Raw genomic sequence first — 221,323 nt, 5'->3', positions numbered from 1 at the left:
AGAAAGCGCCGTTGCGCGTATAGCTGACCTGCTCGCGCGGCGGCTCGCCCTTCACGATGAACATGCCCTCGCCGACGATCGCGAGGTCGAGCGTCTTCTCGCTCGTTTCATACGACCCCTGCGTGAACTGCTGGGTGATGCCGATCAGGCGCTGGCCCTGGCCCGCGACGGTTTTCGTCGACTGCGTCGGCGAAGAGGCGAAGATGTCGCCGAACTGCGCCTTGCTGCGCTTAAAGCCGATCGAGTTGGCGTTGGCGATATTGTTCGAAATGACCGACATGTCGGTCTGGGCGCCCTTGAGGCCCGAAAGAGAAGTATAGAACGACATGGATTTGATCCTTCCTGCGTGATGATTAGGTGGTCGGGGTGGTCGGCGTCTGCGCGGTCTGCGCGGCCTTGATGTCCTTGAGCAGCGCGGTCTGCGCCGCGAGCTGCTCCGAAATGCTCTTCAGCGTGGTGTTGGTTTCGCTGACGCCGGCAAGGCTGGAGAATTGCGCCATCTGCGCAACCATCTCCTGATTGTCGACGGGGTTGAACGGATCCTGTGCCGACAGCTGCGCGGTCATCAGACGCAGAAAATCCTTCTGGTCGAGCTGCTGACCTTTCAGCTGGGTTGGCGTGTAGTTCTGATATTGCGAACCGATGGAATCGACGGCCATGATTATTGTCCCAACCGCAGAGTTTCGTTGATCAGGCCCTTTGCGGTTTCGAGGACCTGGACGTTGTTCTGATACTGGCGTGCGGTCTCGACCATCTCGACCAGCTCGGCGGCGCTATCGACCGCGGCCTCCCACACATTGCCGTCCTTGTCGGCGAGCGGGTTCGACGGGTCGTAGCGCTTTGCCGGCGCCATCCTGGTTGACGTGACCTGGTCGACCTGCACGGTCGCGCGTCCCTGGGCATCCATCACGGTGCGGAACACGGGCTTCAGCGAGCGGAAGGCTTCCTTCTCGCTGCCCGCGACCGTGCCGGCGTTGGCAAGGTTCGACGCGGTGGTGTTCAATCGCACGAGCTGCGCCGACATGGCACGCCCGCTGATGTCGAAGACGGAGAAATTGCCGTTCATGATCATTCGCCCTTGATCGCGCGCGACAGCGTGCTGATGCGGCCGTTGAGGAAGGCGAGGCTCGACCGGTAGGCGAGCGCATTCTCCGCATAGGCGGTCTGTTCGGTCGACATTTCGACGGTATTGCCGTCGAGCGAGGGCTGGACGGGCACGCGATAGGCGGTTGCGCCTTCGATCGCGCCGCTGGTCGAGGCGCCCTGGCTCGCAAGGTCGAGCGCCTTCGAAAAATCGAGGTCGCGCGCCTTGTAGTTGGGCGTCGCGGCATTGGCGATGTTCGACGCGAGCATCATCATGCGCTGGCTGCGCAGCTGAAGCGCCGTCGCGTGCAGGCCAAAGAGCTTCTCGGTTGCCATCATCAAATCCTTTCGCCGGGGTCAGGGCCGGACTGGCCCGGACGCGCGGAAAAACACCAAGGCATTATGCAATCCGCGTGCCAAATCTGATTTAATGTTGATTATCAGTTGTTTGGTTCCGACGCGTCCCGCGCCGTCCGGCCCCGCCCCGGCCGCTCGTCAAAAGATTGACGTGCCCGGGCCGCCATCCGCGCAAAGCCGCAGCAAAGCGCGACTGGCACGCATCATGCAAATTGATCGGGCAATATCGGACCAACGAGGATTTCAGTCATGAACCGCAAGATTGCCGCCTGCATCGCAGCCAGCCTGATCGCCATTCCCGCCGCCGGTGCCCAGCAGGCAACCGAGGACTGGGCCACGATCGATACGCTGACGCAGATGGTCGCAAACGCGACGGGCCGCACCGCGACCCCGATCGATCGCCGCATCAAACTGGCGCGGTGCCCCGAACAGGCTTCGGTCACCATGGTCGACGCCCAGACGCTCGCGGTGCGCTGCGCCTCGCTCGGCTGGCGCCTGCGCGTGCCGATGACCGGCCCGGCCAATGCAGCGCCGGCAGCCGCCGGCTTTGCCGCGCCTTCCTCGGCGCCGGCGATCCGCCGCGGCGACGCCGTTCGGGTGTCGATCGAAACCGAAAGCTTCTCCGTCAGCTATTCCGCAACCGCGGCGCAAGACGGGCGCGTCGGCGAAACGATCGCGCTGCGCGGAAACGATCCGAAAAATCTGATGAGCGCCGTCGTCACCGGCCCCGGCCGTGCGCGCCTGATGGACTGAAGACCTTCCGGGTTAAGCCCCACTGGCCCGGCGGCGTCGGCTTTCCGACACCGCCGGGTTTCTTTTTGCATTTTTTCGGTAACCCGCCCTTAATCTCCCGCGACCCCCGCCGTTAAACCCTGTCGAGACGTTTCCGCCGGACTTTCGGGCGGGGCAAATGGAGGCAGCTATGTCGGGAGACAGCAAGATCGGGCCGGTTGGCGGTATCATCCGCACCGCTCCCGTGCGCAAGATCGGAGGCGGCGCGGACGCGGATGGCGCTGCCCGCACGGCGGCATCCACCACCGTGCCCGGTGCCAAACTGATCCGCCTTGCGGCCGACCTCGCGGCGCAGGCGCCGCCGGTCGATTCCGCGCGCGTCGCATCGCTGCGCACCGCCATTGCCGAAGGCACCTATTCGGCCGATGCCAAGAATATTGCGCTGGCCATGCTGCGCTATGCCCAGGGGCGCAGCGAATAATGCCGATGACGAATATCCAGGCGAAGCTCGATCTGCTCGTCGGCGCGCTCGACGGGCAGGACGCCGGCGCGATCATCGCGGCGACCGAAGAGCTGGCGACCGCGGTCATCCTGTTTCGCGGGGCAGGCGTTCCCGACGGGGGCGAGGCGCAGGCGCGCACGCTGATCACGCAGACGCTCGCACAGCTCGAGGCGGCCGCAATCCGGATCAACATTCTCAAGGACTGGACGCGTCAGAGGATTGACGCGAACCACCAGATCCGCGGCACCCAGTATCGGGGACTCGCCCTAAGTTACTGAAAATATATATTTTCTGACAGGTTTTCAGGAAATGGCACGATGATTGCTTTTGGTTCTCCGAACAAGCGGAACCCATTGCATGAATTCGATCAACCCTTCTCTGACACCGGCGCCCGGCGCCGTCCCCGTCCTGGATGCGGTCCAGAATGCATCGGCGCGCACCGGGGTCGACTTCGACTATCTGGTTGACGTCGCGCGGGTCGAAAGCCGCTTCAACCCGACCGCCAAGGCGCCGACCTCTTCGGCGCGCGGCCTCTATCAGTTCACCAGGCAGACCTGGCTTGCGACCTTGCGTCGCCACGGCGCCGACCATGGCCTCGGCTGGGCGGCGAATGCGATCGGACAGGATGCGTCGGGACGCCTCAGCGTCGCCGATCCGATGCTGCGCGAACAGATTCTCGGCCTGCGTGACGATCCCGTCGCGGCATCGAACATGGCCGCAGCGCTGACATCGGACAATCAGGACTATATCGAAAGCCGCATCGGCCGCGCTGCCGAGCCGGTCGATCTCTACCTCGGCCATTTCCTGGGATCGGCGGGCGCCGCGCGCTTCCTGACCGCCTGGGGCCAGAATCCCGATCAGGCGGGTGCCACGATGATGCCCGACGCCGCGGCGGCCAACCGCCCGGTCTTCTACAACGCCGACGGCAGCATGCGCAGCCTCGGCGAAATCCGCGAATTTTTCCGCGCCAAGCTCGATCAGGACGGCGGCCCCGGCATCATGCCCGGCGTGCCCGCCCAGACGCCCGGCTGGCGCATGCAGATGGCGAGCGCAAGCGGCGCCAGCAGCGGCGGACGCCCGCCGCTCCCGATGATGGATATCCAGCCCATGCCGAAGAAACTGTCGATGGACTTCGCCGCGAGCGCGTATCGCCGCCTCGCCTCGCTGTCGGGAGGCACCGCATGATCGGCGGCCTGAAGTTCGGCAACTGGACCCGCCTCGCCGGGGCCGCGGCACTTCCCGCGGCGATGCTGATTCTCGTCGCGTTGATGGTGATCCCCGTATCGCCGATCATCCTCGACATCAGCTTCGTCGCCAACATCATGATCAGCCTGCTGGTCCTGATGGTCGCGATGCAGGCGTCAAAGCCGCTCGATTTCTCGTCCTTCCCGACCGTGCTGCTGCTCGCGACGCTGTTCCGCCTGTCGCTGAACGTCGCATCGACGCGCGTCGTGCTCGTCCACGGGCACGAGGGCACCGCCTCGGCGGGGCATGTCATCGAGGCGTTCGGCAAGGTGCTGATCGGCGGCGACTATGTCGTAGGCCTGTTCGTCTTTTTCGTGCTGATGATCATCAACCTGGTCGTGATCACCAAGGGCGCAGGGCGTGTGTCCGAAGTATCGGCGCGTTTCACCCTCGACGCCCTTCCCGGCAAGCAGATGGCGATCGACGCCGATCTCAATGCCGGCCTGCTCACCCCCGACGAAGCCAAGGCACGCCGTCAGGAAGTCGCGACCGAAGCCGATTTCTACGGCTCGATGGACGGCGCCTCGAAGTTCGTGAAGGGCGACGCGGTCGCCGGCCTGCTGATCCTGTTCGTCAATATCGTCGGCGGGCTGATCCTCGGCATGTTCAGCCACGGGCTGTCCTTCTCGGAAGCCGGCAGCACCTATGTCACGCTCGCGATCGGCGACGCGCTCGTCGCGCAGATCCCCGCGCTCCTGCTCTCTATCGCTGCCGCCGCGATCGTCACCCGCGTTTCCTCGCCGCACGACCTGTCGGGCCAGATCGGCAGCCAGTTCGCGTCGCCGCATGTCTGGATGGCAGTTGCCGGTGTGTTGTTCGTGCTCGGACTCGTCCCTGCGATGCCGCAGATGCTCATCCTGCCCGCCGCGGCCATCGCCGGGGGCATTGGCTGGCAACTCCGCAAGGCCGAAAAACTCGCCGAGGTCGCGCCGCCGCCGCCCGCGCCCGTCGCCGACCCGCACCACATCGAATGGTCGGATGTCAGCGACGTCAGCCCCTGCCAGCTCGAGATCGGCTATGCGCTCGTCGCGCTCGTCGACGAACGCAAGGGTGCGCCGCTGATGACGCGGATCACCGGCATTCGCCGTCAGCTGTCGAAGGAACTCGGCTTCGTCGTTCCGCCGGTGAAGGTCACCGACGACCTGTCGCTGCCGGGCAATGTGTATCGCATCTCGGTCGCCGGCGTGATCGTCGGCGAGGACGAGGTCTATCCCAATGAAATGCTCGCGCTCGATTCGGGCGATCTAGTCACCAAGGTCACCGGCCGGGCGTGCAAGGACCCGACTTTCGGCCTCGACGCGCTGTGGATTCCCAAATCGTCCCAGAACGACGCGATCGCGGCAGGCTATACGGTGGTCGACCCGGCGACTGTCGTTGCGACGCATCTCAACAACAGCATCATCGGATCGGCGTACGAACTCTTCGGCCTCGACGATGCCCAGGCGCTGATCGACAATCTCAAGACGCAATATCCCCAGCTCGCGCAGAGCCTGAGCCCGCAGGGCTATCCGCTGCCGCGGGTCGCGGCGTTGTGCAAGGCGCTGCTCGTCGAGCGGGTCCCGCTGCGTGACTTCCGCAAGATCGCCGAGGCGATGGTCGGTCTCGCGGGGCAGCAGCTCGGCGACAACGACCTGATCGAGGCGGTGCGCCAGCGCATCGGCGCACTGATCATCCAGACGATCGTGCCCACCCGCATGCCGCTGCCCGTCGTCACCTTCGCGCCCGAGATCGAGGTGCTGCTCAATCAGGCGGTACGCGCCAACCCCGGCGCCGAGTGGCCGTTCGAGCATGGCATGGCGATGAAGATCATCGAACAGATCGGCGGGGCGGTGGAGCCCCTCCTGCTCTCGACGCGGAGCTTCGCGCTCGTCGCCTCGCCGCTGTGCCGTTCGGCGCTGTCGCGGCTGGTGCGCGCGACCTTCCCCGAAGTCGCCGTCATTTCCTACCTCGAAATCCCCGCGAACAAGGCCACCGAGATCGTCGCGACGATCGGCGCCGAAATGCCGCGCCTGACCGGCGGCGAAGATGCCCAGATGAAGGACGAGCCCCATGAATATTGAGCGCCCCGACCAGTTCGGAGCCGGCGGTCGCGCGCCGCGCCTGCATGGCTATGGCGAAAGCGCCGAAGCGCTGATCGCGGAATATGCGCCGCTCGTCCGGAAGATCGCATGGCAGGTTCATTCGCGCGTTTCGCGCACCAGCGACCTCGAGGATATGATCCAGGTCGGTCTGATGGCCCTGATCGAGGCGAGCCGGACCTATGAGGAACGCGGCTTCGCTTTCGCCACCTACGCCACGACCCGCATTCGCGGGGCGATGATCGACCAGCAGCGGCGCGAAGCCGATGTCGGCCGATCGGCGATGGCGGCGGCGCGCCAGATCCAGCAGACGCGCGCGACGCTGGAACAGCAATTGCGCCGCGCCCCGTCGGCATCCGAAATGGCGACCGCGCTCGACATGTCGGCCGAGGATTATTTCGCGTTCGAGAAGAGCGCGACGCACGGCCGCTCGACCTCGCTCGACGAGCTGGTCGACGAGGGGAGCTTTCTCTTTGCCGACGAGCGGATCGGTGCGGGCGAGGCGCTGGAACAGGAAAGCCTGATGGAAGCGCTGCGCGTCTGCGTCACGCGGCTGGGCGAGCGCGAGCAGATGGTGCTGCAGCTCTATTTCTTCGAGGAACTGAATTTGCAGGAGATCGGCCTGGCGCTCGATGTCAGTGCGGCGCGTGTTTGCCAGATCAAGCGCGATGCGATGGTCAAGATCGATCGCATGATGCGCGACATGACTGACTAGGGACCGGCGGCTGGTCTCGCCGGCTCGACAGGCTTGCTGTCAGGCGGCCCGGTTATAGCCGCTGCGCATCGCTGCGCCGAATTTTTCGAAATAGCTTGCCATGCGCTCGGTACCGGCATCGGTCAGCCGGACGATCGAACGGCGTCGGTCGCGTTCGTCGATCGAGCGCTTGACGAGGCCTGCCCCCTCGAGCGAGGCGATCATCCTGAGCCCCGACGACAGCGGCACGCCTGCGCCCGTCGCAAGGTCGCTCGCGCTCAGCGTGCGGCCGTTGGCGTTGGCGAGCATGAGGTCGAGCATCATGTCCCATACGGGACCCGACATCTGCGCGGTGCCGAAATGGCTGCGACGCATGCGCCGGACCTGGATGCTGAGCGCAAGCTGATCCACCAGCCGCGGCGGCGCGGTTTCGGCAGGGAGGCCGAAAGCCGCGGAGGTTGCGACCAGCTGATCTTCACCGCCCTTGGCGAGAAGATCGTGGATCTGGTCGATCCGCGACTTGATATCGGCAATTTCCTGGTTCGAGAATTGCTGCATGTGATGAAACCCTTCGGGCGTTCTTCATCAAGCCCCGGCATTCCCCGTCCGTTTGGTCGAACCCGATGCATAAAGGATCACAAAAAGGATCGGGTAGGATATATACATTGAAAGCAGCGCGTAGGGACGCGCCAATATCTCCGAAAACATCAGCTTCTGGAGGTGCCCGAAAATTGCGATCAATTGCCAACCGGTAATCCAGTAGGGCCAGAAACGCTGTGTTTTCAGTGCGATGAACCAGAAGCTCGCAAGTGCGATGATGTCGATTGCGAAGATACTATATTCAATATGCGACCAATCCGGAGCAGGTGCCAGGACGGTGGTGCAGACCGAAGCGAGCAAGGCGGTATAGGCTGCCCACCGTTCCATATAGCCGCCGCGCCACATCGCGACCGCTACAGTGAGCAGCAATACCCCATAATATGTCGCTACGGTCCACATGACGCGTCCGCGCTTACGATGCCTTGGCGAGCGAGAGGTGCATGACCTCGGCGCCGGCGGCGTCGTTGCTGCCATCGTCGAAACGGCCCGACGGTTCGGGAGGCTTCACGCCTGCGCCGAACATGCGCGTTCCGAGACCGACCTGCTTTTGCGTGACGGTGAGCGAGATGTGCGCATCGGTGAGAAGCTGGCGCACTTCGCCAGCGGCTGCCAGCGCATGCGCAACCTTCGCCAGCGCTTCCTGGCCGACGATCGCCGACATGTTGATGTCGCGGCGCGCGGCGGGCAGCGTTGCGGCCAGCTGGGCGATACGGATCATGGCTTCATCGATCGCGTCTTCGGCCTGATGGAGCTCGGAGGCGATCTTTTTCGCTGCGGAGAGTCTTTCGTTCAACATGACTTTGGTCCTTGCAAACGAATGCCGACGGAACCCCCCCGCAGCATTCAGGTCAGAACACGACCAAGTCCGACAAGGATCGAGTAGAGAGCGGAAAAAGCCAAAATGGTCGCAAAGGCGATCAGAATTGGCCAGATGATCCTTTCCATCAACCCATGCCGGTTGGCCGGCTGGGACGCGGTAGGAAACGGAGTGCCTATATCGAAAAGCCGCCGTGTCGAACTGTGCCCCGCACCGGCATCCGCGGCTTGGGGAGGGTCGCCTAGGTCGAACAATTGATATGTCAAAGGCTGATAAGGAGTAACCTGGTCGAATACACCGTTACGGGCGAGGATCGTCGCAGCCTCTACTCTGTTGGAAACATTCAGCTTTTTCAGGGCTCGCCGCACCCGTTCGTCCACCGTATGGGGGGAAACATCCATAATGCGAGCGATTTCCTTGGAATTTTTGTGCTCAAAAACCAGCCGCAGCGTTTCAATTTGCGCGGCCGAAAGGAGACTGATGTAATTGTCTGGGTCACCCTGCACGCGCTCGGCATAGACCATCGGATGTCTAAATCAAGTTACGTGGAAGCGTGATTCACGTATCATGTTACCCTAAAGTGGCGCTACATTGCCACGGTCGGGACACGCAAACTGTAGCAAAACCGGCTATTCCGCATCCGGCGGCGCCACGGCGCGCCGCAATTGGCGAATATCACTTAATCTTAACATTCGCGGATCGGGCTGGTGAGCCGATGCCCGGAACGATATCCGGTCATCGGTCATCGCACGAACCATCGGACGCAAGCCGGCCAGCCCGGAGGACGCCGGCCGGCTTGCGCCGATAAGGACCGCTGCGCAGCCTGCCTCAGCCGCGCGGTCGCCGGCCCCCGCCCTTCGGGGCGCCGCCGCTACGCGGGACGATGCCGGTGCCACGGGTCATCGAAGGGCGGTTTCCGCCGGAGAAGCGCTCGCCGGAACCGCCGCGGACGGGCCGCTGACTGCCGCTTCCGTCGAAGCCCCGGTTTCGCGCCGCCTGTTCGCGATCGAGAGCACCAGCCGTCGCGCCCGATGGCCGCTGACTGCTGTCGGCGGCGCCATTCCGGTTGCCGCTCCGCTCGACCTGTTCCCAGCCGCTGTCGGTCTTCTGATAGACGTTGCCGTCGTGCCCGGCGTAGACATTGTCGCCGGCCTTGACCGCACCGCCGCCCGAGACCGTGCCGCTGTCGCGGTCGTAGGCGACCCCGCCAACGCCCGAGACGGTGGTGCCGCCCGAACCCGTCGTCGAGAAGCCGCCGACCGCGCCCGCGCCCTCGGGTCCGGCGCCGGCCGCGCCGGCCATGCTCGTCTGGCGCCCAGTGTTGGTGTTGTACACCTCCCGATGGTTCGCTGCGCCCGCCTGTCCGGTATAGGGGTTGTACGCAGCGACGCCCTCGCTCGCAACGACGTTCCCCGTCTGAGGGTTATAGCGCACGCCGCGCGCAGCGGCGGTCGTTGTGCCGGTATAGGCATTGGTGTTTACCGCCGCCTGCCCGACCCCGCGCCCGCCGGTGCGCTGGTTATAATAGCCGCCCTCGACCGCACGGCCATAGTTTCCCGTCCAGGGGTTGGCCCACGCCGCCGCGGTGCCCGAGACGACCGCATTGCCCCACTGGCCATAGACGTTCCATGCCCCCGCGACCGGGTAGGCGCCCGCCCCCCAATAGGCGGCGTTATAATAGCCGGGCCAATAGGCGCCCCACCACGGGCCGTAATAGGGATAGGCGCCCCAGCCGAAGCCGAAGGTCCAGCCGACCGTGCGCGCATAACCGAAATAGGCGCCGGTGCCGTAGGTTCCGGGGCACCCGTACCAGACCGACCCGACCCACGGCGTGCAACGATAGCCGGTGCCGTAAACGACGACGGTCCTCGTCGACACCGTGCCATAATAGCCCGGCGTGTAGCCGACATGGACGCTGTCGCCGTTCGCGCCATAGACCTGCACATAGGTCAGATAATGGAGCGGCGAGGTCGCGGGGATCGTGTAGATCGCGGGCGCGACGCTGGTCGCGGCGGTCCACGGCCCCTTCGGCGACGAGGCGACGAACCAGATTCCGTTGCTGACCGCATAATAATGCGAAGCGTCGACCCGGATCACCGGGACCGCGGCATTGCGCGCATAGGTCAGCGAGGTCCCCGAAATCAGCACGAAGTCGGGTGCGCCGTCATAGGTCGCGTTGAAGCGCGCTTCCTTGCGGTTGATCGTCGCGGTCTGCGGAATCGAGTTCGCGATCAGCGCCTCGCGTGCCTCGGGCGTGCCCGCGACCGATGCGAGTACAGCCCCCTTGGCGCTGTCGGCCGGGATGCGTGCGAAGTCGGCGGGAAGCTTGTCGGGCGCGACATAGGTCCACGGCCCTTTCGCCGACGGCGCCGTGAACCAGCGGCCCGAAACGAGCACATACCAGCTCGTGTTGGCGACGACGAAGACGTCGGCCGGAGTGTTCACGACATAGGCAAGCGTCGTTCCCGCAATCGGCGCAAACTGCGGTTCGCCCGACACGGGGATCAGCTCGGCCGCGTCGCTGCGCACCATGATGGCGGGCGCCTTGCCCGCCTTCAGGACCGCAACGATGTCATCCGACGGTTTGTCCATCGGATCGGCGAGCTTGCGCTCGGTCGCCTCGGCGAGCGCCTGCGTCACGTTCGCCGGCACCGCGCCGGCGATGACCCACCGGCCCGACAGGCTGGTCGCGGTCAGCCAGCGTCCACCGACGCGCAGATAATAGACGTTGCCGGCCTGGAGCAGCAGCGAGCGCGTGTTGACGATGCGTTGCACGCCCGGCACCTTCATCGCGCGGAGCACCGGCTTGCCATCGACATGGACCATGATCGCGGGTTCGAACGCGAAGACGATCGCGGGCGGCGTATTGTCGACCGCGACGCTCGCTTCGGTCACGCGCGCCTGGCCGAGCGCGACCGCCGCTTCGAGCTGGTCAAGGCTGACGAGCCGCGTCATTCCCGCCGCCGCCTTCTGGATGCCCGCCTGATAGCGTGCCTCCTGCGCGGCCTGCGTCGGAAAGCTGACGCGCTTGACCACGATGCCGCTCAGCGTCGCTTCGCGGCTGGTCTTGTCGATCTCGACGCGCGCCTCGAACCAGACGACGCCGTAAGTGAGCACAGGCTCGACCTTGCCGTCGGCGCCCTTGCGCTCGCCGATCTGCACCGACACCGCGGCGCGGCCGGTCACGCGGTTGCCGGCGAGTGTTTCGAACTGCGGGGGGTGCAGCCAGAAGCGGAGGTCGGCCTCCTTGAACTCGCGGGGAAACGCCTGCGCGTCGACGCTTGCCGCCGCGGTCGTCGTGGCAGCTGCCGGATGATCGGTCGCAAACAGCGAAGCGCCGGCAAAGAGCAGCCATAAAGTGAGCGCCTTGCCATAGCCGGGCCGGCGGCGCGATCGGATGGGATAGTTGGTCATTGTCTTGTCCTTGTTGCTTGGGGGTTGTCGGGAGGGGAGTTGCCGGAATTCGGGTACGAGGATCCCCGGCCCGCGAAGCGCGCGGAGCGATTGGATCGGTTTTGGAGAGGATCGAACGCGAGCCGGCCGTTCAGGGAGGGGGAGGCCGGCCGGCTCGCGCCGATTGAGGGTCGTTCCGGACGGGCCACGGGGGGACATGCCCGTCCGGAACTTCCGCACGATGCACCGGGATCAGTGCACCGAACTGGTATCCACGGCCCGCGTCGGCCGCGGGGCGAGCCAGATGATCGAGGCGGCGGCGGCGAAGACGAAGGCGACCCAGACGAAGGTCTGTCCAGTCGCCAGCGCGACGCTTTCCTTGTCGACCATCTGGCTGACGATCTGGCGCGCCTGTTCGAGGCTGTAGCCCTTTGCCATCAGCCCATCGATCGCCGCCTGCGCGCCGTGGAGGACACCCGACAGGCCGTCGCGCTTTTCCTGCGCGCCGTCGTACCAGAGCGTCGTCGAGATCGCGACGGCAACCGCCCCGGCCATCGTCCGCAGGAAGTTCATCACCCCTGCCGCCGAGGCTGTTTCCTCTTCGTCGACCGCGCCGAGGGCGATGGTCGTCAAGGGCACGAAGAAGAAGGGCATGCCCGCACCCTGAATCAGCTGGGGGAGCGCCAGCGTCCAGAAGTCGGCGCCGCTGTTCCACCAGAAGACACGGAGCAGCGAGGTACCGCCGAGCCAGAGTACGCCGATGAAGACGAGCCGGCGCGGGTCGACCTGGGTCATCCGCTTCGCGACGACCGGCGCCATCAGCACCGCCGCCACGCCGTTGAACGCGGTGGCATAGCCGGCCCAGGTCGCGGTGTAGCCCATCGCGCCCTGAAGCCACTGCGGGATCACCACGAGGCTCGCGAAGAAGGTGCCGTAAGCGAACACCAGCGCGATGACCGAGACGGTGAAGCCGCGGTGCCGGAACGGACGAAGATCCACGACCGGCCGGTCTGCCGTCAGCTCCCAGATCAGGAAGCTGGCGAAGCCGACGATCGCGATGATGGCGAGCTGGACGATGATGTCCGCGCTGAACCAGTCATGTTCGCGCCCGAGATCCAGCATCAGCTGCAGTGCACCCACCCAGAGGACGAGCAGCACCAGACCGAAGCCGTCGACGGGCTCGTACACCTTCTCGGTCTCCGCCTTCCGCAGCACCGTCCACGCCGTGAAGGCACAGATCGCCGCGACGGGGACGTTGATGAAGAAGATCCAGTGCCAGCCCCAGCTGTCGGAGATGGTGCCGCCGAGGATCGGGCCGAAGATCGGCGCGGTCAGCGTCGTCATTGCCCAGATGCCCATCGTCATCGCATGCTTGTCCTTGGGGAACACCCGCAGCAGCAGCGTCTGGCTGAGCGCCATCAGCGGGCCGCCGCAAATCCCCTGCCCGATCCGGAACGCCACGAGCATGGTGAGGCTCGTCGCGGTGCCGCAAAGGAAGGAGAAGATGCCGAAACCGAGCATGCCGCCCGCGAACAGCTTTACCGTGCCGAGCCGTTTCGACAGCCAGCCGGTAAGCGGCACGCAGATCGCCTCTGCGACGGCATAGGATGTGATCACCCATGTCCCCTCCGAAGAGGAGATGCCGAGGCCGCCGGCGATGTGCGCGACCGAGACGTTCGCGATCGTGGTGTCGAGCACGACCATGAAGTTGCTGACCGCGAGGACGACCCCGGCGAGCAACAGGGTGGTGCCCGTCAGGATCGTCGAGCTGTGGCCCTCTTTCTGGGCCGCGGCGGTCACGGGACGGCCTTCCGGCGGGGCGCTACGTCGATCTCGGCTTCCATCGAGAGGCCGACGCGCAGCGGATGCTTCTTCAATTCCTTCGGATCGAGCGAGACGCGCACCGGCAGGCGCTGGACCACCTTGATCCAGTTGCCCGTGGCATTCTGCGCCGGGATCAGCGCGAACGCCGAACCGGTGCCGCCCGAAAAGCCCTCGACGCGGCCATGGAAGACGACGTCCGAACCATAGAGATCGGAGATCAGCTCGACCGGCTGGCCCGGGCGAACGCGTTCGAGCTGGCCTTCCTTGAAGTTCGCATCGACATACACGGCGCCGATCGGAACGATCGTCATCGCGACGCTGCCCGCCGAGACGCGCTGGCCGACCTGCACCTGCCGGTTGGTGACGACACCGTCGATGGGCGCGCGGATCACCGTACGCTCAAGGTCGACGCGCGCCTGATCGAGCTTCGCCTTTGCGGCGAGCACGTCGGGGTGGCTGTCGACCGAGACGCCCGCGATCATCGCATTGTTCGCCGCGAGCGAACCCGCCGCCGAATTGCGCGACGCGACCGCCTGCGCGAGCCCCGCCTTCGCCTGCGCCAGATTGCCCTGCGCGGTGGCATAGGCGTTGCGCACGACGGTCAGTTCCTCGCCCGACACGGCTCCGCCATCGGCGATGCCGGCGCGGCGGTCGAGGTCGATCCGCGCCTTGGCGAGCGCCGCATTGGCGACCTGCACCTGCGACTGCGCCTGGTCGATCGACGCCGCACCGGCGCCGACCTGTCCGGCGAGCGAGCTGCTGGTGGCAACCGCCTGCCCGAACTGGCGGCGGGCGCGCGCATAATCGGCCTCGGCGCGCGCCAGTGCCAGTTTGGCGTCGGTGTCGTCGAGCTGGATCAGGATATCGCCGCGCTTCACGCTCTGCGTGTTGGCGACGAACACTTTGGTCACCGCGCCCGAAACGAGCGGGGTCACCTGCGCCGAATCCGCGGCGACATAGGCGTTGTCGGTCGCGACCAGATCGCCGTCGGCGAGCAGCCAGTAGCCGGCGCCGGCGAGCAGAACCGCGCCGCCGAGCGCGGCGAACAGCTTCTTGCGCTTGGCCGAGATTGCCGCCTTTCGATCGACTCCGGTTTCGGTGGCCCGCGCGCCGTCGTCGCGGAAATCATCGGCATGGTCGAGAAGAGCTATTTGAGTCATCGGTCTGTCCTTTGGAAATCATCGTGCGGAAATGATCAGAGGGGGGGATGTGCGATCTGGTAGATGGTGGCGCCGAGCAGGCCGACGCCGCCGACGATCACGAGCTTGACGAGCAGGCCGTAGGCGATCCAGCGGAGCACGCGCTGGCGCTTCGACATCGTGGTGGTGGTGGTATTCATGGGGGTATTCCTTCTTTCCTGGGGAGTGGGGGAACGGGTCAGGCTTTGGTGAATCCGCCGCCGAGCGAGCGGACCATCTGGACGTCGAGCGTGAAGACGCGCGCCTGGAGGTCGGCGACCGAACGCCGCGCCTGCAGGACATTTTCCTCGTTGCTGAGGACGTCGAGATAGGAGGAGAGCCCGCGCTCGTAGCGCTGGCGCGAAAGGTCATGCGCGGCCTCGGCATCTTTCAGCGAGGCAAGCGACAGGCTCAGCCGGTCAGTCAGCGCGCGGCGGCTGACGAGCGTGTCGGCGACGTCGTGGAGCGCGCCGGTCACGGTGGCGTCATAGCGCGCGACGGCCTCGTCATATTGCGCCCGCGTGCCGCGATATTGCGCGCTGATCGCGCCGCCGTGGAAGACCGGCAGGCTGATCGCGGGACCGGCACTGCCATAGAGCGAGCCGCTGTCGGCAAGATTGCCGATGCCGAGCGCCTGCAGGCCGATCAGCCCGGTCAGGCTGATGTTCGGATAGAAAGCAGCGCGCGCCGCCTTGATCCGGCTCGTCTGGGCATCGACCCCGGCGAGTGCCGCAGCAATGTCGGGGCGGCGGCCGACGAGGTCGATCGACGCATTCGCGGGAATGCTGCGCACCGTGTCGAGCATCACGGCCGGGCGCCCGATCTTCAGCGCGCGGTCGGGGCCGGCGCCGACAAGCGCCGCGATGCCGTTCTTCGTCAGCGCGATCGCTTCATCGGTCGCGGCGAGCTCGGCCTTGGCAGCCGGGACGCGCGAGCGCGCCTGCTTGAGCGCCGCCTGATTGTCGAGCCCGGCATAGACGCGGTCGCCGACGAGCTTCAGCGTCTCGAGCCGGTTCTGCACCGTGCGTTCGAGCACATCGCGCTGCGCATGGAGCCGCGCCAGTTCGGCGTAGTTCGAGGCAATCGCGGCGGTCAGCGTCAGCTGCGCTTCCTGCACCTCATAGGCCGCGGCGAGCGCGTCGGCCTTCGCCGCGGCGAGCGTCGCGCGGTTCTTGCCCCAGAGGTCGAGGTCGAGCGAGATGGAGAGGCCGGTCTTCGCCGTATCTTCCCAGCCATCGGGGACGAACTGCGCGGGAACGCCATTATTCTCGCTCTGCTGGACAAAGCCTGCGCTGCTCGTCGCATCGATCTGCGGCAGCAGCGCGGCGCCCGCTTGCCGGGCGTAGGCCTGCGCCTTCCGCAACCGCGCCGACGCCATCCGGAGGTCGGGCGATCCCGCGATCGCTTCCTGCATCAGGCCGTCGAGCTGCGCGTCGCCATAGCCGCGCCACCAGCCCGCCGCGGGCCACTCGCCGGCGTCGCTGCTGAAGCTCGCGGCGCTGGCAATGCTCTCGGGGGCACGAACTTCGGGGCGCGCGCCGAGGTCGGGGACCGAGGCACAGGCGGTCAAAGTGGCGGTGCCGGCCAAAAGCATGGCCAGCCCGCCGAAGCGGGTTGCGGTCATCGTCGAATCCTTTGTGGTACTATGTGGTACCATTTAAATCGCGATTCGCGCCGCAAATGTCAACTCAAAAATGGTACTGTACGGTACCCAAAAATCTATACATATTTTTCAATATTTTATGGGGAATTCTGTGGATAAATTCGCGTAGAAAGGGTACTATAATGCGAAAAAGTTGCAACTATGCGGTACCCTTTTTCGTATTTTCTTCTCTTGCAAAGGGTGGGGGTCGGTACCATATTGCCGACATGAAGATTGGTAAGAGAGAGAGCCAACGGCTCCAGAAACGCGCCCAGATCATCGCCATCGCGCGCGAACATTTTTTCGAGAAGGGCTTCGAAGGCGCCTCGATGTCGGCGATCGCGGCGCAGCTTGGCGGGTCCAAGCGCACCCTCTGGTCCTATTTCCCGTCGAAGGAGGAATTATTCTCGTCGGTCGTCGAGGATACCGCGGCGTCGATTCGCGGCGGGATCGATTTTTCGGCCGCCGGCGATTCGCCGCTCGACCAGCTGACGCATCTCGCGCGGACGATCATCGAACGCATGACCGCGCCGATCTCGGTGCAGATGTTCCGGCTGATCAGCCCGATGGCCGAACGCAATCCCGAACTGGTGCGCGTCTTCTTCGAACGCGGCCCGCATCGCACGCAAAAGAGCATCGCCGAATATATGCGAACCAATTTCGGCGATCTGTTGTGGACCGAGGATTATTGGCAGGCCGGCGACGATCTGGTCGGGCTTGCCGCCTCGCATTTCCATTTCGAGAGCCTGTGGGGCCTTAAAAACCCGCCGACGGCCAGACAGAAGGATGCCCGGGCGCGGCTCGCCGCGATCCTGTTCCTGCGCGGCTATGGGCGCGACCCGGACGCGCTTGCGCCGATCGAAGCCCAGCGCGAGGCCGAGGCGGCGCTTGCCGCGGCCGCCGGCTGACGCATTCAGACCGTCAGGCCCGCCAGCCACTCCGCCATCATCCGCCGGCCGGCCGCCACCGCGGCGGGCCCGCATTCGGCATGGCGCGCGCGCATGGTCGCCGCATCGCTCCCGGCTTCGGCGAGCGCCTCGGGCCATTGGTCGATCCACGCCTCGAAGCGCGGGTCGAGCCCCATTTCGGCATGGAATTGCAGCGCCAGGATATTGGCGCCGCGGCGAAAGGCCTGATGCGGATAGGCCGGCGTCGAGGCAAGCAGCTCGACATCGTCCGGCAGGTCGAAGGTGTCGCCGTGCCAATGCAGCACATCGACATTCGCGAGATGGCGAAGCGGCGATGCGGCATCGATGACTCTCAGCGGGTGGAAGCCGACCTCTTTCGCCGGCCCCGGATAGACCGGCGCGCCGAGCGCCGCGGCGATCATCTGCGCGCCGAAGCACACGCCCAGGGTCGGCCGATCGGCCGCGAGACGCCGCGCGAGACGCTTCAGCTGGCACGCGATCCACGGATGGCGGTCCTGTTCATACACCCCCATCGGGCCGCCCATCATGATCAACAGATCGGGCTCGGTCAGGTCGATGCCGCCGAACGCCGGATCCTCGACATCGATCCGCTCGAGCGCATAGCCCGCCGACTCGACGGGCTCGCGAAAGCCCGCGATCCCTTCGTGCGGCACATGCCGTATGATGAGTCCTGTTTTCATGGGTCTATCGGGAGAGAAAGGGCGACGAGTCGATGCTCTGCTGGGTTGTTTCGTTGAAGCGCCAGCTAGCCAGATCGCCGGAGGAATGTCACTCTACTTTTGCAGTAGAGATACTGTCGCGGCCCGTAGCGGAGCTTGGCTTCCCTCCGCGGCGGGCCGCCACGCTCCCCCTTCGATACCTATCCACCGCGCCCGGGTAGCACCTCCCCTTGCCCGTTTCATTTTGCCCATTTCATTCTTGCAAATGACTCGCAATAACATATAGGCGACCCCGAACCAACGGAGCCGCGCATGTATGATTTCATCGACCGGCCGGTCGAAAGCCTGAACAACAGCGGACGCTTCCTCCTGTGGGCGATGCGCGGCTGGACTAGGGCCGCTGCACAAGGCGCCTGCCCGCCCGCGGCGCTGCACCGCGGCTTCGCGCATGTAAATGCGCTGGCGGCGCTGCCCGATTTCCATGTTGCCCTGGCACTCCTCAATGCCGACGCGCGCGAAGCGCTCACGCTCGGGCCGACAGGCTGTTCGCGTATCGCCGAGGATGAAGCGCTGCTCCTCGCGCTATGGCGAGCCGCCGCGCTCGATCGGGCCGCGCCGGTACTTGCGCTTATCGTCAAGGCCGACACGACGCGGTCCGTCGCGAAAGCCCTCGGCGCGGCGGCGGGCGCCCTCGCCGCAGCGGGGTTCGACCTCTCGCGCCTCTCCCCTTCGCATCACAATCAGGAAAGTCCGACCCGATGAGCGATCGCATCGCCGCCGCCGCAAAACTCGCCCCCTCCGCTTCGCTCACCGTCGAGGAGGTGCTGCGCGTTCGCCACTGGAACGAACATCTGTTCAGCTTCTCGATCACCCGCCCGGCGGGCTTCCGCTTCCGTTCGGGCGAGTTCGTGATGATCGGCCTGCCCGGCGGCGAGGGACGTCCCTTGCTTCGCGCCTATTCGATCGCGAGCCCCGCCTATGCCGACGAGCTCGAATTTCTCTCGATCAAGGTCGCCGACGGCCCGCTGACCTCGCGGCTGCAGAGGATCCAGCCCGGCGATCCCCTCTATCTCGGCCGCAAACCGACCGGCACGCTGGTCGCCGACGCGCTGTTGCCCGGCAAACGGCTCTTCCTGCTGTCGACGGGCACGGGCCTCGCCCCGTTCCTCAGCATCGCGCGCGACCCCGACATCTATGAGCGTTTCGGGCAGGTCCAGATCGTCCATTGCGTCCGGCATGTGAGCGACCTTGCTTTTCGCGACGAGCTTGAGAGCCAGCTTGCCGGCGATCCGCTGGTACAGGACCAGGCGCTGCTCCAGTTCCATTATCTTCCGACGGTGACGCGCGAACCCTTCCGGACGACCGGGCGCATCGGCGCGCTGATCGACGACGGCCGCCTGTTCGGCCACCCGCTCGCGGGGCCAGACCGCTTCGATCCCGCGATCGATCGCATCATGATGTGCGGCAGCATGGCGATGATCCGCGAGCTGCAGGCGCATTTCGAGGCGCTGGGTTTCACCGAGGGATCGAATGCGTCGCCCGGCGACTTCGTGATCGAGCGCGCGTTCGTGGGCTAGGAATCGCAGGACGCAGCCCATCGATCGAGGCGCGCAGAGCGCAATTTATCCGGCATGGCAAGCCGCTTTTTCCGATGTAACGCGGGCCCTGAAAGCCTGAATCAGGGTTAACTGCCGCGTGCGCGGCACGGCAAGAGCCCGATTCCGGCAATATGGGGATTGGCTTTCCGGATCAGCCACTTGCGAGCTGCCCGCAGCGCGTCCGGCAAAAATCGATTCCCCGCGATTAACGCGGTCAGGCGCAACCCGTCATCGCCCGGCCACCGGCGGTTGATGCCGGAATATCATGACCTTAACATCGCTCCTTACAGGATGCCAAACCCTGTTAAATCGCCGATTCGCGAAACGTCCGCCAGCGATGTCCCCAAAGTGGCGATAATCTGAATTATATCCTATTTTATCAATGATATATGGCATCTGTTAAGGGGCCATATTCGGCCTGTCTCATTCCAGAACAGCGTGTGATCGCGATCACTCCGCGATTGCCATTTTAGCGAATATAACTACAAATTAACAAAATGTTCGAGTCGCTTGGGGCTTCGTCTATCGTGACGAAGAGGGAGATTTCGGACGAATTCGGGGGCGATGCGATGGATTTCGGCGTCCAGTTCAAGAGGGGCTCGCAGAGCAGCGACGCGGCAGCGAATGGCGCCGCGCATGCCGTCTGCCGTACCCTTGCTGCCGCGCTGCTTGCCGCCGGATTGGCAGCGACGCCCGCTGCCGCCGGCGATTTTCCGGAGCTGTCGCCGTCGCTGACCTATCAGGTGAGCGGAATCGTCACGCCGAAGTGCGAGCTGACGACGATCAACCCGTCGGTCGATATCGACGGCCTTGCCAATCCGGAAGACAATACGACCGCCGCGATCGATGTCGCGCTGCAGTTCGATGTCGCGTGCAATGCGCCGGTGCGTGTCGCGATGGCGTCGCGCCACGGCGGCCTGAAATTCCAGGGCGAAGGGACGAGCGATCCCGCGTTCAGCGAACTTGTCGCTTATCGCGCGCGCGTCGACCTGCCCGGTCACCAGAATGTTTTGAGCTGTACCAGTGAACGCATGGCCGATGGTCGCAAGGCTTGCGAAGGCGAAAGCGATGGTGCGGTCGGAGCCGGAAAGGGCGCGATCCAGCTTCGGGTCGCGGCCGGTCAGGGTTTGCTGCTTGCCGGCAAATATTCCGATCAGGTCACCATTGTGATCGCCCCCCGACTGGGTGGCGAGGATGAAGGAGCGGGAGCTCCTTAGCGACCAGTTTTCAAAGGATGTGCGGGCCCGTGGTCCATGCATGCCGGCAGGTGTCGGCTAGTCTGTGCCCTTATTGGGGGGCGCGAATATAGGGAGAATAGAGATGAAAAAGTATCTTTTGGCGGCCGCTGCCGTCGCTGTCGTCAGCTCGTCGCCGGCGATGGCTCTCGACTGGAAGGGCAAGAGCTATGGCCAGGACGCCGTGGGTTGGTATGACCTGAAGGCCGACGTCCAGACCTTCTGCAAGTTCGGCACCGACAACGACGCCGGCAACCTGAACTTCCGCACGACCGTCACCCCGGGCGCGCCGGGTTCGACCGCCGAAGCCGACGGCACCTTCAACTTCGACATCCAGGATCCGGATGACAACACGGTTCGCGCTGCGAACGGCAACTATGACATCGACTATGCCGTCTGCAACAGCCCGTTCTCGATGAAGGTGACCTCGACCAACGGTGGCCTGAAGTCGGACCAGACGACCAGCGACACCGCGTTCATCCAGAAGGTCGACTATATCGTCACCTTCGCGTTCGACGGCAAGATCGGTCTCTCGACCTCGGCCGGCGCCGTGGGCGGCAACACCGTCGCGACCTCGAACGAAGCGCGCGCCGGATCGGCCACCGTCAACGTGACGGTTCCGCCCCGCGACAAGCTGCTGCTGGAAGGCACCTATTCGGACCGTCTGGTTGCCGAACTGGTTCCGAACCTCGGCGCCTGATCAGGGCAAGAATAAAGGAAGGAGCCGGCAAAGCTGGCTCCTTCCATTTTCTTTAAGTTTACAATATCGGGTGACTATGGCCGTGGCGCGCGTCGCTATTGCCAGGGGGGAGTTCAGATCATGCATCGTATCAAGGCCTTGCTGGGCCTGTTTCTGCTGTGCGGGCTGACCATCCTATCCGCTCCCGCTTTCGCGATTCTTGTCCGTCCGATCGTCATCGAACTGACTGCGATCGGAAGCAGCTCCACCACCCAGATCGAGGTCGTCAACGACCGCAACAAGCCGATGGCGGTCGAAGTCCGCCCGAAGGTGCTCGTGCTGCCCGAACAGGGCCCGCCCGTGACCGACACGCCGGCCGATGGCGATTTCCTAATCTTTCCGACGATCGCCAATATTCCCGCGGGCGGACGCCAGGTCTTCCGCGTACGCTATGTCGGCGATCCGGCGATCACGCAAAGCAAGCTCTACATGTTCTCGACGTCGGAACTGCCCGTCGATGCCAATCCCGAGGGGGGCAAGGCACAGATCGAGATGCTCTATTCGATCGGTTCGGTCGTCGCAGTCCGCCCGGTGCAGGGCAAACCTGAAATCAGCGTGGTTGCAGTTGCCCGCGGCGCCGACAAGGACGGCAAGCCCGGCGTGACCGTGACCTTCGAGAATATCGGCCGCACGCATGGCTATGTCGCGGGCTCGACGCTCGACCTGAAGAGCGATGCGGGATGGTCGAAACAGCTCGACGCCGCCGCGATGAACACCAAGGTCGGCCTCGGCCTCGTTCCCGCCAATGCAAAGCGGACCATGTTCGTCGAGCTGCCCGACGTTCCGGCCGACGGCAACCTGTCCGGATCCGTGCGCATCCGCACGGACCAATAGGCTGATCGGGGGGGTCAAAATATCGTGGCACTTCCTTCTCGCCTTCTCGTCGCGACGATTCTCGCATCGGGCGCCGTCGTGCCCGCCTATGCCGAAACGCAGGTCGATCCCTCCGATCCCGGCGTAACGGCAGGCCAGCTCGCGGCACCGCCCGCGCCGGCGAGCCCGCGCGCGCCGGTCAACACGACCGGTCGCACCGTCGATCTCACCGTCCCGCTCCGCGACCGCGGCCCGATGGGGCAGGTCGACATCAAGATCGCCCCCGATGACAGGGTGTCGATTTCGGTCGCCGACGTCGCCGCGGCGGTCAATCGCAGCGTCACGTCGCAGAATCTGGAAAAGCTGAACGCCGTTCCTGCGGTCGACGGCTATGCCCCGATCGAGTCCTTTGCAGCCGTCGGTTTCCCGATGACCTTCGACAGCGGCGCGCTCGAGGTCAACATGGTCATGGACCCGTCGATGCGGCCCGAGCAATCGGTGGGCTTCGGCTTTACCAACAGCCAGTATGAAATCCTGCCCGACAAGGGCGACGCCTTCTCGGCCTTTCTGACCTATCAGGCGACGCTCGACTTCGTCGAAAAGGGCGTCGACAAGGGTGTGCGCAAACCGCGCGTCAATTTCGAGTTCGATGGCCGCCTGTTCAACCTGCTCGCCTTCGAAAATGAATTTTCCTACGATGGCGAGGCCGATTTTCACAAATTTTCGCGCTTCGGGTCGCGCCTGATCTATGACCGGCCCTACAGCTCGCTGCGCTTCACCGTCGGCGACCTTCTGCCATCGACCGTATCCTATCAGGACTCGGTCGACGTGCTCGGGATCGGCGTATCCAAATTGCCAGGCACTTTCCGGCCCGACCGGTTGCTCAACGCGACGGCGAGCCGCCGGATCACACTGCGCGAAGCAGCCAATGTCACGCTGGTCGTCAACGGCGCGCCATCGCGCACGATCCGGCTCGCTCCCGGCAGCTATTCGCTGCAGGATCTGCCGCTGCCCGGCGGTGCCAACCGGGTCGACCTGCTGATCGAGGATGATGCCGGCGGACGCCAGACGGTGTCGTTCGACTTTTTCGACGATCCGGACCTGCTTGCCGAGGGGGTCGACGAGTTCGACGCCAATGTCGGTATCCGCAGCTTTTACGAGAATGAGGCGCGCGACTATTATTCCAAGCGGCCGGTCTTCACCGGCTTCTATCGCCGCGGAATTACCTCGCAATTGACCCTGGGCGCCAATGCCCAGATCGCCCGCCGCGCGCAGCAGGTCGGCGTGACCGGTGTATGGGGCACCCCGATCGGGCTGTGGAGCGCCGAGGGCGTGTTCAGCCGTCATGACGATTTCGGCTCCGGCCATGCGCTCCGGCTCCAGTATCGGTACGCCAAGCCCGTACAGGAAAACGGCGGGGTTCGCCGGTTCGACGCGCTGATCGAAAAGCGCAGTCGCGACTTCGTCGGGATCGAAACGGTCTCTCCGTCGAACACCTACAGCTGGAATTTCAACGCCCGCTACAGCCAGCCGATCAACTTCCGCCTGACCGCGGGCCTCAGCGGCGAGTATCGCACCGGTCGCGGGACGACCCGCGACAATTACACCCTGCGGGCGAACGCGACCTACCGTCTCCGCGAGAATATCACGCTGACCGGCTCGGCGGGCTATGAACGCGACGCCGGTTTCGTGTTCGGTGCGACGCTCTATTGGCGCTTCGGCCGGACGAAGACGCTGTCGGCGCAATATGACAGCCGCTTCGACGACGCGAGCGCGTCCTTCTATTATTCGCCGACCAAGCTGCTCGATACGATCGCATGGGGCGTCGAGGCACGCCGGTCGGACGACAATCTCAGCATGAGCGGTACGGCGACCTACCGGACGAACCGCGGCGATATCGAAGTTGCCCATCGCGGCGGCATCACCGGCGACGACAGCCAGGTCACCTCGCTGCGCGCACGCGGCACGATCGCCTTCTCGGGCGGCAAGTTCGCGCTCGGCCGCTATCTGTCCGACAGCTTCGCCATCGTTTCGGCGCACGAAAGCCTGAAGGGCGCCGATGTCCTGATCGGCGGCAAGATCGAGGACAACACGATCGCGCGTGCCGATTCGCTTGGTCCGGCGCTCGTGCCGCTGTCCTCCTATTCGAACCGCAGCATCTTCTATACCGTCCCCGACGCACCCGCAGGCTATGATCTCGGCACGGGGACGGCAGAAGCCTATCCGTGGCTGCACTCGGGCACGCGCTTTACCGTCGGCTCCGACTATTTCGTCACCGTCTTCGGGACGCTCGTCAACAATACCGGAGCGCCGCTGGCGCTGGCGGAAGGGACGGCGACCAAGGTCGGCGACCCGACCGCGCCGACCGTTCCCGTCTTCACCAACCGCGAGGGCCGCCTCGGTGCCTCGGGGCTCGGCAAAGGCAAGTGGCAGATCCGCGCCGGACGCTATACATATGATATCGACATTCGTCCGGAAGACGGGGCCTTCATCGACTTCAAGACGCTCCGGCCGACCGAACCAGGGGAGATCAAGCCATGATCCGTCGCATGCTCGTTGCAGCGATGCTGCTGGGCGCCAGCTCGCAGGCCATCGCCGCACCCAACAATTGCCGCGTCGACGCGCTCGATATCCAGCCCGACGCGGTCACGACGCGCTATGATCCGTTCGACGCGGTTCCGGTCTCGGAAGAGTTCCGGGTCGAGATCCGGACCGAGGAATGCTCGTCGAACCGCAATCTGTTCCTGTCGGTCGATTCACCCGACCCGAACAGCTATGACGGCCGCGTTATCCGCCTGTCGGACGGATCGGGTGCGGTGCTGACCGCGCGCCTGTCGGATCGTTCGAACAGCCAGGCCGGCCGGCTCAGCGACACCTTCAACATCAAGGAAGGCCTGACGCCGCTCTATCTGCAGATCGACCGCGGGCAGGTCGTGGCGCCCGGCGTCTATCGTGCCTCGATGCGCGCCTTCGCAATGCTCAACCAGGGCAACAACACACCGCAGCTCGGGCAGCCGTTCGATATCGTGGTGACGGTGGAACCGTCGGTGGGTCTGGCCGCCGCATCGGGCAGCGAGCTCAGCCTCGGCGAACTCGGCGATCAGGATCGCGCGCTTTCGAACGTGACCTTCGATGCCTATGCCAATGTCGCCTATGAGCTCAGCCTGTCATCCGACAACGAGTTCAACCTGCGGCGCGGCGATGGAACCGCCGGAGGCATTGCCTATCGCCCGGTGGTCGATGATTCGGTGATATCGACCGGCGATGCACGGGTCGACTATGCGATGCCCGGCGGGCAGGACAATCGTCGCCGGCACCGGATGAACGTCGTGGTTCCGGCCGTCGGCGATGCCCTGGCGGGCCGCTATCGCGATTATCTGACGGTGACGATCAAGCCGAAGTTCGGCGGTTAGAGCGGCATGATCGAGACGGTGAGGTAGACCGGCGCCGCGCTGTCCTGTTTCACCGCGTCGCGCAAAAGCCACGGACGCACGAGCGCCTGGGCCTGCGCATAGCGGAATTCCGCCGCGCCGCCATCGATACCGGCCTGATCGCTGCCCGCATAAACGGTGCCGCCCGACAGGTTGGTGAACGAGGCCCGCACGACATAGCCCTGCGTGTTGCAGACCTCGCGGATCGTTCCCAGCGACGTGACATTTTCGATCGTCAATGCGTCTTCGACCGCGCCGCTGACCTTGCAGAAGGAGGCGACACGTGCGGTCAGCACGAAACTTGCTTCTGCCGGACGCGCAGCGGCAGGGCTGCTGCAAAGGCAGGCAGCGGCAAGAGCAAAGGCAGTCACGAGCGACTTCATGGCGAAACTCCTTGAGGATTGCCGGGGAAGCTAGTTTCACTTTGCTGAAATTTGGTTAAGTCGCCGGGGCACCTCGCTGTCGCCGAATAATGACCGGGCGTTCAATGACATAGAGGCCCAAAGCCCCGGTTCCCGCGCATTTCGACTCTCGCCCTTCGCGTTCGATCGTCTCCGGATTCCGATTCGGATCCGCTGACCGATGACGACAGACGGCGCCCGCGGACAGGGTCCGGGGCACCGCTTGCCGGCACGAAAGATCGTCAGGCCGACCGCGCCGGATGGAGCAGGTCGGACAGCCCCACACGGTGCAGCATCTCGGCCCGCAGCCGGTCGAGCACCGTAAAGCCCACGTCGGCACCGTCCCCCGTCGGATCATAGTGCAGGCGAAAAGGTCGCTTGCCGAACGGCAGACCGACGAGGCCGACGATCTCGTCGGCGACGCCCGCGGGATCGGCATCATCGGGGACGATTTCGGCGAAGGCGTGCTGGACCTGTTCGCCGAAACCCCGGTACGGACCCGCCTCATACTCGGCCGCGCGCGCCTCGTCGGCAGGGCGGCCCGAGTTGGCGAAATGGTTCGTTCCTCTGGTGAAGGCGCCCGGAACAATGATCGAGGTCTCGATCCCCCACCGCGCCAGTTCGCGGGCATATTGGACCGCGAGTGCATCCATCGCCGCCTTCGCCGCGAAATAGGGCGACAGCCACGGCGGCGTCCCGCCCGCCGAACTGCTCGACGACACCCAGACGAGCAAGCCTTCGCGTGCCGCGCGCATGTGCGGGAGCACCGCGCGATTGACGCGCTGCGTGCCGAGAACGTTGACGTCATATTGCTGCGCGAACTGGTCGGCGGTGAAAGCCTCCGCCGGACCGAACATCATATGGCCGGCGTTGTGGATCAACACGTCGATGCGGCCACTCTCGGCGATGATCGCCGCCACCGCGGCATCGGCCGAGGCTTCCGCCTGGACGTCGAGTTCGACCGGCCGGATATCGCTGCCGGCGATCGCGGCGAGCCCGACGGCATTGCCTGCATTGCGCCCCGCGACGTCGCGCATAGACGCGTAGACGGTGTGCCCGGCGCGGCCGAGCGCCTCGACGGTCAGGCGGCCGAAGCCGCTCGACGCGCCGGTGACGAGAATGATCTTCCTGTCCATGACATATCTCCTTTCGCTATCCGGGTTCAGACCATGCCGCCGTTGGCGCGCAGCACCTGGCCGTTGATCCAGCCGCCATCGGGGCCGGCGAGGAAGGACACCGCGCCCGCGATGTCGTCGGGGGTACCAAGCCGCTCGAGCGGGTTCATCTTCGCCAGCCGGTCGATCAGATCGTTGGTCTTTCCGTCGAGGAACAGCGCCGTCGCGGTCGGCCCGGGGGCGACGGCGTTCACGGTGATGTTCCGGCCGCGCAACTCCTTCGACAACACGCCGGTCAGCCCCTCGACTGCCGCCTTCGTCGCGACGTAGACGCCATAATTTTCGAGCTTCAGCCCGACAACGCTTGTCGAGAAATTGACGATCCGGCCGCCGGCGCGCAGCCGTTTCGACGCCTCGCGCATCATGTACAGGCTGCCCTTGAGATTGATCGCGATCTGCGCGTCGATCAGCGCATCGTCGCCGTCTGCAATGCTCGAAAGCTTCATGATGCCCGCATTGTTGACGACGACATCGACGCCGCCGAACGCCGCCTCGGCGGTATCCCACATCCGGGCCACGGCCACCGGATCGGATACATCGGCCTGTGCGACGAGCGCGCGCCCGCCGCTCTTCTCGATCCGGCTCGCCAGCGCCTCGGCCTCGGCGGCGCTGCCGGCATAGTTGACGACGACGGTGAAGCCGTCCTTCGCGAGGCGTCCGGCGATCGCGGCACCGATGCCGCGCGAGGCGCCGGTCACGATCGCAACCTTGCTGCTTTCCATAGTCATGATGACCTCCTTTGTTCGCCGCCACCGCGGCGACACAGCCGATATGCTCCGGCCCGATCGAAAGATAATCATGGTCTTTTTGGCTTTACTGTTCGTATTTTCCGAATAATCTGGCGAGATGGACCGGTTGGGCGCAATGCGGCTGTTCACGCGTGTGGTGGAACGGCGAAGCTTCACCCAGGCGGCGCACGATCTCGACATCCCGCGTTCGACCGCGACACAGGTGATCCGCCAGCTCGAGGAGCGGCTCGGGGTCCGGCTGCTCCAGCGCACGACGCGCATCGTGCATCCGACGCTCGACGGCGAGGCCTATTATCGTCGCTGTCTCGCGATCCTCGACGATATCGAGGATGCCGAGGGCGCGTTTCGCGGGGCGACCCCGCGCGGCATGTTGCGGATCGAGGTGCAGGGAACGATCGCGCGCCACTTCCTGCTTCCCGGCCTGCCCGACTTCCTCGCGCGCTATCCCGAAATCGAGATCGCGATGAGCGAGAGCGACCGCTGGGTCGATGTCGTGCGCGAGGGCGTCGATTGCGTACTGCGGTACGGCGCGCTTCCCGACAGCGACCTCGTCGCGCGGCAGGTCGCGACGCTGGGCCGCGTCACCGTCGCCGCGCCCGCCTATCTCGCGGCGCATGGTATTCCCGAAACGCCTGCGGATCTCGCCCGCCACAAGGCGGTCGGCATCCGCCTGCTATCGACCGGCGCCCTGACCCCCTTCGAATTCGCCGATGCGGGCAAGCCGACGCAGCCTGCGATCGCGACCCCGCTATCGGTGACCGGAACCGAAAGTTTCCGCGACGCGGTGCTACTCGGCCTTGGCATCGCGCAGATGCCGCTGTTCCATATCGAACAGGATCTTGCCGAAGGCCGCCTCGTTCGCCTGCTCGAACCCTATGCCGTTCCCTCGGCGCCGGTCTCGATCCTCTATCCGCGCAGCCGTCAGCTCTCGCCGCGCGTGCGGCTTTTCATCGACTGGACGGTCGGCCGTTTCGCGCGCTAGTCGCCGCGCTGGAAGGTGATCGCCATCTGTTCGATGTCGAGATCGCGCTCGAGCTCGTGGAGCACCTCGTCCTCTATCAGTCCGGCACGGTGGATGCGGATCAGTTCCGCACGGCTCGCGGCGATCGCCTCGAGCAATATCGCAAAATGCGGCCGAAGATCCTCCATCGCGGCATCGGCATCGGCGGCATAGCGCTCCATGAACTGCATCCGCTTCTGATGCTCCTGGAGCATCATGGGATGGATCAGCGTCCCCTCGGCATCATAGGCGCAGCGTTCGATAACATCCATCCGCGCGCGCGCCATAGCGGCTTCGGCCGCGGGCATCGCCATCTTCGCGGGCGGATCGGCATCGACCGGGCGGACCTTGCCGATGAGCCAGCCGAGGCTCGACCCCTGCACAACCACGGTAACGAAAATCGCCGCGAAGGCACAGATCAGCATCAGGTCGCGCCCCGGCATGTCGACGGGCAGGGTCAGCGGCACCGCCAGCGTCACCACCCCGCGCATCCCCGCCCAGCCGAGCACGGTCGCCTGCCGCCAGCCGAGCGGACGCGCGCGGCTGATCCCCACCCTCTGCGCCGCTTCGAGCAGCGCTTCGGACAGAAATATCCAGACGAAGCGCGCCACCACGATCGTTGCGACGACCGCCGCGATCACGGCGACGGTCGAGGCCGGCATGCCGTCGATGCCGCCGATCCGCTCGATCGCGCCGCGCAACGAAAAGCCGATCAGGATGAAAACGAGCGCTTCGAGCACGAAGACGAGGATCTGCCACACCGAATTGCCGACGAGGCGGATATCCGCGGACAGGATCACATGCTGGTACCAGCCGAGCATCAGCCCCGCGGTGACGGTCGCGATCACGCCCGACACATGCGCTGCCTCGCCGGCGAGATAGGCGGCCCAGCATAGCGCGAGATTGGCAAGAACCACGAGCATCCGGTCGCGCAGCCGCCTCGCGACGAAGATCCACAGCGCTCCGACCGCGGCGCCGACCACGACCCCGCCGAGCGCGACCACGGTGAAGCTCTGCACGGCTTCGCCGAAATCGAACACCCCGCTCAGGGTTGCGGCAACGGCGAAGCGGAAAAGAATGAGCCCGGTCGCATCGTTGAGCAGGCTTTCACCTTCGAGCAGCGCCGACAGCCGCCGCGGCAGGGTTACGCCCTTCAGCACCGCGCGCGCCGACACCGCATCGGGCGGCGAGACGATCGCCCCCAGTGCGAAGCACGCCGCCCATGGCAGCGCCGGCATGATCCAGTGGACGACGACCCCGACGACCAGCGTGGTGAACACCACCGCGCCCACCGCGAGCGACAGGATGCCCGGCAGATGCCGGCGAAAGCGGCCGAGCGCGGTATAATAGGCGCCGTCCATCAGCAGCGGCGGCAGAAACAGGACGAGTGCGAGTTCGGGGTCGAGCGAGATCGCCGGCAACCCGGGCACGAAGGCAAGCGCGCCGCCGCCGACGAGTAGCGCGGTCGCAGGCGGCCAGCGCAGCTTCAGTGCCAGCTGGTAGAGCGCCACGACGAGCGCCAGCAGCCCGAGCACCAGCTCGAAGGCCTCGACAGCATGCATCCTTGCCCCTTTCGCCCGGACCAGAAGCATCAACTCTGGCGCTCTTTGCGGCGGCAATCAATATTGCCGGGGAAATGACCTGTACAAAGATCGATCGCAGCGTGGCATCAGGGATTGCTGGAAAGGAACGCGAATTGCAGACAGCCGATTTTCTGATCGTGGGGGGCGGGATTGCCGGCGTATCGGCGGCCGCACGACTTGCCCCGCACGGACGCGCCATCCTGCTCGAAGCCGAAAGCGCCTTCGGCTATCATTCGAGCGGTCGCAGCGCGACCTATTATCATTTCGGCATCGGCAAATCGGTGGTGCGCGGCATGACCGCATTCAGCCGCGCACATTTCGAAACCCCGACCGCCAACGGCACCGCACTGTCGCACTCCTCCCCCGCGCTGTTCATCGCGCCGGCCGGGATGCTCGCGGAACTCGACTCGCTCGAAGCGGAAATGCGGCCCTATAGCGACGGGCTCGAGCGGCTCGACGCCGATGCCGTGCGCGATATCGTGCCGGTGCTCCGCTGCGGCGACGACGGGATCGTCGCGGCCGTGCTCGACCGGACCGCGTGCCGCCTCGACAGCGAAATGCTGCAGCAGGATTATCGGGCGGCGATCAAGCGTGCAGGGGGGCAGTCGATCGCGGGTGCCCGCGTCGTCGCGATCGGGCGCGAAGGGGCAAACTGGGTCGCGACGACGGCGGCCGGCGACCGCTTTTCCGCACCGATCCTCGTCAACGCGGCAGGAGCCTGGTGCGATGGGATTGCGCACATGGCAGGCGTCGCACCGCTGGGCCTCCAGCCCCTGCGCCGGACGATCATCGTCTTCGATGCGCCACCCGACCAGAAGATCGTCGACTGGCCTTTCACCAAAACCGCGGTCGACGATTTCTACATGCTGCCCCAGTCGGGACGGCTGCTGGCCTGCCCCGTCGATGAGGTGCCGAGCGAACCGACCGACGCGCAGCCGGAGGAATATGACATCGCCCTCGCCGCGGCGAAGACCGAGCATTATACCTCGCTTGCCGTCCGGCGGATCGGTCACAGCTGGGCCGGGCTGCGCACCTTCACGCACGACCGCATTCCGGTTGCAGGCTTCGCACCCGATGCCGAAGGATTTTTCTGGCTTGCCGGCCAGGGTGGATACGGCCTGCAGACGGCTCCTGCGATGGCCGCCGCAACCGAGGCGCTGGTCACCGGCGGCAGCTGGCCCGCCGGTCTCGCGGACCGGGGCGTTGGCCGGGCCGATCTCGCGGTGGAACGCCTCCGGATCGGCGGCGCCCCGACGTAGGCATCGGCCTTCCGGGCAAATTGATCCGGACGACGCCCGATAGGCCCGGCCCGATCAGCGGAATCGCCCGTCCGGTCGCTGCGCCCCGTCATGCAGGGCGCAGCGATCCCGGCATCAGCGTCCGACTTCGAGGCCGAGCGCCTTCGCGACACGTTCCCACGGCACAAGTTTGAAGTTCTGGTGTTCGGGAGGCGACACGTTACGGCCATCCTGCGCGACCATCAGGCCGTGCGGGAAGTTCGGCCCTGCCGCCATGCTGGACACATCGAGTCCATCGGTTTCCGACACGCCATCGATACCGGCCGCCATGTCCGCGCCGATCCGGAACGAGCCGACATAGGCGTTGTCGCCTTCGCGGCGGAAGACCGCGTAGCTGTCGTTGCCCTGGCTCGACACGACCAGATAGCCCTTGCCGCCGTCCATGGCGAAAAGGCCGATCCCCTCCATATCGTCCTTGAGCGCCGGATTGTCGGTGACCTTCGCCAGCATCGTGCGCGCCGGCCCGCCGCGCGGTTCGGCGCCCTCGCGCCAGATGCCGACATCCTCCTCGCCCGTGTAGAGCATGCCCGTCTCGTCATCGGCGACGCAGCCTTCGACCTGTGTCGCAAAAGGCAGGTCGCGCATCAGCTTCGCGCGCACCTTGCCCGCGGGGGTCGCGACCAGTTCCCACTGGCGCATCTTGCCGTCGGTCTGGTTGACGAAGACATAGGTCTTCTTCGTCTTCGCGCTGCGGTACATGCAGAGGCCATAGGGGTCCTTGAGGCCGGTGTCTTGCAACCCGTCCGCGACATCGGTCAGCTTGCGCGTCGCGGGGTCGAGCGCATAGATCGAAATTCCCTTGGTCGTCCGGTTGCTGGCCGTGACGAGCGTCACGTCGCGGCCGCCGAGGCGGAAACCGTTTCTGAGATCGACATTGTTCATGCGACCATCGGGCAGGAACTGGAGGACCTTGCCCTCCAGATCATAGACGTAAAGCCCCGACTGCTTCTGTGTTCCGATCACGACGCTTTGCGCCGGATCGGCGGGATTGATCCAGATTGCAGGATCGTCGGCGGCATCGCCGCCCGTCTCGACGGGCGTCGTCTCGACCGTCGGACGTGCGAGCGGCATCGTTTCGGGCGCCGGCACGGCGGGACGCTCGGGAAGCCCGGCCGCGGCGAGTACCGCCTGCCAGCTCGCGATCTTGAAATTGGGTTCCTCCGGCGAATTGTCATCGTCGGCGACGATCACGACCGGCCCCGCGACGGTGACGCTGCCGCCGTCCTCGACCCGATCCGCCCCCGCCGCCAGCGCGACCGAGCCGAGATAGGCGTAGTCATCGGCGGGGTCGTATATGTTCAGCCGGTTGGCCTTGGCATCCGAGACGAGCAGGCGCCCGTCGGACGCGATGGCGACGCCTTTCGCTTCTTCGGTGATATGGCCAAGGCGGACGATATCGACGATCTCGGGCACGATCTCGGCTTCGGGCTCGGCCGCGAAGCGCCACACGCCCACAGCTTCCTGCGAGAAATATACCGAACCGCGATCGTCGGCGGCGCAATATTTGATCTCGGACCCGAGCGACCAGCGCCGCGCGATCCTGCCGCTCATGCCGCCCGATGCATCGGGCGCCAGACCCCATTGCTCGATCTCGCCCTTGTCTCCGGCAAGGAAGAGATACAGCGTTCCGTCACGGTGGCTGCGCGAGAAACAAGTGGCCGCGACGGTCATCCCGGGCTTGATACCCGTCAGCGCCAGCGGCACCGGTACGCCACCGGCGGTGACGCGAAAGAATTTCGGCGCATTCGCCTTGCCGTCGAGCGCGACGAGCAGCGGCCCACCGCCCGGAGCGGCATCGGCCCTGAGGTCAAGGCCGATAACATTGCCTGCCTTGTGCGTGGCCACGCGCTTCCCGGCCAGATCGAAGACATCGATCCCGCCCGACTCGGCACCGGCGAGGATCAGTGAGCGCGACGGATCGGCCGGATCGGCAAGGACGACGGCACCATCGGCCCCCGACCCTTCGGTCGCCTGGGTCTCGGCCGACGCCGCGACGGCGGGAACCGGTGCCGCCGGCTGCGCCATCGCGCCAACGGGAACGCCGGCCAGTGCGGCGGCAATTGCAAATAGGCTCGTTTTCACTCAACCCTCCCTCTTCTATTCGAAATCGCGACCGGACAGGCTGGGCCCGATCGTGCAAAGCGGCGGTCATCCGGGATGGCGAGACCGCGATGCCATTTCAGAATATTTTTTCTATCTTTCTTATAAAACAGAACGTATATTCATTCCATGACAATGTCATCCCTTATTTCCGCCATGATCGCCGCCGCTCACGCCGCGGGCGAAGGTTTGATCACCGACCGTGAACGCATCGCGACGCTCACGATCCACAGCAAGGCCGGCGCCGCCGACATGTTCACCGAAGCCGATCTGAAGGCCGAGGCGACCGTCCGCGAACGACTGATGACCCATGCCCCCGACTATGGTTTCCTCGGCGAGGAGGGCGGACTGACGCCCGGCCGCGACGCCGACCATGTGTGGGTGGTCGATCCATTGGACGGTACAACCAACTTCCTGACAGGATCCCCACTCTTCGCCGTCAATATTGCATTGGCGCGACAGGGAGAGGTTATTGCGGGTGTCACCTACGTCCCCGCGATGAATGAACTTTTCTGGGCCGAAACCGGAAAGGGCGCCTGGCTGGGCGAACGCCGCATCGGCATTTCGCCGCGCACGACGATCGAGGAATCGGTGCTCGGGGTCGGGATCCCCTTCGCGACCAAGCCCTATCACGAGCAGTTTTATGCCGAGATGGAGCGGCTGACGCCGCGCGTGACAGGTATCCGCCGCCTCGGCGCCGGCGCGATCGACATGGCGTGGGTCGCCTGCGGCCGGCACGATGCTTATTGGGAACAGAGCGTCAGCGCGTGGGACATGGCCGCGGGGGTCGTGATCGTCCGCGAAGCCGGCGGCCTCGTGACCGACACGCGCGGCGGCAAGCTGGATCTGATGAACGGCACCGTGCTTGCCGCAACCCCCGCGATCCAGGCCGAATTGCTGAGCTTGATTGCCCCGGTCGGGGAGAGCGAAGCCTAAGGCTTCGCCCAGGCCCCGCTCAGGTGCGAACGGCGGATCGCGTCGGCGACCCGTTCGACCGCCAACGCGTCGGCAAAGCTCTTCGCCGCCGACGGCAATCCTGCCGCCGCCTCGATCGCGGCCTTCACCTCGATCGTCTTGAGGTCGTTATAGCCGATCTGATGGCCCGACGCGGGGCAGAAAGCACCATAATCGCCATGCCCGGGGCCAGCGCAGATCGTCGTGAAGCCATTGGTCCGCCCCGGCCCCGTCCGGAAGAGCTTCAGCTCGTTGAACTGTTCCTGCGTGAAGCTGATCGAGCCGCGCGTGCCGCTGATCTCGAACGCGAGCCCCATCTTGCGCCCGCTGGCGATCCAGCTCGCCGCCAGCGTTCCCGTCGCACCGCCGGCGAATTCGACCACCGCGTCCATCTGGTCGTCGACGGTCACCGCGCGCTCGCTGCCGGTCGCGTCGCGGCGCGTCGGATGGGCGGTGTGGAGCCGCCCCGAAACCACGGCGATATCGCCCACCAGATGCTGCGCCATGGCGATGATATGGCTGCCGATGTCGGCGAGCGCGCCCCCCGCCTGCTCGGGCTCGCAGCGCCAGTTGAAGGGGGCGTCGGAAGACGCCATGAAATCCTCGGCATGGATGCCCCGAAAGGCGGTGACCTCGCCGATCTCGCCAGCAGCAATCAGTTCGCGCGCGAGGACGATCATCGGATTGTAGAGATAGGTGAAGCCGACGGCGGTCGGCAGACCGGTGGCATCGGCGGCGGCGACCATCGCCTCGGACTCGGCGATCGTCGTCGCCAGCGGCTTTTCGCAATAAACCGCCTTGCCCGCCTCGAGCGCGGCGATCGCGATCGGCGCGTGTAGCAGGTTCGGGGTCGCGATCGCCACCATGTCGATGCTCGCGTCGGCGATCGTTTCGCGCCAGTCGCCGCTCGCGTTGGGGATCCCGAGCGACGTCGCGGCCGCGGTCGCGGTCGGCAGGTCGCGGTCGGCGAGAACCGTGACGCGCGGCGTACGCGGCAGGTCAAAGGTCCGGTTGGCGGCGGCGAAAGCGAGCGCGTGGGCACGGCCCATGAAGCCGCTTCCGATCAGCGCAATATTGAGCGGGGCGCCGCTCATCGGCCGGCGACCTGTTGAAAACGTTCGCGCAGTCGTTCGACCGTCTTGCGCTTGACCGGCTGTCCGTCGCGCAGCTTGTACCAGCTATTCTGACTGATCCGGTATGTTTCGAACAGCCCTTCACGGGTCGCGCAGGGAAGCTGCGCCTTCATCGCCTCGAACTCGTCGGGTGCAATGGTCACCATCTCGAAACGCATTTCCTATTCGCCTCCATAATAGCTGCCGCCGCGCTCGACGCGTTCGCGCCGCTCGAGTTCGTCGGGGTCGATCGCCGCACGCCAGCTCTGCTTGCCGTTGACGAGATCGCTGGCCCGCAGCGCCACCGGCTTGCCCGACCCCGATGCGCCGATGACGTCGCGGACACTGAGTTCGACGCGCGGCTCGGGATCGAAACTGAATTCGAGCAGGCCGAAGTTGGCGCTGCGCACGAAGGGCTGGCGAAGCCGTACCTCGGGATGCTGGTCGACGAATTTCGGCGCCAGATATTGCGCCAGCCCCGAACTCACGAGGTCGTAGAAATCATAACCGCCCTTGTCGGACCAAGGGACGCAATTGACCTCGCCCTGATGCACGTCGCCCGAAATGCCGAAGCAGCCGCCGATCCGCTCGTCGCGGATAAAATCGAGGATCTCGTTCCGTTCGTGAAGATAGGATGCCCAGCTGTCGCCGTCCTTTTCGGCGAGCGACCAGCCGGTCCCGGAGACCAGAATCTTGAAGGCCGCTTTCGATGCCTTGAGCTCGCGTTTCAGCCACGCCTTCTGTCCGGCGCCCAGCATCGTCTTTTGCGGACTGTCCGGCGCGTCGGGCGGGTCGCGGTGATAGCGTCCGTCGAGCATGAAGATATCGACGGGCCCGAAGCTGTGGCGGAAGAAAATTCCCGGCGTGTCGGCCGTTCCCCCGGGCGGATTCGCCCACCAGCGCCGGAACAGCCGGTGCGTCATCTCCTTCACCGCATTGTGGCGGTCGGAGTTGTTGTACCCGAAGTCATGATCGTCCCAGATCGCAAGCTGCGGGACCGAACGCAGCAGCGGCACGAGCGCCGAAACATTGCGCTGGCGCGAATAGAGCGTCGAATAGGCGGTCTCGCTGTCGCTGTCGGCATAGATATTGTCGCCGAGCCACAGAAAGAGATCGGGCTCCATCGCCGCGATCGCCTCGAACACCGGCTGTTCGGGATAGAGCTGGACGCGCGCGCACGAACCGAAAGCGATGCGGATCGGGCGCGGCCGGTCGGGCGCGGTGCGGGTCCGGAAGGCGAGCGGCTGGTGCCGGTCGTCGATGCCGTCGGTCTTGATGCGATAATAATAGGCGGTGTCCGCGTTCAGACCCTTCACCTCGATCGCGGTGCACAGGTCGTTCTCCTGGGTCGCGACGACAGGCGTCGTCGTCCGGGCGTCGCTGAAATCGCGCTGCGTCGCATATTCGACCGCGACGCCGAACGCCCCGCTCGCGCGCGACCAGACGGTGAAGCTGTCCGGCGTCGTCGCCCCGATCATCGGCCCGTCGAGCAGGCGGGGATAGCCGAGCGCGGCCGCATAGAGCCGGCGCGGAAGGGCCGCAAAAAAGGCCAGCGCGGCGCCTCCGCGCAAAAGATTTCGCCGGTACATCATCTTCCCCTCAGTCGCGCAGCTTCGTTTTCCACAGCGTCGTCGCGAGCAGGGTCGCAACCACCGAGCTGCCGATCCAGAACCAGATCACCGGTCCGAAGTCATAGACATTCGCTCCGTTCGCCACATGCATATGGGCGTCGATCAGCGCGCCCGAGACCTGTTCCTGGATCGCGGCGCCAAGATAGCTGAAGACCCCGACCAGACCGAGCGCGGCGCCCGCGACGCGCTTCGGACAGATGTCAATCGCGAACAGCCCGCCGAGCGACGTGACCAGCCCCGTCATGCCCAAGCCGAACAGCACGACCGCGATCAGGACGACGGCATGATTGTCGGGCCCGAAGAACAGCAACAGCAGGCCGATCAGTTCGACGACGCCGAACAGCAGATTGACCGGGGGTCGTCGCGCACCGAAGAATTTGTCGGAGACGAAGCCGAAGGCAACGGCCCCTGCGACCCCCGCCAGCGTGCTCGCGGTCAGCATCGCGCCGGCCTCGCCCAGCGAATAGCCGCGGGCCTCCTGCAGATAGAGGATGCCCCAGCTGTTGATAGCATAGCGCGTGACGTAGTTGGCCGCGCTCGCCAGTGCGAGGATCCACACCGCCGGGATCGCGAGGATCGAGAGCTGGGTCCGGAATACGCCGCGCTCGGGCGCATCGGCGACCGGCGGGGCATAATGGTCGTTCCTCCAGTCGGCGACGGTCGGCAGGCCGAGCGAGCGCGGACGATCGGCCATCGCATAATAGGCCGCAACCGCAGCGACGATTGCGGCGATGCCCGGCCCCCAGAAGCCCCAGTGCCAGCCGCCCAGCGCGACAAGGGCCGACACCACCGCGAAGGTAAGCCCCTCGCCGATCGAATGCGCGGTCGACCAGATGCCGTAATATCGGCCGCGCTCGCGGTTGGAGAACCAGCTTGCCAGCGCCACGACGCACGAGGGTGCGCCATAGCTCTGGAACCAGCCGTTCAGCCCCCACAGCATCACCGTGACCCAGAAGACGGTCGAGAAACCCATCGCGATATTGCACAATGCCGACACGACGAGCCCCATCGCGAACAGCCGCTTCACATTGCTGTGATCGGCGACGAAGCCGTTGATCAACTTGCCGGCCGCATAGGTATAGAAGAGCGCCGACCCGATCATTCCGAGTTCGAGCGGGGTGAAGATGCCCTGGTCGATCAGCGGCTTCTTGACGATGTTGATCGCGAGCCGGCAGGTGTAGCTGATCGCATAGGCCAGCGTGATCGCGAGGATGATCCGCAACCGGTAGCGACGGAACGCCCCGTCGACGCCGTCGTCGGTCCGGACCGGCAGATCGGGGCCTGCCGCGAAGAACTTCAACATCGATCCTCTCCCTCCGGCGCGTGATTTGCGCTCTTCCGAGAACTTATTTCATTTTCAATTATTATGGAAGATTTGTTTCGTATTTCTCACCCCATCGTCGGAATGATGAAGGCACTGTCGCCGGCGCCGCCATCGGGCCAGCGCTGCGTCACCGTCTTCACCTTGGTCCAGAAGCGCACGCCCTCCATCCCGTACTGATTGTGATCGCCAAAGCCCGAACGCTTCCAGCCGCCGAAGCTGTGATAGGCGACGGGAACCGGAATCGGCACGTTGATGCCGACCATCCCGACATTGACGCGCTGCGCGAACTCGCGCGCCGCATGACCATTGCGCGTGAAGATCGCCACGCCGTTGCCATATTGATGATCGCTCGGCAGGCGAAGTGCGGTCTCGAAATCGGGCGCGCGGACGATCTGCAGCACCGGACCGAAGATTTCCTCGCGATAGGTGCGCATGTCGGTCGTCACATGATCGAACAGCGTCGGCCCGACGAAGAAGCCCTGCTCATGCCCCTGCAGGACAAGCCCGCGGCCGTCGACGACGAGCTCGGCACCCTCATCGACACCGGTCCGGATCCAGTCCTCGACCCGTGCCTTATGCGCCGCGTTGACGACCGGGCCATAATGCGCGTCGGGATCGGTTGAGACGCCGACCTTGAGCGCTGCGATCGCCGGGATGAGACGTTCGCGCAGCGCATCGGCAGTCCTGTCACCGACCGGAACGACGACGGGGAGTGCCATGCAGCGCTCGCCGGCCGAGCCGAAGGCGGCACCGCACAGGTCTCCGACCACCTGGTCGAGATCGGCGTCGGGCATCACGATGCCGTGATTCTTCGCGCCGCCCATCGCCTGCACACGTTTGCCCGCCGCAACGCCGCGGCCATAGACATAGTGCGCGATGTCGCTGCTGCCGACGAAGCTGACCGCCGAGATTGCCGGATGATCGAGAATTGCGTCGACCATCTCCTTGTCGCCATGCACGACCTGCAGGATGCCGTCGGGCAGCCCCGCCTCGCGCATCAGTTCGGCCAGCCGTACCGGGACCGACGGATCGCGCTCGCTCGGCTTCAGGATGAAGGCATTGCCCGCCGCGATCGCCGGGCCGAACATCCACATCGGGATCATCGCGGGGAAGTTGAACGGGGTGATACCCGCCACGACGCCGAGCGCCTGCCGCATGGCATAGACGTCGATGCCCGGACCGGCGCCCTGCGTATATTCGCCCTTCAGTGCGTGCGCGATGCCGCACGAAAACTCGATGACCTCAAGCCCGCGCATGATGTCGCCCTTCGCGTCGGCGACGACCTTGCCATGCTCGCTCGCGAGCAGCTCGGCGAGGTCCTGCATGTTTGCCTCAAGCAGCTCGCGAAAGCGGAACATCACCCGCGCGCGGCGTTGCGGATTGGTCGCCGCCCATTCGGGCTGCGCCGCCTGCGCCGCGGCCACCGCACGGTCGAGATCGGCGAGGCTCGAGAAGCCGACGCGCGCCTGAACTTGGCCCGTGCTCGGGTTGAAAACGTCGCCCGCGCGCGCGGAACCACCGCCGGCGCCGCCGGCGATGAAGGGATCAATCTGTCTCATCGCTCTTCCTTACTGGCGCACGATCCAGTCGTGCGCGGGGTCGTTGCGGAACACCCAGTTGCGCCGGGGTCCCGCCATCACGTTCAGATAATAGAGATCATAGCCATGCGGTGCGCCGACCGGGTGATAGCCGCGCGGAACCATCACGACGTCGCCGTCCTCGACCGCCATCGTCTCGTCGATGTCGCGCTCGTCGGTATAGACGCGCTGGAAGGCAAAGCCCTGCGGCGGCGACAGGCGGTGATAATAGGTTTCCTCAAGGAAGGTTTCCTCGGGGAACGCATCGCGGTCATGCTTGTGCGGCGGATAACTCGACCAGTGGCCGCCCGGGGTGATCACCTCGACGACGAGCAGGCTTTCGGCCTCGTCGGCGTCGGACAGGATATTGCGGACGTGCCGCGTGTTCGTTCCCTTGCCGCGCACCTCGACCGCCTCCGAACGGATCAGCCGCACCGTGCCGGCGCCGCTGCCCGGCGCCGTGCAGATCGCGACTTCAGCGTCCGATGCGGCCTCGATCGTGTAACGATGGCCGGCGGGCACATAGACCGAGGTCGCGGCGCCATCGAACACCGTCTCGCGTCCGCCGAGAGATTCGAAGCGTTCGCCGCCCGCCATGACCGAGACCGTCCCCGTCAGCACGACCAGGCACGCCTCGCGGCCATCCTCGACATGATTGTAGCTCGCCCCGGCGGCCAGGCGCACGACGCGGAAGCCGACATATTTCCAGCCCGCACTTTCTGGCGTGATGTCGAGCACCGTGCCGTCGCCGGCGGGCGCGTGCGAGCGGACGAGCAGCGACATCAGACCAGCGCCTCCTCGCGCGCCAGCCGCTTCAGCGTATCGAGGCCGAGCTGGCTGTATTCGCGCGGATTGGCGATCGCCGGATCCTGTTCGGCCTCGATCACGATCCAGCCCGAATAGTTCATTTCCGCCAGCGCGCGCATGAAGGGCGCATAGTCGTAATCGCCGTCGCCGGGCGCAGTGAACATGCCACCGACGACGCCGTTCAGGAAGCTGGTCCCGTTGGCGAGAAACTCGTCATATTTTGCGGTCCGGACATCCTTGCAATGGACGTGGGTGACGCGCTCGGGACGCGCCTTGATGACATCGATCGGCTCGATTCCCCCGAACAGCGCATGGCCCGTGTCGAGCACCAGCCCGACATGGTCGCCGGTCGCGTCGAAGAAGCGTTCGAGTTCGTCCTTCGTCTCGACGATCGTGCCGAGATGATGGTGGTAGGCGAAGCGCAGCCCGCGGTCGTTGATGAAGCGCGCGACCGTATTCAGCCGATCGCCGAACTGCTTCCACTGGTCGGCGGGCAACACGGGATGCGTATCGAGCCGGCTGCCATAGCGATCGCCATGGACCGCGTTCGAGGTCTCGGCGAGGATGAAGACGCTCGAGTCCATATATTCCAGCAGCGCAAGATGCTTCGACAGCGCTTCGATCTCGGCATCCGCGTCGCGGACCAGCAGGTTCGACGAATACCAGCCGCTGACGACGTCGAGGCCGTAATTCGCCATGATCGGCGCCAGTGCCTCCGGTTCGCGCGGGAATTTGTTGCCGAGTTCGACTCCCTCGAAGCCGATGTCGCGCACGTCGGTGAGCAGCTCGTCGAGCGTTGTGTCGCCGCCCAGTTCGCGCATGTCGTCGTTGCACCATGCAATCGGGCTCACGCCCCAGCGGATCGTCATTTTCTCTCTCCGTCGATTCGGGTTTCATAGTCGCGGCGTGCCGCCCGCACTTCGGCGCGGGTTGATACTTCGGGGACGGCGACGTCCCACCAATGACCGCCCGCCTCGGTCGTGATCATCGGGTCGGTGTCGATGACGATCACATAGCTTTTCGCCGATTGCCGGGCCCGGACGAGCGCGGCCTCGAGCTCGGCGATTCCGGACACCTTCTCGGCCGCGGCGCCCAGGCTGCGCGCATGGGCCGCGAAGTCGATATCGGGCAGCATTTCGTGCGCCGTGTCGACGAGCAGATTGTTGAACGGGCGTCCCCCCGTTCCCTGCTGCAGCCGGTTGATGCACCCGTAACCGCGGTTGTCGAGCAGCACGACCGTGATCTTGTGCCCAAGCATCACCGAGGTCGCGAGTTCGGAATTGAGCATCAGATAGCTGCCGTCGCCGACCATCACATAGACGTCGCGCGCCGGGTCGGCCATCTTGACGCCAAGCCCGCCGGCGACTTCGTAACCCATGCACGAAAAGCCGTATTCGACATGATAGCCGCCGGGGCGGTGGCTGCGCCAAAGCTTGTGCAATTCGCCGGGAAGCCCGCCCGCGGCACAAACCACGGTCGCATCCTCATCCGCCTGCCGCCACACCGCGCCGATAACCTGCGCGTCCGACGGCAGCGCGGGGCCCGATGCCGTCGCGACATCCCACGCGGCGTTCCATTCGGCGACCGCACGCTCGTTCGCATCGCGCCACGCCGCGTCGACCTGCCAGCCGCCAATCGCCTCGGCCACGCCCTCCAGCACCTCGCGCGCGTCGCCGACAACTGCCTCGGCGCCTTGCTTGATCGCATCGGGTGCCGCGATATTGACCTGGATCAGTCGCTTGCCCGCGAACAGCGTACGCGACCCCGTCGTGAAATCCTGCAGGCGCGTGCCGACGCCGACGATCAGGTCGGCCGCCTCGGCGGCCGCGTTCGCCGCGCTGGTCCCGGTGACCCCGATGCTGCCGAGCGCTTGCGGGTGATTCCAGGGAAGCGCGCCCTTCCCCGCCTGCGTCTCAGCCACCGGGATGCCGGTGGCTGACGCGAGCGCGGCGAGTTCGGCCTCCGCGCCCGAATAGAGCACGCCGCCGCCGGCAACGATCAACGGCGCCTTCGCATCGCGGATCGCATCGACGAGGCCGTCGAACTCGGCGCGGTCGGGCCGGGGCCGGCGCTGTCGCCACACGCGCGGCGAAAAGAAGTCTTCGGGATAGTCGTAAGCCTCGGCCTGCACGTCCTGACAAAGCGCCAGCGTGACCGGCCCGCACAGCGCGGGATCGGTCAGCACGCCCATCGCCCGCGGCAGCGCGTCGAGGATCTGCTCGGGCCGCGTGATCCGGTCGAAATAGCGTGACACGGGGCGGAAACAGTCGTTCGCGCTTATGGTCGCGTCGGCGAAATCCTCGATCTGCTGGAGCACCGGATCGGGCCGGCGGCTGGCGTAGACGTCGCCGGGCAGGAACAGCACGGGCAGCCGGTTGACATGCGCAAGCGCCGCCGCGGTGACCATGTTCGTCGCACCGGGACCGATCGAGGTCGTGCACGCCATCGCACGCTGCCGCCGGCTCGCCTTGGCAAAGGCGATCGCGGCATGCGCCATGCCCTGCTCATTATGTCCGCGGAAGGTCGGAAGCACGTCCTCCATTTCGGCAAGCGCTTCGCCTATCCCAGCGACATTCCCGTGGCCGAAGATCGCCCATATGCCGGCGAAATAGGGCATCTCGATGCCGTCGACCTCGACCCGCTGTACCGCGAGCCAGCCCGACAGCGCCTGCGCCATCGTCAATCTTGTGGTCTTGCTCATGCCGCGACCCTAGCACGGCGGGCGCTGCGCCAGCCATCGGCGAGGACGCGCAGATTTTCGCCGAGTGCCTGAATGGCCGCCTCATCGTCGATGGCGCCGGTCAGCCATTGCTGCGCCACGTCGTGGAAGATCGTGCGTCCCACGGCGAAGCCTTTGACAAGCGGGAAAGCGGCCGCCGCGACGATACCTGCGAGCACCTCGTCCTGCGGCGCCGACAGGCCGAGCAGAACGATACCGCGGCACAGCGGGTCGTGGCGCAATATCGCTTCCTCGCTCGCCGCCCAAGCGGCGGCATCGGTCGTCGGCTCCAATTTCCACCAGTCGGGATAGATGCCCAGCGAATAGACATGATCGATCACCGACGCGATCGTCCCGCTGTCGACCGGGCCATGCTTCGAGGCGATGATTTCGAGCAGAAATTCGTGGCGCGTGCGGCGGCACGCGTCGAAAAGCCGAAGCAGCTGCCGGTCCTGTCGCGCTCGCATCTCGGCATCGTCATCGGGATGATAGAAGACGAGGCATTTGACGACATGATTTGTCGGCCAGTCGCGCAGCGTCATGCCGACGTCGGGAGACCCCTCGAACCGGACGGGGCGCGATCCCGGAACCTCGATCGGCCGTCCGATCCAATAGGGGTGGTCGGCCGCCGCCTCGAGCGCGCGCGCACCGAAGCGGCCGTCGAGCAGCATGCCATAGCAAGGGTCGCCCGCGCCCATCCGGTGCAGCGCCTCGAGCGCCAGATTCTTGAAATGATGGACCCGCGCCTCGTCGCTTTCGCCAAGCTCGGCAAGCAGATCGTCGAACTGGCTGCGGTGATCGATCGCGAGGACGGTCAGCTCGTGGCGGTCGCCTTGGCGGTTGGTCGACCAGTGAATCTGTTCGAGTTCGACGCTTTCGCGAAGCCGGTGCGGCCATTGGCCGGCCAGAAAATGTTGCAGTTCTTCCCACGAAGCCATCGCCGGTGCGCAGCCATGGCGCGACACGACGAGGGCGCCGCAGGCATTGGCGATCTCGCAGCATTTCTCGAGCGGCATGTTGCGCAGCCAGCCGCGCAGGAAGCCCGCCATGAAGGCGTCGCCTGCACCCAGCACGTTGAACACTTCGATCGGAAAGCCGCGGCCGACGATCCCGCCGTCGAGCGAAGCCGGAATGTCGTCCGGGAAAGCGACGCAGCCATCGGCGCCGCGCTTGCAGACGAGGAGCGCCGCGCTCTTCGACCGGATCGCGCGAAGCGCCGCGAGCGTGTCGGTCGAACCGCCGAGGATATGAATCTCCTCCTCGGTGCCGACGATCAGGTCGCAGAGCGGCAGGACGCGCTGGAGCGCCTCCGTAACCCCCTGATCGGCGACGAAGCGGTCCTCGCCATTGTCCTTGCCGGCCAACCCCCACAGCACCGGCCGATAGTCGATGTCGAAAACGACGCGCCCGCCGGCATCCTTCATCAGCGTCGCCGCCTTGATGCTGGCCTCGAAGACTCCGGGCTGCGACAGGTGCGTGCCGTTGACGAGCAGCGCGCCCGCCGACCGGACAAGGGCCGGATCGATGTCGTCGGCGCACAGCGCCATATCGGCGCAATTTTCGCGGTAGAAGATCAGCGGAAATGTGTCGGGATCGCGAATGCCGAGAATCGCCAGCGCGGTGAGACGATCGGGATCGGTCCGGACGCCGCTCGTCGCAACGCCTTCGCGTTCCAGTTCCTCGACGATGAAGCGACCGAAATGGTCCGCCCCGACGCGCGTGATCAGACCGGAACGAAGGCCGAGACGGGCGGCTCCGATCGCGGTATTCGTCGGACTGCCACCGATATATTTGGCGAAACTCGCCATGTCCTCGAGCCGCCCGCCGATCTGCTCGCCATAGAGGTCGATTCCCGCGCGCCCCAGCGTAACGACGTCAAGTGGCCCCCCGCCGTCCGTTTTATCCCCTTGTTGCGCCATCGCTTTCCAGACCATCCTTCCTTGGTCTGTAACACATATTCCAACTTTAGAATGTTTGCAACATATGTTTCATACGCTTTGCGGATTGGAACGGTCAGGTTCCGACATTGTCCCGGGCTTTCCCGTCGGTGCGTGTCGCCTCGAAGGCGAAATTGATCACCAGCGCCTGCGCGAGGCACATGGACGCCGAAAGCGACCGGAACTTGCGTACCTCGGCTTCGCGGATCTGCAGGACATGCTCGGCGGGCTTGGCGACCGGGCTGACAAGGCTGTCGCTGATCGCGAGAACGCGGCCACCGCTCGCCTTCGCGGCGTTGACCACCGCGACCGTTTCTTCGGAATAGGGATGAAAGCTGATCGCGATCAGCAAATCGTCGGGTCCGATCGCATGGACCTGCTGAAGTCCCAGCCCGCCGACCCCGTCGATAAAGACTGTCCGCTTGCCCGCCTGGAGCAATGAATAGGCGATATAGGATGCGACCGGGAACGAGCGGCGAAAGCCCGCGACATGAACCGTGTCGGCGGCCATCAACAGGTCGACTGCCGCGCGCATGTCGGCGCCGCTGACCGTCTGCAGCAGATTCTGGATCGCCAGACTGTTGCCCTCGACGAACTCGGACAGGAGATTCTCCGGCTCGGCCTCGCGCGCGTTGGTGGCCTGGTCGAGTTGCCGGACGCGCTCCGAATAGCCGAGCGCGGCATTGTTGCTGAGCAGCCCGTCGCGGAACAGCCGCTGCATCTGGCTCGCGCCCTCGAACCCGAAGCTCTTGGCGAAGCGCACGATCGCTGACGGCTGGACGCCACAGCGATCGGCTATAACCGCCAGCGTTTCGAGTGCGATATCGTTCGGTTCGTCCAGAATATAGCGTGCGATCTGCTTCAATCGCTTGCTCAGCGTTTCATACCGGCTCACGATCTCGGCGCGGAGCTCTTCCGCCGAAACGGGGGCGGTAGCGACATCGTTCAACTTCATTCTCCCCGCTTGTCGGTCAAAAACGGAATATCTGTTCAAAACTTGTAACGCAACTGTCGCCCTGTGCCATTTTCTCCGCTATGGAATAAATGTTTCGCACAACCAACATATGGAACAAGATTTCAATTGGAGAGGCTTGAATGCACGACATTGCACTGATCGGCGCCGGCAGGATCGGCAAAATCCACGCGGCCAACGTCGCCGCGAACCCGCGCCTGCGACTGGCGCGGGTAGTTGACCCCTTCCCCGAAGCCGCCGCCGCGGTGGCCGCACATTATGATGCGCGCGTCTCGACGATCGAGGAAGCGCTGGCGGATCCCGCGATCGCAGGCGTTGTCGTCGCGAGCTCGACCGACACCCACCTTCCCTACAGCCTCGCCGCAGCGGAAGCGGGCAAGGCGATCTTCTGCGAAAAGCCGCTCGATCAGGATCTGGCCGCCGCACGCCGGTCGTCGGCGCGGTTCGAGGCGCTGAATGCCCGCCTGTTTCTGGCCTTCAACCGCCGCTTCGACCCGAATTTTGCCGCATTGCAGGCGCGGCTCGCGGCCGGCGCGGTCGGCACGCTCGAAACATTGCACATCATCAGCCACGACCCCGCACCGCCGCCGGTCGATTATGTCAAGGTGTCGGGCGGCATCTTCAAGGACATGGTCATCCACGATTTCGACATGGCGCGCTGGCTGCTCGGCGAAGATGTCACCGAAGTCTTTGCCAGTGCCTCGGTCCTCGTCGACCCAGCGATCGGCGAAGCGGGCGACGCCGATACCGCAAAGACGATCCTGCGCACGGCATCGGGTCGCCTCTGCGTAATCTCGTCGAGCCGGCGGAGTGGCTATGGCTACGACCAGCGGATCGAGGCGTTCGGGTCGAAGGGCATGATCCGCGCGCAGAACCAGCTCGAGACGACGGTCGAGACATGGGGCGAGGCGGGCGCGGCCGCCGACCGCTTCCAGAACTTCTTCCTCGATCGCTATGCCGTCGCCTATGCGCGCGAGACCGGGCATTTCGCCGACATTCTCGACGGCAGCACGGCGCCGCTCGTCGATTTCCGCGACGGCGTCGCGGCGCTCGCATTGGCCGAGGCGGCCGCCTACTCGGCCCGGACCGGCGAGCGCGTTCTCCTGTAAAGCAGAAAGCGGGCGGCGAAACTCGCCGCCCGCTTTCTTCACGCCACCCGACAAGCAAAAAGAAAGGGCCGGGTTTCCCCGGCCCCCAGTTTTCCAGTGCCCCTGCAGCGGATCAGAATTTGAACTGGATGCCCGTCTTGACCGAATAGCCGTAGCGTTCGACTTCATCGATGCGCGAGGGAATACCCTGATAGGTGCGATAAGGTTCGTCGTTGAGGTTCGACCCTTCGAGGAAGATCGTCACATGCTTCACGATATCGTAGCCGATGCGCGCGTCCCACTGATTGAACGCCCCGACATAGATGTCGGTGTCGGTGTCCTCGCCGGGTTCGAGCAGATAGGCCGAGCGATAGGTATAGGCGATACGCGCCGACAGGCCGCCCTTTTCATAGGACAGGAAGGCCGAGGCCACCCGGTTCGACTGGCTGGCGAGCGGCAGGCGCTCGGTACCGCGTCCCGGTATGCCCTTCGCCCGCGACTTGACGAAGGTAATGCTGCCCCCGATGCTGAAGCCGTTAAGCGGCGACGGCAGGAAGCTGAGTTCGGTCTGCGCGTTGATTTCGATGCCCTTGACGAAGGCACTGTCGGCGTTGACCGGCATCGTTACCTGCGCATCGACCAGCGGCTGCCCGGCAAAGGTCCCGCTCTGCTCCGTCGTCGCCGAATAGATCGGGTTCGAGATCGTCTTGTAGAAGCCGGCGACGCTGACGATGCCCTTGCGACCGATGTAGAATTCGCCCGCAAGGTCATAGTTGGTCGAGGTCAGCGGCCGCAGGTTCGGATTGCCCTGTTCGACTTCATTGTCGCCGGTGTTGACGATCGTCGTCGGGGCAAGCTGCTCGTAGTTCGGCCGGCCGATCGCCCGGGTCACCGCAGCGCGGAAAACCAGCGACGGCGACGCGTCCCAGCGAAGGTTCAGGCCCGGGAACCAGTCGGTATAGCTTTGCGATCCGAAGCTGTCGTAATCCTTGCCGAGGTCGGCGACCGTCGTCGTGTCGAGCACGTCCTTCGCCGCGTAATTGCTCTTCGTCTTTTCCATGCGAACGCCGGGAATGGCGGTGAACGGACCGACCTTCAGCGTCGCCATCGCATAAGCGGCAAAGATCTTCTCGCGGATCAGGAAGTCGCCGGCCAGGCTGTCGCCGACGGTGCCTTCCTCGTCGAGCTCGAAGCCGCTCAGGTTGGAGGTGAAGAAATTGTCGGCGGCCGGGCGGCTGATCGTGGCACCGAAGGGGTAGCGCCCCTTGAAGATACTGTCGATCGACTCGCCCTGGACCTGATCCAGCGTGAAATCATCCTCATAGCCGTCGTAAATTACCGATTCCGCGTCGTTCGTCTTGCGCCGGTTGGTATATTTGACGCCGACCTTGATCGAGGAATCGTCGCCGATAGCGATCGGCGTCCGGAAATCGGCGCGCAGCTGGTACAGCGTCTCGCGCGCCCGGCGATGTTCGTAGCTCGTCTCGTCGAACTCATAGATTCCGGGATCGAAGGCGCTGGCATCCGGACGGAACACCGGAATGCTTCCCGACAGATCGTAGGAGCCGGTCACGCCCTCGCCTTCGAACGAAATCTCGTCGCGGTGGGGGTCGCGCTTGTCGGCGCGTGTGTAGCCGCCCTCGATCCGCAGCCAGCTCGGCCCCAACTCGAACTCGCCGCCCAGCGTCGTGGTGATGGTCGACGACGATTCGGCGCGCGACCGCAGCGCGCGCGAGACTTCGGCCTCGGCGAAGTCGCCGCTCGTCGCGGTCTGGTTCGTGATCTCGTCCTCATCGAGCTCGATCGTGAAGCCCGGGCGCGTTTCGGTGTCCTTGTACTTCGAATAGAGGAAACGCGCGTAGGTCTTCACCGTATCGGTCGGGCGCCAGTCGAAGTTCGCGACCGCGCCATAACGCTGGCGGCGGGTATGATAGTCGCGGATCGTCTGTTCGAGCGGTAGGAACTGGCCGTTGACCTCCTCCCAGCTCCCGCCCGACTGGACGTTTTGCGCTTCGAACTCGCGGTTCGAATAATTGAGCGCAAGCACCACGCCGAACTGGTCGTCGGGACCGAAGCGCGATCCGAAGGAAGCATCGAACTCGTAGGGGTGTTTGCCGTTGATGTCATATTTGCCATAGGCGGCGCGCAGGCTGCCAAAGGTTCCCGGGCGGTCGAAGGCCGACACCGTTTCGATATTTGCGGCGCCCGCGATCGCGTTGGCGTCCATGTCGGGAGTCAGCGTCTTCGAAACGGTGATCGCCCCGATCAGCGCCGACGGAATGTCGTCGAGTTTCACCTGGCGCGAATCGGGTTCGGGGGCGGCCGCAGTCTGGCCGTTCAGGGTCACGTTCAGCAGGTCGGGCGAAACCCCGCGAACGGTCAGATAGCGCCCTTCGCCCTGATCGTTGGCGACACTGAGGCCCGGAAGGCGGCGGAGCGTTTCGGCGACATTCTGGTCGGGAAGACGCCCGACGTCGTCGGCGCGCACTTCGTCGACCTGCGTGTCGGTGTTGCGCTTCGTTTCCAGTGCGGCACGATCGGCGGCGCGGCGGCCGCTGACGACAATGGTATCGTCCTGTCCCGCCTCGGCCGGAGAAGCCTGTGCCCAGGCACCCGTCACCGGAGCAGCCAGACATGTCGTAAGCAAAAGCGCCCGTGCGAACCGCCGTGTCATTTTATCGCCTCTCCTCCCCGGCACGACTCCCTGTCGCGCTCGTTTCGGACATCATAATGACATATTTATTCCATATTGCAAGTGAAATAGAATATATCTTGCACAATGATGGTTCACGCCGCACGAAAAGGCGGCGCAATGCGCACCGCCTGACATGTCGCTGACAGGAATTTCAGTCGGATAGCGGCCAGCGGACCCGAACCTCGAGACCGCCGAGCGGCGAGCGCGCCAGCTCCAGCTCGCCTCGCGTCGCTTCGGCCAGCTCGCGTGCTATGGCAAGGCCCAGCCCATAGCCCTCCTGCGCCGAATCGAGCCGCGCACCGCGCAGGATTGCCTCATCGCGCTGCACGGTATCGAGCCCCGGCCCGTCGTCGCCGACCGTCAATACGCGCCTGTCCGCCATCGTATCGATCGCAACCCGGACGAGACGGCGCGCATGGCGCGCGGCGTTTTCCAGCAACGGTCCCAGCAGTTCGGCGGCATCGTCGCTCGCGAGCGGCAAAGTCGCGCTCTCGTCGCATGCAATCGAAAAGGCGATACGCTCGCCCGCTTCGGTCTGCTCGATCACCGCGACGAGTCGCTCGATCAACGGCAGCGCGACGGTGCTGCGGCCTTCATGGACCAGGCTGATGCGCGTCCGGGCCAGCTCGCCGTCGATCGCCGCTCGCATCGCGGCAATCGAGGAATCAAGCCCGTCGGCGATCTGCAACGCGCCGCTTTCCCTGGCCCGCGCGCTTTGCGCGGCGAGCGCTGCAAGCGGAGTCTTGAGGCCGTGCGCCAGGTCGGCGGCGCGGCGGCGCGCGCGGACCAGATCGGCTTCGCGCGCGTCGGCCAGCGCATCGATCGATCCGGTCAGCGGCGCGAGCTCGCGGGGATAGCCATCGCCGAGACGCGCCGACGCATCCCGGCGCAAACGCTCCACATCCTGCCCGACGCCGCGCAGGGGACGCAGCCCCAATCCCACCTGCGCCCACGCCGCCAGCGCGAGCACCATCCAGAGGAGCGCCAGAAACAGGGCCATCTCGCGTCCGAACTCGCGTTGCGCGGGAACCAGCTTGGCCAGATCATAGCCGAGCTGAACGATCACTGCAGGCTCGCGCGGCTGGAGGCGGATGGCGCGCTCCATCAACAGGAGCCGCTGCCCGAAGGGACCGTCGGCCCGGCGAACACGCCATTCGTCCGACGGCGCCGCTTTCGGGCGTGGCAAGTGGCTGTCCCACAGCGATACCGAACGGATCGCACCTTCGGCTCCCGATACCTGCCAGTAAAGCCCGCCCGCGGGGACAGCGAACCGCGGATCCGCCGGTTCCGAACCGGCCACCGGAACCCCGCGCGCCAGTTGCAGGTCGGCGAGGAGCGGGCGGACCTGGACCAGCAGTTCGTCTTCGACCCGCCGCTCGATATGGCCGTTGAACAGCCAGGTCATCGCAAACCAGGCCAGCACCAACGCCAGCGCGATCGCGACGCCGGCTCCCGCAATCAGCCGAAGCCGGAGCGAGCCGCGTGTCACGCGGCAGTCACCGGCAACAGATAGCCGAAGCCCCGGCGGGTCTGGATTGTATCGGCGCCCAGCTTGCGGCGCAGCCGCGCGATCAGCGCCTCGATGGCATTGGCGTTCTCGGTATCGGCGTCGCCATAGAGGTGATCGGAAAGTTCGGTAGCGGGCACCGCGCGGTCGGGGTGATGCGCCAGATAGTCGAGCAGCCGGTATTCGAGCGGCGACAGCTTGACCAGCGTGCCGTCGAGGGTCGCCGTCATGCGATGCGTGTCGATCCGGAGGCCGCCGACCTCCAGCGTCGGGCTCGACCGGCCCGCGGCGCGGCGGATCAGCCCACGCACGCGCGCAACGAGCTCCTCCATCGCCCACGGCTTGGCCATATAGTCGTCGGCGCCGGCCTCGATCCCGGCAACCTTGTCGGTCCATTCGCCGCGCGCGGAAAGGATCAGCACCGGAAAGTTTCGCCCCGCCTCGCGCCAGCGCCTGACCACCGACAGCCCGTCGAGGCGCGGCAGACCCAGGTCGACGACGGCAACGTCATAATCTTCGACATCGCCGTTGAACCACGCCTGCTGTCCGTCGCCGGCAAGGTCGACGACGAAACCCGCGGCGGTCATCCCCCGGACGAGTTCGGAAGCAACGACCGGATCGTCCTCGACTACCAATGCGCGCATCAATCATCCTCGATCTTGATTATCCGGCCGGTCTTGGCGTCGATCTCGACCTCGCGCACCCTGCCGCCGCCGGTCAGGATTTTCACCTCATATTTGAAGCCGAAGGATTCGCGTTCCAGCTTGACCTTGAGCACGTCGCCCGGAACGCGCTCGGTGGCGATGGCCAGCACGCGCGCGATCGGCAGGATTTCTCCGCGCGCCAGCGCAGCGCTCGCCGCGCGTTGATCGTCCTTGTCGTCCTTCGCAAGCGTCAGGGCAGGGGAAGCGAGTGCGGCGAGCGCGGCCGCGATAAGAAGCGTCTTTTTCATGCGTCCTTCCTGCCACAGAAGCGCTGACAGCAAGCTGACATGATACGGCCCGTATTTATCGGCGAACGGCATTGATGAAATATATTTTCTGATTTATGATGTGTCGATAAATTTATTCCACATAGGAGAGGCCCGTGAAGCGCATCCTGCTTTTGACCACCGCATTGCTGGCGGCTTGCGCCGCGCCGGGCGCCGGTGCCGACACCCCGGCCGCGGACGCTGAATCGCTGAAGCTCGAGAAGGTGGTCATGCTGATGCGGCATGGCATTCGCCCACCGACAAAGGCGGCGGTCGTGCCGCCGGGCTATTCGGCGGAGACATGGCCCGACTGGCCCGTCGACTTCGGCCTGCTGACACCGCGCGGCGCGGCGGGAGTCAAGCTCCTCGGCGAAAGCGACCGTGCCCATTTTGGCGACCGCGGCCTGTTTCCCGGCGGATGCCCGGCATCGGGAACGATCGTTCTGAAAGCGAGCTACAAGGAACGCACGATCAATACCGCCCAATCTTGGGCCGACGGCTTCATGCCCGGTTGCACCGCGACGGTATCGCATCCCGCCGGATCCGACGATGATGCCATCTTTCACGGACTCGACGGCGGCCCGGCCTCGTTCGACGGCAAGCGCGCCTATGACGCCGCGCTCGCGCAAGCGCCCGAGGGCGGCCTTGCCGCCGAGACCGAGCGTCATCGCGGCGAGCTGACGCTGCTTGCCAGAATACTCGATTGCGCGGTGCCCGCCTGCCCGCTTGTCGCCGAGCCAAGCCGCCTTGTCGCACAGCCGCACGATCGCCCCGACCTCGAAGGCCCGCTCGACGTCGGCTCGACCGCCAGCCAGACGCTGCTGCTCGAATATCTGGAAAGCAAGCCGATGCAGGAGGTCGGCTGGGGCCGCGTTACCCGCGCCGAAATCGAACAGCTGTTGCGCTTCCATCCGCTGAAGTTCCGTTATGCGAACCGCCCCGGCTATATCGCCGCGGCCGCGGCGGCGCCGATCGTCAACGAAATCGTAGAAGCGCTTGGCGAGAAGAGTCCGGCGCGCCTTACCCTGCTCGCCGGCCATGATACCAATGTGGCGGATCTCGGAGGTTTCTTCGACCTTCACTGGCAGGTACCGAGCTATCCGGCCGACGAGGTGCCCCCCGGCAGCGCGTTGGGCTTCGAGCTGGTGAGCAACGACAGGGGCGATCGCTACGTCCGCGCCTTCTACCGTGCGCAAACGATGGACCAGCTCCGCAATCTGGAGCCGCTGGGTCCGGGAGATGCCCTGTTCCGTCGCTACCTTCCCATCCCCGGATGCGGAAACTCGGTCGAGGCGACCGCCTGTAGCTGGAGCGCCTTCACCCGGCTTGCCGCGCCGCGCGGCTAGCTAGCCTCCGAAGCTGCGCTGAACTGTCAGGCCGACATAGCGCCCGCTGCGGAGCACGCGCAGTTCGCGGTAGCGCAGCGCACTGTCTCCGCGGACGCCGGTATAGATATCGCGCGTTCGCGTAGCTGCGCTGTCGGTCAGATTCTTGCCGAACAGACGGAACGTCCAGCGGGCGTCAGGATGATATTCGGCAAACAGATCGAGCCGGCCGGCCAGACGGTCGCGCTCGACTTCCTCGACCTTGAAGCCCGTCTCGGTCCGCGCAAAGGCATAGCTTCCGCCCCAGCGCAGCTTCCACGCCGGGATGTCGTGGGTGAATGCCACCTTGGCTTCGACCGGAAGGTCGCCCGAGATACTGCGCCGCGCGCCCGTGGTCGGATCGGTCGCCCGACTGCGCCGCGCCATCATATCTGCGGTGACGACGACGCCCTTTGCGCCCAAGCCTTCCAGCGGCCACTTCAGCGACGCCTCGAATATATCGCGCCGCGCCGAGCCGATGTTGCCGACGGCATCGAAAACGGTGCCATCGATGACGACGGGCAGCTGGTCGACGAGATTGCTTATCCATTCGCGCCGGACGGCGAGGGTAAACGATCCCGCACCGAACCGGCGTTCATATGTCGCCTCCAGCCGCCAGAGGCTGTCGGGCTCGAGATCGGCATTGCCGGCGCTGACGGTTCCGTTGGTGAGCGACGCGGCGCCCACGAAATCCCCGAAGTCGAGCTGCCCCACCTCGCGCTCGATCAGCAGGCGCAGCGTCCGGTCGGCCGCCGGAGTCCAGCTCAGCCGCGCCCGCGGCTTCCAGAAGGCGAGCGATTTGACAAGGTTGACGTCGCCGGTTTGCGACAGGCGCGACATTTCGTACCGGACCCCCAGTTCGGCATTCACGTGCGGATTCAATGCGCCGCTGGCGGTCGCGAACAGCTCTGCCCGGCGCTCGGTAACGCGAACGTCCGCGTGAGGAAGAACGACGGGCTCGCCGTCTTCGACCAGCGCATTGCGGCTGTCGAGGCCATTGATCGCGCCTTCCGCACCGGCTTCGATCGTCAGGCCTCCCCGGCGATGGCGGAGCGATGCGCGCAGGATCGCTTCGCTGGCATCCGAGCGCTCGTCCGAAACGCTGTTACCCGATGCCGATGCTTCCCGGTCGATGCCAAGCGTTGCGACCGAACGATAGCTTCCCACGACCTCGAGATCGTTCGCCGGGCCCAGCGCGCGCTCATAACGCAGACCGCTTTCATAGGTGCGCGCGGTCTCACGCTCGCTGCCATCGATGGTGTCCGGCGCGGGAAAACGGACGGCATAGGCGATATCGGCGAACTTCCGCTTGTCCTGGACCAGCGCGTTGATGTGCAGCGTGCCGCCCAGCAAAGGTTGACGGTAAGCGAGTGTCGCCTGCACGACGCGGGCTCCCTCGGGCTGCGCATAGTCGACCAGCCGCAGCGGCGAGCCGTCGGCGGCGAACCGGTTGCGGATGCCGAACCCATGCTCGTCGTCGATTTCGCGATAGGCGGTGGCGAACAGGTCGACCACCCGGTCGTGCCGATCGAGCGTCGCCTGCGCGGAAATCCGCGGGGCGTGCAGTCCGTGGCGATAAAGGGCTTGCTCGGCCTCGATCCGGCCGCTGATCCGGCCGGCCTTGACCAGTATGACATTGGCCAGCAGGGCATAGCCCTGCATGTCATAGCTCGCCGTTCCGGCACGGATCAATTCGATCCGCCCGACACGCGCCGCAGGAATGCGCTTCAGGATGGTCGCGAGCGTATCGGTCTTTCCCGATGGCCGCTGGCCGTCGATCAGGACATTGCCCGCCGCGCCCGAATAGCCGCGCACGTCGGTATCGCCTTCGACGATCGTGAAGCCCGGGAGCAGGGCCACCATCTCATAGGCGTTCGACGGTTGCGTCCGGTCGAAGAAACTCCTGTCGTAGACCGGGCCTCCCGTATCCGCCCCCTCCTGCGCCGCTGCGGCCGCAGCCGCGCCGAACCCGGCCAGCAGGAGCAACCCGATACGAATGGTGCGCGACATGATGGGCCGACCTTCCAGAAAGCGGCCGCCCTCGACCGCTCCGGAAGCTCCATTGGGCTCTTCGACCTTACAGCTGCCCCCCTCGGCCTGTCAGCCTGATGTCAGCCAGGATGGCTTGCCTCGCTCGCGCGGAAGGCGGCCAACTCCCGGAAGACCGGCGCAACGTCCGTTCAGGATGCTGGAATACGGAGAAATGGCGCACCCGAAGGGATTCGAACCCCTGGCCTCTGCCTTCGGAGCGGGTACCAACAGGCTATGCTATTCAACGCCAGAGCCTGTTTTTCTACGCTAAGCTACTAATATATCATCGGAAAGGTGAAAAACACTTCCGCCGATGCTAACCTGGGCTCCACCAAGAATACGCCCCCTGCTGCTTACGCAATGCTTTCGCGGAAGCACGATGGTTCGAAGAGGTTGTAGCCCATGGGTAGGATTACCAAACGCCTTGTAGAGGCGGCCCTCGCCGAGGCGAAGGACTATTTCATCTGGGATGATGAACTGCCGGGTTTCGGTATCCGGATATTCGCGTCGGGCAAGCGCAGCTACGTCATCCAGTATCGGACCCACAGGCGGTCCCGGCGTCTCACGATCGGCAGGCACGGCATATGGACTCCTGAAATGGCGCGCCGCGAGGCGCGCATTCAGCTCGGTCGTGTGGCTCAAGGTGAAGATCCAGCGGAGGAGCGACAGATCGACAGGCAGGCGATAACGGTCAAGGAGCTTTGCGCCTTGTATCTGACCGACCTCAACGCCGGACTCATCTTGGGCAAAGGTGGGCGGCCGAAAAAGCAATCGACCATCGACACCGATACAGGTCGCATCCACCGCCACATCGTGCCGCTGCTCGGACCGCGAAGGGTCAAGGATCTGGACAAGGCCGACATCAACAAGGCGATGAAAGACATCATGGCCGGCAAGACAGCGGTCAGCGTCAAGACAGCGAAGCTGCGAGGCAAGGCGATTGTGAGAGGCGGCGCCGGAACTGCCGCCAGGACTATTGGCTTGCTGGGAGGCATCCTGACCTATGCCGTCGAGGCGGGAATCATCGAAATCAATCCGGCGTTCGGTATCCGCAAGCCAAAAGACAATGTTCGCGACCGCCGATTGTCGGAAGCCGAGTACCGCTTGATCGGTACCAAACTCCGCGATGCGGAGCTCGATGGGCAATATGCGATAGCTGCCCAGATTATCAGACTGCTGGCGCTTACCGGTTGCCGTCGTAGCGAACTCACCAAGCTTCGGTGGGGCGAAGTCGACATCGAAAGCAGCTGTCTTCGCCTGGAGGACAGCAAGGAAGGAAAATCGGTCCGGCCCGTCGGCTTGCATGTCATCGAATGCCTGCAAAAACAGGAGATGTCAGAGGCTCGAACTTATGTGTTCCGGGGCACTGGCCGCGACAACGCCTTCGGCGCCCTTCCCGATCACTGGACGAAGATACTCGGCGGATGCGGTCTGGACGACATCACACCTCATGTGCTGCGGCATAGTTTCGCCAGCGTCGCAAATGATCTCGGTTTCACCGAAACCACCGTCGCCGCTTTGCTTGGACATGCCAAAGGGTCGGTAACCGGCCGCTACATCCACACAATGGACGCCGCGCTCGTCGCAGCCGCCGACACGGTTGCCGGATACATCCACGGCCTTCTTGACGGAGCCCATTACAAGCTGACGGCTTACGCTCTCGATCATGCTTCCCGAAAGCAAACTCTTGCGAGCTTTCTGGCTAGCGCCGTTGGAGAGGGGGAAGCCGGCATCGACGCAAGCGGCGAATCTTTCGACGCTTGAGGTCGCCAGGGTCACATCTCCGTCAGGACCGTTCCTTTGATCGGGCCAATTATGGTCCGGTTACAAGGAGTAAGACATGGTCAAGGACGTCAAAACTTCGACAACCGATACGGCAATCAAGCCTCGCTATGTGACTACACCGGATGCAGCCATACACCTCGGCCTATCACCTCGAACCCTTGAGAAGCATCGATGCTACGGTACGGGTCCGACATATCGAAAGCTGGGCGGCCGGGTAGTTTATGGGATCGACGATCTTGAGGCTTGGGCCGAACTTGGAATGAGGCGGTCGACGTCCGATCCGGGGTGGGGCGAAGTGAGGCCTGCCAAACAGGGCTCGCCTCATGCTCCCGTCAAAGCCGCGAAGAGTTAGCGGAGCAATGTATGAGCCGGCATCGGTAATCCGGTGCCGGCTTTAGACCACACCGGCTCCTTCTGGCCGTTTGCGGAACGGCGGCTTTTGGCGGTCGAATGAAACTGGCGGACGCTCCAACTATTCCCGGCGTTCGCTTGAAAGCTCGATCTCCGTACTGGTGCAATCGAGGCGCAACCACGTTTCGCAGGAACCGAATAGACACTGACGGGCTCAGATTCCCGAAACCCGTCAGATGATCGGCGCGACACCTTATAATCCTGGCTGGAGCTCCCATATACGGATCATCGCGGCACACGTTCATCGTAGGCGGCCGCGGCTGAGAGACCTGGCGCTCCCGCTTACATGCAGGAGCCGCCCCATGCCGCCCGATTCCGATCAGCCCCAGTCGCCGGCCCCGGACACGCCTGCCCCAGCCAACGCGCAATCGAGACGATTTTTCCGCAAGAGCCGTAGACCATTCGCCCTGGATGACGCACGGCGCCAAGGGGACATCAGTCAGCTCGCCTTCTTGACGATGGGCGGACGGGATCCGGCGATAGCCTTCCTGAACACCGACAACGCCGCGCTCGGCGGCCGCCCGCTTACAGTCGCGACCGCGAGCCCCGAGGGATATGAACTGGTTGCGGCAGCGATCCGCCGCTGGCCGAGCGGCCCGGGATTCAAATGAGCCGCGCGATGAACATTTCGCTGCCGGAGGACGAGGTCAAGCGCCTATGCCTTCTGCAAGGTGTCAGCATCAGTGCGATCGAGCCGCTTCAGTCGGGCGGTACCCGCCTTGTCTGCGCATCCGGCTCCGGCGCCGAGGAAATGCGCCTTCGGCTCCGCGGTCACCTGATCGATGGCAATGTCCTCCGTTACCGCTTCTATCGCCCTCCGGCCACGCAGGAACGGCCATGAGGCCGGAGCGAGATTCCGCGGTGTGCGAACGTCTCTGCCGAACTCGAATAATATCGGTATTCGTGCCGCACATTTATCGGGATGTGCTATAGACATCCCATCACCTGAAATCGAACAAGCTCCATGTGACAGAGGGACGATCCGTGCTCTCGCTTGATGCAGGAGCACACACGATGTGCCTCATTCAATTGCTCGAAGACGAGCAGATTGCGCTCGTACGATACGCCGCCGCGACAAATCCTTCGGCGATCGACCGATATGGGCCTCTGATCGAAGATATCCGTCGGCGTCTGAAGGCCTTTCCCTATCAGCATCGCCCTTATTTTCCGCTCAACAGATTGCGGACGCAAACGGCTCGCTAGCACGTTCGCGAACACGCGCATCCTGAAACCGAAGAAAGATATCTGACATGGCCAAATCGCAAAAACGCAGCAATCGCGAGATTCGCAAACCCAAGGCCGCCAAGGCGAAGCCGCCGACCGCGCTCGCAGCCCAAGAGGCGTCTGCCGTGCAGATGACCGCCAAGCCGAAAGGCAATCGCTGACGCGCCGTCAAAAACTGCGGTGAAAGCTGACCAGATCGGCGTCGGGATCGCCATAACCGCAAATCAGGCCGCGCAGTATCTGCGCGGCCATCATCGAGAAGGTGATGCCATTGCCGCCATATCCCATCGCGGCATAGCAATTCGACATGCCGGGAATGCGACCGATGGTCGGTGTCCCGACCGGGCTGTCGCCGAAACTGCCGGCCCAGCTATACGCGGGCGTCGCGTCCACTCCCGGCAACAGGGCGGCAAGCTTTCTCGACAGCGTCGCTGTTTTATCGGAGAGCTTGGCGTCACGGAGAGCCGCGTCGCCGATTTCCTCATCCTCGCCGCCGCAGATGATTTCTCCACGCGGGGTCGTCCGTATGTAGAGGTAAGGATCAGCGGCCTCCCATATCATCGCGGCGGTCGGCCAGATGGCGCGGGGTTGTGGGCGGGTTGCGATCGACCAGCTCGAGATGATCTTGTTTCTCTTCCGCGGGATTCCCTTCATCATCTCATAGCCCGTCGCCATGACGACACGACGTGCGCGAATGCTCGGCCCGCGAGCCGAGACCAAGGTGACCCCCTCGCCCGTCGGCGCGATGTCACAGATATCGACGGGCGCGTAGAGCCGGGCGCCCCGCGCCAGCGCGACATTCAGATAACCCGCCGTGAGACGACGCGGATCGGCGGAGTAATTGCCGAATCCAATCAGCGCGTGGCGTCCCTTGATCCCGTAACGCTCCTGAACTGCAGCGGGTTTGAGCAATTCCACCTCGAAGCCCGCACGCCGCCGGGCGTCGGCTTCGACCGCAAGCCCTTCAGCATCGAGCACATTGCCGTCGAGATAGATCGAACCGCGCGTCGCACCATCGACGGCAAGGCCCAGCCGTTCGGTCCGTTCGCGTAGCGCGTCGACCGACTGGCGGGATCGCCGCCAGATGCGTTCGGCCTTTTCGCGCCCGATCCGCTCGGCCATCAAGGCCAGCGGCGTATCGAGTTCATATTGCAGCATCGCGGTCGACGCGGCGGTCGATCCTTCGGCGGGACCCCGGCGATCGACGATCACGATGTTGAGCCCCGCTTCCGACAACGCCTCCGCGATCAGCGCGCCCGACACGCCCGCCCCGACGACGAGCACGTCGCACGCTATATCCCTTGTCAGAGGCCGCGCTGCGATCGCGGGACGACGCCGTGCCGACCAGATCGACTGGCCGGTCCGGAGATCGCGATGATGGGTCGCCGATGCGCGGCTCACCGGGACAGGCGATCAGGCAAGATCGCGCACCTTGGCTTCGCGGGCCCAATGACGCCGGGTGCCCACGCCTTCGAACTTGTCGATCGCAACGACCCCGCCGTCCTTTTCGACCCCCGCCTTGTCGAGCAGCAATTGCGTCGCCTCGTCATGCGCGATCGTCTTGCAATGCCCATAGGCATCCATGAACCACTGCACTGCTGCGCCCTGCTTTGAGAGAGCCTCGGCCTGTTCCTCGGTGACGATCGACGCCACCGCGTCGAACAGCACCGAGGGGGAGCCCGTGAGCTGGCCGTCGGCCTTGAGCGTGCCTCCCTTGACCTTGATCCCGCCCACTTTAGGCGCAACGAGGAAGGCGGTGCCGCCGGCACTTTCGATGTTGTTTTTCAGCTTGTCGATCGCCGCCTTGTCAGATCCTTCGGCAAAGAGGATCGCCACCTTGCGGCCCTCCATCGTATCGTCGGCATTCTTCTGGATCGACAGCGCGTCGGACGTTTTGAGATCGACCGGCGCCCGCGCAGCCTTTTCCTTCGCCGGCAGATCGATGGCGAGCCCCATGGCGACACGCGTCGCGAGATCCTCATCGATGTTGCGAAGCTGGCCGACGACGCGGGCACGGACATGATCGAGCGTGACCTTCGACAATTCGAACACCAGCGCCGAGGCGATATGCGCCTGCTCATTCTCGGTCTGCGACAAATAGAACAGCCGTGCTTGGCTGAAATGATCGGCGAAAAGCTCGGCGCGAATGCGCAGCTTCTGCGCAGGGTCGTTCCGCTCGTCATTGGCCGTGAACGTCGCGAAGCCCGTTTCGGCGCTCGCGCGCGGGCCGCCATTCTCTCCCACTTCGGCAAGGCTGTTGGGCTCATAATTTGCGCGTCCGGTCGGCACGAGCGTCTGCATCATCCCGTCGCGCTGGAAATTGTGGAACGGGCATTTGGGCGCATTGATCGGGATCTGGTGGAAATTGGTCGTGCCCAACCGCGACTTCTGCGTATCGAGATAGGAAAAAAGCCGGCCCTGAAGCAGCGGATCATTGCTGAAATCGATGCCTGGGATGATGTTCGACGGTAGGAAAGCGACCTGTTCGGTCTCAGCGAAGAAATTGTCGACGTTGCGGTTGAGCGTCATGCGGCCGACGATCTCGACGGGGATATCCTCCTCCGGGATCAGCTTGGTCGCGTCGAGCACATCATAAGGCTGCTTCTTGGCGAAGGCTTCGTCGAACACCTGCACGCCGAGGTCCCACGCCGGAAAGTCGCCCGCATCGATCGCCTCGAACAGGTCGCGGCGATGGAAATCGGGATCGGCGCCGGCGATCTTGACCGCTTCGTCCCAGGTCGTCGACTGAATGCCGAGCACGGGTTTCCAGTGGAATTTGACGAACTTGCCGTCGCCCTTTTCGTTCACGAAGCGGAAGGTGTGAACACCGAACCCCTCGATCATGCGCAGGCTGCGCGGGATCGTGCGGTCGGACATCGCCCACATGATCATGTGCATCGCTTCGGGCATCAGCCCGATGAAGTCCCAGAAGGTGTCGTGTGCGCTGGCGGCCTGCGGATATCCGCGATCGGCCTCCATCTTGACGCTGTGGACGAGGTCGGGGAATTTCATCGCGTCCTGGATGAAGAAGACCGGGATATTGTTGCCGACGAGATCCCAATTACCGCTGTCGGTGTAGAGTTTGACCGCAAAGCCGCGCACGTCGCGCGGGGTGTCGATTGAGCCCGCGCCGCCCGCGACCGTCGAGAAGCGAACGAAGACCGGACAAGTCGCGCCTTCCTTCTGGAAGATCGAAGCCTTGGTCAGCTCAGGGATTGCGTTGGTGCATTCGAACACGCCGTGCGCGCCCGACCCGCGGGCGTGGACGATCCGCTCGGGGATGCGTTCATGGTCGAAGTGGAAGATTTTCTCGCGGAGAACGAAATCCTCAAGCAAGGTCGGTCCGCGCTCGCCCGCTCGCAGCGAATTCTGGTTGTCTGAAATGCGATGGCCGAAATTGTCGGTAAGAAACGCCGCCGTATCGGCCGATTTGCCGCCCGATGCCACATTCTGGTGCAGTTCTTCACCATTGCCGCGGCTCACCTCGATCTTCGGCTGGCCTTCGCCCGGCTGGTGTTCGCGAAGCGCATGCTCATTGGCGGGCGACGGCGGCGGAGATTTCGGCATCGGTCATTCCTTCTGCCGCTTGAGGCGACACTCCTACAATCCGCCGCTTCGCCTTATGTTGCGTGCCACTAGGCCATGGCGGCCAGAATCTCCTTAATCGCGACGAACGCAAAGCAGACCGAACTGTCGGCCACCCCGTAGGGCAGGAAAATATCGTCGCCGACGCGGATCGCGCCGCAGGTGTAGACGACATTGGGGACATAGCCTTCGCGGTCCTCGTCGGCGGCGGACAGGATCGGATTGGGCGTCCGGCCGATCACCTTCGACGGATCGGCCTTGTCGAGCAGCACCGCGCCGATCGCATATTTGCGCATCGCGCCGACCCCATGCGTCAACACCAGCCAGCCTTCATCAAGCTCGATCGGCGCGCCGCAATTGCCGATCTGGATGAGCTCCCATGGAAAGCGCGGCTCCAGCAATAATTCGCCGTCCTCCCACTGATCGACCGTGTCCGAGCGCAGCAGATAGAGATTCTTGCCATCCTGCCGACCGATCATGCAGAATTGCCCGTCGATCTTGCGTGGGAACAACGCCATGCCCTTGTTGCGTCCCGCCTTTCCCTTGATCGGGCTCAGCGTGAAATCCCTGAAATCGCGCGTCCGCAGCAGCTCGGACTGGATGTCTCGCCCGCTATAGGCGGTGTAGGTCCCGATCCATTCGCTTTTGCCGCTATCGCGCTCGAACTCGAGCAGCCGCAGATCCTCGAGCCCGTTGCGCTGCGCCTCGGTGATCGGGAAGATCACCGTGCCCGAAAGGGTGCTGTCCTTCTGCCGATAGAGCGAAACGACATCGTCGGGCTTGTCGTCGCGGTGCGGACCAAGCATCGCCGCCGTAGCGAAGGCAGGCTGCGGCAGCAGCGTCAGTTCGCGGTCGCAGGTAATGATTCCCTCGCGAAAGGCGATCGTCGAAATATGCCCCTCGCCGACCGCGCGCAGCGACAGGAGGATGCGGATGCAGCCTTCCTCCAGCCCGGTCTGGTCGGGATGACGAACGACGCTGGGGTTCATCAGCGCCGCCGCAGCATAGCTATATTCGTGACAGAAATAGGCGCCGATCAAGAGGCGCATCTCGCGTTTCAATGTAAGGCCTTCGAGGCCGAGTTTGGGTTCTATCTGCTCAAATCGATCCTCGAACACCTTCTCGATCTGCCAGTGCCGGTCGGCGAAATCGCGCAGCACCACGCTGAGCTCGGCGCGCACGGTGCGCGTGTCGAGCGTCACGATTTCGCGCGCCAGCCGCTGCACGCGTTCGAGATCGGGACCCGATGCTTGCCATGCGAGGTGAAAGGGCCGCACAACGACGCGCGTCGGGTCGGCATGGAGCCGCAATTCATCCTGAACCAGATGCACCATAATCCCCTCAGTCGGCGTTGCGGATAAAATCCCGGATCGCGTATGTCGCATGCTGATAGGCAAGTACCGACTCCGCCCCTTCGTTGAGGTTCAGGCCGCGCGGGTTAATGCCATCCTTGCTGCTCCCGGTCAGCGGATCGCCAACGATCACGCCGCGGTCATTACGCCCGGAAAACCATTCATAGGCGCGCCGCGCGTGCGCCAGCCAGATATCGTCGCCGGTCACATCATAGGCGGCCGAAGCGGCATCGATCGCGGCCCAAATCTCGAGCGGCTGCTGATCGAATGGCTGCGGCAGCTCATAGGCATGGCCGAAGCTGTCGGACCCGACGGGGCGATAGTGGCCATAAGGCGAAATCTGCGCATCGTTGATCCACCGCAACGTCTCGACTCCGCACGCGGTAACATCCGCGCGCTCAAGTCGCACGCCCGCGCGCAGCATCGCTTCGGGCAGGCGGCAATTGTCATAGGCGAGTACCGGCTCGAACCATCGCCAGTCCGGCCGCGCCGCAGCCTGATAGAGCGCGATCAGCCGGTCAGCGCCGCTGCGCAATATCCGGTCCGCCAGATCATGCTCGGGATGCGCCGCGAGCACGAAGTCGGCGCCGAGCATCGCAAAGGCAATCGCGCGCGGTGACTCGAAATCCAGCGCGGACGCCGCGGTACGCTCGAATAATTCATGCGCCCATTGCCGCAGACGGAGATCGCGCGCGCCCTGCCCCGTCGCACCGAGCGCCCAGAGGGTTCGGCCGCAGCTATCTTCGGACCCCACATCCTCGAGCCAGTTGCGTGCGAATCCCATGAAGTTGCGAAACTCGCCGCGGTCGGGGTTCCAGGCATGCTGTACGAACGCCGCAAAGACCGGGGTCAGTTGTCCGCACTTGCCGAGCGCGTCGTCGTCGAGCCGATGCATCAGCATCAGCGCCCGCGCATTGTCGTCGACGCAATAGCCGTGCGCGCGATCGGGGATCATATGAACGCTGTGCTGGAGGATGCCGGTATCATCGCAAATGCGCAGGAACCCATCGACACCGATATGCTCGGGAATAGGCGCAGCTTTCGGCACGATGCGGCTTTCCGCGATCAGCGAACAGGTCCGCTCCGCAAACACCGGCCAGATCATGTCGCGACTGCGATCATAGGCGCGACGCTGCAGCGTGAGCAGCCGGTCGGCATCGCCGAGCAGATAGCGGATTTCGTTCGCGATCGCTTCGCTGTCATTGAAGGGGACGAGCACGCCATGATCGTCGGCGAGGAGCTCGACCGCATGGACATAGGGTGTGGAGATCACGGCCTTGCCCAGCGCCATCGCATAAGCGAGCGTACCCGACGTCGATTGCTGCGCCCCGATATAAGGCGTCACATAGATGTCCGCCGCCTCGATAAGATCTAGGAGGTCGTCGGTGTCCATGAACGCATTGATCCAGCGGATATGCGCATCGACCCCGAGCGAGACAGCGAGCGCCTGGAGCCGGTCGCGATAGGCCTCGCCTTCAAGCGCCAGCAGATTGGGGTGCGTCGCGCCAGCAATGCAGTAAAGGAAGTCGGGGTGATCTTCGATGATCGCGGGCAATGCCTCGATGACCGCCTCGATCCCCTTGCCCGGCGACAAAAGACCGAAGGTCAGCGCGACCTGTTTGCCCGCAAAGCCGAACTGCGGCTTGAACTGCGACGCGCGGCCGAACGGGCGATCGGGGACGCCATGTGCGATCATGGCGATCTGGTCGTCGTCGGCATGATAGACGCTTCGTAGCAGATCGTGCGAGCGCTCGGACATGACGACCAGCTTGGTCGCGCGCGCGATCAAGCGCTCCATCACGCGGCGCTGATCGGCGTCAGGTTCGGCGAGCACCGTGTGAAGCGTGACGATCAGCGGCGCGGAAACACGCTCCACCAGCTCCAGGATCATATCGCCCGCCAAGCCTCCAAAGAGGCCGAACTCGTGCTGCAGCCATATAATTTCGGCACAGCTCGCCTCGATTTGCCGGGCTGCCTCGACAAAGCTACCGGCGTCACCCTCGGTTATGACGCCGCGAACAACGGGGTCGAATATCGTGGGAACCGCGGCCGGCGCCATCGCATATACGTCGACCACAAGGTCGGGAGCAGCCTCGGCAAGCGATGAATGGATGTCGGTGGTGAAGGTGGCGATGCCACAGCGTCGCGGAAGAAAGCCGCCGACTAGCGCGATCCGGGCAGTATCCGAAGTTTTAGGCCGAAGCGTTTGGCACGCCTCCAAACCTTCATCGAACGATCTACGATCAAGCGTTTCGTACACAGGCATACCTTCCAAAAAAATGATGCGACAGAAGGCCTCACCCAGTATTTTGTCGTTTGCTTCGATACGCGCAGCCGGTCGCGAACATCAGAAAACAGAACAGCTCAGCGGCGCATTTGTTCCTATTGACCCACGCCTCGCGAGGAGCTTCGCAGGCCAATTCCGGTCATGCTCGCAACACGGCAACGCCCCGCTCTCATTTCAGGCATGCGACGATAATTCTAATGATTCCAATCGTTTCTTCGGGATTGCGTACGGAGATTGTATCGAGACCCAGCGCCTTCGCCGGATAATCATTGCCGCCCGGAAAGATCGCATCGCCGATGAAGAGCATCGCACCCAGTTCGACACCGCTGGCGCCGCTTAGCTTCGTCAGGCCATAGGCCTTGTCGACGCCCTCACGCGTAATGTCGATCGACGTCGCCCCGCCCATGTTTATCGACAGACCGGGCAGACGTCGGCGGAGCTCTGTCTGGATCACCTTGCGTTTGGCGAAGTCGGGATCCCATTTTTCCTTGGCATCGATCGGCGCTTCCTGACCCAATGCCGAAAAGGTGATCTGACTCCCGCGATCCTCGATCCGTTCGCCCCAGACCGTTTCGGGAATGAACCCGGTCGCCAGCAGTGCCGCATCGAAGGCTTCGAGTATGCGTCGCTTCTCCGCATCGGCAAAGATTTCGGCATAGCGCGCCTGCCACGCGCCCGAGCGGAACGTGTAGAGCTTGGTGCCGGTTGTCGGCATGAGCCAGAGCCGGGCAAGGTCCGCGCGCCCTGGAAGGCGCGTCGCCACCTGTTTGTCGAACTGCGGCCAGTCGCCACCGGATATCACCGCAACATCTGCCACGCCGAGGAGATCGGCAAGCGCCTCACCCATCGCGGGTTCAATCGGCTGCTTGCTTTCGGCAAGCGTTCCATCAAGATCGAAGGCAATCAGCCGTTTCATGCAGGCGTCGCTCCGCGCCCGTCGCTCGCCGCGTCCCGCTGCCGCCGCGCGGCGGCTTTGGCATCGGCAAGGTTCGAATAGCGATAGTCGCCCACCGCGAATTGTTCGACATAGGTCCGGATGATGCCATCATCCTCGCCGCCCGGTGGACGCAGGCCTCCGCCCTCGCCTTCCCACGCCGAACGTGACGCAGCTTCATCGATCGCGGCGGCGAGAGGGCCGTCCTCCACGCCCAGCGAGCGATAAAAGTCGCGCCCGACGGCCAGAAGGGTGGCGCGAATATCGACGACCGGATCGTCAACTCCGTCGCTTCCGGCGGTGAGATGTTCGTGCGTCGCCTTTTCGAAGGCCTTCGCCATGAGCAATTCGGCAATCAGTACATCACCGACCAGATCGTCCGACGCTTCAACGGCGCCGGCAGGTGATACAGCGAGATCGGCGATAGCCTCTGAATCGCCGCTCAAGCCGCGTCGCTCGCGATATTCGTTGATCCGTTTGGCATAATAGCGCGGCAGGTCAAAGTTTGGCTTCGCCTGCCCCTCGCGGCGCGCCTGGCTCACGGCCATCAAGGCCATCTGATGGTGGTGGATAAGTTGGTTGAGGTCCATGATCTTGCTCCTTCAGCGGGAGCGCAATGGTCTCTCAGTCGCCAGCACGCGGTGGAAGCGGGCGATGTTATGGAAGTGGGGTCACAGGCTTCCGATTGCAATGAGCAGACATTTATAATTGTAGCCGACCGACGAGAGCCAAGTCATATGTCTCGACTTCCTTCGGAATAGGCCTAGCGTTCGACCGGCAGCGACTTTCCACGCGACCCGGAAAGTCGATGGGGCTTCCTTTGGTCACGAACGCAGAGGATGGAAGGGCTTCGCGGCAGCGAAGCCCTTTTGCCCAAGTTGCTGGGGCCTCATCCCAAACATGTTTGGCCGATTGCCGTCGGTCTGCTTCTGGCACAATGTTCGCTAAAGCGGACAGGCAAAGAGGCGGAGACTCTTGAAGCGCCTGCTGGCTCGTTAATACGGGATAGGCCTTCCATCCCAGCCGAAGAAACCGCCGCTATCCATCGGCGATAGCTGGTCGATGACGGCCAGGATGTGCATCGCGCTATTATCCGCACTAAAGAGCGATGATTCAGCTACTCGCGCCTGAAACGGCTCCGAGAGCGGCGTGTCGACTGTTCCGGGGTGCAGTGCCGCGACTATCGCTTCCGGATTGCTGCGGCCGAGCTCTATCGCGAAGCATCGCACCAGAGCATTGAGCGCCGCCTTGGAAGCGCGGTAGCTGTGCCATCCGCCAAGTCTGTTATCCGCAATCGAACCAACGCGAGCAGAGAGAAATATCGCGACCGCTCGTTGCCGCCGGGCAAGCAAGGGAAGAAAATGCTTTGCGACGAGCGCGGGCCCGATGCTGTTCACAGCGAAGACCTCGGCCATCACCGATGCTTCAAGCTGCCGGAGGCTTTTTTCAGGACGGATGTCAGTCCTGCGATGCAGCAGCCCCGTCGCCACGATCAACAGGTCGAGAGCGCCATCTTGGGCAATCTGGCGACCTGCCTCGGCAAGCGTGTCGTCGTCCAATATGTCGATCGTCAGCCTAGTTACATTGGAATGGTGCGCCGCATGGGGCCGCCTGTTCCCGGCATAGATGCGGTCAAATCGCCCCGACGCCACGAGTTGATTCACAAGCGCGGCACCGATACCGCCGCTGCTTCCGATCACCAAGGCGCGCTTGACGCTCACATGCTGCTCCTCGGGCTATGACGTCAGTCCGGCATCCCGACGCTCTTAATCGGCAGCAGCGCGATATCCCATATGCCTCAAAGGGAAGATGGAGCGGTGGCTAGAAACCGGCCTCGACCGCGAGCCGGATCGCATCGGCCGTGGTTTCGACACCGAGCGCGCGCAGCAGCGCAGCGCGGTGCATCTTGATCGTCCGCTCCGACAGCGACAGCGTGAAGGCAATCTGCTTGTTGAGCTGTCCGCTCGCCATCAGCTTCAACACCTCGCGCTGCCTCGGCGAGAGCGCCTCAATTTGGGCGCGCGCTCGCGTGCTCCGTCCTCCAACGGCCTCGCCAGCCTCGTCGACTTCGATCTGCGAGCCGAGAAAATATTCGAGATTGCCGCCGGGGCCAAAGATTGGCGCCACCAGCACGGCATTGCGGAAGGGCGTCCCGTCTTTCCGGTAATTGAGGATCTCGACGAGCGCCGGCCTCTGCTCCCGGATGGAGGCCCGCAAGGTCTCGGTCAGTTCAGGTTCGGTATCCGGCCCGGAGAGAAAGCGGCAATTGCGCCCAAGGATTTCGTCCGGCCCATAGCCGGTGAGCGCCGAGAAGGCAGCGTTGCACTCAACGATCGGATTGTCAGGTAGGCGCGGGTCGCTGATCACCGCGGCGATCGGGCTGGCCGCGATCATTGTCTTCAATGACATAGTATCTGCCTGCTCTCCCCTGGGTGCCCCAAGGGACATGTTGCGACACTTCCCCTCGCTCATGCAAGCCTGCGTCGATGACAATTGCGACGAACCGGAAAAAATCGCGCAGGACGCCTCGCACGTCGATAGCGCGGACATCCTTGCAGGCGGAGGTCGGACATTGTCCGTGCCACATCGGTGACCGCGAGGCCATGGTCTGATGCGGGTCGCGATCATCGGAGCCGGCATTGCGGGGCTCGCCTGCGCGCGTCGGCTGCGCGACGCAGGTCTGGAAGCCACGCTGTTCGACAAATCCCGCGGCATCGGCGGCCGCCTCGCGACCCGCCGCGCGGATCCTAGCAATCCCGAGGTCGCATTCGATCATGGCGCAACCAATTTCACGGCACGCTCGGAAGGCTTTACCAGGCTCGTAGCAGCGTGGGAGAAGGCAGGCCTCGCCGCGCGTTGGCCGGCCGCCGGCGCGGACAGCTGGGTCGGCACGCCGACCATGACCACGCCGCTCAAAGCTCTCGCGGACGATCTCGATGTCCGCCTGTCGCGACCGGTCACAGCCCTGACCAAATCGCCCGCGGGCTGGACGCTCCACAGCGAGGCAAAACGGCTCGGCAAATATGATGCGGCGGTGATCGCCATCCCCGCCGAGCAGGCAGCGCCGCTTCTGTCGCTTCACGATTTCGAGATGGCGCGCGCGGCCATGGCGGTGCGCTACAATCCCTGCTGGACCGCGATGTTCGCCTTCGATGAGCGGATCGAGGAGCTTCCCGATTTCCTCCGCGGCGCCGGCTCGCTTGTGACCGCTGCGCGCGACAGCGCGAAGCCCGGCCGCGCGCCGGGCGAGCGGTGGGTCGTGCAAGCCGACTGGACTTGGTCGGAGGCACATCTCGCCTGCGACGGCGCGAGCGTGGCGCCAGCGCTTCTCGCCGAACTTGGCAAGATCGCCGGACGCGACATGCCCACCCCAAGCCATATCGCGGCCCATCGCTGGCTATTCTCGCAGCCCTCGGGACAGGATCTGAAGCTGCTCTGGAACCCTGCCATTGGTCTCGGCGCCTGCGGCGACTGGCTCTATCACGGCTTTGCCGAATATGCGTGGCTGTCGGGCCATGTACTCGGCGCGGCGATTGCGGCAGAGGCGCCGCGATGATGCGCGCGATCGTAATCGGAGCCGGCATCGGCGGCCTCGCCCTCGCCATCCGGCTCCAGTCGGCGGGCCTCGATACGCTGCTCGTCGAAGCGCGCGACCGCCCGGGCGGCCGCGCCTATGTCTTCGAGAAGGATGGTTTCACCTTCGATGCCGGGCCGACGGTGATCACCGACCCGGCCTGCCTCGCCGAGCTCTGGGAGCTGAGCGGCCAGCGGCTCGAGCGCGATGTCGACCTCGTCCCGGTGTCGCCCTTTTATCGGCTGAGCTGGCCCGACGGATCGACCTTCGATTATGGCAATGACAAGGAGGCGCTCGCCCGTCAGATCGCCGCGCTCGATCCCGCCGATGTGGCGGGATATGAGCGATTTCTTCGCTATTCCGCGTCGGTTTACGAGGAAGGCTATGTGAAGCTCGGCGCCGTGCCCTTCCTCGATTTCCGCTCGATGCTGAAGGCGGCACCCGCGCTCCTGCGGCACCGGGCCTGGCGCTCGGTCTATAAAACCGTCGCGAGCTATGTTCGGAGCGAGAAGCTGCGCGAGGCTCTATCCTTCCACACCTTGCTTGTTGGCGGCAACCCGATGGCGACGAGCAGCATCTATGCGCTCATCCACAAACTCGAGCAGGATGGCGGCGTCTGGTATGCGCGCGGCGGCACCAATCGGCTCGTCGCCGGCATGGCCGCGCTGTTCGCGCGTCTCGGCGGTACGCTGAGGCTTGGCGATCCCGTCGCCCGCATCGAAACTAAGGGCGACCGGGTGACGGGCATCGTGACGCGGAGCGGGTTTACCGCACGCGCCGATCTTGTCGCCTCGAACGCCGATCTCATGCACAGCTACCGCGACCTGCTCGCGCATCCGCGCGGCAAGCGCGAGGCGAAGCGCCTTGCGCGCAAGAGCTGGTCGCCGAGCCTCTTCGTCCTCCATCTGGGGGTTCGCGGTACCTTCCCCGAAATACCCCATCATATGATATTGTTCGGTCCGCGCTACCGCGGGCTTCTCGACGACATCTATCGGAACGGCACCCTCGCCGAGGATTTCTCGCTTTACCTTCATCACCCGAGCGCAAGCGATCCGGGCGTGGCCCCCGCGGGCCACAGCAGCTTTTACGCGCTTGCGCCGGTTCCCCATCGCGGCCACGCCTCGCTCGACTGGGAGGTCGAAGGGCCCAAATTGGCGAAGCGCATCATCGCCGAGATCGAGCGGCGCCTGATCCCGGACCTTGGCGAGCGGATCGTCACGCAAATCCAATATGCCCCGCCGGACTTCGAACAGGATCTCGCCGCGCATCTCGGGAGCGCCTTCAGCCTTACGCCAACACTGCTGCAGAGCGCCTATTTTCGGGGGCACAACCGCGACGCGCGCATCGAGAACCTCTATTTTACCGGCGCGGGCACGCATCCCGGCGCGGGTATTCCGGGGGTCGTCGCGAGCGCGAAGGCGACGGCGAGCCTCATTCTCGGCGACTTCGGCATCAGAACTGCGGCAGCCCGCGATCCGGGCGCTCGCGACCGAATATTCTCCGGGCGTGATGACACGGCAGGAGATGTCATGCCCGGCTGATCGCAAGGACATTCCGGTTCTGCCGGCGGCCAGCGCCTTGCGACCCGCGTCTGGCCGCGGCGGGGGGCGGTGATTGCTCACCGCCCAACCTTCCCCTTGCTCGCGCTCGCAAAGCGGCTCTTCATTGCCTGAACTGCCCGAAAGGTCATCTTTTGCGGAGGTCGGAGCCTGCCAGATGAGGAAATCCGCGATCGCCCGCACCCCAGCCCGCCAAAAAGGGAACCGTCGCCATGCCGCCCGCCATATTGTGGCTCCGTCAGGACCTCCGCATCACCGACCATCCGGCGCTCCTCGCGGCGATCGCCGAAGGTCCGGTCATTCCGCTCTACATATTGGACGACGAGAGCCCCGGAACGCGCGCGATCGGCGGCGCGCAGCGCTGGTGGCTCCATCACAGCCTCACCGCGCTCGATGCGAGCCTTCGCAAACGCGGCAGCCGGCTCGTCCTGCGCCACGGCCCTGCCGCCGAAATACTCGAACGCGTCGCGGCGGAAGCCGAGAGCACAAGGGTTCACGCGACCCGCTGCTACGAGCCTTGGTGGCGGCGCTGCGAAGACGCGCTGGACGCCAGGCTTGCGCTGCGGCTCCATGACGGCAATTATCTCGCGCCGCCCGAGAGTATCACCAATGCGCAAGGCGCCCGCTACCGCGTTTTCACGCCTTGGTATCGCGCGCTTCTGGGGCGCATGCCGCCCGCCCTTCCCTATGCGGCGCCCGACCATATTCCGGCGCCTGGCGTCTGGCCGGCGTCGGACAATCTTGCCGATTGGGGCCTGACCCCGATAAGCCCCGACTGGTCCGCAGGATTTGGCGACTGGCACCCGGGCGAGAAAGGTGCCTGGCGGGCGCTGCGCGACTGGCTGCCGCTTGCCGGCGCCTATAAGGCCCGCCGCGACTATCCCTCGCTCCCCGCGACATCCCGGCTGTCGCCGCATCTTCATTTCGGCGAAATCAGCCCACGGTCGATCTGGCATGCGCTCGGCGAGCGCGACGATGCTGGCGCCGAGACCTTTCGATCGGAGCTCGGCTGGCGCGAACATGGCATCAATCTCGTCGACCAGATGCCCGATTATGGCGATCGGAACGGGCGCCCCACCTTCGATGATTTCGGCTGGCGGAGCGGCTCCGAAGCCGACCGGGACTTCACCGCCTGGACCCGGGGACGGACCGGATATCCTATCGTCGACGCGGGCATGCGCGAGCTCTGGAATAGGGGATGGATGCACAACCGGGTCCGGATGGTCACCGCCTCCTTCCTTGTCAAACATCTGCTGATCGACTGGCGCCGCGGGGAGCGCTGGTTCTGGGATACGCTGCTCGACGCCGATCTCGCCTCGAATGCAATGAACTGGCAATATGTCGCGGGCACCGGCGTCGACGCGCCAGTCTTCTCGCGCATCATGTCGCCGCTGCTCCAGAGCGAACGGTTCGCGATGGGCGATTATGTCCGCGCTTATGTTCCCGAACTTGCCCATCTGTCGGACGCCGAGATCGTCGCGGCCCATGGTCAGGATGCGCGGGTACCAAAGTATCCGCCACCGCTTGTCGCTCACGAGGCGGCGCGGGCGCGGGCGCTGGCTGCCTGGGAAGCCCTGCGCGGCTAGCGAAGGAAGGCCATAAGGCTAGTCGAAGACGGCGCTTGCCACGCCGTGGCTGTTGTAAACCGGGCCTTCGCGCGACACCGCGAATTTGCGGCTCGACGACGCGCGCACGCCAAATGCGCCGATGTGCCCGAGCATACCCCTGTATTGCGGTCCGGCGAGATGTGCCGCGAGCGCAGCTTCGCCGTCCCATTCCTCGAACACGTGGATGCGCGTCGCCACATGCGGATCGGCGGTCCAGTCGTAAGCCAGACAGCCCGGCTGTTCCAGCGCGCCTTCGATCCAGCCGCGCGCGCCCGCCAGCGCCTCTCCGCGCGCCTCGGGATCGATATCGATGACCGCCTGGATCAGGATCTTCATGGCTGCACCTCGGTCTTTGAAAGCTGCGGCAACGGCCGAAACCGTCGCTCGGTGAAAAGCCACCGGCCATCGACCCGGCGGCAGACGTCGTCATAAATGCCGAGGGTCCGGTGAAGCGCGCCGTCGCGCAGGAAGATTTCCTCGGTGTAGGACCGCATGGCCGCGTCTTCTCCGCAGACCTCGATCGAACCCGGCCAGGCGCGAAAGACGATATCGGGAAAGCCGCGCATCGCCGCGCGCCAGGTGTCGACGATTGTTGCCTTGCCCTCGAAAATCCCGAACCCGGGAAGCGACCATAGGCTGCCTTCGTCCCAGGTCGCGGCCCAGGCGTCGCTGTCGGCCCGGTTGACCGCGTCGGCATAGGTGTCGAGCAGGTCGCGAAGCGCCAGCCGGTCTTCGAACGATCCCTCGAATGGCATGCAAGCCCCCTTCTCGCCCGGCTGCGTCGATGGTCCAGCCTGCCGCCGGTTTGCCTGCAGCGGTTCGAAGGGAAAACTGCCGATATCGCTAGCGGCGAAGGCCGCCGCGTCCGGACCGGAGAACCCGCCCCAAAGGACAGGTCGCCCCGGCGGGGCGGCGCGCCTAATTTCATGCCTGTCCTATCCCCCCGGGACGAACATTCGAAAAGGAATGACCAATGGCTATTTCCCGTATCTCTCTTTCGCTTGCTGCAGCAGCGCTCGCGCTTGCCGGCGGCATCGCGGCCGCCAAGAACCCGATGGTCGGCGGCGCCGCGATGTACGAGACCAAGACCATCGTCGAAAATGCCGCCAATTCGAAGGATCACACGACACTGGTCGCGGCGGTCAAGGCCGCCGGCCTCGCCGAGACCCTTTCGGGAGCCGGCCCGTTCACGGTCTTTGCACCGACCAACGCCGCCTTCGCCAAGCTTCCCGCCGGCACCGTCGATACGCTGCTCAAGCCCGAGAACAAGGCGATGCTGGCGGGCATATTGACCTACCATGTCGTGCCGGGCCGCCTGACCGCGACCGATATTGCGGCGCAGGCCAGGGCCAATGGCGGCAAGGCGGTGCTCACGACGGTGCAGGGCGCCAAGCTCACCGTCTGGGAGAAGGATGGCAGCTGGTATGTGAGCGACGCCAAGGGCGGCACGGCGAAGATTGGCCCCGCCGACGTTCTCCAGTCGAACGGCGTGATCCACGTCATCGACGGCGTGCTGCTTCCCGCCTGATACATCACCGGGGCCGCGCGACGTCTGTTGGCGCAGCGCGGCCCCGCTTATCGAAGGCCCTCAAAGCCAGCCCGAAAGCTCGCTCCTTACCAGGGCGGTGAGCATGTCCATCCCGACATCGCTGTCGTTGAGACAAGGTATGTAAGCGAAATGGCGTCCGCCGGCGGCAAGGAACTGCTCGCGGCCGCGGATAGCGATTTCTTCGAGGGTCTCGAGGCAATCCGCAGCGAAGCCCGGCGCGATCACGGCCACCGACCGGCCTTCGCGGCCAAGAGCTTCGAGCATCATGTCGGTTGCCGGCGTCAGCCATTTGGCCTGGCCGAAGCGCGACTGAAAGCTCGGAATAACATTCTTCCCCAGAACTTCGCCCAACCGACGCGCGGTCTTGAGGCACATGCAGTGATAGGGATCGCCGAGACGAAGGGTGCGCTCGGGCATGCCGTGGAAGCTCGCGACGATCGTGTCGGGCACGAAGTCGAGGCCGCCGATCGCACGTCCGAGCGACGACGCCAGCGCCTCGACATGGCGATCGTCATCATAATAGGGCGGAAGGACACGCAGCGCCGGCTGCCAGCGCAGGCGCGCCATATGCGCCTGGACGGCATCGCCAACGCTCGCGGTCGTTGCGGCGCAATATTGAGGATAAAGAGGCGCAACGAGAATGCGGCGACATCCTGCCGCAAGAAGCGCGTCGATGCCGTCCGCGATCGGACTGCTGCCATAGCGCATCGCATGCGCAACCACCGCATCACCTCCCAGCGATGCTTGAAGCGCTTTTGCCTGGCGGCGGGTGATTGCCGCAAGCGGCGAGCCCTCCGATGTCCAGATTTCGCGATAGGCCCTGGCGGACTTTCGCGGCCGGACGGCGAGAACGATCCCGCGCAAAATCGGCTGCCAGATCAGCGAGGGCAGCTCGACGACACGCCGGTCGGACAGGAATTCCGCGAGATAGCGCCGGACCGCACGGCTCGTCGGCGCGTCCGGCGTGCCGAGATTGACGAGAAGCACGCCGATCCGGTCGGCCGTCACGGTGGGGTGCGCCGCCGGAAAAGGGGCGAGCTCCGCCTCGCCGTAACAGTTCCCGATTTCAGGCGTTGCCAGAGGCCCTTCGACAGTCATTGCAATCTCCGCGGACAGGACACCGCGCGGCAACCATGCCGCGCGATGTTATCGCGTGTCTCCGACTTGCCCCGCGCCGCCAAGCTGCACCAAGGGGCAGACTCGCTGCCGTTTCCCGCCTCCCGGCAACCGCCCGGGATGCGGGAACTTCGCTTGCTGCCGCGACCCATCGCCGACATTCCGAGCGGCGCCCACACTCTTGAAACGGTAAAAAGGCTTTCCTAACTTTTCCCCGGACGCGTGATTTTCCGTGTCCTGAGGACATAGAGAGCGCCGGCTCTAGGTCCCGGCGCATCTCATGCCCGAATTGCTTCAATCAGGAGGATTTGGAAATGAGAACCGATTTTGACTTCACCCCCTACCGCCGCTCGACGGTGGGTTTCGATCACCTCTTCGACCTGCTCGAGAAAGGGCAGCGCGGCGATACGTCCGACGGCTTTCCCGCCTTCGACATCGTCCGCGACGCCGACGACCGCTTCCGCGTTACCTTGGCCGTCCCCGGGTTCAAGGCCGACGAGATCGAGATCGTCGCGCAGCAGAACCAGCTCAGCGTTACCGGCAAGCCCGCCGAGGAGGATGCGACACGCGCCTATCTCCACCGCGGCATCGCCCGCCGCGCGTTCGAGCGCCGCTTTCAGCTCGCCGACTATATCGAGGTCGGGAGCGCGGGCTTCGCCGACGGGCTGCTCACGATCGAACTGAGCCGCGTCGTCCCCGAGGCTATGAAGCCCCGCAAGATCGAGATCGGCAGCAGTGCCGGCAAGCCGCAGCGGATCGAAGCGCCGAAGGATAAGGCGCTCGAGAACGCCTGAGTTAGACAAGGGAGGCACGCCAGGAGCGTGCCTCCCATTTTTCATAAAAGCGCGATACCCGACGACCGCTTCCGCGCGCCGCAAGCGCCCAGATTTGCCTCTAATCGATCAACCGGATGATATCGACCGCGCGCCACTCGGCAGGTCCGATCAGCGCGTCATGCGCTATCCGCACCGAGTGGAGCGCGGCTTCGATCTGGCGCCGCCACAGGCTCAGAAAATCGAACAGCACCGGAAAATCCGGCGGCAGATCATAGTCCTGCCAGACGAAGAGCTGGAGCAGCGAGGGATGATCAGGCCGGTAATAATGGATTTCGGCGGTCGTCAGCCCATAACCATCCAGCTGGGCGATCAGCGCCCGATCAGTCATGGCGCGCGCGCCGCGCCGCCGTCGAGCGACCGGAGCGCGGCGAGCACATCGTCGACCGGCACGGCGCGGCGGGCGCCGGGCGGCTTGCGCAAGGCAGGTTTGTTGCGGACCGCCGAACGATCCGATGCCCAGGATGCGAGGAGGGCGCGCTTGACCTCGGGCTCGAGGCTCGGGTGACGCGCCACGTCGAAGGGATGAAGAAAACGGGAAAATGGCTCGGACATGATCGTGCCTCCTTCCTTATAGCCTTTCCTTTCCTGTCGTGCGGCAGGCTGCCGCAGCCACAGATTTTGGAAAGGAAGCGCGTCGAGTCAAGAGGTGTCAGGCCCTTGATAAGCGGCATTTGTTTCTCAGCCGATCGAGCGCCAAAAAAATTTTCGCCGGACCTCTTGAAGCCAAAAAAATCGCTTCCTAGCTCATCGGCGCCGCGCGTCCCGGACAGGCGCGCCGGCTTATCATATCGTTATGCAACATGGAGGTTATGCATGCATTTCCGTCCCTTGCACGACCGTGTGGTCGTCCGCCGCATCGAAGCCGAGGAGAAGACCTCGGGCGGCATCATCATCCCCGACACTGCCAAGGAAAAGCCGCAGGAAGGCGAAGTCGTCGCCGTCGGTCCCGGCGTCCGCGCCGAGGACGGCACGGTCACCGCGCTCGACGTCAAGGCCGGCGACCGGATCCTGTTCGGCAAATGGTCGGGAACCGAGGTTCGCATCGACGGCGAGGAGCTGCTCATCATGAAGGAGAGCGACATCCTCGGGGTGATCGAGCAGGCCGAGGCGCTCAAGCAGGCGGCTTGATCGGCCGCCATTTCTGAATTCAGCCAGTGACAGGAAAGGAGTTGCACCAATGGCTGCCAAGGAAGTGAAGTTTTCGTCGGACGCGCGTGATCGCATGCTGCGCGGCGTCGATACGCTTGCAAATGCGGTGAAGGTGACGCTGGGTCCGAAGGGCCGCAACGTCGTGATCGAGAAAAGCTTCGGCGCACCGCGCATCACCAAGGACGGCGTCACCGTCGCCAAGGAAATCGAGCTTGCCGACAAGTTCGAGAATATGGGCGCGCAGATGCTGCGCGAGGTCGCCTCGAAGCAGAACGACAAGGCCGGCGACGGCACGACCACCGCGACCGTACTCGCGCAGGCGATCGTTCGCGAAGGCTCGAAGGCGGTCGCCGCGGGCATGAACCCGATGGACGTCAAGCGCGGCATCGATCTTGCCGTGAGCACCGTCGTCGAAGACCTGAAGGCCCATGCGAAGTCGGTCGAGGCGAACAGCGAAATCGCGCAGGTCGCGACGATCTCGGCGAATGGCGACGAAGAGGTCGGCAAGATCCTCGCCGAGGCGATGGAGAAGGTCGGCAACGAAGGCGTGATCACCGTCGAGGAAGCGAAGAGCCTCGCGACCGAACTCGAGACGGTCGAGGGCATGCAGTTCGACCGCGGCTACCTCAGCCCTTATTTCATCACCAATGCCGAGAAGCTGAAGGTCGAACTCGACGACCCCTATATCCTCATCCACGAGAAGAAGCTCTCGAACCTGCAGGCGATGCTGCCGCTCCTCGAGAGCGTCGTCCAGTCGGGCCGGCCACTGCTCATCATCGCCGAGGATGTCGAGGGCGACGCGCTCGCAACGCTCGTCGTCAATCGCCTGCGCGGCGGCCTCAAGGTCGCGGCGGTCAAGGCGCCGGGCTTTGGCGACCGCCGCAAGGCGATGCTCGAGGATATCGCGGTGCTCACCGGCGGCAATGTCGTCAGCGAGGAACTCGGCATCAAGCTCGAGAGCGTCACGATCAACATGCTCGGGCGCGCGAAGAAGGTCGTCATCGACAAGGATAATACGACGATCGTTGACGGCGTCGGTTCGAGGTCGGATATCGACGGCCGTATCGCGCAGATCCGCCAGCAGATCGAGACGACCACCAGCGATTATGACCGCGAGAAGCTGCAGGAGCGGCTCGCCAAGCTCGCGGGAGGCGTCGCTGTGATCCGCGTCGGCGGCGCGACCGAGGTCGAGGTCAAGGAGAAGAAGGATCGCGTCGACGACGCGCTGCACGCGACGCGTGCAGCCGTGGAAGAAGGCATCCTGCCCGGCGGCGGTATCGCACTTCTCCGCTCGCTGAAGGCGCTCGAAGGCCTGAAGGCCGCGAACGACGACCAGCAGTCGGGCATCGACATCGTCCGCCGCGCGCTCCGCGCGCCGGCGCGCCAGATCGCCGACAATGCCGGCGAGGATGGTGCGTGGATTGTCGGCAAGCTGCTCGAAAGCGAGGACTATAGCTGGGGCTTCAACGCCGCGACGGGCGAATATCAGGACCTCGTCAAGGCGGGCGTGATCGACCCTGCGAAGGTCGTGCGCACCGCGCTGCAGGATGCGGCCTCGGTTGCGTCGCTCCTGATCACCACCGAGGCGCTCGTCGCCGAGCTGCCGAAGGAAGAGAAGGCCGCGCCGATGCCGGCGATGGACTTCTGACAGGCCGGGGGCGGCGGGCCACCGCCGCCCCCGCATTTCCATACCGCCCTATTCACCCAACCGCCGCGCACCGCGCCACGCCTCGTCAAGCGAGCGAAGGGCATTTCCGCGTTCCGGGGCTCATTCCAGGTCCGCGCACGCAACGCGCTTCCAACCTGCGATCTGCCCCAAGGGACATGTTGCGACGCCATGCTGCGCTCGGGCATGCGCCGATCTGGCGGTCCACCTCCCTCTCCTCCCCTCCCGGACCGCCAACCCCTCGCCGTCAGGAGGCCAGGACCATGCTTCACGTGCCCCCTTCCAGCCCCACCGTTGACGGCGCGATACCCCCCGAGGTTCTCGCGTCGGTGGAGACGCTGCTGCGCTGGGTCGGCGAGGATCCTCATCGCGAAGGCCTGCTCGACACACCGAAGCGCGTCGCGCGTGCCTGGAAGGATTATTGCCAGGGGTATGACGAGGATCCGGCGGTGCATCTCTCGCGCACCTTCGAAGAGGTCGGCGGCTATGACGAGATCGTCTTGCTGCGCGACATCCCTTTCCAGTCGCATTGCGAGCATCATATGGCGCCGATCACCGGAAAGGCGTCGATCGCCTACCTCCCCCGCGACCGCGTCGTCGGCATCTCCAAGCTCGCGCGCGTGCTGAACGGCTATGCGCGCCGGCTGCAGGTGCAGGAGCGGCTGACCGCCGAGGTCGCCCGATGCATCTGGGACAATCTCCGTCCGCACGGCGTCGCCGTGGTGATCGACGCCCAGCATGGCTGCATGACTGGGCGCGGCGTGCGCACGCCCGGCGTCGGCATGGTCACGAGCCGGCTCCTCGGCTGCTTCCTCGACGACCAGCGGAGCCGCAAGGAAGTGCTCGCACTGATGGGCTATTGATGCGCCGGTCGAGAATCCGGACCGGTCTCGCGAGCGTTACCCGCCCCCATGAGGCGCTCGCCGGAATTCTGTGCGGCGCCGCCTCGCGCGGGTCTCCTGCCGGGATTGCACCGACATGACGCGGTCTCCACAACCATCCGACGATCTTGGTCATCTTCCGAACAGCTTGCGTGGGCAGCCGGACGAAGCGGGTCATTTCGGGAAATTCGGGGGCCGCTTCGTCCCCGAAACGCTCATGCCCCTCATCCTCGATCTGGAGCGCGAATATCGAGCCGCAAAGCGCGACCCGGCCTTCCAGGCCGAGTTCGACGACCTGCTCGAACATTATGTCGGCCGTCCCAGTCCGCTATACTTCGCGCCGCGCTTGACGTCCGCGCTCGGCGGCGCTCAGATCTGGTTCAAGCGCGACGAACTCAATCACACCGGCGCCCACAAGATCAACAATTGCGTCGGCCAGATCCTGCTGGCGATCCGGATGGGCAAGACCCGCATCATCGCGGAAACGGGCGCGGGCCAGCACGGGGTGGCTACTGCAACCGTCTGCGCGCGCTTTGGCCTGCCCTGCGTCGTCTATATGGGCGCCGCCGATATCGCGCGCCAGGCGCCCAATGTCTTCCGCATGAAGCTGCTGGGCGCCGAGGTCGTGCCCGTCACGGCCGGCGCCGCGACCCTCAAGGACGCGATGAACGAGGCGCTGCGCGACTGGGTCACCCATGTCGAGGACACCTTCTACATCATCGGCACCGCAGCCGGTCCCCACCCCTATCCGGAGCTTGTGCGTGATTTCCAGAGCGTGATCGGAAGGGAAGCGCGGGCCCAGATGCTGGCCCGTGCCGGCCGCCTACCCGATCTCTTGGTTGCCGCGATCGGCGGCGGATCGAATGCGATCGGTCTCTTTCACCCGTTCCTTGACGACCCGATGGTGAAGATGCTTGGCGTCGAGGCGGCCGGCCATGGCCTCGACAAGGAACATGCCGCCTCACTGGCCGGCGGGCGTCCCGGCATTCTTCACGGCAACAAGACCTATCTGCTGCAGGATGACGACGGGCAGATCGTCGAAGGCCATTCGATCAGCGCAGGTCTCGATTATCCGGGCATCGGCCCCGAGCATGCATGGCTCAAGGACATCGGGCGGGTGGACTATACCTCCGCGACCGACGCCGAAGCGCTCGAAGCGTTTCAGCTGCTTTGCAGAACAGAGGGTATCATCCCGGCGCTTGAGCCCAGTCACGCCGTCGCCGCGGTTGCCAGGATCGCGCCGACGATGCCGAAAGATAGCATCATCATCGTCAACATGTGCGGACGAGGGGACAAGGACATATTCTCGGTGGCCCAGCATCTCGGCGTGGAACTTTGAGCGCGACGAAAGGTAGGGGCACGGGACATGTGATCGAAGACACTGGCGCAACAGATTTCGGATCTATGAGGGACGGATGATGATAAGGGTGTTTCTTGTAGAAGACGATCCGCTGGTGGCGATGATGCTTGAGGGGTATCTCGACGTGCTTGGACACGAGATCGTAGTAACCGCAGCGACCGTCGCGGAGGCACTGGATCTCGTCGCGAAGCAAGATTTCGACCTCGCAATATTGGATGTTCACCTTGCCGATGGCAAAACGAGCGAGGCGGTCGCTGCCGCGTTGAGCGATGCCGGGAAGGCGTTCATAGCGACGAGCGGAGATGCGACGATCATGGCGGCTGAATTTGATGGCCGGCCAGTTCTTCGCAAACCTTTCAGGATTGCCGAGCTCGAACGGGCAATCGCCGCTATAACGGGGTAGCCCGCGGTCACAGGCCGGAGCCTGCTCGACGGTCGTTATTCGGGCGCGACTTGGTGACGGGCCATGTGCGGCATGAAATCCATCTTGCCTATGGCAACACCTGCGTTGCGCAGCGGCGCGTAAGCCATCGTCACATGAAAGTAGAAATTTGGCATGATCCAGTCGCGGACTCAAAGCCGCGATTGCAGCCGCAGCATTCTCGTGGCAGATTGTCGTCGATGGGGTCGTTTCGTACTTTTTTGATCATCCTTTGGCTGGCGCTGGCCGCCTACACCGCTGTAGTCATTTCCCGCCATGGCCTTGGATTGTTACCGATCTTTTTCGGAGACGTGGCGAAGCTGGGATGGCCCGGGCAGTTCAACCTCGATTTTCTCTGCTTTCTCATCCTCTCTGCTCTTTGGACGGCTTGGCGGAATGGATTCAGTGCGATCGCCCTGCTCCTCGCGCTCATCGCCTTTTTCGGAGGCGCGGGTTTCCTGCTTCCCTACCTCGTCTTTCTCACAGTTCGTGAACGAGGAAACATGCCCCGGGTGCTGATCGGCGCGCGAACCCGAAGAGATGAGCCTTACAGCGGACGATGAGCGCGACGGCATTTCGTCGTCATCGAACGAACTGCGCTTCTCGCGGCGCCGCTTGGCCGCTTGCGGTCAGGCAGCTTTTGTCTAGCCAACATCGAGAAGCAGACTTTCCGGGCTTGAGGGTCAGCTACCCAAGCTACCCGCAAACCGTTCGGCCAGCCGCTCACGCTTGAAAACATCGGCGACCCAATCGACGAACGCGCGCGTCTTGCCGGGAAGCAGCGTGCGCGACGCATAATAGACCGATATCGCACCCGCGTCGGCGTACCAGCGTGGGACGAGCCGCACCAGCGTACCACTCTCGAGTTCCGGCAGCACATCGGGCATCGCGAGAAGAGCGACACCCATCCCGAGCCGCGCGACTTCGCGCATCGCGGCGGGATCGTTGACGACAATGTCCTCACGCAATGTTGCCGCGCTCTCGTTCCCCACCGCATCGCGCATAGTCCAGTGGCGGATGCGCCCCGACTGGAGTGAGCGCATGACGATGCCGTCAAGCTCGGTCAGTCCGGCAGGATCGTTTGGCGCGACGCGGCCCGCCATATAGGCGGGCGATGCGACCGCGACGATATGCGCGGGCGCCAAGCTCCGCGCCACGACCCCCGGCGATAGGTCGAAGCCGCCCCCGATCGCCGCATCATAACCCTCGGCAACAATGTCGACAGGCCGGTTCTCGAAATGCCATTCGGGACGGATGCGGGGATAACGTGCGAGGAAGGCGGGCAGCATCGGCAGCATGTGCATGACGCCAAAGGTTGGGGCCATACTGACCTTCAGCACGCCGGCCGGTTCCCCGCTGTCCGAAGCGACCCCCGCGATCGCCGCCTGGATCTCGTCGAGGCTCCCCGCAATCGCGAGGCGAAAGGCTTCCCCCGCCTCTGTCAGCGTCAATCTGCGCGTCGACCGGTGGAAGAGCCGCACCCCCAGATTGCGTTCGAGCATCGCGACGTTGCGGCTCACCGCCGCCGGGGTCAGCGCCAGCCGGCGCGCCGCTTCGGAAAAGCTGCCCAGCTCGGCGCTGCGCACAAAGGAGATAAGATTGGCGAGCGTTTCCATTTTCAATCAATGATTGAATATATAGCAAATTATTACCGACTAATCGAGCCGTAAACTTTGCGCCATCTTGGTCTCACCCCACAACAAGGAGTGAATACCATGACCAAAGCTAGCCAGAACCTCACGGGCAAAGCCGCCCTCGTCACCGGCGGCTCGCGCTCGATCGGCGCCGCCATTGCGCGCCGCCTCGCCGCCGACGGCGCGGCCGTCGCCATCACCTACAGCGCGTCGCCCGACAGCGCGGCCAGCGTTGTCGCCGAGATAGAAGCGGCGGGCGGCAAGGCCATCGCCATCGCCGCCGACGCGGGCGATCCGGACGCCGTTCGCGCGGCGGTCATCCAGACCGTCGAAGCCTTCGGCGGCATCGATATCCTCGTCAACAATGCCGGCGTAGCGGTCAATGCGCCGATCGAGGATTTCCGGTTCGAGGATTATGAGCGCATGCTCGCGGTCAACGTCACCGGCGTCTTCGTCGCGACACAGGAAGCCGCGCGGCGCATGAAAGTGGGCGGCCGCATCATCCACATCGGTTCGTCGATGACGCGCTATGCCGCCTTCCCCACCGCGTCGGTCTATACGCTGACCAAGGGCGCGATCACCGGCTTCAACCGCAGCCTCGCGCGCGATCTTGGCCCCAAAGGCATCACGGTGAATGCCGTCCACCCCGGCCCGACCGACACCGACATGAACCCCGCCGACGGCCCCGTCGCCGCGATCGTCGGTCCCGGCATGGCGATCGGCCGCTATGGCCAGCCGGCTGAAATCGCCAGCATCGTCGCTTTCCTTGCCAGCGACGAAGCCGCCTTCGTCACCGGCGCCGACATCGTCGCCGACGGCGGCTTGACCGCCTGACCTGAACAGAAAGGACTATCGTCATGCCCAGCATCGGCATCATCGGCGCCGGCAACATCGGCCGCGCCATCGCCACCGCCCTCGCGAACAAGGGTATCCCGGCGACGCTCGCCAACCGCCGTGGCCCCGAAAGCCTCGCCGAGGTCGTCGCCTCCATCGGTCCGGCAATCGCCGCCGGAACGCGCGACGAAGCCGCCGTGAAGGATATCGTCTTCGTCGCGGTCAACTGGTCGAAGCTTCCGGCCGCGCTCGCCGACCTGCCCGACTTTGGCGGCCGCATCGTCGTCGACACCAACAACCCGATCGAAGCGCCGCTATTCAAGCCTTTCGATCTTGGAGGGCGTGCGTCATCAGAAGTGTTTGCCGACATGGTGCCGGGCGCCCGGGTGGTGAAGGCATTCAACCATCTTCAGCCGCATCTCGTCTCCGGCGATCCGGCGCGCGAAGGCGGCAAGCGCGTGCTCTTCTACTCGAGCGACGATGCAGCGGCCAGGGCCGAGGTGGGCGCGTTAATCGATCGGCTCGGCTTCGCCGGGATCGATCTCGGCAGCCTTGCCGTGGGCGCACGACTCGTCCAGTTTCCGGGCGGACCGCTACCGGCTCTCAATCTCGTCAAATTCGATTGATCAAACCGACCGGCGGCGGATTGAAGTGCAATCTGCCGCCACTGGCCGGTAGTAGACGGGCGGCTTCAAGGCCAAATTTGCTCTAAGCGGACGTTTGGAGGGCGACCTGAACTCATAACGCACTGCGAGCACCCGAACTCCCGCTACCGCACGCCCCGGTCGGTGGTCCCGACAAACACGAGCGGCGCCCAAACCGCTGGAGACGAGGTATCGTCTTTTGCGCGAAGCGCCAGTATCGCCTGCCGGAACGCAGCCCCCGGAGCGCCGGGATGCTTTTCGATGCCTGCAAAGAGATGCGTGACGATTTCGGCCCCGGCCTCATCGTCGAGCGGCCAGTGCGACACCAGAAGCGAACCCGCGCCAGCATAGAAGAAAGACTGCGCCAAGCCCGACAGTCCGTCCGCTTCAGCGCTGCCATTCGAACTTGCGGTGTTGCACGCAGACAGTACGACAATATCCGCTGCGAGCTTCAGCTGCGCGGCTTCTGAGGCGGTGAGCAGACCATCGTCCCTGTCGGACTGCGCCCCGGCCGCCGGCGGCGTGAAAACGAGACCCGGCTCGCCGTCGAGCCCCGTCTCGCTCGCCAGCAGACCGTGCGTCGAAAAAAGGACATAGCGTGCATTGGCCAGCCCGGGATTCGACTTGACCGATCCCTCGGTCGCCGCTGAGCCCATAAGAGCAATAGTCTGTCCGGGATCGAAAATCGATCGCACGCCCTCGATCTCCCGGCGCGTGCCTGGAAGCGAAGGCATCGCCATGATCCGGGCCGGGTCCGCTATGCCACGCTGGAACAACTCCGAATATTCCACGATACCCCGGTCGTCGCCCGGATGCCCCTTAAGCGCGGGATCGCCCGCAGCGAACAGGATCGTCTGCGATGGCGGACGATTGCGTCCGGGTCCAGGGCCGCAACCGGCCGGGCGATCACCCGCAGGCCGAAGCAGGCAACGCAAGGAGTAAAGACTTGAAACCGACGGCAGCGTCGAAATCTCGTAACGATCTATCAGAAATTGCGGCTTCTGCGTGTCGGCACCCGCGGTGACGAGCAAGGTCAACGGGAGGCTGCTCAGCGGACCCGGCGTCACGGTCATCAGACGCGTCGCGCCACCGAGCGACGCTTCAATGGGCGCTATGAGCTCCTGATACAGATTGTGCGCAAGCTGCTCGTCGAAATTGTCGACGCTCCCGGCCCAGCGCTCGCGAAGGTCGCGCTTGATCTGACCGCGCAGCTGCTCAACGCTCTTCGCCAAGGCATCGCGGGTCAGGGCCGAACGATGCCATGTAAATCCCGAGCGCGTCAGAACAAAGACCGACGTGCCCCGCTCGTCAGAAAGGAAGAAGAGAACGGCCTCGTCCTTGTCGAGCAGCGCTTGGACCCGCTCGGCCGCGATCGGCCGAGGCTTGACAAGCTGATCATAGGCGGGGTCGATCGCTGCAATCTCCTCGGTCGACATTTCGTCCATCACGGCATCAACGTCGCGCAAATAGAATTTTCCGAGCAACTCGCGATCGGTATCGGGGCTGCCGGGAACCGATAGCCATTGCGCGATCTCGCGGTTGAGCGACGCAACGCTTACGCGCACCTCCTCGCGGAACCGCTCCTTTTCCGCGACCGGGCCGTTGCTGCGCGATGTGCGTGCCGAGACCTTGGCAAGTGTCGCCGCGGTCTCGCCGATCGACGACCATTGGGCCGCCTCGAACGCTTCTCCGCGCGTGAGCGAGCTCGCCGCTTCGGGAGGAAGGGCGCCGAGCAGTCCCTCAAAGACGGGACGGTAGCGCCGGACGGCGCGAACAAGCCCCTCGGTTGTGTCGGCCGCCTCGACCCGCGCCACCGCGCCTGAGACAGCCTGCCGATATTCGGCCGCGGCATCGCCGCGCTGCGCCGGATCGAGCGCTAGGATTGCGGCGCCGCGCGCCGCATGCGCATCGATGCGCCTATCATCGCTTCTGTCCCAGGTCGTATCGACGACCGGCATTGCCTCGGCGAGAATCGGGGCACCTTCGTTAGCGCGCCCCTCAGCGACGAGCGCAGCGCCGAGCCGGGTCAGAAATTCGAGACGCGACGCGCCTCGCCCGCCGCGCAGCAGGTCCGGCTCGGCATCGAAGCGCGCCACCGCCTTTGCCATGTTCCCGCTCCGCGCGAGAAAAGCGATCTCGTCGCGGGCGAGGCGACCCCGGACTGCCGCCCAGTCATCGGGGTCCCATCCCTCGCCATTGTGCTCGCGTTCCCATTCATACCCGGCCGCCGCCTCGACATAATCCGCAGCGCCACCGGCCGCTTCGCCCGGCACCAACGCCGCAACCGCCAGAAAATCGGGGAGCGCGCGTTTAGCTTCGGGGGAGCCCATCATTGCCAACGTCGAAAGCAGGCTGTCGGCGGCAGCGAGATAACCGCGCGCTTCCTCATTGCGGCCCTGCAGCGCAAGGTTGCGGGTCAGCCGCAGGAGCGACGTGCGGAGCGCCGCATCGGAGAGCCGCTCGGTTCCCTGGAACTCCATCGCCCGCACGATGTTGTATCGCAGCCCGTCCCGCAAATACTGCTCGCCTTCTACCGGCCGGCCGTAGAGCGACAGCATCTCGCCGAGGTTGCCGAACGCCGACGCGAAGATCGGCCCATCGAAGCCCTTTAGCCTGTTCACCTGGGCGTGGAGGAGGCGCGCGGTGCGAAGGGCCATACCTTCGCCCTTTTCGTCGCGATCGAAATCACCATGATCCACCGCCCAGGCGGTCAGCGCATCGCTTTGCAAGGCGAGCAGTCCGACGCAAGGATCGGACCCTTTGCCCGCGACGCAAGCTTCATGCTCGCGGCGTGCCAAAGTCATCGCTTCGTCATAGCGTTTGGCGGCGAGCGCATCGTTCAGCTCGGCACTCGCGGGAACGGGGTCGACGGACAGCTTGGCGGACACCTCGGGCGCGGCCAAGGCAAGCGCCACGAAGAGCAACCATGATTTATACCGGATCAATTGCACGCCCCCTGCCCTAGCGCGACCCCTGACCGACCTACCGCGGCGCGCGAAGGACGCAAGCAAGATCGCTGCGCCTCACCGGCCTCGCGATCGCCGCCTCGGGCGCCAAAGCACTTTTTCGAACACCCGCAGTGCTCGTAAAACCGATATGTGCAAGCCCGGCAGCGGCAAACGGCTACATTCCGGGGACGGCTCCGCCCGACAGCGCTTCTTGCACGCAGGCCTGCTGGAAAGCGCGTGCGGCGCCCGGGTCGGCGCGAGCGAGTGCGGTGACCGCCGACGTGGCCGCGGCGCGGCGTTCCTCGGAGAGATCTTCCGTCCGGATGTCCCACCAGTCGCGCACCTGCCAGCTCGGCCCCGATACCTGTCCCTCGGCGGCGAGCTGCCCGACGAACATTTCCACATGCGCGCGGCAGGCGGCCTCGTGGGCGCCGCGCTCGCCGCCGGATGGCGCCCAAGCGGTCCGCTGCGCGCGTTGCGCGCGGTAGCGCGCGAGCAGCGTGCGGCCGTCGATTGCGGGCACATGCTTCACCTGCTGGGCCGGATCGCGACGGCAGATCATTCTCAGACTATGGTCCGCAAGGTCGTTAGCCGGCTTCGCGGCCTCACCCTCGCCGAACGACCGCAGCTTCGCGCCTGAACTCGAGAAGGCGGCGCCCCCGAGCAGCTGCGACTTGAGCGTAAGGCAGTCCGCGCGATAGGTCGCCGTTGTAAACGCCGCGCCGTCGGCATCGTTCTGCGGCAGCATGAAGGCGGCCGCGAAATCGAGCGTCCCGTTGTCGCGGTCCACCCAATGGAGATCGAAATATTTGGCGCCGTTCGGCCCCAGCGTGTCCGGCACGATGTCTGCGCTACCGTCCTTGGCGAGGATCGCCGCAAGCTCTTCGCCAAGCGCGCCCGCTTCGTTGTCGGACGCGACGGCCAAGGCGAGCCGATACTGGCCAGCGGCGCCATCGATCAGGCCGAGCGCGACATAGGCGCGCGCGAGATCACGATGCCACTCGGGCAGGATCGCGAGCATATGATGGCGCGGAGCCACCAGCGTTTCGAGGATGCCCGCCGCTTCGGCGGGGTGACCCGCGTCGATCGCTTGCGCTGCGATCCGAGCGGCGGCGGCGTCCCTGTCGGCCTGGCTGCCGTCAACGGCTGGAGGCACGGAAGCACCGACTGCCACGGAAGGGCCGATGACCGCGAGGAGGAACCCGGCGATGACATGCCGGCAATGGGTCGCGCCTCGCTTCGCCTGATGCCTCACAAGGTGAGCCTTTGTCCCGCCCGGCCGCGGCGCATCCATTCTCATCACCGACCCCCCATCATTTTACTGCCCTAGTTCCCTCACCCGCGCCCGCTTCTCGCACCCCGGCCCGCGGAACAAAAAAATCGGAGACCTTTCATTGGAGCAAGCTGATTCGCCTGTTTTGCGGCGAGAACTCCCGTGCAAAAAAATCAGGCCGGATTTGACGTGAGCGCTATCGTTTTGCTGCGCAGCGACTAGCCTTCGCTTCCTTCATCGCTCACTTGCGGTATTGCCATTGATACTCGGGAATATTGCCCTTGCGAAGGAAAGCGGCGGTCCAGAAATTGATCGTCAATCCCGGCTTGCCGCCGTAGGCTGCCGACCGCACGAAAGCATGCGTAGGACAAGCTATGGTGTCCGACCGCGAGGTGTCGATCAATTCGAGGCATTGGCCGACGAACCGTGCCGACTTGGGTCCGGTCGATTCCACGCCCGCGATGCGAGCGATGACGGTTCCAGCAGGTGCCGCGATCTTCTTGAGGTAGGGATCAGCGGTGTCATTCTCCACGATCGTTACCACGCCATTTGCCACGGACAGCTTGATCTTGTGGTCAACGCCATACCATTCGCCATCGATCGCCTTGACCGGATTTGCCGGCAAGTCAGGCACCGTCTGAGCCTGCGCCGGTACTGCCATCAGCGCCAACGCCACCATCATATTCGCAGTTCGCATCTGTTTTCCCCCGTTACAGAATTGAGGCTGCAGCATTCCGCCCAGCCTGGCAATAGCGGCGATCATTGAGAGGGTCGCAGCGCTTCCTTCGATACACAATTTGGCCCGTCGCCTCCCATGAGCGGCGAACGGTTGGCCGCATCCAATGCTCCTCCGCAACCTTTTGTTAACCTCGAAACCGCATTTTTGCCGCGGGGGGCACTCATACGGCAGCAGCCGAGCGAATGGAGAGTTCGCAGTGCTCGAATTTACGACGAGGCCGACATCGGTCGCCGGGCCGGTCGGGCCGCTGACAATCGACGATCTGCCTTCATCGACGGCAGGCTATTGGGTCGCGCGCCGCAAGGCGGAGTTGCTTGCCGCGATCGATGGCGGACTGATCGGGCTGGCCGACGCCTGCGCAAGATACCGCCTCAGCGGCGAAGAGCTGGAATCGTGGCGCCGCACTATCGACCGGGCGGGCATACCCGGGCTGCGCGTGACAAAGGCACGTCGCCTGCGCGATCAGACTGTCGAATAGATTTTTCGTCACCGCCCGCACCCCCACTGCGTGCGGTGTCTAGGGGACGGCGCGAGCAGACTGGTCCCTCTCGCGCCGTCCTTTTACATCAGCGGCATTTCAGTTCACCGCGATCGATAGCCCGGCCGAGCAGCCCGCCGCCGGCCGCCCCGATGATCGTGCCGACCGTGCGGTCACGCCCGCCATCGAGTTCACGCCCGACGAGCGCACCGACGGCGGCGCCAATGATCAATCCGGTCGTGCCATTCTCGCGGCGGCAGTGGTAGCGGCCATCCTTGCTGCGCCAAATGCGATCGTTGTGCGAAATGCGGCGAGGCTCGTAGTAGCGCCCATTTCCGTCATAGAGGCCACGATCCTTGGCGCGCTTACCGTGCGCCGGCGCCCAAGGCGGCGGATCCGCCAGCGCCGGGCCAGCCGGAACGGAGAGTGCAGCGAGGACCGCAGCGGCGATATATTTTTTCATTACCCGTCTCCTTCAATCATGGACCGAGCGTAGCGGAGCGCAACCGAACCCCGGCTGAACAACCCGCCATGGCCGTTCGCGGACAGCCCGCTTGCAAATCCGGTTCGGAATAAGCGGCCACTCCGCGGTTGGACGACAATACCATAGCCCTCGTTTCGCCGCGCGGCCTGATTGGTACGCTGCGGCAAACCAATCTCGGGACTTTCTTGCGATCCCTTTCGCCAACATCCGGTCGAACCGGCATTTTTATTTGCGCGGGATGTCACAGCGGAAGAATCCCGCTCGTCAGGCATGGTGACGCCGATTTTGGCTCAGGAAGAAAGGAAGATCAGATGAACCGGTTGAATTGGTCCGAAGTCGCTCCCGCCGGAGCGAAGGCGCTGTACGGTGTGCACCATTATGTCACCAACAGCACGGCCCTCCCTGAAGAACTGATCCACCTCGTCTTCCTCCGGGTCTCCCAGATCAACGGATGCGCGCACTGCATCGATCTGCATACCCGAGACCTTCTCAAGACCATGCCGATCGACAAAATCGCGCTGCTTCCGGTGTGGCATGAAGTCCCGCATCTGTTCCCAGACCAATATCGCGCCGCTCTGGCCTGGGCGGAGGAAGTCACGCGCGTCAGCGAAACCCATGCTTCCGACGCGGCCTATGCAGCAGCAGCCGAGGCATTCGAGCCAAAAGACCTCGTGGATCTGACGATCGCGATTGCGGCGATGAATGCCTTCAACAGGCTGGGCGCACCATTCCGTCTTCCGGTTGCAGCCAAGCCTTGAGGCGTGCGAGCTGCACTTTTTTGGCGTCGCGGTACAATATCAAGGCGATCAGCGAGGCTAACCGCGCCATGCGACCCAGGAGGGCTCTTCCTTTCAGGAAACACGGCTCTTCATCCTACGCCCGTTCGATCTCGATCGGGCGGGCGTTCTTTTTCGGCAAATCGTCCCTGGTCGCCGGTTTGGGACTGTCCGGTTCCAGACTTAGATTGAGAGCAGCTGACATTCGCTACCCGTCAACATCAAATGGCAGCAAGCAACCCAATATTGGTCATGCAGGCGTCAGCAACCGTATCCCGAATGGCGACCCAAAACCGCCGCTTGTTGAGCAGCGGTCAGGCAGCTATCGCCAAATATGTTGAGAAAACGGAGTGCTCGATGGGATTGCTTGTTAACGGTAGGGCCGCAGCCGCCGAAGGCTCCGTGCTGGTTCCATCGGACGCCGAAAACTATGCACTTTCGCTACCCAGCGGACCAATGCCGCTACGCTTCGAGCCGAATGCACCGATTAGCGTCCGCCTTGATAATGGGACACTGATCCTGTCGGGCAGGCCCAACCTCGGCGCGGCTGCGACGCTGCAGGGTCTGTCGGTAATCGGCGTGCCTCACGCGATGGCAGTGATGGTAACTACCGTAGGCGCTGAGAGTCCTTATTACTGCATCAGATACACGATCTACCGCAGTTAAAAGTCGAGGCCTGTGATGGGCGTGGAGCTGTCGACCCGGGGCTATGCCAGAGGCGACTAGCGGGCGCAAAATGACCGTTAGGAGAAGGCTCGCTTTGAGGCCCAGACCGCGAAATGCGGACAATGGATACGACCACTTGCTCGGATCAAGCTATTGTGGTGACCTGAAACGGGGACACAGGCGGTGGTCATGAACCATTGGCCGAAATTTTGGGGGCCATGAACATGCCGTATCGCAATGCGTGGGTTTACTGCCTCGCGATGATCGCGATGACCGTCCTGGCTTTCTGGCCCGGCTATTTCTCCCGGCTCGGCACCGCAAAAATCGCGTGGCATGTCCACGCGGTCACCGCGACCGCCTGGATGCTACTGCTCGCGGCCCAAAGCTGGTCGATCGACCATGGGGAACGCGCACGGCATCGGAGTCTCGGCCTTGCCATCTTCATATTAGTGCCGCTGTTCATGGTCGGGGCGGCGGGCGTCGAGCACAGCATGGCGATCGCGACCGCTTCAGGGCGGGATCCCTTCTACAAACTTTGGGGCCCGGCGCTCGGCTTCGTTGACCTGATCGGTGCAGCAGCATTTCTTCTGTTTGCGGCGATGGCTCTCAAGGAACGACGCAATGTCGCCCGGCACGCCGCCTGGCTGCTTGCGACCCCGTTGCTCCTGATCCCCCCCGCGCTGGCCCGCGTCTATAACGCGCATCTTCCCGGCCTCATCATCAACGGACCGCAGGACTTCCCGCTTTTCCGCTGGAGCGTCCATCTCGGCGGATTCACTGGCGTCATTATCGGACTCTGGCTCTGGTCGCGCCATCGCCGCTACGGACGGCCTTGGATGATCGTCGCGGCCATCATCTTGCTGCAATCCCTCACTTTCGAGACGGTAGGATTTTCGACAATCTGGCAAGGTGCATTCACGGCATTCGCCGGTGTCTCGGCCTCGACACACGCCGTCGGCGCGGCCGTCGTCGCGGCGGTGGCGCTGTGGTGGGGTTGGCGCGCGGCACCGCTCCGCCCGGCTACGGAGGCAACCTCACCGGCGTGATCTGGCCGTTTGCGGACGGTCTGCATTACGGGCGCGAGACGGGAAAAGCAGCCGTACCAACCAACGCCTACCACTATGCGCCTTCTGGCCAAACCAAGATTTGGGAGCGAACTTCACACGGCCGCCGGCCGCCGCGCATAGATGCCGAACGCCGCGATGATCGCGTAGCATGCGGCAGGCAACAGCAGCGCCAGCCCGAGACTCCCGGTCACATCGGCGAGCGCGCCGGTTGCAAGCGGGATGACCGCGCCGCCGAAGATGGCGACGTTGATGATCCCCGAACCGTCGGCCGCCCGGCTGCCGAGCCGTTCGGACGCGAGGCTGAAGATCGTCGGGAACATGATCGCGTTCATCAGGCCGATCGCGAGCAGGCTGTAGCCCGAGACCGCGCCGGCCGTGCTGATCGAGATCAGGATCAGCGCGATCGCGCCCGCCGCGACACAGGCGAGCAGCTTGCCCGGGCTCACGAGGCGCATCACCGCCGAGCCGATGAAGCGGCCGACCATCGCGCCACCCCAGTACAGCCCGATCAGCTTGCCCGCCGCCTGTTCGGGCAGCGCCATGACATGCCCCTGCATCAGATAGCTGACGATCAGTGACCCGATCGACACTTCGGCGCCGACATAGAGAAAGATACACAGCGCGCCGAAGCCGAAGCGCGGGCGCTTCAGCAGGTCGAAGCCCGCCAGCCCGGCGCTCGCCTCGTGCCGTTCGCCTTTCAGGCGGTTGCGGAACATCCACACCGCCGCCGCGACGACGGCCAGCGCGGCCGCGATGCCGAGGTAGCCATGGACGATCGCTTGGCTCTCGGCGGTGCGATACGCGTCGAGTTCGGCGCCCGAAAGCTGGTCGGCGGTGACCGTCGCGAGGCTGCCGAGGATCAGCCCCGACCCGACGATCGGAAAGATCGTCGTGCCCAGCGAATTGAACGCCTGCGCGAAGGTCAGGCGGCTGTGCGCGGTCTCGGGCTTGCCGAGCAGCGAGATCAGCGGATTCGCGACGACCTGGACGATCACCACCCCGCTCGCCAGCACAAATAGCGCGAACAGGAACAGTTCGTAGACCGCGTTCTGCGATGCCGGAATGAACAGTAGGCAGCCGACCATCATCGTCAGCAGCCCCGCCACCGCGCCGCGCATATAGCCGATCTTCTTCACCAGCTTTGCGCCCGGGATGCCGATCACCAGATAAGCGGTGAAGAAGCAGAACTGCACCAGCATCGCCTGCGTGTAGTTAAGCGTGAACAGCTCCTTCAACTTCGGGATGATCACATCGTTGAGCGAGGTGATGCCGCCGAAGATGAAGAACAGCCCCATGACGAACAGGCGCAGTTCGGGCGCATCGACATGCGCGGCTCCACCGTCCTTTTCTTCGCACGCCGATGCGAGTTTCTGTGGCGCAATTGCCATGACATTCTCCTCCAATATTTTTCGGCTAAAGTGCCGGAAGCAACGAAGCGGATCGGATATAAAGTGGGGCGCCGCCGCGAGACGCTCTGGGCGGACCGATGTGCGAGACGCGGATTATTCGAAGGTTGGCATGGCAGCGAGAAGCAAAGCGGCGCAAAGAGCGAGCGCCGCAAAAATCAGGAACAGACCGGCAAAGCCTGATGCGGGCACGACGGAGATCGCGATCCACGGCATAATGAGTGACGGCGCGGTATTTGTCAGATTGAAGATGCCGATCCCCCGCCCGCGCCTGGCTGCATCGGGCAGAACGCGAAGCGTTTGCCCCGCGTGGAGCGCCAGGAAAGTCGCGTTGGCGGCGGCAAACAGGACGTAGGCAAGCTTCGCGCTTCCCGCGGCAGCTGACAAGGCCATGGCCACGAGAGCTGCGCTTGCGAGCAATGCGAGAATGGCGAGGACACGAAAGCCCTGGCCAACGCAGTCGATCCGGCGGCCGAGGCCGAGTGCCGCGACCACCGAGATCGCCAACCCCGCAGCGAAGAGAATCGACTTTCCACCATCTCCGAGATGCGGATCGACCTCTCGAAGCCAGAAGTAGAGATATGCGGCAAGCGCAGCTCCGGACAACTGCATCAACAGCCGTGCCAGCCACATGCGCAGCCTGCCGGATGCGAGCCGCATATGAACGCCCCTTCTGCTCTCGGCGGTGTCCGGGAAGGACAATGCGGCACCGCGGCCGCCGAACACCAGCAGCGGTATCACCAGCGCCGCAGTCATCACTGCGATCATAATGAGCTTGTCTGCGAGTCCGCCCGCTTCGTCCGGGGGGAGTGCCATTCCGGACAGCGCGCCGAGGGGCGGTGCGATCGCCAGCAGACCGCCAAGCAAGCCCTTCTGCTCGTCGGGCACGCGATCGCCCGCCCAAGCGATCAGCGGTACCAGCATCAGATTGAGCGCGATCTGCCATGCGACGACCACCCAAAGCAGCGCGAAGATCGTTTCGCATCGCACCATCGCGAGTTGAAGGATGATGGTCGATGCCAGTCCTGCCGCGACACATCCCCTGCGGCTGCGCAACCTGTCACTCAGCCATCCCGAGAATATTCCCGAGAGGCTCGCCGCGGCTGCTCCCGCGAAGACGATATAGCCAAGCCAGCGAATATTCTCCGGGCCCGCCAGCTCCGAGACGCGCGCCGGCAGCACGAGCATCAGAAAGGGGGTGTAAGCAACGACCCCGCCGGCGTAGGCGAGCGCGTAAAGGAACAGAAATCCGGGCGACTGCATCGTTCGTAACGCTGTCACCCGCCCGCTCCCCCGACGAACTGCCTCTCCGAGCCCGAAAGAAATCGCGCTTCTATGCATCCGATCACAGCCGTCCGCGCTGCCACGCGGCCCGGACGGCTGCCCCCTTATGCTAGAAGTTCACACGAACGCGAAGACCATAGCTGCGCGCGTCATTGAGGAAGCGGATGTTGAGCGACGATCCCACGAGCGCCTTTTGCGACACCTCCTCGTTGAGGAAATTGCTCGCCCAAGCCTCGAGACGGAAATTGTCGATCGTATAGCCGATACCGAGGTTGAGCGTCGCATAGCCCTTCTGCCGGTCCGGGAAACCCGCAGAGAACGCATTCTGCCGCGTCCCGTCGAGGAAGACGATATCATCTTCGTTGAACTGGCTGAGAAAGTAGGATGAGCGGTAGTTAAGCAGCGCCTGCCAGTCGAGGCGGCCAGGACCGGCGTCGAACCATTGCGAAAGCCGCGCGCTGATATTCATTTTGGACGCGAGCGGCAGGCGATTTCCGACAAGGCTGATTAGCGGCGAATTGCCGCCCGCTCCAAAGTCCTGCGCGCGCGCGTCGGCGACAGTGCCGCGGGTGACCTTGGTGTCGAGATAGGCGGCGTTGATATCCAGTCCGAAATTTCCCGGCAGCTTGAACCGCATTTCGGCCTCGGCGCCATAGATCCGCGAGGCGCCGATGTTGCGGTTGACCAGCGAATAGCCGTTGCACACCGGCGGCGTCTGGGTGCTGTCGAGATTGATGCAGGTGAGGTCCTGGAAAACCTGGTTCGAATAGTCGTAATAGAAGCCGGTGAGGTTGAAGACGGCGCGGCGTCCGAAGAAATCGAAGCTGTTACGCGTGCCGATTTCATAGACAAGCAGCTTCTCGGGACTGAAGGTCTCGGGGATCGGAGATGCGTTGAAGCTGTCGTTGAACCCGCCGGATTTGTGGCCGGTCGAGACCTTGGCGTAGAGCATATTGTCGTCGCTGAGATCATATTCGATTCCAAGACGCCAGTCGATGAAGTCGAACTTCGAACTGCCGCTCTGCTGGCCGGGAATGGTCAGATTGGCGTAGCTGAAGCCGCCGTTGGTATTTGACGGATTGAGCGCCGGGCAGTTGACGAAGCCATTGTCGATATCGGGCCGGTCTATGCAGGTGCCGTTCGGATTGGTGCCGTTCGCGATCGCGCCGATCTGCGCGATCAGCGTGTCGCGAAGGCCCGGCGTCTTCACCCCCTCGATCAGGAACTGCGCCATGCCCTGCGGCGTGGTAATGTTACTGACGTCGAAATTGGGACGATCGAGCAATGCGGGTCGAAAGCCTTCGGTTCCGACGCGGGTTGCAAAGCAGCAGGCGAAATCTTCGCCGCCGAGCGTGAGCGCCCAATTGCCGCCAATCCCGTAGCGCGACTTCTTTTCCTCGGTGTAGCGGATACCGGCCAGGAAGCGCAGACGATCGGCCACATCATAGGTGCCGTCGGCGTAGAAGGCATAGCTCTCGCCGTTCACGTCGGGCATGGTGAACTCGGTCGCCGAGTAGCAGCAATAACCTCGGTCGGCGAGCGCGAGATAGCCGACCGCCTGGTCTTCCTTGAAATAGAAGGCACCGAGGTTCCAGCGCAGGGCTTGGTCGTCGTTCGCGAACAGCCGCGCCTCATAGACCTGGCTCTTCGATTTGGTCTGCCAGAAATTGCCCGAATAATTGTCATACTGGACCGCCGAGAGGTCGCGGCCGGGATAGTCGATACCGTCGCTCGAAGCGTTGACCTGATAGAAATCGACCGAACGATAGCTGCCGGTCAGTTCGGCCCCGAAGCTCCCGAAATCATAGTTGATCTTGCCCTGGATACCCCAGAGCTCATTTTCCATGTCGCCCTGCAGACCGCGGTAGACGACATGCTTGAGATTGAGCTTGTCGGGACGCAGTCCGCTTCCGACGACAGCGCTGAAGATGTTGGCGCCCGGATAGCCGGTGCCCGTCTCCTTGCCATAGTCACCGACGATCGAGATGCTGAGCCGGTCGCTCGGTTCCCAGAGCAGCGACAGGCGTCCGGCGTAATTTTCCTCGAGACCTGCTGGCTTGAGGCTGCTCGCCGGCGCGCCGGTCGAGACATTTTTGAAGCCATAGTCGCGGTTGATATAATAGCCCGCCGCGCGGAGCGCGAAGGTCTCGCCCAAAGGAATATTGATCGCGCCCTCGGCGCCATAAGACGAGCGATTGGCGATTTCGGCCTGCGCATAGCCGCTGAACTCACCGAGGCGCGGCTTGGCGGTGATGATATTTAGCGTGCCGGCGAGCGCGTTGCGGCCGTAGAGCGTGCCTTGCGGCCCCTTGTTCACCTCGACGCGGTCGAGGTCATAGAACATCAGTCCAAGCCCGCGCGGGCGCGGGATATAGGTTCCGTTGAGGTGCGGCGCGGCGCCTGGATCACCTAGCTCGGTGTTGTTCGCCGAGCCGACGCCGCGAATGAAGATTTCGACATTGCCTTCCTGGTTCGCAATGCTGAGACCCGGCACTGCGACCTGGAGCTGGCGCAGTTCGGATATGCCGTCCTGGCGCAACTGATCGGCGCCTAGCGCCTGAACGACGCCTGACACGTCTTGCGAATTTTCCGCACGGCGGTTCGCGGTGACGATGATCTCGTCACGGTCTTCGCTCGCGCCATCTGCTTCCCCGGCCACCTGCGCGTGGGCAGGCAGTGCCGCGGTTGTCGAAAGCAGCACCACCAGCGCGGCGCGCATCACTTTACCCCTGTTCATGTCATCCTCCCTTACGTAAGTCCTATTTGCATTGCATTGTCGGCCCCGACGGCGAGACGATCCGCGCCGAGGACAGGACAAGATCGAGAGCGCCCGAGGTAGCGATGCTGAACGGCGTCTCGACGCGCGTCATATCGACGCCAGCCTTCTCGAAGCAGCGCAGCGGAATCGCGATCCGCGTCCATTTCGCGGTCTTCGCCGCCTCGGAAAGCATCGCCCGCAAGGGGAATCCTCCCGCGCACTGCGAACCGCATCCCATGATCAGGCTTACGTCCGCCGACGGAGCCTTATCCACCTTCAGCTCGAGCTCGAGCGCGAGATCACCGTTCGACTGGCGCGACAGGTCGGCGGGCGCGTCTTCGACGATCGCAGCGACGGCTGGACCAGCGCCGGTCCAGCGCAAGCGCACCGAATCCTCTTGCGCGGCGCGATCAGCGCCGCGCGCCTCGATGAGCTCGGGCCCGGGATTGGTGGAAAGCGCACCGGGTGCTCCGAGCATCAGCCGGCGTCCGCTGCCGGGCTTTCCGGCGCCGAACAGCAGGCCGGGGTCGGCTGCGGCGGCACCCGAGCGAGCCTCAGGAAGAAGGGCGAGATCCCCCTTGTCCGCAAACGTCAATCCGAAGCCGTAGGCGAAAAGCGGATCATAATCGGCGTCGCCCACATTGACCGCGGTCTGGTCGCTCGCCTTCGGCCAGCTATAGGGCAGCTTGCCGCGAAAATCGGCCTTGCCGAATAGCATGTCGGCCACGCCGCCGCCTTCGGAGCCCGGAAGCCACGCCGCGACGAAGGCATCTGAGGCGTTGAGGAACGGGTTGACCCACATGGCGCGTCCCGAAAGAAACACCGAGACCGTGGGAATCCCCGCCGCCTTGAGCGAGCGCAGCAGAGCCAGATTTTTCGCATCGTCGTAACCGACGTCAGGTCGGTCACCCTGGAATTCAGCGTAAGGATCCTCGCCAAATATGACGATCGCGACGTCGGGCTTGTGGCTATAGCGGCCTTCGGCCGACAGGGTGGCCGATCCGCCCGCGGCCGTCACCTCGGCGTCGATACCTTCCCAGATCGATTGCGCATTGGGAAAGTCACTGCGGTTGGTTCCGGTCCCCTGCCAGCTGAGCGTCCAGCCTCCCGTCTGCTTGGTGAGATTGTCCGCGCCATCGCCTGCGACGAGAATGTTGGCGCCCGGTTTCAGCGGCAGCAGGCTCCCCGCATTCTTCAGGAGTACAAGAGATTCTCGGACTGCCTCGCGCGCCAGCGCGCGATGGTCCGGGCCGCCGAGCAGTTCGAAGCGCCCGCCAAAGGGTCGCGACGAAGGCTTGCCGGCCTCGAAGAGTCCGGCCCGCAGCTTGACGCGCAGGATCCGGCGCACCGCATCGTCGAGCCGCGCGACCGGCAGGCTTCCACTCCGCGCATGCGCTAGCGTGGTGCGATAGAGTTCCTTCCAGCTGTCGGGAGCCATATACATGTCGAGCCCGGCAATCGCGGACCCCGCGCAGTCGGTGGCGCTGCAGCCCGCCACCTGACCGTGACCGTTCCAGTCGCCGACCAGAAACCCGTCGAAATTCCAGCGGTCCTTCATGACCCCTGTCAGCAACGAACGGTTGCCGTGCATCTTGACGCCGTTCCAGCTTGAAAAGCTCACCATCACCGACTGTACGCCGGCGTCGAGGGCTGGAAGATAGGGCGGACTGAAGAGATCGCGCAGCTGCGCCTCAGGCATTTGCGCATCGCCCTGGTCCTTGCCGCCGTGCGTGCCGCCGTCACCCAGAAAATGCTTGGCAGTGGCGATGATGTGCGGGCCACGCAGCCAGTCCTTGTCGCCGATCTTACCCTGCAGCCCCTCGATCAGCGGTGCGGCATAGCTTGTCGCGATTTCGGGTGTTTCGCCGAAGCCCTCATAAGTGCGGCCCCAGCGGTCATCACGCACGACCGCGAGCGTCGGCGCGAAGGTCCAGTCGAGCCCCGTGATACGCATCTCGATGGCGGTGGCCTCGCCGATACGGCGGATAAGATCGGGATTGCGGGCCGCACCGAGGCCGATATTGTGCGGAAAGAGCGTTGCGCCGACGACATTGTTGTGCCCATGGACGGCGTCGCTGCCCCAGATCACCGGAATGCGCGGAAGCTTGCCGTTCGGCTTCATCGAGGCGGCATAAAAGGCGTCGGCGGCGGCAAGCCAATCCTTTGCCGGTGCATTGTAGCGCCCGCCCGGATCGGAATTGCCACCGTTGAGCACCGAGCCCAAATGATAGCGATAGACGTCGTTGGGGGTGACGCTGCCGATATCGGCCTGGATGATCTGGCCGACCTTCTGTTCGAGCGACATCGCCGCGATCAGATCGTCTATGCGCCGTTCGATCGCGGGATCGGGCGCGAGCGTCGCGGCGCGCGAGGGCCAGTTGTCTGGATTCGCCTCGGCACTCGCCGAAGGGCCAGCGATTGGTGCCTGGGCAGCAGCGATCGTGATCAGGGACACCGACGCCAACGTCGCGAGCGACGTGACTCCGAGCGCCATGGCAGCCCCGCGCGGCAAATTCATTCCCTCTCCCCCATTTTATGTCAACGTTTACCGATTCTCGGTCAACGTTTACCGTCGTGCATCGACAGAAGTCAAGCGAGGCGCTATGAGGCTTGTAATTGCGCGCTATCGGGCGATATCGCGCGGCCTGCGCGAGGACGGAGGGGCAGATTTCCAAGCGAACCACGATCGTCGACATCGCGCGCGTGGCCGGCGTCACGCCCAAGACCGTCTCCCGCGCTCTCAACGACGCCCCGCATGTCAGCAAGGCGGTGCGCCAGAAGGTCAAGGAAGCCGCGGCCGAGCTCGACTATCATCCCAATCTCGCCGCTCAGAGCCTGATCGCGCGGCGCTCCTATCTTATCGGCCTCACTTATGAGCGCCCGAGTCCCAGCTATGTCGTCGATTTGCAAAACGGGGCGCTGGGACGTCTGGAGGACGGACGCTACCGTCTTGTCGTCCTTCCCTTCAATCATGTCGCGAGCCGGCCCGAGGAGCTGGGGAGACTCCTGCTCCGCGCCGGTCTCGACGGCATTCTCCTGGCGCCCCCGGCTTGTGACCAGCCGGTGCTGCTCGACATGCTCGAACGGCACAAACTGCCCTATGGCCGAATTACCCCCCACAGTGAGCTAGACCGCGGTATCGTTGTCACGATGGACGAAGCGGCTGCAGGCCAAGCGGTCGCGGCGCACCTCCTGTCACTCGGCCATCGACGTATCGGTATCATCCTCGGCGATCCGTCCCACGCAGCCAGCCTCGGCCGGATGGAGGGCTATCGGCGCGCGTTCGGCGACGCCGGCGCGGCCATCGACGAGCGGCTAGTCGTCACAGGCGACTTCACCTATGACGTCGGCTACCGCGCTGCGCGCGAGCTTCTCGCGCAATCCCCTCGTCCGACCGCCATTCTCGCGCAGAATGACGATATGGCGGCAGCCGCCATCGCGGCGGCGCGCGATCTCGGCCTTGCCGTGCCAGGCGACCTTTCGGTGGCAGGCTTCGATAATTCCGAGGTTTCGCGGACCGCATGGCCGCAGCTCACGACCGTCAATCAGCCCGTTCGACAAATGGCGTGGGACGCCGCCGATCGTCTGATTGCAGCGCTCGACGGCAAGAGCGATTTCTCCGGATCGCGGCGGCGCGACCATGCCCATGAATTGCTCGTCCGCGCCTCGACCGCACCGCCTGCCGAGTAGGCGCCGCTGTCATTCGGCTGGTAGCGGCGGCTCCGCCAGCTCGATCAGTTCGCGCGCCTGCGCGGCGAACCATTGCCCGGCAGGCGGGGCCGTGACGCCGCGCTCGGGATCCGCCGGTCCCGCCGTTCCGCGCAGACATTCCCCATCGGATTCTCCAGGCACCTTGATCCAGAGGAAGGCATCGACATAGGGGTTTCCGGTTTGGAGCGAAGGTCGCCTGCCTAGTCCTCGGCCGGGAGGATTGCACCAGACTTCCGCGTCGCGATATGCGCCAGCAGGCGGTTTCCACGATCCCCGACCGTTACGGCTCGTATCGATCACGGCATGTTTCTGACGCGAGGGATCGCGTGTCAGCCCCGTTCGCACGAACAGGCGATCATAAGCCTTGTCGGTCGCCGCCCAGCTCTTCTCGTCGTCGAAAGCTGCGGGGCTATATTGGCTCGGACACTCGCGCGGATCGAGCCCGCCTCGCGTGATGAGGGCGATACAGTCGCTGACCCAGCGTGCATAGGGAATGACCCGGTCATCGCTCTCGAAATTGGAAACGTTGAGGAAGAAACCCGACACTTTGGCGACATCCGCCTTGATCAGCCGGCTCGCGATCTCGCCGGGCGCCAGCCAGCTGCTGCCGGTTCCATCGAGATAGATGCTGACCCCGGGTCGCTCAGAGAGAATCGCGACGGCGCTGCGCAGTTCCTCATATCGCCGCGCTGCGGCGCCATCGTTTTTCCCCTCAGGCCGGCAGCCCTCGATATCACCCGCGAGGGTGCGATGCCATGGAATGACTCCGAGTCCGTCCGGCTCGAGAATGACGATAGCGGCGCGATCACCGATCCCGCGTGCGACGCCGAGGATCCATTCGCGGTAGGCCCTGCTGTCGGCGGCACCGCCCGCTGAATAGAGAGCGCAGTCGCGGTACGGAATATTGTAGATCGCCAGAACAGGGATATGCCCTTGGACGGAGGCGCGGCCGACAATGTCACGAGCCTTTTCTTCCACGACCTCCGGCGAGCCGTATGCGAGCCATGAGGCGGACGGGATTTTCGAGAGCCGCAAAGCAACCTCGCGGTCCTGTTTTTCCAGTCTCTCGGCGGCGTTCGCGGTCGTGCTTCGGCTATCAACAAAAAGCGCCGGCGCCCGGCCCAACGCTGGCGTCGCCCAAATCAATAGCGAGGTCATCGACATCGCGATCAAGGGACGATTCATCGAGCCTCCTCTCACCAAAGGCCGGCGGCCCCTGTCCGGAATCGCCACTGCGGATGTCCGAAGGATAGGACTACAGGCCGAACTCGCTCAAGATGAATACGAAGCCTGAGCAATTTAACGCGTTTCCTGCCCGCAAAGCCGGCTAGGATTTGGCTCCCACATCGGAAAACGATATCTACGTGGCCTTATTCGGCCAGATGCACGCGGTCGCGACCGTCGCCCTTGGCTCTGTAAAGTGCACGGTCGGCGCGATCCATCAGAGCCTCCAGGTTTTCATCTTCCCTCGCAATCGCGATCCCGAAGCTTGCCGTCGGGCTTGCCTCGCCGGACATAATGTCCGGGGCGGTTTGCTTGAACGCCGTCCTGATCTCTTCGGCCAGTTCGTGCGCGGCGACGGCCGCACCTGAAGGCAGCATGATCGCGAATTCTTCACCGCCCAGACGCGCCAAAATCGCACCTCCCGGAGCCTTGTCCTTGAGAACCTCGGAGAAGCGCCGGATGATCAGGTCACCGCTGGTGTGACCGAACTGATCGTTGATTGACTTGAAGTGATCGAGATCCCCCAAAATCAGCGCCACCGGCCTGCCGTCCGCCTGCATCTCCATTGCCCAGAGCGCGCGCGGCTCGAAACCGCGGCGATTGAACAACCCGGACAACGCGTCGGTCAGCGCATCGGACTTTATGCTATCCATCACGTCGCTTGCAATAACCGCAAATATTCCGACTGCCGTCATCGCGCAGATAAGCGCATCGGAGATCGAAACGACAAGCCAGTATGAACCTTCGAACTGTTGGCCGGACGCGCCCGATGCAATCAGGAACAGCGGCCGAAGAAGGTAGCCGGCGCAGGAGACGAGCAGCAAACCCAGAAGCACCTGCTCGACCGGCGTGCGGCGTGTCGTCCTTGCAACATCCAGGAGCATCAGGAGACTGAGCAAGGCCAGCCCGGAATTGAGAATGATCACGCGGGCAAACAAGTTCGGATCTACGAATTGATAATAGTTGAGGGGGCCCAGCGTAAGCGCCCCGATTGCAAGGAGAGCCCCGTAGCGGGGTGGGCGCCCGCGCCGGTGGGACAAACCGATGGCAAGCAGCACGATCGCGAACAGCAGGAAGATGTTCGCCGAATAGCGAAGCACAGGGTTTTCCAACGAGAATGCGAAGTAGAATATTCCAAAGCACAGTGACCTGACCGCGTATGAAAGGCCGAATACCCGAATATAATTCAGAGTGCGGTTGTTTCGCCAGATCGCTAGCAGCGCGATGCAGAATATCGCCGCCATGCTCGTGTTCAAAATTCCTATGACATTATAATAATTCATACACCCGACCAATGGCGAAAATTTGGATCCCCGATCCAGTGGATCGGAGGGGATGCTATAATCCGGGTAAAGGTCAGGTGAATGCCGGAACGACAGAGCAGCAACTCGCTCAACATCCTGTGAAGTGTTTCCGCGGACCGAAGCTCATTGGCGCAACGTGGCCGGTTGCGGACATTGCAATCACCTGAAGGGCTGCCCTTTCAACCTATTCCGCGCGGTTTCGAATGTCCGATTTCAGGCGCAAAGTTGCCGTCCCGACCATGAGCAACCCTATATGATCGGCGAGTATGTTGGGCGGCTGTCGTCGTACTGCGGTGAATTTGCGACGAAGGCAGGGGTCGACCTTCGAAGGCTCTCAACCAACTTCTAAAGCATTGAAATTACTGAGCGCCGCTTCCTTCAATTCCGGCCGCAATAACACGGATTCGGCGCCTAACAGTCTTGCCTCACGAACGAGTTGCTTACTTGGCAAAATCCGGACTCCCAAGCATATCCTTGAGATCCATTCAAGTTATTGAAATACAAGGGAAAATGGCGCACCCGAAGGGATTCGAACCCCTGGCCTCTGCCTTCGGAGGGCAGCGCTCTATCCAGCTGAGCTACGGGTGCCGGTAGAGCGCGGCCTCTAGCAAGCGTACGCGCCGCCAGCAATGGCCTATCGACCGCGGCCGCCGGATATGCGAAGCGGGCGCTTGAGGCAGGGGGACGCATGCGGGCATCCGACTATGACTGGCCGATGGCGGCCGATCTCTACGGCGAGATGCAGCTCGAGGCGGCACCGCCCGCGAAGCGCAAGTGGCGCGACTATCTGCCCGGCGCCTTCGTCACCGCCATCGCCGCGCTCGCCGCGGCGTGGCTCGCCGACCATTATGCCGCGCCGATCGTGCTGATGGGGCTGCTCATCGGCCTGTCGATGAGCTTTCTGTCGCAGGACAAGCGCACGCATGCAGGACTCGACCTGATGTCGCAGACCGCGCTCCGCATCGGCATCGTCCTTGTCGGCGCGCGGATCACGGCGGCGCAGCTCGCCGAACTCGGGCCGCTCCCCTTCGCGCTGCTCGTCCTGATCATGATCGCGGTGATCGTCGTGACGGTCGCGACCGCGCGGCTGTTCGCGCAGGAAAAGCACGCCGCACTGCTCGCCGGCGGGGCGACCGCGATCTGCGGCGCCTCGGCGGCGCTCGCGCTCTATTCGTTGATCGGCGACAAACGCGTCGATCAGGCGCGCTTTACCCTGACGTTGGTTGGAATCACCGTCGCGAGCGCACTCGCAATGACGCTTTATCCCGTGCTAGCGGCGCAGCTCCACCTGACCGATGCGCAGGCGGGCTTCCTGATCGGCGCGTCGATTCATGACGTCGCGCAGGCGATCGGCGGCGGCTTTTCCTTCTCGCCGCAAGCCGGCGAGGTCGCGACGATCGTCAAGCTGACGCGCGTCGCACTGCTCGCCCCGATGCTGATGCTCGTCGCGCTCTGGCTCGGGCGCAGCGGCGAGCCCGGCGCGACGAGGCGCATTCCGCTGCGCCTGCCCTGGTTCATCCTCGGCTTCCTCGCCGTCGCCGCGGTCAACTCGCTGGTGCCGATCCCCAAGCCGATGCAAAGCGTTGCCGCAACAGGCGCACAGGCCTTGTTGCTACTGGCGATCGTCGCGACGGCGATGAAGGCGCGGTTGCACCTGTTGCTCGATCAGGGATGGCGGAGTTTCGCACCGATCGTCATTGCGACGCTGACGAGCTTCCTGCTGTCATTGGCGGCCGCCCTCGCCCTGTGACGCCGTGACGTCACCGTAAAACGCTCGAAAATCAGCTTTTCGGAAGCGCCCAGCTGACGGTCAGCTGCGTCGCGCGGCGGGGAATGTCGAGCTTCGCTTCGCTGAAATTGACCTTCTCGTTCGGCGGCAGCATCCGCACCGGCGGCTTGATCGTCCAGCTGTAAACGATCGTCCCCTGCGCATCGCGCAGCTCGGCGAGGATCGGCGGAACGCGCTGCTCGCGGTCGGTCGGGTTGATGATCACCCCCGATGCGGCGAAATAGATGGTGCCGTCGGCCAGTTCGCGGTGATCCTGGTTCGGCGGCAGCTCGATGACGAGGTCGGGCTCGTCGACCATCCCCGGAATCCCCAGCCCCTGTGCCCAGCCCGGCAGGCCGAACCAGTAGAGCGCACCCGTTGCGGCGAGCATCAGCGCGGCCGCACTCGCGGCGATCCACGTCCAGCGTTTCGCCGGATTGCGGCGCGGACGGCGGAAAGGAAGCGGTGCCTCTTCGGCCGGGGGCTGAACGACCGGGACTTCGGGCACGGCAAAAGCCTGGGGCGGCGGCGGCGGAGCGGCGGCGGCGGCCGGCTCCGCGGCCAATGGCGCGGCCGCCGGTTCCGGATCGGGCTCGCGTGCGACCGGTACCGAAGCGGCCTCCGCCACTGTCGCGGCGACCGGAGCCGCAGGCTCCTGGAACCAGCTGTGACGGCAGCTTGCACAGCGCACGGTACGCCCCGTCGGTCCTATCGCGGTATCGGGCACGACATAGCGCGTATGACAGGACGGGCAGGCAAGGATCATGGAACCCCTCTAAACACGCCGATTCGCGTGTTGCAAGCACCGTGTCGCGCTTCGCGCTTTACCTCGGTGGATAGCCGTGTAACAGGCGACGCTATGAGCGCCCCGATCGCCCCGCCTCGCGCCGCTTGCAGGGTGCCGTCTGGTACAGGGATGGCGTCATGACCTCGCCTCCCCGTCCCGGCGGTGCGATGGTCGAATTCAGCGGCGTCGGCCTCCGCTACGGCCCCGATGAAGAGGTCCTGCGCGATATCAGCTTCAATCTTCAGCCGGGCAGCTTCTATTTCCTGACCGGGGCATCGGGCGCCGGCAAGACCTCGCTCCTCAAGATGCTCTATCTCGCACAACGGCCGAGCCGCGGCATCGTCCGCCTGTTCGGCGAGGATCTGGTCAACATGCCGCGTCACCGGTTGCCGGGCTTTCGCCGCCGGATCGGCGTCGTCTTTCAGGACTTCCGCCTGATCCCGCACCTGTCGGCGCGCGACAATATCGCGCTGCCGCTCCGTATCGCCGGCGTAAGCGAGGAGGATCTGGCGGGGCCCGTCGGCGAAATGCTGAGCTGGATCGGGCTCGACGAACGCGCCGACGCCTTCCCCCCGACGCTTTCGGGCGGCGAGCAACAGCGCGTCGCGATCGCGCGCGCGGTGATCGCTAGGCCGCAGCTGCTCGTCGCCGACGAGCCGACGGGTAACGTCGATCCCGACATGGCGATGCGGCTTCTGGGCCTGTTCGAGGCGCTGAATCGCCTCGGCACCACGGTCGTTGTCGCCACCCACGACATCCATCTGATCAGCCGCATCGACAACGCGCAGATGATGCGGCTCGAGAAAGGCCGCCTCTCCGACCCCACCGGCGCGCTTCGCTATCCGCCGAACCGTTCGTGATGCCGGCATGATCATCCCGCGCGTCCCCGCCCAGCATCGCCGCCTGCTTCCCGACCGCCGTCTGTCGGGGCCCACGCCATGGGTCATCGCGATCCTGATGCTGCTGACACTGCTGGCGGCGGCTGCGGGCGTCGGCCTCGCGCGGTCGGCCAATGCGATCGGAAGCGCTATCGCGGGACGCGTCACGGTACAGATCGTCACGGCAAACCCGGTCACGCGGGCCGAACAGGCAGCGGCGCTCCGTCGCGCCGCCGCAACGCAGCCCTTCGTCCGCTCGGCGCGCGCGGTCGAACAGGAAGAGCTGAAGGCGACGCTCGGCCAATGGTTCGGCGGCGCGGAAGGCGACGATCCGGTGCTGCAGTCGCTGCCGCTTCCCGCACTCGTCGATATCGATTTCGTCGGCGAGAATCGCGCCGGACATATGGCGCAGCTCCGCGCACTCGTGGCACGCGAGGCCCCCGGCGCGCGGATCATCCCGCACGCCGAATGGCTGGGTCCCGTCGCGCGGCTGATCCGCTCGCTCGCGTGGGTCGCCGGCGGGCTTGTCGTGCTGATGACGCTCGCGAGCGCTGCGGTCGTGATCATGACGGCACGCGCCGCGCTCGGCACCCACTATGCGACAATCGAGATGCTCCACATGATCGGGGCGACCGACCAGCAGATCACGCGGCTGTTTCAGCGCCGCATCGCGATCGACACGGCTTACGGCATCGCGCTTGGCAGCGTCGTCGCAGCGCTGATCCTGCTGCTCATCGGCTGGCAATGGTCGGGGGTTACCTCGGGGCTCGCCGCGACCGCTTCGCTCGGCCCCGGCGGCTGGGCGCTCTTGCTGGCGCTGCCGCTATTGGCTATCGCGCTCGCAGCATTGACGGCACGGCAAACCCTGCTCGCCGCTCTCCAGAAGATATTATGATCAAGCGCCTGATTTCGCTCCTCTTCCTTGCCTGGGTGCTCGGCTTCGCCTGGTTCGCGCTGCTGCTGCCGCAACCGGCGCCGAACGGAAAGACCGATGCGATCGTCGTGCTGACCGGTGGTCCCGGCCGCATCGACCGCGGGCTCGAGCGGCTCGAAGCGGGCGACGCGAAGCGCCTGCTGATCAGCGGCGTCGCGCGCGAGGTAAAGCCGAAGGAACTCGCTGCCGAGTACAAGCGGCCGATGAAATTGTTCGACTGCTGCATCGCGCTGGGGTTCGAGGCCGAGGATACGCGCTCGAACGCGACCGAGGTCGCGACCTGGGTTGCGCGGCGCAACTACAAGAGCATCCGGCTGATCACAACCGACTGGCACATGCGCCGCGCCGAATATGAAATCGGCCGCGCGGTCGGCGACAAGGTGACGATCCTGCCCGACGCGGTGCCGAGCCAGCCCAACTTCGCGACCCTGTTCCGCGAATATCATAAATATCTCGCGGGGCTGGCGGGCGGGCTCCTCGGGCTTTAAGAGCGGCGCCGATGCGCTACTCCATCGCCCTGTTTCGCTCGATCCTCTTCTGGATCCTGTTCGTCCTGATGAGCAGCTTCAGCTCGATCGGCGCAGTCATCTCGCTGCCCGTCTCGCATCATGCGACGATCTGGTTCGTCCGCATCTGGGCGCAGTTCCACCGGCTGATCTGCCGTTTCGTGCTGGGGCAAAGGATCGTCGTCGAAGGCGAGATGCCCGATATTCCGGTGCTTTACGTCTTCAAGCACGAGGGTGCGTTCGAGACGATCGAGCAGCCGGGACTGTTCAAGCATCCGGCGGTGTTTGCGAAGGAACAGCTCTTCAACATCCCCGTCTGGGGACAAGCGGCGCGCTTTTACGGCCTTGTCCCGGTCGACCGCGACGGCGGCGGCAAGGCGATGCGCGCGATGCTGAATGCCGCCAAGGCTGCGCTCGCCAAGGATCGTCCGCTGGTGCTGTTTGCCGAGGGAACGCGCATTCCGCACGGCGAGGCGCCGCCGCTCCGCTCGGGCTTTGCCGGCATCTATCGCTTGCTCGGCGTGCCGGTGATTCCCGTCGCGGTGAACAGCGGCATCGCCTATCCGCCGCGCCGCTGGGTCAAATGGTCGGGGACGATCACCTACAAGGTCGGCGAGACGATCCCCGCCGGCTTGCCACGCGAGGAAGCCGAAGAGCGCGTCTGGCGCGCGATCAATGCGCTGAACCCGCCCGAGGCGTTGCTGGCGGGCAAGGCCTCCGCCTGATCGGGTCTAGTGCTTGCGCCCGAAGTCGGGTGCTGCGTCATCCTGCCCCTGTTCGATGATCGAGCGGCGGATCGCACGCGTGCGCGTGAACCAGTCTTCGAGCTTGCCGGCGTCGCCGCGGCGGATCGCCTGCTGGAGCACGGTCAGATCCTCGTTGAAGCGCTGCAGGGTTTCGAGCACCGCATCCCTGTTCGCGAGAAACACGTCGCGCCACATCACCGGATCGCTCGCCGCGATGCGCGTGAAGTCGCGGAAACCGCCCGCCGAATATTTGATGACCTCACTCTCGGTCACTTCCTCGAGCTCGCTCGCGGTACCGACGATCGTATAGGCGATCAGGTGCGGCAAATGGCTCGTCACCGCGAGCACCATGTCGTGGTGCGCCGCGTCCATCAGATCGACCTTCGCGCCGAGCGCCTCCCAAAAGCCGCCGAGTGTCGCCACCGCATCCGCGGGCGCGCCCGCGCCGGGGGTGACGATGCACCAGCGCCCCTCGAACAGTGTTGCGAAGCCCGCAGCCGGTCCGCTGTTCTCGGTGCCCGCCACCGGGTGTGCGGGAATGACTACGTGACCGGGCAGCACTTTCGTCAGCGCGTCGGCGACGCTGCTTTTCGACGAGCCGACGTCCGAAATGATCGCGTCGGCCTTCAATCCCGGGGCGATCGCTGCACCCGCATCGGCCATGCGTCCGACCGGAACCGCCAGAATGACGAGATCGGCGCCCGCTACCGCTTGCACCGGATCGTCGGCGATCTCGTCGCACAGCCCCAGCGCGCGAGCCTGTTCGCGCACGTCGGCGCTGGCGTCATGTCCCGTCACCGTCACGTCGGGCAGGCGCTCCCTGACCGCCCGCGCGATCGACGAACCGATCAAACCCAGTCCGACAATGGTGACCTTCTCGATGGCCATCAGCCGGCCAGCGCCCCGCGGATCGCCGCCGCGAGACCGCGCGTTTCCTCTTCGGTGCCGATCGTCATGCGCAGCGCCTGCGGAATCCCCTGCCCCGGCAGCCAGCGCACGATATAGCCCGCGTCCATCAGGCGCGTGTAGACGGTCTCGGCGCTGACATCGCCCTCGAACAATACGAGCAGGAAGTTGCAAGCCGACGGAATGACGCGGACACCATGGTTGCCGAGACCTTCGAGCTCCTGCGCCAGCCAGGCGCGCCATTTGGCGTTATGCTCGCGGCTGCCATTCACGAAATCATCGTCGCCGAGCGCCGCGACCGCCGCCGCCTGCCCCGCACGCGTGACGTTGAACGGGAGGCGGATGCGGTGCAGCGCAGAAATCACGTCGGCATGCGCATAGCCCCAGCCGATGCGCTCGGCGGCAAGCCCGTGGATCTTCGAGAAGGTGCGCGTGATGAAAACGTTGGGCTGCGTCTTCGCGAGCTCCAGCCCGCCGTCGTCCTCGGCCTCCGAGAGATATTCGCTATACGCCTGGTCGATCACGAACAGCACATTCTTCGGCAGCCCCGCGTAGAGGCGCTGGACCTCGTCGCGGGTCGCGAGCGTGCCCGTCGGATTATTCGGATTGGCGAGATAGACGACGCGAGTCCTGTCAGTCACCGCCGCGAGCAGCGCATCGACGTCGGTCGCGAAATCCCTGTCGTCGGCCTCGACCGGAACCGCACCGACACGCCGCGCCGCGATCTCGTAGACCGCAAAGCCATAGCGCACATAGAGAATCTCGTCGCCGGCACCGGCATAGGTTCCCGCTGCAAGGTGGAGCAGTTCGTCCGAGCCGTTGCCGCAGATAATCCGCGCCGGATCGAGTCCGAATTTCGCCGCGATCGTCTCGCGAAGCTCCACCGAGCCCGGATCGGGATAGCGCGACAGCGCATCGGGGGCGCCCTGCGCAGCCGCAAAGGCTTCGCGCGCCTTCACACCCGTTCCGAGCGGATTTTCGTTGGCGCTGAGCTTGATCAGCGGGCGGCCGTCGGCGCCGGCCGACTTGCCGGGAACATAGGGAGCGATGCCGCTGATCCACGGCTTCGGAGTGAGGGTGGCGCTGCTGTCGGTCATGCCGCGCCGTTTAGCGGCTGTGCCGCCCGAGTCCAGTGCGTTGACAGCGCCCCTGCGCCCGCTTAGCCCCGCGCGGACCATGGCAAGCCTGCTCCACCAGATACAGCATCAGAGCGTGACGATTTCGGCGCCGCTCGCGCTCGACAGCGGGCAGGTGCTGCCTTCGGTGACGATCGCCTATCAAAGCTATGGCGCGCTCAACGCCGACAAGTCGAACGCCGTGCTGATCTGCCATGCGCTGACCGGCGACCAATATGTCGCGAGCGATCATCCCGCGACCGGGAAACCCGGCTGGTGGGCGCGCATGGTCGGGCCGGGCAAGCCGGTCGATACCGACCGCTTCTTCGTGATCTGCGCCAATGTGCTTGGCAGCTGCATGGGAACGAGCGGCCCCGCCACGCCCGATGCCGCGACCGGCGCGCCGCTCGGCATGCAGTTCCCGGTTATCACGATCGCCGACATGGTCCGCGCGCAGGCAATGTTGCTCGATCATCTCGGTATTGCACGGCTTCATGCCGTCATCGGCGGTTCGATGGGCGGAATGCAGACGCTCGCCTGGGCTGCGGCCTATCCTGAACGGTTGCGTTCGGCGGTCGTGATCGCGAGCGCGGCGCGCCATTCAGCTCAGAATATAGCCTTCCACGAAGTCGGGCGACAGGCGATCATGGCCGACCCCGACTGGCAGGACGGTCAATATTACGGTAGCGCACGCGCGCCCACCAAGGGTCTGGCGGTGGCGCGCATGGCGGCGCACATCACTTACCTGTCCGAAGAGGGGCTCACCGAGAAGTTCGGCCGCCGGCTGCAGGCGCGCGACATCAAGAGCTTCGGTTTCGACGCCGATTTCCAGGTCGAATCCTATCTCCGGCACCAGGGGCTGGCCTTTACCGACCGCTTCGATGCCAACGCCTATCTCTATATCACCCGCGCGATGGACTATTTCGACCTTGCCGAGCCGCACGACGGGCGACTCGCGGGCGCCTTTGCTAACGCCAAGGATGTGCGCTTCACCTTGGTGAGCTTCGACACCGACTGGCTCTACCCGACCGCCGAATCGCGCCGAATCGTGCAGGCGCTCCATTCGGTCGGCGCCGCGGCGAGCTTTGTCGAGCTGTCGGCGCCCTTCGGCCACGACAGCTTCCTCCTCGACGTGCCCGCGCTCGACCGCATCATGGCCGGCGCACTCGGAGGCGGCTGGTGAGCGCGCTCCGCCCCGATCTTCGCATCATAGCAGATGCTATCCCCGCCGGCGTGCGCGCGCTCGATATCGGTTGCGGCGACGGGGCGCTGATGGCCGAGCTACGATCGCAGAAGGCGATTGATGCTCGCGGGCTCGAGATCGACGTCGCGGCGATCGAAGCGGCGATGGCGCAGGGACTGTCGGTGGTTCAGGGCGACGCGAACCGCGACCTCGCCGACTATCCCGACGACGCCTTCGACTATGCCATCCTGTCGCAGACGCTCCAGACGACCGAGCGCCCCGACCTCGTCGTGGGCGAACTGCTCCGCATAGCGCCGCGCGCGTTCGTCAGCTTTCCCAATTTCGCGCACTGGCGGGTGCGGCTATCCTTGCTCTGGACCGGCCGTATGCCGATGACGCGGCTGCTGCCCGTCGCCTGGTACGAAACGCCGAACATCCACCATGTCACGGTCAGCGACTTCCGCGAGCTGCTGCGCGAAAAAGGCATCAGGGTCGAACGCGCCTGGTATCTGTCGGGCGACAAGCCGACGAGCGACGCCGCCGCAAGCTGGCGCGCCGAGCACGCCATCTTCCTGATTTCACGAGGGTAGTTTTTCTCCCGCAAGCGGAAATGATGCAGGACTAGTCCTGCTTCTTCAGCCCGTTCGCGAGCAGGTCGTTCGCGATCCGCGCGATCTCTTCGATATCGGCGTCCTCGTCCCACAGGCCATAGCGCATGCCCAGAAAGACGTTCATCCCGCCGATCGCCCAGGCGTGAATCTCGCCGACGTCGGCACGGATTTCGCCCCGTGCGGCGCCATTCTCCAGCCGCTGGCGCACGCGTGCGACGGTCGTCTCATAGTGGCGGCGGTAGCTCGCGTAATCGACGAACTCGGCCTCATCGATGATCCGGTAGATCTCCTTATGCTCGCGCACGAAACCGAGATAGGATTCGAGCCCGATGCGCTCGGCACTGATCTCGTCGGGTGCCGCCTGAACCAGCGGCGTGACATGATCGCGCAATTGCTCGCTCATGTAGCGAACGAGCGCCTGGAAGATTTCATCCTTCGAATCGAAATAGGTGTAGAAGCTGCCGAGCGCCGTTCCCGCACGCCGCGTGATCGCGCTGATCGACGCCTCGTGAAAGCCGCGCTCGCCGAACTCTATCGCAGCGGCGTCGAGCAGTTTGCGCAGCGTCCGCCGCCCGCGCTCGGTGCGCGGGGTCTTGTCGCGCGGCTCGCCATTGGCGGCCGCTTCTGACTCCGTCGCTGCCTGCGGTTGATCCATCGCGCCTTCCCGTCTCCCCGATCCGTCCGGCCCTGCCTGCATCGTGGTATTCCGGCACCACAAGCAAGCAAAAAACGTCGGATGCATATTCCAAGTTGAAACTTGGTTCATGTTTCATTATAGGCTGCGTCGCGGCTTGGCAAGACCGGCCCAACGAAATCAACAAAGGGCGGCGAAAGGTCGCCCACCATGGGAGACACAATATGCGTCCTTTCGCCCGTTCGCTGCGCCGCGCCATCTATGCGACGAGCGCGCTTTCGATGCTCGCCTTCACCCCCGCCGCCTCCGCTCAGGAAGAGGGCGCCACCGACGCCGGGAATGACGAGATCATCGTCACCGCCCGCCGCCGCGACGAACGGCTGATCGACGTCCCGGTCGCAATCACCGCTTACTCGGGCGAAGCGCTCGAAAAGGCCGGCGCGATCGACATCACCGAAATCGGCCAGACCACGCCGAACACGACGCTCGAAGTCTCGCGCGGCTCGAACTCGACCCTCACCGCCTTCATTCGCGGCGTCGGCCAGCAGGATCCGGTGTCGGGGTTCGAACAGGGCGTCGGCCTCTATCTTGACGACGTCTATCTGAACCGTCCGCAGGCCGCGGTGCTCGATATCTATGACGTCGAGCGGATCGAAATCCTGCGCGGGCCGCAGGGCACGCTTTATGGTCGCAACACCATCGGCGGCGCGGTGAAATATGTGACCGCACCGCTGCCGCAGGATTTCTCGCTGAAGATCAAGGGCACCTATGGCACCTATGACCAGGCCGACCTTGTCGTCACCGCCAGCGCGCCGATCGGCGACCTTCTCCGCGTCGGCGGCTCGGTCGCGCGGCTCTCACGCGGCGGCTTCGGCGACAATCTCACCACGGGGCTCGAAAACTACAACAAGGACGTCTGGGCGGGCCGCGGCACGATCGAGTTCGGTGGCTATGACGCGCCGGTGCTGATCCGCATCTCGGGCGACTACAGCAAGGACAAGAGCGATCCGCGCGGCGGCCACCGCCTGATCCCCAGTCTCGCGACCAACGCGCCGGTGCTCGACGATGTCTACGACAGCCGCGGCGGCCTCGTCGATCCGAAGCAGAGCATCGAAGCCTATGGCCTTGCGATGAACGTCACGGCCGAACTCAGCGACACGGTGACGCTTCGCTCGATCAGCGCGTGGCGCAAGGACAAGTCGGCGACCCCGATCGATTTCGACGCACTGCCCGCGGTCGACGTCGACGTTCCCGGCTTCTATTTCAACGAGCAGGTCAGCCAGGAATTCCAGCTGCTCTACGAAAGTGACAAGCTGAAGGGCCTTCTCGGTTTCTATTATCTCGACGCGACCGCCGACACGCTGTTCGACGTGCGCATCTTCAACACTTTCGCCGGCCTGACGGCGTTCACCGAGGCCGATGTCGATACCAAGACCGCGGCGGTGTTCGGCGATTTCACCTATGACTTTACCGACCAGTTCAGCCTGTCCCTGGGCGGTCGTTACACGTGGGACAAGCGCGAGGCATCGATCCTGCGCCAGAATTATCTCGGCGGCGGCTCACCCGTATTCGGCGGTGCCGGCGTTCCCTTCGGCGCCCCCGGCACCGATTTCGAGGGCAGCCGCAAGTTCAACAAATTCACCCCGCGCGCCTCGCTGACCTTCAAGCCGACCCCCGACCACACGCTCTACGCCAGCTATTCGCAGGGCTTCAAGGGTGGCGGCTTCGACCCGCGCGGCGTCGGCGCCAACGCGCCGGCGGCGATCCCGGGCAGGCCGACCGATGCCGAAATCGCCGCCTTCCTGAGCTTCCGTCCCGAAAAGGTCGAAAGCTATGAACTAGGCTACAAGGGCAGCCTGTTCGACGGCGGCCTGAATGTCGCGATCGCCGGTTTCTACGCCGATTACACCGACGTCCAGATTCCGGGGTCGGTCGCCTGCACCGTCGGCGGCCTGCCCAGTTTCTGCGGCATCGTGTCGAATGCCGGCAAGGCGACTTTCAAGGGCCTCGAGTTCGAGGGCCGCGCACGGCTCGGTGAGGATCTGGCGGCAACGGGCGACCGGCTGACGCTGTCGACCGCGCTGGGTTATATCGACGCGAAGTACAAGAAGTTCGTCACCAATATCGCCGGCGTGCCGACCGACGTCGCAGCGTTCCGCGAGGTGCAGAATACGCCGAAGTGGACCGCCAGCGGGACGCTCGCCTATTCGACCCCCGTCGGCGACGGCGATATCAGCTTCGGCACGACGCTGTCGTATCGCAGCAAGACCTATCAGTTCGAAATCCCGAATCCCTATATCGACCAGGACGGCTTCGCGCTGTGGGATGCCAGCCTCGTCTATACGGCACCCGAAGGCCGCTGGAGCCTCGGCCTGTTCGGCAAGAATCTGACGAACAAGCACTACAAGACCTCGGGCTACACCTTCATCAACGTCAACCCGGTCACCGGGGTACCCGTCATCGGCGGCAACGGGTTGCCGACCTCGGCGCTCGGCACCGAGGGCACGCTGACCGCCTTCTACGGCAATCCGCGTCAGGTCTTCGTGACCGGCACGGTAAAATTCTGATCACGGGAAAATAAGGGGGAAAGGGGCGCCCGCTGCGGCGCCCCTTTTTCTATGTGCCGAGCGGCGGGGCCCCGGCGGCCGCAACCATACGCTCGCCATCGATGACGATCGGGCTTGCGACGCCATCGATCGATGCTCCGTCGGGGCGAAAGCGCATCCCGCGCGCCACCACCTGCGGATCGGCGAATACCTGGGCAAGGTCGTTGATCGGACCCGCGGGCACACCCTCCGCCTCGAGCGCCAGCGAGAGCGGTTGCGCGTCCCACGCCGCGATCTTCGCCGCAAGCAACGGGATCAGTGCGGTGCGATTCGCCAGCCGTGCGGCATTGTTCACGAAGCGCGGGTCGTCGGCCCATTCGGGAACGCCCAATATGGCGCAGAGCTTGCGATACTGGCCGTCATTCCCGACCGCGATCACCAATTGGCCGTCGGCGGTCGCAAAGACCTGATAGGGCACGACATTGACATGCGCATTGCCCATCCGCTTCGGCACCACCCCGCTCGCGAGGTAATTGGCGGCCTGGTTCGCCAGCACTGCGACCTGGCTGTCGAGCAATGCCATGTCGATATGCGCGCCGGATCCGGTGACGTCACGACGTCGCAGCGCCGCAAGGATCGCGACCGCCGAATACATGCCGGTGAATATGTCCGCATAGGCGATCCCCGCCTTCTGCGGCGCCCCGTCGGGCTCGCCGGTCAGCGACATGAAGCCGCTCATCGCCTGCACGATATAATCGTAACCCGCGCGGTGCGCATAGGGCCCGGTCTGACCGAACCCGGTGATCGAACAGACAACGAGCTGCGGGAAATCGGCGCGGAGCCGCGCCGGATCGAGGCCGTATTTGGCGAGCCCGCCGACCTTGTAGTTCTCGATGACGACGTCGGCCCCGGCCAGCAACGCACGAACCTCGGCCTGCCCCTCCGGACTCGCGATATCGACTGCAACGCTGTGCTTGCCGCGGTTGCAGCTGTGATAATAGGCCGCACCCAGATTGTCGCCGTCGGGGCCGGCGACGAAGGGCGGACCCCATTCGCGCGTGTCGTCGCCCGGACCCGGCCGCTCGACCTTCACGACCTCCGCGCCAAGGTCGGCGAGCAATTGCCCGCACCATGGCCCTGCGAGCACGCGCGCCAGTTCGACGACGCGCAGTCCCTCCAGCGGCTTCATCTCAGAAGAAGGCAGGAATGCCGGTGATCGCACGACCCAGGATCAGCGCATGGACGTCGTGCGTTCCCTCATAGGTGTTCACCGTCTCGAGGTTCACAGCGTGACGAATGACGTGATAATCGGCCGAAATCCCGTTGCCGCCATGCATATCGCGCGCGACGCGGGCGATATCGAGCGCCTTGCCGCAATTGTTGCGCTTCAGGAGGCTGATCGCGTCAGGCACCAGCCGCCCTTCGTCGATCAGTCGGCCGACGCGTAGCGCGGTCTGCAGGCCCATCGAAATTTCGGTGAGCATGTTGGCGAGTTTCAGCTGGACGATCTGGTTCGCCGCGAGCGGGCGCCCGAACTGCTTGCGCTCGAGGGTGTAATTGCGCGCCGCTTCATAGCAGAATTCGGCCGCACCCATCGCGCCCCAGCCGATGCCGTAACGCGCGCGGTTGAGACAGCCGAACGGGCCCTTGAGGCCCGAAACATGGGGCAGCAGCGCATCCTCGCCAACTTCCACGCCGTCCATCACGATCTCGCCGGTGATCGAGGCGCGCAGGGATACCTTGCCTTCGATCTTCGGGGCGGAAAGACCCTTCATCCCCTTTTCGAGGATGAAGCCGCGGATCGCGCCGTCGTGCGCGTCGGATTTCGCCCAGACGACGAAGACGTCGGCGATCGGCGAATTGGTGATCCACATCTTCGCGCCCTTCAGGCGATAGCCGCCTTCGATCTTCTCGGCGCGCGTGCGCATGCTGCCGGGGTCGCTTCCCGCGTCGGGCTCCGTCAGGCCGAAACAGCCGACGAGTTCGCCCGATGTGAGGCCGGGCAGATATTTCCGCTTCTGCTCCTCGCTGCCATAGGCGTTGATCGGATGGATCACGAGCGAGCTCTGGACCGAACAGGCCGAGCGGTACCCCGAATCGATCCGTTCGACCTCGCGTGCGATCAGGCCATAGCTGACGTAGCTCAGCCCCGCGCCGCCATATTCGGGATCGATCGTCGCGCCGAGCAGGCCGAGCTGTCCCATCTCCGACATGATCTCGCGGTCGAAACGTTCCTCAAGAAACGCCGAGGTCACGCGCGGCAGCAGCTCGCCTTCAGCATAGGCGCGCGCGGCGCCCTGGATCATCCGCTCTTCGTCGCTCAGCTGGTCGGCGAGCTGGAGGGGATCGAACGGGTCGAGCGATTCGATGCGCTGCGGATCGGCGAGGGCCATGGGTCGGCTTTCTTCAGGCGCGACCCGAGAGGCCGCTAGGGGGTCGTGACGGCCGGTTTGCGGGCCATTGCGACGGCGGTTCCGTCGCGCGGCTCCAATATCGCCGCGGTCTCGATCAGGTCAAGCGCGCGCCGCGCCTCGTGATAGCGGCGCGCCTCGATCAGCCACTCGCTTGCGGCTGCGGCACCGGGCATCGCCTGCACCTCGGCGATCGCCTTGTCGGCCATCCCGCCCGCGAGATAGCGACGCGCGCGTTCGAGCCGTTCGGTCGCGCGCGGCGACTGGGTGCCTGCGGGGCGTACGACGAACAATTCGCCGAGCTCGCGGCGCAGCCCCGTCCACAGGCTGCCATTGTCGCCGCTGCGCCCGACGAGTTCGGGCGCGATCGCGTCGAGTTCGGTGCGCAGTTGCTCGAGCGTCACCGGCTCGCGCGAGGTTTCGATGATCGTCTTCACCGCATTCGGCTGGTCGTCGCCGAAGCGCAGGCGCAATTGCGCCTCCAGATAGCCGAGCGACAGCCCGCGATCGAGCGCGCGGCGTACCGCAAACGCCACAAGCAGCCCTTCGGCGCGCGATGCGTTGCCCGACGCCGATTCGGCCTGGAGTGTGATCCGCGACAGCCGTTGTTCGAGTTCGGCGACGCGCGCGCCGAGCGCATCGGCGCCAACCGGAATCGCCGGTTCGGCCGCGGGATCGGCCGCCGCCACCGGCCCCAGTGCCGCAAGCCGGCCATCCGGCGCGGGGCTGTCGGTGACGGTCGTTTCCGTTTTCGGATCGGCCGCGAGCCAGCGACTCATCGCCCATCCGCCGCCGACCACGCCCGCAAGCAGCAGAACCATCGCGGCAATGAAAAGAGCCCTGAAGGACAGTCGCTTAACCGGTACCGCGCCGTCCGCGGGCGCGGACGTGTCGATGCTGTCGATAGCCATGTGTTTCTTTCGAACGACCCTGTTATTCGCCCTTTTGGCACAAATTATGCGCCGCTGCCAACATTGCGGCGTCGTCGGACTGTGCCGCGATGGCAATTTGTCCCCAGCCTTCGCCAGCCCCGGCTGCCGCTGCGGCGCTGATCGCAACGAGCGACAGATGCGCCCGCGCACTCCCGACGAGTTCGGCAATGCGTGCCGCGCCACGCGCCGAATGCGCGAGCAGCACCGCGGGTTCGGCGATCGCCTCGCTCCAGCCGGGCGGCGGATCGACGGGATCGACCGCATAGACCGGCAAGGACGTCAATTGGGCGTTGCGGGCGTCGAAAGCCGACCGGTCGCGTCCGCAAAGCCACAGAATATGATCGATATCTTGCGACGCCATGGCGTCGAGCAGCGACTGCCCGTCGCCGGGTCCGGTCATGACGACGGCAAGCCCCGCTGCCTCGGCCGCCGCAGCGGTCGCGGGTCCGACGGTATAGACGGGAAGGCCCGCCAGGTTGGCGAGACCCGGCCCCGCGAGCCGCACCGCCTGCGCGCTTGTCAGCAACAGCGCGTCGAAACCATCCGCCGGAACAGCCCAGTCGAGCGGCCGCGCCGCAAACAGCGGAAGATGTCGTGCGTCGAGACCCAGCGCCTTTGCTCGCTCGACCGTCGCCGCGCCGCCCGGATCGGCCCGCGTCACGATCAGCGGCAGGCCCTGTTTCATACGGTGAAAAGCCGTCGTACGGCTTCCGGAGCCTCGCCAAGCAACCGGTCGGCGAGCGCTGCGGCATCGCCCTCGCCCGCGATCAGCGCATGCCCCGCGACATGCTCGGCGCCGTCCTCCGAATAGATTTCGGCGTCGAGCCGCAGCGATCCGTCCTCGCGCCAATGCGCATGCGCCGCCACCGGCGAGCGGCAATCGCCGCCAAGCGCCGCGAGCAGCGCCCGTTCGGCCGCCACCGCACGATGCGTCGGCGCATGATCGATCGCCTTCAGCAGCGCGAAGGTCGCGGCGTCGTCGGCGCGGCACTCGATCCCGATCGCCCCTTGCGACGCCGCGGGAAGCAGCAGGTCGATCGCTTGCCCGCTGCCGACGTCCTGCATTCCCAGACGATCGAGCCCCGCCGCCGCAAGCAGGGTTGCATCGACATCACCTGCTTCGAGCTTTGCCAGCCGTGTCTGGACGTTTCCGCGCAGCAGCGTCGTGACCAGATCGGGCCGCAGCCGTTTCACCTGCGCCGCGCGCCGCGGGCTGCTCGTACCGAGCCGCGCGCCGTGGGGCAGGTCGACGACACTTGCCGCCTCGACGTCATTCCTTACCACCAGCCGGTCGCGCGGATCGGCCCGTTCGAGCATCGCGCCGAGCGCAAAGCGCGCATCGCGGACCGTCTCGACGTCCTTCAGGCTGTGGACCGCGATGTCGATGTCGCCCGCATCAAGCGCGGCGTCGAGTTCGCGCGTCCACAGCGCCTTGCCGCCAACCTCGGCGAGCGCGCGATCCTGGATCCGGTCGCCTGTTGCGGTCATCGGCACGATTTCGAGCGCGCCGGGCGCCAGCGCGTGCGCTTTGACCAGCGCCGCCGCCGCCATATTCGCCTGTGCAAGCGCCAGCGGCGAGGCGCGCGTACCTATGCGAAGCGGTCGGGCGGTTGTCGGGAGCAGAATCGAAGCCATATTCACGCGCTAGCCTCACTTGCCCTGCCTGCAAAGGGGCGGGTAAAGGGACGCGCAACAATATGACTCTGATCCTCGGCCTTGAATCAAGCTGCGACGAAACCGCGGCAGCGCTTGTCGACAGCGAACGGCGCATCCTCGCGCACCGCGTCGCGGGACAAGAGGCCGAGCACCAACCCTATGGCGGGGTCGTCCCCGAAATCGCCGCGCGCGCACATGTCGAGCGCCTTGCGCCGCTCGTCGAAGGCGTTCTGGCCGACGCGGGCGTCACTCTCGCCGATGTCGACGCGATCGCCGCGACCGCCGGCCCCGGCCTGATCGGCGGGGTAATGGTGGGGCTCGTCACCGGCAAGGCACTCGCGCACGCGGCGGGCAAGCCGCTCGTTGCGGTCAATCATCTCGAAGGTCATGCCTTGAGCCCGCGGCTCTCCGACGCCGCACTCGAGTTTCCCTATCTCCTGCTGCTCGTCTCGGGCGGGCATTGCCAGCTTCTGCTCGTCGAGGGCGTCGGTGCCTATCGCCGCCTCGCGACCACGATCGACGATGCCGCAGGCGAGGCCTTCGACAAGACCGCAAAGCTGCTTGGCCTCGGCTATCCGGGCGGCCCGGCGGTCGAGCGTGCCGCCAAGGACGGCAATCCCAAGGCGGTGCCGCTCCCGCGCCCGCTCGTCGGCAGCACCGAACCGCATTTCTCCTTCGCGGGGCTCAAGAGCGCGGTGGCGCGGGCCGCGGCATCGGGCGAGTATCGCGTCCCCGATCTTGCCGCCTCCTTCCAGCAGGCCGTCGTCGACTGTCTCGTCGACCGCAGCCGGATTGCGCTCGCCGCCTCTCCGCAAGCAACCGCCTTTGTCGTTGCGGGCGGGGTTGCGGCGAACGGCGCGATCCGCGCGGCGCTCACCGACCTTGCCGCCCGCTTCGACAAGCGCTTCGTCGCACCGCCGCTCTGGCTTTGCACCGACAATGGCGCGATGATCGCGTGGGCAGGCGCCGAACGCTTCGCCGCGGGGCTCACCGATCCGCTCGACACCGCAGCACGTCCGCGCTGGCCGCTCGACCCCGAGGCCGAGGCTGTGCGTGGCGCCGGAGTGAAAGCATGACGTCATACTCGAATTTCGGTGTCATCGGCGGTGGCGCCTGGGGCACTGCGCTCGCGCAGATGCTCGCCGCCGAGCGCGCGCCGGTACGCCTGTGGGCGCGCGAGGACGCGGTCGTTGCCGCGATCAACACCGAGCATCGCAATCCGCTGTTCCTACCGAACGCAGCCCTCTCTCCTTCGCTTGCAGCGACGAGCGATCTTGCCGATCTCGCACCCTGCGATGCCTTGCTGGTCGTCGTCCCCGTGCCGTTCCTGCGCGCCGTGCTGACCGATCTGCCCGCGGGCGACGCGCCGCTGATCTTTTGCAGCAAGGGCATGGAGGCCGACAGTTTCGCCTTCCCCATCGACATTGCAAAGGATGTAAGCCCGCATCGGCCGCTGGCCGTCCTGTCGGGCCCGACCTTTGCCCACGAAGTCGCCGCCGGCCTCCCTACCGCGATCACGCTCGCCGCCGCCGATGCCGCGACCGCCGAGGCGATCGCCGGGTCGCTCGCGCGCCCGCATTTCCGCCCCTATGCATCGACCGACATGATCGGCGCCGAGATCGGCGGTGCGGTGAAAAATATCCTCGCGATCGCGTGCGGTATCGTCGAAGGCGCCGGGCTGGGACTCAACGCGCGCGCCGCGCTGATCAGCCGCGGCTTCGCCGAAATGACGCGTTTCGGCCTGTCGCGCGGCGCGCAGCCCGAAACGCTGGCGGGTCTCGCGGGCCTCGGCGACCTCGTCCTCACCTGCACCTCGTCGAACTCGCGCAACTTCGCGCTCGGCCAGGGCCTCGGGCGCGGCGAGGATGCGGCAAAGCTGATGGCCGACCGCCGCACCGTCGCCGAAGGTGCTTTCAGCGCGCCAGTGATCGCCGCTGCGGCGCGCGCCGACGGCATCGATATGCCGATCACCGACGCCGTCGCGCGCCTCGTTGCGGGCGAAATTCGCGCGGGCGAGGCGATTCAGGCTCTGCTCAGCCGCCCGCTCAGACCAGAGGGCCGATGATCAGCTGCAAAGAATTGCCTGCCTCCCTTCCCCGCGCTAAATTGACCGGCGGGGAAACGATGAAGGGGCGCGAGGCTTGAGCCAGACCGACAGCGCGACTGTGCGCAGCCCCGACTCCGCCGAGCCTGCGCTAGCCGACGCGGACACTGCCGCGCTTGCCAAGGGCGGCCGCACCAATTTCTTCGGCTTCATCCTGCGTCTCGTCGCGCGCCTGCCCTTCCTCTATTTCGCCGGCCGCTGGTACGGCCCCGAAGCGGTCGGCCGCTTCGCCTTTGCGGTCCTCGTCATCGAGCTCGTCGCACAGCTCGCGACGCTGGGCCTCAAGCGCGGCCTCGCCGAACAGCTGAGCGCACCCGACGCGGACCAGCGCACCGTGGTGTGGGACGGCATGTTCGTCGCCTTTCTCGCCTCGGCGCTGGGGTCGGTCCTGCTCCTCCTGCTGCCACAGCTTATGTTCCCGGCCGGCGATATCGACGGCACCGATCGCTGGATGGCCTTCCTGATCTTCGCGATTGCCGGAACCGACGTCGCGCTCGCGGCCTGCGCCTACCGCTTCGACGTCGGCACGACGGTGCGCGCCCGCGCAGTCGTCGAGCCGTGGGTGATCAGTATCGCCGCCGCGGGCTTTTTCTACGTCTCGAAGCGCGACGGGCTGATGCTTTCCTATGCCGCCGCGATGATCGGCGCCTTCCTGACCGCGCTCGTCCCGATGATCCGCCATTATGGCGGGCCGCGCGGCTGGCGTCCGCATCCCGCGCATCTGATCATGGTTGCGCGCCGCAACGCGCCGCTCGCCGCCGCCGATGCGATCGAGTGGGGGACGCGGCGGCTCGATCTCTTCATCCTCGGCCAGTTCACCTCGCCGAGCATCTACGGCATCTATTATATGGCGCAGCAGGTCGCCTCGCTGCCGCAGAAGCTGAAGACCAGTTTCGAGCCGATTCTGGGACCGGTGATCACGCGCAATCTGGCCGAGAACAAGCTTGCCGCGGTCGCGGCCCAGGTCAGCCAGGTCGGCTTCTGGATCATCGCCGCGCAGGCCGGCATCGCGCTTGCGCTCGGCATTCCGGGCGAGGCGGTCATGGGCCTCGTCGGCCCGCAGTTCGTCAGCGGCACCGGCGCGCTCGCCTTCCTGCTCGCGGCCGAGGTTGTCGCCGCGACCGCGGTCGTCAGCGAAGCCGCTCTCGTCTATGTCGCGCGCCACCGCAACCTGCTGATCAGCCTCGCGACGCTGGGGTTGCAGGCGATCCTCAGCGTCGCGCTGATTCTCCTCGCGCGGTCGTGGGGCCTCGATCCCATCTATTATGCCGTGGCGGTGGCGCTCGCGCTGATGCTTGCGCTCGGCTTTGCCTCGGTCGCCAAGGCGCGGCTGCTCTCGCGCGTGCTGAAAGCGCCGGTGAACAGCCTGCGCTGGGCGCTCATCTGGGCCACCGCGGGCGCGGCCGTACTGGGATATGGCGCGACACAGCTACCCGAATGGGCAGAGCTGCTGATCGGTGTGCCGCTGATTCTGGCGATCTATGCCTGGCTGATCTGGACGCGCGGCTTCGGCCCCGCCGACCGGGCGCTGTTCAAGAAGCACCCGGAACCGGCGGCGGGAACCGCTTAGCCGCTCAGCCGAGGCGTTCGGCGACCTTCGCCTTGAGGTCGGTCTGCGCGCGCGGGCCGACCTGCGCGATGATCTCGCGTGCGCAAACCGCACCCATCGTCAGGCAATCCCCGATCGGACGGCCTTGGGCGAGGCCCGAAAGGAATCCGGCCGCGAACAGGTCGCCCGCACCGGTGGTGTCGACGACCGTCTCGATCGGCTCGGCACCGACCGACGTCCGCTCGCCGCCCTGCAGCGCAATCGCGCCATCCGATCCGCGCGTGACGACCAGCAGCGGCACCTGCGGTGCGATCTTCGCGACCGCAGCCTCGAAATCTTCGGTCTCGGCGAGCGCGCAGATCTCGACCTCGTTCGCGAAGAGGATGTCGAACAGGCCTTCGGCGATCAGCTTGCGGAAATCGGCACCGTGGCGGTCGATGATGAAGGCGTCCGACAGCGTGAACGCGACCTTGCGCCCCGCGCCGCGCGACACGTCGATCGCGCGGCGCATTGCGGCGCGCGAAAGCTCGGGATCCCACAGATAGCCTTCGAGATAGAGGATCTCGCTGTCGGCGATCCATGCTTCGTCGATCATCGCCTGCTCGAGCAGGTGGCTCGCGCCAAGGAAGGTGTTCATCGTGCGCTGGCCGTCGGGGGTCACGAGGATCAGGCAGCGAGCGGTCGGCGCGCCTTCCTTGAGTGCGGGGGTCTCATAGGCAACGCCGAGCGCGCGCAAATCGTGGGTGAAGACATGACCGAGCTGGTCGTCGGCGACCTGGCCAATGAAGGCGCAGCGTTCGCCAAGCGCCGCCATGCCCGCGAGCGTGTTCGCCGCCGAACCGCCCGAAACCTCGACCGCCGGCCCCATCGCCGCATAAAGCCGCTCGGCCTCTTCGCCGTCGATCAGGCGCATCGACCCCTTGGTCAGGCCTTCGGCCTCGATCAGCGCATCGTCCGCGCGGGCAAGAACGTCGACGATCGCATTGCCGATGGCGACAACGTCGAAACGGGCGGTGGAAGCCATGAAAAATCCTGTGCTGTAAGGGAAAAAGCTGCGCGCGCCTTTAGTGGGGTGCGCGCGTCAAGGCAAGCGCGGCCGCTTGACGTTCGGGCCGCGCCCGCGCAACGCTGTGCACATGACACGCGCCGCGCATGCTTTTCTGCTTGCTCTCAGGGACTTGCCGAACCCCCGCGTGCTGCGCGTGCTTGTGCAGAGCCTGCTTCTGACCCTGCTGATCTTCACCGCCACAGGCGCCGCGCTCTACTATGGGGCGCGATGGGCGCTCGAGCACTGGCGCTGGCTCGACGGGGTCGAACTCGACATGGCGGGGGTATTGATCCTGCTCGTTCTGATCGCCGGCAGCTGGCTTCTCTTCCGCGCGGTCGCGATCGTCGTCGTCGGCCTGTTCGCCGATGCGATCGTCGCCGACGTCGAGGAACGTCACTATCCCGACGCCGCGGCGCGTGCGGTCGATGTCGGCTGGCGCCAGAATATCGGTCTCGCGCTAGCCTCGCTCGCCCGCCTGATCGGCGGCAATCTGGTTGCGCTGCCGGTCTATCTGATCCTGCTCGTCACCGGCATCGGCACGCCGATCTTCGCGCTGTTCGTCAACGCGCTGCTTCTCGGCCGCGATCTCGAGGCGATGGTGCTCGCGCGGCACCCCGACCGGCCGCGCTTCGACCGGCCTGCCCGCTGGTCGCTCGGCCTGCTGTCCGCCGCAAGCTTTGTGGTACCCGTCGCCAATCTGTTGGCCCCGATCCTGAGCGCCGCTATGGCCGTCCATCTTTTGCACCTGCGGGACGGGGACCGGTCATGAAAATCAATGCGCTGCTGGGCCTCGCGGCCGCCACCCTGCTGCTTGCGGGCTGTGCCGGGCCGGCGGTTCCGCGCCCGAGCCAGCCCGCCGCGCCGCCGCCAAAGCCGCTTTCGACCCCGCCGCGCATCGTCCAGAACAACAGTCTCGTCGGCCAGCACGCCAATGCTGCGCTCTCGATCTTCGGCAAGCCGCGGCTCGACATCGCCGAGGGCGCCGGCCGCAAGCTGCAGTTCACCGGAACCGCGTGCATCCTCGACATCTATTATTATGCGCCAAAGGCCGGTGCGGAGCCGATCGCGACGCATGTCGACGCGCGCACTCCCGACGGCCGTGATGCCAATATCGACAGTTGCGTGAACGCGCTCCGGCGCTGACGTCATAGCGCCAGTTCGGCGAGCGCCCATTCCGCAGCCTCGGCAACCATGGGCGATTCATCCGTCGTCAGCGCCTCAAGCCGCATGCGAAACCGTCGATCGCCGCTGTTTCCGGCGGCAATCGCGGCATTGCGCACCATCCGGTTGCGCCCGATCCGCTTGATCGGCGACCCCGCGAACACCTGACGGAAGCCCGCGTCGTCCAGCGCCAGCAGGTCGGCGAGCGACGGCGCGACCAGCTCGGCGCGCGGCAGGAAGGCCTTGTGCCGCGCCGCGGTGTCGGCAAATTTGTTCCATGGGCACACCGACAGGCAATCGTCGCAGCCATAGATGCGGTTGCCGAGCCCGCGGCGCAGCTCGAGCGCGATCGGCCCGTCATGCTCGATCGTGAGGTACGAGATGCAGCGCCGCGCATCGAGCCGGTACGGCGCCGGAAAGGCGTCCGTCGGACACGCATCCTGACACGCCGAACAACTCCCGCACGTATCGCGCCCGGGCGTCGCCGGGGCCAGATCGAGCGTCGTGTAGATCGCGCCCAGGAACAACCAGCTGCCATGCTCGCGGCTGACGAGATTGGTGTGCTTGCCTTGCCAGCCGAGCCCGGCCGCCGCCGACAACGGCTTTTCCATCACCGGCGCGGTGTCGACGAACACCTTGACCTCGGCGTCCTTCACTTCGGCGACCAGCCAGCGTGCGACGGCTTTCAGCGCTTTCTTCACGACGTCATGATAGTCGGCGCCCTGCGCATAGACCGAGATGCGGCCGCGCTCGGGAACCTCCGCGAGCGCCAGCGGATCGACATCGGGCGCATAGCTCATGCCGAGCGCGATCACCGATTTCACCTCGGGCCACAGCCCCTGCGGCGAGCCGCGCTGCCCGGCGCGGCTTTCCATCCAGATCATGTCGCCGTGCCGCCCCTCGGCGAGCCACTGGTTCAGCCGCGCCGCGCTCTCGGGCGCCGCATCGGCGCGCGCGATCCCGAACGCGACGAAGCCGTGGTCGCGCGCGACATCGGCGAGTCTTTGTTCGAGCGAGGGCAAGGCTTCGGCAACCATTCGCGCTCTATACGGCATGGACTCTCCCGTGCCATAGTCGCGCGAAATCTTGTTCAGGGACCAGCAGTTGACCGAACTCGCCGTCGAGGCCACCGGCCTCACCAAATATTTCGAGGCCTTTCAGGCGGTCGACCATGTGACCCTGAAAGTCCCCGCGGGCAGCATCTATGGCGTCCTCGGCCCCAATGGCGCGGGCAAGACGACCAGCCTGCGCATGACGCTCGGCATCATCGACCCCGACGAGGGCACCAGCCGCCTGCTCGGCGGCCACAAACCTCAATCGGTACGGCACCGCATCGGTTACCTCCCCGAGGAACGCGGCCTTTATCCCGGCATGAAGGCGCGCGAGGCGACCGCCTTCATGGGCGCGCTCCGCGGGCTCGACTGGAGCGAGGGCCGCCGCCGCGCCGCGACCTTCATGACCGAACTCGGCCTCGAACGCGTGATCGACGAAAAGATCCGCAAGATGTCGAAGGGCATGGCGCAGATGGTCCAGCTGATCGGCTCGATCGTCCACGCCCCCGACCTCATCGTCCTCGACGAGCCCTTCTCGGGTCTTGACCCCGTCAATCAGGAGCGGCTCGAGATGCTCGTCCGCCGCGAGCGCGACCGCGGCGCGACGATTCTCTTTTCGACCCACGTCATGGCGCACGCCGAGCGCCTCTGCGACCGGCTCGCGATCATCGCACGATCGCAGCGACGCTTCGAAGGCACCGTCGACGAGGCGCGCGCGCTGCTGCCGATGCAGGTCCGCTACACGCCTCGCGATAGCAGCGATGCCGTTGCGGCCCTGCTGCCCGACGGCGCCGAGCGCAAGGGCGAGGCCTGGCATTTCGCGATCGAGGAGGGCGACGTCGAGCCTCTGCTCGCGCGCATTACCGCAAGCGGGCATGGCGTCGCGGGTCTGTCGATCGCGCGCCCGGCGCTCCACGACGCCTTCGTCCATATCGTGCGCCAGGTCGACGCAGGTTTCGACGCCGCCCCCGACACCGACGCAGTCGAGGAGGCCGCGGCATGAACGCTTTCCTGAAAAATATGCTCGTCATCGCGCGCCGCGACTTCCTTGCGATCGTCGCGACCCCGACCTTCCTCCTCTTCCTGCTCGCACCGCTGTTCATGGTCGGAATGGGCGCGGTCGGCGGGCTCGGCGCGTCGCAGCTTGCCGACAGCGCGCGCGGGAAGGGCCGCATCGTCGCGATCGTCGACGCGGCCGACGTCGATCCGCTGCGTCAGGCCGACGCGCGGCTGCGCGGCGCGCTGTCGGGAAGCGAGCGCCCGCTGATGCTCGACGTACGCACGGCAGGCCCCGGCGCCCCCGATCCGCTCGTCATCGCGCGCGAGAAGGGCAGCGACACCTATGCCGTGCTCAGCGGTCCACTCGCCGCGCCGCGCATCATCGAGCGCAACGAAGGCAGCACCTCGGGCCGTTATCTCGCGCTGCTCGCCGCCGATGTGCTCCGCGACCGCGCCGCCGGGCCGGTCGCGCCCGTCGAGCCGCGCTTCGAGGCGATCACCAGCGGCGGCACCAGCATCGCCGCACAACAATCGCTCGGCTTCGGCGCGGTCTTCGCGATCTTCCTGATGACCTTGCTCCTCGCCGGCCAGACGGTCAGCTCGATGGCCGAGGAAAAGGGCAACAAGGTCATCGAGATCCTCGCCGCCGCGGTCCCGCTCGAAAGCGTCTTTCTCGGCAAATTGCTCGGGATGCTCGGCGTCGCCGTGCTCTTCATCGCCTTCTGGAGCCTGATCGCGATCGGCGGCGGCTTCGTCGCCGCGACGCAGATCGATCCGGCCGCCGCCGCTGCGGCGGGCAAATCCGCCGCGGCGCTCGCCGTAGCGCCGGCCAGCGGCTGGGCTTTCTTCGTCGGAATTTCGGTCTGCTATTTCGTGATGGCTTTCCTGCTGCTCGGCGCCGTCTTCCTCGGCATCGGCGCACAGGCGAGCACGGTGCGCGAGATCCAGATGCTCAGCCTGCCGATCACCATCTTCCAGGTCGGCATGTTCAGCCTCTCGGCCGCCGCCGCGAGCGCGCCAGACAGCGGCCTTGCCCGCTTCGCGCAGATCTTTCCCTTCTCGTCACCCTTCGCAATGGCGGCGCGCGCGGCGACCGACGCGACGCACAGCGTTCATCTGCTTGCGCTCGGCTGGCAGGCGATCTGGGTCGCCGCCGTCGTCTATCTGTCGGTGCGCCTCTTCCGCGCCGGGGTGCTCAGCAGCGGCAGCAGCTGGAAATTCTGGAAACGCACGCGTCCGGTCGCGGCGGCCGCCGCAGCTGCAGCGGAGACCGCCTCGCATCATTGACAAAGCTGTAAATAGTGGCATTCTGCAACTGAATCGGCCGCGCCAGACGGCCGCGCAGAGGAGCAGCCCATGGCCACCCAAGTCCGCGTCGAACCCGTCACTCCCCATCCGCTCGATGTCAGCCGCGCCGATATGTGGCGCGAGGACAAGTGGCAGGAACCGATGCGCCAGCTGCGTTCCGAATCGCCGATCTATTATTGCGAGGATTCGAAGTTCGGCCCCTATTGGTCGGTGACCACCTACAAGCCAATCCAGCATATCGAGGCGCTGCCCAAAATTTTCTCGTCCAGCTGGGAATATGGCGGGATCACCGTCGCCGGCGACGGAGTCGAATTCCTCAAGGAGGGCGAGATTCCGATGCCGATGTTCATCGCGATGGATCCGCCGCAACACACCGCGCAGCGCCGCACCGTCGCCCCCGCCTTCGGCCCCTCCGAAATCGAGCGCATGCGCGCCGACACCGTCGCGCGCACCGCGGCGCTGATCGACACGCTGCCCGTGGGCCAGCCCTTCGACTGGGTCGAAAAGCTATCGATCGAGCTGACGACCGACATGCTTGCGATCCTCTTCGATTTCCCGTGGGAAGATCGCCACAATCTCACCCGCTGGTCCGACGCGCTCGGCGATATCGAAAGCTTCGACACCACCGAACTGCGCCAGGCGCGCACCGCGACCGCCTTCGAGATGGGCGCGGCGTTCAAGGAACTCTGGGATCACAAGGCGAAGAATCCCGGCAAGCACGACCTCATCTCGATCATGCTCCAGTCCGACGCGATGAGCCACATGAGCGAGCATGAGTTCATGGGGAACCTGATCCTGCTCATCGTCGGCGGCAACGATACGACGCGCAACTCGATGTCGGCCTATGCCTATGGCCTCCATTGTTTCCCCGAAGAGCGCGCGAAGCTCGAGGCGAACCACGATCCCGAACTCGCGGTCAACGCGATGCACGAGATCATCCGCTGGCAGACCCCGCTCGCGCACATGCGCCGCACCGCGATGGAAGATACCGAGCTGTTCGGCCACCAGATCAAAAAGCGCGACAAACTCGCGCTCTGGTATGCCTCGGCGAACCGCGACGAGGAGATTTTCCCCGACGGCGACCGGATCATCGTCGACCGCGAGAATGCGCGCCGCCACCTGTCCTTCGGCTATGGCATCCACCGCTGCGTCGGTGCGCGCGTCGCCGAACTGCAGCTCACGACCTTGATCTCCGAAATGCAGAAGCGCCGCCTGCGCGTGAACGTCCTGTCGGAACCCGATCGCGTCAACGCCAGCTTCGTCCATGGCTATCGCCATATGCAGGTCGAACTCGAGAAATATTGACCTTCGCTGTAACCGGGCGCAGTTCGGGCGCGTATTTCGGGTAAGGAGTCCCGATATGATCGAACGCCGCCATATATTGTCCGGTCTCGCGCTCGGCGGAGCCATCATCGCCGCGCCGATGCTGTTCGCCAAGCCCGGCAAGCGCCCGAAGGGCGAGGCCGGCTGGCAACTCACCGACGCCGAATGGCAGAAGCGCCTGACCCCGACGCAGTTTCGCGTCCTGCGCGAAGCCGCGACCGAACGCCCATTCACCAGCCCGCTCAACAAGGAGCATCGCGCCGGCACCTTCCTCTGCGCCGCCTGCGCGCTGCCGCTCTATTCGAGCAAGACCAAGTTCGACAGCGGCACCGGCTGGCCGAGCTTCTGGGCGCCTCTGAAGGGCGCGATCGCGACCTCGACCGATTACGAGATCGGCGTCGCGCGCACCGAGGTGCATTGCAAACGCTGCGGCGGCCACCTCGGCCATGTCTTCGACGACGGGCCGAAGCCGACGGGCAAGCGCTATTGCATGAACGGCGTCGCGCTGCGCTTTCAGCCCGCATAATATCCGGGGTCCGGAAGCGACCTGAGCACGGCATTGCCGCGCGGCGCGTTTTCGTCGATGACGAGCCATGGCTACTATACGGATATTGTGCCTCTTGCTCGTCGCGTCGACGCAGATTCCGTCCGCCGTGGCGCATATCGTCGATGATGGGCCCTTTTTCATAAGATACGGCCCGGACAGTAGCGAAGAAGACCGCGCCCGCGTCGTCGCTATTATTGCCGACGCGGTGAAGCAGACGCCGAACGGCGCAGTTTATCTTTGTTCGACGGAATCGTCCGGCGGGCTGGTACAGCATGCCGTGGCGGCCGCCCGAAAATCCTTGCTCGGCAGCGGCATCACGGATGATCGCATCCATGTTGGCGCAGCTTGCGCTGACGTCGCAGCGACGAATGGAACCAAAGACGCGGTGTTTGCAGCTATTGGACCGCGTGGATGGTTGCAGAGCATCTACAGTGGCAACAAGTAAACCTGCCTTCCTCAAGAACAACACGCCATTGGCGAGCAACAATGCCAACGACCGGAGGCGTGCGATAGCGGGCGTCGGCCTTTTGCTGCAGCTTGATAAAATAACGCGTACTCGGGTCTCGCTTCTCGCGCTTATGCTTATCTTGTCGGGGTGCGCCTCAAGCGGCACCGGGCGCTTTCTGCTTATTACAGAAAGCCACGATGGGCCGATAATCTGGCATAGGTTTTCATCGGAGGCTGATTGCGAGGAGGCGAGGAAGGATAGTACTCCTGACGTTTCCCTGCATTGCGTGGCGTCGTCGGAGTCGCAAGTTAATCGCTAACGTCCGCTTTCTACGCCAAAGCCACTATGGCTGGCCGCCAGTATCTCCCGGCGGCCCCCGCGCGCTGGTTCCGTCTTCAACGCCTGCCTCGGTAGCCGCTGCATTGCGCTGCAGCGGTTTCAGCTTCACCGTGCCCAGCTTGACCCGCGGCATCGCTTTCCCGGGCACCGCGCTCAGCACGAGCCCGGCGTCGAGCCGCAGCGCAGCAGCCGACGCCTTCGTCATCCGCACCGTATAGCGCCCGTAAGCCACGCTTTCGAAAAGGAAATAGCCGTCGAACTCGGTCAGCGTCGTAGCGCGCACGCGGCCTTCGGCGTCGACGAGCTCGAGGCTTAGTCCTTCGACCGGATTGCCTCCGTCGCGCATGACGACGCCCTCGATCTCGCCCGCCTGCGTCATCGGCAACGCAACCCTCGTTGCGACGCCGGGGCGCGGAGTGACGACCACCCCGGGCAGCGCCGGCTGAACATAGGGGTCGGGCAGGCTGCCCGCGTCGATCCCGATCATCACCGGGCGGAAGGGCTCGAGCCCGTCGATCATCGCCTGCCCGCCCTTGTCGGTCGCCGCGTCGATGAAGGCATTGCCCGCGGTCAGCGGCACGCCTGCGACCGCCGCCTCGCCGGGTTGGCGAATCCCGTCGCCATTGTCGTCCATGAAGACGTCGGCGATCACCTGTCCGCGCCCGCCAAGCTTCTCGCTCGACATCCGCCAGCCGCCGCCCGCAGGATTGGGTCCGAAGCTGAAGGCGAGCGACAGCGACGCCGCCACCGAACCGTCAGTCGCGGCCTCGCCATAGGCCGAAAGCTGCAGCTTGTTGAAACGGCGCGTATAACCCAGACCCGCGCGGCCGCGGGCCAGCCCCTTGTCATAGCCGAGCTCGGCGCGCCATTCGGCGTCGCCCTTGCCGCTCCACTCGCCGATCACCGCCATGCGCGTGTCGGCGCTCGCGCCCGACAGCACGAAGCGCGCCTCGCCACGCAGGCGGACGCGTCCGATCCGGGCATTGGCGAGCAAGGTCGCGGTCACATCGTCGGGTGGATCGGGACCGACGGGAACCTTCGTCTTCGTCCAGTCGAGCTGGCCGGTGAAGGTCAGCGCGCGGAAACTCAGCGACGCGCGGCCCGTCGCCTGCAGGTTCGAGACCCCCGACAATCGGTCGATCTTCGACAGGTCGAAATGGAGCGGGACGACCGTCCGGCCGAACTTTACCGACTGGTCGACCGACAGCGAATAGAGCCCGTCGATCTTGCCGACGAAGCGATCCGAGACGAAGCCGCCCCAGCCGCGCATCGCATCGGCGCGAACATTGGTGTCGCCGAACGCGGCGAGCCAGCTCATCCGCGCCGCGGCGGCGCCATCGTCGGCATAGCTGCCGGCTATCTCGAGCAACGACGGCCCGATCGAGCGGCGCAGCGCGAGCTCGCCATAATTGCGGCGAACATTCTCGATCATCAGGCTGTGAAAATAGGCCGCGATCGAGGTCCGCGTATTCAGCCCGCGCTCGATCCCCGCGGTTCCGCGCCAGCCGCGCCGGAATGCCCCGCCCTTCCGCGCGAATTCGATCAGGTCGGTGTCTTCCTGCGCGACGCCCGCCCAGTACCAGGTCTGCTGCGGCGGGATCGAGTCGATCCCGACCTGCAGCTGCCTGATTTCGCGCCGGATCTGGCCCTGCGGACCGTACATCACGATCTCGAAGCGGTTCGAGCCATATTGCAGCGGCACGTCGAGAAATTCGTAGCGGCCGTCGGCATTGGGCGCGGTGAAGGCAAGCAATTGCCCGTTGCGATAGAGTTCGGCGTCCCAACCGGCGGGCAGATCGCCGCGAAAGCTTGTCTTGTCGAAGCTGTCAGGACGCTCCACCGGGCGATTGGTCAGCACCGCGCCGCGCCCCGGCACCGACTGCGCAACGAGCCCCGTCGACAGCAGGCTGACGTCGCCCACCGCATAATGCGTCGCCCTGAGCGGTCCGAGCAGCCGTCCCTCGGGATCGGTGCGATAGAGCCGCATCCGCAAGCTGTCGGGAACGCCTTGGTCATCCGACGACAGCCGCGCGTCGAAACTCTGTCCGACCACCTCGCCCGCCGCGAAGACCTCGTAGCGCGCCTGGCTGTACGATCCGCCCTTCCTGTCCGACACGAACCCCGCCGAGGCGACGACATCGACCGAGGGCGTCGCCCACGCCTGATAGGGCCGCGTCGCCTGCGGCAGGCTTGCAAGGTCGAACGACGCCTGCGGGCGGATCCCCGCCGCGCGCGCGCGGCGTTCGGCGGCGAGCTGGAAGGGCAGCTTTTCCTTCGCATCGATGCGCAGCACCGCGTTCGACAGGTCGGCGGCGATCGGCACGCCGAGCCACGTATTGAGGCTGTCGAGATCGACGCACCAGCCCGCGGGCACGTCGCGGATCGTCGTCGCGCCGAGCCTGTAGCTGGCACTTCCGATCCGCACCTCGCCTGCCTCGCGGTCGATCAGCAGCGTCCGCCGCTCGTCGAACACCCAGCCGGTTGCGCGGCGCAACTTCTTGTCGACGCGCACCGCGAGGTCGAGCGCGAGCACCATGTCGCCAAGATCGACGCAGATTCCCTGTGGCGTCTGATAACCGCGCACCCCGTCGCCGAGCCGGTATTGCCCCGAACGCAGGTCGAACAGCCAGCGATCGTCCTCGTTCGGCGTCCAGCTATCGGCGGAGACGGAAACCGGCGTTTTATCAACGGCATGGGCGCCGGTCGGGATCATCCCGGCCAGCGCCAGCCCGGCGGCGAGCGCCGGAAAATATCGGGAAAGCGCCGCGCGGAGCATCGGCCCGCTCGCGGTTCCGGCCTTGCCCTACCCTATTTCACGACCCTGTCGGCCTGGTCGATCGTGCCGCCGCCGACTTCGCGGTCCTCGGTGTAGCGGATCTGCACCGGGCCTTTGAGCTTCGCCGCGAGTTCGGGGGGCACGCGCAGCGACACCTTGCGCGCGCCGACCTCGGGATAGACCGCAATGCCGCGCGCGAGCAGCAACGGCTCGGCGACCCCGGGCCGCGTCACTTCGATATCGCCATAGACCGAGCGATTGCCGGTGCGCGCGAGGTCGAATTCGAACGCCGGACCGTCCTTCGTCTCGCCGACCCACGCATCGCCGATCGTCGCTTTCGCGCCAAGATCGCCGACGCGCACGATGATCGGGATGGTGATGCCATAAATCGGGGTGAGCGCGATCGACACGCCCGTCGGCGCGGGTTTCGAAGGGTCAACGGCGACGGCAGGCGCCGCGTCGGGCACCGCGCGAAAGAGCATATGCGCGCGATATTCGCCGGGTCCGAGCCCTTCGGGGATACGTACCCCGACGCGGATCACCTGCGGCTGGTTCGGCGGCAGCGTCACGCGGCGAGGGCTGAAGGCAATCATGTCGAGCGCGGCGCGCTCGGCGGGCGTCGTATTGGCCTCATCGATCTCGTCGAGCCCGCCCTCGGGCGTCATCCGCTTGATTTCGAGGCTGATACGATAGGTCGCCGGTTCAGCGCCGATATTGTTCAGCACTACCTCAGTCCCACGCGATCCGTCGAGAATGACGCGCGTCGGCGCGACGAGCAGGTCGCCGGCCGCGAGAGCCGGAGAAGCGGCCACAGAGAGCATAGCCGCAGAAAACAGGCCAAAAGCCTTCACAAAGCGCAACATCGATACGATCCCCACAATCGTTCGGGCACGGTCCCCACCGGTCCCCATTGGTTGGTCGATCCCTGTTGCGCCATCATGGTTGATATTTTGCTAACCATGACGGGAGGCTCTCCTCGCAACACCGACCGCAAGGCGCAAACAAAAAGGGCCGCCGAGGCTGGTACCCGGCGACCCTTTTTGTGGCGGGCAAGCTAAAGCTTGCCGCACCCCCCACCTGAAAGATCAGGACTTACTGATAGTTTGCGGTGACCGTGAAGGTCCCCGAATAGTTGCCGGCAGCCTGGTTGGCACCGACGTTCAGCGTGCCGCCGACCGAGAAGGTGCCGCCCGACGCGCCGAGCGTGACGGTCGGGGCCGAGTAGGTCAGACCCGCGGTCATGCTGTTCGAACCCGAGGTCAGGCTGACCGTCGACGGGCCGCTGATGCCGACGAGCGCGCCGCTCGTGCCGGCAATGTTGAAGCCGGCAGCGGTCGTGGTGCCGATGCAGGTCAGGCCCGTGCCGCAGCTGGCGGCGCCGGCGGTCGAAACCGCAACGGTCGAGGCGGCGGTACCGCTGACGATCGTGCCGAAGTCGAGGTCGCTCGTGTTGGTGAGCGTGATCTGCTGAAGGATACGAGCCTTCGCAGTGGCCGTGGCCGTCGCCGCATGCGCCGCCGAGGCGTTCATGGCGAGGGCAGCGATCGCGGCGCCGACGATGGCGCGCTTCATTCCAAACTTGCGCATATGATTTGGTCCCTTGAAGTCGTCGAAACTCGAATGGAAATCCCACCCCATTCGCCGACCCCTTTAGCGGGACATCCGTTCAGGCTTTGCCCAACAACCATGGTTAACAGCGCATATACGTTTGGCCCGCGTTGCAGGGTGCAAGCGAGCAAAAACATGGCCTTAGGCCGCAGTTTGGCAAGTCGTGGGGACCGCCTATGGCCTGTTAACGGCCCGCGGCGGGACAAATTAAGGGGGCGGATGAAAAAGATTCGCTCGAACGACGCGAGAGCTTTTTCGAATCGTGCCTAGATCGATTCGCCGCTGAGGCGCTGGCAGATCATGTCGAGCTGGTCGAGCGAGGCGAATTTGAGCGTCAGCGCGCCCTTGCCACCGCCGGCATATTGAATCGCGACGCCGATGCCGAGCAGCTCGGAGAGATGGCGTTCGACCGCCATAATATCGGGGTCGCGTCCGCTACCCCCTGCCGATTCGACCGCGGGTTTGCGCCCACCGCCCTTTTCGGCGCGCACCAGCGCCTCGACTGCACGCACCGACAGGCCGTCCTTGACGACCTTGCGCGCGATCGCCTCGGCGCCGTCGACGCCAATCAGCGCGCGGGCATGCCCCATCGACAGCGAACCATCACCGACGAGCCCCTGCACGCCCTGCGGCAGGTCGAGCAAGCGCATCAGATTTGCGACATGGCTGCGCGATTTGCCGACGAGCTTTGCCAGCTCCTCCTGGCTATGTCCGAAATCGTCGATCAGCCGGCGATACGCGCCCGCTTCCTCGATCGCGTTCAGGTCCTGCCGCTGGATATTCTCGACGAGCGCGATCTCGTAAGTCGCGGCATCGTCGAGGTCGCGCACGAGCGCGGGAATCTGGTGCAGCCCCGCGCGCTGCGCCGCGCGCCAGCGCCGCTCGCCCGCGACGAGCTGATAGCCCTGCCCGTCGGGCGCGCGCCGGACGATGATCGGCTGCAACAACCCGCGCGCGCCGATCGAATCGGCGAGTTCGGCGATCGCCGCCTCGTCGAAATGGCGTCGCGGCTGGTTCGGCAGCGGGCGAATCGAGCCCGTCGATACATGCTGTACCGCCTCGCCCGAGGCGGGGGCCGTTTTGGCCGCCGTACCGGGAGCCGCCAGCACGGGCGCCTCGACCGCGGCATCGCCGAACAGCGCGTTCAGTCCGCGCCCCAGACCCGACGGCCGTTTGCGCGGCGCCGATCCGGTATTTTCTTTTTCATTATCAGACATTTAAGCTGCCTTGCGGATATCGGGAAGCCGGTCGATCAGCTCGCGCGCGAGCGCGATATAGGCGGCCGATCCGGCGCAGCGATGATCATAGATCAGCGCCGGCAGCCCGTGGCTCGGCGCTTCGGACAGACGAACGTTCCGCGGAATCACCGTCTGGAACACCACCGGGCCCAGCACCTCGCGCACATCGTCCGACACCTGGTCGGTCAGCCGGTTGCGGCGGTCGAACATCGTCAGCGCAACGCCAAGGATCGAAAGCTTCTGGTTGAAACGCCCGCGCACGCGCTCGACCGTCGTCAAGAGCTGGCTCAGCCCCTCGAGCGCGAAGAATTCGCACTGCAGCGGTACGATCAGCGATTCGGCCGCAATCAGCGCATTGAGCGTCAGCATGCCCAGCGACGGCGGGCAATCGATCAAGCAGATGTCCCACTGCCCGGCCTCGGCGCCGGTCAGCGCCTGTTCGAGCCGGTGAAGTCGGTCGGCGAATTCGATCAGTTCGATCTCGGCGCCCGACAGGTCGACGGTCGCCGGCACGATGTCGAGCCGCGGCACCGCGGTATGCACAGCGCATTCGGCAACCGTTGCCTCCGCGCGAAGCAGGTCATAGCTCGAAAATTCGCGCTGCGACTGCGCGATCCCCAATCCTGTCGAGGCGTTGCCCTGCGGATCGAGGTCGATAATCAGTGTGCGCCAGCCGGTCGCCGCGAGCGCGGTCGCCAGATTGATCGCGGTCGTCGTCTTGCCGACCCCGCCCTTCTGGTTCGCCACGGCGATACGGATCATCGCTTTCCTCGCTGTTTTACGCCGATCTGGCCGATACCCACCAGAATCTGGCTATCGGTGTCGGTGCGGCTCTGTTCCACGTGAAACATTCTCTGCCACGCCTCCGGAAGCAACGCCAGTTCCTTAACCGCGTTTCGCCCTTTTGGCAGCAACCAGCGCGTCGATTCGGTGGAAAAACGGGTGGATAAGCTGATCAACTTGTCGAGTGGCGCAAAGGCGCGCGCGCTTATGGTTGATGATGGCCGCGTTGACACGCGTTCGAGCGGCGCCTCCGCGACTTCGACGTGCCGCAGATCGAGCTCAGTCGCGACCGCGCGCAAAAAGTCGCACCGCCGCTTGCGCGATTCGACGAGCAGCATCTGTCGCTCACTCAGGATCGCGACGACCAGCCCCGGCAATCCCGGCCCGCTTCCCAGGTCGATCCACAGTCCGTTGCGCTCAGGATCGAGCGCCAGCAGCTGCGCGCTATCGGCAATGTGCCGCACCCAAAGCGTCGGGATGGTCGAGGCTGCGATCAGGTTCTGCAGCTCATTCTCGGCAACCAGCATCGCCGCAAATCGCTCGAGCCGCGCCCATTGTCCCGCGGTCGGCGCGAAGGACTCGCCGATCCAGGTGCGGGCTGCCTCTTCGCTTTCCAGTAAAATGCTCACGCCGCACGCCGCCGACTATGCACCATGATCGCCGTCAGCGCCGCCGGCGTTACGCCATCGATCCGCGCCGCCTGCCCCAACGTCTCGGGCCGGGCCTTCGTCAGCCGTTCGACCATCTCGCGCGACAGCCCGCCGATCGCGGCATAATCGAGCGCCGGATCGAGCCCGATCGCCTCGTTTGCCGCAAGCGAACGCAGTTCAGCCTCTTGCCGCGCGATATAGGGCGCGTAATGCTCATCCTCGGCCAGCTCGGACAGGATCGCATCGTCGATGCCATCGAGTTCGGGCGCGAGTCGCTTCAGCGTGCCGATCGTCACCCCCGGAAAGCGCAGCAATTCGACACGCTTGCGTTGGGCACCATCGCCCGGGATCGCCATGCCGATTGCGGCATAGTCGGTGCTCGCAACGGGTGCGTCGAGCAGCGCTGCCGCCTTGGCTCGCTCCGCCTGCCGCTTCTCGAACAACGCCGCCGTTACCGGCCGCACCAGCCCGAGCGCGATCCCTTTCGGCGTTAGCCGCGTTGCCGCATTGTCGGCGCGCAGGCGGAGACGATATTCGGCGCGCGCGGTGAGCATCCTGTACGGCTCGGTCACCCCCTGCAGCACCAGATCGTCGACCATCACCCCGATATAGGATTCGCTGCGATCAAGGATCATCGGCTCGCGGCCCTGCACCGCCAGTGCGGCGTTGGCCCCGGCAACCAGCCCCTGCGCCGCCGCCTCTTCATAGCCGGTCGTGCCGTTGATCTGCCCCGCGCACCACAGCCCGGTGATCGCGCGCACCTGCAACGTCCGGTCGAGTGCGCGCGGATCGATATGATCATATTCGACCGCATAGCCCGGTACGGTCATCTCGACCGTTTCGAGCCCCTCCATCGTCCGCAGCATCGCAAGCTGGACGTCCGCGGGTAGCGAGGTCGATATCCCGTTCGGATAGACCAAGTTCGAATCGAGCCCCTCGGGTTCGAGAAAAACCTGATGCCCGTCGCGGTCGGCGAAGCGGTGAATCTTGTCCTCGATCGACGGGCAATAGCGCGGCCCCGCGGCGCCGATCGCGCCGGTGAACAAGGGCGATCGGTCGAGGTTCGCTGCGATGATCGCGTGGCTTTCGGCGTTCGTGCGCGTGATCGCGCAAAAAATCTGCGGCACCGTCCGCTTGTTGTTCCACGTGGAACAGGTCCATTCGGCGCCGGCTACACTGTCGGACGGCTGCTCCTCAAGCCGCGCCCAGTCGATCGTCCGCCCGTCGAGCCGCGGCGGCGTCCCGGTCTTGAGCCGCGCCATCGGCAGATCGGCGGCGCGGAGCTGCTCGGCGAGCCGATTCGCGCCGGCCTCGCCGATGCGTCCGCCCTCCATCCGCTCCTCGCCGCGAAACAGCTTTCCGCCAAGAAAGGTACCTGTCGCCAGCACGACGGCCCCCGCCGTCAGCGCGGTGCCGTCGCCAAGTTCGAGGCCTTCGACGCGAGCGCCGTCGGCCGACAGCTTCAAGGCCGCGGCCTCGCCCGCAACCACCGTGATGCGCTCTTCGGCCGCGAGCAGCGCCTGGATCGCATCGCGATACAGCTTGCGGTCGGCCTGGATGCGCGGCCCCTGCACCGCCGCGCCCTTCGATGCGTTGAGCATCCGGTAGTGGATCGCAGCGCTGTCGGCGGCGGGCGCCATCCAGCCGTCGAGCGCATCGACCTCGCGCATCAGATGGCCTTTGCCGAGCCCCCCGATCGCGGGGTTGCACGACATGGTTCCGATCAACGCGGGGTCGAAACTGACGAGCGCAACACGCGCACCGAGACGCGCCGCGGCCGCGGCGGCCTCGGTCCCGGCATGCCCACCGCCGACGACGATGACATCGAATATTGCTTCACTCTGCATGATTGCGGCGCCCTTAGCGCAATGCGCGCAGCGAATCCACCGGGCTGCGACCGATGCGATGTTCCACGTGGAACATCATTTCCCGATGCAAAAACGCCCGAACAATGCGTCGAGCATATCCTCGACCCCTGCCCGTCCGGTGATCCGGTCGAGTGCGGTCGCGGCAAGCCGCAGTCGCTCGGCGATCAGGATCAGATCATCGGCCTCGCGCGTGCCCGGTTCGATCGCAAGCCATTGTTTTGCCTCGGCGAGCGCCGCGCGCTGGCGCTGGCGCAGCGCCGCCTCGCCCTCGCGCGGCAACAAGGTCCGCGCCATCTCGACGATACAGGCATGGAGCTTGTCCATCCCCTCGCCCGTCGCTGCCGAGAGTAGCAAATCGCATCGCGCGGCCTCGGCCTCGGCCGCCGCGTCGCCGCGCCAGCGGTCGGCCTGCGCCGCGATCAGGATCGCACGCGGATGCGCAGGCGCCTCCCTTGGTGGCCCCAGCCACAGCAGGATGTCGGCCGCCTCGACTGCCGCCTTCGCGCGGTCGATCCCGATCGCCTCGATCGCATCGGCACCTTCCGCGCGGATCCCCGCGGTATCCGAAAAGCGCATTGCGATCCCGTCGAGCGCCAACGGGGTCTCAATCACGTCGCGCGTCGTCCCTTCGACCGGCGACACGATCGCCAGTTCGCGCTGCGCCAACGCATTGATCAAAGTCGATTTTCCGGCATTGGGCGGCCCTGCGATCACCACCGACAGCCCCTCGGCGATCACCTCCGCCGCCGGCCGCGCCAGCCATTCGCCGAGCTCGTCCGCCAAAGCTGCCATCCCCCGCGTCAAACGCTGCGCGGCACCTTCGTAAACTTCGACATCATCCTCGTCGGCAAAATTGAGCTCGGCCTCCGCCCCCGCCATCAGCCCGAGCAACCGCTCCTGCCATTCCGCCACGGCCCGCGACACATGCCCGCTCGCCATGCCCAAAGCCTGCACCCGCTGGCTCTCGGTCTCGGCTGCCAGCAGATCGGCGAGCCCCTCGGCCTCGGCCAAATCGATCCGGCCGTTTTCAAAGGCGCGGCGTGTGAACTCGCCAGCCTCCGCGCGTCGCAATCCCGGCACCGCATCCAGCGCGGCCTCTACCGCTGCCACGACCGCTCGGCCGCCATGCAGATGCAGTTCGACCAGATCCTCGCCCGTCGCCGTCGCGGGCGCCGGAAACCACAGGACCAGCGCACGGTCGAGCGGCGCGCCTGCACCATCCTTCAGACTGGCCAACGACGCATGCCGCGGCTCGGGCAAGCGGCCCGCGAGTGCGGTCAGCGCCGCGCCAGCATGCGTCCCGCTGATGCGCACGACCCCGATCGCTGCCGGCGGCATCCCGCTCGACAGCGCAAAAATCGTTTCACTTCCAACGTCTTGGTTCAGCTTTTACGCCCCTTGGAGCCCTTGTCGTCGTCGCCCGACTTCGAACCACCCATCAGGCCGCCGCCGAACTGGCCGAGCAGCGACTGGACGAGTTCGAGGCCGCTGCCGCCCATCGGCACCCAGGTCTTGACCATCTGCTGGACCATATCGGGAGTGATGCCCTTCGCCATCAGCTCCTTGACGCGCGACAGATAGATGTCGTGCAGCGGCTCGAGGTCGGGAAGCCCGAACAGCCGCCGCGCTTCCTCGGGGGTGCAATCGATCTCGATATTGAATTTCATCGTCCGTCTCCGCCCCTTTACGCGCTTGAGCCGCGCTCCAACGGCGGCTAGCTTCGCGCTTTCCCTCCCAATTGGCAAGAGTCAGGAGCTTCCCTCATGTCCGCGACGAACATCACCATCCCCGCGCTCGACGGGACGAGCGAGATCCCGGCCTATGTCGCGCGCCCCGACGCCGATTCGTCGCGCGCGATCATCGTCATCCCCGAAATCTTCGGCGTGAACGCCGGCATCCGTGAGAAATGCGACGACTGGGCGGCGCAGGGCTATCTTGCGATCGCCCCCGACCTCTTCTGGCGCTTCGCGCCCGGGGTCGAACTCAACCCCGATGTCGACGCCGAGCTGCAGCAGGCGTTTGGCTATTTCGGCCAATATGACGCCGACGACGGGGTGAAGGATATCGAGGCAGCGATCCGCTGGCTCCACGGTCAGGGCGCGACCAAAGTCGGCTGCGCAGGCTACTGCCTCGGCGGCCGCCTCGCCTATATGGCCGCAGCGCGCACCGATATCGATGTGTCGGTCGGCTATTATGGCGTGATGATCGATCAGATGCTGAACGAAAGCCACGCGATCGCAAGGCCGCTGATGCTTCACATCCCGACCGCCGACCATTTCGTGAGCCCCGAGGCGCAGGCGAAGATGCACGAGGCGCTCGACCCGCATCCGAAGGTCACGCTCTACGACTATGAAGGGCTCGACCATGGCTTCGCCGCGACGAACGGCGACCGCCGCGACGAAACAGCCGCGCAGCTCGCCGACAGCCGCACCCGCGCCTTCCTCGCCGAGCATCTCGCATGAGCGCCGCGCGCGAAGGCGTCGCCGCCTGGCACGCCTATATGGAGGCGGGCGACCCGCAAGCACTGAAGACCATCCTCGCTGAAGACGCGGTGTTCCACTCCCCCGTCGTCCACACCCCGCAGGAGGGCCGCGACAAGGTCTTCGCCTATCTCCACGCGGCGAGCCATGTGCTCGGCGGCGAGAATTTCCGCTATTTGCGCGAAATCATCGATGGCGATCAGGCGATGCTCGAATTCCAGAGCGAGCTCGACGGCATCCAGATCAACGGCGTCGACATCATTCGCTGGAACGAAGACGGAAAGATTAGTGATTTCAAAGTTATGGTTCGCCCTCTCAAGGCGATAAACAAGGTGTGGGAGAAGATGGCGGCGATGCTCGCGGCGCAGGCGGGGTGACCGGAGCGAGGGCTTCGCGATGCACCGCCTGATCGCCTTTCCGATCCTGATCGCCATCATCGTGCTCGCCGGCTGGTGGCCGCCCGCCCGCTGGACTTTGCTGCTCTGGGTGCCCCTGCTCCTCCTCGCGCTCTATGATGCGCTTCAGCGCCACCACAGCCTCCGCCGCAACTTTCCGCTGATCGCGCGCATCCGCTGGTTGTTCGAGGCGGCACGCCCCTTCCTCTATGCCTATATCGTCGAAAGCCCGCTCGAAGGCCGTCCGTTCGCACGCGTCGAGCGCGACATCGTCTATGCGCGCGCCAAGGGCGAACTCGACAGCCATCCCTTCGGGACCGAACTCGACGTCTATTCGGACGAATATGAGTGGATGAGCCACAGCATGGCGCCCGCGGAAGCCGCCGACCGGACGCAGCGCCCGACCGTCGGCACCGCGCAATGTTCGAAGCCCTACCAGCCGGCGTTGCTCAACATTTCGGCGATGAGCTTCGGCTCGCTCGGCGCGAACGCGATTCAGGCGCTCAACCTCGGCGCGAAGCTCGGCAATTTCTATCACGACACCGGCGAAGGGAGCTTCAGCCCCTATCACCGCATCCACGGCGGCGACATCGTCTGGGAGCTTGGTAGCGGCTATTTCGGCTGCCGCGATGCGACGGGCCATTTCGACCCCGAGCGCTTCCGCGACCGCGCCGCCGAAGACCAGATCAAGATGATCGAGATCAAATTGAGCCAGGGCGCCAAGCCCGGGCACGGCGGGGTCCTTCCCGGCGCCAAGGTCAGCGCAGAGATCGCCGCGACGCGCGGCGTTCCCGAAGGACAGGACTGCATCTCGCCTGCCGCGCATTCCGCGTTCGGAAGCCCCGTCGAGATGATCGAATGGGCCGCAAAACTACGCGAATTATCGGGTGGGAAGCCAGTCGGGATCAAGCTGTGCGTCGGCCAGCCGCACGAGGTTTATGCCGTCATGAAGGCGATGATCGAGACCGGAATCCGCCTCGACTTCATCGTCGTCGATGGCGCCGAGGGTGGAACCGGCGCGGCGCCCGTCGAATTTTCGAACAGCATCGGCATGCCGCTGCGCGAAGGACTGATCTTCGTCCGCAACGCCCTCGTCGGCTGCGGGCTCAAGGAAGAAATCCGCCTCGCCGCGTCGGGCAAGGTGCATTCAGGAGCGGGGCTCGCTATCAATTGCGCGCTCGGCGCCGACTGGTCGAACGCCGCGCGCGCCTTCATGTTCACGCTCGGCTGCGTCCAGTCGCTCAAATGCCACACCGACCATTGCCCGACCGGGGTCGCAACGCAGGATCTCGGCCGCCAGCGCGGGCTCGTGGTTGAGGAGAAAGCCGAACGCGTTCGCCGTTTTCAGGCGGCTACGGTGAACGCGCTCTGGGACATCAGCTGTGCGATGGGGCTGGAAAATCCGTGGGAGATCCGCCCGCATCATCTCCACGAGCGGCTCAATTCGGCACGCTCGGACTCGATCGACCGCATCTATAAATTCTACGAGCGCGGCGTGCTGCTCGACGATCCGGACTCGGTCGCCGGCGCCCGCTACTGGGCGATGGCGCGCGCGGACAGCTTCCGCGCGGCCTGCTAGATCAGACTGAGCTCGGCAAGTTCGCGGTAAAGCTCGGGCGGCAGCTCTCCAATACCGTCGCCGTCGTCGACGCCTTTCGGTGCGTCGGCGTCGGTCAGGTACCGCCAACCCTGATGTGCGCGCTTCGGCTGCGGATGGACGCGTTCGAGCGCGGCGACGCAGACGATATCGATCCGACCATCCTCGCGCTCGTCGAAGCGCAGAATCTCGACACGCCCGACGAGCGTGTGCTTGACGATGAAATGCAGTTTGCCGCCGACCAGCTCGTCGGCGCGTTTCGGCTTGAACCGTGTGGTGAACCGGACCTCGCTACCCTCCGCACGCATTTGAATCCGGGCTTCCAGTGAAGCGAAGTCGGGGCAGCCGACGGCAACGCGAGTCATATGAAGCTGGGACATGGTGATCAGATCGGGTCAGGGACCGGCAAGTTCAACCGGAAACCTCGCCCAGATAGTAATCGGCGCGACTTTGCGGATTGACGGGGACCTGCAGCAGGAAAAGCGGTGAATAGAGCAGAACCGCCAACGACTGAACGCCATAGAGAAGCGCATAGGGCAGCGTCGTCATGCCCAGGAACCCGCCCATGGCCACAGCAAGGCGGCCAAAAGCCCTCGCAGTATGTCCGTTGGGTTCGGGTTCGGGTGCCGCGAGCATTTCGGCAAGAATCGCCGACGCATCCTCATGCTGCCACGCCGGCACTGTCAGCCGAAAGCCGCCGATCGCGACGATGTCGGGCGAAACGCTTGCGTAATATTCGCCGCCGACATGGACGATGATCCCGGCAGCATCAAGCATCGCGGCGACCGTCAAAGCCTCGCCGCGACCCAATATCCGCGCAACCGGCACCATCGCATCGTCGGTCATCGACCCTGAAGGCGATGGCATCCCGGTCAGCCGCCGATAAAGCTCATGAAATGCGGATGCACGTCGTGCCAGCCGTCCCAGATCATCTTGATCGCGACGTACAGGATGACGAGCAGCCCGACCCACGCGATCCAGCGATAGCGCTCGATATATTTGGCGATGATGTTGGCCGCAACGCCCATCATCGCGACCGCAAAGATCAGCCCGACGATCAGGATCCCCGGATGCTCGCGCGCCGCACCCGCGACCGCAAGGACATTGTCGAGGCTCATCGACACGTCGGCGACCGCGACGCCCCAGGCGGCCGCGGCAAAGGTCTTTGCCGGACGAAGCCCCGAATCCTCGTCACCAGCAATTTCCGGCGAGCCGGCCGATTCGCCATGGCCGCTGCGGATGTCGCGCCACATGCGCCATGCCACCCAGAGGAGCAGGATGCCGCCTGCGAGCACGAGCCCGACGATGCCGAGCAGCTGCTGCACGACCAGCGCGAAGCCGATGCGCAGCACCAGTGCGGCACCGACACCGATCAGGATGACCTTGCGGCGCTGGTCGGCGGGCAGGCCCGCAGCGAGTGCACCAACGACGATCGCATTGTCGCCTGCAAGGACAAGGTCGATCAGCAACACCTGGATGAAGGCGGTGAACGCCGCCGGTTCAGTGATGTTCGAAAAATCATGGACGATCGCGCCCCAGATTCCGCCCGATGCCGGCGCCGACGCCCCGGCCGACAAGATCATGTCCCAAATCATTTCAACGCACCCATCCGAACAAATGCCCCAGGCCGATTTCGGGATCGACCCACCCGTCGTAAATCATCTTCAGCGCGACATAGAGGATCACCACCAGCCCGACCCAGGCGATCCAGTGATAACGCTGCAGCAGCTTGGCGACATAATTCGCCGCTAGCCCCATGACCAGCACCGTGAAGGTCATGCCAACGAACAGCAAGGCCGGATTCTCGCGCGCGATCGATGCAACGAGCAGGACATTGTCGATGCTCATCGACAGGTCGGCGATCATGATCGAGATAGCGGCCTTCAAGAAGCTCTGTTTCGCGGGTTCGCCCTCGACCTCGGGGGTTGCCGGATCGTCGACCGGGCCGGTGGCCGGCTGCGGTCGGATCTCACGATACATATTGTACGCGACCCACAAGAGCAGCAGCCCGCCCGCAAAGACGAGGCCGGTGATCTTGAGCAGCTGCGTCGCGATCGTCGCGAAGGTGACGAGGAAAACCAGCGCCATACCGACGCCGAGCATCAGCACGCGCTTGCGCTCGCGTTCGGGCAGGCGGCCCGCGATCGTCCCCATGATCAGCACATTGTCGCCGGCCATGGTAAGGTCGCCGATGATGATCTGCCCGAGCAGGATCAGCCCCGAGCCGGTGAAGATCGCCGAAAAGTCCATTACAGCGCCTCTCCGAAATAGCTGACCTCGGGCACCGGGTCATAAAAGCGATGCAGCAGCGCGCGCCACTGCTGATAGCGATCCGATTGCCGGAAGCCATCGCGATGATCCGCGATTGACCTCCATTCGGCCAACAGCAGATAGGGCTGTCCGGTTCCGGTCGGCCGTCGGATTTGCAACGAAATAAAGCCGGGCGAGGCCTCTATCAAAGGTCGCGCCTCGGCGACGGCCGCCTCGAACGCCGCTTCGCTTCCCGCACGCACGGGGAGCAAGGCATGCTCGATCACGGCCATCGCGTGGGCTTACTGGTTCATGCTGTCGAAGAAATCTTCGTTCGTCTTCGAATCCTTGATCTTGTCGAGCAGGAATTCCATCGCGTCGACGGTGCCCATCTGCATGAGGATGCGGCGCAGGACCCACATTTTGCTGAGCTTGTCCTTCTCGACGAGCAATTCTTCCTTGCGGGTGCCCGACTTTCCGACGTCGAGCGACGGGAAGATGCGCTTGTCGGCAACCTTGCGGTCGAGCACGATTTCCGAGTTACCCGTGCCCTTGAATTCTTCGAAGATCACTTCGTCCATGCGGCTGCCGGTGTCGATCAGCGCGGTGGCGATGATCGACAGCGAACCGCCTTCCTCGATGTTACGCGCGGCGCCGAAGAAACGCTTCGGACGCTGGAGCGCATTGGCGTCGACACCGCCGGTCAGCACCTTGCCCGAGCTCGGTACGACAGTGTTGTAGGCGCGGCCGAGGCGCGTGATCGAGTCGAGGAGGATCACCACATCCTTCTTGTGCTCGACGAGGCGCTTCGCCTTCTCGATCACCATTTCGGCGACCTGGACGTGACGCGTCGCGGGTTCGTCGAAGGTCGAGGAGACGACCTCGCCGTTCACGCTGCGCTGCATGTCGGTGACTTCCTCGGGACGTTCGTCGACGAGAAGGACGATCAGGTAAACCTCGGGGTGGTTGTCGGTGATCGCCTTGGCGATATTCTGTAGCAGCACCGTCTTACCCGTACGCGGCGGCGCGACGATCAGTGCGCGCTGGCCCTTGCCCTGCGGGCTGACGAGGTCGATGACGCGGGCCGACTTGTCCTTGACCGTCGGATCGACCGTATCGAGCGACAGCTTCTGGTTCGGATAGAGCGGCGTCAAATTGTCGAAATTGACGCGGTGACGCACCGCTTCCGGATCGTCGAAATTGACCTTGATCAGCTTGGTCAGCGCGAAATAGCGCTCGCCGTCCTTCGGCGCGCGGATTTCGCCCTCGACGGTGTCACCGGTGCGCAGGCCATATTTGCGGACCTGGTTCGGCGAGACATAGATGTCGTCGGGACCGGCGAGATAATTGGCGTCCGATGAGCGCAGGAAACCGAACGAGTCCGGGAGAACCTCGATCGTGCCCGATCCGATGATTTCCTCGCCCTCTTCGGCGAGTTCCTTCAGGATCGAGAACATCAGGTCCTGCTTGCGCAAGGTCGAGGCGCCCTCGACGCCCAGTTCTTCCGCCATTTCGACGAGCTGGGCAGGCGCCTTGGTTTTAAGTTCTTTAAGATGCATGGGACAGATTCCGGGTAGAAAATTCAGGAGAGATTTGGACTAAAATTCGTCGCACCGGCTGGTGCCTATCCGGCCGTGGGACGACCGTTACAGATAGCTCGGCGCATCAATGCGCCGCCCGCTCGGAAACGGGGTTGATCGGCCCCTATAACCGGCTTTTGCCCAAGTCAATCGGGCCTGCGCCGAGATGGTGCCTCAGAAGGGACGGACGATCACCAGAATGACGATGAGCGCCGCGGCGATGCCGGGGACTTCGTTGAGCATTCGCAGCTGCTTCTCGGTCAGCGGGCGCTGACCTTTGGCGAGCTTCTTCGCATAGCCGATCATCCAGCCATGATAGCCCGAAAGCGCGATCACGATCAGGAATTTGGCGATGAACCAGCCTTCGTGCCAGGTATCGCCATTGAAGGCGAGCATCAGCCCGAAGATCCAGACGAACAGGATCGCGGGCATCAGGATGATCTTGCGCAGGCGATCCTCGCGCTCGATCCACTTCCTGTCCTCGTCGGATCCCACTGCGCATTGGTGGTGATAGACGAAGAAGCGCGGCATCATGAACAGGCCGGCCATGAAGAAGATCACGAAGATGACATGCGCGGCTTTGACCCAAAGCATCGTCACCCCCAGAAAACCTGCCATAAGTCCCGCCTATCCACGAACGCGCCGGATCAGATGCTCGACGTGGGCGATCGGCGTGTCGGGGACGATGCCATGGCCGAGATTGAAGATATGGGGACGCTCGGGGAAAGCCGCAAGGATGCGGTCGATCGCACTGTCAAGCGCCGTGCCGCCTGCAACGAGCGCGAGCGGATCGAGATTGCCCTGCACCGGCAGATGCGCGGGCAGCGCCTTGTCGGCCCACACCGGATCGACCGTCTCGTCGAGACCAATCGCGTCGGCGCCGACCTCGTTCGCATAGGCGACGAGCTTGCCGCCGGCGCCCTTCGGAAAGCCGATGACCGGCGTGTCGGGGTGCAGCGCCTTCAACCGGCGCACGATTTCGGCATTGGGTGCGATAACCCAGCGTTCGAACTGCGCCGGCGACAGGCTTCCCGCCCAGCTGTCGAATAATTGCACCGCCTCGACGCCATTCTCGATCTGGCCCGAGAGATAGGTGACCGAGAGATCGACGATCGCGTCGATGATCGCCTGGAAAGCAGCAGGATCGCCGAATGCCAAACGCCGCGCCTGCGCCTGATCCTTCGATCCCTGCCCCGCCACCATATAGGTCGCGACGGTCCAGGGACTCCCCGCAAAGCCGAGGAAAGTCGTCTCGACGGGTAGCGACGCTGCGACGCGGGCAACGGTACCATAAACCGGGTCAAGCCGCTGCGGCATCGCCTCGAGCGACGCCAGCGTGCTGTCGACGAGCGGCGGCGCAAGCCGCGGCCCCTCGCCCGCCTCGAACCACAGATGCTGGCCAAGCGCGTGCGGAACGACGAGAATATCGGAAAACAGGATTGCGCCGTCGAAACCGAAGCGCCGGATCGGTTGCAAGGTGACCTCGGCCGCCGCCTCGCTGTCATAGCAGAGCTCGAGGAAACCGCCCTTCGTCTCCCGCAGCGCGCGATACTCGGGCAGATAGCGTCCTGCCTGTCGCATCAGCCATAGCGCGGGCTTTTCCTGCCGCGCTCCGCGCAGCGTAGCGAGCAAGCTCTTCGACGACGCTTTCACGCGGCCCCTCTTTCTCTTCTCAATAATAATATAGAAATGATTGTGGTGGATTGTTGGTCGGCGGACAGCGCGGCTTTAGGCGGCAGCGTCCCTTTTGCCAACATATTGACTCGGCGCGTCACGGGTAACGTCACGGAGTCGCTTGACGCTGTCCTCCTAATTCACAGCCTGTGGATAAGATTCATCCCTTGTGGACAAGCGGTGGAGCGGAATCGGCACGACCGTGGAGGAATCCACAGTCCCGATCTTGTCCCTGTGCTTATACCGGAATTTATCCACAACCCCGATTTCGATGATCCGGGATTGCCTTTTTCCTAGGATTTCCGTCATGGTGGCCGAATGAGCCGGCTCCACCTGCACCTCATATCCGATTCCACGGGCGAAACGCTCGAGAATATCGCGAAGGCGGCGATTGCCCAGTTCGACGATGTCGAGGTCGTGCGCCATTTCTGGCCGATGGTCCGGTCGGAGTCACATCTCGACCGCATCATCGCCGAAGTGCAGGCCAGCCCCGGGATGATCCTCTTCACGCTGGTAAACGGCGAGCTTCGCGCCAGCCTCGAACGCCGCGCCGCCGCACTGAACCTGCCGACCGTTCCTGCGCTCGACGCGGTGACCGACGCACTGTCACGGATGCTCGGGCAGGAAGCAAAGGCGCGCCCCGGCCGCCAGCACCAGCTCGACGCCGCCTATTTTGCGCGGGTCGAGGCGATTCAATTCACCGTCGCGCACGACGACGGCATCGGCTGGGAAAATTGGGAACAGGCCGATATCGTTCTCGCGGGGGTGTCGCGCACCTCGAAGACCCCGACGAGCATCTATCTCGCGAACCGCGGCTTCAAGACCGCGAACATCCCGATCGTCCCCGAATCGCCGCCACCGAACGCGCTCTACAATCTCAAGAAGCCGCTCGTCGTCGGATTGACCACCGGGCTCGACCGGCTCGTCCAGGTCCGCCGCAACCGTTTGCTCTCGCTCAATCAGGCGCCCGAAACATCCTATGTCGACGACGAGAATGTGAAGGCGGAGCTTGCCTATGCGCGCCGCATGTTCGCGGACAATGGCTGGCCGGTGATCGATGTGACGCGTCGCTCGATCGAGGAAACCGCCGCCGCGGTGATCAAGCTGGTCGAGGATCGCGGCCCCGCATGACGCTTCTCCTTGCCTCGCAAAGCAGCGGCCGCGCCGCGATGCTCCGTGCCGCCGGGCTGACCTTCGAAACCAGCGCAGCGCATGTCGATGAGGAAGCGCTGACGGCTTCGCTGCTGGCGACGGGCCAGAATCCGCGTAACATCGCCGATGCGCTTGCCGAGGCCAAGGCCGTCAAAATCTCGTCGCGGCTCCCCGGGGTGACGGTCCTCGGCGCCGATTCGACGCTCGCGCTCGACGACGGGTCGATGCTGACCAAGCCCGCAACGCCGGAAGAGGCCGCCGACCATCTTCGCCGCATGGCCGGAACGCGCCACCGCCTGTTCAGCGCTGCGGTCGCCGCGCGCGACGGGGCGCCGGTCTGGCGCGCGATCGGAGAGGCGAAGCTCTGGCTGCGCCCCTTGTCCGAAGCCTTCATCGCCGACTATGTGGCGCAAAACTGGGACAGCATTCGCTGGACCGTCGGATGCTACGAAATCGAGGGGGCAGGCGTGCAACTATTCGACCGGGTCGAGGGCGATCCTTGGACGATCATCGGCATGCCTATGCTGCCTTTGCTCGCATGGCTCCGCGCCAACGGACTGGCACCGCAATGAGCACGCCCTATGCAGAGGTGATCGGCGATCCGATCGCGCACTCGAAATCGCCGCTGATCCACGGCTTCTGGCTCGATGCGCTCGGCATCGAAGGCGACTACCGCCGCGCGCATGTAAAGCCCGAAGACCTCGAAAGCTTCATCGCCGAGCGCAAGGCCGATCCCGACTGGCGCGGCTGCAACGTCACCATCCCGCACAAGGTCGCGGTAATGAATCTCGTCGATGATCCCGGCGATATCCGCGGCACGATCGGTGCGATGAACACGATCGTCCGGCAAAAGGACGGATCGCTGATCGGTACCAATACCGATGCGGCGGGCTTCTATTCCCCGCTCGCCGAACTCGACCTCGACGGCGCGCCGGTTGCGGTCGTCGGCGCCGGCGGCGCAGCGCGCGCGGTCCTCTTTGCGCTCGCCCGTGCGGGAGTCGGCCGCGTCACCATCCTCAACCGCAGCCCGCTGAAAGCGATGGGCCTGCTCGCGACCTTCGGGCTGAAGGGCGATGTCGTCGCGCTCGATGCAGCGCTTCCGCCGGTCTCCCTGCTCGTCAACTCGAGCAGCCTCGGCATGACCGGCCAGCCGCCGCTCGATCTCGACCTGTCGCCGCTCCCCGACGATGCGATCGTCTATGACCTTGTCTATGCCCCGCTCCAGACCGGGCTTCTGAAGGCCGCCGAGGCGCGGGGGCTCGATACCGTCGACGGGCTCGATATGCTGATCGGTCAGGCGGCGCTGGCGTTCGAACTGTTCTTCGGGCAATCGCCGCCGGAAGGCCGCGACGACGAGCTTCGCGCCATGCTGACGGCATGAGCTTCCGAAAGCATCCTGGCGCGCAGCTCAAACGCCCGTTCATCCTCGGCCTCACCGGTTCGATCGGGATGGGCAAATCGACGGCGGCCAAGATGTTCGAGCGCGAAGGCGTGCCGATCTTCGACGCCGATGCCGAGGTGCACCGGTTGCAGGGGCCAGGCGGTGCGCTCGTCGCGGCGATCGAGGCGCGTTTTCCGGGGACCACCGGACCCAAGGGCGTCGACCGCCAGAAACTTGGCGCCCGCGTTCTTGGCAACACCCACGAACTCGCGGCGCTCGAATCGATTGTCCACCCGGCTGTGGCGAAGGCGCAGCGCAAATTCCTCATGCGCCACCGCGCGCGCGACGTCGTCATTCTCGACATTCCGTTGCTTTTCGAAAAGGGCGGCTGGCGAAAGGTCGGTGCGATCGCGGTGGTCTCGGCGCCGGCGTGGATGCAGACCAAGCGCGTGATGCGTCGCCCCGGGATGACGCGCGCGAAGCTGAAGGCGATCCGCCGCCTGCAGGTGCCCGACCGCGTCAAGCGCGCCCGCGCTGATTTCGTCATCGAAACGGGCCATCCCAAAAGCGCGACGCACCGCCAGATTCGCGCCATCGCCTCTTGTTTCCGCGCGCGATAGGGTCCAGATTAGCCCTTCGATGCGTGAGATTATTTTCGATACCGAAACCACGGGGTTCGATCCCAAGTCCGGAGACAGGCTGGTCGAAATCGGGTGCGTGGAACTGGTCGATCGCCGCGAAACCGGGGTCACATTCCACGCCTATTTCAATCCCGAGCGCGACATGCCCGCCGCCGCCGAAGCGGTGCACGGTCTTTCCATCCAGTTTCTTTCGGACAAGCCACTGTTCGCGACTCGCGTCGACGAGCTGATCGAGTTTCTTGGTGACGCGCCGCTGGTCGCGCATAATGCCGCCTTCGACTTCGGCTTCGTCAACGCCGAACTCGCGCGCGCTGGCCGCCCGGCGCTCGACATGGCGCGCATGTGCTGCACCGTACAGATGGCGCGCAAGCTGCATCCGGGCGCCAAACACAGCCTCGACGCGCTCTGCACGCGCTATGGCATCGACCGCAGCCACCGCGTCAAGCACGGCGCGTTGCTCGATGCCGAACTGCTCGCGCACCTTTATATCGAGATGACCGGCGGCCGGCAGATCGGCCTGGGGCTTGCGGCGGCAGCCGTCGGCACCACGGCTTCTGTCGCTGCCGATCCGGTTCGTACCGCGCCTCCCCGCGCGTTCCGCGAACCTCGCCCGCATGGCGCAACGCCGGCCGAACTGGCGCGCCATGCAGAATTCGTCGCCACGCTTACCGGGCCGCTGTGGCACGATAGTCCGTAGCGCCGGTCCCGGCCGTCGCTGCGATCCTGTAAGGAGAAGAAAAATGGAAATCCGCGTCTCTGGCCACCAGATCGAAACCGGCGAAGCGCTGCAGGCGCATGTGTCGGACCGGATGAACGCGATTGCCGACAAATATTTCTCCCGCGCGATCGGGGCACACGCGACTTTCGGCAAGGGGCCGCACGAAAGTTTTCAGTGCGACATCGTCGCGCACGTGATGCAGGGACTCGTGCTCAAGGGGCACGGCCAGGCGCAGGATGCGCATGTCGCCTTCGAAGGCGCGGCCGAGCGCATCGAGAAACAGCTGCGACGCTATATGCGGCGATTGAAGGATCGCAACACCAGTGCAGGCAATGGCGTCGCAACGGTCGACGAGATCGAGGACAATGCCGCCTACACCGTCTTCGACGGAGGCGCCGACGAGGATGAGGCGGGCGATGCCCCCGCGATCATCGCGGAAACGCGCGTCGACATTCCGACCAGCAGCGTCTCCGACGCGGTGATGATGCTTGACCTGCGCAACACCAATGCGCTGCTTTTCGTCAACAGCAAGACGGGCAGTCACAATATGGTCTATCGCCGCGATGACGGCACGATCGGCTGGGTCGAACCCCGCTAAATCATGCCCGATCAACATGTTCGGCGGAGGGGAAAGGTCTTTCCGCCGAACGTCGGTGCCGATTTGCGATAAGACTGGATTTTCTCCGCCATCCGGCCTAAGGGCCGCGCCCATTGATACCCGAATGGCGGGGCCTGCCACACGACCGATCCCGAGATCGATTGCCAAACAGGATGAACCGGGCGCGGGCCCGGCGGACAAGATTTGACCAACGCGATGAACCTATCTTCTCTTCTCTATCCGGCGACCGTTCGCGCGCATGTGCAGCTGGATTCGAAAAAGGCGCTCTTTCCGTTCGTCGGCGATCTCGCCGCACGCTCGCTCGGCCTCGACGCGGGCGAAGTCAGCGAAGCATTGCTCGAGCGCGAGCGTCTGGGTTCGACCGGCTTCGGCCGCGGGATCGCGTTGCCGCACGCCAAGCTGCCCGACCTCTCGGGCGTCCGCGGCCTGTTTCTCCAGCTCGCGCGCCCGATCGATTTCCAGTCGGTCGACGGCCTGCCCGTAGACCTGCTCTTCGTCCTGCTGTCGCCGCTCGATGCCGGCGCCGACCATCTGAAGGCGCTCGCCGGCGTGTCGCGGATGCTTCGCAACGACAGCATTGCCGAACGCCTGCGCGGCGCCAAGAGCGACGAAGCGCTGTACGCGCTGTTGCTCGACACCGAAACGCGTGACGCGGCTTAAGAGCCGCTTTCTCGTCGACCTGCTGATCCGCCGCGCGGAAGCGGCCGGGGGTTTCGCGACCGTCGTCGCCAAGGGCGACGACAATTCGGGCATCATCCTTGTTGAATGCAGCGATCGGGGTGAACCCGGCCCGTTGCTCGAACGCCGTTTTTCGCCAGCAGGTCGCTATATCTGGGAGCCCGTGGGGCCCGACGACCCCAAAGATGGTGAATCGCGCGCAAACTACCAAGAACGGCGGCGCAAGGCCGATCCCGATCTGTGGATCGTCGAACTGAATATCGCAGATGCGCCACAACTCGTCGCGGAGTGGGCGGCGTTAACTTGACTCTGTTGCGGCGCACAATAGGTGGCGCCCACCCAATAACGCGTAGGTCGTTCCGTGGGTTCCTGTGGCTTGCCGCCGGAATTCCAGCAAACCGGATCGGACACGCAGTCGGATGATGACCGCAGGCGGTACAGAGCCAGATTAGCTCAGCTGCCTGTTTTTTGAGATTTCGGTCCATCAACCGCCCTTTTGACGGAATATATGAGTCGCATTTTGAACGCCGCCAGTGTGGCTGCCGTCGGCTTGACCGCTGCTTCCATGCTGATGCTGGCCGAACCGGGCTTCGCGAGCGATCTCGCCGAAAGCGCGAACCTCCCCGCCATCACCCTTCCGGGCGCCGATGCGCCGGTCGAGGCTGATGAAGCGGATCTGTCGACCGAGGCTTCGCAGCCGGTCGCAACCCCCACCCCCGACAGTCAGGACGAACCTGCCGTCGAGCCGAAAGCGGCTCCGCAGGATATCGACACGCTGGCCGAACTCGTCGCCGCGACCCCACGTCCGGCCGAGATCGATCCCGAACTGCGCTGCCTTGCCGGCGCCGTCTATTTCGAATCGCGCGGCGAATCGCTCGCAGGCCAGCTCGCGGTCGCGCATGTCGTGATCAATCGCGCCAACTCGGGCCGCTTCCCGAAGAGCCTCTGCGGCGTCGTCCACCAGCCGAGCCAGTTCAGCTTCGTGCGCGGTGGCAAGATGCCCGCCGTCCGCAACACCGGCCAGTGGAACAACGCCGTCGCGATCGCGCAGATCGCACGCGAGGGCAGCTGGAAGAACCAGGCGCCGGGCGCGCTTTTCTTCCACGCCCGCTACGTTTCGCCGGGCTGGCGCAAGACGCGCGTCGCGTCGATCGACAACCACATCTTCTATCGGTGACCGGTCAAGGACGGGGTGCGGCCTGACGCATCCCGTTCATTGCCAAGCCATTATTCGTGGCGCATGATACCACGATGATGCGTCACACTTATGTCGCCCTGCTTGCCGCAGCGGCGCTCGCTCTCGGTGGCTGCGCCACCGCGGTCCCGCCCGTCGAAGTCACCCGCTTCCATAATGCGGTTCCCGGCTGGGCGCCCGGCACGCGTTATGCCATTGCGACGGCACCGCTCGATGGTCCGTCGGCGGGCATGCCGTCGATCGAGTGGAACAGCTACCGCGCCGCGGTCGACCAGCAGTTGCAGCGGCAAGGGCTTGTCGCGGCGGGCAGCAATGAAAAGGCGCCGCTCCTCGTGCGCATCGCCTTCGAACGCAGCGAACAGGCCGCGGGCGCGCGCCGCTCGCCGGTCTCGGTCGGCGTCGGCGGCTCGACGGGCAGCTATGGCTCGGGGGTCGGGCTCGGCATCGGCTTCAACCTTGGTGGCGGACCGAAGCGGATGGCCGACCTTCAGCTTTCGGTGCGCATCGACGATGCCGCGACCGGACAGGCGATCTGGGAAGGCCGCGCGCTCACCGCGGTGCCGGTGAAGGCACCCGCCGCGCAGCCGTCTCTGGCCGCCGCGAAATTGGCCGAAGCCTTATTCAAGGACTTCCCCGGCGAATCGGGACGCACTATCAGCGTCCCATGACAATCAGCATCAACGCCGCCTTCGACAGCGGCAATATCGTCGTGGAATCGGTCGACGGCACCTCGGCGCGCCTGTCGATCCGCAAGGATCGCGAATCCGATTTCTTCCAGTGGTTCCATTTCCGCGTCGCCTGCCAGACCGGCGACGCGCTCGAGCTCGCGATCACAGGGCTTGCCGATTCGGCCTATCCCGACGGCTGGCCGGGCTATGCGGTGTGCGCGAGCAGCGACCGCGAGCATTGGTTCCGCCTCGACACCGACTATGATTCGGCGGCGGGGACGCTCACCGTCCGCCACACCGCCGAAAGCCCGATCCTCTGGCTCGCCTATTTCGCGCCCTATTCGATGGAGCGACACCACGATCTCGTCGCCTCGGTCGCCGAATGCGAGGGTGTGACCTATCGCTGTCTCGGCACCAGCCTCGAAGGCCAGCCGATCGACTGCCTCGAAATGGGCACCGGCGACACGCAGGTCTGGCTCTACGCACGCCAGCATCCGGGCGAATCGATGGCCGAATGGTGGATGGAAGGGGCGCTTGAAAAGCTCACCGATCCCGCCGACCCTTATGCGCGCTCGCTGCGGCAGAAGTGCCGCTTCCATATCGTCCCCAACATGAATCCCGACGGCTCGTGCCGCGGGCATCTGCGCACCAACTTCGCGGGCGTGAACCTCAACCGCGAATGGGACAACCCGACGGCCGAGCGCAGCCCCGAAGTGCTCGCGGTGCGCAATGCGATGGACGAAAGCGGCGTCGACTGGGCGATGGACGTCCATGGCGACGAAGCGATCCCCGCGGTGTTCCTCGCCGGCTTCGAGGGGATTCCCTTGCTCAAGGCCGGCCAGATGGACAAGTACCAGGCGTTTCGCAAAGCGCTCGCCGCGAACACCCCCGACTTCCAGACCGATCTCGGCTACGTCGAATCGGCCCCGGGACAGGCAAACATGTCGATGTCGACGACGCAGCTCGCCGAGCGCTTCGGTGCCGTGTCGATGACGCTCGAAATGCCCTTCAAGGACAATCGCGACCTTCCCGACCCGGTACAGGGCTGGTCGCCCGAACGCTCGAAGCTGCTCGCGCACGCGTGCCTCGCGACGCTGGACCAGCTGCTCTGATGGCGGATGCGGGCGGCGGCTGGCGGATCGTCGAGGACGATCTGTCGGGCGCCGCCATCCGCGCTTTGCTCGAAGTGCATTTCGCGGGCATGCTCGCGAACTCGCCGGCCGAAAGCTGCCACTTCCTCGATTTCGACGGGCTGCGCAGCGACGGCGTGACCTTCTGGTCGATCCACAAGGATGGCGACCTCGCCGGCTGCGGAGCGCTCAAGATTCTGGGCGACGCACAGGGCGAGATCAAGTCGATGCGCACTGCCGAAACCTTCCTGCGACAGGGTGTCGCGGCGCGGATGCTCGGCCACATCATGGACGAGGCCCGGGCGCGCGGTCTCGGCCGTCTCAGCCTCGAAACCGGATCGGGTCCGGCGTTCGAACCTGCGCTTGCCCTGTATCGCGCGCACGGCTTCGAGGATTGCGAACCCTTCGCCGATTACAGGCCCGACCCCTTCAGCCGCTTCATGACGCGCGCGCTCTAGATACGAAAACGGGGCCCGGAAGGGACTCCGGACCCCGCGATTTCGTTTCTGTCGGAAGCGGTGTTACGCTGCCTTCTTGTCCGCATCGAAGAGCGTCGCCTGCGCCCCGCCGATCGCAATCTTGTGCGGTTTCATCGCCTCGGGCACTTCGCGCACCAGGTCGATCGTCAACAGGCCGTCGGCCAGGTCGGCGGCGTCGACGCGCACGAAGTCTGCAAGCTGGAAGCGACGTTCGAACGCGCGCGTCGCGATGCCGCTATACAGCAGCTGACGGCCTTCGCCTTCGGCGACCGGCGCCTTGCGGCCGCTGACGGTCAGCATGTTCTGCTGCGCGGTGATGTCGATCTCGTCCGCCTTGAAACCGGCGACCGCGACGGTGATGCGGAAATGGTCGTCGGCGACCTTTTCGATGTCGAAGGGCGGATAATTTTCGGCGCCCGAACCGCTGGTTTCGAGGAAATCGAACAACCGGTCGAAACCGACGGTCGAACGGCGATAGGGGGTCCAGTCAAAGCTGTTACGCATGGCTCAATTCTTCCTTTCACTAAGCGAAGCGAGGGACCGCGGACGCATGCCGCGATCGCCACCCGGCCCCGTGTCGGCGGCCGGACGATCCGAATCTGGTAACCCGCGAAACCATTTCAAGAGGGCGGTTGGCCTTCGCCGGAAAGCCGCGCTATGGGGCGGCAAATCTCTCCAGCCGAAGGACCGTCCATGCCGCAGCTCATCCTCATCCGTCACGGCCAGTCGCAGTGGAATCTCGAAAACCGCTTCACCGGCTGGTGGGACGTCGACGTCACCGAAAAGGGCGCGGCCGAGGCATGGGCGGCGGGCGAGCTGATGAAGGCAAAGGGCATTGCGCCGGCGACCTGCTTCACCTCGGTCCAGACGCGCGCGATCAAGACGCTGAACCTCGCCCTCGAGGCGATGGGCCGCCTCTGGCTGCCGGTCACCAAGGACTGGCGCCTCAACGAGCGCCATTATGGCGGGCTTACCGGGCTCGACAAGGCGGAGACTGCGGCGAAGCATGGCGACGAGCAAGTGAAGATCTGGCGCCGCAGCTTCGACATCCCGCCGCCGCCGCTCGACTCGGGCTCCGAATGGGACCTCGCGAGCGATCCGCGCTACGCCGGGATCGCAATCCCTTCGACCGAGAGCCTGAAGGACACGATCGCGCGTGTCCTGCCCTATTATGAATCGGCGATCGCGCCCGAACTCGCGGCGGGCAAGACCGTGCTGATCTCGGCGCACGGCAATAGCCTGCGCGCTTTGGTCAAGCACCTCTCGGGCATTTCGGACGCCGATATCACCGGTCTCGAAATCCCGACCGGCCAGCCGATCGTGTACGAGCTGAACGACGATCTGACGGCACGCAAGCGTTACTATCTCAGCGAGCGCTGAGAATTTGTTCGACTGACGTCGAACGCGGCACCGGCCCGCTCCCCCACCCGGCCTCCCATTTCAGGATACGCTGTTGGGAGGCCGGGTGGGGGAGCGGGCCGGTGCCGCACGCTTCCGCAAAGAGGAAGCATATTTAGAGCGTTCCCGTCACCGTCAGCTGGAAATATTGACCGAACTTGCGCTGGCGGCTCTCGCTGAACGCGATCGGTCCGTCGCGCCGGTCCACGAACACGGTGCGGTCGAACCCGTCCTTCATGCCCGCCAGATTGCGGTACGACAGCTTCACGGTGAAACCCGCGACATTTTTGTGCTCGATATAGGCGGTGACGAAGGGCCCGACCGTATATTCCTTCTCGATCGCATCGAGGCGCAGATTGGGCGCGTAGCGCTCGTCGAAATAGCCCGCGCCCCATGCAAAATTGCTGCCCGGAATGTCGTGGCGGAAACTCAGGTCGACGACATAATCCTGCCCCCCACTCTGGTCGCGCCACAGCCCGGTCAGCGGGTCGCGCACGCGGTTGCGCCGCCACGTCAGGTCGCTGTTAATCCGCGCCCCCTTGAACCCGATCGGGTCGAGCAGCAGCGTCGCTTTCGAACTGATGCGATAGAGGTTCGCGGGCGGCAGGTTGCCGCGCCCCTCGGTCGTCGGCGACAGCGGAATCTGGTCGACCAGATCCTGCGCATAGGCATAGGCGAACTGCACCGATGCGTTGCCCCAGCGGCCCAGATCCTGCACGAATTCCAGCTCGGTTCGATTGACCACCGGCGGGACGAGCTGGCCGTTGCCCTGGTTGCCCTGCCCGTTCGCGACATCGACCGAACTCGCGAAATCGTAGAAGTTCAACTGATCGATGCGGCGCTGGATGTGCCAGTTGATCGTCGTCTTCGGTCCGACCTTCCACGCAAAGGCGAGCTTGCCCTTCGGCCGGATGAAGCTGCGGGTCAGGCCGCCCGGTCCCGACGACGTCAGCTCGCTATATTCGGCCGCAAGATTGAGCTGTGCGGTCAGGTTGGATGCGAGCGAACGCCCCCAGGTCAGTGAGGCCTCGGCCCGCTTTTCCTCGACCTTGGTCTTTTCGCCGCCGAAGACGACCGGCAGGAACTCGCCGTCGGGCTGCAGGACCGCCAGCTCGGCATCGACGTCGAGCGTGTTGTATGCGCCTTCGACCGCGACCTGCCAGTCCGTACCGCCCGCGGTACGCCAGCTATATTCGCCTCGCAGGATCGACTCGCTCTCGTCGGCGGTCTGGCTGAAGCGGTCGCCGGTGCGCCCGCCGATCTCGCGATCGACGACGAAGGTGTCGACGACGGGGCTATGCTCGAAGCGATAGAGGCCGATCAGCTTTAGCCGCCCCTTGCCCAGTCCCATCTCATAGTCACCGCCGATGTCGAAATTGCGCTCGTCTTCCTTGAATCGGAAGTTTTCGGTGACGAGCCCGTTCGCGGGTCGCGTCGAGACGCTGTCGACGCCTTCGGTCAGATACTGGATCTGCGCGCCGGTGTTGAAATTCCACTTGTTGCCGTTTGCGGTCGTGCGCGACAGCGCCGCCGACAGTCGCGGCCGGTCGCCATTATAGGCACCGAACTCGTCGCGCGTGAACAGCAGCGCGCCATTGCCGTCATAGACACGCTCCGGCCCCCAGTGGCCATTGCGGTTCGCCTCGTTTTTCAGGCTCAGCGTCAGATTGGTTCCGCCGAGCTTTCCGGTGGTCGAAATCTCGCCGTTCAGCCAGTTGTCGTCGAGCCGCGGGCGCCATTCGGGCTGCCAGCGGATCGTCGTCTTGAACCCGCCGCCGGTCGCATCGCTTCCCGCGACGAGTACGACATTGGCGACCTGGCCGGTAAGCCCGGGGACGTTCAGACTCGCGCCATCGACGATGTCGATATAGGCGACCTGGCTTGCGGTGATCCGCGATAGCGCGGTGCGCGCATCGGTCGTCTTGCTCGCGATGCGTTCGCCGTTGATCAGCACATTCTCGGTCGCCTGCCCCAGCCCACGGTCGCCGCCGTTGGTGCCGGTGACGATCAGGAAACCCGGAACCTTCTCGACCATGTCGAGCGCGGTGCGCGGCGCGAAGCGGGCAAAGTCGGTGGGTGCATAACGCTCGGCGCCGTTGGTGGGTACGGGAATGGCAGGCGGCGCGTCACCCGTCGGCGCGGGCGCTTCCTGCGCCGCGACCGGATATGCCAGACAAAAGACCAGTGCCAGCGACGATGCCCTTGCGGCCATCCGCATAAGATTCTCCCCTCCCGTATTGCCGTACTAAAACAGCAGGAGGGCTGCAACAGGCAGGCAGCGGAAAGTCAAAGCCTTATCCACCAACGGCGAATGGCGCCCGACCGGCGCGCGGCGGATCAGTCGCGCAGCAACTCGTTGATGCCGGTCTTCGCCCGGGTCTGCGCATCGACGCGCTTGACGATGACCGCGCAATAGAGCGACGGCCCCGGCGTTCCGTCGGGCAGCGGCTTGCCCGGCAGCGATCCCGGCACGACGACCGAATAGGCAGGAACCTCGCCGACGAACACTGCGCCCGTCGCCCGGTCGATGATCTTGGTCGAGGCACCGAGATAGACGCCCATCGACAGCACCGCGCCCTCGCGCACGATCACGCCCTCGGCAACCTCGGCGCGCGCGCCGATGAAGGCACCGTCTTCGATGACGACCGGTCCCGCCTGCAGCGGTTCCAATACCCCGCCGATCCCTGCGCCGCCCGACAGATGGACGTTGGCGCCGATCTGCGCGCAGCTGCCGACCGTCGCCCAGGCGTCGACCATCGATCCCTCGCCGACATAGGCGCCGATGTTGACGAAGCTCGGCATCAGCACCGCGCCCTTGCTGATAAAGGCGCCGCGGCGGACGATCGATCCGGGGACGGCGCGGAAGCCCGCGTCGCGAAAGCGGTTCTCGCCCCAACCGGCGAATTTCGACGGCACCTTGTCCCACCAGGTCGCGCCGCCGGCGCCGCCATCGATGATCTCCATGTCGTTGAGGCGGAAGGACAGGAGTACGGCTTTCTTGAGCCACTGGTTGACCTGCCATGTGCCGCCTGAGTCGCGTTCCGCCACGCGATAGCTGCCGTTGTCGAGCCCTGCGAGCGCGGTCTCGACGGCCTCGCGCACCGCGCCGGTCGTCGTCAGACCCAGCGTGTCGCGCGCATCCCAGGCGGCTTCGATCGTCGATTGCAGGTCGGTCATGAAATTCCCCAAGGTGAAGGCAGCGTGTCGAGCCAGTCGGCGATGTCGGTCGCGTGGAAATCGACATGCTCCGGCAGGTGGTCGCGATGGCCGCTTTCGCTGCCATTGTCCAGCCAGACGGTCGTCATGCCGAGCGCTTTGGCGGGGGTCAGGTTACGCGCCATATCCTCGACGAACAGGCTCCGCGCTGGATCGACACCCAGATGCGAAACCATCGCCGCATAGGCGGCCGGATCGGGCTTGGGCGTATAGCCCGTGATGCGGATGTCGCAGATGCCGTCGAACAGGCCATCGATCCCGCGCGCCTTCAGCACCCGCGCCGAATAGTCGGCATCGGCGTTGGTAAAGATGAGCTTGCGGCCGGGAAGCCGTTCGAGCCCCGCGCGCAGCCGTGCATCGACGGTGAGCCGGTCGAGCGCGATATCATGCACGTCGACCAGAAAGTCCTCGGGCGCGACGCCGTGGTGGCGCATCAGCCCTGCCATCGTCGTGCCATGGTCATGGAAATATTGCTTCTGTACACGCCGCGCCTCGACCGCGTCGACGTCGAGGAGGCGCATGATGAAGGCGCCCATGCGCTCGTCGATCAGGTCGAACAGCTTCGCAGACGGCGGATAGAGCGTGTTGTCGAGATCGAAGATCCAGCTCTCGATATGGTCGATCGACACGGTCATGACGTCGCGTCGCATAGGACGGCAACGGCCTGGCGGCAAGGCGCGTCGCTTTACTTTCCGGCAACCGTCACGGGTCTAGCTTCGCCGCTGCTTGCCGCGCTACACTGCGCGCAGCAGGGACAAGGGGAATGGCGATGGCCCAAGGGGTACGACGCAGCGGCATCCGGCGGATCGTGGGGCGGCCGCTGCCGCTCTTCCTCGGCATGGCGGCGCTGTCGCTCGCGGGGTGCGGCGGCGGCGGGGCGCGGCCTTCGCCGACTCCGGCACCGCCGCCCGCGCCAGCACCCACACCTGTTCCTACCCCGACGCCCACTCCGACGCCGACACCGCCTTCGGGCAACTTCAATACCGCCGAAACGCGCCGTTCCGACGGCGTCAATTTTCACGGGGCAATTACTGCCTATCAGGCGGGAGCGACGGGGCAGGGGATTCTCGCCGGAGTGATCGACGACGGGATCGACGAGGACAGTCCCGAATTCACGGGGCGCATCTCGTCGATGTCGGCCGACGTTGCCGGCTCGCGCGGCATCAATGCCGAAGGGACGCACGGGACGAACGTCGCGCAGGTGCTGCTGGGCGGCAAGAATGATGCGGGCACCTTCGGTATCGCATTCAACGCCAATCTGCTCGTCCTGCGCGCCGACCGGCCGGGCAGCTGCGCGACCGAAGATCCCTCGAATGACGAAAGCGGCTGCCTGTTCGGGGACAATGCCATTGCTGCGGGACTCGACCGCGCGGTCGCGGCGGATGCGCGCGTCGTCAACATCTCGCTCGGCGGCGAAGACCGTCCGGGTGCAACCTTGCGTGCCGCGGTGGCACGGGCAACCGCGGCGGGGATCGTCGTGATCCTCTCGGCTGGGAACGAGGGCGATACGACCGCGAACGGCAACGACCCGAACAACCCCGACCCCTTTGCACAGGGTATGCGCGATGCGGGGGGCGGCCTCGTGATCATCGCGGGCTCGGTCGACGAGAATGGCGCGATCTCGGGCTTCAGCAACCGTGCCGGCGGCTATCAGGGGTCCTATATCGCGGCACTCGGCGAGGGCGTGTGCTGTTCCTATGAAAATGGCGTGCTCAAGACTGAGGGCAATTTCGTCTTTGTCCTCAACGGCACCAGCTTCGCCGCGCCGCAGGTCGCCGGCGCGGTCGCGCTCCTCGCGCAGGCTTTCCCGAACCTGACCGGCCAGCAGATCGTGCAGCTACTCTATCAGTCGGCGCGTGACGCTGGCGCCGCGGGCGACGACGCGATCTATGGTCAGGGCATTCTCGACATCGCACGCGCGTTCCAGCCGCAGGGCGCGACGACGCTTGCGGGGACATCGACCGCGGTCCGGCTCGATACCGCGCTCGGTCTGCTCGGCGGGCCGATGGGCGATGCCGGCGCGAAGGGGGCAGGGGAGACGCGCGGACTTGTCACCGACAGCTTCGGCCGTGCCTTCACCGTCGACTTCGGCCAGTCGTTGCGCCCGCGTCGCCCCGACTTCAAACTTTCGGGCGCGCTCGGCGGGCTTGTCCGCCAGCAGAGCGCCGCGTCGCAGTCCACTGCAATGTCATTGCTCACCGCGCCGGGGATCGGTGACGGCGACGCGCTGGCGGGACTCTCTTTCCACGACGCCGAACGCGCCCGCACCCTCGCGGCTTCGGTGATCACGCGCCTCGACGCGAACACGCGCCTCGGCTTTTCGGCCGGGCGCGGGATCGGCGGGATGCTCGCGGGCGAGCGCGGCGAAAGCGGTCACGCGATGCTGATAGGCGACGGCGCACAGGAAGGACTCGGCTTCGCCGCCAGTCCCGGTCTTGGATCGCTTGCTCGACATAATATATCTAAAAATCAATACATTAATATTTTTGCCGAGAGCGGATGGGTCTCCGGTTCGCGCTGGGACGACGACCCCCTGCTCCGCTACCGTTCGGGCCATGATAGCCGGTACGATCGTCTCGGCGCCGCATGGGACGGCCGGTTCGGCCGGTTCCGCGCCGCGCTCGGTGCGAGCTGGTTGCGCGAATCGGCCAGTCTGCTCGGCGCGCGTCTCGGCCCCGTCTTCGGTGCAGGCGGCGCGACGAGCCTCACCGGCGATGCGAGCCTGAGCCTCGATGCCGGAAACGGGTGGAATCTTGCCGGGGCATGGCGCCAGATGTGGACCCGTCCCGACCGTGCCGGCCTCGTTGCGGGCGGCATGCTCCGGTCGAATGCCTTTTCCTTCGACGTTGCCAAGGCGAACCTCTTCCGCCCCGGCGACCACGCCACGCTGCGTTTCGCGCAGCCGCTGCGCGTCGCCCGGGGGGGCATCGATCTCGACCTTCCGGTCGCCTATGATTATGAAACCGGCGGCGCCGAATTCGGCCGTCGCACTTACAACCTCGCGCCGACCGGCCGCGAGATGGTCGTCGAGGCGAGCTACGCCTTCTCACTGTTCGGCGGAGATCTGGTTGCCAACACATGGTGGCGGCAGGACCCCGGCCACATCGCTGCGATGCCCGATGACAAGGGTGCCGCGCTTCGCTTTACGATGGGCTTCTGATCGGCTTTAACGCCCCCAGGTCCAGAACGGGGGATGCCGGTAATGAAGTCGATCTACACCCTTTCGCTCGCGCTGTTCGGCGCGGCGTTCGCGATGCCGCTTGCCGCGCAGGCGCCGGGGCGCACCGTCATCCACGCGGGCAAGCTCCTTGCCGAGCCGGGCAAGCCCGTGCGCGGGGCATCGACGATTGTCGTCGAGGGCGGCAGGATCATCAGCATCTCCGACGGATTTCAGCCGGCCGATCCCGGGGCGACGCTGATCGACCTCAAGGACAAATATGTCCTCCCCGGGCTGATCGACAGCCACGTCCATCTGACCAGCGACGCCGGCGGGCTTGCGGGTCAACTCGAGGAGATGACGCTCAGCCCGGCGGCGCAGGCTTTCAATGCCGAGGTCAACGGCATGAAGACGCTCCGCGCAGGCTTCACCACTGTCCGCAACCTCGGCGACGGCGACGGCGCCACCCTTGCGCTCCGCGATGCGATCGCGACGGGCAAGGTGCAGGGGCCACGCATCGTCGACGCCGGTAATTCGATCTCCGGCAGCGCGGGACATATGGACGGCTCGCTCGGCTATCGCGACGAACTGCGGCCTTTCTTTGCCGGCGCGGGGAACACCTGCAACGGCGCCGACGACTGCCGCCGTGCGGTGCGGCAGCAGGTCGGGCGCGGCGCCGACGTGATCAAGTTCGCCTCGACCGGCGGGGTCAACAGCCGCATCGGCGCGGGACTCGGCAAGCAGATGTTCGATGACGAGGCAAAGGCGATCGTCGACACCGCGCATATGTTCGGGAAAAAGGTCGCGGTGCACGCGCATGGCGCCGATGGCATCCGCCTCGCGCTTGAGGCCGGCGCCGATTCGATCGAGCACGGCACAATTCTCGACGAGGCGACGATCGCGGTCTGGACGAAATCGAAAGCTTATTATGTCCCGACGCTTTCGACCGTGAATGGCTACAAGGAACGCATCGCGGCGAACGCCAACGCCTATGAACCTGATGTGCTCGCAAAGATCCAGTGGCGCATCGGGATCACCGGCAAGAGCCTCGAACAGCTTGTGCCCAGGGGCGTGCGCATCGCGTTCGGTACCGACGCCGGCGTTTCGAAACACGGCCGCAACGCCGACGAGTTCGAACTGATGGTCCAGCACGGCATGACGCCGGTCGAGGCTCTCAAGGCCGCAACCGTGAACGCCGCCGACCTTCTCGGCCTGTCGGACGAGGTCGGCACCATCGCGCCGGGAAAGAGCGCCGACATCATCGCGGTCGCGAGCGATCCGGTCGCCGACGTGACCATACTCAAGAAGGTCGATTTCGTGATGGCTCGCGGGCGCGTCGTCGAATGAGGCTTTTCCTTTTCGTTCTGGGTCTGGCGCTGGGCGGCTGCACGCCGGCGCTCGCCGACGAGGCGCGGTTTCGGGCCGACATGATCGAACAGTTCCGCAAGGCCTACCCCGCGATCGAATTTTCTCCGGGACCGGAGGACCTTCAGGTGAAGACGAAAGGCGGTGATTGGGACGACGGGGTCATTAACCTCCACCGCGTCTTTCTCTTCTGCCAGAATACTTCCGTCGACGATTGTGCGACGGTGAAGGCGGAGTTTGTCGGCAAGATTGCGCAGAAACCCCCGGCGCTGACGACCGCAAGCCTGCGAATCATTGTCCGGGACCGGGGGTATATCGACTATGTCGAGGAACTCGAGGCGTCCTCCGGCCAGCGTATGGCGGTCCGCCGTCAGATCGGCGAGGATCTCTTTGCACTGTTGGCGAGTGATTCGGCCAACACGATAGCAATGGTCGGCGACAAGGGGTTGTCGGAACTCGGCCTTTCCGAAGGCGACGCATGGCAGCAGGCGTGGCGTCAGACGCAAGCGATATTGCCTGCGATTCCGGAGCCCGAAAAGTTTCGCAGTCAGGCGATGGCGTTCGAGAGCGAAGAATATCTCGCCAGCCTGGCCGCCGATCTGGAAGCATGGGAAAAGGTGGCGGCGGTTGCCGGTCCCGACCTTATGATGACGGTCGTTTCCGATCAGTTCGTCTTTGTCGGTCCGATGGCGGATGGCGCGAACCTCGCGGCATTCCGCAAGTCGGTAGAAGAGGATTGCGCGGCGCAGCAGCGCTGCGTGTCGCCGAACGTCTATCGCTTTCGCGATGGTCGCTGGGTGATCGCGCGCTAGGCAAGCGCGGTACGAAGATCGAGCCACCGCGCGAGCTTCGCCTCGAAGCCGATCGTATGTGCGGCGCTGCTCGATGGCAGGTCGACGACCGCGATATCTTCGAGGGGCGGCAACTGCTTGTGCCCGATTGCCGCGGCCTTGCCGCCGTTGAACGCGATCATGCGAAGGCGGGGCAGGGTGGCGATCAAGGCGGCAAGGTCGTGCGCCTCGGCTTCACGGATATGCGCATCGCTGCTCGTGTGCCGCTCGGCGGTCCGGATCACGTCCCACAGGCCGACCTTCGCTTCCTGCAATGCAGCCAGCCGGCCATCATAGGGTATGGCCGCGAGCGGACGATTCACGACCGCGCCGAGCAGTCGCCAGAACTGGTTCGTCGGATGCGCATAATATTGCCCTTCGACGAGCGAACGTGCGCCGGGCAGGCTGCCGAGGATCAGCAGCCGCGTATCGGGCGCGACGTGGGGCGCGAAGCTGGCGTGACGGACGGCGGCCATGCGTGACCGATAGCCCGGCCGTCCCGGCGCAACAATATTGCCAGCCCCTTGACCGGAGAGGGAATCGGGTCTAGGGGCGCGCTCGACCGAAAAGGGCGGTTTGCTGCCTCTTTCAGTTACAACAGCGCTTGAACATTGCTGGCGCGGATGGAGCCTCCGGAAGATCAGTCCGATCTGCCGGGGTCTTTTGCTGTTATCAGGTCGGCCGTTTTTCGTCCTTTTCGGGGGATTTCGGCCGGAGCTTCATCCACCGCGGCACAGTAACCGTTCGCTCCGATGGGCGGACATTTAAAGGTGAAGCATTCATGCCCACGATCAACCAGCTGGTCCGCAAGGGCCGGACTCCCCAGAAGGTGAAGTCCAAGGTCCCGGCGATGGACGCGAACCCGCAGAAGCGCGGCGTTTGCACCCGTGTCTATACGACGACCCCGAAAAAGCCGAACTCGGCGCTCCGCAAGGTTGCGAAGGTCCGCCTGACCAACCAGCGCGAAGTCATCACCTACATCCCCGGCGAAGGCCACAACCTCCAGGAACACAGCGTTGTGCTGATCCGCGGCGGCCGTGTGCGCGACCTTCCCGGTGTGCGTTACCACGTCCTGCGCGGCGTGCTCGATACGCAGGGTGTGAAGGACCGCAAGCAGAGCCGTTCGAAGTACGGCGCGAAGCGTCCGAAGTAAGGACCGCTTTTTCGGCTTTTGATCATCCCGCTGCGCACCGCGCCGGGATGCTGTTGTAAAAGGAATTACCTATGGCTCGTCGTCGTCGTCCTGAACGCCGCGAAATCCTACCCGATCCCCGTTTCGGGGATGTCGTGCTGTCGAAGTTCATGAACAGTGTCATGCTGGACGGGAAGAAGTCCGTCGCCGAAAGCATCGTCTACGGTGCGCTGGAGTCGGTCGAAGCCCGCGCCAAGAAGGAACCGCTCGGCGTGTTCCACGAAGCGCTCGCGAACATCCGCCCGAACATCGAAGTCCGCAGCCGCCGCGTCGGCGGTGCGACCTATCAGGTTCCCGTCGAAGTCCGTCCGGACCGTGCGCAGGCGCTCGCGATCCGCTGGCTGATCACCGCGGCCCGCAACCGCAGCGAAACCACGATGGCCGCACGTCTGTCGGGCGAACTGCTCGACGCGTCGAACAACCGTGGCAATGCGGTCAAGAAGCGCGAAGACACGCACCGCATGGCGGAAGCGAACCGCGCCTTCTCGCACTACCGCTGGTAATTGCGGCGACGCTCCCCGCGTTACGGGGGCGTCTCGCAATCGCAACAAAACTTCCTATATCGGGGGCGGCTCCCAAGGCCTCCCCCAAAAACCAAGGAAAAGATCATGGCACGCAGCCATCCGCTCGAACGCTATCGCAATTTCGGTATCATGGCGCACATCGACGCCGGCAAGACCACGACGACCGAGCGCATTCTCTATTACACCGGCAAGTCCTACAAGATCGGCGAAGTCCACGACGGCGCCGCGACGATGGACTGGATGGAGCAGGAACAGGAACGCGGCATCACGATCACGTCGGCTGCCACCACCTGCCTGTGGAAGGCCGATGAAGGTCAGGGTCCGGAACACCGCCTGAACATCATCGACACCCCCGGCCACGTCGACTTCACGATCGAAGTCGAGCGCAGCTTGCGCGTCCTCGACGGCGCGGTCGCCGCGTTCGACGGCGTTGCCGGCGTCGAGCCGCAGTCCGAAACCGTGTGGCGTCAGGCCGACAAGTATCGCGTGCCGCGCATGTGCTTCATCAACAAGCTCGATCGCACCGGCGCGAACTTCTATTATTGCGTCCAGACGATCATCGATCGCCTGGGTGCGGTTCCGGCCGTCCTGTATCTGCCCATCGGCGCGGAATCGGACTTCAAGGGCCTCGTCGACCTCGTCAACGAACGCGCGATCATCTGGAAGGATGAGAGCCTGGGCGCCGAATTCTTCTATGAAGAGATCCCCGCCGACCTCGTCGACAAGGCTGCCGAATATCGCGAAAAGCTCGTCGAACTCGCCGTCGAACAGGACGACGATGCGATGGAAGCCTATCTCGAAGGCACGCTGCCCGACGTCGCGACGCTGAAGGCGCTGATCCGCAAGGGCACGCTCGGCCAGGCGTTCGTTCCGGTCCTTTGCGGCTCGGCGTTCAAGAACAAGGGCGTCCAGACGCTGCTCGACGCGGTCGTCGACTATCTGCCTTCGCCGCTCGACATCGAAGACGTTCAGGGCATCAACCCCGACACGAACGAACCCGATTCGCGCGCGACCGCCGACGATGCGCCGCTGTCGATGCTCGCGTTCAAGATCATGAACGACCCGTTCGTCGGTTCGCTCACCTTCGCCCGCATCTATTCGGGCACCCTGACCAAGGGCAGCTATCTGAACTCGGTCAAGGACAAGAAGGAAAAGATCGGCCGTATGCTCCTGATGCACGCCAACTCGCGTGAGGACATCGAGGAAGCGTTCGCGGGCGACATCGTCGCGCTTGCCGGCCTCAAGGAAACCACCACCGGGGACACGCTCTGCGCCAACAACGCGCCGATCATCCTCGAGCGGATGGAATTCCCCGAGCCGGTCATCGAGCTGTCGGTGGAACCGAAGACCAAGGCCGACCAGGAAAAGATGGGCATCGCGCTCAATCGCCTCGCCGCCGAGGATCCCTCGTTCCGCGTGTCGACCGACCATGAATCGGGCCAGACGATCATCAAGGGTATGGGCGAGCTTCACCTCGACATCCTCGTCGATCGCATGAAGCGCGAGTTCAAGGTCGAAGCGAACGTCGGTGCGCCGCAGGTGGCGTACCGCGAATCGCTCGCGCGTGCCGTGGACGTCGACTACACCCACAAGAAGCAGTCGGGCGGCTCGGGCCAGTTCGGCCGCGTCAAGGTCAGCGTCGCCCCCGGCGAACGCGGATCGGGCATCACCTTCATCGACGAGATCAAGGGCGGCAACATTCCGCGCGAATATATCCCGTCGGTCGAAAAGGGCATGCGCGAGAGCGCCGAGAACGGCCACATGATCGGCTTCCCGATCATCGACTTCGAAATCAAGCTGACGGACGGCGCGTACCACGACGTCGACTCGTCGGCGCTGGCTTTCGAAATCGCGGGCCGTGCGGCGATGCGCGAAGTGGCGGCCAAGGCCGGCATCAAGCTGCTCGAACCGGTGATGAAGGTCGAGGTCGTGACCCCTGAGGAGTTCATGGGCGACGTGATCGGCGATCTCAACAGCCGCCGCGGCCAGATCCAGGGCACCGACAGCCGTGGTAACGCCCAGGTGGTTGAAGCAATGGTGCCGCTTGCCAATATGTTTGGCTACGTCAACCAGCTGCGTTCGTTCACCCAGGGCCGTGCGCAATACTCGATGCAGTTCTCGCATTACGAGGAAGTGCCGAGCAACGTTGCCGAAGAAGTGAAGGCCAAGATGGCCTGATTTGGTTTGGCCGTGCGGGGGTTGCCTCGCACGGCAAGACCTACTAAGGGCGGCGCCTGATTCAGCAGGCTCGTCCGGACTGATCAACCGAAACACCTAAGAAGAAGGTTCTTAAATCATGGCTAAGGCTAAATTTGAGCGGACGAAGCCGCACTGCAACATCGGCACCATCGGTCACGTCGACCATGGCAAGACCTCGCTGACCGCAGCGATCACCAAGATCCTCGCCGAGAACGTCGCCGGCAACGCCGCCGTCGATTTCGCGAACATCGACAAGGCTCCCGAAGAGCGCGAGCGCGGCATCACCATTTCGACCGCCCACGTCGAATATGAAACCGAAGGCCGTCACTATGCGCACGTCGACTGCCCGGGCCACGCCGACTATGTGAAGAACATGATCACCGGTGCCGCCCAGATGGACGGCGCGATCCTCGTCGTGTCGGCCGCTGACGGCCCGATGCCGCAGACGAAGGAGCACATCCTGCTCGCGAAGCAGGTCGGCGTTCCCACGATGGTCGTGTTCCTCAACAAGGTCGACCAGCTGGACGATCCCGAGCTGCTCGAACTCGTCGAACTCGAAATCCGCGAAGAACTCTCGAAGCGTGACTTCGACGGCGACAATATTCCGATCATCTCGGGTTCGGCTCTCGCCGCCCTCGAAAGCCGCGACGACAACATCGGCAAGGACGCGATCCTGAAGCTGATGGCTGCCGTCGACGCGTGGATCCCGCAGCCGGAACGTCCGCTCGACAAGCCCTTCCTGATGCCGATCGAAGACGTGTTCTCGATCTCGGGTCGCGGTACGGTTGTGACCGGCCGCGTCGAAACCGGCATCGTCAAGGTTGGTGAAGAAGTCGAGATCGTCGGCATCAAGGACACCAAGAAGACGACCGTCACCGGCGTCGAAATGTTCCGCAAGCTGCTCGACCAGGGCCAGGCTGGCGACAACATCGGTGCCCTGATCCGCGGCGTCGGCCGTGAAGAAGTCGAGCGTGGCCAGGTTCTGGCGAAGCCCGGCTCGATCACGCCGCACACCGAGTTCACCTCGGAAGTGTACGTCCTGTCGAAGGACGAAGGCGGCCGTCACACGCCGTTCTTCGCGAACTATCGTCCGCAGTTCTACTTCCGCACCACGGACGTCACCGGCGAGGTCATCCTCCCCGAGGGCACCGAGATGGTCATGCCGGGCGACAACGTCCAGCTGTCGGTCAAGCTGATCGCCCCGATCGCCATGGACCCGGGTCTGCGCTTCGCAATTCGCGAAGGCGGCCGTACGGTCGGCGCAGGGGTTGTCGCGACCATCACAAAGTAATATAGGGCCGCAAGCCGCGCGATTCGGACTGATTCGCGCGGCTTGTAGCTTAAAGGTTTTTGATGGCCGGACCGGCTTCCTTGAGGGGGCCGGTACAGGCCATTTCGGCTCTTTCGCATCGTCAGACGGGATTCGACTGGATAAGTCATGGAAACGCAGAATATTCGCATTCGCCTGAAGGCCTTTGATCACCGCGTGCTCGATCAGGCCACCACCGACATTGCCGACACGGCACGTCGTACGGGCGCACTCATTCGCGGTCCGATCCCGCTGCCGACGCGCATCGAGAAATTCACCGTGAACCGCGGCCCGCACGTCGACAAGAAGTCGCGCGAGCAGTTCGAGGTGCGTACCCACAAGCGGCTGCTCGACATCGTGCAGCCCACCCCGCAGACGGTCGATGCGCTGATGAAGCTCGACCTCGCCGCGGGCGTGAACGTCGAGATCAAGCTGGCCTAAGCGCCAGCGACCCCCGCGGAAGCGGGGTCTCTATCGGCAGGACGCCCCGGCGCCTGCGTAACGATAGGGTGGATACCGCCGGTCGCCTTCCCCGGAAGGCATTTACGACCGGGCTGCGTCCCCCGTCTCGCCGCCAACCCGAGGGAAGGCGGCACCTCAGCCCGGACGGGGCGATGCATCGAAATTTCGGGCTGGGAGGGTTCCGTCGAGGCTTGCCTTGATGGGTCCCGCAAGCCGTGCGGAATGGTCCGCCCGGCCTCTGTTGAGGAGTATTGATCATGCGGACTGGCGTGATCGCGAAGAAAATGGGGATGACCCGCCTGTTTCAGGACGACGGCCGCCACGTGCCCGTCACCGTCCTGAGCCTCGAAGGCTGTCAGGTCATTTCCGTGCGCGAACAAGAACGTGACGGCTATGTCGCCGTCCAGCTCGGTGCCGGCTCGGCGAAGGCGAAGAATGTCGCCAAGCCCCAGCGTGGCGCCTTCGGCAAGGCCGAAGTCGAACCCAAGGCGAAGGTTGTCGAATTCCGCGTCGCTGACGACGCGACGCTCGATGTCGGCGCCGAACTGTCGGCCGACCATTTCGTTGCCGGCCAGATCGTCGACATCCAGGGCGTCACGCAGGGCAAGGGCTTTGCCGGTGCGATGAAGCGCTGGGGTTTCGGCGGCATGCGCGCAACCCACGGTGTTTCGATCAGCCACCGTGCCCACGGTTCGACCGGTAACCGTCAGGATCCGGGCCGCGTCTTCAAGAACAAGAAGATGGCCGGCCACATGGGTGCCCGCAACCGCACCCAGCAGAATCTGGAAATCGTCCGCACCGACGCCGAGCGCGGTCTTCTCTTCGTCAAGGGCTCGGTCCCTGGCTCGAAGGGCGGCTGGCTGCTCGTTCGCGATGCGGTGAAGCTCCCGCGCCACCCCGAGGCCCCCTATCCGGCGGGCATCAAGAGCGCGGCCAACACCAACGAAGCCCCGGCTGACGCGCCGGTCGAAACGCCGGTCGAAGAGACCGTCGTCGACACCGCGGCCACCGACGGCGCACAGGAGTCCTGATCATGAAGGTCAAGGTTCAGACCCTCGATGGCAAGGCTGGCGCCGACATCGACCTTAACGACGACGTCTTCGGCGTCGACGCCCGCGCAGACATCCTGCACCGCGTCGTCGCCTGGCAGCTCGAAAAGCGCCGCGGCCCCGCCCGCGCCGCTCGCGAGCGCAGCGACGTTGCCCGCACCGGCAAGAAGTTCGGTCGCCAGAAGGGCGGCGGTACCGCTCGTCACGGCGATCGCAAGGCGCCGATCTTCATCGGCGGTGGCAAGGCGCATGGTCCCCGGGCCCGCACCTTCGGTCACTCGCTGAACAAGAAGATCCGCGCGCTCGGCCTGAAGATGGCGCTCAGCGACAAGGCGAAGGGCGGCAAGATCGTCGTTCTCGACACGCTCGAGCTCAAGGACGCGAAGACCAAGGCGCTCGCCGGCAAGCTCGGCAAGCTCGACCTCGGCAACCGCGCCCTCTTCATCGACGGCGACGCCGTTCACGAAAGCTTCGCGATGGCTTCGGCCAACCTGATCGGCGTCGATGCGATGCCGGCGGCCGGTGCCAATGTTTATGACATTATCCGCGCCGACACGCTGGTCCTGACCCGCGCGGCTGTCGAAAAGCTGGAGGCACGTTTCAATGGCTAAGGCAAAAACTGTCGATGCGCGTCATTACGACGTCATCCTCGCTCCGGTGATCACTGAAAAGTCGACGCTGCTCAGCGAAAACAATGCCGTGGTGTTCAAGGTCGCGAACGATGCGACCAAGCCCGCGATCAAGGCCGCCGTCGAGGCGCTGTTCGATGTCAAGGTTGTCGGCGTGAACACGCTCGTCACCAAGGGCAAGACCAAGCGCTGGAAGGGCAAGCCCTACACCCGCAGCGACGTGAAGAAGGCGATCGTTCGCCTGGCCGAAGGCCAGTCGATCGACGTCACCACGGGCGTCTGATTGTAGGAAAAGGCAGAGAAAATGGCACTTAAATCCTATAATCCGACCAGCCCCGCGCAGCGCGGCCTGATCCTCGTCGACAAATCGTCGCTGTGGAAGGGCAAGCCCGTCAAGGCGCTGACCGAAGGCAAGCGCAAGACCGGTGGCCGTAACAACAAGGGCCATGTGACCTCGCGCGGTATCGCCGGCGGCCACAAGCAGAAGTACCGCTTCATCGACTTCAAGCGTCGCAAGTGGGACATGCCGGCCACCGTCGAGCGTCTGGAATATGACCCGAACCGCACGGCGTTCATCGCACTCGTCAAGTACGAAGACGGTGAGCAGACCTACATCCTGGCGCCGCAGCGTCTGGCGGTCGGCGACACTGTCGTCGCGGGCAAGAAGACCGACGTGAAGCCGGGCAATGCGATGGAACTGTCGCAGATGCCGGTCGGCACGATCGTCCACAACATCGAGATGAAGCCGGGCAAGGGCGGCCAGATCGCCCGTTCGGCCGGCACCTATGCACAGGTCGTCGGTCGTGACCGCGGTCTCGTCATCGTGCGTCTCGGTTCGGGCGAACAGCGTTACATCCGCGGCGAGTGCATGGGCACGGTCGGTGCGGTGTCGAACCCCGACAACCAGAACACCAACCTCGGCAAGGCCGGCCGCAACCGCTGGCTCGGCAAGCGTCCGCTGACTCGCGGTGTCGCGAAGAACCCGGTCGATCACCCGCACGGCGGTGGTGAAGGCCGCACCTCGGGTGGCCGTCATCCGGTTACCCCGTGGGGCAAGCCGACCAAGGGTGCCCGTACCCGTCACAACAAGTCGACCGACAAGATGATCATCCGGTCGCGTCACGCGAAGAAGAAGAGGTAAGCCATGGCTCGCTCGGTCTGGAAGGGTCCGTTCGTCGACCTTCATCTCCTCAAGAAAGCCGAATCGGCCCAGGACGGCGGCAGCTCTGCCCCGATCAAGACCTGGTCGCGTCGGTCCACCATCCTGCCGCAGTTCGTCGGGCTGACCTTCAACGTCTACAACGGCCGCAAGTTCGTGCCGGTGTCGGTCAATGAAGACATGGTCGGCATGAAGCTGGGTGAATTTGCGCCGACGCGCTTCTTCCCCGGTCACGCGGCCGACAAGAAGGGCAAACGCTAATGGGCAAGGAAAAGTCCCCCCGCCGCGTTGCCGATAACGAGGCTCTCTCGGTCGGCACGCAGATCCGCGGCTCGGCGCAGAAGCTGAACCTCGTTGCCGCGCTGATCCGCGGTCGCAAGGTCGAAGACGCGATGAACGTCCTCGCTTTCTCGAAGAAGGCGATGGCCGTCGACGTGCGCAAGGTTCTGGCCAGCGCCGTCGCCAACGCGGAAAACAACCACAATCTCGACGTTGACGCACTGGTCGTCAAGGAAGCGAGCGTGGGCAAGTCGATCTCGATGAAGCGCTGGCACGCTCGCGGCCGCGGCAAGTCGACCCGGATCGTCAAGCCCTTCAGCCGTATCCGCATCGTCGTCCGCGAACAGGAAGAAGAGGCGTAAGATGGGCCAGAAGAGCAATCCGATCGGCCTGCGCCTGCAGGTCAACCGCACCTGGGACAGCCGCTGGTTCGCCGAAGGCCAGGACTATGGCCGCATGCTGGTCGAGGATCTGAAGATCCGCCAGTATGTGTTCAAGACCCTGCCGCAGGCCGCGATCTCGAAGGTCGTGATCGAACGTCCGGCAAAGCTGTGCCGCGTGTCGATCTATGCCGCCCGTCCGGGCGTCATCATCGGCAAGAAGGGCGCGGACATCGAAAAGCTTCGCAAGAAGCTCGGTGAACTGACGGGCAGCGACGTGTCGCTGAACATCGTCGAGATCCGCAAGCCCGAAGTCGACGCCAAGCTCGTCGGCCAGGGCATCGCTGATCAGCTCGAGCGCCGCGTCGCGTTCCGTCGCGCCATGAAGCGTGCGGTTCAGTCGGCGATGCGTCTGGGCGCCGAAGGCATCCGCATCAACTGCGCCGGTCGTCTGGGCGGCGCGGAAATCGCCCGCACCGAATGGTATCGCGAAGGCCGGGTGCCGCTGCACACGCTGCGCGCCAATGTCGACTATGCCGAATCGACCGCACACACCGCCTATGGCGTGTGCGGGATCAAGGTGTGGATCTTCAAGGGCGAGATTCTCGGCCACGACCCGATGGCGACCGACCGTCTGATGCTCGATGCGCAGACGACCGGCGTCCGTCCGGCTCGTGAAGATCGCCGCTAAGGACTGCTGACATGCTGCAACCGAAAAAAACCAAGTTCCGCAAGGCGTTCAAGGGCCGCATCCACGGTCTTGCCAAGGGCGGCACCAGCCTGAACTTCGGCTCCTACGGCCTGAAGGCGATGGAACCCGAGCGCATCACCGCGCGCCAGATCGAAGCGGCCCGCCGTGCGATCAGCCGTGCGATCAAGCGTCAGGGCCGCCTCTGGATCCGCGTGTTCCCCGACGTCCCCGTGTCGTCGAAGCCCGCCGAAGTCCGCATGGGTAAGGGCAAGGGTTCGCCTGAATATTGGGCCGCCCGCGTCAAGCCCGGCCGCATCCTGTTCGAACTCGACGGCGTTCCCGGCCCCGTGGCCGCGCTGGCGTTCGAACGTGCGGCGATGAAGCTGCCGATCAAGACGAAGGTCGTTGCCCGCCTCGGCGACACCTCGCACCTGGAGGGTTGAGGGCCATGGCCAAGACCGAAGATCTGACCAAGAAGACCGACGACCAGCTTTCGGAGCAGCTCGGTGAACTGAAGCGCGAGGCGTTCAACCTCCGTTTCCAGTCCGCCACCGGCCAGCTCGAAAAGCCGTCGCGGGTCAAGGAAGTGCGCCGCACCATCGCGCGCGTCAAGACCGAGCAGACCGGGCGTTCGCGCTCGGCTGCCAAGTAAGGAGACCGACCATGCCGAAGCGCATTCTGACCGGTACGGTGGTGTCCGACAAGGGCGACAAGACCGTCGTGGTGAAAGTGGAGCGTAAGGTGAAGCACCCGCTCTACGGCAAGATCATCCGCCGTTCGAAGAAGTATCACGCCCACGATGAGGACAACGCCATCAAGGCTGGCGAAACCGTCCGCATCGAGGAAACGAAGCCGATTTCGAAGCTGAAGACCTGGAAGGTCCTCGACAAGGTCGAGGTTTCGACCAAGGCGAAGAAGGCCGACGAGATCGCGTAAGCGACCAGAGTTTCACGGAACCGCCGGGATGGCCCGGTAGGCCCAGGAAGAAGGAAATGCATCGATGATTCAGATGCAGTCACAATTGGAAGTCGCCGACAACAGCGGCGCGAAGCGCGTCCAGTGCATCAAGGTGCTGGGTGGCTCGAAGCGTCGCACCGCCGGCGTGGGCGACGTGATCGTCGTGTCGATCAAGGAAGCCCAGCCGCGCGGCAAGGTGAAGAAGGGTGACGTGCATCGCGCCGTCATCGTCCGCACCGCCAAGGACGTTCGCCGCGCCGACGGTTCGGTGATCCGTTTCGACAGCAACGCCGCCGTGCTCGTCAACAAGAACGAGGAGCCGATCGGCACCCGTATCTTCGGCCCCGTCGTCCGCGAACTGCGCGGCCGCGGCTATATGAAGATCATCAGCCTGGCGCCGGAGGTACTCTGACCATGGCGAACAAGATCAAGAAGGGTGACACCGTCGTCGTCCTGTCCGGCAAGGACAAGGGCAAGACCGGCGAAGTGACGCAGAGCCTGCCGAAAGACGGCAAGGTCGTCGTCGCTGGCGTCAACGTCATCACCCGCCACCGCAAGCCGACCCAGACCAACCCGCAGGGCGGTCTGGAGCGCAAGGAAGCGCCGCTCTTCGCGAGCAAGGTCGCTCTCGCCGATCCCAAGACCGGCAAGCCGACCCGCGTCCGCTTTGAAACCAAGGACGGCAAGAAGGTCCGCGTGGCCGTGAAGTCCGGGGAGACGATCAATGGCTGACAATTACACCCCGCGCATGCGCAAGCGCTATGACGATGTGATCGTCAAGGCGATGACCGAAAAGTTCGGTTACAAGAATGCGATGGAAGTGCCGAAGATCGAAAAGATCACGCTCAACATGGGCGTCGGCGAAGCCACGCAGGACAAGAAGAAGGTCGAAGCCGCGGCAGCCGAAATGGAGCTGATCGCCGGCCAGAAGCCCGTCGTGACCAAGGCGAAGAAGTCGATCGCACAGTTCAAGCTGCGCGAAGGCATGCCGATCGGCTGCAAGGTGACCCTGCGCCGCGAACGCATGTACGAATTCCTCGATCGCCTGATCACGATCGCAATGCCGCGCATCCGCGATTTTCGCGGCGTGTCGGCGACCAGCTTCGACGGCCGTGGCAACTATGCCATGGGTCTGAAAGAGCAGATCATCTTCCCCGAGATCAACTATGACCGCATCGACCAGGTGCGCGGCATGGACGTGATCGTCACCACCACCGCTCGCACGGACGAAGAAGCCCGCGAACTGCTCAAGCTGTTCGGCTTCCCCTTCCCGATCGAAGCGCAGGAAAAGGAAGCCGCCTGATCCTCCGGGACCAGGCAGGCTCTTTCAAGAAGGAAAGAGAACTTAAGTCATGGCGAAACTGAGTTCGATGAACAAGAACGAGCGTCGCAAGCAGCTGGTGAAGAAGTACGCCGGCCGTTATGCGAAGCTGAAGGCGATTGCGGCGGACACGTCGCTCGACGATGGCGAGCGTCTGATCGCGCGCCTCAAGATGGCGGAAATTCCGCGCAACGGTAACCCGACCCGCATCCGTAACCGGTGCGAGCTGACCGGGCGCCCCCGCGCTTATTATCGCAAATTCCGGCTGTGCCGTATCCAGCTCCGCGATCTGGCCAACAAGGGCCTGATCCCCGGTGTTGTGAAGTCGAGCTGGTAAGGGACTGACAAGATGGCAATGACCGATCCCCTGGGTGATATGCTCACCCGCATCCGCAACGGCCAGACGGCGAAGAAGGACAGCGTCCTGACGCCGGCTTCGACGCTGCGCGTCCGCGTTCTCGATGTGCTCCAGCGCGAAGGCTATATCCGTGGCTACAGCGAAGAAGCGCTTGGCTCGAAGGGCCAGCACAAGGGCATCCGCATCGAGCTGAAATATTTCGAAGGCCAGCCGGCGATCCGCCACGTGGCCCGCGTCTCGAAGCCGGGCCGCCGCGTCTATTCGGGCTCGAAAGAGCTGCCGATCGTGCGCAACGGCCTGGGCATCACCATCGTGTCGACCCCGCGCGGCGTTCTTTCGGACGCCGAAGCCCGCGAGCATAATGTCGGCGGCGAAGTGCTGGCGGAGGTGTTCTGATGTCGCGCATTGGTAAAAAGGCAGTAGCGATCCCGGGCGGCGTCACCGCCGCGATCGACGGCGGCCAGCTGTCGGTCAAGGGTCCGAAGGGCACGCTGGCGATGCCGCTGTCCGACAACATCAAGTATGAAGTCGGCGAAGGCAGTATCTCGGTTCAGCCCGCGAACGACAGCCGCGAAGCACGCGCCTTCTGGGGCATGCAGCGCACGCTGGTCCAGAACCTGATCACCGGCGTGACCGAAGGCTTCACCAAGGTCCTCGAAATCACCGGTGTCGGCTATCGCGCCAACTCGCAGGGCAAGACGCTGAAGCTGCAGCTCGGCTACAGCCACGATGTCGATTTCGCGGTGCCCGAAGGCATCGAGATCAAGACGCCGGATAACACGACGATCGAGATCAGCGGTATCGACAAGCAGAAGGTCGGCCAAGTCGCGGCGGAAATCCGCCGTTGGCGTAAGCCCGAACCCTATAAGGGCAAGGGCATCAAGTATCGCGGCGAGTACATCTTCCGCAAAGAAGGCAAGAAGAAGTAAGCCATGGCACATCTTACCACTTTCCAAAAACGTCGCCAGCGCGTCCGTACCGCGCTCCGTCAGCGCGCCGCCGGACGTCCGCGTCTTTCGGTGCACCGCTCGGGCCGTCACATCTATGCGCAGCTCATCGATGACGCCGCCGGCAAGACGCTGGCCGCTGCTTCGACGCTCGACAAGGATGTCCGCGGCAAGACCGGCGCGACCGCCTCGGCCGCTGCCGATGTCGGCACGCGCCTCGCGGCTGCCGCCAAGAAGGCGGGCGTGACGCAGGTCGTGTTCGATCGCGGCGGCTTCCTGTTCCACGGGCGCATCAAGGCGCTGGCCGACGCGGCTCGCGAAGGCGGATTGGAGTTCTGATTATGGCTGACGAAGTACAGAACGTCGAAGGCGCTGTCGAAGCGACCGAAAACACCGGCGCTCCCCGCCGTGGCCGTGGCGGCCGCGACGGTGGTCGTGGTGGTCGTGAAGGTGGCCGCGGCCGCCGTGACGATCGTCGCCCGCGCGACGAAGAGGGCGGCGAAGAGCTGATCGAAAAGCTGGTCCACATCAACCGCGTCTCGAAGACCGTGAAGGGCGGCAAGCGCTTCGGTTTCGCCGCGCTCGTCGTCGTCGGCGACGGCAAGGGCCGCGCCGGTTTCGGTCATGGCAAGGCGCGCGAAGTGCCCGAAGCCATTTCGAAGGCGACCGCTGCGGCGAAGAAGGCGATGATCCGCGTTCCGCTGCGCGACGGTCGCACGCTGCACCATGACGGCCGCGGTCACTTCGGTGCCGGCAACGTCACGCTGCGTTCGGCCCCCGCGGGTACCGGCATCATCGCCGGCGGTCCGATGCGCGCCGTGTTCGAATCGCTGGGCGTTGCCGATGTGGTGACCAAGTCGGTCGGCACCTCGAACCCCTACAACATGATCCGTGCGACTTTCGAAGCGCTCGGTGAACAGACCAGCCCGAAGTCGGTCGCGCAGCGTCGCGGCAAGAAGGTTTCGGACCTGATCAAGCGTGGCGGTGCGTCCGACCGCGCAGCCGAGGCCGAAGCCGCGGCGGTGACGGAGTAAGACAATGGCCGACAAGAAGATCAAGATCCGCCAGATCGGCTCGCCGATCCGTCGTCCGAAAGGCCAGCGCGCCATCCTGACCGGCCTCGGCCTGGGCAAGATGCACCGTGAGGTCGAACTGGTCGACACCCCGGAAGTGCGCGGCATGATCCGCAAGCTTCCGCACATGGTGGAAGTCATCGAGGGCTAAACGCCAGTGAAGCTCTATCGCCTGCTGACCGGTCCCGACGACGCTGCCTTTTGTGCCCGCGTCGAGGGACTGCTCAACCGGGGGTGGCAGCTTCACGGCAGCCCGTCGATTACCAGTGTCGATGGCCGGGGCTATGTCGCCCAGGCCATCGTGATGGAAAAGGCCGGGCCCTATCCCGGCTTTCAACCGTCGAGTGAAATCGAACCGGACTGAAATCTCTCGGTCCCAGCGCGACAACAGCGAAAGCGAGTGCAACCATGACTATCAAGCTCAACGAACTTCGTGACAACAACGGTGCCCGCAAGGGCCGCATGCGCGTCGGACGCGGCATCGGCTCGGGCAAGGGCAAGACTGCCGGCCGCGGCCAGAAGGGCCAAAAAGCCCGCAGCGGCGTCGCGATCAACGGCTTCGAGGGTGGCCAGATGCCGCTCCACATGCGCATCCCGAAGCGCGGCTTCAACAATATCTTCGGCAAGGATTTCGCGATCGTGAACCTGGGCCAGATCCAGAAGCTGGTCGACGAGAAGAAGCTCGACGCCAAGAAGACCGTCGATCACGCCGCGCTCAAGGCCGCCGGCGTTGCCCGCGGCGGCAAGGACGGCGTCCGCCTCCTCGCCAAGGGCGAACTCACCGCCAAGCTGACCTTCGCGGTCGCCGGCGCGTCGAAGGGCGCGATCGAGGCGGTCGAAAAGGCCGGCGGCAAGGTCGAGCTTCCCGAAGTCAAGGAAGTGGCGCCCGAAGGCAAGAAGGCCCAGCGCCGCGCCAAGGCGAAGGCCGAGTAAGACTTTGCGAAGGGGCGGTTCGAAAGGACCGCCCCTCGTTACATGACGAGACTCCAGTTTCCGTTCGATACGAACGGATGATGCAGCCGGTATCGACGAGCTGCGTCGCAAAATAGGCCTTTCCCCTTGCGCTTCGTGACCTCCGAACGCACATAGGCGCCGGGTCGCGGGGGGCGCGGTCCGGAATATCCGAGGAAATTACCCATGGCCTCTCGCGCCGACCAGCTTGCTTCCAACCTGAACTTTTCAAAGTTCGGCCAGGCGACCGAACTCAAGAACCGCATCTGGTTCACGATCGGCGCGCTGATCGTCTTCCGCTTCCTGTCTTTCGTGCCGCTGCCGGGGGTCGATCCCGTCGCGCTGGCACGCGCATACAGCCAAGCGGCGTCGGGCGGCGTCCTCGATATCTTCAACACTTTCTCGGGCGGCAGCCTCGAGCGCCTCAGCATCATCGCGCTCGGCGTCATGCCCTATATCACGGCGTCGATCGTCGTTCAGCTCGCGTCGGCGCTTGCGCCGAGCCTGGCCGCGCTCAAGAAAGAGGGCGAGAGCGGGCGCAAGAAGCTCAACCAGTACACGCGCTACGGCACGGTCTTCCTGACCGCGATCCAGGCCTATTTCCTTGCCGTCACCGCCGAGGCATCGACCGGCGCACAGGGCATCACCGTCGTTCTCGATCCGGGGATGATGTTCCGCATCACCGCGATGATCAGCATCGTCGGCGGTACGCTGTTCCTGATGTGGCTCGGCGAGCAGATCACCAGCCGCGGTATCGGTAACGGCGTGTCGCTGATCATCATGGCGGGGATTCTCGCGCAGCTTCCGCGCAGCTTTGCGCAGATGTTCACGCAGGTTCGCGAAGGTTCGATGAACGGCGGCACGATCGTCGCCGTTGTCGTCGGCGCGGTCGTCGTCATCGCCTTCATCAGCTTCATGGAGCGTGCGCAACGCCGCGTCCTTGTCCAGTATCCAAAGCGGGCGACGCAACGCGGCGTGATGCAGGCCGACCGCAGCCACCTGCCGCTCAAGGTCAACACCGCCGGCGTCATCCCGCCGATCTTCGCCTCGTCACTGCTGCTGATGCCGCTGACGATCACGAACTTCATGGGCAAGAATGTGAAGACCGATACGGCGTGGGGCGACTTCCTGCAGTCGCTCAACCAGTATCTCGCGCACGGCCAGCCGCTCTATATGGCGCTCTATGCGCTCGGCATCGTCTTCTTCTGCTTCTTCTACGTCGCGGTCGTCTTCAACCCCGAGGAAACCGCCGACAATCTGAAGCGGCAGAACGGGTTCATCCCGGGCATCCGCCCCGGCAAGAACACCGCCGCCTATCTGGATTTCGTGCTGACGCGCATCACCGTTATCGGTGCGGCGTACCTCGCGGCGATCTGTCTCATCCCCGAATATTTCATCGCGGGATCGGGTCTGCCGTTCCAGCTCGGCGGCACCAGCCTGCTGATCATCGTGAACGTCACGATCGACACGATCAGCCAGATCCAGAGCCACATGCTCGCGCATCAATATGGCGACCTTATCAAGAAGGCGAAATTGAAAGGCGGCGTTGCGCGGCGCTAAGGCGCCCGCTACGGCAACTGCGCAACGGCAGAGGCAACAGGGGCTTCCATGACGCTGAACATCATTTTGCTTGGTCCGCCGGGAGCGGGCAAGGGTACGCAGGCTTCACGGCTCGAAAGCGAGCATGGCATGGTCCAGCTTTCGACCGGCGACATGCTGCGCGCCGCGGTCAAGGCGGGGACGCCGATCGGCCTCCAGGCGAAAGCGGTGATGGACGCGGGCGAGCTCGTCTCGGACGAGATCGTCTCGGGCCTGATCGGCGAGCGGCTCGACGAACTCGGCAACGACACCTCGGTGATCTTCGACGGCTATCCGCGCACCGCCGCGCAGGCCGATGCCCTCGACAAGATCCTCTCGGACCGCGGCCGCAAGCTCGACCATGTCATCGAACTGGTGGTCGAGGAGGACGCGCTCGTCGACCGTATCACCGGCCGCTTCAGCTGCGCCAAGTGCGGCGAGGGCTATCACGACCGTTACAAGCTGCCCAAGGTCGCCGACACGTGCGACGTCTGTGGCAGCCGCGAATTCAAGCGCCGTCCCGATGACAATGAGGAAACGGTGCGGACGCGTATGGCGGAATATCGTGCCAAGACCGCACCGATCCTGCCGATCTACGAAGCGCGCGGGATCGTCGGCAAGGTCGACGGGATGGCCGACATCGATCACGTCAACAGCGCGATCGAGGCCATTCTCGGCAGCTAGCCAGCCCTTCCGCTGCCGTCTATGAAGACGGCAAAGGGGATGGGTATGCATATCGGATCATGTTTCGCTGCCGCGCTGGTTTCGGGCGCGGTGCTCGCTGCCGCGCCGGCGCAGGCGAAGGTCATCGACCAGAGCGACATCGGCTTCACCGTGGCGCATACCGCGCAGGTTGCGGCTTCGCCCGAAGACGTCTGGAAGATGCTCCGCCTGCCCGACAAATGGTGGTCGAAAGAGCATAGCTGGTCGGGCGACGCGGCGAACTTCTGGCTCGATTCGCAGGCGGGCGGCTGCTTTTGCGAGAAATTGCCTGGAGAAGCGGGCGGCGCGATGGGCAGCGTCCAGCACGCGCGGATCATCTTCGCCAAGCCGAACGAGATGATGCGCCTGTCGGGCGCTTTCGGTCCGCTGCAAGGGGAGGCTGTCACCGGCACGCTGACGATCCAGATCAAGCCGACCGCGACGGGCAGCGCGATCCGCTTCGACTATGTTGTCGGCGGCTATATGCGCTTCAAGGTTGCCGATGTTGCGCCCGCGGTCGACAAGGTGCTCGGTGAACAGCTGGTCGGGCTTGCAAAGGCCCTCGGCGGTTCGCTGCCGGTCGCGACCGGCGACGATGCGAAGGAAGAAGCGCCCGGCAAGGAAGACTCCGGCCTCGACGCAGCCGTCGCCGACTTGCCCAAGGATGAAGGCGAAGACTAGGCTTCGGGCTTTCCACGCAATTTCGCGAGCGCCGCAAACGGCCCCGCCTGCTCTTCGCTGAGCACGCCATTCTCCGCAAGAATACGGTCGGCGTCGGGATGGCGCGGGAAGGGATCGAGCGCGAGCGACAGTGTCTGCACCGCCACTTCGCCGATATCGATGCGCTCGTCTTCGAGCGGCAGGATATCGCAGTCGGCGTCGCTGATCTCGATTTCCTCGTCTTCGCTCGCTACGGGCCCTGCCTCGCGTAGAAAGCGAAGATCGAAGGGTTCGTCCAGCCTGGCACGAACCGGCAGATCGGTCGCCGCGCAGCTTTGCACAAGATCGGCCTTGATCATTCCCTTGGCAGCGATCCCGCCCGCGACAGCGCGGACGTCGGCGGTCACAACAAGGCGATCGAGTGCCACCAGACCCAGCCGCGCCGCAATCGCGGCGCGAGCAGCCTCATCGGCGTCGAGCGCAACGGCCCGGCCTTGCGCCGCTTCGGCCACGGTGACGAGGCAGGAGAATTCGGGCGCGGTCATGCGCTTCCGTCCGGCAGCCGATCGGCAACGGCGAGCGCTTCGACCGGAATAGCGGAAAGGCCGGCGCGCAGCGACGCCACCCCGGCCATGACATGCGCAAGCCCTGCTTCGGGCGCGTCCTTGCCGCGCCATAGATTCCGGACGAGCGCGGCCTTCAGCTCTTCGGACCCGTCGGAGGCGCGATAGGCGCCAAGCCGGCCGCCCAGCGCGCCGACCATCCTGCCGATCTGTTTGCCGACGACCATGTCGCCGAAACCGATCTGGCGCATCTGCCCGTCCATATCGTCGACGAACAATTCGGTCAGCCGGACGCCGGCAACCGCCTGCGCGGGATCTTCGTCGATCCGGTGCAGCACAAGCGCGAGGATCAGGCTGATCATGTCGAAACGCCCGTCGAGTGTGTCGGGAACGCCGCCCTCGCTGTACCAGTGCGGCGCGCGTGCGGTTGCGATCACGGCGTTCCAGAGCGGCCGCTGTGCTTCGCGCGGATCGGGTTCGGAACCAAAGAGTTTGCGGAACGAAGAAAACATGCCGATTCGCTTAGGCCGAATCACGCTACCGGAAAAGAGGCCTGAGTCAGCTTGGCGCAAGCTTTGCGGCGGCATAAGCCGCTTGTGCGCGCCGTCCGCTTGCGGTTAAGAGGCGCGATTGCCAGCGCCCGGGCACAGCGGCGCAACGGAGACCTATTCATGCCGACCCAGAACCTCAAGCTTCCCGCCCGCCCGGTGCGCCTGATCGTCGCCGGACTGGCGCTCGCGCTGACCGCCAGCGGCTGCGCGCAGCTGAAAGGGCGGCAGGGCTATGTCGTCGATCCCGTCCTGACCGAAGCGGTCACGCCGGGCGTCGACAACCGCGAATCGGTCGAAAAGACGCTCGGTCGCCCGACCTTCGTCGGCCAGTTCAGCGACAATGAATATTATTATGTATCGCGCGAGACCCGGCAGCTCGCTTTCGCCAAGCCGCACCCGGTCGCGCAGCAGGTTCTGCGCGTACGGTTCGATCCTGCCGGCAATGTCGTCGCGGTCGACAAGACCGGGCTGGAGCTTGTCAGCAAGATCAGCCCCGAAGGCGACAAGACGCCGACGCTCGGCCGTCACCGCAGCTTCTTCGAGGATATCTTCGGCAATATCGGCGCGGTCGGCGCACCGGGTGCCGGGGCTCCGTCGGGACAATAAGCCCGCACTTTCCGGGATAAAGGAAGCGGCGGCGCCCACAGGCGACCGCCGCTTTTCTTATTATTGCGCAATCCCGCCGGCGGCGAGCACCGCCAGAGTCACCAGATCGGACGCGGGCGAGGCCATCGTCGCGACCTGCACCGGCTTTTCCATCCCGACCAGCATCGGACCGATGACGGCGCCGCCGCCCAGTTCGCGCAGCAGCTTTGCCGAAAGGTTCGCCGACTGCAGCCCCGGCATGACCAGCACGTTTGCCGGACCCGACAGGCGGCAGAAGGGGTAATTCTTCATCAGGCGCGGATTGAGCGCGACGTCGGGTGCCATCTCGCCTTCATATTCGAAGCCCGGATTGCGTTCGTCGAGGATGCACACGGCGTCGCGGATATTGCCCAGCCACTCGCCCGACGGATTGCCGAAGGTCGAATAGGACAGGAAGGCGACGCGCGGTTCGTGGCCCATGCGGCGCGCGACCTGTGCCGTGCGCTCGGCGATATCGGCCAGCATTTCGGCCGAAGGACGCTCGTTCACCGTCGTATCCGACATGAAGATCGTGTGATGCTGCCCGACGAGGACGTGGATGCCGAACGGCGTCTTGCCCTCGGCATGGTCGATCACGCGGCGCACTTCGCGCATCGACTGCGAATAGGTGCGTGTCGTGCCGGTGATCATCGCGTCGGCGAGGCCGAGCTTCAGCAGCAGCGACCCGAAGATGTTGCGATCGCGATTGACCATGCGTTCGACATCGCGGCGCAGATAGCCGCGGCGCTGGAGCCGCTCGTAGAGAATCTCGACCATCTCGGGCACGTGCGGCGAATTGACGCTGTTGTGGACCTCGAAGCTTTCGGCGTCGGGAACGCCCATCGCGCGCAGCTTGTCGTGCAGCCCCTCGCGCCCGACGAGCACCGGAATGCCATAGCCGCCGTCGCGGAACTGGATCGCGGCGCGCAGCACCACTTCTTCCTCGCCCTCGGCAAAAACGACCCGCTTTGGATTGGCGCGCGCCGCTTCATAGGCGAGCGTCAGTACCGAGGTCGTCGGGTTGAGCCGGGCGCGGAGGCGATTGCGATACTCCTCCAGATCCTCGATCGGCTGCTGCGCGACGCCGGTGTCCATCGCCGCTTTCGCGACCGCGGCGGGGACGATCTCCATCAGCCGCGGATCGAAGGGCGAGGGGATGATATATTCGGGGCCGAAGCTCGATGCGCGGCCGCCATAGGCCGCCGCGACTTCCTCGGGCACCTGCTGGCGCGCGAGGTCGGCGATCGCATAGGCTGCGGCGATCTTCATCTCCTCGTTGATTGCGGTTGCGCGCACGTCGAGCGCACCGCGGAAGATGAAGGGGAAACAGAGGACGTTGTTGACCTGGTTCGGATAGTCCGAGCGCCCGGTCGCAATGATCGCGTCGGGGCGAGCGGCGCGCGCATCCGGCGGGGAAATTTCGGGATCGGGGTTCGCCATCGCGAAAATGATCGGCGCGGGCGCCATATCCTTGACCATCTCGGGCTTCAGCGCGCCCGCGGCCGACAGGCCGAGGAAGACGTCGGCGCCGATCAGCGCCTCGGTCAGGTCGCGCGCTTCGGTCGGCACCGCGTGCGCCGACTTCCATTGGTCCATGCCCTCGGTGCGGCCCTGATAGATCGTGCCTTTGCGGTCGCACATGATGACATTCTCGTGCCGCACGCCCATCGACTTGATGAGCGAGGTACAGGCGATCGCCGCCGCGCCGGCCCCGTTGACGACGACCTTCACCGTCGACAGGTCGCGCCCGGTCAGGTGACAGGCGTTGATCAGCCCGGCGGCGGTGATGATCGCGGTGCCATGCTGGTCGTCATGGAACACCGGGATGTTCATCTTCTCTTTGAGCGCCGCTTCGATGATGAAGCAGTTCGGTGCCGCGATATCCTCGAGGTTGATGCCGCCGAAGCTCGGTTCGAGCAGTTCGACCGCTTCGATGAAGCGCTGCGGATCTTCGGTTGCGACCTCGAGGTCGATCGAATCGACGTCGGCGAAGCGCTTGAACAGGACCGCCTTGCCCTCCATCACCGGCTTCGAGGCCAGCGCGCCGAGGTTTCCGAGACCGAGGATCGCCGTGCCGTTCGAGATGACCGCGACCAGATTGCCCTTGGCGGTATAGTCATAGGCCGTGGCGGGATCTTCGGCGATCGCCTTCACGGGCACCGCGACGCCGGGCGAGTAAGCGAGGCTCAGGTCGCGCTGCGTCGCCATCGGCTTCGACGCGACGATCTCGATTTTTCCGGGCCGGCCGTATGAATGGTAGAGCAGCGCCTCGCGGTCCGAAAACTGCACCTTGCTATCGCTGGCCATAATGATCCCCTTTATTGATTCCAGACCGCGCGCCCAGTTCCCAATCCCCTAGCGTCACTCGGGCCGATTGTAACCGCCAATGTTTCAGTCCTGTGCCTTGCCTTGGCGCGACCATCGACTAAGCAGGGTCCGATGTCCGCAACCGCCCGCACCGCCGCCAACAGCAATGCCGCGCCCGCCGCCACGCCGATGATGGCGCAATATTGGGCGCTGAAGGCGAATGCCGGCGATTGCCTGCTCTTTTACCGCATGGGCGATTTCTTCGAGCTGTTCTTCGACGATGCGAAGGCGGCGGCCTCTACCCTCGACATCGCGCTCACCTCGCGCGGCGAGCATGGCGGCGAGCCGGTGCCGATGTGCGGCGTACCCGTCCATTCGGCCGAATCCTATCTCGCGCGGCTGATCAAGGCGGGGCACCGCGTCGCGATCGCCGAACAGGTCGAAACCCCCGCCGAGGCAAAGGCTCGCGGCGGATCGAAGGCCCTGGTTGCACGCGCAATCGTCCGCTTCGTTACGGCTGGCACGCTGACCGAGGAGGCCTTGCTCGAAGGCCGCAGCGCGAACCGCCTCGCCGCGCTCGCGCAGGTCGGCAGCGAGGGCGATGTCGCGATCGCCGCCGCCGATATTTCGACCGGCCGCTTCGAGGTCGTCGCGGTGCGACCCGAACAGGTCGATGCCGAACTCGCGCGACTCGCGCCGTCCGAGCTGCTGGTCAGTGAAAATGCCGACGATATGCCCGAATGGGTCGCGCGCCAGCTCGTCCGCCGCCCGCAGGCCGATTTTTCGAGCACAGCGGCGCAAAAGCGCCTCGAAACCTTCTTCGGCGTCCAGACGCTCGATGGCTTCGGCCAGTTCGGCCGCGGCGAGCTTGCCGCGATGGGCGCGCTCGTCGCCTATCTCGACCATGTCGCGACCGGCCAGCCGATCTTCCTGCAGCCGCCGCTGCGGCATCAGGCGTCGGGGCGCATGGCGATCGACGCCGCGACGCGCGAAAGCCTCGAACTCGTCCGCACGATGGCGGGCGTGCGCGAGGGCAGCCTTCTCGGCACGATCGACCGCACCGTCACCGCCGCCGGCGCGCGCTTGCTCGCCGACGATCTTGCGAGCCCGCTGACCGACAAGGCCGCGATCCTCGACCGGCTCGATCTCGTCGATGGCCTCGCGCGCGACGCGCTGTGGCGCGGCGATCTTCGCGCTGCCCTGCGCGCACTCCCCGACGCCGGGCGTGCCCTCGGCCGCCTCGTCGCGGGGCGCGGCGGCCCGCGCGACCTTGCCCAGCTGCGCGATGCGCTCGGCGGCGCTCGCCTGCTCCGCGAACGCCTCGCGCGCCGTCCCGACCTGCCGCCGTTGCTCGCGCGCCTGCTCCCCGGCCTCGACGGCCATGGCGCGCTCGTCGACGAGCTGACCCGCGCGCTGATCGAGACCCCGCCGGTCGACGCCGCGCAGGGCGGCTATGTCGCCGAGGGCTATGACCATGCGCTCGATGCGCTGCGCGAAACCGCGCGCGACGGGCGCAAGGCGATCGCGTCGCTGGAGGCGCAATATCGCGACCGTACCGGCATCGCCTCGCTCAAGATCCGCCACAATGGCGTCCTCGGCTATCATGTCGAGGTGCCCGCGAAGCACGCCGACGCGCTGATGGCCCCCGAATCGGGCTTCACGCATCGCCAGACGCTTGCGGGCGTCGTGCGTTTCAACTCGTCGGACCTGCACGAGGCCGCGGGCCGCGTCACGCAGGCGGGCGTCCACGCGATCGCCGCCGAAGCCGCGCATCTCGAAGCGCTGACCGACGCGGCGGTATCGCGCCGCGAGGCGATCGCCGCGAGCTGCGACGTGCTTGCGCGCATCGATGTCGCCGCGGCGCTCGCCGACCATGCGATGAGCCACAACTGGTGCCGCCCCGACCTCGCCGACACCCCTTGCCTCGACGTGACCGGCGGGCGCCATCCGGTCGTCGAGGCCGCGCTGGCGAAATCGGGCGAACGCTTCGTCCCCAACGACGTATCGCTGTCGGAGGCCGACCGGCTCTGGCTCGTCACCGGCCCGAACATGGGCGGTAAATCGACCTTCCTTCGCCAGAATGCGCTGATCGTCGTCCTCGCGCAGGCTGGCGGCTTCGTCCCCGCTGCGTCGGCGAAGCTCGGGCTCGTCGACCGTCTTTTCAGCCGCGTCGGCGCCAGCGACAATCTGGCGCGCGGGCGCTCGACCTTCATGGTCGAAATGGTCGAGACCGCCGCGATCCTCGCGCAGGCGACCCCGCAAAGCTTCGTGATTCTCGACGAGGTCGGGCGTGGGACATCGACCTACGACGGGCTCGCGCTCGCCTGGTCGGTGGTCGAGGCGGTGCACGAGGTCAACAAGTGCCGCTGCCTCTTCGCGACGCACTATCATGAGCTCACGCGACTCGCCGAAACGCTGAACGCGCTGTCGCTCCACCATGTCCGCGCGCGCGAATGGCAGGGCGATCTGGTGCTGCTTCACGAAGTCGCCGAGGGGCCCGCCGACCGCAGCTACGGCCTCGCCGTCGCGCGCCTTGCGGGCGTTCCCGCGGGCGTTGTGAAGCGCGCCGAAGCCGTGCTGGCGAAACTCGAGGCCGGGCGCGAGAAAACCGGAGGCCTCGCGGCGGGCCTCAACGATCTGCCGCTCTTCGCCGCGACGCTCGCCGAAGCACCTGCCGCCGTGAAGGACGCGCTTCGCGAGGCACTCGGCGCGATCGACCCCGATGCGCTCGCGCCGCGCGAAGCGCTCGACGCGCTCTACCGGCTCAAGCAGATACTGGTCGGCGAGACATGAGCGACCTCTTCGACAATCTGGAAGGCCGCCGCGCGATCATCGACCGCCGCATGCTGTCGGGGCGGCTCGACGAGATCGCCGAAGAGACGGGCGACACCGGCAAGCGCCGTCGCGCGATGGTCGACCTGCTCAAGGGCGCCCTCGAAACCGGGCGTACGGAGATCGACCGCCGCCTGCTCGAACACCCCTCGTCGGGACGAATCGCGGCGAATGCGACGGCCTTTCTGATCGACCAGATCGTCCGGCTCAGCCACGACTTCACGATCGGGCATCTCTATCCGTCGGGAAACCGCTCGGCAGGCGAGCGCATCACGCTGATCGCGGTCGGGGGCTATGGCCGCGGCGAGATGGCGCCGTTCAGCGACATCGACATCGGCTTCCTGACCCCGTTCAAGCAGACGAGCTGGACCGAACAGGTGATCGAGGCGCAGCTTTATACGCTGTGGGATCTCGGGCTGAAGGTCGGCCATTCGTCGCGCTCGATCGACGAGATGATCCGTGCGGCAAAAGAGGATCTGACGATCCGCACCGCGCTTCTGGAGGCACGCTTCATCTGGGGTGACCGCGATCTCTACGATCAGGCGGCGGCGCGTTTCGATGCCGAGGTTGTCGCGGGCAACGCGCGTGTTTTCGTGGCCGAAAAACTCGCCGAGCGCGACGAGCGGCACAAGCGGATGGGCGATTCGCGGTACGTCGTCGAACCCAATGTGAAGGAAGGAAAGGGCGGTCTTCGCGATCTCCACACGCTCTTCTGGATCGGCAAGTTCATCCACCGCGTCCGCACCGTCCCCGAACTCGTCGACGCAGGCCTGCTCACCAGCCGCGAACTCCGCCAGTTCGAGCGTGCGGAGAATTTTCTGCTCGCCGTCCGCTGCCATCTTCATATCCTCGCGGGGCGTGCCGAGGATCGTCTGACCTTCGACTTCCAGCGTGAAATCGCGCAGCGCATGCATTTCGCCGAGCGGCCGGGCAAGAGTGCGGTTGAGCGCTTCATGCAGCTCTATTTCCTGCACGCAAAGGCCGTCGGCGACGTCACCGGCACTTTCCTCGCGCATCTCGACGACCAGATGGCGGCACGCGGGCGCCGTTTCCTGCCGACGCTGCGCCGCAGGCCGGGCAAGCTGAACGGCTTCGTCCTCGATCGCGGCCGTCTTGCGCTGCCGTCGGACGATTTCTTCGAGCAGGATCCGGTGCGGCTGGTCGAGATTTTCGCGCTCGCTGACAGGCACGGCCTCGAAATCCATCCGCAGGCGATGCGGCAGGCGCGCCACGATGCGAAGCTGATCGAGACGCAGGGCATTCGCCGCAAGCCGCGCGCGAACGAGCTGTTCCTCGACGTGCTCACCAGCTCGCGCGATCCGGAGACGGTGCTGCGCTGGATGAACGAGGCGGGGGTGTTCGGCCGCTTCGTGCCCGATTTCGGCCGCGTCGTCGCGCAGATGCAGTTCGACATGTACCACCATTATACGGTCGACGAGCATACGATCCGTGCGATCGGGCTGTTGTCGGACATCGAGCAGGACCGGCTCAAGGACGACCATCCGCTGTCGACCGCGATCATGGACCAGATCCATTCGCGCCGCGTCATCTATGTCGCCGTGCTGCTCCATGACATCGCCAAGGGCCGCGGCGGCGATCATAGCGTGCTCGGTGCCGAGCTCGCGCTCCGCGTCTGCCCGCGGCTGGGGCTCAGCGAGGCCGAGACCGAAACGGTGTCGTGGCTCGTGCGCTACCATCTCCTCATGTCGGCGACCGCCTTCAAGCGCGACCTTGCCGACTTCAAGACGATCCTCGACTTTGCGCAGGTCGTGCAGAGCCCCGAGCGTCTGCGTCTGCTCCTCGTGCTCACCGTCGTCGACATCCGTGCAGTCGGGCCGGGTGTCTGGAACAGCTGGAAGCGCCAGCTGCTTACCGAGCTGTTCGATGCGGCAGAGGAGGTCCTTCGCCTCGGCCACAAGCAGCGCGGGCGGGAAGCGCGGATCGAGGCGAAGAAGGAAGCGGTCGCGGGCCTGCTCGCCATGGACGAGAAGGCGTTCGCCAAGCTCATCAGGCGCCTGCCCGAAAGCTACTGGATCGCCGAGCCGGTCGAGGTGATCGCGGCGAACCTCCGCCACATTCAGGACGCGGGCGATGCGCCGCTCCATATCGCGGCTGTGCCCGATCAGGATCGCGGCGCAACGCTGGTGATGGTGCTCGCGGCCGATCATCCGGGGCTCTTTTACCGCATGGCAGGCGGCATCCATCTCGCCGGCGGCAACATCATCGATGCGCGCATCCACACGACGCGCGACGGGCTCGCGCTCGACAATTTCCTCGTTCAGGATCCGCTCGGCCGGCCGTTCGCCGAAAGCGGCCAGATCGCGCGTCTGACCCGTGCGATCGAGGATGCGCTGGCCAACCGGCAGAAACTGCTCCCAAAACTCGAAGCGCGCGCGCTGCCGCGCACACGCGCCGAGGCGTTCCGCGTGGCACCCAACGTCTTCATCGACAACAAGGCCTCGAACCGGTTTACCGTGGTCGAGGTCAATGCGCAGGACCGTCCGGCGCTGCTCAACCAGCTCGCCTATGCGCTGTTCCAGTCGAAGGTGACGGTGCACAGCGCGCACGTCGCAACCTATGGCGAGCGCGCGGTCGACACCTTCTACGTGACCGACCTGATCGGCGACAAGATCGACAGCGCGGCGCGGGTAAAGAGCCTCGAGAAGCGCCTGCTCGAAGCCGCGACAAGCCAGAGCGAGGAAGCGGTCGCCGCCTAGGCTGCGGTCATCGCAGCCGCTGCAGCCAGCAGCCCCGCGTTGAAACGCTGGCTAAGTGCGGCATCGGGTATCGCGTTGAACGCGTGGATCGCGCCGGCATAGCTGTGCAGGTCGACGGGCACGCCGGCCGCAACCAGCCGCCGCGCATAGTCGAGATTCTCGTCGAAGAAGAGATCGAGGCTGCCCGTTGCGATATAGGCGGGCGGCAGGTTCGACAGATCGTCGGCCAGACTCGGCGAAAACCAGCCGCGGCGCTCGTCGTCGGCCTTGTAACTGCCTCGCAGCGAGCGCCAGCCAAAGCGATTGCTCGCGCGCGTCCAGATGAATTCGCCGGTGTTCGGATTGGCATAGGGACAGAAATCGCTGCCGGTGCGATGGTCGAGCATCGGATAGGTTAGAAGCTGGCCTGCGATCGCCGGGCCGCCGAGGTCGCGCGCCATGATCGCCAGCGCTGCCGCCAGTCCGCCGCCGGCGCTTTCACCGGCAACGACAATCCGGCTTGCGTCGAAACCCAGCGCCTCGCTCTGGCCGGCGAGCCAGCTCAGCGCCGAATGGCAATCCTGCTGCGGTGCGGGAAAAGGATGTTCGGGGGCCAGCCGATATTCGACCGACGCCACCGGCACCCCGGCTGCGGCCGCCAGTGCGGCGGGCACCATCGACGTCTGTTTGACCGATCCCATAACCATGCCGCCGCCATGGATATGGAGAATGGCGCCAGCGCCGGGGCGTGCAGCCTCGGGACGAAAAAGATAGACGGGAATATCGGGACCGCCGTGGATCGAAGGGACCATGATCTCCTCGGGCGTGATCGCCGGAGGCGGCAGGATGCCATAGGTTTCCGCGGCCTTCGCGCGGACCTGCTCGATCGGCACGGCGTCGAGGTCGACCCGCGGGAACAGGTCGATCAACGGCGCGATCTCGCGGTCGACGAGGTGACGAGTGTCCATCTCAAACTCTCCTTTCAACCTCGCCGATCCGGCGAAATCATCCGCGCAGCGTCGCACCGACCTTTGCTGCGGCGCCGACGACCTTGTCGGCGATGGCTTTCAGTTCGGCGTCGGTAAAGCTTTTGTCGAGCGGCTGCAGTTCGATCTCGACCGCCAGGCTCACCTGCCCATCCGGCACGCCCTGCCCGGCAAAGCGGTCGAACAGGCGGGCATCGACGATTGCGGCCTTGTCGGCACCGCGGATCGCGCGGACCAGATCGCCCGCAGCGAGAGCTTGCGGCGCGAGGAAGGCGAAGTCGCGCCGCACCGATTGCAGCGCGGGCGGCGTAAAGGCGGCGCGTGCCGGGCCGCTCGCGCGCTTCGCCGGGATCGCGTCGAGAAAGATCTGTACTGCCATCACTGCGCCGTCGACGTCGAAATGCTTCGTCAGCGCCGGATGCAGCGCGCCGAATTCTGCGAGTACCGCCTTGGGTCCGAGGCGCAGCGTTGCCGACTGGCCCGGATGCCAGATGCCGGCGTCGGCAACGGGCTCCATCACCTGCAGCCGGTCGGCGGGTGCGCCCGCCGCTTCGAGCAAGGCAAGCGCAGCGGCTTTCGCATCAAAGGCATCGAACGGCGCAGCCTTGCCGGCCTGCCATCCGCGCGACGCCTTGTCGCCCGCCATCAGCACGCAGAGCGTCGGATGCTCGGTCGTGCCGATATAGCGGCGACCGATCTCGAACAGGCGGACGCTGTCGGCGCCGCGATTCTGGTTGCGGGCGGCGGCTGCGAGCAGGCCGGGAAGCAGCGACGGGCGCATGACCTTCAGGTCTTCGCTGATCGGGTTGGCGAGGCTCCAGGTGCCGCCGCCGAAGGGCGCGGCCTCGCGGTCGCTGATGAACGACCAGGTCACCGCTTCATGGAAGCCCGCAGCCGCGGCGCTACGGCGCAGGCGACGCTCGACGAGCTGCTCGGCGGTGGCGGTCGGCTTGGCGACACCGTCGGTTCGCGGCAGCGGCGCCGAGGCGATCGCGTCGAAGCCGGTGATGCGCGTGACTTCCTCGACGATGTCGGGCGCGGCGTCGACGTCGCGGCGCCAGCTCGGCACCGCGATCTTCCACGGATTGCCCTCGGTCACGCCAAAGCCGAGCGCTTCGAGGATCGCGCGCTGTTTCGCGGGCTCGATCGCGATGCCGCCGAGCGTCGCCGACAGCGACGGATCGTAATCGACGACCTTGTCCGCAGCGGGCGGTGTGCCCGCGCGCGTCATCGCCGACGGCGTGCCGCCGCAGATGTCGAGAACATATTGCGTAACGATCGCGGTCCCCTCGTCGAGGAAGGCCGGATCGACGCCGCGTTCGAAACGGCTGCGCGCGTCGCTGGTCAGCGCGAGCGCCTGACCCGTCAGCGCGATGCGTTCGGGGGTGAACCAGGCGATCTCGATCAGGACGTCGGTCGTGTCCTCGCTGCACCCCGAATGCTCGCCGCCCATGATGCCGGCGATGTCGTGGACTTCGCGCTCGTCGGCGATCACGGTCATCGTACCCGTCAGCGCATATTCCTTGCCGTTGAGCGCCATGGCGGTCTCGCCATCCTTCGCGCGCCGCGCGACGAGTGCGCCGTGAAGCTTGGCACGATCATAGATATGGCTCGGGCGGCCGAGGTCGAACATCACATAATTACTGATGTCGACGAGGGCCGAGATCGAGCGCTGGCCGATGGCTTCGAGACGGCGGCGCATCCATTCGGGGGTTGCGACGCGGTTGTCGACGCCCGCGATGGTGCGGCCGTAGAAGGCAGGGCAGGCTTCGGGATCGTCGGTCCGGATTTCGGTCGCCGGCGCGCCGGTGCCTTCGACTGCGGGCACGGCCAGCGGTTTCAGCGTGCCGAGCCCGGCGGCCGCAAGGTCGCGCGCGATGCCGCGTACGCCCATGCAGTCCTGCCGGTTCGGCGTGATCGAAATGTCGATCACCGGATCGCCCGCGCCCGAATAATCGGCAAAGGGCGTCCCGACCGGCGCATCGGCGGGAAGCTCGATGATCCCGTCATGATCGTCGCCAAGCTCCAGCTCGCGCGTCGAACACATCATGCCGTTCGATTCGACGCCGCGTACTGCGGCGATCTTCAGCTCCATGCCATTGACCGGCACCACCGCGCCGGGCAGGCCGAGCACGCCGACGAGGCCGGCGCGCGCGTTGGGTGCGCCGCACACGACCGTCAGGGGCACGCCGTCGCCGCTGTCGACGGTCAGCACCTGCAGCTTGTCGGCCTGCGGGTGCTTTTCGGCGGTCAGCACCTTCGCGACGCGGAAACCGGCGAGCTTTTCGGCCGGATTTTCGACGCCTTCGACCTCGTGGCCGATGCGGTTGAGCGTCGCGACGACATCGGCGACCGAATAGTCGCCATCCAGATGTTCGCGGAGCCAGTCGAGGGTGATCTTCATGCCGAAATTCCCCCGCTGAGCGTCGGGACCGACAGCGCGTTGAATCCATAATGCGCGAGCCAGCGCAGGTCGCCGTCGAAGAAGGCGCGAAGATCGTCCATGCCATATTTCAGCATGGCGAGCCGGTCGACGCCGACACCGAAGGCGAAACCCTGCCAGACATCGGGATCGAGCCCGCAGTTGGCGATCACGCGGCGGTTGACCATACCGCTGCCGAGCAGCTCCATCCACGCATGGCCTTCGTCGTCGCCGTTGCCGCCGACGATCCGGCGACCCTTTTCCTGTTTATAGCCGACGTCGACCTCCGCCGAAGGTTCGGTGAAGGGGAAATAGCTTGGGCGCAGGCGCAGCACGATGTCGTCACGTTCGAAATAGGCCTTGAGAAAGGTTTCGAGCGTCCATTTGAGATGCCCCATATGGATGCCGCGGTCGATGACCAGCCCCTCGACCTGGTGGAACATCGGGGTGTGCGTCGCGTCGCTGTCGCTGCGATAGACGCGGCCCGGCGCAATGATGCGGATCGGCGGCTCCTCGCTCATCATCGTGCGGATCTGCACCGGCGAGGTGTGCGTGCGCAGCAGCATCGCGCGGCCTTCCGCGTCCGTATCGGGGAAGTAGAAGGTGTCGTGCATCGCGCGCGCGGGGTGCGTCTCGGGGATGTTCAGCGCGGTGAAGTTGCGCCAGTCGTCCTCGATCTCGGGCCCGGTCGCGACAGCGAAGCCCATGTCGGCGAAGATTTCAGCGAGCTCGTCCATCACCTGGCTTACCGGATGGACGCTGCCGCCGGGCGCATCGGCGGCGGGAAGGGTCATGTCGAGCTTTTCGCTGGCAAGCTTCGCATCGAGTGCGGCGCCTTCGAGCGCAGCCTTGCGCGTCGCGATCGCCTCGGTAACGGCTTCGCGCAGCGCGTGAATCTTCGGCCCTTCGGCCTGACGCTCTTCGGGGGTCATGCCGCCGAGCGTTTTGAGGAGGCCGGTCACGCTGCCTGCCTTGCCGAGCGCGGCGACGCGCAGGGCCTCGATTGCGTCGAGATCGGCTGCGGCCTCGATATCGCCCACCAGCTTTGCCTGCAGGGCCTGTGTCTCGCTCATCGTCGTTCGTCCTGTTCCGGCGGCGCTGCCGCTGCCGGCCTGTGTTCTTGTCTTTATGGAGACGGCGGCTGCCCGCGCGTCCGTCGCCCGCCGCTTGCACCGAACGCGCGATGCAATCAAGTCTGTTGGCCGGAAAGCGGGCCTAACCCGCGGGTTTGTGGAGCCCCTGAACGGCTTCGCCTGCCGCTGCGGCGCGGGCGCGCGCGGCGCTGCCGAGGATCGGCTTCGGCCGCGCCGCATAGGCGCGCGGGCTCATCCCCATGAAGCGCCGGAAATCGCGGGTGAATTGAGCCTGGTCATAATATTGATAGTCGAGCGTCTCGATCCAGCTCATCGAGGGATCGAGCATGAAGCGCGCGAGGCTGCGCAGGAAGCGCTGGCGGCGGATGAGAAGCTTCGGCGGAAAGCCGAAGGCGCGGCGCGACAGACGCTCGACCGAGCGTTCGGAAAGCTCCAGCTTTTCGGCAAGCTCGGCAACGCTCGTCAGCTCGTCGTCGACGAGCGCGCCATGCGCGGCGAGGATCGCCGGATCGTCGCGCGGAGCGACTGCGAGCAGGCTCGCGAAATGGTCATCGAGCATTTGCGCAGCCGCGCCAACGTCGTTCGCTTTCCGCAATCGATCGGCGAGTGGTGCGAGATGGACGAAAGCGGGGTGCTTCGCCCCGTCGACGGAGCGGTCGGCGAGGTCCTCGGCGGGCAGCGCGAAAAATTTGGCCCAACCCGCAGGCAGAACCCCGATTCCCCATGCACGCATGTTGCCGGCAGCGAAATAGGTGGCCTTGCTTGTCGGACCCGTGACGACGAAATGCGGCGCGGGCTCGGGCTTCGCGCCCCCGACGCCGGCGATCGACGGCTCGCCGTCGATGAACCGCAGATTCGCCCATTCCGGGTGTAAATGGTCCTCGACGCGCGTACCCGGCGGGGTCTCGACCTCGGTCAGGTAGATGATGCTGCAATAGGGACGGAGAGCCGCGGAAACGGGGAAGAAGCGCGTCACCACGCGCATCCCGGATTCGGGTCCGCTTTCAGATTCTCCCACGGTCATGAAAGCATTCCATGCGGAGGCGCGCATAAAAAAACAACAGCCTAGGCAGTAATTTTGTCGGGTTTTTACAATTTTTGTGCGCGGCGCGACGGCATATGTCGCGCCATAGGGACACTTCCACCGGCCGTAAGCTTTCTGCGACCCACGGCTATCCGGTTCGGAGGGAGGGGGGCGATGGTCTTCCGATGAAGCCATTGTCGGAACGGCGTGAAGGGAAACCTTCGCGCCGTTCCTGTTTCTACCGACACGAAAAAGGGCGGCCCCGTCGGGACCGCCCTTTTGCTTTGGCGATAGCCGTAAAGCTCAGGCCGCCTTGGGCAGCGCCGCCTTCGCCTGCGCGATGATCGTGGTGAACACGCCACCTTCGTTCATCGCGAGGTCGGCCATGACCTTCCGGTCGAGTTCGATCCCGGCAAGCTTCACGCCGTGCATGAACTGCGAATAGGTCAGGCCCTCGGCGCGGACCGCAGCGTTGATGCGCTGGATCCAGAGCGCGCGGAAGCTCCGCTTTTTGACCTTGCGGTCGCGATAAGCATACTGGCCCGCCTTTTCGACGGCCTGCTTGGCGACACGGATGGTATTCTTGCGACGGCCATAATAGCCCTTCGCCTGTTCCAATACGCGCTTGTGCTTGGCGCGCGTGGTAACGCCGCGTTTGATGCGTGACATGTCTGGCGCTCCTTACTTCAGGCCGTAGGGCGCCCAGAGGCGCACATGGGCCGCGTCCGAATCGCTGAGCACGCTGGTGCCGCGGTTGGTGCGGATATATTTCGAATTGTGGCTGATCAGGCGGTGACGCTTGCCGGCGACGCCGTGCTTCACCTTGCCCGAAGCGGTGAATTTGAAGCGCTTCTTCACACCGCTCTTGGTCTTCATTTTGGGCATTTTGGTCTCCTTTTGAAGTCCGTTTGCGTATCGGCCTGGCAGCCCTTTCAGCCAGCCGGTACAATCGGAAGCGGCGCGCTTAGGGGGATTCGCGCCGAAATGCAAGCGTTGCGGGGGCTAAAAACTCGCCCCGTCGACCTTCTGGATCGTCAGCGCGTCCAGATCGGCATCGGGCACACAGCGCAGGTTCACCGCCGCCATCTTCGATCCGTCGGGACCGGTGCCGACCGAAAAGCCCTGACAGCCGCATTCGATGCAGAATTGATGGTCGATATTATGCCTGTTGAACTTGTACGATTCGAGCTTGTCCGTGCCGCCCGTCAGCCGGAACCGGTCGATCGGAACGAAGGCGAGGAGAAAGCCCTTGCGCCGGCAATGCGAGCAATTGCAGCTCATCGCAGTCGTCGGGATATCGTCTTCGACAGTATAGGTCACCGCGCCGCAGTGGCAGCTGCCGTCAAAAGCCATTGCAATCCTCTCTTTCAGGCTGTCGGGATTGTGCGTCGACGGTCGACTGCCAGCGCCAGGACAGCGCCCACGGCATAGCAGACTATATCCCCGACGCTGAAGGATGTTCCGAACAGCACGCGCGCGAATCCCTGATCCGCAAGGCCAACGAGCTCCAGCAGCCCTGCTGCCTGACCGACTTCGACGATCAGGCCGACGAGGAAGGCGATGATCGCCGCGGGCCTAGGGCGCAAGGTGCTGATCGCGCGAAGCGAAAGATAAACGAGCATCACGGCGAGCAAGTCGCCCAGATAGGGGCGCACGAACCGGTCGCGAATACACAGCGCGATCACGACCTCGACCAGCAGGAGCAGGGCGGCGGCACGCGCGTAGCCGGGTCGCCACGTCAGGGCAGGCATCGGCCTTGCGACGGCTCAGTCATGCTCGTGATGGCAGGCGAGGCCCTCGATCACATCCTCGAGTCGCGCGGGATCACCGAGCGCGATCACATGGCCCGCGCTGTCTGCGTTGAGCGGGTCGCCGTTCCAGTCACACATCGTCCCCCCCGCGCCCTCAACGACGGGGACCAGCGCGGCGAAATCGTGGAGCTTCAGTCCCGCCTCGACAACCAGGTCGATATGCCCGCTCGCGAGCAGGCCGTAATTGTAGCAGTCGCCGCCGAATACCATGCGCTTGTGCGAGGTCTGCGCCGCGAGCGCCATGAAATGTTCGCCGTCATGGTCGCTGAAATATTGCGGCCCGGTGGTTGCGAGCACGGCGTCGGACAGGTTGCGGCAAGTCCGCGTCGTCGCGGGCTTGCCGTTGAACAGGGTCGGTTGCCCCATTGCGCCGACCCAGCGTTCGCCGGCGATCGGCTGGTCGATGATGCCGATCAGCGGCCAGCCGTCCTGGAGCAATGCGATGAGCGTGCCGAAGATCGGCCGGCCCGCCATGAAACTGACGGTGCCGTCGATCGGGTCGAGCACCCATTGCCGTGATGATTCAGGGCGTTCGGCGCCATATTCCTCGCCGATGATGCCGTCGCGAGGTGCCTCGGCATCGAGCAGGCGGCGCATCGCCGCTTCGGCGGCGCGGTCGGCCTCGGTGACCGGCGAGGCGTCGGCCTTGGCTTCATGGGCGTAGGCGGAGCGGAACAAGGGGCGGATCGCGGCGCCGGCGGCGTCGGCAAGGCGATTGGCAAGGGTGATATCGTCGGAAAGGCTCATCACCGTGGCGATGCGGCTTTGCCTGCGCAAATGCAAGCGGGCATCGGCTGCTCAGGCGAGGCGGTCGGCCATCCGCCGGGCGAGCGTCCACGCGTCGCCCGGCCATCGCGCCGAGAGATAGGTGCCATCCTCGACCACGAAGCCGATCTCGGGCCGCTCGCGCGTCGCATAGTGCGGCAGCATCGGTCCGCGCAGATAGGCGCCCGTTGTCCCGACCGCGCGCCGCGCCTCGGTTTCCACGGTCTCGGCGTAGGTACGGTAATGATCGCCGAGCCGGCGGCGCGTCATCACGATCGACAGCCGTTCCATGAGGGCGGTGAGCGAGGTCGTGCGCTGTCCCTCGAGCAGCGGCCGACCATCGCGGGCCCGGGCAAGCGGCAACACGCCATGGCAGATCGCACCGACGAGCTGTCCGGTCTCGAAGGCTTCGGCGGCGAGGCGCTGTACGTCCGGCGATTCGCAATAGGGCCGCATGCCGGGACCGTGGCCACCCGGAAAGAGGATCGCGTCGAAGTCCTGCATTGCCGCGTTGGCCCAGCGGATCGGTGCGCGAAACGCGCCGTTTTCGACCAGAGCGTCATAGAGGCGCCGATTATCGGCGTGCGCCACCAGCGACCGCTGCGGCAGCGGACCGTTGCCACGGCCCAGTGTCTTCTGGTCGGCAAGCGCGATCTCGCCGGTTTCGGTCGCGAAGGTGATGTTGTGCCCGACCTCGCTCAGCGCCGCCCACGGCACCGCGACTTCGGTCGGATCGAAATCGGTGAGCGGCAGCGGAACGAGGATGCGCGCCACTGCCCCGGCCTCAGTCGAAGAGCGACGAAACGCTCGATTCGTCGGCGATGCGCTTGATCGCTTCGCCGAGCAGCGGTGCGACGGTCAGCGCGCGGACCTTGCCGCTGTCGTTCACCGCGTCGGTCGGCTGGATCGAATCGGTGATCACCAGCTCGGTCAGCTCGCTCGCATCGACGCGGGCGACCGCGCCGCCCGACAGGACGCCGTGCGTACAATAAGCGACGACGCCCTCGGCCCCCGCGGCCTTCAGCGCCGCGGCGGCATTGCAGAGCGTGCCCGCCGAGTCGACGATATCGTCGATCAGGATGCAGAAGCGGCCCTTCACATCGCCGATGATGTTCATGACTTCCGATTCGCCGGCACGCTCGCGGCGCTTGTCGACGATCGCCAGCGGCGCGTTGTCGAGGCGCTTCGCCAGCGCGCGGGCGCGGACCACGCCGCCGACGTCGGGCGAGACGACCATCAGATTCTTGTCGCCGAAACGCGCCTGGATATCGGCGCTCATCACCGGCGCGGCGTAGAGGTTATCGGTCGGGATATCGAAGAAGCCCTGTATCTGCCCGGCGTGCAGGTCGATCGCGAGAACGCGGTCGGCGCCCGAGGTGGTGATCAGGTTCGCGACGAGCTTCGCCGAGATCGGGGTGCGTGGGCCGGGCTTCCGGTCCTGACGGGCATAGCCGAAATAGGGAACGACTGCGGTGATGCGCTTCGCCGAGGCGCGGCGGAGCGCGTCGGTGATGATGAGCAGTTCCATCAGATTGTCGTTCGCCGGGAAGTTCGTCGGCTGAACGACGAACACGTCCTGACCGCGAACATTCTCGTGAATCTCGACGAAGACTTCCTCGTCGGCGAAGCGGCGCACGCTCGTGTCGGTCAGCGGCAGCTCGAGATAGTCCGCGATTGCGCGGGCCAGCGGCAGATTGCTGTTGCCGGAGATGAGTTTCATGAGGTGCACGGCCCTTTCGCGGCGGACGGGATTGCGCGCCCCCTTAGCCAGCGGGGGGCGATAGGGGAAGGGTCAAGTTGCGCTGCTGGGTGCCTTACCAGTCATTCGGTCCCCGCACACCGTCCAGCAGGGCCTGCGTCGCCCCGCAGGGCGGTCCCGAAAGCTGTGCGCCGGTCATGCGAAGGACCGGTCCCTCCGACGCTCCCGGCTCCGAATCGACCTGTTGCCGCAGCTCGAAGGCATGAATGTGAGTGCCGAGGCCGCCGTGATAGTACCAGGCAATGGTGCGGTCCGCGAACGCATACGCGCGGATGAACTGGCGGTGGGGCAGCTTCTTCGATCCGTCGACGACGTCATAGGGGACGAAGGGCTCGCCGACGTCGGCGACGACGAGGCCCTGCCGTGCGAATTCGGCCGCGATGTCGGGCGCCTCTTTCAGCGAGGCGATGATGGTCGCAGGGCGGTCGAAATGGCAATCGGGGATGGCCATGTCGGGACGCGTCGCCTCGGTCTGCGCTGCTGCGGGCGATCCAAGTGCAAGCGCGGCGATTGCAATCAGCTTCCGGCGCACGGCGATGCTCCCTTATTGTCGTTCACAGCCATCCCGCGGCGCGCAGCTGCGGCATCATATCGCGCGCGACCGTTGCTTCGTGCCCGCTCGTCAGGATGACCACTGCCGTGCGGCCCTCGCGGCGTACCGCAGCGACGGCGTCCTTTGCCACCCACCAGCTGCGATGGATGCGGAGGCCCTCGACCGGCCCGAGGCGCTCGATCGCGTCGCGCATTCGCATCAGGATCAGTTCCTCGCGGCCGTCGCCGATGACGCGGACATAATGATCCTCGCCCTTGAGCGCTCGGACTGGTCCGAAACCGGGGGGAAGCGGCAGCGCCGGAGCTGCTTCAACAGGCGGTCCCTCTTCCGCGACCGGCTCGGCTGGCCCCTCGGCGGCGACGGGGGCGTCTTCTGGCGTCCCGCGCGCGAACAGCGCCGCCATCGAGATCGAGGCCACGGCAGAAATGACGCAGATATAGAGGTACATCGTCCAGAAGCCGGGCGAACGGAGCGCGTCGGCGAAGCTCATGCGCCCGACCATCATGATGACGATCAGGGTCACCGGAACGCTGGCGACGGCGAGGGCGATGAGGCGGCCCGCAAAGCGCGGGAGCCCCGTCGCTTCGCACAGCCAGCCGGCAACGACACCGGTCGGGCGAAAGAAGAGATAGCCCGCGACCAGCCAGATCGCCCAGCTCAGCATCCGCACCGCCGGCGGATTGTCGAAAGTGCCGAACGGGCCGAGCAGCCCGATCAGCAGCCCGAGCATCACCATCGCCAGCAATTCTATCGTCAACCGTTTCGCCATCGGCGCGTCTTGTGCGTGCCATTTCACGAAGCGTCAACGGGCAAAGCCATGGATTTCAGGCGGATTCGCGAAACTATCCGGCGCTTGGCGAAGGCGTGCTTGTCCGCGAACGGCGGCGGGGCAGGGAAAGGCTATCGACCCGATGCAACAGGATTTCACCATGACCGTCTCCGCTCCTTCACCCACCCCCGGCACCGGCCGTTCGGCCAATCTGCGCCGCATCGGCTTCTTCATGGTGCTGATTCTCGGAGCGCTCGTCGCGGGGGCTGTCCTTCGTTCGACCGGCGGCGGCGCGACCTATGAAACGCCGCCGCTCGCCATCTGGGTGCATCTGGCGACCGTCGTCCCGGCGGTGCCGCTTGGCGCGTGGCTTCTGTGGCGCAAGCGGAAGGGCGATCTGGCGCACCGCATCGGCGGGCGCTTATGGGCGCTGATGATGGTCGCGACCGCGATCGACAGCTTCTGGATCCGTACGATCACCGGCGGCATCGGGCCGATCCACCTCTTTTCGGTGCTCGTCATGGTCCAAGTCCCGCGCGCGATCTGGTTTGCGCGCAGCGGGCAGATCGACCGCCATCTGAAGGCGATGCGCGGCACCTATTTCGGGCTCATCGCCGCCGGGGTGATCGCGATGGCGCCGGGCCGGATGCTGTGGACGCTTCTCTTCGGTTGAACGGAACCGGCGGTTGGTCCTAAAGCCGGGGCATGACCCATCAGCTCTCCATCGTCCTTTCGCAGATGACCCAGGCGGTCGGCGACCTCGCCGCGAACGCCGCCGCGATGCGCGAAGTGCGCGCGCGGCACGGCGATGCCGACCTGATCCTTTACCCGGAGCTGCAGCTGATCGGCTATCCGCCCGAGGATCTGGTCCGCAAGCCTGCGCTCGCCGCGCGCGCTTCGGCCATGCTCGCGGAACTCGCGGCGGACACCGCCGACGGCGGACCCGCAATGCTCGTCGGATCGGTCGAGTGGGAGGGCGATGCGCTCTACAACATCGTCGCGCTGCTCGACGGCGGCCGGATCGTCGCGACGCGGCGCAAGCACGAGCTGCCGAATTACGGCACCTTCGACGAAAAGCGCGTCTTCGTGCCCGGGCCGCTCCCCGATGTCGTCGAATGGCGCGGGATCAGGCTCGGCTTGCCGATCTGCGAGGACGGCTGGCTGCCGACCGTTTGTACGCACCTCGCCGCACAGGGCGCCGAACTGCTGATCTCGGTCAACGGCAGCCCTTATGAGATCGACAAGGACGACCGCCGCCTGACGCAGGTTTTCGCGAGCCGCGTTGCCGAAACCGGGCTGCCGCTGATCTTCCTGAACCGCATCGGCGGGCAGGACGAGCTGGTGTTCGACGGCTGCTCCTTCGTCCTGAACGGCGACGGATCGACCGCGCACCGGCTGACCGACTGGGAGCCCGAAGAGCGCGTGACGCGGTGGACGAAGGGCGCGCCAAATGTCGATGGGGGCGCCTGGAGCTGCGACGCGGGGGCGATCGCCGAATGGGAAGCGCATCCCGCCGACATCTACAGCGCAATGATTCTGAGCCTGCGCGACTATGTCGAACGCAACCGCTTCCCTGGCGTCGTGCTCGGCCTGTCGGGCGGGATCGATTCGGCGATTTGCGCCGCGATTGCCGCCGACGCGCTCGGTCCCGATAAAGTCTGGTGCGTGATGCTGCCGAGCCGCTTCACCAGCCAGGAGAGCCTTGACGATGCCGCGGGCTGTGCGGGCATGATCGGGTGCCGGCTCGACACGATCCCGATCGTGCCGGCCGTCGAGGCGTTCGACGTGATGCTCGCGGGGAGCTTCGCCGACCGCGACGTCGACATCACCGAGGAGAATGTCCAGTCGCGTATTCGCGGCGTGACGCTGATGGCGCTCAGCAACAAATTCGGGCCGATGCTGCTGACGACGGGCAACAAGAGCGAGATGAGCGTCGGCTATGCGACCATCTATGGCGATATGGCGGGCGGCTATAATCCGTTGAAGGACGCGTACAAGATGACGGTCTTCGCGCTCGCCGAGTGGCGTAACGCCAATGTTCCGCGCCTGTCGCGCAACCGCGTGACTCCGGTGATGCCGGCTAACATCGTGACCAAGCCGCCGAGCGCCGAACTGCGTCCCGACCAGAAGGATGAGGACAGCCTTCCGCCTTATGCGGACCTCGATCGCATGCTCCACATGCTCGTCGAGGAGGAAGCGAGCGTCGACGATGTCGTCGCGAAATACGGCTTCGATCGCGACGCGGTGGTGCGGATCGAGCGCCTGCTGATGCTCGCCGAGTACAAGCGACGGCAGGCGCCCCCCGGAGTCAAGCTGTCGACGCGCAACTTCGGCCGCGACCGGCGCTATCCGATCACGCATGGTTTCCGGACGGCATGATTGCCGCATTCATGCTGCTGTTGCTCTCGCCGCAGTCGGAAGCGGCTACCGAGCTACCATGCGAATATTGCGGCGCGATCTTCGTCGACATCCAACGCAACGCGATGATCGGCAATGGCAATGATGAGGTTAGCTCGGAATGGGCGGTCGGCCGCGCAGGCGACGAGGTCTCGATCAGGATCGAAGAGCTTGCCTGTCCCGAAGGGCGCAAACGCAAGAAATGCAGCTTTGTGCTGCGACGAATGTTGACCCGGAACGGTGTTGCAACGGTCGACCCGGTCCTGTCCGAACGGCTGCGCTGCAACGCTATATTTAAATGGTCCGATTCGCCCGGTGAGGTGGGATGGGGCGTCGAGCATTTGTCGCCGCGGCGCGGCAGGGGCCACTCGACTACATCCATGACATGCAAGAAAATAGAAACAGGCACATGACCGTCGTTACCCGCTTCGCTCCCTCGCCGACCGGATCGCTCCACGTCGGCAATGTTCGCACCGCGCTTCACAACTGGCTGTGGGCGCGCAAGCATGGCGGGCGCTTCCTGCTGCGGATCGACGACACCGACCTTGAGCGCTCGAAAGAGGAGTATGTCGAGGGCATCCGCGCCGATCTGGCGTGGCTCGGACTCGACATCGACGGCGAGGAGCGCCAGTCGGCGCGCTTTGCGCTCTATGAGGCCGAGTTCGACAGGCTGAAGGCCGCGGGCCGCGTCTATGCCTGTTACGAAACGCCCGAGGAACTCGACATCCGCCGCAAGGTGCTGCTCTCGCGCGGGCTGCCGCCCGTGTACGAGCGCAAGCCCGCCGATGCACCGGTTCCCGAAGGCGTGGCGCCGCACTGGCGTTTCAGGCTCGACCATGATGCGCCGATCGAATGGACCGATATGGTTCGCGGCGGTCAGCATTTCGAACCGAAAACCATGTCCGACCCGGTCGTGCGCCGCGCCGATGGCAGCTGGCTCTATCTGTTGCCGAGCGTGATCGACGACATCGCGATGGGGATCACGCACGTCGTACGCGGCGAAGATCATGTCTCGAACACCGCGACGCAGATCCAGATGTTCGAGGCGCTGGGCGCGAAGCCGCCCGAATTCGCGCATGAGGCCTTGCTCGTCGGTACCGAGGGCAAGCTGTCGAAGCGGCTCGGTTCGCTCGGCATGGCGAGCCTGCGCGAGGAAGGGATCGAGCCGATCGCGCTCGTCGCGCTGCTCGCGCGGCTGGGAACGAGCGATCCGGTCGAGCCGTTCACCTCGTCCGCGCCGCTGATCGAAAATATCGATTTCGCCCGCTTCGGCCGCGCACCCGCGCGTTTCGACGAGGCCGAACTCGCCCTGCTCAACCAGAAGATTCTCCACCACACCGATTATGCCGCGGTGGCGCCGCGCCTGCCGATCGCGATCGGCGAGGCACGCTGGAATGCGATCCGGCCGAATCTGATGACGGTTGCGGAAGCTGCCGATTGGGAAGCGGTGTTCGATGGACCGTTCACGCCCCCCGCGCCTGCCGACGAGGATCGATCGGTGCTCGCCGCCGCCGCAGCAGCGGCTCCCGGCATCGACTGGGCCGCCGATCCTTGGCACGCCCTGACCGGTGCGGCAAAGGAGGCGACGGGGGCGAAGGGGCGTGCGCTCTTCCTGCCGCTGCGCCGTGCGCTCACGGGGCGCGATCATGGCCCGGACATGGCCGAGCTGTTGCCGCTGATCGACAAGGATCAGGCCGTGGCGCGCCTGTCGGCCGCCTAGCCCCAGCATGTCCCGTCGCGCCGGCGTGGTTTGCCGACCTCTCCGCTTGACAAGTATAGTAATGTTATACTATTACATAATCAGACTCGACCGGTAGCAGCGGTCAACATGCACAGGGCGGGTCTCCGAAAGGCAAAGGAGAGGTGCCATGACCCTGATTCCCCTGATGTCTGCCATGTTCGCGGCGCCCAAGCGCTCGGCGGCGTCCGCCGGTCCGGCGACGCTGCGACGCGAAAGCTATGACCCCGGTTCGGGTTATCGCCCCGTCGCCGCGGCATTTGCGATCGGCCTGCCTGCGGCGCTCGTCGTCGCCGTGGCGTTGTCGCCGATGATCATCACCAAAGAACCGCGGACCAACTCGCCGCCCTGGACGACCGTCCATGTCGATCCGCCCAAACCCGAGCCGAGACCCGACCCCAAGCCGCAGAGCGAACCGACGCAGACGGCGCTAACTGCGCCGCCGAGCCCCTTGCCTCCGGTGGCCGAAGGGCCGGTCGAAGTCCCGCCGCTGCCGCCCTATGTCCCACCCGCCGGAACCGGAACGGGAAGCGGCCCCGACATCGTCGTCGATCCCCCGCTGCCGCCCAAGCCGTTCGTCCTCGCCAAGCTCGACCCGCGCTACGCCGGCAGCTTCCAGCCCGACTATCCCGCGCGCGAGCAGCGCGAGGGTATCGAGGGGATTGCCAAGGTTCGCGTGCTGATCGGGACCGACGGAAAGGTGAAGACGGTCGAGCTGGTCAGTACCGACAGCCCGGGCTTTTTCGACGAAACGAAGCGGCGCGCGCTCGCGAAATGGCGCTTCAAGCCCGCGACGCGCGGCGGGGTGGCCGAGGAAAGCTGGCAGACGATGACCGTCCGCTTCCAGATCAGGAACGCATGAGGCTCGATCCCGACCCCTCCCGGGCGGGCGGTTTGTGCCGCCCGCCCTTTGCTTTCTCTTGACAGAAGCGCCGAATCCGGTCAGAGGCGCGCGGATAAATGAGGGCGGCGCCCGGTGCGCGGCCCTCTTGTTTTTCAAACCACCCGTCGGGGCCCACAGTCCCGCCGCATCGGCCGGCCCTCCGGCGGATGTGCAGATTTTTCGAGGAACAGGGCCATGGCCAAGCCGACGACCGTCAAGATCAAGCTGGTGAGCACCGCCGACACGGGCTTTTTCTACGTCACCAAGAAGAACCCGCGCACGATGACCGAAAAGATGTCGGTGCGGAAGTACGACCCGCGTGCGCGCAAGCACGTCGAGTTCAAGGAAGCCAAGATCAAGTAAGCCATTTTCCCGCGCGCCACAGCCGCGCGGTTTGAAAATGCATCATCCCGGACCTGTCCGGGATTCGGAAGGGCGGCCCCGCGCCGCCCTTTTTCGTGCGCGTCAGAAATCGCGCAGCGGTCGCCGGGCCGCCTCGTTCTCGATGATGTGCCGGATCGTGATCATTGTCTTGAACGAATGCACGCCCTTGTCTTCGCCGAGCGCGCGGCGGGTAAAGACGTCATAGTCCTCCATCGATCCGACCTGGACCTTCAGCAGGAAGTCATCGTCGCCCGTGACGTCCCACGCGGCGGTGATTTCGGGATGCCGTGCGATCTCGCGCGCAAAATTGTCCATCGTCTGCGGCCCCGCCTGCTGCATCCGGACGAGGACGTGCATCGTCAGCGCCGATCCCGTAAGCGCCGGATCGACGATTGCGATATCGGCGACGATGATCTTGTCCTCGCGCAGCCGCCGCAGGCGGCGCAGCACCGCCGAAACCGACAGCCCGACTTCGTCGGCGAGTTCGCGTGCGGGCCGCTGATTGTCGCGGCGTACCAGTTCGAGCAAGCGGCGGTCGAAAGCATCGAGGTCGATCATTTTTCGCATGACCGACCAAGTAGCGATAATTTTGATCGCTGTATCGGTCAATTTCGGCGCCAATAGCCATGCGTCCGGACGTAAAAGATGATCGTCCGCCCCGACGAGCGTCCCTGCTCCCTCTCCCCGGCGCGGCAGGAGAAAAGACATGACCCGGATCACCCCCGAATCGAGCTGGCTGCAGCGCTTCTGGTCGACGGTTGTCGAAACATCGGCCGCGGCGGTTGCGGTTCACTATCGCGCGCCTTGGGATCGTTCGCCCGCGCGCTGATCCGCTTTCTGAATATCGTCCGGAGCGTCAGGCGAAAGCGCCGACGCTCTCGATGAATTTGATCACCGAGATGGGCTTCGACACATAGGCTTCGGCCCCGGCGGCGCGGATCTGCTCCTCGTCGCCCTTTCCGGCGTAAGCGGTAACCGCCATGATCGGCACGGCGCGCAGGGTCAGGTCGGCCTTCATCTGTCCGATCAGTTCGAGCCCGCTGACGTGCGGCAGCTGGATATCCATGATGATGAGGTCGGGCGAGACCTCGCGCGCTTTTGCAAGGGCGTCGCGCCCGTCGCGCACCGGGTGCGCGCTATATCCATGCGCGTTGAGCAGGTCGCAGAACAGGCGGAGGTTCAGCTCGTTATCCTCGACGACCAGGATGGTCTTGCCCATGTGAAATGTCTTCCCCACCTTGTATGCGCGGCCCGTTTAGGCGAATCGGCCGCACGACTCAATTGCCTCGCGCCGAAGGGAAATCCGCTTGCACGAAGACGATGCCGCGCTCGCGCTTCACGCGCTCGGCTGGATACTCAGCGACGAGCCGCGCGCCGAGCGGCTGCTCGGGATGACCGGGCTCGATCCCGAAACGCTCCGCGCCTCGCTCGGCGAGCGCGCGACGCTTGCTGCGATCCTGTCGTTTCTCACCGCCTATGAGGCCGACCTGATCGCCTGCGCCGACGCGCTCGACATCAAGCCCGAAGCGATCGCCGCCGCCGCCACACGCCTCGAAGGAAATCAAAGGATGGACGCATGACCCGACCCCTCGTCATCACCGATTGCGACGAGGTGCTGATGCACATGGTCGTCCCCTTCGCGCAGTGGGTCGACGAAGAGCATGGCGTGCTGTTCCGGATGGAGGATGCGAGCTTTGCGGGCGCGCTGAAGCGCAAGGAGTGCGGTACGCCGCTGGAGGCGGCCGAAGTCTGGCCGCTGCTCGACGGCTTCTTCCGTACCGAGATGGGGCGCCAGACCGAAATTCCGGGGGCGATTGCAGCGATGGCGGCGATCGGCGGCATCGCCGATATCGTCGTACTGACAAATGTCGGTCCCGACCATCAGGCGGCGCGTGCGGTCCAGCTCGCGGCGATCGGCCTCACCGCGCCGGTGATCGGAAGCCGCGGCGGCAAGGGCGAACCGGTGCGCGCGCTGATCGAAGAGCGAAAGCCGTCGGTCACGGTGTTCATCGACGATCTGCCGAACCATCACCATTCGGTTGCGATCGAGGCGCCCGAGGTGTGGCGGCTTCATTTCGTCGGCGAACCCGCCATCGCCGACAAGGTGCGCCCCGCAAAATATGCGCATGCGCGAATCGACGATTGGAACGAGGCGCGCGACTGGATATTGGCGCGGCTCACCGAAAACATTCCGGCGCCTGCCGCCGAACTCGCGTAAAGGAACTCCGATGTCCGACGTCCCCGCCAAACTCGCTGAACTCGGCCTCGAACTGCCGAAGCCCGCCGCACCGGTTGCGGCCTATGTGCCCGTCGTCGAGCATGGCGGGATGCTCTATATCTCGGGGCAGCTGCCGTTCCGCGACGGGCAGGTCGTGACCGGCCGGCTTGGCGACGATACCGATGTCGCGAGTGGCTATGACGCCGCGCGCCGCTGCGCGCTGATGCTCGTGGCGCAGATCGGGCAGGCGCTGGGCGGCGACTGGTCGCGCGTCGAGCGCGTCGTCAAGCTTGGCGTCTTCGTCAACAGCGCCCCGTCCTTCACCGATCAGGCAAAGGTTGCCAATGGCGCGTCCGAGCTGTTCGAATCGCTGTTCGGCGAAGCCGGCCGCCACGCGCGCGCTGCGGTCGGCGTCGCGGTGCTGCCGCTCGGCGCGTCGG

At 65.0% G+C, this 221,323-nt stretch carries 231 protein-coding genes and 1 tRNA gene (2 of these 232 cut by a window edge); 121 read left to right on the top strand and 111 right to left on the bottom strand.

Features of this window, described 5'->3' with window-relative positions; translation table 11 throughout:
* The 4 genes in view from L7H23_RS11385 to flgB are tightly spaced (at most 25 nt apart) and all read right to left on the bottom strand, a layout consistent with a single transcriptional unit that may run on beyond the window.
* Positions 1-328, bottom strand: partial view of a flagellar hook-basal body complex protein gene (locus L7H23_RS11385; RefSeq protein WP_237835987.1) — the 5' end (the start) only. It extends 503 nt beyond the left edge of the window; only the first 328 of its 831 coding nucleotides appear in the window; it begins with the start codon at positions 326-328; the stop codon falls past the left edge of the window.
* Between the two features lie 25 nt (positions 329-353).
* The gene (locus L7H23_RS11380) at positions 354-659 is read right to left on the bottom strand and encodes a flagellar hook capping FlgD N-terminal domain-containing protein (RefSeq protein WP_237835986.1); all 306 of its coding nucleotides are present in this window, start codon (positions 657-659) and stop codon (positions 354-356) included.
* Between the two features lie 2 nt (positions 660-661).
* Positions 662-1,072, bottom strand: coding sequence for a flagellar basal body rod protein FlgC (flgC, locus tag L7H23_RS11375; protein WP_237835985.1), 411 nt, complete (start codon positions 1,070-1,072; stop codon positions 662-664).
* Positions 1,069-1,422, bottom strand: coding sequence for a flagellar basal body rod protein FlgB (gene flgB, locus L7H23_RS11370; RefSeq protein ID WP_237835984.1), 354 nt, complete (start codon positions 1,420-1,422; stop codon positions 1,069-1,071). The genes flgC and flgB overlap by 4 nt, the downstream gene beginning before the upstream one ends.
* Positions 1,423-1,689: 267 nt before the next feature.
* On the opposite strand from flgB, the gene L7H23_RS11365 reads away from it, so the two are divergent.
* The 6 genes from L7H23_RS11365 to L7H23_RS11340 all read left to right on the top strand — a co-directional run bounded on the left by L7H23_RS11365 (position 1,690) and on the right by L7H23_RS11340 (position 6,712).
* On the top strand, positions 1,690-2,193 hold the full coding sequence (locus tag L7H23_RS11365) for a flagella basal body P-ring formation protein FlgA (RefSeq protein ID WP_237835983.1): 504 nt from the start codon (positions 1,690-1,692) through the stop codon (positions 2,191-2,193).
* Between the two features lie 169 nt (positions 2,194-2,362).
* Positions 2,363-2,653 carry a flagellar biosynthesis anti-sigma factor FlgM gene (flgM, locus tag L7H23_RS11360; protein WP_237835982.1) on the top strand — a complete coding sequence of 97 codons (291 nt, stop codon included), beginning with the start codon at positions 2,363-2,365 and terminating at the stop codon, positions 2,651-2,653.
* Positions 2,654-2,658: 5 nt separating this feature from the next.
* Entirely contained in the window at positions 2,659-2,952 is a 294-nt protein-coding gene (locus tag L7H23_RS11355) for a hypothetical protein (protein ID WP_237835981.1), read from the top strand.
* Positions 2,953-3,031: 79 nt separating this feature from the next.
* The gene (locus L7H23_RS11350) at positions 3,032-3,859 is read left to right on the top strand and encodes a transglycosylase SLT domain-containing protein (RefSeq protein ID WP_237835980.1); all 828 of its coding nucleotides are present in this window, start codon (positions 3,032-3,034) and stop codon (positions 3,857-3,859) included.
* On the top strand, positions 3,856-5,979 hold the full coding sequence (flhA, locus tag L7H23_RS11345) for a flagellar biosynthesis protein FlhA (RefSeq protein WP_237835979.1): 2,124 nt from the start codon (positions 3,856-3,858) through the stop codon (positions 5,977-5,979). Before L7H23_RS11350 ends, flhA begins: the two co-directional genes overlap by 4 nt.
* A complete protein-coding gene (locus L7H23_RS11340) occupies positions 5,969-6,712 on the top strand; it encodes a FliA/WhiG family RNA polymerase sigma factor (protein WP_237835978.1) in 744 nt (247 codons plus the stop codon). Before flhA ends, L7H23_RS11340 begins: the two co-directional genes overlap by 11 nt.
* 39 nt (positions 6,713-6,751) lie before the next feature.
* Here L7H23_RS11340 and L7H23_RS11335 read toward each other — a convergent pair whose 3' ends face one another.
* The 9 genes from L7H23_RS11335 to L7H23_RS11295 form a co-directional block, all read right to left on the bottom strand.
* Entirely contained in the window at positions 6,752-7,249 is a 498-nt protein-coding gene (locus L7H23_RS11335; RefSeq protein WP_237835977.1) for a winged helix DNA-binding protein, read from the bottom strand.
* A 27-nt stretch (positions 7,250-7,276) separates the two neighbouring features.
* On the bottom strand, positions 7,277-7,660 hold the full coding sequence (locus tag L7H23_RS11330) for a hypothetical protein (protein ID WP_237835976.1): 384 nt from the start codon (positions 7,658-7,660) through the stop codon (positions 7,277-7,279).
* Positions 7,661-7,703: 43 nt separating this feature from the next.
* Positions 7,704-8,087, bottom strand: coding sequence for a hypothetical protein (locus L7H23_RS11325; RefSeq protein WP_237835975.1), 384 nt, complete (start codon positions 8,085-8,087; stop codon positions 7,704-7,706).
* A gap of 47 nt (positions 8,088-8,134) precedes the next feature.
* Positions 8,135-8,632 carry a helix-turn-helix transcriptional regulator gene (locus L7H23_RS11320; protein WP_237835974.1) on the bottom strand — a complete coding sequence of 166 codons (498 nt, stop codon included), beginning with the start codon at positions 8,630-8,632 and terminating at the stop codon, positions 8,135-8,137.
* A 304-nt stretch (positions 8,633-8,936) separates the two neighbouring features.
* Positions 8,937-11,522: a hypothetical protein gene (locus L7H23_RS11315; RefSeq protein WP_237835973.1), complete on the bottom strand. Its 2,586-nt coding sequence runs from the start codon at positions 11,520-11,522 to the stop codon at positions 8,937-8,939.
* 231 nt (positions 11,523-11,753) lie between these two features.
* Positions 11,754-13,301, bottom strand: a complete 1,548-nt coding sequence (locus L7H23_RS11310) for a DHA2 family efflux MFS transporter permease subunit (RefSeq protein WP_237835972.1) — start codon at positions 13,299-13,301, stop codon at positions 11,754-11,756.
* On the bottom strand, positions 13,298-14,485 hold the full coding sequence (locus tag L7H23_RS11305) for an HlyD family efflux transporter periplasmic adaptor subunit (RefSeq protein ID WP_237835971.1): 1,188 nt from the start codon (positions 14,483-14,485) through the stop codon (positions 13,298-13,300). The genes L7H23_RS11310 and L7H23_RS11305 overlap by 4 nt, the downstream gene beginning before the upstream one ends.
* A 35-nt stretch (positions 14,486-14,520) precedes the next feature.
* Positions 14,521-14,664 (bottom strand): hypothetical protein, encoded by a 144-nt coding sequence (locus L7H23_RS11300; protein WP_237835970.1) that lies wholly within the window; start codon positions 14,662-14,664, stop codon positions 14,521-14,523.
* A 38-nt stretch (positions 14,665-14,702) separates the two neighbouring features.
* Positions 14,703-16,127, bottom strand: a complete 1,425-nt coding sequence (locus tag L7H23_RS11295) for an efflux transporter outer membrane subunit (RefSeq protein ID WP_237835969.1) — start codon at positions 16,125-16,127, stop codon at positions 14,703-14,705.
* Positions 16,128-16,372: 245 nt separating this feature from the next.
* On the opposite strand from L7H23_RS11295, the gene L7H23_RS11290 reads away from it, so the two are divergent.
* A complete protein-coding gene (locus L7H23_RS11290) occupies positions 16,373-17,053 on the top strand; it encodes a TetR/AcrR family transcriptional regulator (RefSeq protein WP_237835968.1) in 681 nt (226 codons plus the stop codon).
* Positions 17,054-17,058: 5 nt separating this feature from the next.
* Here the strand turns inward: L7H23_RS11290 and L7H23_RS11285 are convergent, their stop codons facing one another.
* A complete protein-coding gene (locus L7H23_RS11285) occupies positions 17,059-17,754 on the bottom strand; it encodes a glutamine amidotransferase (protein ID WP_237835967.1) in 696 nt (231 codons plus the stop codon).
* Positions 17,755-18,045: 291 nt separating this feature from the next.
* On the opposite strand from L7H23_RS11285, the gene L7H23_RS11280 reads away from it, so the two are divergent.
* The 7 genes from L7H23_RS11280 (at position 18,046) to L7H23_RS11250 (ending at position 25,531) form a co-directional block, all read left to right on the top strand.
* Entirely contained in the window at positions 18,046-18,495 is a 450-nt protein-coding gene (locus L7H23_RS11280) for a hypothetical protein (protein WP_237835966.1), read from the top strand.
* Positions 18,492-19,310 carry a ferredoxin--NADP reductase gene (locus L7H23_RS11275; protein ID WP_237835965.1) on the top strand — a complete coding sequence of 273 codons (819 nt, stop codon included), beginning with the start codon at positions 18,492-18,494 and terminating at the stop codon, positions 19,308-19,310. The genes L7H23_RS11280 and L7H23_RS11275 overlap by 4 nt, the downstream gene beginning before the upstream one ends.
* Before the next feature lie 518 nt (positions 19,311-19,828).
* The gene (locus L7H23_RS11270) at positions 19,829-20,548 is read left to right on the top strand and encodes a hypothetical protein (RefSeq protein WP_237835964.1); all 720 of its coding nucleotides are present in this window, start codon (positions 19,829-19,831) and stop codon (positions 20,546-20,548) included.
* A 103-nt stretch (positions 20,549-20,651) separates the two neighbouring features.
* Positions 20,652-21,266, top strand: coding sequence for a hypothetical protein (locus L7H23_RS11265; RefSeq protein ID WP_237835963.1), 615 nt, complete (start codon positions 20,652-20,654; stop codon positions 21,264-21,266).
* Positions 21,267-21,386: 120 nt separating this feature from the next.
* Positions 21,387-22,139 (top strand): fimbria/pilus periplasmic chaperone, encoded by a 753-nt coding sequence (locus L7H23_RS11260; RefSeq protein WP_237835962.1) that lies wholly within the window; start codon positions 21,387-21,389, stop codon positions 22,137-22,139.
* A gap of 24 nt (positions 22,140-22,163) precedes the next feature.
* A complete protein-coding gene (locus L7H23_RS11255) occupies positions 22,164-24,659 on the top strand; it encodes a fimbria/pilus outer membrane usher protein (RefSeq protein WP_237835961.1) in 2,496 nt (831 codons plus the stop codon).
* A complete protein-coding gene (locus tag L7H23_RS11250; RefSeq protein WP_237835960.1) occupies positions 24,656-25,531 on the top strand; it encodes a hypothetical protein in 876 nt (291 codons plus the stop codon). Before L7H23_RS11255 ends, L7H23_RS11250 begins: the two co-directional genes overlap by 4 nt.
* On the opposite strand, the gene L7H23_RS11245 is transcribed toward L7H23_RS11250, so the two are convergent.
* From L7H23_RS11245 to L7H23_RS11235, 3 genes are all read right to left on the bottom strand, one after another.
* On the bottom strand, positions 25,528-25,932 hold the full coding sequence (locus L7H23_RS11245; RefSeq protein ID WP_237835959.1) for a hypothetical protein: 405 nt from the start codon (positions 25,930-25,932) through the stop codon (positions 25,528-25,530). The genes L7H23_RS11250 and L7H23_RS11245 overlap by 4 nt on opposite strands.
* Positions 25,933-26,192: 260 nt before the next feature.
* Entirely contained in the window at positions 26,193-27,086 is an 894-nt protein-coding gene (locus L7H23_RS11240; protein WP_237835958.1) for an SDR family NAD(P)-dependent oxidoreductase, read from the bottom strand.
* Positions 27,087-27,112: 26 nt separating this feature from the next.
* Positions 27,113-27,853, bottom strand: a complete 741-nt coding sequence (locus L7H23_RS11235) for an SDR family oxidoreductase (RefSeq protein WP_237835957.1) — start codon at positions 27,851-27,853, stop codon at positions 27,113-27,115.
* A 118-nt stretch (positions 27,854-27,971) separates the two neighbouring features.
* Here L7H23_RS11235 and L7H23_RS11230 point away from each other — a divergent pair, with 118 nt between their 5' ends.
* Positions 27,972-28,856 carry a LysR family transcriptional regulator gene (locus L7H23_RS11230; protein WP_237835956.1) on the top strand — a complete coding sequence of 295 codons (885 nt, stop codon included), beginning with the start codon at positions 27,972-27,974 and terminating at the stop codon, positions 28,854-28,856.
* Here the strand turns inward: L7H23_RS11230 and L7H23_RS11225 are convergent.
* Entirely contained in the window at positions 28,853-30,436 is a 1,584-nt protein-coding gene (locus L7H23_RS11225) for a Na+/H+ antiporter (protein WP_237835955.1), read from the bottom strand. The genes L7H23_RS11230 and L7H23_RS11225 overlap by 4 nt on opposite strands.
* Positions 30,437-30,570: 134 nt before the next feature.
* Between L7H23_RS11225 and L7H23_RS11220 the strand changes: the two genes are divergently transcribed.
* On the top strand, positions 30,571-31,716 hold the full coding sequence (locus L7H23_RS11220; RefSeq protein ID WP_237835954.1) for an FAD-dependent oxidoreductase: 1,146 nt from the start codon (positions 30,571-30,573) through the stop codon (positions 31,714-31,716).
* Positions 31,717-31,830: 114 nt separating this feature from the next.
* Here L7H23_RS11220 and L7H23_RS11215 read toward each other — a convergent pair whose 3' ends face one another.
* The gene (locus L7H23_RS11215; protein ID WP_237835953.1) at positions 31,831-33,837 is read right to left on the bottom strand and encodes a phytase; all 2,007 of its coding nucleotides are present in this window, start codon (positions 33,835-33,837) and stop codon (positions 31,831-31,833) included.
* A 147-nt stretch (positions 33,838-33,984) separates the two neighbouring features.
* Here L7H23_RS11215 and L7H23_RS11210 point away from each other — a divergent pair, with 147 nt between their 5' ends.
* Positions 33,985-34,791: an inositol monophosphatase family protein gene (locus L7H23_RS11210; RefSeq protein WP_345790405.1), complete on the top strand. Its 807-nt coding sequence runs from the start codon at positions 33,985-33,987 to the stop codon at positions 34,789-34,791.
* On the opposite strand, the gene L7H23_RS11205 is transcribed toward L7H23_RS11210, so the two are convergent.
* The 10 genes from L7H23_RS11205 to L7H23_RS11160 form a co-directional block, all read right to left on the bottom strand.
* Positions 34,788-35,903 carry a Gfo/Idh/MocA family oxidoreductase gene (locus L7H23_RS11205; RefSeq protein WP_237835951.1) on the bottom strand — a complete coding sequence of 372 codons (1,116 nt, stop codon included), beginning with the start codon at positions 35,901-35,903 and terminating at the stop codon, positions 34,788-34,790. The genes L7H23_RS11210 and L7H23_RS11205 overlap by 4 nt on opposite strands.
* Complete coding sequence (locus L7H23_RS11200) at positions 35,900-36,100, bottom strand: hypothetical protein (protein WP_237835950.1); 201 nt, start codon at positions 36,098-36,100, stop codon at positions 35,900-35,902. Before L7H23_RS11200 ends, L7H23_RS11205 begins: the two co-directional genes overlap by 4 nt.
* A 3-nt stretch (positions 36,101-36,103) precedes the next feature.
* A complete protein-coding gene (locus L7H23_RS11195) occupies positions 36,104-37,513 on the bottom strand; it encodes an alkaline phosphatase D family protein (protein ID WP_237835949.1) in 1,410 nt (469 codons plus the stop codon).
* Between the two features lie 7 nt (positions 37,514-37,520).
* The gene (locus tag L7H23_RS11190; protein ID WP_237835948.1) at positions 37,521-38,855 is read right to left on the bottom strand and encodes an MFS transporter; all 1,335 of its coding nucleotides are present in this window, start codon (positions 38,853-38,855) and stop codon (positions 37,521-37,523) included.
* Between the two features lie 86 nt (positions 38,856-38,941).
* Positions 38,942-40,435, bottom strand: a complete 1,494-nt coding sequence (locus L7H23_RS11185; RefSeq protein WP_237835947.1) for a CoA-acylating methylmalonate-semialdehyde dehydrogenase — start codon at positions 40,433-40,435, stop codon at positions 38,942-38,944.
* 9 nt (positions 40,436-40,444) lie between these two features.
* Positions 40,445-41,236, bottom strand: a complete 792-nt coding sequence (gene iolB / locus L7H23_RS11180; protein ID WP_237835946.1) for a 5-deoxy-glucuronate isomerase — start codon at positions 41,234-41,236, stop codon at positions 40,445-40,447.
* A complete protein-coding gene (iolE, locus tag L7H23_RS11175) occupies positions 41,236-42,129 on the bottom strand; it encodes a myo-inosose-2 dehydratase (RefSeq protein ID WP_237835945.1) in 894 nt (297 codons plus the stop codon). Before iolE ends, iolB begins: the two co-directional genes overlap by 1 nt.
* Positions 42,126-43,961 carry a 3D-(3,5/4)-trihydroxycyclohexane-1,2-dione acylhydrolase (decyclizing) gene (iolD, locus tag L7H23_RS11170; protein ID WP_237835944.1) on the bottom strand — a complete coding sequence of 612 codons (1,836 nt, stop codon included), beginning with the start codon at positions 43,959-43,961 and terminating at the stop codon, positions 42,126-42,128. Before iolD ends, iolE begins: the two co-directional genes overlap by 4 nt.
* Complete coding sequence (gene iolC / locus L7H23_RS11165) at positions 43,958-45,898, bottom strand: 5-dehydro-2-deoxygluconokinase (protein WP_237835943.1); 1,941 nt, start codon at positions 45,896-45,898, stop codon at positions 43,958-43,960. Before iolC ends, iolD begins: the two co-directional genes overlap by 4 nt.
* Positions 45,899-45,992: 94 nt before the next feature.
* On the bottom strand, positions 45,993-46,871 hold the full coding sequence (locus L7H23_RS11160) for a MurR/RpiR family transcriptional regulator (protein ID WP_237835942.1): 879 nt from the start codon (positions 46,869-46,871) through the stop codon (positions 45,993-45,995).
* Between the two features lie 140 nt (positions 46,872-47,011).
* Between L7H23_RS11160 and iolG the strand changes: the two genes are divergently transcribed.
* The gene (gene iolG / locus L7H23_RS11155; RefSeq protein ID WP_237835941.1) at positions 47,012-47,998 is read left to right on the top strand and encodes an inositol 2-dehydrogenase; all 987 of its coding nucleotides are present in this window, start codon (positions 47,012-47,014) and stop codon (positions 47,996-47,998) included.
* A 112-nt stretch (positions 47,999-48,110) separates the two neighbouring features.
* Here the strand turns inward: iolG and L7H23_RS11150 are convergent, their stop codons facing one another.
* The 4 genes from L7H23_RS11150 to L7H23_RS11135 form a co-directional block, all read right to left on the bottom strand.
* Positions 48,111-50,597 carry a TonB-dependent receptor gene (locus L7H23_RS11150; protein ID WP_237835940.1) on the bottom strand — a complete coding sequence of 829 codons (2,487 nt, stop codon included), beginning with the start codon at positions 50,595-50,597 and terminating at the stop codon, positions 48,111-48,113.
* A gap of 226 nt (positions 50,598-50,823) precedes the next feature.
* Positions 50,824-52,161 carry a sensor histidine kinase gene (locus L7H23_RS11145; RefSeq protein ID WP_237835939.1) on the bottom strand — a complete coding sequence of 446 codons (1,338 nt, stop codon included), beginning with the start codon at positions 52,159-52,161 and terminating at the stop codon, positions 50,824-50,826.
* Positions 52,158-52,823, bottom strand: a complete 666-nt coding sequence (locus L7H23_RS11140; RefSeq protein ID WP_237835938.1) for a response regulator transcription factor — start codon at positions 52,821-52,823, stop codon at positions 52,158-52,160. Before L7H23_RS11140 ends, L7H23_RS11145 begins: the two co-directional genes overlap by 4 nt.
* The gene (locus L7H23_RS11135; RefSeq protein ID WP_237835937.1) at positions 52,823-53,131 is read right to left on the bottom strand and encodes a PepSY domain-containing protein; all 309 of its coding nucleotides are present in this window, start codon (positions 53,129-53,131) and stop codon (positions 52,823-52,825) included. The genes L7H23_RS11140 and L7H23_RS11135 overlap by 1 nt, the downstream gene beginning before the upstream one ends.
* 134 nt (positions 53,132-53,265) lie before the next feature.
* Here L7H23_RS11135 and L7H23_RS11130 point away from each other — a divergent pair, with 134 nt between their 5' ends.
* Entirely contained in the window at positions 53,266-54,495 is a 1,230-nt protein-coding gene (locus tag L7H23_RS11130; protein ID WP_237835936.1) for a histidine-type phosphatase, read from the top strand.
* On the opposite strand, the gene L7H23_RS11125 is transcribed toward L7H23_RS11130, so the two are convergent.
* Positions 54,496-56,523: a TonB-dependent receptor gene (locus tag L7H23_RS11125; RefSeq protein WP_237835935.1), complete on the bottom strand. Its 2,028-nt coding sequence runs from the start codon at positions 56,521-56,523 to the stop codon at positions 54,496-54,498.
* A 423-nt stretch (positions 56,524-56,946) separates the two neighbouring features.
* Between L7H23_RS11125 and L7H23_RS11120 the strand changes: the two genes are divergently transcribed.
* The 5 genes from L7H23_RS11120 to L7H23_RS18545 all read left to right on the top strand — a co-directional run bounded on the left by L7H23_RS11120 (position 56,947) and on the right by L7H23_RS18545 (position 60,125).
* A complete protein-coding gene (locus tag L7H23_RS11120) occupies positions 56,947-58,308 on the top strand; it encodes a site-specific integrase (protein WP_237835934.1) in 1,362 nt (453 codons plus the stop codon).
* A 76-nt stretch (positions 58,309-58,384) separates the two neighbouring features.
* Positions 58,385-58,681: a helix-turn-helix domain-containing protein gene (locus L7H23_RS11115; RefSeq protein ID WP_237835933.1), complete on the top strand. Its 297-nt coding sequence runs from the start codon at positions 58,385-58,387 to the stop codon at positions 58,679-58,681.
* Between the two features lie 361 nt (positions 58,682-59,042).
* On the top strand, positions 59,043-59,351 hold the full coding sequence (locus L7H23_RS11110; protein WP_237835932.1) for an antitoxin Xre/MbcA/ParS toxin-binding domain-containing protein: 309 nt from the start codon (positions 59,043-59,045) through the stop codon (positions 59,349-59,351).
* Entirely contained in the window at positions 59,348-59,581 is a 234-nt protein-coding gene (locus L7H23_RS11105; RefSeq protein ID WP_237835931.1) for a hypothetical protein, read from the top strand. The genes L7H23_RS11110 and L7H23_RS11105 overlap by 4 nt, the downstream gene beginning before the upstream one ends.
* Before the next feature lie 409 nt (positions 59,582-59,990).
* Positions 59,991-60,125: a hypothetical protein gene (locus tag L7H23_RS18545; protein ID WP_264081034.1), complete on the top strand. Its 135-nt coding sequence runs from the start codon at positions 59,991-59,993 to the stop codon at positions 60,123-60,125.
* 7 nt (positions 60,126-60,132) lie between these two features.
* On the opposite strand, the gene L7H23_RS11100 is transcribed toward L7H23_RS18545, so the two are convergent.
* The 8 genes from L7H23_RS11100 to L7H23_RS11065 form a co-directional block, all read right to left on the bottom strand.
* Complete coding sequence (locus L7H23_RS11100; RefSeq protein WP_237835930.1) at positions 60,133-61,365, bottom strand: FAD-dependent oxidoreductase; 1,233 nt, start codon at positions 61,363-61,365, stop codon at positions 60,133-60,135.
* Between the two features lie 12 nt (positions 61,366-61,377).
* The gene (locus L7H23_RS11095; protein ID WP_237835929.1) at positions 61,378-63,531 is read right to left on the bottom strand and encodes a catalase; all 2,154 of its coding nucleotides are present in this window, start codon (positions 63,529-63,531) and stop codon (positions 61,378-61,380) included.
* A gap of 68 nt (positions 63,532-63,599) precedes the next feature.
* On the bottom strand, positions 63,600-64,883 hold the full coding sequence (locus tag L7H23_RS11090; protein WP_237835928.1) for a glycoside hydrolase family 130 protein: 1,284 nt from the start codon (positions 64,881-64,883) through the stop codon (positions 63,600-63,602).
* Between the two features lie 7 nt (positions 64,884-64,890).
* Positions 64,891-66,792 carry a glycosyltransferase gene (locus tag L7H23_RS11085; protein WP_237835927.1) on the bottom strand — a complete coding sequence of 634 codons (1,902 nt, stop codon included), beginning with the start codon at positions 66,790-66,792 and terminating at the stop codon, positions 64,891-64,893.
* A 565-nt stretch (positions 66,793-67,357) separates the two neighbouring features.
* Entirely contained in the window at positions 67,358-68,104 is a 747-nt protein-coding gene (locus L7H23_RS11080) for an HAD-IIB family hydrolase (RefSeq protein ID WP_237835926.1), read from the bottom strand.
* Positions 68,101-68,712: a hypothetical protein gene (locus L7H23_RS11075; RefSeq protein ID WP_237835925.1), complete on the bottom strand. Its 612-nt coding sequence runs from the start codon at positions 68,710-68,712 to the stop codon at positions 68,101-68,103. The genes L7H23_RS11080 and L7H23_RS11075 overlap by 4 nt, the downstream gene beginning before the upstream one ends.
* Before the next feature lie 405 nt (positions 68,713-69,117).
* Positions 69,118-69,843 carry an SDR family NAD(P)-dependent oxidoreductase gene (locus tag L7H23_RS11070; RefSeq protein ID WP_237835924.1) on the bottom strand — a complete coding sequence of 242 codons (726 nt, stop codon included), beginning with the start codon at positions 69,841-69,843 and terminating at the stop codon, positions 69,118-69,120.
* Between the two features lie 100 nt (positions 69,844-69,943).
* Positions 69,944-70,516: a PAS domain-containing protein gene (locus tag L7H23_RS11065; protein WP_237835923.1), complete on the bottom strand. Its 573-nt coding sequence runs from the start codon at positions 70,514-70,516 to the stop codon at positions 69,944-69,946.
* Positions 70,517-70,733: 217 nt separating this feature from the next.
* Between L7H23_RS11065 and L7H23_RS11060 the strand changes: the two genes are divergently transcribed.
* From L7H23_RS11060 to L7H23_RS11050, 3 genes are all read left to right on the top strand, one after another.
* The gene (locus L7H23_RS11060; RefSeq protein WP_237835922.1) at positions 70,734-71,678 is read left to right on the top strand and encodes an FAD-dependent oxidoreductase; all 945 of its coding nucleotides are present in this window, start codon (positions 70,734-70,736) and stop codon (positions 71,676-71,678) included.
* Positions 71,675-73,237 carry a phytoene desaturase gene (locus L7H23_RS11055; protein WP_237835921.1) on the top strand — a complete coding sequence of 521 codons (1,563 nt, stop codon included), beginning with the start codon at positions 71,675-71,677 and terminating at the stop codon, positions 73,235-73,237. The genes L7H23_RS11060 and L7H23_RS11055 overlap by 4 nt, the downstream gene beginning before the upstream one ends.
* Before the next feature lie 230 nt (positions 73,238-73,467).
* Positions 73,468-74,841 carry a deoxyribodipyrimidine photo-lyase gene (locus tag L7H23_RS11050; RefSeq protein WP_237835920.1) on the top strand — a complete coding sequence of 458 codons (1,374 nt, stop codon included), beginning with the start codon at positions 73,468-73,470 and terminating at the stop codon, positions 74,839-74,841.
* A gap of 18 nt (positions 74,842-74,859) precedes the next feature.
* On the opposite strand, the gene L7H23_RS11045 is transcribed toward L7H23_RS11050, so the two are convergent.
* The gene (locus L7H23_RS11045) at positions 74,860-75,198 is read right to left on the bottom strand and encodes a putative quinol monooxygenase (RefSeq protein ID WP_237835919.1); all 339 of its coding nucleotides are present in this window, start codon (positions 75,196-75,198) and stop codon (positions 74,860-74,862) included.
* Positions 75,195-75,617: a nuclear transport factor 2 family protein gene (locus L7H23_RS11040; RefSeq protein WP_237835918.1), complete on the bottom strand. Its 423-nt coding sequence runs from the start codon at positions 75,615-75,617 to the stop codon at positions 75,195-75,197. Before L7H23_RS11040 ends, L7H23_RS11045 begins: the two co-directional genes overlap by 4 nt.
* Positions 75,618-75,835: 218 nt before the next feature.
* On the opposite strand from L7H23_RS11040, the gene L7H23_RS11035 reads away from it, so the two are divergent.
* Entirely contained in the window at positions 75,836-76,390 is a 555-nt protein-coding gene (locus L7H23_RS11035; RefSeq protein WP_237835917.1) for a fasciclin domain-containing protein, read from the top strand.
* Positions 76,391-76,450: 60 nt separating this feature from the next.
* On the opposite strand, the gene hemH is transcribed toward L7H23_RS11035, so the two are convergent.
* Entirely contained in the window at positions 76,451-77,509 is a 1,059-nt protein-coding gene (gene hemH / locus L7H23_RS11030) for a ferrochelatase (RefSeq protein ID WP_237835916.1), read from the bottom strand.
* Between the two features lie 332 nt (positions 77,510-77,841).
* Between hemH and L7H23_RS11025 the strand changes: the two genes are divergently transcribed.
* Positions 77,842-78,321 (top strand): Hsp20 family protein, encoded by a 480-nt coding sequence (locus L7H23_RS11025; protein ID WP_237835915.1) that lies wholly within the window; start codon positions 77,842-77,844, stop codon positions 78,319-78,321.
* 100 nt (positions 78,322-78,421) lie between these two features.
* Here L7H23_RS11025 and L7H23_RS11020 read toward each other — a convergent pair whose 3' ends face one another.
* The gene (locus tag L7H23_RS11020) at positions 78,422-78,691 is read right to left on the bottom strand and encodes an usg protein (protein WP_237835914.1); all 270 of its coding nucleotides are present in this window, start codon (positions 78,689-78,691) and stop codon (positions 78,422-78,424) included.
* Positions 78,688-78,915: a hypothetical protein gene (locus L7H23_RS11015; protein WP_237835913.1), complete on the bottom strand. Its 228-nt coding sequence runs from the start codon at positions 78,913-78,915 to the stop codon at positions 78,688-78,690. The genes L7H23_RS11020 and L7H23_RS11015 overlap by 4 nt, the downstream gene beginning before the upstream one ends.
* A gap of 261 nt (positions 78,916-79,176) precedes the next feature.
* On the opposite strand from L7H23_RS11015, the gene groES reads away from it, so the two are divergent.
* The 5 genes from groES to L7H23_RS10990 all read left to right on the top strand — a co-directional run bounded on the left by groES (position 79,177) and on the right by L7H23_RS10990 (position 83,822).
* Entirely contained in the window at positions 79,177-79,491 is a 315-nt protein-coding gene (gene groES / locus L7H23_RS11010; RefSeq protein WP_054727958.1) for a co-chaperone GroES, read from the top strand.
* A gap of 49 nt (positions 79,492-79,540) precedes the next feature.
* A complete protein-coding gene (groL, locus tag L7H23_RS11005; protein WP_237835912.1) occupies positions 79,541-81,160 on the top strand; it encodes a chaperonin GroEL in 1,620 nt (539 codons plus the stop codon).
* A 281-nt stretch (positions 81,161-81,441) separates the two neighbouring features.
* Complete coding sequence (folE, locus tag L7H23_RS11000; protein WP_237835911.1) at positions 81,442-82,041, top strand: GTP cyclohydrolase I FolE; 600 nt, start codon at positions 81,442-81,444, stop codon at positions 82,039-82,041.
* Between the two features lie 115 nt (positions 82,042-82,156).
* Positions 82,157-83,398, top strand: a complete 1,242-nt coding sequence (trpB, locus tag L7H23_RS10995) for a tryptophan synthase subunit beta (protein ID WP_237835910.1) — start codon at positions 82,157-82,159, stop codon at positions 83,396-83,398.
* Between the two features lie 76 nt (positions 83,399-83,474).
* Complete coding sequence (locus L7H23_RS10990; protein WP_237835909.1) at positions 83,475-83,822, top strand: response regulator; 348 nt, start codon at positions 83,475-83,477, stop codon at positions 83,820-83,822.
* 35 nt (positions 83,823-83,857) lie between these two features.
* On the opposite strand, the gene L7H23_RS10985 is transcribed toward L7H23_RS10990, so the two are convergent.
* Positions 83,858-83,950: a hypothetical protein gene (locus tag L7H23_RS10985; RefSeq protein WP_329626543.1), complete on the bottom strand. Its 93-nt coding sequence runs from the start codon at positions 83,948-83,950 to the stop codon at positions 83,858-83,860.
* A 6-nt stretch (positions 83,951-83,956) separates the two neighbouring features.
* Here L7H23_RS10985 and L7H23_RS18580 point away from each other — a divergent pair, with 6 nt between their 5' ends.
* A complete protein-coding gene (locus L7H23_RS18580; protein WP_242777658.1) occupies positions 83,957-84,403 on the top strand; it encodes a hypothetical protein in 447 nt (148 codons plus the stop codon).
* Between the two features lie 120 nt (positions 84,404-84,523).
* On the opposite strand, the gene L7H23_RS10980 is transcribed toward L7H23_RS18580, so the two are convergent.
* Complete coding sequence (locus L7H23_RS10980; protein ID WP_237839220.1) at positions 84,524-85,456, bottom strand: LysR family transcriptional regulator; 933 nt, start codon at positions 85,454-85,456, stop codon at positions 84,524-84,526.
* A gap of 99 nt (positions 85,457-85,555) precedes the next feature.
* Between L7H23_RS10980 and L7H23_RS10975 the strand changes: the two genes are divergently transcribed.
* On the top strand, positions 85,556-86,308 hold the full coding sequence (locus L7H23_RS10975) for an SDR family oxidoreductase (protein WP_237835908.1): 753 nt from the start codon (positions 85,556-85,558) through the stop codon (positions 86,306-86,308).
* Between the two features lie 23 nt (positions 86,309-86,331).
* On the top strand, positions 86,332-86,934 hold the full coding sequence (locus L7H23_RS10970; RefSeq protein WP_237835907.1) for an NAD(P)-binding domain-containing protein: 603 nt from the start codon (positions 86,332-86,334) through the stop codon (positions 86,932-86,934).
* A 143-nt stretch (positions 86,935-87,077) separates the two neighbouring features.
* Here L7H23_RS10970 and L7H23_RS10965 read toward each other — a convergent pair whose 3' ends face one another.
* From L7H23_RS10965 to L7H23_RS10955, 3 genes are all read right to left on the bottom strand, one after another.
* Entirely contained in the window at positions 87,078-89,963 is a 2,886-nt protein-coding gene (locus tag L7H23_RS10965) for a CHAT domain-containing protein (RefSeq protein WP_237835906.1), read from the bottom strand.
* Positions 89,964-90,075: 112 nt separating this feature from the next.
* Entirely contained in the window at positions 90,076-91,056 is a 981-nt protein-coding gene (locus tag L7H23_RS10960; RefSeq protein WP_237835905.1) for a hypothetical protein, read from the bottom strand.
* Between the two features lie 358 nt (positions 91,057-91,414).
* A complete protein-coding gene (locus L7H23_RS10955) occupies positions 91,415-91,936 on the bottom strand; it encodes a hypothetical protein (protein ID WP_237835904.1) in 522 nt (173 codons plus the stop codon).
* 172 nt (positions 91,937-92,108) lie between these two features.
* On the opposite strand from L7H23_RS10955, the gene L7H23_RS10950 reads away from it, so the two are divergent.
* The gene (locus tag L7H23_RS10950; protein WP_237835903.1) at positions 92,109-92,390 is read left to right on the top strand and encodes a DUF1153 domain-containing protein; all 282 of its coding nucleotides are present in this window, start codon (positions 92,109-92,111) and stop codon (positions 92,388-92,390) included.
* A gap of 88 nt (positions 92,391-92,478) precedes the next feature.
* Here the strand turns inward: L7H23_RS10950 and L7H23_RS10945 are convergent, their stop codons facing one another.
* Positions 92,479-92,853, bottom strand: a complete 375-nt coding sequence (locus L7H23_RS10945) for a glycine zipper 2TM domain-containing protein (protein ID WP_237835902.1) — start codon at positions 92,851-92,853, stop codon at positions 92,479-92,481.
* Between the two features lie 128 nt (positions 92,854-92,981).
* On the opposite strand from L7H23_RS10945, the gene L7H23_RS10940 reads away from it, so the two are divergent.
* The 3 genes from L7H23_RS10940 to L7H23_RS10930 all read left to right on the top strand — a co-directional run bounded on the left by L7H23_RS10940 (position 92,982) and on the right by L7H23_RS10930 (position 95,362).
* Positions 92,982-93,632 (top strand): carboxymuconolactone decarboxylase family protein, encoded by a 651-nt coding sequence (locus L7H23_RS10940; RefSeq protein ID WP_237835901.1) that lies wholly within the window; start codon positions 92,982-92,984, stop codon positions 93,630-93,632.
* A 243-nt stretch (positions 93,633-93,875) separates the two neighbouring features.
* Positions 93,876-94,316 carry a hypothetical protein gene (locus tag L7H23_RS10935; RefSeq protein ID WP_237835900.1) on the top strand — a complete coding sequence of 147 codons (441 nt, stop codon included), beginning with the start codon at positions 93,876-93,878 and terminating at the stop codon, positions 94,314-94,316.
* A gap of 197 nt (positions 94,317-94,513) precedes the next feature.
* A complete protein-coding gene (locus tag L7H23_RS10930; protein ID WP_237835899.1) occupies positions 94,514-95,362 on the top strand; it encodes a hypothetical protein in 849 nt (282 codons plus the stop codon).
* A 113-nt stretch (positions 95,363-95,475) separates the two neighbouring features.
* Here the strand turns inward: L7H23_RS10930 and L7H23_RS10925 are convergent, their stop codons facing one another.
* The 4 genes from L7H23_RS10925 to L7H23_RS10910 all read right to left on the bottom strand — a co-directional run bounded on the left by L7H23_RS10925 (position 95,476) and on the right by L7H23_RS10910 (position 103,349).
* Entirely contained in the window at positions 95,476-96,771 is a 1,296-nt protein-coding gene (locus tag L7H23_RS10925) for a sugar MFS transporter (protein ID WP_237835898.1), read from the bottom strand.
* 114 nt (positions 96,772-96,885) lie between these two features.
* Positions 96,886-98,052 carry an MFS transporter gene (locus L7H23_RS10920; protein ID WP_237835897.1) on the bottom strand — a complete coding sequence of 389 codons (1,167 nt, stop codon included), beginning with the start codon at positions 98,050-98,052 and terminating at the stop codon, positions 96,886-96,888.
* A 130-nt stretch (positions 98,053-98,182) separates the two neighbouring features.
* On the bottom strand, positions 98,183-100,810 hold the full coding sequence (locus L7H23_RS10915; RefSeq protein WP_237835896.1) for a TonB-dependent receptor: 2,628 nt from the start codon (positions 100,808-100,810) through the stop codon (positions 98,183-98,185).
* Between the two features lie 22 nt (positions 100,811-100,832).
* On the bottom strand, positions 100,833-103,349 hold the full coding sequence (locus L7H23_RS10910) for an exo 1,3/1,4-beta-D-glucan glucohydrolase (RefSeq protein ID WP_237835895.1): 2,517 nt from the start codon (positions 103,347-103,349) through the stop codon (positions 100,833-100,835).
* A gap of 98 nt (positions 103,350-103,447) precedes the next feature.
* On the opposite strand from L7H23_RS10910, the gene L7H23_RS10905 reads away from it, so the two are divergent.
* Positions 103,448-104,521 carry a LacI family DNA-binding transcriptional regulator gene (locus L7H23_RS10905; protein WP_275671197.1) on the top strand — a complete coding sequence of 358 codons (1,074 nt, stop codon included), beginning with the start codon at positions 103,448-103,450 and terminating at the stop codon, positions 104,519-104,521.
* A gap of 9 nt (positions 104,522-104,530) precedes the next feature.
* Here L7H23_RS10905 and L7H23_RS10900 read toward each other — a convergent pair whose 3' ends face one another.
* The 3 genes from L7H23_RS10900 to L7H23_RS10890 all read right to left on the bottom strand — a co-directional run bounded on the left by L7H23_RS10900 (position 104,531) and on the right by L7H23_RS10890 (position 107,658).
* Complete coding sequence (locus L7H23_RS10900; RefSeq protein ID WP_237835893.1) at positions 104,531-105,727, bottom strand: glycoside hydrolase family 6 protein; 1,197 nt, start codon at positions 105,725-105,727, stop codon at positions 104,531-104,533.
* A 185-nt stretch (positions 105,728-105,912) separates the two neighbouring features.
* Positions 105,913-107,049 carry a GGDEF domain-containing protein gene (locus L7H23_RS10895; RefSeq protein WP_237835892.1) on the bottom strand — a complete coding sequence of 379 codons (1,137 nt, stop codon included), beginning with the start codon at positions 107,047-107,049 and terminating at the stop codon, positions 105,913-105,915.
* 532 nt (positions 107,050-107,581) lie between these two features.
* Positions 107,582-107,658, bottom strand: a tRNA-Arg gene (locus L7H23_RS10890).
* Positions 107,659-107,758: 100 nt separating this feature from the next.
* Between L7H23_RS10890 and L7H23_RS10885 the strand changes: the two genes are divergently transcribed.
* Positions 107,759-108,820, top strand: a complete 1,062-nt coding sequence (locus tag L7H23_RS10885; RefSeq protein WP_237835891.1) for a putative sulfate exporter family transporter — start codon at positions 107,759-107,761, stop codon at positions 108,818-108,820.
* 31 nt (positions 108,821-108,851) lie between these two features.
* Here the strand turns inward: L7H23_RS10885 and L7H23_RS10880 are convergent, their stop codons facing one another.
* Positions 108,852-109,604 (bottom strand): zinc-ribbon domain-containing protein, encoded by a 753-nt coding sequence (locus L7H23_RS10880; protein WP_237835890.1) that lies wholly within the window; start codon positions 109,602-109,604, stop codon positions 108,852-108,854.
* A gap of 158 nt (positions 109,605-109,762) precedes the next feature.
* On the opposite strand from L7H23_RS10880, the gene ftsE reads away from it, so the two are divergent.
* The 4 genes from ftsE to L7H23_RS10860 are packed head-to-tail and all read left to right on the top strand — an operon-like array spanning position 109,763 to position 112,668.
* Positions 109,763-110,485 carry a cell division ATP-binding protein FtsE gene (gene ftsE, locus L7H23_RS10875; RefSeq protein ID WP_237835889.1) on the top strand — a complete coding sequence of 241 codons (723 nt, stop codon included), beginning with the start codon at positions 109,763-109,765 and terminating at the stop codon, positions 110,483-110,485.
* 7 nt (positions 110,486-110,492) lie between these two features.
* Complete coding sequence (locus L7H23_RS10870) at positions 110,493-111,398, top strand: cell division protein (RefSeq protein ID WP_237835888.1); 906 nt, start codon at positions 110,493-110,495, stop codon at positions 111,396-111,398.
* Entirely contained in the window at positions 111,395-111,925 is a 531-nt protein-coding gene (locus L7H23_RS10865) for a YdcF family protein (RefSeq protein ID WP_237835887.1), read from the top strand. The genes L7H23_RS10870 and L7H23_RS10865 overlap by 4 nt, the downstream gene beginning before the upstream one ends.
* An 11-nt stretch (positions 111,926-111,936) precedes the next feature.
* On the top strand, positions 111,937-112,668 hold the full coding sequence (locus L7H23_RS10860; RefSeq protein WP_237835886.1) for a 1-acyl-sn-glycerol-3-phosphate acyltransferase: 732 nt from the start codon (positions 111,937-111,939) through the stop codon (positions 112,666-112,668).
* Positions 112,669-112,674: 6 nt separating this feature from the next.
* Here the strand turns inward: L7H23_RS10860 and L7H23_RS10855 are convergent, their stop codons facing one another.
* A complete protein-coding gene (locus tag L7H23_RS10855) occupies positions 112,675-113,580 on the bottom strand; it encodes a prephenate/arogenate dehydrogenase family protein (protein ID WP_237839219.1) in 906 nt (301 codons plus the stop codon).
* Complete coding sequence (gene hisC, locus L7H23_RS10850) at positions 113,577-114,692, bottom strand: histidinol-phosphate transaminase (RefSeq protein WP_237835885.1); 1,116 nt, start codon at positions 114,690-114,692, stop codon at positions 113,577-113,579. The genes L7H23_RS10855 and hisC overlap by 4 nt, the downstream gene beginning before the upstream one ends.
* A 79-nt stretch (positions 114,693-114,771) precedes the next feature.
* On the opposite strand from hisC, the gene L7H23_RS10845 reads away from it, so the two are divergent.
* Positions 114,772-115,893, top strand: coding sequence for a homoserine O-acetyltransferase (locus L7H23_RS10845; protein WP_237835884.1), 1,122 nt, complete (start codon positions 114,772-114,774; stop codon positions 115,891-115,893).
* The gene (gene metW, locus L7H23_RS10840; protein ID WP_345790428.1) at positions 115,887-116,483 is read left to right on the top strand and encodes a methionine biosynthesis protein MetW; all 597 of its coding nucleotides are present in this window, start codon (positions 115,887-115,889) and stop codon (positions 116,481-116,483) included. The genes L7H23_RS10845 and metW overlap by 7 nt, the downstream gene beginning before the upstream one ends.
* A gap of 31 nt (positions 116,484-116,514) precedes the next feature.
* Here metW and L7H23_RS10835 read toward each other — a convergent pair whose 3' ends face one another.
* Positions 116,515-117,159, bottom strand: a complete 645-nt coding sequence (locus L7H23_RS10835; protein ID WP_237835883.1) for a TetR/AcrR family transcriptional regulator — start codon at positions 117,157-117,159, stop codon at positions 116,515-116,517.
* A 203-nt stretch (positions 117,160-117,362) separates the two neighbouring features.
* On the opposite strand from L7H23_RS10835, the gene L7H23_RS10830 reads away from it, so the two are divergent.
* Positions 117,363-119,705 (top strand): TonB-dependent receptor, encoded by a 2,343-nt coding sequence (locus L7H23_RS10830; protein WP_237835882.1) that lies wholly within the window; start codon positions 117,363-117,365, stop codon positions 119,703-119,705.
* 49 nt (positions 119,706-119,754) lie between these two features.
* Here L7H23_RS10830 and L7H23_RS10825 read toward each other — a convergent pair whose 3' ends face one another.
* Genes L7H23_RS10825 through hemC form a run of 5 tightly spaced genes read right to left on the bottom strand, consistent with a single transcriptional unit; the run spans position 119,755 to position 124,662 of the window.
* Entirely contained in the window at positions 119,755-120,873 is a 1,119-nt protein-coding gene (locus L7H23_RS10825; protein WP_237835881.1) for a CaiB/BaiF CoA-transferase family protein, read from the bottom strand.
* 1 nt (position 120,874) lies between these two features.
* Positions 120,875-122,077, bottom strand: coding sequence for an acyl-CoA dehydrogenase (locus L7H23_RS10820; protein ID WP_237835880.1), 1,203 nt, complete (start codon positions 122,075-122,077; stop codon positions 120,875-120,877).
* Positions 122,078-122,112: 35 nt separating this feature from the next.
* The gene (locus L7H23_RS10815) at positions 122,113-123,006 is read right to left on the bottom strand and encodes a mitofilin family membrane protein (RefSeq protein WP_237835879.1); all 894 of its coding nucleotides are present in this window, start codon (positions 123,004-123,006) and stop codon (positions 122,113-122,115) included.
* A 22-nt stretch (positions 123,007-123,028) separates the two neighbouring features.
* On the bottom strand, positions 123,029-123,712 hold the full coding sequence (locus L7H23_RS10810; RefSeq protein WP_237835878.1) for a uroporphyrinogen-III synthase: 684 nt from the start codon (positions 123,710-123,712) through the stop codon (positions 123,029-123,031).
* On the bottom strand, positions 123,709-124,662 hold the full coding sequence (hemC, locus tag L7H23_RS10805) for a hydroxymethylbilane synthase (protein WP_237835877.1): 954 nt from the start codon (positions 124,660-124,662) through the stop codon (positions 123,709-123,711). Before hemC ends, L7H23_RS10810 begins: the two co-directional genes overlap by 4 nt.
* Positions 124,663-124,724: 62 nt before the next feature.
* Between hemC and tsaD the strand changes: the two genes are divergently transcribed.
* From tsaD to L7H23_RS10790, 3 genes are all read left to right on the top strand, one after another.
* Positions 124,725-125,759 carry a tRNA (adenosine(37)-N6)-threonylcarbamoyltransferase complex transferase subunit TsaD gene (gene tsaD / locus L7H23_RS10800; protein ID WP_237835876.1) on the top strand — a complete coding sequence of 345 codons (1,035 nt, stop codon included), beginning with the start codon at positions 124,725-124,727 and terminating at the stop codon, positions 125,757-125,759.
* Positions 125,756-126,748 carry an NAD(P)H-dependent glycerol-3-phosphate dehydrogenase gene (locus L7H23_RS10795; RefSeq protein ID WP_237835875.1) on the top strand — a complete coding sequence of 331 codons (993 nt, stop codon included), beginning with the start codon at positions 125,756-125,758 and terminating at the stop codon, positions 126,746-126,748. The genes tsaD and L7H23_RS10795 overlap by 4 nt, the downstream gene beginning before the upstream one ends.
* A 100-nt stretch (positions 126,749-126,848) precedes the next feature.
* Positions 126,849-128,357 carry a lipopolysaccharide biosynthesis protein gene (locus L7H23_RS10790; protein WP_237839217.1) on the top strand — a complete coding sequence of 503 codons (1,509 nt, stop codon included), beginning with the start codon at positions 126,849-126,851 and terminating at the stop codon, positions 128,355-128,357.
* 4 nt (positions 128,358-128,361) lie between these two features.
* Here L7H23_RS10790 and L7H23_RS10785 read toward each other — a convergent pair whose 3' ends face one another.
* Positions 128,362-129,360 (bottom strand): adenosine kinase, encoded by a 999-nt coding sequence (locus tag L7H23_RS10785; RefSeq protein ID WP_237835874.1) that lies wholly within the window; start codon positions 129,358-129,360, stop codon positions 128,362-128,364.
* 112 nt (positions 129,361-129,472) lie between these two features.
* Between L7H23_RS10785 and L7H23_RS10780 the strand changes: the two genes are divergently transcribed.
* Together L7H23_RS10780 and L7H23_RS10775 are read left to right on the top strand one after the other, a co-directional pair.
* Positions 129,473-130,153, top strand: coding sequence for an EI24 domain-containing protein (locus L7H23_RS10780; RefSeq protein WP_237835873.1), 681 nt, complete (start codon positions 129,473-129,475; stop codon positions 130,151-130,153).
* Positions 130,150-130,527, top strand: coding sequence for a hypothetical protein (locus L7H23_RS10775; RefSeq protein ID WP_237835872.1), 378 nt, complete (start codon positions 130,150-130,152; stop codon positions 130,525-130,527). The genes L7H23_RS10780 and L7H23_RS10775 overlap by 4 nt, the downstream gene beginning before the upstream one ends.
* Positions 130,528-130,529: 2 nt before the next feature.
* Here the strand turns inward: L7H23_RS10775 and queG are convergent, their stop codons facing one another.
* A complete protein-coding gene (gene queG, locus L7H23_RS10770) occupies positions 130,530-131,582 on the bottom strand; it encodes a tRNA epoxyqueuosine(34) reductase QueG (protein ID WP_237835871.1) in 1,053 nt (350 codons plus the stop codon).
* A gap of 67 nt (positions 131,583-131,649) precedes the next feature.
* Between queG and L7H23_RS10765 the strand changes: the two genes are divergently transcribed.
* From L7H23_RS10765 to L7H23_RS10745, 5 genes are all read left to right on the top strand, one after another.
* The gene (locus L7H23_RS10765; protein ID WP_237835870.1) at positions 131,650-132,600 is read left to right on the top strand and encodes an ATP-binding cassette domain-containing protein; all 951 of its coding nucleotides are present in this window, start codon (positions 131,650-131,652) and stop codon (positions 132,598-132,600) included.
* Positions 132,597-133,883 carry an ABC transporter permease gene (locus tag L7H23_RS10760; RefSeq protein WP_237835869.1) on the top strand — a complete coding sequence of 429 codons (1,287 nt, stop codon included), beginning with the start codon at positions 132,597-132,599 and terminating at the stop codon, positions 133,881-133,883. Before L7H23_RS10765 ends, L7H23_RS10760 begins: the two co-directional genes overlap by 4 nt.
* A 69-nt stretch (positions 133,884-133,952) precedes the next feature.
* Positions 133,953-135,209, top strand: coding sequence for a cytochrome P450 (locus L7H23_RS10755; RefSeq protein ID WP_237835868.1), 1,257 nt, complete (start codon positions 133,953-133,955; stop codon positions 135,207-135,209).
* Positions 135,210-135,264: 55 nt separating this feature from the next.
* A complete protein-coding gene (gene msrB, locus L7H23_RS10750; RefSeq protein WP_237835867.1) occupies positions 135,265-135,753 on the top strand; it encodes a peptide-methionine (R)-S-oxide reductase MsrB in 489 nt (162 codons plus the stop codon).
* A gap of 94 nt (positions 135,754-135,847) precedes the next feature.
* The gene (locus tag L7H23_RS10745; protein ID WP_237835866.1) at positions 135,848-136,219 is read left to right on the top strand and encodes a hypothetical protein; all 372 of its coding nucleotides are present in this window, start codon (positions 135,848-135,850) and stop codon (positions 136,217-136,219) included.
* Between the two features lie 346 nt (positions 136,220-136,565).
* Here the strand turns inward: L7H23_RS10745 and L7H23_RS10740 are convergent, their stop codons facing one another.
* The 9 genes from L7H23_RS10740 to L7H23_RS10700 form a co-directional block, all read right to left on the bottom strand.
* Positions 136,566-139,337 (bottom strand): carboxypeptidase regulatory-like domain-containing protein, encoded by a 2,772-nt coding sequence (locus tag L7H23_RS10740; RefSeq protein ID WP_237835865.1) that lies wholly within the window; start codon positions 139,335-139,337, stop codon positions 136,566-136,568.
* Positions 139,338-139,369: 32 nt separating this feature from the next.
* Entirely contained in the window at positions 139,370-140,158 is a 789-nt protein-coding gene (locus tag L7H23_RS10735; RefSeq protein ID WP_237835864.1) for a molecular chaperone, read from the bottom strand.
* A gap of 271 nt (positions 140,159-140,429) precedes the next feature.
* Positions 140,430-140,924 (bottom strand): DUF4402 domain-containing protein, encoded by a 495-nt coding sequence (locus L7H23_RS10730; protein ID WP_237835863.1) that lies wholly within the window; start codon positions 140,922-140,924, stop codon positions 140,430-140,432.
* A gap of 287 nt (positions 140,925-141,211) precedes the next feature.
* The gene (locus tag L7H23_RS10725) at positions 141,212-142,162 is read right to left on the bottom strand and encodes a ParB/RepB/Spo0J family partition protein (protein WP_237835862.1); all 951 of its coding nucleotides are present in this window, start codon (positions 142,160-142,162) and stop codon (positions 141,212-141,214) included.
* A complete protein-coding gene (locus L7H23_RS10720) occupies positions 142,163-142,945 on the bottom strand; it encodes an AAA family ATPase (protein ID WP_237835861.1) in 783 nt (260 codons plus the stop codon).
* Positions 142,942-143,595 carry a 16S rRNA (guanine(527)-N(7))-methyltransferase RsmG gene (gene rsmG / locus L7H23_RS10715; protein WP_237835860.1) on the bottom strand — a complete coding sequence of 218 codons (654 nt, stop codon included), beginning with the start codon at positions 143,593-143,595 and terminating at the stop codon, positions 142,942-142,944. The genes L7H23_RS10720 and rsmG overlap by 4 nt, the downstream gene beginning before the upstream one ends.
* Positions 143,592-145,463, bottom strand: a complete 1,872-nt coding sequence (gene mnmG / locus L7H23_RS10710) for a tRNA uridine-5-carboxymethylaminomethyl(34) synthesis enzyme MnmG (protein WP_237835859.1) — start codon at positions 145,461-145,463, stop codon at positions 143,592-143,594. The genes rsmG and mnmG overlap by 4 nt, the downstream gene beginning before the upstream one ends.
* Before the next feature lie 75 nt (positions 145,464-145,538).
* The gene (mnmE, locus tag L7H23_RS10705; RefSeq protein ID WP_275671243.1) at positions 145,539-146,843 is read right to left on the bottom strand and encodes a tRNA uridine-5-carboxymethylaminomethyl(34) synthesis GTPase MnmE; all 1,305 of its coding nucleotides are present in this window, start codon (positions 146,841-146,843) and stop codon (positions 145,539-145,541) included.
* 23 nt (positions 146,844-146,866) lie between these two features.
* A complete protein-coding gene (locus L7H23_RS10700; protein ID WP_237835857.1) occupies positions 146,867-147,151 on the bottom strand; it encodes a DUF6489 family protein in 285 nt (94 codons plus the stop codon).
* Between the two features lie 96 nt (positions 147,152-147,247).
* Between L7H23_RS10700 and L7H23_RS10695 the strand changes: the two genes are divergently transcribed.
* From L7H23_RS10695 to L7H23_RS10685, 3 genes are read left to right on the top strand one after another with little or no spacing between them, the layout of a single operon-like run.
* Positions 147,248-147,946 (top strand): dienelactone hydrolase family protein, encoded by a 699-nt coding sequence (locus L7H23_RS10695; RefSeq protein WP_237835856.1) that lies wholly within the window; start codon positions 147,248-147,250, stop codon positions 147,944-147,946.
* Positions 147,943-148,341, top strand: coding sequence for a nuclear transport factor 2 family protein (locus L7H23_RS10690; protein ID WP_237835855.1), 399 nt, complete (start codon positions 147,943-147,945; stop codon positions 148,339-148,341). The genes L7H23_RS10695 and L7H23_RS10690 overlap by 4 nt, the downstream gene beginning before the upstream one ends.
* A 19-nt stretch (positions 148,342-148,360) precedes the next feature.
* On the top strand, positions 148,361-149,938 hold the full coding sequence (locus L7H23_RS10685) for an FMN-binding glutamate synthase family protein (protein WP_237835854.1): 1,578 nt from the start codon (positions 148,361-148,363) through the stop codon (positions 149,936-149,938).
* On the opposite strand, the gene L7H23_RS10680 is transcribed toward L7H23_RS10685, so the two are convergent.
* From L7H23_RS10680 to hemE, 8 genes are all read right to left on the bottom strand, one after another.
* Positions 149,935-150,321: a DUF1489 domain-containing protein gene (locus L7H23_RS10680; protein WP_237835853.1), complete on the bottom strand. Its 387-nt coding sequence runs from the start codon at positions 150,319-150,321 to the stop codon at positions 149,935-149,937. The genes L7H23_RS10685 and L7H23_RS10680 overlap by 4 nt on opposite strands.
* Before the next feature lie 46 nt (positions 150,322-150,367).
* Positions 150,368-150,802, bottom strand: coding sequence for a hypothetical protein (locus L7H23_RS10675; RefSeq protein WP_237835852.1), 435 nt, complete (start codon positions 150,800-150,802; stop codon positions 150,368-150,370).
* Between the two features lie 26 nt (positions 150,803-150,828).
* On the bottom strand, positions 150,829-151,539 hold the full coding sequence (locus L7H23_RS10670; RefSeq protein WP_237835851.1) for a YjbE family putative metal transport protein: 711 nt from the start codon (positions 151,537-151,539) through the stop codon (positions 150,829-150,831).
* Between the two features lie 13 nt (positions 151,540-151,552).
* Positions 151,553-152,206 carry a YjbE family putative metal transport protein gene (locus L7H23_RS10665; protein WP_237835850.1) on the bottom strand — a complete coding sequence of 218 codons (654 nt, stop codon included), beginning with the start codon at positions 152,204-152,206 and terminating at the stop codon, positions 151,553-151,555.
* Positions 152,206-152,499 carry an antibiotic biosynthesis monooxygenase gene (locus tag L7H23_RS10660; RefSeq protein ID WP_237835849.1) on the bottom strand — a complete coding sequence of 98 codons (294 nt, stop codon included), beginning with the start codon at positions 152,497-152,499 and terminating at the stop codon, positions 152,206-152,208. The genes L7H23_RS10665 and L7H23_RS10660 overlap by 1 nt, the downstream gene beginning before the upstream one ends.
* A 9-nt stretch (positions 152,500-152,508) precedes the next feature.
* On the bottom strand, positions 152,509-153,765 hold the full coding sequence (gene rho / locus L7H23_RS10655; RefSeq protein WP_093510006.1) for a transcription termination factor Rho: 1,257 nt from the start codon (positions 153,763-153,765) through the stop codon (positions 152,509-152,511).
* A gap of 195 nt (positions 153,766-153,960) precedes the next feature.
* Positions 153,961-154,404 carry a CopD family protein gene (locus L7H23_RS10650; protein ID WP_237835848.1) on the bottom strand — a complete coding sequence of 148 codons (444 nt, stop codon included), beginning with the start codon at positions 154,402-154,404 and terminating at the stop codon, positions 153,961-153,963.
* 9 nt (positions 154,405-154,413) lie between these two features.
* Positions 154,414-155,439 (bottom strand): uroporphyrinogen decarboxylase, encoded by a 1,026-nt coding sequence (gene hemE, locus L7H23_RS10645; protein WP_237835847.1) that lies wholly within the window; start codon positions 155,437-155,439, stop codon positions 154,414-154,416.
* A gap of 339 nt (positions 155,440-155,778) precedes the next feature.
* Between hemE and L7H23_RS10640 the strand changes: the two genes are divergently transcribed.
* The 12 genes from L7H23_RS10640 to L7H23_RS10585 all read left to right on the top strand — a co-directional run bounded on the left by L7H23_RS10640 (position 155,779) and on the right by L7H23_RS10585 (position 164,100).
* Entirely contained in the window at positions 155,779-156,591 is an 813-nt protein-coding gene (locus tag L7H23_RS10640; protein WP_237835846.1) for a pyruvate, water dikinase regulatory protein, read from the top strand.
* A complete protein-coding gene (locus tag L7H23_RS10635; protein ID WP_237835845.1) occupies positions 156,588-157,184 on the top strand; it encodes a Maf family protein in 597 nt (198 codons plus the stop codon). The genes L7H23_RS10640 and L7H23_RS10635 overlap by 4 nt, the downstream gene beginning before the upstream one ends.
* Positions 157,181-157,993: a shikimate dehydrogenase gene (gene aroE / locus L7H23_RS10630; RefSeq protein ID WP_237835844.1), complete on the top strand. Its 813-nt coding sequence runs from the start codon at positions 157,181-157,183 to the stop codon at positions 157,991-157,993. Before L7H23_RS10635 ends, aroE begins: the two co-directional genes overlap by 4 nt.
* Entirely contained in the window at positions 157,990-158,613 is a 624-nt protein-coding gene (gene coaE, locus L7H23_RS10625) for a dephospho-CoA kinase (RefSeq protein ID WP_237835843.1), read from the top strand. Before aroE ends, coaE begins: the two co-directional genes overlap by 4 nt.
* 19 nt (positions 158,614-158,632) lie before the next feature.
* The gene (dnaQ, locus tag L7H23_RS10620; protein ID WP_237835842.1) at positions 158,633-159,331 is read left to right on the top strand and encodes a DNA polymerase III subunit epsilon; all 699 of its coding nucleotides are present in this window, start codon (positions 158,633-158,635) and stop codon (positions 159,329-159,331) included.
* Between the two features lie 43 nt (positions 159,332-159,374).
* Entirely contained in the window at positions 159,375-159,950 is a 576-nt protein-coding gene (gene raiA / locus L7H23_RS10615; RefSeq protein ID WP_237835841.1) for a ribosome-associated translation inhibitor RaiA, read from the top strand.
* A gap of 216 nt (positions 159,951-160,166) precedes the next feature.
* Entirely contained in the window at positions 160,167-160,631 is a 465-nt protein-coding gene (locus L7H23_RS10610) for a PTS sugar transporter subunit IIA (RefSeq protein WP_237835840.1), read from the top strand.
* On the top strand, positions 160,618-160,956 hold the full coding sequence (locus L7H23_RS10605) for a DUF1491 family protein (RefSeq protein ID WP_237835839.1): 339 nt from the start codon (positions 160,618-160,620) through the stop codon (positions 160,954-160,956). Before L7H23_RS10610 ends, L7H23_RS10605 begins: the two co-directional genes overlap by 14 nt.
* A 201-nt stretch (positions 160,957-161,157) precedes the next feature.
* Entirely contained in the window at positions 161,158-161,826 is a 669-nt protein-coding gene (locus tag L7H23_RS10600; RefSeq protein ID WP_237835838.1) for a cell wall hydrolase, read from the top strand.
* Positions 161,827-161,882: 56 nt separating this feature from the next.
* Positions 161,883-162,512: a DUF4136 domain-containing protein gene (locus L7H23_RS10595; RefSeq protein ID WP_237835837.1), complete on the top strand. Its 630-nt coding sequence runs from the start codon at positions 161,883-161,885 to the stop codon at positions 162,510-162,512.
* Complete coding sequence (locus tag L7H23_RS10590) at positions 162,509-163,624, top strand: M14-type cytosolic carboxypeptidase (protein ID WP_237835836.1); 1,116 nt, start codon at positions 162,509-162,511, stop codon at positions 163,622-163,624. The genes L7H23_RS10595 and L7H23_RS10590 overlap by 4 nt, the downstream gene beginning before the upstream one ends.
* A complete protein-coding gene (locus tag L7H23_RS10585; RefSeq protein ID WP_237835835.1) occupies positions 163,624-164,100 on the top strand; it encodes a GNAT family N-acetyltransferase in 477 nt (158 codons plus the stop codon). Before L7H23_RS10590 ends, L7H23_RS10585 begins: the two co-directional genes overlap by 1 nt.
* Positions 164,101-164,163: 63 nt before the next feature.
* Here the strand turns inward: L7H23_RS10585 and L7H23_RS10580 are convergent, their stop codons facing one another.
* Positions 164,164-164,625: an Hsp20 family protein gene (locus tag L7H23_RS10580; RefSeq protein WP_237835834.1), complete on the bottom strand. Its 462-nt coding sequence runs from the start codon at positions 164,623-164,625 to the stop codon at positions 164,164-164,166.
* Positions 164,626-164,814: 189 nt separating this feature from the next.
* Between L7H23_RS10580 and gpmA the strand changes: the two genes are divergently transcribed.
* Positions 164,815-165,501, top strand: coding sequence for a 2,3-diphosphoglycerate-dependent phosphoglycerate mutase (gene gpmA / locus L7H23_RS10575; RefSeq protein ID WP_237835833.1), 687 nt, complete (start codon positions 164,815-164,817; stop codon positions 165,499-165,501).
* Between the two features lie 133 nt (positions 165,502-165,634).
* On the opposite strand, the gene L7H23_RS10570 is transcribed toward gpmA, so the two are convergent.
* The 3 genes from L7H23_RS10570 to L7H23_RS10560 all read right to left on the bottom strand — a co-directional run bounded on the left by L7H23_RS10570 (position 165,635) and on the right by L7H23_RS10560 (position 169,370).
* Entirely contained in the window at positions 165,635-167,737 is a 2,103-nt protein-coding gene (locus L7H23_RS10570; protein ID WP_237835832.1) for a TonB-dependent receptor, read from the bottom strand.
* 119 nt (positions 167,738-167,856) lie between these two features.
* Positions 167,857-168,696 (bottom strand): 2,3,4,5-tetrahydropyridine-2,6-dicarboxylate N-succinyltransferase, encoded by an 840-nt coding sequence (gene dapD / locus L7H23_RS10565; protein WP_237835831.1) that lies wholly within the window; start codon positions 168,694-168,696, stop codon positions 167,857-167,859.
* Positions 168,693-169,370, bottom strand: a complete 678-nt coding sequence (locus L7H23_RS10560; RefSeq protein WP_237835830.1) for a pyrimidine 5'-nucleotidase — start codon at positions 169,368-169,370, stop codon at positions 168,693-168,695. The genes dapD and L7H23_RS10560 overlap by 4 nt, the downstream gene beginning before the upstream one ends.
* Before the next feature lie 128 nt (positions 169,371-169,498).
* On the opposite strand from L7H23_RS10560, the gene L7H23_RS10555 reads away from it, so the two are divergent.
* The 3 genes from L7H23_RS10555 to L7H23_RS10545 are packed head-to-tail and all read left to right on the top strand — an operon-like array spanning position 169,499 to position 174,069.
* Positions 169,499-171,895 (top strand): S8 family peptidase, encoded by a 2,397-nt coding sequence (locus L7H23_RS10555; protein ID WP_237835829.1) that lies wholly within the window; start codon positions 169,499-169,501, stop codon positions 171,893-171,895.
* Positions 171,896-171,937: 42 nt separating this feature from the next.
* Positions 171,938-173,239 (top strand): amidohydrolase family protein, encoded by a 1,302-nt coding sequence (locus L7H23_RS10550; RefSeq protein WP_237835828.1) that lies wholly within the window; start codon positions 171,938-171,940, stop codon positions 173,237-173,239.
* Positions 173,236-174,069, top strand: coding sequence for a hypothetical protein (locus L7H23_RS10545; protein ID WP_237835827.1), 834 nt, complete (start codon positions 173,236-173,238; stop codon positions 174,067-174,069). Before L7H23_RS10550 ends, L7H23_RS10545 begins: the two co-directional genes overlap by 4 nt.
* On the opposite strand, the gene L7H23_RS10540 is transcribed toward L7H23_RS10545, so the two are convergent.
* Positions 174,066-174,563: a DNA-deoxyinosine glycosylase gene (locus tag L7H23_RS10540; protein WP_237835826.1), complete on the bottom strand. Its 498-nt coding sequence runs from the start codon at positions 174,561-174,563 to the stop codon at positions 174,066-174,068. The two genes, L7H23_RS10545 and L7H23_RS10540, sit on opposite strands and share 4 nt — an antisense overlap.
* A gap of 305 nt (positions 174,564-174,868) precedes the next feature.
* On the opposite strand from L7H23_RS10540, the gene rpsL reads away from it, so the two are divergent.
* From rpsL to L7H23_RS10395, 29 genes are all read left to right on the top strand, one after another.
* Positions 174,869-175,240 (top strand): 30S ribosomal protein S12, encoded by a 372-nt coding sequence (rpsL, locus tag L7H23_RS10535; protein WP_037515637.1) that lies wholly within the window; start codon positions 174,869-174,871, stop codon positions 175,238-175,240.
* Between the two features lie 71 nt (positions 175,241-175,311).
* On the top strand, positions 175,312-175,782 hold the full coding sequence (rpsG, locus tag L7H23_RS10530; protein ID WP_033074359.1) for a 30S ribosomal protein S7: 471 nt from the start codon (positions 175,312-175,314) through the stop codon (positions 175,780-175,782).
* Positions 175,783-175,887: 105 nt separating this feature from the next.
* Positions 175,888-177,981 (top strand): elongation factor G, encoded by a 2,094-nt coding sequence (fusA, locus tag L7H23_RS10525; RefSeq protein WP_237835825.1) that lies wholly within the window; start codon positions 175,888-175,890, stop codon positions 177,979-177,981.
* 118 nt (positions 177,982-178,099) lie between these two features.
* Positions 178,100-179,293 carry an elongation factor Tu gene (gene tuf, locus L7H23_RS10520; RefSeq protein WP_237835824.1) on the top strand — a complete coding sequence of 398 codons (1,194 nt, stop codon included), beginning with the start codon at positions 178,100-178,102 and terminating at the stop codon, positions 179,291-179,293.
* Positions 179,294-179,440: 147 nt separating this feature from the next.
* Complete coding sequence (rpsJ, locus tag L7H23_RS10515; protein ID WP_003042199.1) at positions 179,441-179,752, top strand: 30S ribosomal protein S10; 312 nt, start codon at positions 179,441-179,443, stop codon at positions 179,750-179,752.
* Between the two features lie 278 nt (positions 179,753-180,030).
* Positions 180,031-180,804, top strand: coding sequence for a 50S ribosomal protein L3 (rplC, locus tag L7H23_RS10510; protein WP_237835823.1), 774 nt, complete (start codon positions 180,031-180,033; stop codon positions 180,802-180,804).
* Positions 180,805-180,806: 2 nt separating this feature from the next.
* Positions 180,807-181,433: a 50S ribosomal protein L4 gene (gene rplD, locus L7H23_RS10505; RefSeq protein WP_237835822.1), complete on the top strand. Its 627-nt coding sequence runs from the start codon at positions 180,807-180,809 to the stop codon at positions 181,431-181,433.
* Positions 181,426-181,734, top strand: coding sequence for a 50S ribosomal protein L23 (locus L7H23_RS10500; protein ID WP_033074355.1), 309 nt, complete (start codon positions 181,426-181,428; stop codon positions 181,732-181,734). Before rplD ends, L7H23_RS10500 begins: the two co-directional genes overlap by 8 nt.
* Before the next feature lie 21 nt (positions 181,735-181,755).
* On the top strand, positions 181,756-182,592 hold the full coding sequence (gene rplB / locus L7H23_RS10495) for a 50S ribosomal protein L2 (protein ID WP_058806666.1): 837 nt from the start codon (positions 181,756-181,758) through the stop codon (positions 182,590-182,592).
* Positions 182,593-182,595: 3 nt separating this feature from the next.
* Positions 182,596-182,871 carry a 30S ribosomal protein S19 gene (gene rpsS, locus L7H23_RS10490; protein WP_201928493.1) on the top strand — a complete coding sequence of 92 codons (276 nt, stop codon included), beginning with the start codon at positions 182,596-182,598 and terminating at the stop codon, positions 182,869-182,871.
* Positions 182,871-183,251 (top strand): 50S ribosomal protein L22, encoded by a 381-nt coding sequence (gene rplV / locus L7H23_RS10485; RefSeq protein WP_054589690.1) that lies wholly within the window; start codon positions 182,871-182,873, stop codon positions 183,249-183,251. Before rpsS ends, rplV begins: the two co-directional genes overlap by 1 nt.
* A gap of 1 nt (position 183,252) precedes the next feature.
* Positions 183,253-183,960, top strand: coding sequence for a 30S ribosomal protein S3 (rpsC, locus tag L7H23_RS10480; RefSeq protein WP_120217696.1), 708 nt, complete (start codon positions 183,253-183,255; stop codon positions 183,958-183,960).
* Positions 183,961-183,971: 11 nt separating this feature from the next.
* On the top strand, positions 183,972-184,403 hold the full coding sequence (gene rplP / locus L7H23_RS10475; RefSeq protein ID WP_058818026.1) for a 50S ribosomal protein L16: 432 nt from the start codon (positions 183,972-183,974) through the stop codon (positions 184,401-184,403).
* Between the two features lie 5 nt (positions 184,404-184,408).
* On the top strand, positions 184,409-184,612 hold the full coding sequence (gene rpmC / locus L7H23_RS10470; protein ID WP_237835821.1) for a 50S ribosomal protein L29: 204 nt from the start codon (positions 184,409-184,411) through the stop codon (positions 184,610-184,612).
* An 11-nt stretch (positions 184,613-184,623) separates the two neighbouring features.
* Positions 184,624-184,896 carry a 30S ribosomal protein S17 gene (gene rpsQ / locus L7H23_RS10465; RefSeq protein WP_237835820.1) on the top strand — a complete coding sequence of 91 codons (273 nt, stop codon included), beginning with the start codon at positions 184,624-184,626 and terminating at the stop codon, positions 184,894-184,896.
* Between the two features lie 64 nt (positions 184,897-184,960).
* Positions 184,961-185,329 carry a 50S ribosomal protein L14 gene (rplN, locus tag L7H23_RS10460; protein ID WP_011543078.1) on the top strand — a complete coding sequence of 123 codons (369 nt, stop codon included), beginning with the start codon at positions 184,961-184,963 and terminating at the stop codon, positions 185,327-185,329.
* Positions 185,330-185,331: 2 nt separating this feature from the next.
* Complete coding sequence (rplX, locus tag L7H23_RS10455) at positions 185,332-185,649, top strand: 50S ribosomal protein L24 (RefSeq protein ID WP_077145772.1); 318 nt, start codon at positions 185,332-185,334, stop codon at positions 185,647-185,649.
* A complete protein-coding gene (gene rplE / locus L7H23_RS10450) occupies positions 185,642-186,220 on the top strand; it encodes a 50S ribosomal protein L5 (protein ID WP_037556378.1) in 579 nt (192 codons plus the stop codon). The genes rplX and rplE overlap by 8 nt, the downstream gene beginning before the upstream one ends.
* A gap of 49 nt (positions 186,221-186,269) precedes the next feature.
* On the top strand, positions 186,270-186,575 hold the full coding sequence (gene rpsN / locus L7H23_RS10445; protein WP_039578292.1) for a 30S ribosomal protein S14: 306 nt from the start codon (positions 186,270-186,272) through the stop codon (positions 186,573-186,575).
* Between the two features lie 12 nt (positions 186,576-186,587).
* Complete coding sequence (rpsH, locus tag L7H23_RS10440) at positions 186,588-186,992, top strand: 30S ribosomal protein S8 (protein ID WP_058818031.1); 405 nt, start codon at positions 186,588-186,590, stop codon at positions 186,990-186,992.
* On the top strand, positions 186,992-187,525 hold the full coding sequence (rplF, locus tag L7H23_RS10435) for a 50S ribosomal protein L6 (protein ID WP_237835819.1): 534 nt from the start codon (positions 186,992-186,994) through the stop codon (positions 187,523-187,525). The genes rpsH and rplF overlap by 1 nt, the downstream gene beginning before the upstream one ends.
* Positions 187,526-187,528: 3 nt before the next feature.
* The gene (gene rplR / locus L7H23_RS10430; RefSeq protein ID WP_237835818.1) at positions 187,529-187,882 is read left to right on the top strand and encodes a 50S ribosomal protein L18; all 354 of its coding nucleotides are present in this window, start codon (positions 187,529-187,531) and stop codon (positions 187,880-187,882) included.
* Between the two features lie 2 nt (positions 187,883-187,884).
* Positions 187,885-188,577 carry a 30S ribosomal protein S5 gene (rpsE, locus tag L7H23_RS10425; protein ID WP_237835817.1) on the top strand — a complete coding sequence of 231 codons (693 nt, stop codon included), beginning with the start codon at positions 187,885-187,887 and terminating at the stop codon, positions 188,575-188,577.
* A gap of 4 nt (positions 188,578-188,581) precedes the next feature.
* On the top strand, positions 188,582-188,767 hold the full coding sequence (gene rpmD / locus L7H23_RS10420) for a 50S ribosomal protein L30 (protein WP_237835816.1): 186 nt from the start codon (positions 188,582-188,584) through the stop codon (positions 188,765-188,767).
* A gap of 6 nt (positions 188,768-188,773) precedes the next feature.
* Positions 188,774-188,980 (top strand): DUF1737 domain-containing protein, encoded by a 207-nt coding sequence (locus tag L7H23_RS10415; protein WP_167920379.1) that lies wholly within the window; start codon positions 188,774-188,776, stop codon positions 188,978-188,980.
* Between the two features lie 44 nt (positions 188,981-189,024).
* Positions 189,025-189,549: a 50S ribosomal protein L15 gene (gene rplO, locus L7H23_RS10410; protein WP_237835815.1), complete on the top strand. Its 525-nt coding sequence runs from the start codon at positions 189,025-189,027 to the stop codon at positions 189,547-189,549.
* Positions 189,550-189,753: 204 nt separating this feature from the next.
* Positions 189,754-191,127 carry a preprotein translocase subunit SecY gene (gene secY / locus L7H23_RS10405; protein ID WP_237835814.1) on the top strand — a complete coding sequence of 458 codons (1,374 nt, stop codon included), beginning with the start codon at positions 189,754-189,756 and terminating at the stop codon, positions 191,125-191,127.
* Between the two features lie 54 nt (positions 191,128-191,181).
* Positions 191,182-191,829 (top strand): adenylate kinase, encoded by a 648-nt coding sequence (locus L7H23_RS10400; RefSeq protein WP_237839215.1) that lies wholly within the window; start codon positions 191,182-191,184, stop codon positions 191,827-191,829.
* A gap of 45 nt (positions 191,830-191,874) precedes the next feature.
* On the top strand, positions 191,875-192,528 hold the full coding sequence (locus L7H23_RS10395; RefSeq protein WP_237835813.1) for a hypothetical protein: 654 nt from the start codon (positions 191,875-191,877) through the stop codon (positions 192,526-192,528).
* On the opposite strand, the gene L7H23_RS10390 is transcribed toward L7H23_RS10395, so the two are convergent.
* Entirely contained in the window at positions 192,525-193,052 is a 528-nt protein-coding gene (locus L7H23_RS10390; RefSeq protein ID WP_237835812.1) for a DUF177 domain-containing protein, read from the bottom strand. The two genes, L7H23_RS10395 and L7H23_RS10390, sit on opposite strands and share 4 nt — an antisense overlap.
* Positions 193,049-193,582, bottom strand: a complete 534-nt coding sequence (locus tag L7H23_RS10385) for a ubiquinol-cytochrome C chaperone family protein (protein WP_237835811.1) — start codon at positions 193,580-193,582, stop codon at positions 193,049-193,051. The genes L7H23_RS10390 and L7H23_RS10385 overlap by 4 nt, the downstream gene beginning before the upstream one ends.
* 159 nt (positions 193,583-193,741) lie before the next feature.
* Between L7H23_RS10385 and bamE the strand changes: the two genes are divergently transcribed.
* A complete protein-coding gene (bamE, locus tag L7H23_RS10380; RefSeq protein ID WP_237835810.1) occupies positions 193,742-194,227 on the top strand; it encodes an outer membrane protein assembly factor BamE in 486 nt (161 codons plus the stop codon).
* A gap of 60 nt (positions 194,228-194,287) precedes the next feature.
* Here the strand turns inward: bamE and L7H23_RS10375 are convergent, their stop codons facing one another.
* Positions 194,288-196,552: an NADP-dependent malic enzyme gene (locus L7H23_RS10375; RefSeq protein ID WP_237835809.1), complete on the bottom strand. Its 2,265-nt coding sequence runs from the start codon at positions 196,550-196,552 to the stop codon at positions 194,288-194,290.
* 132 nt (positions 196,553-196,684) lie between these two features.
* Between L7H23_RS10375 and mutS the strand changes: the two genes are divergently transcribed.
* Both mutS and L7H23_RS10365 read left to right on the top strand, forming a co-directional pair.
* The gene (gene mutS / locus L7H23_RS10370) at positions 196,685-199,345 is read left to right on the top strand and encodes a DNA mismatch repair protein MutS (RefSeq protein WP_237835808.1); all 2,661 of its coding nucleotides are present in this window, start codon (positions 196,685-196,687) and stop codon (positions 199,343-199,345) included.
* Positions 199,342-202,101, top strand: coding sequence for a [protein-PII] uridylyltransferase (locus L7H23_RS10365; RefSeq protein WP_237835807.1), 2,760 nt, complete (start codon positions 199,342-199,344; stop codon positions 202,099-202,101). Before mutS ends, L7H23_RS10365 begins: the two co-directional genes overlap by 4 nt.
* Here L7H23_RS10365 and L7H23_RS10360 read toward each other — a convergent pair.
* The 13 genes from L7H23_RS10360 to L7H23_RS10300 form a co-directional block, all read right to left on the bottom strand.
* The gene (locus L7H23_RS10360) at positions 202,098-203,048 is read right to left on the bottom strand and encodes an alpha/beta hydrolase (protein WP_237835806.1); all 951 of its coding nucleotides are present in this window, start codon (positions 203,046-203,048) and stop codon (positions 202,098-202,100) included. The two genes, L7H23_RS10365 and L7H23_RS10360, sit on opposite strands and share 4 nt — an antisense overlap.
* 37 nt (positions 203,049-203,085) lie before the next feature.
* Positions 203,086-205,470: a phenylalanine--tRNA ligase subunit beta gene (pheT, locus tag L7H23_RS10355; protein ID WP_237835805.1), complete on the bottom strand. Its 2,385-nt coding sequence runs from the start codon at positions 205,468-205,470 to the stop codon at positions 203,086-203,088.
* Complete coding sequence (gene pheS, locus L7H23_RS10350) at positions 205,467-206,561, bottom strand: phenylalanine--tRNA ligase subunit alpha (RefSeq protein ID WP_237835804.1); 1,095 nt, start codon at positions 206,559-206,561, stop codon at positions 205,467-205,469. The genes pheT and pheS overlap by 4 nt, the downstream gene beginning before the upstream one ends.
* 142 nt (positions 206,562-206,703) lie before the next feature.
* Positions 206,704-207,606 (bottom strand): helix-turn-helix domain-containing protein, encoded by a 903-nt coding sequence (locus L7H23_RS10345; RefSeq protein WP_237835803.1) that lies wholly within the window; start codon positions 207,604-207,606, stop codon positions 206,704-206,706.
* Positions 207,607-207,909: 303 nt separating this feature from the next.
* Positions 207,910-208,275: a 50S ribosomal protein L20 gene (rplT, locus tag L7H23_RS10340; protein WP_237835802.1), complete on the bottom strand. Its 366-nt coding sequence runs from the start codon at positions 208,273-208,275 to the stop codon at positions 207,910-207,912.
* 12 nt (positions 208,276-208,287) lie between these two features.
* Positions 208,288-208,491, bottom strand: a complete 204-nt coding sequence (rpmI, locus tag L7H23_RS10335; protein ID WP_037555449.1) for a 50S ribosomal protein L35 — start codon at positions 208,489-208,491, stop codon at positions 208,288-208,290.
* A 117-nt stretch (positions 208,492-208,608) separates the two neighbouring features.
* The gene (locus L7H23_RS10330) at positions 208,609-208,959 is read right to left on the bottom strand and encodes a GFA family protein (RefSeq protein WP_237835801.1); all 351 of its coding nucleotides are present in this window, start codon (positions 208,957-208,959) and stop codon (positions 208,609-208,611) included.
* A 14-nt stretch (positions 208,960-208,973) separates the two neighbouring features.
* Complete coding sequence (locus L7H23_RS10325; protein WP_237835800.1) at positions 208,974-209,357, bottom strand: DUF2809 domain-containing protein; 384 nt, start codon at positions 209,355-209,357, stop codon at positions 208,974-208,976.
* Between the two features lie 15 nt (positions 209,358-209,372).
* Positions 209,373-210,164 (bottom strand): histidinol-phosphatase, encoded by a 792-nt coding sequence (gene hisN, locus L7H23_RS10320; RefSeq protein ID WP_237835799.1) that lies wholly within the window; start codon positions 210,162-210,164, stop codon positions 209,373-209,375.
* 51 nt (positions 210,165-210,215) lie between these two features.
* Positions 210,216-210,956 (bottom strand): type 1 glutamine amidotransferase domain-containing protein, encoded by a 741-nt coding sequence (locus L7H23_RS10315; protein WP_237835798.1) that lies wholly within the window; start codon positions 210,954-210,956, stop codon positions 210,216-210,218.
* Between the two features lie 10 nt (positions 210,957-210,966).
* Positions 210,967-211,902, bottom strand: coding sequence for a ribose-phosphate pyrophosphokinase (locus tag L7H23_RS10310; RefSeq protein WP_237835797.1), 936 nt, complete (start codon positions 211,900-211,902; stop codon positions 210,967-210,969).
* A gap of 94 nt (positions 211,903-211,996) precedes the next feature.
* The gene (locus L7H23_RS10305; RefSeq protein WP_237835796.1) at positions 211,997-212,473 is read right to left on the bottom strand and encodes a hypothetical protein; all 477 of its coding nucleotides are present in this window, start codon (positions 212,471-212,473) and stop codon (positions 211,997-211,999) included.
* 22 nt (positions 212,474-212,495) lie between these two features.
* Positions 212,496-213,263: a LytTR family DNA-binding domain-containing protein gene (locus tag L7H23_RS10300; RefSeq protein WP_237835795.1), complete on the bottom strand. Its 768-nt coding sequence runs from the start codon at positions 213,261-213,263 to the stop codon at positions 212,496-212,498.
* A 160-nt stretch (positions 213,264-213,423) separates the two neighbouring features.
* Between L7H23_RS10300 and L7H23_RS10295 the strand changes: the two genes are divergently transcribed.
* The 6 genes from L7H23_RS10295 (at position 213,424) to rpmG (ending at position 218,644) form a co-directional block, all read left to right on the top strand.
* The gene (locus L7H23_RS10295; RefSeq protein WP_237835794.1) at positions 213,424-213,936 is read left to right on the top strand and encodes a DUF2306 domain-containing protein; all 513 of its coding nucleotides are present in this window, start codon (positions 213,424-213,426) and stop codon (positions 213,934-213,936) included.
* Positions 213,937-213,968: 32 nt separating this feature from the next.
* On the top strand, positions 213,969-215,642 hold the full coding sequence (locus L7H23_RS10290; RefSeq protein ID WP_237835793.1) for an NAD+ synthase: 1,674 nt from the start codon (positions 213,969-213,971) through the stop codon (positions 215,640-215,642).
* Complete coding sequence (locus L7H23_RS10285) at positions 215,639-216,073, top strand: hypothetical protein (protein WP_237835792.1); 435 nt, start codon at positions 215,639-215,641, stop codon at positions 216,071-216,073. The genes L7H23_RS10290 and L7H23_RS10285 overlap by 4 nt, the downstream gene beginning before the upstream one ends.
* Positions 216,070-217,380, top strand: coding sequence for a glutamate--tRNA ligase (gene gltX / locus L7H23_RS10280; RefSeq protein WP_237835791.1), 1,311 nt, complete (start codon positions 216,070-216,072; stop codon positions 217,378-217,380). The genes L7H23_RS10285 and gltX overlap by 4 nt, the downstream gene beginning before the upstream one ends.
* A 148-nt stretch (positions 217,381-217,528) precedes the next feature.
* Positions 217,529-218,260: an energy transducer TonB gene (locus L7H23_RS10275; RefSeq protein WP_237835790.1), complete on the top strand. Its 732-nt coding sequence runs from the start codon at positions 217,529-217,531 to the stop codon at positions 218,258-218,260.
* A gap of 216 nt (positions 218,261-218,476) precedes the next feature.
* Complete coding sequence (gene rpmG / locus L7H23_RS10270) at positions 218,477-218,644, top strand: 50S ribosomal protein L33 (protein WP_003042331.1); 168 nt, start codon at positions 218,477-218,479, stop codon at positions 218,642-218,644.
* 102 nt (positions 218,645-218,746) lie between these two features.
* Here the strand turns inward: rpmG and L7H23_RS10265 are convergent, their stop codons facing one another.
* A complete protein-coding gene (locus tag L7H23_RS10265; protein ID WP_237835789.1) occupies positions 218,747-219,223 on the bottom strand; it encodes an Lrp/AsnC family transcriptional regulator in 477 nt (158 codons plus the stop codon).
* A 148-nt stretch (positions 219,224-219,371) separates the two neighbouring features.
* Between L7H23_RS10265 and L7H23_RS18540 the strand changes: the two genes are divergently transcribed.
* Complete coding sequence (locus tag L7H23_RS18540) at positions 219,372-219,494, top strand: hypothetical protein (RefSeq protein WP_275671196.1); 123 nt, start codon at positions 219,372-219,374, stop codon at positions 219,492-219,494.
* Positions 219,495-219,521: 27 nt separating this feature from the next.
* On the opposite strand, the gene L7H23_RS10260 is transcribed toward L7H23_RS18540, so the two are convergent.
* Positions 219,522-219,884, bottom strand: coding sequence for a response regulator (locus tag L7H23_RS10260; protein WP_237835788.1), 363 nt, complete (start codon positions 219,882-219,884; stop codon positions 219,522-219,524).
* An 88-nt stretch (positions 219,885-219,972) separates the two neighbouring features.
* Between L7H23_RS10260 and L7H23_RS10255 the strand changes: the two genes are divergently transcribed.
* The 3 genes in view from L7H23_RS10255 to L7H23_RS10245 are tightly spaced (at most 10 nt apart) and all read left to right on the top strand, a layout consistent with a single transcriptional unit that may run on beyond the window.
* Positions 219,973-220,245 (top strand): DUF3572 family protein, encoded by a 273-nt coding sequence (locus L7H23_RS10255; protein WP_237835787.1) that lies wholly within the window; start codon positions 219,973-219,975, stop codon positions 220,243-220,245.
* Complete coding sequence (locus L7H23_RS10250) at positions 220,242-220,883, top strand: HAD family hydrolase (RefSeq protein WP_237835786.1); 642 nt, start codon at positions 220,242-220,244, stop codon at positions 220,881-220,883. The genes L7H23_RS10255 and L7H23_RS10250 overlap by 4 nt, the downstream gene beginning before the upstream one ends.
* 10 nt (positions 220,884-220,893) lie before the next feature.
* A protein-coding gene (locus L7H23_RS10245; protein WP_237835785.1) for a RidA family protein crosses the window boundary here: on the top strand, positions 220,894-221,323 show its 5' portion. The gene runs 38 nt beyond the window's last position; 430 of the gene's 468 nt are visible here — the first part of the coding sequence; it begins with the start codon at positions 220,894-220,896; its stop codon lies beyond the right edge, outside the window.

The organism is Sphingopyxis sp. BSN-002 (genome assembly GCF_022024275.1).
In the GTDB taxonomy this organism is placed as follows: domain Bacteria; phylum Pseudomonadota; class Alphaproteobacteria; order Sphingomonadales; family Sphingomonadaceae; genus Sphingopyxis.
This window is presented reverse-complemented; position numbering and strand designations above follow the sequence as displayed.

Bases quoted from the DNA above. Each gene is read 5' to 3' on its own strand.
- flgM (WP_237835982.1), top strand. From the start codon at position 2,363: ATGTCGGGAGACAGCAAGATCGGGCCGGTTGGCGGTATCATCCGCACC.
- raiA (WP_237835841.1), top strand. From the start codon at position 159,375: ATGGAAATCCGCGTCTCTGGCCACCAGATCGAAACCGGCGAAGCGCTG.
- L7H23_RS10910 (WP_237835895.1), bottom strand. From the start codon at position 103,349: ATGAATTTGCCGCGCGGGGCTGCCATGGCGCTCGGAGTCACGTCGCTC.
- L7H23_RS11280 (WP_237835966.1), top strand. From the start codon at position 18,046: ATGTATGATTTCATCGACCGGCCGGTCGAAAGCCTGAACAACAGCGGA.
- rpsG (WP_033074359.1), top strand. From the start codon at position 175,312: ATGGCTCGTCGTCGTCGTCCTGAACGCCGCGAAATCCTACCCGATCCC.
- L7H23_RS11105 (WP_237835931.1), top strand. From the start codon at position 59,348: ATGAGCCGCGCGATGAACATTTCGCTGCCGGAGGACGAGGTCAAGCGC.
- L7H23_RS10815 (WP_237835879.1), bottom strand. From the start codon at position 123,006: ATGGCTATCGACAGCATCGACACGTCCGCGCCCGCGGACGGCGCGGTA.
- L7H23_RS10775 (WP_237835872.1), top strand. From the start codon at position 130,150: ATGAAAATCAATGCGCTGCTGGGCCTCGCGGCCGCCACCCTGCTGCTT.
- L7H23_RS11200 (WP_237835950.1), bottom strand. From the start codon at position 36,100: ATGCGTTTCGAGATGGTGACCATTGCACCCGACGAGTTCGAGGCGATG.
- L7H23_RS10990 (WP_237835909.1), top strand. From the start codon at position 83,475: ATGATGATAAGGGTGTTTCTTGTAGAAGACGATCCGCTGGTGGCGATG.
- L7H23_RS10820 (WP_237835880.1), bottom strand. From the start codon at position 122,077: ATGGCCCTCGCCGATCCGCAGCGCATCGAATCGCTCGACCCGTTCGAT.
- L7H23_RS10650 (WP_237835848.1), bottom strand. From the start codon at position 154,404: ATGGCAGGTTTTCTGGGGGTGACGATGCTTTGGGTCAAAGCCGCGCAT.
- rpsS (WP_201928493.1), top strand. From the start codon at position 182,596: ATGGCTCGCTCGGTCTGGAAGGGTCCGTTCGTCGACCTTCATCTCCTC.
- L7H23_RS10540 (WP_237835826.1), bottom strand. From the start codon at position 174,563: ATGGCCGCCGTCCGTCACGCCAGCTTCGCGCCCCACGTCGCGCCCGAT.
- rplV (WP_054589690.1), top strand. From the start codon at position 182,871: ATGGGCAAGGAAAAGTCCCCCCGCCGCGTTGCCGATAACGAGGCTCTC.
- L7H23_RS11015 (WP_237835913.1), bottom strand. From the start codon at position 78,915: ATGTCCGAGCCATTTTCCCGTTTTCTTCATCCCTTCGACGTGGCGCGT.
- L7H23_RS10835 (WP_237835883.1), bottom strand. From the start codon at position 117,159: ATGGATCAACCGCAGGCAGCGACGGAGTCAGAAGCGGCCGCCAATGGC.
- L7H23_RS10865 (WP_237835887.1), top strand. From the start codon at position 111,395: ATGATCAAGCGCCTGATTTCGCTCCTCTTCCTTGCCTGGGTGCTCGGC.
- iolB (WP_237835946.1), bottom strand. From the start codon at position 41,236: ATGTCGCTGCTCGTCCGCTCGCACGCGCCCGCCGGCGACGGCACGGTG.
- L7H23_RS11120 (WP_237835934.1), top strand. From the start codon at position 56,947: ATGGGTAGGATTACCAAACGCCTTGTAGAGGCGGCCCTCGCCGAGGCG.
- L7H23_RS10600 (WP_237835838.1), top strand. From the start codon at position 161,158: ATGAGTCGCATTTTGAACGCCGCCAGTGTGGCTGCCGTCGGCTTGACC.
- L7H23_RS10970 (WP_237835907.1), top strand. From the start codon at position 86,332: ATGCCCAGCATCGGCATCATCGGCGCCGGCAACATCGGCCGCGCCATC.
- L7H23_RS10785 (WP_237835874.1), bottom strand. From the start codon at position 129,360: ATGGCTTCCACCGCCCGTTTCGACGTTGTCGCCATCGGCAATGCGATC.
- L7H23_RS10735 (WP_237835864.1), bottom strand. From the start codon at position 140,158: ATGCTCTCTGTGGCCGCTTCTCCGGCTCTCGCGGCCGGCGACCTGCTC.
- L7H23_RS11380 (WP_237835986.1), bottom strand. From the start codon at position 659: ATGGCCGTCGATTCCATCGGTTCGCAATATCAGAACTACACGCCAACC.
- rplF (WP_237835819.1), top strand. From the start codon at position 186,992: ATGTCGCGCATTGGTAAAAAGGCAGTAGCGATCCCGGGCGGCGTCACC.
- L7H23_RS11350 (WP_237835980.1), top strand. From the start codon at position 3,032: ATGAATTCGATCAACCCTTCTCTGACACCGGCGCCCGGCGCCGTCCCC.
- L7H23_RS10700 (WP_237835857.1), bottom strand. From the start codon at position 147,151: ATGAAATTCAATATCGAGATCGATTGCACCCCCGAGGAAGCGCGGCGG.
- L7H23_RS10250 (WP_237835786.1), top strand. From the start codon at position 220,242: ATGACCCGACCCCTCGTCATCACCGATTGCGACGAGGTGCTGATGCAC.
- L7H23_RS11210 (WP_345790405.1), top strand. From the start codon at position 33,985: ATGACAATGTCATCCCTTATTTCCGCCATGATCGCCGCCGCTCACGCC.
- L7H23_RS11315 (WP_237835973.1), bottom strand. From the start codon at position 11,522: ATGACCAACTATCCCATCCGATCGCGCCGCCGGCCCGGCTATGGCAAG.
- L7H23_RS11265 (WP_237835963.1), top strand. From the start codon at position 20,652: ATGAAAAAGTATCTTTTGGCGGCCGCTGCCGTCGCTGTCGTCAGCTCG.
- rpsE (WP_237835817.1), top strand. From the start codon at position 187,885: ATGGCTGACGAAGTACAGAACGTCGAAGGCGCTGTCGAAGCGACCGAA.
- L7H23_RS10325 (WP_237835800.1), bottom strand. From the start codon at position 209,357: ATGCCTGCCCTGACGTGGCGACCCGGCTACGCGCGTGCCGCCGCCCTG.
- L7H23_RS10295 (WP_237835794.1), top strand. From the start codon at position 213,424: ATGACCGTCTCCGCTCCTTCACCCACCCCCGGCACCGGCCGTTCGGCC.
- pheS (WP_237835804.1), bottom strand. From the start codon at position 206,561: ATGAGCGAGACACAGGCCCTGCAGGCAAAGCTGGTGGGCGATATCGAG.
- L7H23_RS11080 (WP_237835926.1), bottom strand. From the start codon at position 68,104: ATGAAACGGCTGATTGCCTTCGATCTTGATGGAACGCTTGCCGAAAGC.
- L7H23_RS10555 (WP_237835829.1), top strand. From the start codon at position 169,499: ATGGCGATGGCCCAAGGGGTACGACGCAGCGGCATCCGGCGGATCGTG.
- rpsC (WP_120217696.1), top strand. From the start codon at position 183,253: ATGGGCCAGAAGAGCAATCCGATCGGCCTGCGCCTGCAGGTCAACCGC.
- L7H23_RS10690 (WP_237835855.1), top strand. From the start codon at position 147,943: ATGAGCGCCGCGCGCGAAGGCGTCGCCGCCTGGCACGCCTATATGGAG.
- L7H23_RS10885 (WP_237835891.1), top strand. From the start codon at position 107,759: ATGCGGGCATCCGACTATGACTGGCCGATGGCGGCCGATCTCTACGGC.
- L7H23_RS10740 (WP_237835865.1), bottom strand. From the start codon at position 139,337: ATGCTCCGCGCGGCGCTTTCCCGATATTTTCCGGCGCTCGCCGCCGGG.
- rplO (WP_237835815.1), top strand. From the start codon at position 189,025: ATGACTATCAAGCTCAACGAACTTCGTGACAACAACGGTGCCCGCAAG.
- L7H23_RS10860 (WP_237835886.1), top strand. From the start codon at position 111,937: ATGCGCTACTCCATCGCCCTGTTTCGCTCGATCCTCTTCTGGATCCTG.
- flgB (WP_237835984.1), bottom strand. From the start codon at position 1,422: ATGATGGCAACCGAGAAGCTCTTTGGCCTGCACGCGACGGCGCTTCAG.
- L7H23_RS11225 (WP_237835955.1), bottom strand. From the start codon at position 30,436: ATGCATGCTGTCGAGGCCTTCGAGCTGGTGCTCGGGCTGCTGGCGCTC.
- L7H23_RS11240 (WP_237835958.1), bottom strand. From the start codon at position 27,086: ATGGACAGGAAGATCATTCTCGTCACCGGCGCGTCGAGCGGCTTCGGC.
- L7H23_RS11125 (WP_237835935.1), bottom strand. From the start codon at position 56,523: ATGTCGCGCACCATTCGTATCGGGTTGCTCCTGCTGGCCGGGTTCGGC.
- groES (WP_054727958.1), top strand. From the start codon at position 79,177: ATGCATTTCCGTCCCTTGCACGACCGTGTGGTCGTCCGCCGCATCGAA.
- L7H23_RS11270 (WP_237835964.1), top strand. From the start codon at position 19,829: ATGTTCGAGTCGCTTGGGGCTTCGTCTATCGTGACGAAGAGGGAGATT.
- hemC (WP_237835877.1), bottom strand. From the start codon at position 124,662: ATGGCTTCGATTCTGCTCCCGACAACCGCCCGACCGCTTCGCATAGGT.
- L7H23_RS10660 (WP_237835849.1), bottom strand. From the start codon at position 152,499: ATGGCCGTGATCGAGCATGCCTTGCTCCCCGTGCGTGCGGGAAGCGAA.
- rplC (WP_237835823.1), top strand. From the start codon at position 180,031: ATGCGGACTGGCGTGATCGCGAAGAAAATGGGGATGACCCGCCTGTTT.
- L7H23_RS10550 (WP_237835828.1), top strand. From the start codon at position 171,938: ATGAAGTCGATCTACACCCTTTCGCTCGCGCTGTTCGGCGCGGCGTTC.
- L7H23_RS11205 (WP_237835951.1), bottom strand. From the start codon at position 35,903: ATGAGCGGCGCCCCGCTCAATATTGCGCTGATCGGAAGCGGCTTCATG.
- groL (WP_237835912.1), top strand. From the start codon at position 79,541: ATGGCTGCCAAGGAAGTGAAGTTTTCGTCGGACGCGCGTGATCGCATG.
- rpmG (WP_003042331.1), top strand. From the start codon at position 218,477: ATGGCCAAGCCGACGACCGTCAAGATCAAGCTGGTGAGCACCGCCGAC.
- rpmC (WP_237835821.1), top strand. From the start codon at position 184,409: ATGGCCAAGACCGAAGATCTGACCAAGAAGACCGACGACCAGCTTTCG.
- L7H23_RS10975 (WP_237835908.1), top strand. From the start codon at position 85,556: ATGACCAAAGCTAGCCAGAACCTCACGGGCAAAGCCGCCCTCGTCACC.
- L7H23_RS10500 (WP_033074355.1), top strand. From the start codon at position 181,426: ATGGCTAAGGCAAAAACTGTCGATGCGCGTCATTACGACGTCATCCTC.
- fusA (WP_237835825.1), top strand. From the start codon at position 175,888: ATGGCACGCAGCCATCCGCTCGAACGCTATCGCAATTTCGGTATCATG.
- L7H23_RS10900 (WP_237835893.1), bottom strand. From the start codon at position 105,727: ATGAATCGTCCCTTGATCGCGATGTCGATGACCTCGCTATTGATTTGG.
- hisN (WP_237835799.1), bottom strand. From the start codon at position 210,164: ATGAGCCTTTCCGACGATATCACCCTTGCCAATCGCCTTGCCGACGCC.
- rplR (WP_237835818.1), top strand. From the start codon at position 187,529: ATGGCACATCTTACCACTTTCCAAAAACGTCGCCAGCGCGTCCGTACC.
- dnaQ (WP_237835842.1), top strand. From the start codon at position 158,633: ATGCGTGAGATTATTTTCGATACCGAAACCACGGGGTTCGATCCCAAG.
- L7H23_RS11075 (WP_237835925.1), bottom strand. From the start codon at position 68,712: ATGGACCTCAACCAACTTATCCACCACCATCAGATGGCCTTGATGGCC.
- L7H23_RS11325 (WP_237835975.1), bottom strand. From the start codon at position 8,087: ATGTTGAACGAAAGACTCTCCGCAGCGAAAAAGATCGCCTCCGAGCTC.
- L7H23_RS10390 (WP_237835812.1), bottom strand. From the start codon at position 193,052: ATGACCGCGCCCGAATTCTCCTGCCTCGTCACCGTGGCCGAAGCGGCG.
- L7H23_RS11020 (WP_237835914.1), bottom strand. From the start codon at position 78,691: ATGACTGATCGGGCGCTGATCGCCCAGCTGGATGGTTATGGGCTGACG.
- L7H23_RS11110 (WP_237835932.1), top strand. From the start codon at position 59,043: ATGCCGCCCGATTCCGATCAGCCCCAGTCGCCGGCCCCGGACACGCCT.
- L7H23_RS10635 (WP_237835845.1), top strand. From the start codon at position 156,588: ATGACGCTTCTCCTTGCCTCGCAAAGCAGCGGCCGCGCCGCGATGCTC.
- iolC (WP_237835943.1), bottom strand. From the start codon at position 45,898: ATGGCGCAACAAGGGGATAAAACGGACGGCGGGGGGCCACTTGACGTC.
- L7H23_RS11115 (WP_237835933.1), top strand. From the start codon at position 58,385: ATGGTCAAGGACGTCAAAACTTCGACAACCGATACGGCAATCAAGCCT.
- rplP (WP_058818026.1), top strand. From the start codon at position 183,972: ATGCTGCAACCGAAAAAAACCAAGTTCCGCAAGGCGTTCAAGGGCCGC.
- folE (WP_237835911.1), top strand. From the start codon at position 81,442: ATGCTTCACGTGCCCCCTTCCAGCCCCACCGTTGACGGCGCGATACCC.
- trpB (WP_237835910.1), top strand. From the start codon at position 82,157: ATGACGCGGTCTCCACAACCATCCGACGATCTTGGTCATCTTCCGAAC.
- aroE (WP_237835844.1), top strand. From the start codon at position 157,181: ATGAGCACGCCCTATGCAGAGGTGATCGGCGATCCGATCGCGCACTCG.
- L7H23_RS10640 (WP_237835846.1), top strand. From the start codon at position 155,779: ATGAGCCGGCTCCACCTGCACCTCATATCCGATTCCACGGGCGAAACG.
- L7H23_RS10755 (WP_237835868.1), top strand. From the start codon at position 133,953: ATGGCCACCCAAGTCCGCGTCGAACCCGTCACTCCCCATCCGCTCGAT.
- L7H23_RS11065 (WP_237835923.1), bottom strand. From the start codon at position 70,516: ATGATCGCGGCCAGCCCGATCGCCGCGGTGATCAGCGACCCGCGCCTA.
- L7H23_RS11160 (WP_237835942.1), bottom strand. From the start codon at position 46,871: ATGAAGTTGAACGATGTCGCTACCGCCCCCGTTTCGGCGGAAGAGCTC.
- L7H23_RS10385 (WP_237835811.1), bottom strand. From the start codon at position 193,582: ATGTTTTCTTCGTTCCGCAAACTCTTTGGTTCCGAACCCGATCCGCGC.
- iolD (WP_237835944.1), bottom strand. From the start codon at position 43,961: ATGAGCAAGACCACAAGATTGACGATGGCGCAGGCGCTGTCGGGCTGG.
- L7H23_RS11055 (WP_237835921.1), top strand. From the start codon at position 71,675: ATGATGCGCGCGATCGTAATCGGAGCCGGCATCGGCGGCCTCGCCCTC.
- iolG (WP_237835941.1), top strand. From the start codon at position 47,012: ATGCACGACATTGCACTGATCGGCGCCGGCAGGATCGGCAAAATCCAC.
- L7H23_RS11340 (WP_237835978.1), top strand. From the start codon at position 5,969: ATGAATATTGAGCGCCCCGACCAGTTCGGAGCCGGCGGTCGCGCGCCG.
- L7H23_RS10330 (WP_237835801.1), bottom strand. From the start codon at position 208,959: ATGGCTTTTGACGGCAGCTGCCACTGCGGCGCGGTGACCTATACTGTC.
- L7H23_RS10725 (WP_237835862.1), bottom strand. From the start codon at position 142,162: ATGTCTGATAATGAAAAAGAAAATACCGGATCGGCGCCGCGCAAACGG.
- flgC (WP_237835985.1), bottom strand. From the start codon at position 1,072: ATGATCATGAACGGCAATTTCTCCGTCTTCGACATCAGCGGGCGTGCC.
- L7H23_RS11260 (WP_237835962.1), top strand. From the start codon at position 21,387: ATGCATCGTATCAAGGCCTTGCTGGGCCTGTTTCTGCTGTGCGGGCTG.
- L7H23_RS10300 (WP_237835795.1), bottom strand. From the start codon at position 213,263: ATGGCGAAACGGTTGACGATAGAATTGCTGGCGATGGTGATGCTCGGG.
- L7H23_RS11230 (WP_237835956.1), top strand. From the start codon at position 27,972: ATGGACCGGTTGGGCGCAATGCGGCTGTTCACGCGTGTGGTGGAACGG.
- L7H23_RS18580 (WP_242777658.1), top strand. From the start codon at position 83,957: ATGAAAGTAGAAATTTGGCATGATCCAGTCGCGGACTCAAAGCCGCGA.
- L7H23_RS11050 (WP_237835920.1), top strand. From the start codon at position 73,468: ATGCCGCCCGCCATATTGTGGCTCCGTCAGGACCTCCGCATCACCGAC.
- L7H23_RS11085 (WP_237835927.1), bottom strand. From the start codon at position 66,792: ATGATCCTGGAGCTGGTGGAGCGTGTTTCCGCGCCGCTGATCGTCACG.
- L7H23_RS10675 (WP_237835852.1), bottom strand. From the start codon at position 150,802: ATGACCGACGATGCGATGGTGCCGGTTGCGCGGATATTGGGTCGCGGC.
- msrB (WP_237835867.1), top strand. From the start codon at position 135,265: ATGATCGAACGCCGCCATATATTGTCCGGTCTCGCGCTCGGCGGAGCC.
- L7H23_RS11060 (WP_237835922.1), top strand. From the start codon at position 70,734: ATGCGGGTCGCGATCATCGGAGCCGGCATTGCGGGGCTCGCCTGCGCG.
- L7H23_RS10915 (WP_237835896.1), bottom strand. From the start codon at position 100,810: ATGAACAGGGGTAAAGTGATGCGCGCCGCGCTGGTGGTGCTGCTTTCG.
- rplD (WP_237835822.1), top strand. From the start codon at position 180,807: ATGAAGGTCAAGGTTCAGACCCTCGATGGCAAGGCTGGCGCCGACATC.
- L7H23_RS10870 (WP_237835888.1), top strand. From the start codon at position 110,493: ATGATCATCCCGCGCGTCCCCGCCCAGCATCGCCGCCTGCTTCCCGAC.
- L7H23_RS10360 (WP_237835806.1), bottom strand. From the start codon at position 203,048: ATGGACACTCGTCACCTCGTCGACCGCGAGATCGCGCCGTTGATCGAC.
- L7H23_RS11290 (WP_237835968.1), top strand. From the start codon at position 16,373: ATGAAGATTGGTAAGAGAGAGAGCCAACGGCTCCAGAAACGCGCCCAG.
- L7H23_RS11135 (WP_237835937.1), bottom strand. From the start codon at position 53,131: ATGAAAAAGACGCTTCTTATCGCGGCCGCGCTCGCCGCACTCGCTTCC.
- L7H23_RS11320 (WP_237835974.1), bottom strand. From the start codon at position 8,632: ATGGTCTATGCCGAGCGCGTGCAGGGTGACCCAGACAATTACATCAGT.
- L7H23_RS10375 (WP_237835809.1), bottom strand. From the start codon at position 196,552: ATGGCCAGCGATAGCAAGGTGCAGTTTTCGGACCGCGAGGCGCTGCTC.
- L7H23_RS10730 (WP_237835863.1), bottom strand. From the start codon at position 140,924: ATGCGCAAGTTTGGAATGAAGCGCGCCATCGTCGGCGCCGCGATCGCT.
- L7H23_RS11235 (WP_237835957.1), bottom strand. From the start codon at position 27,853: ATGACTATGGAAAGCAGCAAGGTTGCGATCGTGACCGGCGCCTCGCGC.
- L7H23_RS11295 (WP_237835969.1), bottom strand. From the start codon at position 16,127: ATGACCGCAACCCGCTTCGGCGGGCTGGCCATGCTTTTGGCCGGCACC.
- L7H23_RS10720 (WP_237835861.1), bottom strand. From the start codon at position 142,945: ATGATCCGTATCGCCGTGGCGAACCAGAAGGGCGGGGTCGGCAAGACG.
- L7H23_RS10310 (WP_237835797.1), bottom strand. From the start codon at position 211,902: ATGAAACTCATCTCCGGCAACAGCAATCTGCCGCTGGCCCGCGCAATC.
- L7H23_RS11040 (WP_237835918.1), bottom strand. From the start codon at position 75,617: ATGCCATTCGAGGGATCGTTCGAAGACCGGCTGGCGCTTCGCGACCTG.
- rplE (WP_037556378.1), top strand. From the start codon at position 185,642: ATGGCTGACAATTACACCCCGCGCATGCGCAAGCGCTATGACGATGTG.
- L7H23_RS10685 (WP_237835854.1), top strand. From the start codon at position 148,361: ATGCACCGCCTGATCGCCTTTCCGATCCTGATCGCCATCATCGTGCTC.
- gpmA (WP_237835833.1), top strand. From the start codon at position 164,815: ATGCCGCAGCTCATCCTCATCCGTCACGGCCAGTCGCAGTGGAATCTC.
- rpsH (WP_058818031.1), top strand. From the start codon at position 186,588: ATGGCAATGACCGATCCCCTGGGTGATATGCTCACCCGCATCCGCAAC.
- L7H23_RS11305 (WP_237835971.1), bottom strand. From the start codon at position 14,485: ATGACTCAAATAGCTCTTCTCGACCATGCCGATGATTTCCGCGACGAC.
- L7H23_RS10955 (WP_237835904.1), bottom strand. From the start codon at position 91,936: ATGATCGCCGCTATTGCCAGGCTGGGCGGAATGCTGCAGCCTCAATTC.
- L7H23_RS10845 (WP_237835884.1), top strand. From the start codon at position 114,772: ATGGCAAGCCTGCTCCACCAGATACAGCATCAGAGCGTGACGATTTCG.
- L7H23_RS18545 (WP_264081034.1), top strand. From the start codon at position 59,991: ATGGCCAAATCGCAAAAACGCAGCAATCGCGAGATTCGCAAACCCAAG.
- L7H23_RS11140 (WP_237835938.1), bottom strand. From the start codon at position 52,823: ATGCGCGCATTGGTAGTCGAGGACGATCCGGTCGTTGCTTCCGAACTC.
- gltX (WP_237835791.1), top strand. From the start codon at position 216,070: ATGACCGTCGTTACCCGCTTCGCTCCCTCGCCGACCGGATCGCTCCAC.
- rplB (WP_058806666.1), top strand. From the start codon at position 181,756: ATGGCACTTAAATCCTATAATCCGACCAGCCCCGCGCAGCGCGGCCTG.
- mutS (WP_237835808.1), top strand. From the start codon at position 196,685: ATGTCCGCAACCGCCCGCACCGCCGCCAACAGCAATGCCGCGCCCGCC.
- L7H23_RS18540 (WP_275671196.1), top strand. From the start codon at position 219,372: ATGACCCGGATCACCCCCGAATCGAGCTGGCTGCAGCGCTTCTGGTCG.
- L7H23_RS10560 (WP_237835830.1), bottom strand. From the start codon at position 169,370: ATGACCGTGTCGATCGACCATATCGAGAGCTGGATCTTCGATCTCGAC.
- L7H23_RS10275 (WP_237835790.1), top strand. From the start codon at position 217,529: ATGACCCTGATTCCCCTGATGTCTGCCATGTTCGCGGCGCCCAAGCGC.
- queG (WP_237835871.1), bottom strand. From the start codon at position 131,582: ATGGTTGCCGAAGCCTTGCCCTCGCTCGAACAAAGACTCGCCGATGTC.
- L7H23_RS11190 (WP_237835948.1), bottom strand. From the start codon at position 38,855: ATGTTGAAGTTCTTCGCGGCAGGCCCCGATCTGCCGGTCCGGACCGAC.
- rho (WP_093510006.1), bottom strand. From the start codon at position 153,765: ATGCATCTTAAAGAACTTAAAACCAAGGCGCCTGCCCAGCTCGTCGAA.
- L7H23_RS10980 (WP_237839220.1), bottom strand. From the start codon at position 85,456: ATGGAAACGCTCGCCAATCTTATCTCCTTTGTGCGCAGCGCCGAGCTG.
- L7H23_RS10585 (WP_237835835.1), top strand. From the start codon at position 163,624: ATGGCGGATGCGGGCGGCGGCTGGCGGATCGTCGAGGACGATCTGTCG.
- rpsL (WP_037515637.1), top strand. From the start codon at position 174,869: ATGCCCACGATCAACCAGCTGGTCCGCAAGGGCCGGACTCCCCAGAAG.
- L7H23_RS10665 (WP_237835850.1), bottom strand. From the start codon at position 152,206: ATGGACTTTTCGGCGATCTTCACCGGCTCGGGGCTGATCCTGCTCGGG.
- L7H23_RS11335 (WP_237835977.1), bottom strand. From the start codon at position 7,249: ATGCAGCAATTCTCGAACCAGGAAATTGCCGATATCAAGTCGCGGATC.
- pheT (WP_237835805.1), bottom strand. From the start codon at position 205,470: ATGAAGATCACCCTCGACTGGCTCCGCGAACATCTGGATGGCGACTAT.
- rplN (WP_011543078.1), top strand. From the start codon at position 184,961: ATGATTCAGATGCAGTCACAATTGGAAGTCGCCGACAACAGCGGCGCG.
- mnmG (WP_237835859.1), bottom strand. From the start codon at position 145,463: ATGCAGAGTGAAGCAATATTCGATGTCATCGTCGTCGGCGGTGGGCAT.
- rpsJ (WP_003042199.1), top strand. From the start codon at position 179,441: ATGGAAACGCAGAATATTCGCATTCGCCTGAAGGCCTTTGATCACCGC.
- coaE (WP_237835843.1), top strand. From the start codon at position 157,990: ATGAGCTTCCGAAAGCATCCTGGCGCGCAGCTCAAACGCCCGTTCATC.
- L7H23_RS10260 (WP_237835788.1), bottom strand. From the start codon at position 219,884: ATGGGCAAGACCATCCTGGTCGTCGAGGATAACGAGCTGAACCTCCGC.
- L7H23_RS10610 (WP_237835840.1), top strand. From the start codon at position 160,167: ATGAACCTATCTTCTCTTCTCTATCCGGCGACCGTTCGCGCGCATGTG.
- L7H23_RS10580 (WP_237835834.1), bottom strand. From the start codon at position 164,625: ATGCGTAACAGCTTTGACTGGACCCCCTATCGCCGTTCGACCGTCGGT.
- L7H23_RS10695 (WP_237835856.1), top strand. From the start codon at position 147,248: ATGTCCGCGACGAACATCACCATCCCCGCGCTCGACGGGACGAGCGAG.
- L7H23_RS10880 (WP_237835890.1), bottom strand. From the start codon at position 109,604: ATGATCCTTGCCTGCCCGTCCTGTCATACGCGCTATGTCGTGCCCGAT.
- flhA (WP_237835979.1), top strand. From the start codon at position 3,856: ATGATCGGCGGCCTGAAGTTCGGCAACTGGACCCGCCTCGCCGGGGCC.
- L7H23_RS10290 (WP_237835793.1), top strand. From the start codon at position 213,969: ATGACCCATCAGCTCTCCATCGTCCTTTCGCAGATGACCCAGGCGGTC.
- L7H23_RS11285 (WP_237835967.1), bottom strand. From the start codon at position 17,754: ATGAAAACAGGACTCATCATACGGCATGTGCCGCACGAAGGGATCGCG.
- L7H23_RS11025 (WP_237835915.1), top strand. From the start codon at position 77,842: ATGAGAACCGATTTTGACTTCACCCCCTACCGCCGCTCGACGGTGGGT.
- rpsN (WP_039578292.1), top strand. From the start codon at position 186,270: ATGGCGAAACTGAGTTCGATGAACAAGAACGAGCGTCGCAAGCAGCTG.
- L7H23_RS10680 (WP_237835853.1), bottom strand. From the start codon at position 150,321: ATGACTCGCGTTGCCGTCGGCTGCCCCGACTTCGCTTCACTGGAAGCC.
- L7H23_RS11045 (WP_237835919.1), bottom strand. From the start codon at position 75,198: ATGAAGATCCTGATCCAGGCGGTCATCGATATCGATCCCGAGGCGCGC.
- rplT (WP_237835802.1), bottom strand. From the start codon at position 208,275: ATGTCACGCATCAAACGCGGCGTTACCACGCGCGCCAAGCACAAGCGC.
- tsaD (WP_237835876.1), top strand. From the start codon at position 124,725: ATGACTCTGATCCTCGGCCTTGAATCAAGCTGCGACGAAACCGCGGCA.
- L7H23_RS11365 (WP_237835983.1), top strand. From the start codon at position 1,690: ATGAACCGCAAGATTGCCGCCTGCATCGCAGCCAGCCTGATCGCCATT.
- dapD (WP_237835831.1), bottom strand. From the start codon at position 168,696: ATGACCGACCTGCAATCGACGATCGAAGCCGCCTGGGATGCGCGCGAC.
- L7H23_RS11355 (WP_237835981.1), top strand. From the start codon at position 2,659: ATGACGAATATCCAGGCGAAGCTCGATCTGCTCGTCGGCGCGCTCGAC.
- L7H23_RS10925 (WP_237835898.1), bottom strand. From the start codon at position 96,771: ATGGCAATTGCGCCACAGAAACTCGCATCGGCGTGCGAAGAAAAGGAC.
- L7H23_RS10945 (WP_237835902.1), bottom strand. From the start codon at position 92,853: ATGAAAAAATATATCGCCGCTGCGGTCCTCGCTGCACTCTCCGTTCCG.
- hemH (WP_237835916.1), bottom strand. From the start codon at position 77,509: ATGACTGTCGAAGGGCCTCTGGCAACGCCTGAAATCGGGAACTGTTAC.
- L7H23_RS11250 (WP_237835960.1), top strand. From the start codon at position 24,656: ATGATCCGTCGCATGCTCGTTGCAGCGATGCTGCTGGGCGCCAGCTCG.
- L7H23_RS11090 (WP_237835928.1), bottom strand. From the start codon at position 64,883: ATGGTGCATCTGGTTCAGGATGAATTGCGGCTCCATGCCGACCCGACG.
- L7H23_RS10985 (WP_329626543.1), bottom strand. From the start codon at position 83,950: ATGGCTTACGCGCCGCTGCGCAACGCAGGTGTTGCCATAGGCAAGATG.
- secY (WP_237835814.1), top strand. From the start codon at position 189,754: ATGGCCTCTCGCGCCGACCAGCTTGCTTCCAACCTGAACTTTTCAAAG.
- L7H23_RS10780 (WP_237835873.1), top strand. From the start codon at position 129,473: ATGACACGCGCCGCGCATGCTTTTCTGCTTGCTCTCAGGGACTTGCCG.
- L7H23_RS11195 (WP_237835949.1), bottom strand. From the start codon at position 37,513: ATGATGTACCGGCGAAATCTTTTGCGCGGAGGCGCCGCGCTGGCCTTT.
- L7H23_RS10670 (WP_237835851.1), bottom strand. From the start codon at position 151,539: ATGATCTTGTCGGCCGGGGCGTCGGCGCCGGCATCGGGCGGAATCTGG.
- iolE (WP_237835945.1), bottom strand. From the start codon at position 42,129: ATGACGATCCGCTGGGGCGTGAGCCCGATTGCATGGTGCAACGACGAC.
- L7H23_RS10545 (WP_237835827.1), top strand. From the start codon at position 173,236: ATGAGGCTTTTCCTTTTCGTTCTGGGTCTGGCGCTGGGCGGCTGCACG.
- L7H23_RS11245 (WP_237835959.1), bottom strand. From the start codon at position 25,932: ATGAAGTCGCTCGTGACTGCCTTTGCTCTTGCCGCTGCCTGCCTTTGC.
- L7H23_RS10395 (WP_237835813.1), top strand. From the start codon at position 191,875: ATGCATATCGGATCATGTTTCGCTGCCGCGCTGGTTTCGGGCGCGGTG.
- tuf (WP_237835824.1), top strand. From the start codon at position 178,100: ATGGCTAAGGCTAAATTTGAGCGGACGAAGCCGCACTGCAACATCGGC.
- rplX (WP_077145772.1), top strand. From the start codon at position 185,332: ATGGCGAACAAGATCAAGAAGGGTGACACCGTCGTCGTCCTGTCCGGC.
- L7H23_RS10590 (WP_237835836.1), top strand. From the start codon at position 162,509: ATGACAATCAGCATCAACGCCGCCTTCGACAGCGGCAATATCGTCGTG.
- rpmI (WP_037555449.1), bottom strand. From the start codon at position 208,491: ATGCCCAAAATGAAGACCAAGAGCGGTGTGAAGAAGCGCTTCAAATTC.
- L7H23_RS11035 (WP_237835917.1), top strand. From the start codon at position 75,836: ATGGCTATTTCCCGTATCTCTCTTTCGCTTGCTGCAGCAGCGCTCGCG.
- L7H23_RS11300 (WP_237835970.1), bottom strand. From the start codon at position 14,664: ATGAATACCACCACCACCACGATGTCGAAGCGCCAGCGCGTGCTCCGC.
- L7H23_RS11275 (WP_237835965.1), top strand. From the start codon at position 18,492: ATGAGCGATCGCATCGCCGCCGCCGCAAAACTCGCCCCCTCCGCTTCG.
- L7H23_RS10795 (WP_237835875.1), top strand. From the start codon at position 125,756: ATGACGTCATACTCGAATTTCGGTGTCATCGGCGGTGGCGCCTGGGGC.
- L7H23_RS11095 (WP_237835929.1), bottom strand. From the start codon at position 63,531: ATGCCGAAATCTCCGCCGCCGTCGCCCGCCAATGAGCATGCGCTTCGC.
- L7H23_RS10570 (WP_237835832.1), bottom strand. From the start codon at position 167,737: ATGCGGATGGCCGCAAGGGCATCGTCGCTGGCACTGGTCTTTTGTCTG.
- L7H23_RS10895 (WP_237835892.1), bottom strand. From the start codon at position 107,049: ATGAATTATTATAATGTCATAGGAATTTTGAACACGAGCATGGCGGCG.
- rpsQ (WP_237835820.1), top strand. From the start codon at position 184,624: ATGCCGAAGCGCATTCTGACCGGTACGGTGGTGTCCGACAAGGGCGAC.
- L7H23_RS10935 (WP_237835900.1), top strand. From the start codon at position 93,876: ATGGCAGCAAGCAACCCAATATTGGTCATGCAGGCGTCAGCAACCGTA.
- ftsE (WP_237835889.1), top strand. From the start codon at position 109,763: ATGACCTCGCCTCCCCGTCCCGGCGGTGCGATGGTCGAATTCAGCGGC.
- rpmD (WP_237835816.1), top strand. From the start codon at position 188,582: ATGGCCGACAAGAAGATCAAGATCCGCCAGATCGGCTCGCCGATCCGT.
- hisC (WP_237835885.1), bottom strand. From the start codon at position 114,692: ATGACCGACAGCAGCGCCACCCTCACTCCGAAGCCGTGGATCAGCGGC.
- bamE (WP_237835810.1), top strand. From the start codon at position 193,742: ATGCCGACCCAGAACCTCAAGCTTCCCGCCCGCCCGGTGCGCCTGATC.
- L7H23_RS10810 (WP_237835878.1), bottom strand. From the start codon at position 123,712: ATGAAACAGGGCCTGCCGCTGATCGTGACGCGGGCCGATCCGGGCGGC.
- L7H23_RS11185 (WP_237835947.1), bottom strand. From the start codon at position 40,435: ATGAGACAGATTGATCCCTTCATCGCCGGCGGCGCCGGCGGTGGTTCC.
- L7H23_RS10825 (WP_237835881.1), bottom strand. From the start codon at position 120,873: ATGAAGCCGCTGGAGGGACTGCGCGTCGTCGAACTGGCGCGCGTGCTC.
- L7H23_RS10345 (WP_237835803.1), bottom strand. From the start codon at position 207,606: ATGACCGTGGGAGAATCTGAAAGCGGACCCGAATCCGGGATGCGCGTG.
- L7H23_RS10265 (WP_237835789.1), bottom strand. From the start codon at position 219,223: ATGATCGACCTCGATGCTTTCGACCGCCGCTTGCTCGAACTGGTACGC.
- L7H23_RS10830 (WP_237835882.1), top strand. From the start codon at position 117,363: ATGCGTCCTTTCGCCCGTTCGCTGCGCCGCGCCATCTATGCGACGAGC.
- L7H23_RS10365 (WP_237835807.1), top strand. From the start codon at position 199,342: ATGAGCGACCTCTTCGACAATCTGGAAGGCCGCCGCGCGATCATCGAC.
- L7H23_RS10760 (WP_237835869.1), top strand. From the start codon at position 132,597: ATGAACGCTTTCCTGAAAAATATGCTCGTCATCGCGCGCCGCGACTTC.
- L7H23_RS10920 (WP_237835897.1), bottom strand. From the start codon at position 98,052: ATGCAGTCGCCCGGATTTCTGTTCCTTTACGCGCTCGCCTACGCCGGC.
- L7H23_RS10285 (WP_237835792.1), top strand. From the start codon at position 215,639: ATGATTGCCGCATTCATGCTGCTGTTGCTCTCGCCGCAGTCGGAAGCG.